Source organism: Streptomyces sp. 2323.1, assembly GCF_900221035.1.
GTDB lineage: Bacteria > Actinomycetota > Actinomycetes > Streptomycetales > Streptomycetaceae > Streptomyces > Streptomyces sioyaensis.
The window spans coordinates 1,887,977-2,118,662 of sequence record NZ_LT907981.1 but is presented as its reverse complement, the minus strand read 5'-3'; the positions used below and the strand labels follow the sequence as shown (position 1 = coordinate 2,118,662).

190 protein-coding genes, 4 pseudogenes and 1 riboswitch (1 of these 195 only partly in view) are annotated in these 230,686 nt (G+C 70.9%); of the genes and pseudogenes, 140 read left to right on the top strand and 54 right to left on the bottom strand.

What is annotated here, in order from left to right:
- Window positions 1–21 precede the first annotated feature (21 nt).
- The 3 genes from CPH93_RS08465 (at window position 22) to CPH93_RS08455 (ending at window position 2,972) form a co-directional block, all read left to right on the top strand.
- On the top strand, window positions 22–564 hold the full coding sequence (locus tag CPH93_RS08465) for a DoxX family protein (protein WP_096215361.1): 543 nt from the start codon (window positions 22–24) through the stop codon (window positions 562–564).
- A 106-nt stretch (window positions 565–670) separates the two neighbouring features.
- Window positions 671–2,185: a tRNA (N6-isopentenyl adenosine(37)-C2)-methylthiotransferase MiaB gene (gene miaB / locus CPH93_RS08460; protein ID WP_093485503.1), complete on the top strand. Its 1,515-nt coding sequence runs from the start codon at window positions 671–673 to the stop codon at window positions 2,183–2,185.
- A gap of 76 nt (window positions 2,186–2,261) precedes the next feature.
- Window positions 2,262–2,972 carry a class III extradiol dioxygenase subunit B-like domain-containing protein gene (locus CPH93_RS08455; protein WP_093649173.1) on the top strand — a complete coding sequence of 237 codons (711 nt, stop codon included), beginning with the start codon at window positions 2,262–2,264 and terminating at the stop codon, window positions 2,970–2,972.
- A gap of 103 nt (window positions 2,973–3,075) precedes the next feature.
- Here CPH93_RS08455 and CPH93_RS08450 read toward each other — a convergent pair whose 3' ends face one another.
- Window positions 3,076–3,489, bottom strand: coding sequence for a hypothetical protein (locus tag CPH93_RS08450; protein WP_143053692.1), 414 nt, complete (start codon window positions 3,487–3,489; stop codon window positions 3,076–3,078).
- A gap of 185 nt (window positions 3,490–3,674) precedes the next feature.
- Between CPH93_RS08450 and miaA the strand changes: the two genes are divergently transcribed.
- From miaA to hflX, 6 genes are all read left to right on the top strand, one after another.
- Window positions 3,675–4,613, top strand: coding sequence for a tRNA (adenosine(37)-N6)-dimethylallyltransferase MiaA (gene miaA, locus CPH93_RS08445; RefSeq protein WP_096212463.1), 939 nt, complete (start codon window positions 3,675–3,677; stop codon window positions 4,611–4,613).
- 108 nt (window positions 4,614–4,721) lie between these two features.
- Complete coding sequence (locus CPH93_RS08440) at window positions 4,722–5,249, top strand: hypothetical protein (protein WP_093485511.1); 528 nt, start codon at window positions 4,722–4,724, stop codon at window positions 5,247–5,249.
- Window positions 5,250–5,571: 322 nt separating this feature from the next.
- Window positions 5,572–6,447: a diaminopimelate epimerase gene (gene dapF / locus CPH93_RS08435; RefSeq protein WP_093649175.1), complete on the top strand. Its 876-nt coding sequence runs from the start codon at window positions 5,572–5,574 to the stop codon at window positions 6,445–6,447.
- A 195-nt stretch (window positions 6,448–6,642) separates the two neighbouring features.
- Window positions 6,643–8,835 carry a RelA/SpoT family protein gene (locus tag CPH93_RS08430; protein ID WP_093649176.1) on the top strand — a complete coding sequence of 731 codons (2,193 nt, stop codon included), beginning with the start codon at window positions 6,643–6,645 and terminating at the stop codon, window positions 8,833–8,835.
- A gap of 145 nt (window positions 8,836–8,980) precedes the next feature.
- Entirely contained in the window at window positions 8,981–10,714 is a 1,734-nt protein-coding gene (locus CPH93_RS08425; RefSeq protein ID WP_096212462.1) for a M1 family metallopeptidase, read from the top strand.
- Window positions 10,715–10,985: 271 nt separating this feature from the next.
- The gene (hflX, locus tag CPH93_RS08420; protein WP_093649177.1) at window positions 10,986–12,473 is read left to right on the top strand and encodes a GTPase HflX; all 1,488 of its coding nucleotides are present in this window, start codon (window positions 10,986–10,988) and stop codon (window positions 12,471–12,473) included.
- A 103-nt stretch (window positions 12,474–12,576) separates the two neighbouring features.
- Here the strand turns inward: hflX and CPH93_RS08415 are convergent, their stop codons facing one another.
- Complete coding sequence (locus CPH93_RS08415) at window positions 12,577–13,767, bottom strand: trypsin-like serine peptidase (RefSeq protein WP_093485519.1); 1,191 nt, start codon at window positions 13,765–13,767, stop codon at window positions 12,577–12,579.
- 283 nt (window positions 13,768–14,050) lie between these two features.
- On the opposite strand from CPH93_RS08415, the gene CPH93_RS08410 reads away from it, so the two are divergent.
- The 5 genes from CPH93_RS08410 to CPH93_RS08390 all read left to right on the top strand — a co-directional run bounded on the left by CPH93_RS08410 (window position 14,051) and on the right by CPH93_RS08390 (window position 22,151).
- A complete protein-coding gene (locus CPH93_RS08410; protein WP_093649178.1) occupies window positions 14,051–15,445 on the top strand; it encodes a diaminobutyrate--2-oxoglutarate transaminase family protein in 1,395 nt (464 codons plus the stop codon).
- Complete coding sequence (locus CPH93_RS08405) at window positions 15,442–17,460, top strand: IucA/IucC family protein (protein ID WP_096212461.1); 2,019 nt, start codon at window positions 15,442–15,444, stop codon at window positions 17,458–17,460. The genes CPH93_RS08410 and CPH93_RS08405 overlap by 4 nt, the downstream gene beginning before the upstream one ends.
- 102 nt (window positions 17,461–17,562) lie before the next feature.
- Entirely contained in the window at window positions 17,563–18,261 is a 699-nt protein-coding gene (locus CPH93_RS08400; RefSeq protein WP_096212460.1) for a GNAT family N-acetyltransferase, read from the top strand.
- Window positions 18,262–18,366: 105 nt separating this feature from the next.
- Window positions 18,367–20,133 carry an IucA/IucC family protein gene (locus CPH93_RS08395; protein ID WP_093649181.1) on the top strand — a complete coding sequence of 589 codons (1,767 nt, stop codon included), beginning with the start codon at window positions 18,367–18,369 and terminating at the stop codon, window positions 20,131–20,133.
- A gap of 41 nt (window positions 20,134–20,174) precedes the next feature.
- Window positions 20,175–22,151 carry an ATP-dependent DNA helicase gene (locus CPH93_RS08390; protein WP_093485529.1) on the top strand — a complete coding sequence of 659 codons (1,977 nt, stop codon included), beginning with the start codon at window positions 20,175–20,177 and terminating at the stop codon, window positions 22,149–22,151.
- Window positions 22,152–22,303: 152 nt separating this feature from the next.
- Here CPH93_RS08390 and lexA read toward each other — a convergent pair whose 3' ends face one another.
- The gene (gene lexA / locus CPH93_RS08385) at window positions 22,304–23,104 is read right to left on the bottom strand and encodes a transcriptional repressor LexA (protein ID WP_093485531.1); all 801 of its coding nucleotides are present in this window, start codon (window positions 23,102–23,104) and stop codon (window positions 22,304–22,306) included.
- Window positions 23,105–23,650: 546 nt separating this feature from the next.
- Between lexA and nrdR the strand changes: the two genes are divergently transcribed.
- Both nrdR and CPH93_RS08375 read left to right on the top strand, forming a co-directional pair.
- Window positions 23,651–24,175, top strand: coding sequence for a transcriptional regulator NrdR (nrdR, locus tag CPH93_RS08380; protein ID WP_006602682.1), 525 nt, complete (start codon window positions 23,651–23,653; stop codon window positions 24,173–24,175).
- A 124-nt stretch (window positions 24,176–24,299) separates the two neighbouring features.
- The gene (locus CPH93_RS08375; RefSeq protein ID WP_096212459.1) at window positions 24,300–27,176 is read left to right on the top strand and encodes a vitamin B12-dependent ribonucleotide reductase; all 2,877 of its coding nucleotides are present in this window, start codon (window positions 24,300–24,302) and stop codon (window positions 27,174–27,176) included.
- Window positions 27,177–27,401: 225 nt separating this feature from the next.
- Here CPH93_RS08375 and CPH93_RS08370 read toward each other — a convergent pair whose 3' ends face one another.
- Window positions 27,402–27,923, bottom strand: a complete 522-nt coding sequence (locus CPH93_RS08370; RefSeq protein WP_096212458.1) for a TerD family protein — start codon at window positions 27,921–27,923, stop codon at window positions 27,402–27,404.
- Window positions 27,924–28,535: 612 nt separating this feature from the next.
- Between CPH93_RS08370 and CPH93_RS08365 the strand changes: the two genes are divergently transcribed.
- Window positions 28,536–29,141, top strand: coding sequence for a YdbC family protein (locus tag CPH93_RS08365; protein ID WP_093485537.1), 606 nt, complete (start codon window positions 28,536–28,538; stop codon window positions 29,139–29,141).
- 12 nt (window positions 29,142–29,153) lie between these two features.
- Here the strand turns inward: CPH93_RS08365 and CPH93_RS08360 are convergent, their stop codons facing one another.
- Window positions 29,154–29,909 (bottom strand): TetR/AcrR family transcriptional regulator, encoded by a 756-nt coding sequence (locus CPH93_RS08360; protein WP_096212457.1) that lies wholly within the window; start codon window positions 29,907–29,909, stop codon window positions 29,154–29,156.
- A gap of 452 nt (window positions 29,910–30,361) precedes the next feature.
- Between CPH93_RS08360 and CPH93_RS08355 the strand changes: the two genes are divergently transcribed.
- The 4 genes from CPH93_RS08355 (at window position 30,362) to CPH93_RS08340 (ending at window position 33,641) form a co-directional block, all read left to right on the top strand.
- Window positions 30,362–31,021, top strand: a complete 660-nt coding sequence (locus tag CPH93_RS08355) for a histidine phosphatase family protein (RefSeq protein WP_006602677.1) — start codon at window positions 30,362–30,364, stop codon at window positions 31,019–31,021.
- Window positions 31,022–31,032: 11 nt separating this feature from the next.
- On the top strand, window positions 31,033–31,941 hold the full coding sequence (locus CPH93_RS08350) for an ADP-ribosylglycohydrolase family protein (RefSeq protein WP_096212456.1): 909 nt from the start codon (window positions 31,033–31,035) through the stop codon (window positions 31,939–31,941).
- Between the two features lie 283 nt (window positions 31,942–32,224).
- Entirely contained in the window at window positions 32,225–32,926 is a 702-nt protein-coding gene (locus tag CPH93_RS08345; protein ID WP_006602675.1) for a ribonuclease HII, read from the top strand.
- 67 nt (window positions 32,927–32,993) lie between these two features.
- Window positions 32,994–33,641, top strand: coding sequence for a hypothetical protein (locus CPH93_RS08340; RefSeq protein ID WP_096212455.1), 648 nt, complete (start codon window positions 32,994–32,996; stop codon window positions 33,639–33,641).
- 180 nt (window positions 33,642–33,821) lie between these two features.
- Here the strand turns inward: CPH93_RS08340 and CPH93_RS08335 are convergent, their stop codons facing one another.
- Together CPH93_RS08335 and CPH93_RS08330 are read right to left on the bottom strand one after the other, a co-directional pair.
- Window positions 33,822–34,532 carry a hypothetical protein gene (locus CPH93_RS08335; protein WP_096212454.1) on the bottom strand — a complete coding sequence of 237 codons (711 nt, stop codon included), beginning with the start codon at window positions 34,530–34,532 and terminating at the stop codon, window positions 33,822–33,824.
- 223 nt (window positions 34,533–34,755) lie between these two features.
- Window positions 34,756–36,921, bottom strand: coding sequence for a RecQ family ATP-dependent DNA helicase (locus CPH93_RS08330; RefSeq protein ID WP_096212453.1), 2,166 nt, complete (start codon window positions 36,919–36,921; stop codon window positions 34,756–34,758).
- A gap of 125 nt (window positions 36,922–37,046) precedes the next feature.
- Between CPH93_RS08330 and CPH93_RS08325 the strand changes: the two genes are divergently transcribed.
- The 6 genes and pseudogenes from CPH93_RS08325 to CPH93_RS08300 all read left to right on the top strand — a co-directional run bounded on the left by CPH93_RS08325 (window position 37,047) and on the right by CPH93_RS08300 (window position 46,381).
- Window positions 37,047–38,636, top strand: coding sequence for a DUF4192 domain-containing protein (locus tag CPH93_RS08325; protein WP_096212452.1), 1,590 nt, complete (start codon window positions 37,047–37,049; stop codon window positions 38,634–38,636).
- Between the two features lie 215 nt (window positions 38,637–38,851).
- Window positions 38,852–40,841: pseudogene (locus tag CPH93_RS08320) on the top strand (glycogen debranching N-terminal domain-containing protein).
- 48 nt (window positions 40,842–40,889) lie between these two features.
- Entirely contained in the window at window positions 40,890–41,654 is a 765-nt protein-coding gene (locus CPH93_RS08315) for an NUDIX hydrolase (protein ID WP_093485553.1), read from the top strand.
- A gap of 821 nt (window positions 41,655–42,475) precedes the next feature.
- Window positions 42,476–43,477: a FadR/GntR family transcriptional regulator gene (locus CPH93_RS08310; RefSeq protein WP_093485555.1), complete on the top strand. Its 1,002-nt coding sequence runs from the start codon at window positions 42,476–42,478 to the stop codon at window positions 43,475–43,477.
- A gap of 404 nt (window positions 43,478–43,881) precedes the next feature.
- Window positions 43,882–45,435, top strand: a complete 1,554-nt coding sequence (locus tag CPH93_RS08305; protein ID WP_269460147.1) for an RNA polymerase sigma factor — start codon at window positions 43,882–43,884, stop codon at window positions 45,433–45,435.
- Between the two features lie 136 nt (window positions 45,436–45,571).
- Complete coding sequence (locus CPH93_RS08300; protein WP_093485557.1) at window positions 45,572–46,381, top strand: serine protease; 810 nt, start codon at window positions 45,572–45,574, stop codon at window positions 46,379–46,381.
- Window positions 46,382–46,504: 123 nt separating this feature from the next.
- Here CPH93_RS08300 and CPH93_RS08295 read toward each other — a convergent pair whose 3' ends face one another.
- Window positions 46,505–46,735 (bottom strand): DUF7455 domain-containing protein, encoded by a 231-nt coding sequence (locus CPH93_RS08295; protein ID WP_003981845.1) that lies wholly within the window; start codon window positions 46,733–46,735, stop codon window positions 46,505–46,507.
- Window positions 46,736–47,178: 443 nt separating this feature from the next.
- Here CPH93_RS08295 and CPH93_RS08290 point away from each other — a divergent pair, with 443 nt between their 5' ends.
- From CPH93_RS08290 to CPH93_RS08265, 6 genes are all read left to right on the top strand, one after another.
- Window positions 47,179–49,299, top strand: coding sequence for a DNA gyrase/topoisomerase IV subunit B (locus CPH93_RS08290; RefSeq protein ID WP_006602663.1), 2,121 nt, complete (start codon window positions 47,179–47,181; stop codon window positions 49,297–49,299).
- Between the two features lie 155 nt (window positions 49,300–49,454).
- Entirely contained in the window at window positions 49,455–49,943 is a 489-nt protein-coding gene (locus CPH93_RS08285; protein ID WP_173909747.1) for a DUF1453 domain-containing protein, read from the top strand.
- A gap of 30 nt (window positions 49,944–49,973) precedes the next feature.
- On the top strand, window positions 49,974–51,140 hold the full coding sequence (locus tag CPH93_RS08280) for a sensor histidine kinase (protein WP_096212449.1): 1,167 nt from the start codon (window positions 49,974–49,976) through the stop codon (window positions 51,138–51,140).
- Window positions 51,137–51,823: a response regulator transcription factor gene (locus tag CPH93_RS08275; RefSeq protein ID WP_093485563.1), complete on the top strand. Its 687-nt coding sequence runs from the start codon at window positions 51,137–51,139 to the stop codon at window positions 51,821–51,823. Before CPH93_RS08280 ends, CPH93_RS08275 begins: the two co-directional genes overlap by 4 nt.
- A gap of 95 nt (window positions 51,824–51,918) precedes the next feature.
- Entirely contained in the window at window positions 51,919–52,440 is a 522-nt protein-coding gene (locus tag CPH93_RS08270) for a DUF485 domain-containing protein (protein ID WP_093649186.1), read from the top strand.
- Window positions 52,437–54,041, top strand: a complete 1,605-nt coding sequence (locus CPH93_RS08265; protein WP_093485568.1) for a solute symporter family protein — start codon at window positions 52,437–52,439, stop codon at window positions 54,039–54,041. The genes CPH93_RS08270 and CPH93_RS08265 overlap by 4 nt, the downstream gene beginning before the upstream one ends.
- 160 nt (window positions 54,042–54,201) lie before the next feature.
- Here CPH93_RS08265 and CPH93_RS08260 read toward each other — a convergent pair whose 3' ends face one another.
- From CPH93_RS08260 to CPH93_RS08245, 4 genes are all read right to left on the bottom strand, one after another.
- Window positions 54,202–54,876, bottom strand: coding sequence for a DUF7342 family protein (locus tag CPH93_RS08260; protein WP_096212448.1), 675 nt, complete (start codon window positions 54,874–54,876; stop codon window positions 54,202–54,204).
- Window positions 54,873–56,528: an ATP-binding protein gene (locus tag CPH93_RS08255; RefSeq protein WP_096215360.1), complete on the bottom strand. Its 1,656-nt coding sequence runs from the start codon at window positions 56,526–56,528 to the stop codon at window positions 54,873–54,875. The genes CPH93_RS08260 and CPH93_RS08255 overlap by 4 nt, the downstream gene beginning before the upstream one ends.
- 835 nt (window positions 56,529–57,363) lie before the next feature.
- Complete coding sequence (locus CPH93_RS08250) at window positions 57,364–58,356, bottom strand: sucrase ferredoxin (protein ID WP_096212447.1); 993 nt, start codon at window positions 58,354–58,356, stop codon at window positions 57,364–57,366.
- Between the two features lie 190 nt (window positions 58,357–58,546).
- Complete coding sequence (locus CPH93_RS08245; RefSeq protein ID WP_096212446.1) at window positions 58,547–59,794, bottom strand: citrate synthase; 1,248 nt, start codon at window positions 59,792–59,794, stop codon at window positions 58,547–58,549.
- Between the two features lie 113 nt (window positions 59,795–59,907).
- Between CPH93_RS08245 and CPH93_RS08240 the strand changes: the two genes are divergently transcribed.
- Both CPH93_RS08240 and CPH93_RS08235 read left to right on the top strand, forming a co-directional pair.
- Window positions 59,908–61,077, top strand: a complete 1,170-nt coding sequence (locus CPH93_RS08240) for a citrate synthase/methylcitrate synthase (RefSeq protein ID WP_096212445.1) — start codon at window positions 59,908–59,910, stop codon at window positions 61,075–61,077.
- Window positions 61,078–61,188: 111 nt separating this feature from the next.
- Window positions 61,189–62,292, top strand: a complete 1,104-nt coding sequence (locus CPH93_RS08235; protein WP_096212444.1) for a CobW family GTP-binding protein — start codon at window positions 61,189–61,191, stop codon at window positions 62,290–62,292.
- 64 nt (window positions 62,293–62,356) lie between these two features.
- Here the strand turns inward: CPH93_RS08235 and CPH93_RS08230 are convergent, their stop codons facing one another.
- Window positions 62,357–64,804 carry a DNA gyrase/topoisomerase IV subunit A gene (locus CPH93_RS08230; protein ID WP_093485582.1) on the bottom strand — a complete coding sequence of 816 codons (2,448 nt, stop codon included), beginning with the start codon at window positions 64,802–64,804 and terminating at the stop codon, window positions 62,357–62,359.
- 287 nt (window positions 64,805–65,091) lie between these two features.
- Between CPH93_RS08230 and CPH93_RS08225 the strand changes: the two genes are divergently transcribed.
- The 4 genes from CPH93_RS08225 (at window position 65,092) to CPH93_RS08210 (ending at window position 69,985) form a co-directional block, all read left to right on the top strand.
- Entirely contained in the window at window positions 65,092–66,432 is a 1,341-nt protein-coding gene (locus CPH93_RS08225; protein WP_096212443.1) for a M16 family metallopeptidase, read from the top strand.
- 38 nt (window positions 66,433–66,470) lie between these two features.
- Complete coding sequence (locus CPH93_RS08220; RefSeq protein WP_096215359.1) at window positions 66,471–67,853, top strand: M16 family metallopeptidase; 1,383 nt, start codon at window positions 66,471–66,473, stop codon at window positions 67,851–67,853.
- A gap of 208 nt (window positions 67,854–68,061) precedes the next feature.
- Window positions 68,062–68,218: riboswitch (cyclic di-AMP (ydaO/yuaA leader) on the top strand.
- A gap of 12 nt (window positions 68,219–68,230) precedes the next feature.
- The gene (locus CPH93_RS08215) at window positions 68,231–69,010 is read left to right on the top strand and encodes a M23 family metallopeptidase (RefSeq protein ID WP_096212442.1); all 780 of its coding nucleotides are present in this window, start codon (window positions 68,231–68,233) and stop codon (window positions 69,008–69,010) included.
- Window positions 69,011–69,295: 285 nt separating this feature from the next.
- On the top strand, window positions 69,296–69,985 hold the full coding sequence (locus CPH93_RS08210; protein WP_173909746.1) for a GntR family transcriptional regulator: 690 nt from the start codon (window positions 69,296–69,298) through the stop codon (window positions 69,983–69,985).
- A gap of 393 nt (window positions 69,986–70,378) precedes the next feature.
- Here the strand turns inward: CPH93_RS08210 and CPH93_RS08205 are convergent, their stop codons facing one another.
- Entirely contained in the window at window positions 70,379–70,660 is a 282-nt protein-coding gene (locus CPH93_RS08205; protein ID WP_006602646.1) for an HPr family phosphocarrier protein, read from the bottom strand.
- 218 nt (window positions 70,661–70,878) lie between these two features.
- On the opposite strand from CPH93_RS08205, the gene CPH93_RS08200 reads away from it, so the two are divergent.
- The 5 genes from CPH93_RS08200 to CPH93_RS08180 all read left to right on the top strand — a co-directional run bounded on the left by CPH93_RS08200 (window position 70,879) and on the right by CPH93_RS08180 (window position 77,097).
- Window positions 70,879–73,920 (top strand): bifunctional acetate--CoA ligase family protein/GNAT family N-acetyltransferase, encoded by a 3,042-nt coding sequence (locus CPH93_RS08200; protein ID WP_096215358.1) that lies wholly within the window; start codon window positions 70,879–70,881, stop codon window positions 73,918–73,920.
- A 38-nt stretch (window positions 73,921–73,958) separates the two neighbouring features.
- Window positions 73,959–74,549 (top strand): DUF5998 family protein, encoded by a 591-nt coding sequence (locus CPH93_RS08195; RefSeq protein WP_006602644.1) that lies wholly within the window; start codon window positions 73,959–73,961, stop codon window positions 74,547–74,549.
- Entirely contained in the window at window positions 74,549–75,739 is a 1,191-nt protein-coding gene (locus CPH93_RS08190; RefSeq protein ID WP_096212440.1) for an alkaline phosphatase family protein, read from the top strand. The genes CPH93_RS08195 and CPH93_RS08190 overlap by 1 nt, the downstream gene beginning before the upstream one ends.
- Window positions 75,740–75,803: 64 nt before the next feature.
- On the top strand, window positions 75,804–76,469 hold the full coding sequence (locus CPH93_RS08185) for a thymidine kinase (RefSeq protein ID WP_096212439.1): 666 nt from the start codon (window positions 75,804–75,806) through the stop codon (window positions 76,467–76,469).
- A gap of 106 nt (window positions 76,470–76,575) precedes the next feature.
- On the top strand, window positions 76,576–77,097 hold the full coding sequence (locus CPH93_RS08180) for a GNAT family N-acetyltransferase (protein WP_096212438.1): 522 nt from the start codon (window positions 76,576–76,578) through the stop codon (window positions 77,095–77,097).
- Window positions 77,098–77,125: 28 nt separating this feature from the next.
- On the opposite strand, the gene CPH93_RS08175 is transcribed toward CPH93_RS08180, so the two are convergent.
- Window positions 77,126–77,902: a VOC family protein gene (locus CPH93_RS08175; protein ID WP_096212437.1), complete on the bottom strand. Its 777-nt coding sequence runs from the start codon at window positions 77,900–77,902 to the stop codon at window positions 77,126–77,128.
- A 248-nt stretch (window positions 77,903–78,150) separates the two neighbouring features.
- Here CPH93_RS08175 and CPH93_RS08170 point away from each other — a divergent pair, with 248 nt between their 5' ends.
- A complete protein-coding gene (locus CPH93_RS08170) occupies window positions 78,151–78,990 on the top strand; it encodes a sulfurtransferase (RefSeq protein WP_096212436.1) in 840 nt (279 codons plus the stop codon).
- A gap of 81 nt (window positions 78,991–79,071) precedes the next feature.
- Here CPH93_RS08170 and sepH read toward each other — a convergent pair whose 3' ends face one another.
- On the bottom strand, window positions 79,072–80,133 hold the full coding sequence (gene sepH / locus CPH93_RS08165; protein WP_096212435.1) for a septation protein SepH: 1,062 nt from the start codon (window positions 80,131–80,133) through the stop codon (window positions 79,072–79,074).
- 497 nt (window positions 80,134–80,630) lie between these two features.
- Between sepH and CPH93_RS08160 the strand changes: the two genes are divergently transcribed.
- Window positions 80,631–81,836 carry a hypothetical protein gene (locus tag CPH93_RS08160; RefSeq protein ID WP_096212434.1) on the top strand — a complete coding sequence of 402 codons (1,206 nt, stop codon included), beginning with the start codon at window positions 80,631–80,633 and terminating at the stop codon, window positions 81,834–81,836.
- Between the two features lie 96 nt (window positions 81,837–81,932).
- Here CPH93_RS08160 and CPH93_RS08155 read toward each other — a convergent pair whose 3' ends face one another.
- The gene (locus tag CPH93_RS08155; protein WP_096212433.1) at window positions 81,933–83,276 is read right to left on the bottom strand and encodes a D-arabinono-1,4-lactone oxidase; all 1,344 of its coding nucleotides are present in this window, start codon (window positions 83,274–83,276) and stop codon (window positions 81,933–81,935) included.
- Between the two features lie 289 nt (window positions 83,277–83,565).
- Window positions 83,566–84,840 (bottom strand): MFS transporter, encoded by a 1,275-nt coding sequence (locus CPH93_RS08150; protein WP_096212432.1) that lies wholly within the window; start codon window positions 84,838–84,840, stop codon window positions 83,566–83,568.
- Between the two features lie 173 nt (window positions 84,841–85,013).
- Here CPH93_RS08150 and CPH93_RS08145 point away from each other — a divergent pair, with 173 nt between their 5' ends.
- Complete coding sequence (locus CPH93_RS08145; protein WP_093485608.1) at window positions 85,014–86,168, top strand: ferrochelatase; 1,155 nt, start codon at window positions 85,014–85,016, stop codon at window positions 86,166–86,168.
- A gap of 45 nt (window positions 86,169–86,213) precedes the next feature.
- Entirely contained in the window at window positions 86,214–87,059 is an 846-nt protein-coding gene (locus CPH93_RS08140; protein ID WP_096212431.1) for an inositol monophosphatase family protein, read from the top strand.
- Window positions 87,060–87,140: 81 nt separating this feature from the next.
- On the opposite strand, the gene CPH93_RS36125 is transcribed toward CPH93_RS08140, so the two are convergent.
- Complete coding sequence (locus tag CPH93_RS36125; protein WP_006602631.1) at window positions 87,141–87,317, bottom strand: hypothetical protein; 177 nt, start codon at window positions 87,315–87,317, stop codon at window positions 87,141–87,143.
- Between the two features lie 330 nt (window positions 87,318–87,647).
- Between CPH93_RS36125 and CPH93_RS08135 the strand changes: the two genes are divergently transcribed.
- The 4 genes from CPH93_RS08135 to CPH93_RS08120 all read left to right on the top strand — a co-directional run bounded on the left by CPH93_RS08135 (window position 87,648) and on the right by CPH93_RS08120 (window position 91,242).
- Window positions 87,648–88,301: a response regulator transcription factor gene (locus CPH93_RS08135; RefSeq protein WP_006602630.1), complete on the top strand. Its 654-nt coding sequence runs from the start codon at window positions 87,648–87,650 to the stop codon at window positions 88,299–88,301.
- Between the two features lie 6 nt (window positions 88,302–88,307).
- Window positions 88,308–89,570, top strand: a complete 1,263-nt coding sequence (locus CPH93_RS08130) for a sensor histidine kinase (RefSeq protein WP_096212430.1) — start codon at window positions 88,308–88,310, stop codon at window positions 89,568–89,570.
- A gap of 527 nt (window positions 89,571–90,097) precedes the next feature.
- Window positions 90,098–90,400 carry a DUF4193 domain-containing protein gene (locus CPH93_RS08125; RefSeq protein ID WP_003982531.1) on the top strand — a complete coding sequence of 101 codons (303 nt, stop codon included), beginning with the start codon at window positions 90,098–90,100 and terminating at the stop codon, window positions 90,398–90,400.
- 14 nt (window positions 90,401–90,414) lie between these two features.
- A complete protein-coding gene (locus CPH93_RS08120; RefSeq protein WP_231977235.1) occupies window positions 90,415–91,242 on the top strand; it encodes a hypothetical protein in 828 nt (275 codons plus the stop codon).
- A gap of 59 nt (window positions 91,243–91,301) precedes the next feature.
- On the opposite strand, the gene CPH93_RS08115 is transcribed toward CPH93_RS08120, so the two are convergent.
- On the bottom strand, window positions 91,302–91,745 hold the full coding sequence (locus CPH93_RS08115; protein WP_096212428.1) for a DUF3093 domain-containing protein: 444 nt from the start codon (window positions 91,743–91,745) through the stop codon (window positions 91,302–91,304).
- Window positions 91,746–91,803: 58 nt separating this feature from the next.
- Between CPH93_RS08115 and CPH93_RS08110 the strand changes: the two genes are divergently transcribed.
- The 8 genes from CPH93_RS08110 to CPH93_RS08075 all read left to right on the top strand — a co-directional run bounded on the left by CPH93_RS08110 (window position 91,804) and on the right by CPH93_RS08075 (window position 99,916).
- Complete coding sequence (locus CPH93_RS08110; RefSeq protein WP_006602626.1) at window positions 91,804–92,397, top strand: PaaI family thioesterase; 594 nt, start codon at window positions 91,804–91,806, stop codon at window positions 92,395–92,397.
- A complete protein-coding gene (gene dut, locus CPH93_RS08105; RefSeq protein ID WP_040898164.1) occupies window positions 92,394–92,915 on the top strand; it encodes a dUTP diphosphatase in 522 nt (173 codons plus the stop codon). Before CPH93_RS08110 ends, dut begins: the two co-directional genes overlap by 4 nt.
- Before the next feature lies 1 nt (window position 92,916).
- Entirely contained in the window at window positions 92,917–93,681 is a 765-nt protein-coding gene (locus CPH93_RS08100) for a DUF3710 domain-containing protein (protein ID WP_093489262.1), read from the top strand.
- A 326-nt stretch (window positions 93,682–94,007) separates the two neighbouring features.
- Window positions 94,008–94,097, top strand: coding sequence for a K(+)-transporting ATPase subunit F (kdpF, locus tag CPH93_RS08095; RefSeq protein ID WP_096212427.1), 90 nt, complete (start codon window positions 94,008–94,010; stop codon window positions 94,095–94,097).
- 31 nt (window positions 94,098–94,128) lie between these two features.
- Window positions 94,129–95,805 carry a potassium-transporting ATPase subunit KdpA gene (gene kdpA / locus CPH93_RS08090; RefSeq protein ID WP_096212426.1) on the top strand — a complete coding sequence of 559 codons (1,677 nt, stop codon included), beginning with the start codon at window positions 94,129–94,131 and terminating at the stop codon, window positions 95,803–95,805.
- Window positions 95,802–97,994: a potassium-transporting ATPase subunit KdpB gene (kdpB, locus tag CPH93_RS08085; RefSeq protein WP_173909745.1), complete on the top strand. Its 2,193-nt coding sequence runs from the start codon at window positions 95,802–95,804 to the stop codon at window positions 97,992–97,994. The genes kdpA and kdpB overlap by 4 nt, the downstream gene beginning before the upstream one ends.
- On the top strand, window positions 97,991–98,671 hold the full coding sequence (gene kdpC, locus CPH93_RS08080) for a potassium-transporting ATPase subunit KdpC (RefSeq protein WP_096212425.1): 681 nt from the start codon (window positions 97,991–97,993) through the stop codon (window positions 98,669–98,671). Before kdpB ends, kdpC begins: the two co-directional genes overlap by 4 nt.
- A gap of 567 nt (window positions 98,672–99,238) precedes the next feature.
- Entirely contained in the window at window positions 99,239–99,916 is a 678-nt protein-coding gene (locus CPH93_RS08075) for an ABC transporter ATP-binding protein (protein WP_443031458.1), read from the top strand.
- Between the two features lie 238 nt (window positions 99,917–100,154).
- Here the strand turns inward: CPH93_RS08075 and CPH93_RS08070 are convergent, their stop codons facing one another.
- The gene (locus CPH93_RS08070; RefSeq protein WP_197708745.1) at window positions 100,155–100,727 is read right to left on the bottom strand and encodes a GNAT family N-acetyltransferase; all 573 of its coding nucleotides are present in this window, start codon (window positions 100,725–100,727) and stop codon (window positions 100,155–100,157) included.
- Between the two features lie 289 nt (window positions 100,728–101,016).
- Here CPH93_RS08070 and CPH93_RS08065 point away from each other — a divergent pair, with 289 nt between their 5' ends.
- The 4 genes from CPH93_RS08065 to CPH93_RS08050 all read left to right on the top strand — a co-directional run bounded on the left by CPH93_RS08065 (window position 101,017) and on the right by CPH93_RS08050 (window position 105,731).
- The gene (locus CPH93_RS08065) at window positions 101,017–103,569 is read left to right on the top strand and encodes a sensor histidine kinase (RefSeq protein WP_096212423.1); all 2,553 of its coding nucleotides are present in this window, start codon (window positions 101,017–101,019) and stop codon (window positions 103,567–103,569) included.
- A 79-nt stretch (window positions 103,570–103,648) separates the two neighbouring features.
- Window positions 103,649–104,332, top strand: a complete 684-nt coding sequence (locus CPH93_RS08060) for a response regulator (RefSeq protein WP_006602617.1) — start codon at window positions 103,649–103,651, stop codon at window positions 104,330–104,332.
- Between the two features lie 109 nt (window positions 104,333–104,441).
- Window positions 104,442–104,840, top strand: a complete 399-nt coding sequence (locus CPH93_RS08055) for an OB-fold nucleic acid binding domain-containing protein (RefSeq protein WP_197708744.1) — start codon at window positions 104,442–104,444, stop codon at window positions 104,838–104,840.
- 3 nt (window positions 104,841–104,843) lie between these two features.
- The gene (locus CPH93_RS08050; RefSeq protein ID WP_231977233.1) at window positions 104,844–105,731 is read left to right on the top strand and encodes a DUF3159 domain-containing protein; all 888 of its coding nucleotides are present in this window, start codon (window positions 104,844–104,846) and stop codon (window positions 105,729–105,731) included.
- 83 nt (window positions 105,732–105,814) lie between these two features.
- Here CPH93_RS08050 and CPH93_RS08045 read toward each other — a convergent pair whose 3' ends face one another.
- Window positions 105,815–106,486: a potassium channel family protein gene (locus CPH93_RS08045; RefSeq protein ID WP_006602614.1), complete on the bottom strand. Its 672-nt coding sequence runs from the start codon at window positions 106,484–106,486 to the stop codon at window positions 105,815–105,817.
- On the bottom strand, window positions 106,483–107,151 hold the full coding sequence (locus CPH93_RS08040; RefSeq protein WP_006602613.1) for a potassium channel family protein: 669 nt from the start codon (window positions 107,149–107,151) through the stop codon (window positions 106,483–106,485). Before CPH93_RS08040 ends, CPH93_RS08045 begins: the two co-directional genes overlap by 4 nt.
- A gap of 329 nt (window positions 107,152–107,480) precedes the next feature.
- Here CPH93_RS08040 and CPH93_RS08035 point away from each other — a divergent pair, with 329 nt between their 5' ends.
- From CPH93_RS08035 to CPH93_RS07995, 8 genes are all read left to right on the top strand, one after another.
- Window positions 107,481–109,448: an NAD-binding protein gene (locus tag CPH93_RS08035; RefSeq protein WP_096215355.1), complete on the top strand. Its 1,968-nt coding sequence runs from the start codon at window positions 107,481–107,483 to the stop codon at window positions 109,446–109,448.
- 355 nt (window positions 109,449–109,803) lie between these two features.
- Entirely contained in the window at window positions 109,804–111,855 is a 2,052-nt protein-coding gene (locus CPH93_RS08030) for an APC family permease (RefSeq protein WP_093485628.1), read from the top strand.
- A gap of 154 nt (window positions 111,856–112,009) precedes the next feature.
- Window positions 112,010–113,338 (top strand): class I SAM-dependent RNA methyltransferase, encoded by a 1,329-nt coding sequence (locus tag CPH93_RS08025; protein ID WP_096212422.1) that lies wholly within the window; start codon window positions 112,010–112,012, stop codon window positions 113,336–113,338.
- 953 nt (window positions 113,339–114,291) lie between these two features.
- Window positions 114,292–114,813, top strand: a complete 522-nt coding sequence (locus tag CPH93_RS08015; RefSeq protein WP_096212421.1) for a hypothetical protein — start codon at window positions 114,292–114,294, stop codon at window positions 114,811–114,813.
- A 146-nt stretch (window positions 114,814–114,959) separates the two neighbouring features.
- A complete protein-coding gene (locus CPH93_RS08010; RefSeq protein ID WP_096212420.1) occupies window positions 114,960–115,463 on the top strand; it encodes a DUF4365 domain-containing protein in 504 nt (167 codons plus the stop codon).
- Window positions 115,460–116,641, top strand: a complete 1,182-nt coding sequence (locus CPH93_RS08005) for a hypothetical protein (RefSeq protein WP_159394983.1) — start codon at window positions 115,460–115,462, stop codon at window positions 116,639–116,641. Before CPH93_RS08010 ends, CPH93_RS08005 begins: the two co-directional genes overlap by 4 nt.
- Before the next feature lie 126 nt (window positions 116,642–116,767).
- Window positions 116,768–120,019: a DISARM system SNF2-like helicase DrmD gene (gene drmD, locus CPH93_RS08000; RefSeq protein ID WP_096212418.1), complete on the top strand. Its 3,252-nt coding sequence runs from the start codon at window positions 116,768–116,770 to the stop codon at window positions 120,017–120,019.
- Window positions 120,016–124,230, top strand: a complete 4,215-nt coding sequence (locus CPH93_RS07995) for an Eco57I restriction-modification methylase domain-containing protein (RefSeq protein ID WP_197708743.1) — start codon at window positions 120,016–120,018, stop codon at window positions 124,228–124,230. Before drmD ends, CPH93_RS07995 begins: the two co-directional genes overlap by 4 nt.
- 21 nt (window positions 124,231–124,251) lie before the next feature.
- Here the strand turns inward: CPH93_RS07995 and CPH93_RS07990 are convergent, their stop codons facing one another.
- Window positions 124,252–124,449, bottom strand: a complete 198-nt coding sequence (locus CPH93_RS07990; protein WP_096212417.1) for a hypothetical protein — start codon at window positions 124,447–124,449, stop codon at window positions 124,252–124,254.
- Window positions 124,450–124,579: 130 nt separating this feature from the next.
- Complete coding sequence (locus tag CPH93_RS07985; RefSeq protein ID WP_096212416.1) at window positions 124,580–124,810, bottom strand: hypothetical protein; 231 nt, start codon at window positions 124,808–124,810, stop codon at window positions 124,580–124,582.
- A gap of 110 nt (window positions 124,811–124,920) precedes the next feature.
- On the opposite strand from CPH93_RS07985, the gene CPH93_RS07980 reads away from it, so the two are divergent.
- From CPH93_RS07980 to CPH93_RS07935, 10 genes and pseudogenes are all read left to right on the top strand, one after another.
- Entirely contained in the window at window positions 124,921–125,838 is a 918-nt protein-coding gene (locus CPH93_RS07980) for a helix-turn-helix domain-containing protein (RefSeq protein WP_107470870.1), read from the top strand.
- Window positions 125,744–125,950, top strand: coding sequence for a DUF397 domain-containing protein (locus CPH93_RS07975; protein ID WP_096212415.1), 207 nt, complete (start codon window positions 125,744–125,746; stop codon window positions 125,948–125,950). Before CPH93_RS07980 ends, CPH93_RS07975 begins: the two co-directional genes overlap by 95 nt.
- Before the next feature lie 320 nt (window positions 125,951–126,270).
- Window positions 126,271–130,131, top strand: a complete 3,861-nt coding sequence (gene drmA, locus CPH93_RS07970; protein ID WP_096212414.1) for a DISARM system helicase DrmA — start codon at window positions 126,271–126,273, stop codon at window positions 130,129–130,131.
- A gap of 2 nt (window positions 130,132–130,133) precedes the next feature.
- A complete protein-coding gene (drmB, locus tag CPH93_RS07965) occupies window positions 130,134–132,047 on the top strand; it encodes a DUF1998 domain-containing protein (RefSeq protein WP_096212413.1) in 1,914 nt (637 codons plus the stop codon).
- A complete protein-coding gene (gene drmC / locus CPH93_RS07960) occupies window positions 132,044–132,805 on the top strand; it encodes a DISARM system phospholipase D-like protein DrmC (protein WP_096212412.1) in 762 nt (253 codons plus the stop codon). Before drmB ends, drmC begins: the two co-directional genes overlap by 4 nt.
- Window positions 132,806–133,402: 597 nt before the next feature.
- A complete protein-coding gene (locus CPH93_RS07955) occupies window positions 133,403–133,990 on the top strand; it encodes a hypothetical protein (RefSeq protein WP_159394982.1) in 588 nt (195 codons plus the stop codon).
- A gap of 202 nt (window positions 133,991–134,192) precedes the next feature.
- Window positions 134,193–134,474, top strand: coding sequence for a hypothetical protein (locus tag CPH93_RS35715; protein ID WP_159394981.1), 282 nt, complete (start codon window positions 134,193–134,195; stop codon window positions 134,472–134,474).
- A gap of 967 nt (window positions 134,475–135,441) precedes the next feature.
- A complete protein-coding gene (locus CPH93_RS07950) occupies window positions 135,442–136,698 on the top strand; it encodes a protein-glutamine gamma-glutamyltransferase (protein ID WP_096212410.1) in 1,257 nt (418 codons plus the stop codon).
- A 290-nt stretch (window positions 136,699–136,988) separates the two neighbouring features.
- Window positions 136,989–137,378 (top strand): annotated as a pseudogene (locus CPH93_RS07940) (transposase); the annotation flags it as partial.
- 134 nt (window positions 137,379–137,512) lie between these two features.
- Window positions 137,513–138,754 carry a PP2C family protein-serine/threonine phosphatase gene (locus CPH93_RS07935; RefSeq protein ID WP_173909744.1) on the top strand — a complete coding sequence of 414 codons (1,242 nt, stop codon included), beginning with the start codon at window positions 137,513–137,515 and terminating at the stop codon, window positions 138,752–138,754.
- 139 nt (window positions 138,755–138,893) lie between these two features.
- Here the strand turns inward: CPH93_RS07935 and CPH93_RS07930 are convergent, their stop codons facing one another.
- Window positions 138,894–139,193 (bottom strand): DUF6506 family protein, encoded by a 300-nt coding sequence (locus CPH93_RS07930; RefSeq protein WP_093485688.1) that lies wholly within the window; start codon window positions 139,191–139,193, stop codon window positions 138,894–138,896.
- A gap of 632 nt (window positions 139,194–139,825) precedes the next feature.
- On the opposite strand from CPH93_RS07930, the gene cseB reads away from it, so the two are divergent.
- The 4 genes from cseB to CPH93_RS07910 all read left to right on the top strand — a co-directional run bounded on the left by cseB (window position 139,826) and on the right by CPH93_RS07910 (window position 145,588).
- Window positions 139,826–140,563 carry a two-component system response regulator CseB gene (gene cseB / locus CPH93_RS07925; protein ID WP_096212408.1) on the top strand — a complete coding sequence of 246 codons (738 nt, stop codon included), beginning with the start codon at window positions 139,826–139,828 and terminating at the stop codon, window positions 140,561–140,563.
- Window positions 140,560–141,861: a sensor histidine kinase gene (locus CPH93_RS07920; RefSeq protein WP_443031457.1), complete on the top strand. Its 1,302-nt coding sequence runs from the start codon at window positions 140,560–140,562 to the stop codon at window positions 141,859–141,861. Before cseB ends, CPH93_RS07920 begins: the two co-directional genes overlap by 4 nt.
- Window positions 141,862–142,177: 316 nt before the next feature.
- Entirely contained in the window at window positions 142,178–142,960 is a 783-nt protein-coding gene (locus tag CPH93_RS07915; protein WP_173909742.1) for an ABC transporter ATP-binding protein, read from the top strand.
- Between the two features lie 69 nt (window positions 142,961–143,029).
- Complete coding sequence (locus tag CPH93_RS07910) at window positions 143,030–145,588, top strand: ABC transporter permease (protein WP_096212407.1); 2,559 nt, start codon at window positions 143,030–143,032, stop codon at window positions 145,586–145,588.
- 151 nt (window positions 145,589–145,739) lie between these two features.
- Here the strand turns inward: CPH93_RS07910 and CPH93_RS07905 are convergent, their stop codons facing one another.
- Together CPH93_RS07905 and CPH93_RS07900 are read right to left on the bottom strand one after the other, a co-directional pair.
- A complete protein-coding gene (locus tag CPH93_RS07905) occupies window positions 145,740–147,464 on the bottom strand; it encodes a styrene monooxygenase/indole monooxygenase family protein (protein ID WP_096212406.1) in 1,725 nt (574 codons plus the stop codon).
- Between the two features lie 81 nt (window positions 147,465–147,545).
- Window positions 147,546–148,766, bottom strand: a complete 1,221-nt coding sequence (locus CPH93_RS07900; RefSeq protein ID WP_096212405.1) for a styrene monooxygenase/indole monooxygenase family protein — start codon at window positions 148,764–148,766, stop codon at window positions 147,546–147,548.
- 525 nt (window positions 148,767–149,291) lie between these two features.
- On the opposite strand from CPH93_RS07900, the gene CPH93_RS07895 reads away from it, so the two are divergent.
- A complete protein-coding gene (locus CPH93_RS07895; protein ID WP_096212404.1) occupies window positions 149,292–150,272 on the top strand; it encodes an AraC family transcriptional regulator in 981 nt (326 codons plus the stop codon).
- A 402-nt stretch (window positions 150,273–150,674) separates the two neighbouring features.
- Here CPH93_RS07895 and CPH93_RS07890 read toward each other — a convergent pair whose 3' ends face one another.
- Complete coding sequence (locus tag CPH93_RS07890; RefSeq protein WP_231977232.1) at window positions 150,675–151,352, bottom strand: TetR/AcrR family transcriptional regulator; 678 nt, start codon at window positions 151,350–151,352, stop codon at window positions 150,675–150,677.
- Between the two features lie 228 nt (window positions 151,353–151,580).
- Here CPH93_RS07890 and CPH93_RS07885 point away from each other — a divergent pair, with 228 nt between their 5' ends.
- The 3 genes from CPH93_RS07885 (at window position 151,581) to CPH93_RS07875 (ending at window position 155,822) form a co-directional block, all read left to right on the top strand.
- Complete coding sequence (locus CPH93_RS07885) at window positions 151,581–153,026, top strand: MFS transporter (protein WP_162501007.1); 1,446 nt, start codon at window positions 151,581–151,583, stop codon at window positions 153,024–153,026.
- A 33-nt stretch (window positions 153,027–153,059) separates the two neighbouring features.
- Entirely contained in the window at window positions 153,060–153,806 is a 747-nt protein-coding gene (locus tag CPH93_RS07880) for a creatininase family protein (RefSeq protein ID WP_096212402.1), read from the top strand.
- A 117-nt stretch (window positions 153,807–153,923) separates the two neighbouring features.
- Window positions 153,924–155,822: a propionyl-CoA synthetase gene (locus CPH93_RS07875; protein WP_096212401.1), complete on the top strand. Its 1,899-nt coding sequence runs from the start codon at window positions 153,924–153,926 to the stop codon at window positions 155,820–155,822.
- A gap of 36 nt (window positions 155,823–155,858) precedes the next feature.
- Here CPH93_RS07875 and CPH93_RS07870 read toward each other — a convergent pair whose 3' ends face one another.
- Both CPH93_RS07870 and CPH93_RS07865 read right to left on the bottom strand, forming a co-directional pair.
- On the bottom strand, window positions 155,859–156,389 hold the full coding sequence (locus tag CPH93_RS07870) for a MarR family winged helix-turn-helix transcriptional regulator (protein WP_096212400.1): 531 nt from the start codon (window positions 156,387–156,389) through the stop codon (window positions 155,859–155,861).
- Between the two features lie 233 nt (window positions 156,390–156,622).
- Window positions 156,623–157,084 (bottom strand): DUF4142 domain-containing protein, encoded by a 462-nt coding sequence (locus CPH93_RS07865; RefSeq protein WP_231977231.1) that lies wholly within the window; start codon window positions 157,082–157,084, stop codon window positions 156,623–156,625.
- 661 nt (window positions 157,085–157,745) lie between these two features.
- Here CPH93_RS07865 and CPH93_RS07860 point away from each other — a divergent pair.
- From CPH93_RS07860 to CPH93_RS35335, 11 genes are all read left to right on the top strand, one after another.
- Window positions 157,746–158,447: a DUF4328 domain-containing protein gene (locus CPH93_RS07860; protein ID WP_231977230.1), complete on the top strand. Its 702-nt coding sequence runs from the start codon at window positions 157,746–157,748 to the stop codon at window positions 158,445–158,447.
- Window positions 158,448–158,796: 349 nt separating this feature from the next.
- The gene (locus CPH93_RS35710; RefSeq protein ID WP_159032259.1) at window positions 158,797–158,964 is read left to right on the top strand and encodes a hypothetical protein; all 168 of its coding nucleotides are present in this window, start codon (window positions 158,797–158,799) and stop codon (window positions 158,962–158,964) included.
- Between the two features lie 199 nt (window positions 158,965–159,163).
- Window positions 159,164–160,747, top strand: coding sequence for a radical SAM/SPASM domain-containing protein (locus CPH93_RS07855; protein WP_096212397.1), 1,584 nt, complete (start codon window positions 159,164–159,166; stop codon window positions 160,745–160,747).
- Between the two features lie 108 nt (window positions 160,748–160,855).
- Window positions 160,856–162,736, top strand: coding sequence for a carbamoyltransferase C-terminal domain-containing protein (locus CPH93_RS07850; protein ID WP_231977229.1), 1,881 nt, complete (start codon window positions 160,856–160,858; stop codon window positions 162,734–162,736).
- 136 nt (window positions 162,737–162,872) lie between these two features.
- Complete coding sequence (locus tag CPH93_RS07845) at window positions 162,873–163,775, top strand: phytanoyl-CoA dioxygenase family protein (protein WP_096212396.1); 903 nt, start codon at window positions 162,873–162,875, stop codon at window positions 163,773–163,775.
- Window positions 163,768–165,105, top strand: coding sequence for an MFS transporter (locus CPH93_RS07840; protein ID WP_093485712.1), 1,338 nt, complete (start codon window positions 163,768–163,770; stop codon window positions 165,103–165,105). Before CPH93_RS07845 ends, CPH93_RS07840 begins: the two co-directional genes overlap by 8 nt.
- 3 nt (window positions 165,106–165,108) lie before the next feature.
- Window positions 165,109–166,044, top strand: coding sequence for an NAD(P)/FAD-dependent oxidoreductase (locus CPH93_RS07835; protein WP_096212395.1), 936 nt, complete (start codon window positions 165,109–165,111; stop codon window positions 166,042–166,044).
- 108 nt (window positions 166,045–166,152) lie between these two features.
- Window positions 166,153–167,070: an SGNH/GDSL hydrolase family protein gene (locus CPH93_RS07830; RefSeq protein WP_231977228.1), complete on the top strand. Its 918-nt coding sequence runs from the start codon at window positions 166,153–166,155 to the stop codon at window positions 167,068–167,070.
- A gap of 11 nt (window positions 167,071–167,081) precedes the next feature.
- On the top strand, window positions 167,082–167,267 hold the full coding sequence (locus tag CPH93_RS07825) for a hypothetical protein (protein WP_093485716.1): 186 nt from the start codon (window positions 167,082–167,084) through the stop codon (window positions 167,265–167,267).
- A 1-nt stretch (window position 167,268) separates the two neighbouring features.
- Complete coding sequence (locus CPH93_RS07820; RefSeq protein ID WP_231977227.1) at window positions 167,269–169,170, top strand: carbamoyltransferase family protein; 1,902 nt, start codon at window positions 167,269–167,271, stop codon at window positions 169,168–169,170.
- The gene (locus tag CPH93_RS35335; protein WP_100315537.1) at window positions 169,148–169,348 is read left to right on the top strand and encodes a hypothetical protein; all 201 of its coding nucleotides are present in this window, start codon (window positions 169,148–169,150) and stop codon (window positions 169,346–169,348) included. Before CPH93_RS07820 ends, CPH93_RS35335 begins: the two co-directional genes overlap by 23 nt.
- 103 nt (window positions 169,349–169,451) lie before the next feature.
- Here the strand turns inward: CPH93_RS35335 and CPH93_RS07815 are convergent, their stop codons facing one another.
- Both CPH93_RS07815 and CPH93_RS07810 read right to left on the bottom strand, forming a co-directional pair.
- Complete coding sequence (locus CPH93_RS07815; protein ID WP_093485718.1) at window positions 169,452–170,078, bottom strand: class I SAM-dependent methyltransferase; 627 nt, start codon at window positions 170,076–170,078, stop codon at window positions 169,452–169,454.
- Window positions 170,079–170,207: 129 nt separating this feature from the next.
- Entirely contained in the window at window positions 170,208–170,651 is a 444-nt protein-coding gene (locus CPH93_RS07810; RefSeq protein WP_096212394.1) for a DUF7674 family protein, read from the bottom strand.
- Between the two features lie 555 nt (window positions 170,652–171,206).
- Here CPH93_RS07810 and CPH93_RS07805 point away from each other — a divergent pair.
- From CPH93_RS07805 to CPH93_RS07735, 15 genes are all read left to right on the top strand, one after another.
- Window positions 171,207–172,460: an MFS transporter gene (locus CPH93_RS07805; RefSeq protein WP_231977226.1), complete on the top strand. Its 1,254-nt coding sequence runs from the start codon at window positions 171,207–171,209 to the stop codon at window positions 172,458–172,460.
- 130 nt (window positions 172,461–172,590) lie between these two features.
- Window positions 172,591–173,799 carry a PP2C family protein-serine/threonine phosphatase gene (locus CPH93_RS07800; RefSeq protein ID WP_096212392.1) on the top strand — a complete coding sequence of 403 codons (1,209 nt, stop codon included), beginning with the start codon at window positions 172,591–172,593 and terminating at the stop codon, window positions 173,797–173,799.
- A gap of 232 nt (window positions 173,800–174,031) precedes the next feature.
- Window positions 174,032–175,015 carry a ribose-phosphate diphosphokinase gene (locus CPH93_RS07795; RefSeq protein ID WP_093485748.1) on the top strand — a complete coding sequence of 328 codons (984 nt, stop codon included), beginning with the start codon at window positions 174,032–174,034 and terminating at the stop codon, window positions 175,013–175,015.
- 178 nt (window positions 175,016–175,193) lie between these two features.
- Window positions 175,194–176,756, top strand: coding sequence for a GMC oxidoreductase (locus tag CPH93_RS07790; protein WP_159394980.1), 1,563 nt, complete (start codon window positions 175,194–175,196; stop codon window positions 176,754–176,756).
- Between the two features lie 7 nt (window positions 176,757–176,763).
- Window positions 176,764–177,243 (top strand): hypothetical protein, encoded by a 480-nt coding sequence (locus CPH93_RS07785; protein ID WP_093485752.1) that lies wholly within the window; start codon window positions 176,764–176,766, stop codon window positions 177,241–177,243.
- Between the two features lie 2 nt (window positions 177,244–177,245).
- On the top strand, window positions 177,246–179,069 hold the full coding sequence (locus CPH93_RS07780) for a GMC family oxidoreductase (protein ID WP_096212390.1): 1,824 nt from the start codon (window positions 177,246–177,248) through the stop codon (window positions 179,067–179,069).
- A gap of 74 nt (window positions 179,070–179,143) precedes the next feature.
- Entirely contained in the window at window positions 179,144–179,947 is an 804-nt protein-coding gene (locus CPH93_RS07775; RefSeq protein WP_093485756.1) for a hypothetical protein, read from the top strand.
- 14 nt (window positions 179,948–179,961) lie between these two features.
- Window positions 179,962–181,296: an NAD(P)-binding protein gene (locus CPH93_RS07770; RefSeq protein ID WP_096212389.1), complete on the top strand. Its 1,335-nt coding sequence runs from the start codon at window positions 179,962–179,964 to the stop codon at window positions 181,294–181,296.
- Complete coding sequence (locus tag CPH93_RS07765) at window positions 181,289–181,744, top strand: nucleotide triphosphate diphosphatase NUDT15 (protein ID WP_159032262.1); 456 nt, start codon at window positions 181,289–181,291, stop codon at window positions 181,742–181,744. The genes CPH93_RS07770 and CPH93_RS07765 overlap by 8 nt, the downstream gene beginning before the upstream one ends.
- A gap of 3 nt (window positions 181,745–181,747) precedes the next feature.
- The gene (locus CPH93_RS07760) at window positions 181,748–182,458 is read left to right on the top strand and encodes an HAD family hydrolase (RefSeq protein WP_096212388.1); all 711 of its coding nucleotides are present in this window, start codon (window positions 181,748–181,750) and stop codon (window positions 182,456–182,458) included.
- On the top strand, window positions 182,455–183,009 hold the full coding sequence (locus tag CPH93_RS07755) for a phosphoribosyltransferase (protein WP_096212387.1): 555 nt from the start codon (window positions 182,455–182,457) through the stop codon (window positions 183,007–183,009). The genes CPH93_RS07760 and CPH93_RS07755 overlap by 4 nt, the downstream gene beginning before the upstream one ends.
- Window positions 183,010–183,053: 44 nt before the next feature.
- Window positions 183,054–183,833 (top strand): SDR family oxidoreductase, encoded by a 780-nt coding sequence (locus tag CPH93_RS07750; protein ID WP_096212386.1) that lies wholly within the window; start codon window positions 183,054–183,056, stop codon window positions 183,831–183,833.
- 162 nt (window positions 183,834–183,995) lie between these two features.
- Window positions 183,996–185,129: an MFS transporter gene (locus CPH93_RS07745; protein ID WP_159394979.1), complete on the top strand. Its 1,134-nt coding sequence runs from the start codon at window positions 183,996–183,998 to the stop codon at window positions 185,127–185,129.
- A gap of 106 nt (window positions 185,130–185,235) precedes the next feature.
- A complete protein-coding gene (locus CPH93_RS07740) occupies window positions 185,236–185,613 on the top strand; it encodes a VOC family protein (RefSeq protein WP_093485771.1) in 378 nt (125 codons plus the stop codon).
- A gap of 351 nt (window positions 185,614–185,964) precedes the next feature.
- On the top strand, window positions 185,965–186,648 hold the full coding sequence (locus CPH93_RS07735) for a LuxR C-terminal-related transcriptional regulator (protein ID WP_159394978.1): 684 nt from the start codon (window positions 185,965–185,967) through the stop codon (window positions 186,646–186,648).
- A 404-nt stretch (window positions 186,649–187,052) separates the two neighbouring features.
- On the opposite strand, the gene CPH93_RS07730 is transcribed toward CPH93_RS07735, so the two are convergent.
- From CPH93_RS07730 to CPH93_RS07720, 3 genes are all read right to left on the bottom strand, one after another.
- The gene (locus tag CPH93_RS07730; protein ID WP_096212383.1) at window positions 187,053–187,565 is read right to left on the bottom strand and encodes a DinB family protein; all 513 of its coding nucleotides are present in this window, start codon (window positions 187,563–187,565) and stop codon (window positions 187,053–187,055) included.
- A gap of 81 nt (window positions 187,566–187,646) precedes the next feature.
- Window positions 187,647–188,180, bottom strand: coding sequence for a hypothetical protein (locus CPH93_RS07725; protein ID WP_096212382.1), 534 nt, complete (start codon window positions 188,178–188,180; stop codon window positions 187,647–187,649).
- A gap of 124 nt (window positions 188,181–188,304) precedes the next feature.
- The gene (locus CPH93_RS07720) at window positions 188,305–189,357 is read right to left on the bottom strand and encodes a hypothetical protein (RefSeq protein ID WP_096212381.1); all 1,053 of its coding nucleotides are present in this window, start codon (window positions 189,355–189,357) and stop codon (window positions 188,305–188,307) included.
- Window positions 189,358–189,903: 546 nt separating this feature from the next.
- Here CPH93_RS07720 and CPH93_RS07715 point away from each other — a divergent pair.
- The 3 genes from CPH93_RS07715 to CPH93_RS07705 are packed head-to-tail and all read left to right on the top strand — an operon-like array spanning window position 189,904 to window position 192,210.
- Window positions 189,904–190,359 carry a MarR family winged helix-turn-helix transcriptional regulator gene (locus tag CPH93_RS07715; protein WP_093485781.1) on the top strand — a complete coding sequence of 152 codons (456 nt, stop codon included), beginning with the start codon at window positions 189,904–189,906 and terminating at the stop codon, window positions 190,357–190,359.
- On the top strand, window positions 190,356–191,387 hold the full coding sequence (locus tag CPH93_RS07710; protein WP_096212380.1) for an ATP-binding cassette domain-containing protein: 1,032 nt from the start codon (window positions 190,356–190,358) through the stop codon (window positions 191,385–191,387). The genes CPH93_RS07715 and CPH93_RS07710 overlap by 4 nt, the downstream gene beginning before the upstream one ends.
- On the top strand, window positions 191,347–192,210 hold the full coding sequence (locus CPH93_RS07705) for an ABC transporter permease (RefSeq protein ID WP_093485785.1): 864 nt from the start codon (window positions 191,347–191,349) through the stop codon (window positions 192,208–192,210). Before CPH93_RS07710 ends, CPH93_RS07705 begins: the two co-directional genes overlap by 41 nt.
- 112 nt (window positions 192,211–192,322) lie before the next feature.
- Here the strand turns inward: CPH93_RS07705 and yczE are convergent, their stop codons facing one another.
- Window positions 192,323–192,919 (bottom strand): membrane protein YczE, encoded by a 597-nt coding sequence (gene yczE, locus CPH93_RS07700; protein ID WP_231977225.1) that lies wholly within the window; start codon window positions 192,917–192,919, stop codon window positions 192,323–192,325.
- Window positions 192,920–193,213: 294 nt separating this feature from the next.
- On the opposite strand from yczE, the gene yczR reads away from it, so the two are divergent.
- Complete coding sequence (gene yczR, locus CPH93_RS07695) at window positions 193,214–194,740, top strand: MocR-like transcription factor YczR (RefSeq protein ID WP_096212379.1); 1,527 nt, start codon at window positions 193,214–193,216, stop codon at window positions 194,738–194,740.
- A 738-nt stretch (window positions 194,741–195,478) separates the two neighbouring features.
- Window positions 195,479–196,516, top strand: a complete 1,038-nt coding sequence (locus tag CPH93_RS07690; RefSeq protein WP_096212378.1) for a methyltransferase — start codon at window positions 195,479–195,481, stop codon at window positions 196,514–196,516.
- Window positions 196,517–196,622: 106 nt separating this feature from the next.
- On the opposite strand, the gene CPH93_RS07685 is transcribed toward CPH93_RS07690, so the two are convergent.
- The 5 genes from CPH93_RS07685 to pabB all read right to left on the bottom strand — a co-directional run bounded on the left by CPH93_RS07685 (window position 196,623) and on the right by pabB (window position 201,862).
- On the bottom strand, window positions 196,623–197,792 hold the full coding sequence (locus CPH93_RS07685; RefSeq protein WP_096212377.1) for a 3-deoxy-7-phosphoheptulonate synthase: 1,170 nt from the start codon (window positions 197,790–197,792) through the stop codon (window positions 196,623–196,625).
- A gap of 296 nt (window positions 197,793–198,088) precedes the next feature.
- On the bottom strand, window positions 198,089–198,517 hold the full coding sequence (locus tag CPH93_RS07680) for a MaoC/PaaZ C-terminal domain-containing protein (RefSeq protein ID WP_096212376.1): 429 nt from the start codon (window positions 198,515–198,517) through the stop codon (window positions 198,089–198,091).
- Entirely contained in the window at window positions 198,514–198,978 is a 465-nt protein-coding gene (locus tag CPH93_RS07675) for an FAS1-like dehydratase domain-containing protein (protein WP_093485795.1), read from the bottom strand. Before CPH93_RS07675 ends, CPH93_RS07680 begins: the two co-directional genes overlap by 4 nt.
- Window positions 198,978–199,757 carry an aminotransferase class IV gene (locus CPH93_RS07670; protein ID WP_096212375.1) on the bottom strand — a complete coding sequence of 260 codons (780 nt, stop codon included), beginning with the start codon at window positions 199,755–199,757 and terminating at the stop codon, window positions 198,978–198,980. Before CPH93_RS07670 ends, CPH93_RS07675 begins: the two co-directional genes overlap by 1 nt.
- On the bottom strand, window positions 199,754–201,862 hold the full coding sequence (gene pabB / locus CPH93_RS07665) for an aminodeoxychorismate synthase component I (protein WP_096212374.1): 2,109 nt from the start codon (window positions 201,860–201,862) through the stop codon (window positions 199,754–199,756). The genes CPH93_RS07670 and pabB overlap by 4 nt, the downstream gene beginning before the upstream one ends.
- Window positions 201,863–202,158: 296 nt before the next feature.
- Between pabB and CPH93_RS07660 the strand changes: the two genes are divergently transcribed.
- The gene (locus CPH93_RS07660) at window positions 202,159–203,577 is read left to right on the top strand and encodes a class I adenylate-forming enzyme family protein (protein ID WP_096212373.1); all 1,419 of its coding nucleotides are present in this window, start codon (window positions 202,159–202,161) and stop codon (window positions 203,575–203,577) included.
- Here the strand turns inward: CPH93_RS07660 and CPH93_RS07655 are convergent.
- Window positions 203,477–204,202, bottom strand: a complete 726-nt coding sequence (locus CPH93_RS07655) for a 4'-phosphopantetheinyl transferase family protein (RefSeq protein ID WP_159394977.1) — start codon at window positions 204,200–204,202, stop codon at window positions 203,477–203,479. The two genes, CPH93_RS07660 and CPH93_RS07655, sit on opposite strands and share 101 nt — an antisense overlap.
- Before the next feature lie 31 nt (window positions 204,203–204,233).
- Here CPH93_RS07655 and CPH93_RS07650 point away from each other — a divergent pair, with 31 nt between their 5' ends.
- Genes CPH93_RS07650 through CPH93_RS07610 form a run of 9 tightly spaced genes read left to right on the top strand, consistent with a single transcriptional unit; the run spans window position 204,234 to window position 210,648 of the window.
- Window positions 204,234–204,506, top strand: a complete 273-nt coding sequence (locus CPH93_RS07650) for an acyl carrier protein (protein ID WP_093485805.1) — start codon at window positions 204,234–204,236, stop codon at window positions 204,504–204,506.
- Window positions 204,503–204,766 carry a hypothetical protein gene (locus CPH93_RS07645; RefSeq protein ID WP_093485807.1) on the top strand — a complete coding sequence of 88 codons (264 nt, stop codon included), beginning with the start codon at window positions 204,503–204,505 and terminating at the stop codon, window positions 204,764–204,766. Before CPH93_RS07650 ends, CPH93_RS07645 begins: the two co-directional genes overlap by 4 nt.
- Window positions 204,741–205,892 carry a beta-ketoacyl-[acyl-carrier-protein] synthase family protein gene (locus CPH93_RS07640; protein WP_096212371.1) on the top strand — a complete coding sequence of 384 codons (1,152 nt, stop codon included), beginning with the start codon at window positions 204,741–204,743 and terminating at the stop codon, window positions 205,890–205,892. Before CPH93_RS07645 ends, CPH93_RS07640 begins: the two co-directional genes overlap by 26 nt.
- The gene (locus CPH93_RS07635) at window positions 205,889–206,434 is read left to right on the top strand and encodes a hypothetical protein (RefSeq protein ID WP_096212370.1); all 546 of its coding nucleotides are present in this window, start codon (window positions 205,889–205,891) and stop codon (window positions 206,432–206,434) included. The genes CPH93_RS07640 and CPH93_RS07635 overlap by 4 nt, the downstream gene beginning before the upstream one ends.
- Window positions 206,431–207,078: a hypothetical protein gene (locus tag CPH93_RS07630; RefSeq protein ID WP_197708742.1), complete on the top strand. Its 648-nt coding sequence runs from the start codon at window positions 206,431–206,433 to the stop codon at window positions 207,076–207,078. The genes CPH93_RS07635 and CPH93_RS07630 overlap by 4 nt, the downstream gene beginning before the upstream one ends.
- Window positions 207,075–208,532, top strand: a complete 1,458-nt coding sequence (locus CPH93_RS07625) for a DHA2 family efflux MFS transporter permease subunit (RefSeq protein ID WP_107470868.1) — start codon at window positions 207,075–207,077, stop codon at window positions 208,530–208,532. Before CPH93_RS07630 ends, CPH93_RS07625 begins: the two co-directional genes overlap by 4 nt.
- Entirely contained in the window at window positions 208,529–209,551 is a 1,023-nt protein-coding gene (locus tag CPH93_RS07620; RefSeq protein WP_096212368.1) for an AurF N-oxygenase family protein, read from the top strand. The genes CPH93_RS07625 and CPH93_RS07620 overlap by 4 nt, the downstream gene beginning before the upstream one ends.
- A gap of 27 nt (window positions 209,552–209,578) precedes the next feature.
- On the top strand, window positions 209,579–210,304 hold the full coding sequence (fabG, locus tag CPH93_RS07615; RefSeq protein WP_096212367.1) for a 3-oxoacyl-ACP reductase FabG: 726 nt from the start codon (window positions 209,579–209,581) through the stop codon (window positions 210,302–210,304).
- 35 nt (window positions 210,305–210,339) lie between these two features.
- Complete coding sequence (locus CPH93_RS07610; protein WP_231977224.1) at window positions 210,340–210,648, top strand: alpha/beta hydrolase fold domain-containing protein; 309 nt, start codon at window positions 210,340–210,342, stop codon at window positions 210,646–210,648.
- A gap of 294 nt (window positions 210,649–210,942) precedes the next feature.
- On the opposite strand, the gene CPH93_RS07605 is transcribed toward CPH93_RS07610, so the two are convergent.
- The 9 genes from CPH93_RS07605 to CPH93_RS07570 all read right to left on the bottom strand — a co-directional run bounded on the left by CPH93_RS07605 (window position 210,943) and on the right by CPH93_RS07570 (window position 219,857).
- A complete protein-coding gene (locus tag CPH93_RS07605; RefSeq protein WP_096212366.1) occupies window positions 210,943–211,536 on the bottom strand; it encodes a LuxR C-terminal-related transcriptional regulator in 594 nt (197 codons plus the stop codon).
- 428 nt (window positions 211,537–211,964) lie between these two features.
- Window positions 211,965–212,225 (bottom strand): hypothetical protein, encoded by a 261-nt coding sequence (locus CPH93_RS07600; RefSeq protein WP_096212365.1) that lies wholly within the window; start codon window positions 212,223–212,225, stop codon window positions 211,965–211,967.
- Between the two features lie 223 nt (window positions 212,226–212,448).
- On the bottom strand, window positions 212,449–214,362 hold the full coding sequence (locus tag CPH93_RS07595) for an ABC transporter ATP-binding protein (RefSeq protein ID WP_096212364.1): 1,914 nt from the start codon (window positions 214,360–214,362) through the stop codon (window positions 212,449–212,451).
- Window positions 214,359–214,793, bottom strand: a complete 435-nt coding sequence (locus CPH93_RS07590) for a lasso peptide biosynthesis B2 protein (protein ID WP_096212363.1) — start codon at window positions 214,791–214,793, stop codon at window positions 214,359–214,361. Before CPH93_RS07590 ends, CPH93_RS07595 begins: the two co-directional genes overlap by 4 nt.
- Window positions 214,790–215,044: a lasso peptide biosynthesis PqqD family chaperone gene (locus CPH93_RS07585; RefSeq protein ID WP_093485825.1), complete on the bottom strand. Its 255-nt coding sequence runs from the start codon at window positions 215,042–215,044 to the stop codon at window positions 214,790–214,792. The genes CPH93_RS07590 and CPH93_RS07585 overlap by 4 nt, the downstream gene beginning before the upstream one ends.
- 38 nt (window positions 215,045–215,082) lie before the next feature.
- Window positions 215,083–216,939, bottom strand: coding sequence for a lasso peptide isopeptide bond-forming cyclase (locus CPH93_RS07580; RefSeq protein WP_096212362.1), 1,857 nt, complete (start codon window positions 216,937–216,939; stop codon window positions 215,083–215,085).
- 27 nt (window positions 216,940–216,966) lie between these two features.
- On the bottom strand, window positions 216,967–217,077 hold the full coding sequence (locus CPH93_RS35330; RefSeq protein ID WP_107470867.1) for a keywimysin-related RiPP: 111 nt from the start codon (window positions 217,075–217,077) through the stop codon (window positions 216,967–216,969).
- 625 nt (window positions 217,078–217,702) lie between these two features.
- Window positions 217,703–218,572, bottom strand: a complete 870-nt coding sequence (locus CPH93_RS07575) for an NUDIX domain-containing protein (RefSeq protein ID WP_231977223.1) — start codon at window positions 218,570–218,572, stop codon at window positions 217,703–217,705.
- A 127-nt stretch (window positions 218,573–218,699) separates the two neighbouring features.
- Window positions 218,700–219,857 (bottom strand): magnesium and cobalt transport protein CorA, encoded by a 1,158-nt coding sequence (locus tag CPH93_RS07570; RefSeq protein WP_096212361.1) that lies wholly within the window; start codon window positions 219,855–219,857, stop codon window positions 218,700–218,702.
- Window positions 219,858–220,077: 220 nt separating this feature from the next.
- Between CPH93_RS07570 and CPH93_RS07565 the strand changes: the two genes are divergently transcribed.
- From CPH93_RS07565 to CPH93_RS07530, 7 genes are all read left to right on the top strand, one after another.
- Window positions 220,078–220,467 (top strand): cell division protein SepF, encoded by a 390-nt coding sequence (locus CPH93_RS07565; RefSeq protein ID WP_093485831.1) that lies wholly within the window; start codon window positions 220,078–220,080, stop codon window positions 220,465–220,467.
- Window positions 220,468–220,522: 55 nt separating this feature from the next.
- Window positions 220,523–222,013, top strand: coding sequence for a biotin transporter BioY (locus CPH93_RS07560; RefSeq protein ID WP_096212360.1), 1,491 nt, complete (start codon window positions 220,523–220,525; stop codon window positions 222,011–222,013).
- The gene (locus tag CPH93_RS07555) at window positions 222,010–222,372 is read left to right on the top strand and encodes a nucleotide pyrophosphohydrolase (RefSeq protein ID WP_006602534.1); all 363 of its coding nucleotides are present in this window, start codon (window positions 222,010–222,012) and stop codon (window positions 222,370–222,372) included. The genes CPH93_RS07560 and CPH93_RS07555 overlap by 4 nt, the downstream gene beginning before the upstream one ends.
- 402 nt (window positions 222,373–222,774) lie before the next feature.
- Entirely contained in the window at window positions 222,775–223,230 is a 456-nt protein-coding gene (locus tag CPH93_RS07550) for a DUF6099 family protein (protein WP_093485835.1), read from the top strand.
- Between the two features lie 509 nt (window positions 223,231–223,739).
- Window positions 223,740–224,975, top strand: coding sequence for an arginine deiminase (locus tag CPH93_RS07540; protein ID WP_093485837.1), 1,236 nt, complete (start codon window positions 223,740–223,742; stop codon window positions 224,973–224,975).
- A 190-nt stretch (window positions 224,976–225,165) separates the two neighbouring features.
- Complete coding sequence (gene argF, locus CPH93_RS07535; RefSeq protein WP_093485839.1) at window positions 225,166–226,170, top strand: ornithine carbamoyltransferase; 1,005 nt, start codon at window positions 225,166–225,168, stop codon at window positions 226,168–226,170.
- Window positions 226,171–226,365: 195 nt separating this feature from the next.
- Window positions 226,366–227,922: an amino acid permease gene (locus CPH93_RS07530; protein WP_093649200.1), complete on the top strand. Its 1,557-nt coding sequence runs from the start codon at window positions 226,366–226,368 to the stop codon at window positions 227,920–227,922.
- Here CPH93_RS07530 and CPH93_RS07525 read toward each other — a convergent pair.
- Together CPH93_RS07525 and CPH93_RS36695 are read right to left on the bottom strand one after the other, a co-directional pair.
- Window positions 227,888–228,004: pseudogene (locus CPH93_RS07525) on the bottom strand (ATP-binding protein); the annotation flags it as partial. The gene CPH93_RS07530 and the pseudogene CPH93_RS07525 sit on opposite strands and share 35 nt — an antisense overlap.
- Window positions 228,005–228,556: 552 nt before the next feature.
- Window positions 228,557–228,808 (bottom strand): annotated as a pseudogene (locus CPH93_RS36695) (ATP-binding protein); the annotation flags it as partial.
- A 300-nt stretch (window positions 228,809–229,108) separates the two neighbouring features.
- Here CPH93_RS36695 and CPH93_RS07520 point away from each other — a divergent pair.
- The gene (locus CPH93_RS07520) at window positions 229,109–229,936 is read left to right on the top strand and encodes an enoyl-CoA hydratase family protein (protein ID WP_006602528.1); all 828 of its coding nucleotides are present in this window, start codon (window positions 229,109–229,111) and stop codon (window positions 229,934–229,936) included.
- 2 nt (window positions 229,937–229,938) lie between these two features.
- Window positions 229,939–230,686: the start of a bifunctional salicylyl-CoA 5-hydroxylase/oxidoreductase gene (locus tag CPH93_RS07515; RefSeq protein WP_096212359.1), read on the top strand. The gene runs 1,574 nt beyond the window's last position; only the first 748 of its 2,322 coding nucleotides appear in the window; the start codon lies at window positions 229,939–229,941; its stop codon lies beyond the right edge, outside the window.

Here is a 230,686-nt window from a genome sequence, read left to right as displayed (position 1 = left end):
GGTGCGGGAAGCGACACCCTCATGAAACCGCTCACCGAGCTGCGGCCGGACATCCGGGCCCGGCCCGACATCCACCGTCCACCTCCGCTCGGCGCCGATCTCGGCCTGCTCGCTCTCCGCCTCACGGTGGGGCTGATCATGGCCGGGCACGGCGCCCAGAAGCTCTTCGGCCTCTTCGGCGGCCAGGGGATCGCCGGCACCGGCAAGGGATTCGCGGCACTCGGCTACCACCCCGGCGACTTCTACGCCGGCCTCGCCGGCGTCTCGGAGTTCGCCGGCGGCCTCGGTCTCGCGGCCGGACTGCTCACGCCCCTGGCGGCCGCCGCACTGATCGGGGTGATGATCAACGCCATGGTCATCGGCGCTCCCCAGGGGCTCTGGGCGATCAGCGGCGGCATCGAGTACCCCGTGACCATCGCCATCGTCGCCCTGACCGTCGCGGCGACCGGACCCGGCCGCTTCGCGCTCGACCGCCCCTTCCGCTGGCGGAACGGCGGGCTGGGCTGCGCGGCCTTCGCCCTGGGGGCGGGCGGCATCGGCGCCGCCATCGTGCTGGCCCTGTGAGGCGCCCACGGCTCCGGCCGGCGGCCACCGCCGGCACGTGCCCCGTGCTCCCCGCCGGGGCCCTCCGGCGTCCGGAGCAATGCCGGGTACCGCCTACCCTTGACGCATGACCAGCAGCGACCGGAGCCAGGCAGTGGGCGTCAACAGAAGCTACGAGATCCGCACCTACGGGTGCCAGATGAACGTCCACGACTCCGAGCGGCTGTCCGGCCTGCTGGAAGAGGCCGGTTACGTGCCCGCCCCCAAGGACGGCGAGGGCGCCGACGTCGTGGTCTTCAACACCTGCGCGGTGCGGGAGAACGCCGACAACCGGCTCTACGGCAACCTCGGTCAGCTCGCCCCGAAGAAGGCCGCGCGGCCCGGTATGCAGATCGCCGTGGGCGGCTGCCTCGCGCAGAAGGACCGGGACACCATCGTCAAGAAGGCCCCCTGGGTCGACGTGGTCTTCGGGACGCACAACATCGGCAAGCTGCCGGTCCTGCTGGAGCGCGCCCGCGTCCAGGAGGAGGCGCAGGTCGAGATCGCCGAGTCGCTGGAGGCGTTCCCCTCGACGCTGCCCACCCGGCGGGAGAGCGCCTACGCCGCCTGGGTCTCCATCTCCGTGGGCTGCAACAACACCTGCACCTTCTGCATCGTGCCCGCGCTGCGCGGCAAGGAGAAGGACCGCCGCCCCGGCGACATCCTTGCCGAGGTCGAGGCGCTGGTCGCCGAGGGCGTCAGCGAGATCACCCTGCTCGGCCAGAACGTCAATGCCTACGGTTCCGACATCGGTGACCGCGAGGCCTTCAGCAAGCTGCTGCGTGCCTGCGGCACGATCGAGGGCCTGGAGCGGGTCCGCTTCACCTCCCCGCACCCCCGCGACTTCACCGACGACGTCATCGCCGCCATGGCCGAGACGCCGAACGTCATGCCGCAGCTCCACATGCCGCTGCAGTCCGGCTCCGACCGCGTCCTGAAGGCGATGCGCCGCTCGTACCGCCAGGAGCGCTTCCTCGGCATCATCGAGAAGGTGCGCGCCGCGATGCCGGACGCCGCGATCTCCACCGACATCATCGTCGGCTTCCCGGGCGAGACCGAGGAGGACTTCGCGCAGACCCTCCACACGGTCCGCGAGTCCCGCTTCGCCCAGGCCTTCACCTTCCAGTACTCCAAGCGCCCCGGCACCCCCGCGGCCGACATGGAGGGCCAGATCCCCAAGGCCGTCGTCCAGGAGCGCTATGAGCGCCTCGTCGCCCTCCAGGAGGAGATCTCCTGGGCGGAGAACAAGAAGCAGGTCGGCCGCACGCTGGAGGTGCTGGTCGCCGAGGGGGAGGGCCGCAAGGACGACGCGACCCACCGGCTGTCCGGCCGGGCCGCCGACAACCGCCTCGTGCACTTCACCCGTCCCCAGGAGCCGGTCCGGCCCGGCGACATGGTGACGGTCGAGGTGACCTACGCCGCCCCGCACCACCTCCTGGCGGAGGGACCGGCCAAGGCGGTGCGCCGTACCCGCGCCGGTGACGCCTGGGAAAAGCGCAATGCTGCCCCGGCGGAGAAGCCCCAGGGCGTGCTGCTGGGCCTGCCCACCATCGGCGCCCCGGCACCGGCCCCGGCGCCCGCGGCCGGCTGCGGCTGCGACTGACCGGCGCACACCGGGGGCGAGCCACGGCGGGAGGGCACCGAAACCGGGTCCGCACCCGGGGCGTTACGCTGCGTGCATGCTCGTAGCCGCCGCCTTCTGCCCCTGTCCGCCGCTGCTCGTCCCGGAGGTGGCCGCCGGCGCCGCTCCCGAGCTGGATGCGCTGCGCGCCGCCTGCGTGGATGCTCTCGGCGTGCTCGCCGCGGCCCGCCCCGACCGGCTGGTGGTCCTCGGCCCCGCCGACGAGGCCGGCCAGGGCCCGCACCCGCAGGGCGCTCTCGGCTCGTTCCGCGGCTTCGGGGTCGACCTCGACGTGCCGCTGGGCGCCGCCGAAACCGTGCCCGGACGCGGCCTCCCGCCCTCGCTCTCGGTCGGCGCCTGGCTGCTGTCCCGTACGGACTGGGACGACGCCCCGGTGGAGGCGCTGGGGGTGGCGCAGCCGCTGCCGCGCGAACGGTGTGCGGCGACGGGCCGGGAGATCGCCGCCGCCGCGCCCCGGGTGGCGCTGCTGGTGATGGGCGACGGCAGCGCCTGCCGGACGGTGAAGGCACCCGGCTACTTCGACGAGCGGGCCGAGCCCTTCGACGCGACGGTGGCGCACGCCCTGGGCGCCGCAGACCTCGCCGCGCTGACCGCCCTCGACGCGGAGCAGGCCACCGGTCTCCAGGCTTCGGGACGGGCCTGCTGGCAGGTCGCGGCGGGCGCGGCCGAGGGCGCGGACCTGCGCGGCCGGCTGCTGCACGAGGAGGCTCCGTATGGCGTGGGCTACTTCGTGGCGACCTGGTCGTAGCGCGGCACCGGGAGGGTACGGCGACGGCCGCGAGGCGATCCGCCGCGCGGCCGTCGTGCCGTGTGCTGCCGGTCCGGCGGACGGGGTCCGCGCGGGCCTTCCGTCAGTGCCGCGCGCTCTCGCCGGACTCGCGGTCCGCCGCGGCCTGTGCCGACTTCTGCCGGGGAATGCCGGCGCTCTCGCCGGCTTTCTCGCCGCGCGGCTCGTCGGCGGCCGCCGGCTCTCCCGCCGGCTCACCGGATGCCTCCGGAGCCGCCACGGCCCCGTCGTCCGCCGTGACCTCGGCCGTGGGCTCGGCGTCGTCGCCGGTCTGCGCGGCGTCCGCGGACTCCGTGGCGTCCTGGGACTCCGAGGCGTCCTGGGCCGTGGTGACCTGGGGCTCCGAGGTCTCCTGAGTGTCCTCGGCGTCCGCCGAAGCGGCCGACTCCGCCGGCTCCTTCACCGCGGCCGGCACGGCCGCAGCGGCACTCTCCTCCGTCAACGCTTCGGACTTACGGCGGCGAAACCGCGAAAACACGCCCATAACTGCTCCTACGCTCTTCATGTGGCGACGTCCCGTGCCGCCCGGGGCGGACCGTTGCGCCGCCCGCGGGCGCCGGTGCTGCACCGGCTCCCGGGACCTCGCAACAGGCAACGAACCCATTGGTTGCCCGTCACGTCGCTCGTTCGAGAGGGGGGCGTGATGTTTGCGAGACTGACGGGGTGAACACCGCCGTTCCCGCTCCGCGGGTCATCGCCGTCGTCGGCCCCACCGCGGCCGGAAAGTCCGATCTGGGCGTCGCGCTCGCCCAACACCTGGGCGGCGAGGTCATCAATGCCGACTCCATGCAACTCTATCGCGGCATGGACATCGGCACCGCCAAGCTCACCTTGGAGGAGCGGCAGGGCGTCCCGCACCGTCTCCTGGACATCTGGGACGTGACCCGCGCCGCCAGCGTCGCCGAGTACCAGCAGCTGGCCCGTGCCGAGATCGACCGGCTGCTCGCCGAGGGCCGCACCCCGGTCCTGGTCGGCGGCTCCGGCCTGTACGTACGCGGCGCCATCGACGCCCTCGACTTCCCCGGCACCGACCCGGAGGTACGCGCCCGCCTGGAGGCCGAACTGGCCGAACACGGCAGCGGCGCCCTGCACGCCCGGCTGGCCGCCGCCGACCCTCAGGCCGCTCAGGCGATCCTGGCCGGCAACGGCCGCCGCATCGTGCGCGCCCTGGAGGTCATCGAGATCACCGGCCGCCCGTTCACCGCCAACCTGCCCGGCCATGAGGCGGTCTACGACACCCTGCAGATCGGCGTGGACGTCGAGCGCCCCGAGCTCGACGAGCGGATCGCGCTGCGGGTCGACCGTATGTGGGAGGCGGGCCTGGTCGACGAGGTGCGCCGGCTGGAGGGCGAGGGGCTGCGCGAGGGCCGTACGGCGTCCCGGGCGCTGGGCTATCAGCAGGTGCTGGCCCAGCTCGCGGGGGAGTGCACCGAGCAGGAGGCGCGCGATGAGACGGTGCGCGCCACCAAACGCTTCGCGCGACGCCAGGACTCGTGGTTCCGCCGGGACCCCCGGGTCCACTGGCTCAGCGGGGCCGCCGACCGCCGGGCGGAACTTCCCGAGCGGGCCCTGGCGTTGCTCGAACGACCGGTCACAGCCTGATCACGTCATGGCATCGGGACGCTCCGGCCGTCATCCGGGCTCTTGAGGGCGTGTCATCATCGACCTTCGATCGAGGCGTGCAGTCTGCAGTGGGGAGGGCGCGTGGCAATGGAGGCCGGCCCTCGCAACAGAGCGCAGCAACCGGACAGCGGTGCGGAGACGGCGCCGCTGACCGATGACGGTCCGGACACCCGTGACGGTCTGTCCGGCGCCGCCGGCGACCCGCTCACCGACCCCGGGACCCTGGACGACCCCGAGGGTTTCGACGCCGGTGCCGAGGGGCCCGGCGAGGGCGGTGAGTCCTTCCGGGAACTGCGCCCGCCGCGCCGGCTGCGGCTGTGGCAGCTGGCGCCGGTCGTCGGCCTCGCCGCTCTCGGCTCGCTGATGTTCGCCTTCCCGCTCGCCTTCGAGTTCGGCGGCGACGGTGGCGCGGTGATCGCGATGCTCGGCCTGCTGCTGTGCTGCTGCGCCGCCGGCTGGGGGATGATGGCCGCCCGCCGCGTCCACTACGCCTGGCCCGGCCTCCCGGTGCCCGGCTCCGGCGGCCGCGCCGGCTGGCGCGTGGTGCTGATCTACGCCCTCGTGGTCGCCGTCCCGGCGGCACTGGCGATCTGGCGCGTGGCGCGGCTGCGGTGAGCTGGTGGTGGGGGCTTTCGCGGGTGGTTGAGCGGGCTGGTGGGTTGCTCGGCTGGTCGTTTCCCTGGCCGGGCGTTTCCTGGCCAGTTGTTTCCCCGGTTGGTTTTTTCCCCGCCGCCCACCCCCCTTCGGGGGGTGGGCGGGTGTAGAGGGCAGGTTCGGCTCAGGGGCGGGCGGGTGCAGCGGGCAGGTTCGGCCCGCACACGTCCCGCCTCCCGCTCGCCACTCCTACGCCCCGCACAGGCCCGCCCCCAGCCAAGCGCGCACCCACCTCGCCCCCCCACAACCCCTGCACCCCCCGCCCTCCCCGTACGATGCCAGGGTGACCAGTACGCAGCGCCTCGCCTTTCTCAAGGGCCACGGCACCGAGAACGACTTCGTGATCGTCCCCGACCCGGACGGTCTTCTCGACCTGTCCGCGGCCGCCGTCGCCAGGATCTGTGACCGGCGGGCGGGCCTCGGTGGCGACGGTGTGCTGCGCGTCGTCCGGTCCGCCGCGCACCCCGAGGCGCGTGACCAGGCCGGCGAGGCCGAGTGGTTCATGGACTACCGCAACGGCGACGGCTCGATCGCCGAGATGTGCGGCAACGGCGTCCGCGTCTTCGCGCGCTATCTGCTGCACGCCGGCCTGGTCGAGGCCGGCGACCTCGCCATCGCCACCCGCGCCGGCATCCGCCGTGTCCACCTCGCCAAGAGCGGCGATGTGACGGTCTCCATGGGCCGCGCCGAGCTCCCCGAGGAGAGCGTCGTCGTCACGCTCGACGGCCGCAGCTGGCCGGCCCGCAACGTGAACATGGGCAACCCGCACGCCGTCGCCTTCGTGGCGGATCTGGCCCACGCCGGCGACCTGCGGGACGTACCGCCGTTCAGCCCAGCGGCGGTTTATCCCGACGGCGTCAACATCGAGTTCGTCGTCGACCGTGGTCCGCACCATGTGGCGATGCGGGTCCACGAGCGCGGCTCGGGGGAGACCCGGTCCTGTGGCACCGGCGCCTGCGCGGTCGCCGTCGCGGCCGCCCGCCGGGACGGGCTGGACCCGGCCGGCACCGGAGTCCCCGTCACCTACACCGTCGATGTGCTCGGCGGCAGCCTGACGATCACCGAGCTGCCCGACGGCACGGTGGAGATGACCGGGCCCGCCGAGATCGTCGCCGAGGGCACCTTCGAGGCCGCCTGGCTGGCCGGCGCGCTCGCCTGACGCACCCCGCAGCGCCCCGGGTTCCGCCCTCCCGCGAGGAGCGGTTCCGGCCATAAGTTTCGCTCGAACGGGTGATCCGTATCACTCTGAGCAAGAGGCGAACAGCGCTGCGTGATGGGCTCGATAGCATCAAGCACCGGCCCGGACGTCGGAACCGACGCATCCCACCGCCGGTCGACGCTGCCGGAGGTGCCCATGAGCGCAGAGGCCACTGACCCTGGTAACCATGGAGCGGCGGCCCGCAAGCGCGGCCGCCGCCGACTGGAACTCCGAGGGCTGCGCCGTATCGGCCGCGCTGCGCTGCTCGGCCCCGCCCCGCGCGACGGCCTCCCGCACGCCCTGAAACACGTCGCCAAGGTGCACCGCCACCACCACCCGGACGCCGATCTGGACACCCTCACCCAGGCCTATCTGCTCGCCGAGTCCTCGCACCGCGGGCAGGTGCGCAAGAGCGGCGAGCCGTACATCACCCACCCGCTCGCGGTGACCCTCATCCTCGCCGAACTGGGCGCGGAGACCACGACCTTGACCGCCTCCCTGCTCCACGACACCGTCGAGGACACGGAAGTGACGCTGGATCAGGTACGTGAACGGTTCGGGGCGGAGGTCTGTTATCTCGTCGACGGCGTCACCAAGCTGGAGAAGGTCGACTACGGCGCCGCCGCCGAGCCGGAGACCTTCCGCAAGATGCTGGTGGCCACGGGCAACGACGTCCGGGTGATGTCCATCAAACTCGCCGACCGGCTGCACAACATGCGCACCCTCGGCGTGATGCGCCCCGAGAAGCAGGCCCGGATCGCCAAGGTGACCCGCGATGTGCTGATCCCCCTCGCCGAACGCCTCGGTGTCCAGGCGCTGAAGGCCGAGCTGGAGGACCTGGTCTTCGCGATCCTGCACCCCGAGGAGTACGCCACCACCCGGGCCCTGGTCGGGGAGTACGCCACGCGGCCCGATCCGCTCGCCGTCCTCGCCGCGCGCATGCGCACGGTCCTGGACGAGGCCGGTATTGACGCCGAAGTCCACGTCCGTCCGCGGCACTTCGTCTCCGTGCACCGCGTACGCCTCGCGCGCCGTGAGCTGACCGGCGCGGACCTGGGGCGACTGCTGGTGCTGGTGGCCGAGGACGCCGACTGCTACGCCGTCCTCGGCGAGCTGCACACCTGCTTCACCCCGGTCGTCTCCGAGTTCAAGGACTTCATCGCGGCCCCCAAGTTCAACCTCTACCAGTCGCTGCACACCGCGGTCACCGGCCCGTCGGGGGAGATCGCCGAGACCTTGATCCGTACGCACCAGATGCACCGGGTCGCCGAGGCCGGGGTGATCGCGCTGGGCAATCCGTACGCCCCCACCGACGGCGCGGACGCCCCCGAGGGCGAGCGGGCCGACCCGACCCGCCCCGGATGGCTCTCCCGGCTGCTGGAATGGCAGCGCACCACCCCCGACCCGGACACCTTCTGGACCTCGCTGCGCGACGATCTCGCCCAGGACCGGGAGATCACGGTCTTCTGCGCCGACGCCCCGTCGGACGGCTCGTCCGGCCCCACGGGCGGCACCATCGGCCTGCCCGCCGGGGCCAGTTGCGTGGATGCCGCATACGAGCGGCACGGCGAGGCGGCCCACTGCTGTATCGGCGCCCGGGTCAACGGCCGGCTCGCCACCCTCTCCACCGTCCTGCACGACGGCGACAGCCTGCAGCTGCTGATGGCCCCGGACTCCGCGGCCGGGCCGCTGCCCGAGTGGCTCGAACATGCCCGCACCCCCGCCGCCCGGCTCGCCATCGCCCGGTGGCTGGCCGGGCGGCAGGAGCCCGGCGTCCGCCCGGCGGGGCCCGGCGAGACGGGCGCCGAGGTGCCGGCCACCGACCGCCGCAGCGCAGGCCAGGTGCGCTCCGGGGCGGACCCGGTGCCCGCCTCGCTGCTCGCGGTGGCGGATCTGCCGGGTGCGACGGTCCGGCTGGCCGGCTGCTGCACCCCCGTGCCGCCGGACACCGTCACCGGATTCGCCGTCCGCGGCGGCACGGTCACCGTGCACCGCGCCCTGTGCCCCGTCGTGGCGCGGATGGCCGCCACCGGCCGGCAGCCGGTCGGCGTGCGCTGGCGCGGCGCCGGCCACGGCGGCCAGGGCTGCCGGGTCACCCTCCTGGCCGAGGCCTTCAGCCGGCCACAGCTCCTCGCCGACCTCACCGAAGCCATCGCCTCCCAGGGCGCCGCCGTGGTGTCGGCCGCCGTCGAACCCCCGCACGAACAGCGGGTCCGCCACACCTACACCCTGCATCTGCCGAACGCCGCCGGACTGCCGTCCCTGATGCGCGCGATGCGCCAAGTGCCGGGCGTCTTCGACGTGTTGCGGGCCGGCCGCGCCCGGCAGGCCGCGGTGCTGGGCCCCTGAACTTCCCCGGGGGGCCGGAAAGGTGACGGGCCGTCGGAAGCGTCTCCGCCTGGCGGCGTAAGACGGGCGCCCGATCCGCCGCCCGTTCGGGTGCCGTTTGCCGCCTCGCCCGCGCCGGAGGGGGCCGCGTTGGTAGCCGTAGTGCATGTCCCTTCCCCTGCGTCGCCCGTCCCGTGACCCCGCTCGCGCCGTCCCCGCCCGCGCTCTGCCCCGTACCCTGCGCGGCCGGCTCCGGTCAGCTGTCCGCCGGGCCGCCGTCCTCGGGCTGGCCGCCGCCTGCCTCGGCCTGACCGCACCACCGGCCTCCGTAGGGGCGCAAGGCCTCGGTGACCGTCTCTTCCCCACCCTCGGCAACACCGGCTACGACGTCACGTCCTACGACGTCTCCCTGGACTACTCCGGCCACAACGACCGGCCGATGAACGTCACCACCGAGATCACCGCCGAGGCCACCACCGAGCTCGACCAGCTCAACCTCGACTTCGCCCGCGGCACCGTACGCTCCGTGACGGTGGGCGGCCTGCCCGCCCGGCACGAGCAGAACGGCGAGGACCTCGTAGTCACCCCGGCCTTCCACGTCTCCCGGGGACAGGAGGTGAAGATCTCCGTCCAGCACACCACCGACCCGCGCGGCACGGCCGACGGCGGCTGGATCCGCACCGCCGACGGGCTGGCGATGGCCAACCAGGCCGACGCCGCGCACCGCGTCTTCCCCTGCAACGACCACCCCTCCGACAAGGCGCTCTTCACCTTCCGCATCACCGCGCCCCAGGCGCTCACCGCCGTCGCCAACGGGCTCCCCCTGGGCACCGCCACCCGCGCGGCCCGCCGCACCTGGACCTACCGCACCGCCCACCCCATGGCGACCGAACTCGCCCAGGTCTCCATCGGGAAGTCCAGCGTGCTGCTGCACCACGGGCCCCACGGCCTGCCGATCCGCGACGTCGTACCGACCGCGGACCGCCCCGCCCTCGCCCGCTGGCTGGGCAGGACCGCGGACCACGTGGCCTGGATGGAGCGCAAGGTCGGCCCCTACCCCTTCGAGGCGTACGGGGTACTGATCGCCAATGCCACCACCGGTTTCGAGCTGGAGACCCAGACCCTCTCGCTCTTCGAGAAGCCCCTGTTCGGCGCGAACCAGCTGCCCGCCTGGTACGTCGAGTCGGTGATGGTGCACGAGCTGGCCCACCAGTGGTTCGGCGACAGCGTCAGCCCGCGCCGCTGGTCCGACGTCTGGCTCAACGAGGCCCACGCCACCTGGTACGAGGCCCTCTATGCCCAGGAGCGGGGCGACAAGCGGGCCTCGCTGGAGACGCGGATGCACCGCGCCTACCAGCAGTCCAACGGCTGGCGCGCCGAGGGCGGGCCGCCCGCCGCGCCCAAGGCCCCCAGCCCGGGACAGAAGATCAGCATCTTCCGCCCGGTCGTCTACGACGGCAGCGCACTGGTCCTGTACGCCCTGCGGCAGAAGATCGGCCCCGCGGCCTTCGAGCGCCTCGAACGCGAGTGGGTGGCCCGGCACCGTGACGGGGTGGCCGACACGGCCGACTTCGTCCAGCTGGCCTCGGAGGTCGCCGGAGCGCCCCTCACCGACTTCTTCCAGGACTGGCTCTACGGCGACCGGACCCCACCGATGCCGGGGCACCCGGACTGGCGCTCCGCGGGCGCGGTGACCACCCCCGTGCCCAAGGGGACCGCCGAAGCACCGGCACCGAAGAGCACCGGCGGGACCGCGGCGTCCAAGAGCACCGGCGGGACCGTCGCGACCAAGGGAGCCGCGGGAACGCCCGTGCCCAAGGCTGCCGCCCAGACTCCTGGGCCGAACGGTGCCGCCGGGACCCCCGCGCCCCAAGGGGCTACTCGGGTCCCTGCGTCCTAGGGGCCTGCCGGGGCCCCTGTGCCCCAGGGGACTGCCCGGGCGCCCGGCCACCGGGGGAGGGCCGGAACCCCGGGGAAACCCGCGTGACGGCCCTTTCCCGTCGTGGGACCATCATGGGGTCGGCTCCAGCCGGACCGGGGAATCTCCGGGACGGCTCGGACGTTGACACCTTCGACGGCCGCGGGTCTCCCGCGACGGTCGGGGCACCACCGACAGTCCCGGTGGGGGCAGCAGGTCCCCGCAAGGGCTCACCGACGACGCAAAGGATCAAATGACCTCCTCTTCTTCCCTTCCGCAGGACCGGCAGCGCCTCTCCGAGAGCCTTCGGGCCCACGCCCTGATGGAAGAGGACGTCGCCTGGAGCCACGAGATCGACGGGGAGCGTGACGGCGAGCAGTACGACCGTTCGGCGCGCGCCGCGCTGCGCCGGGTAGCGGGCCTCTCCACCGAGCTCGAGGACGTCACCGAGGTCGAGTACCGGCAGCTCCGCCTGGAGCGGGTGGTGCTCGTCGGCGTCTGGACCACGGGCACGGTCCAGGAGGCGGAGAACTCGCTCGCCGAGCTCGCCGCCCTGGCCGAGACCGCCGGCGCCCTGGTGCTCGACGGCGTCATCCAGCGCCGCGACAAGCCCGACCCGGCCACCTACATCGGCTCGGGCAAGGCCCTGGAGCTGCGCGACATCGTGCTCGAATCCGGGGCGGACACCGTGGTCTGTGACGGTGAGCTCTCCCCGGGCCAGCTGATCCACCTCGAGGACGTCGTCAAGGTCAAGGTGGTCGACCGGACGGCCCTGATCCTCGACATCTTCGCCCAGCACGCCAAGTCCCGGGAGGGCAAGGCGCAGGTCTCGCTGGCGCAGATGCAGTACATGCTCCCCAGGCTCCGTGGCTGGGGCCAGTCGCTGTCCCGGCAGATGGGCGGCGGTGGCTCCGGTTCGGCCGGCGGCGGTATGGCCACCCGTGGCCCCGGTGAGACCAAGATCGAGACGGACCGTCGGCGGATCCGCGAGAAGATGGCGAAGATGCGCCGGGAGATCGCGGAGATGAAGACCGGCCGGGACATCAAGCGCCAGGAGCGCCGGCGCCACAAGGTCCCCTCGGTCGCCATCGCCGGCTACACCAATGCCGGCAAGTCCTCGCTGCTCAACCGTCTCACCGGCGCCGGTGTCCTGGTGGAGAACGCCCTGTTCGCCACCCTGGACCCGACCGTCCGCCGGGCCGAGACCCCCAGCGGACGGCTCTACACCCTCGCCGACACCGTCGGCTTCGTCCGGCATCTGCCGCACCACCTCGTCGAGGCGTTCCGCTCCACGATGGAGGAGGTCGGCGACTCCGATCTCATCCTGCATGTGGTCGACGGTTCGCATCCGGTGCCCGAGGAGCAGCTGGCCGCCGTACGCGAGGTGATCCGCGAGGTGGGCGCGACGGACGTGCCCGAGATCGTGGTCGTCAACAAGGCCGACGCGGCCGATCCGCTGGTGCTCCAGCGACTGCTGCGCCAGGAGAAGCACGCGCTGGCGGTCTCGGCCCGTACGGGCCAGGGCATGGCGGAGCTGCTGGAACTGCTCGACGAGGAACTCCCCCGGCCGCGGGTCGAGATCGAGGTCCTGGTGCCCTACACCCAGGGCGCCCTGATCTCGCGGGCGCACTCCGAGGGCGAGGTCATCTCCGAGGAGCACACCGCCGACGGCACGGTCCTCAAGGCGCGGGTGCACGAGGAACTGGCCGCCGCGTTCGAGCCGTTCGTCGCGGCGGCGTAACCGCTGCCAGGAACGGAAGAGGCCCGCCCCCGGGAGACCGGGAGCGGGCCTTCGTCCTGTCCGTGGGCGGGAGGGCGCCGCGGACGGCGCCCTCCTCACCGGGCTACTGCTTGGCCGCCCACTTCTGGCTCATCTTGTCGAAGATCGACTTGGCCTCGGGGCCCAGGTGCGGGCCGGCCGACCAGCGGGCCGGACGCGGCCCCATCGACATGTTGGAGACCAGCACCGGCTTGCCGTCGGCGCCCTTGATGAACCAGGGGCCACCGGAGGAACCGCCGGTCATGGTGCAGCCGATCCGGTACATGGTCGGCTTCTTGGCGTCCATCGACAGCCGGGTCGGCTTGTCGGTGCACTGCTGCTGCGCCGCACCGTCGAACGGCGGCTCGGCCGGGTAACCCTGCGCCGTCAGGCTCGGGATCTTGGCCATCGCGGGCGCGTTGAAGTCGACCTGGTAGGCGCCGCCGGCCACCTCTTCCAGCGACTTGCCGCCGGTGTTCTCCTCCGGCTTCACATGCATCAGAGCGAAGTCGTACGGGGCCATCGGCACACCGGGAACGGCGCCGCCGGCCTTGATCCACTCGCTGGACGTCGCCATGTCGTCCGCCCACCACTTGCCCGACGGGACGCGGTCCTCGAAGGGCGTGGTCTTCAACTTGTCGGCGGTGCCGCCGTTCTTGTTGAAGTTCGGCACGAACATCATGTTGCGGTACCAGCCGCCGTTCTTGCCGGCGTGCACACAGTGCGCCGCGGTCCACACCAGGTTGGACTTACCGGGGTGCGCCGGGTCCTTGACGACGGTGGCGGAGCAACGCGAGCCGCCCTCAGGGGTGCTGAACAGCAGCAGGCCCACGCCGGGGGCGGTGGAGGTGTACGGGGTCTTGACGGCCTGGGCCGGGACGGCGGCGGGCTCAGGGTCGGTCTTGCCCTGGTCCTCGGAGATGTCCTCGGGCTTGCTGGGGTCCTGGGGCGGCTTGACCTTGTCGATCTTGTCCTTGTCCCAGAAGTCCTTGATGATCGGGTTGATGAACTCCCCGGCCTCCCGGAGCCACTTGTCCCGGTCCCAGTTCTTCCACTCGCCGTTCTTCCACTTGTCCAGGTTGATGCCGTGTTCCTTGAGCTTGTCCTGGATGTCCTGAGGGATCTTGAAATCACCCCCGCCCGTGGTGTCCTGGGCCGCGGCCTGGCTGGGCTTGGCGTCCGCGTTGTCGCCCTCCGGTCCGCAGCCGGTGGCGGTCAGCGCCATGACGGCGGTGAGGGCGGCGGCGGCCAGGACTGGCCGACGTATGGATCGCATGGGTGAGTTCCCCCTGGTGAATTCGGCCTGAGCCGGTGTGACTTCTGCGGTGCTGCGCCGTTTTGTTCTTTGTCATGAACCCCAAGATCCGGCGCAACACCCCACTATGCCGGTGACGATGGGGACGGCGGAACTCGGGTCCCCGGTTTCACGCCCCTCAAGGATCTTGTCCTCAGCCGTGATCCCGGGTCCCCGCCGTCGTTGGTACGTACGGGGGACGGCCGGGCTGCCCGCAGGGCCCGCGCGGCTTTCAGCCGCTCACCAGCAGGAGGACACAACTGCCGTGGCGTTGACCGAATCCGTGCCGGCGGCCGCGCCGCCGGCCCACCAGGGGATCCTGCGCCGACAGTCCCTGCGTGAGTCCGCTGCCCGTACGTACGCCCGCTCGCTGCCCATCGTTCCGGTACGCGCCCGCGGGCTGACCATCGAGGGCGCCGACGGCAGGCGCTATCTCGACTGTCTCTCCGGCGCCGGCACCCTGGCGCTCGGCCACAACCACCCCGTGGTGCTCGAAGCGATCCGCGCGGTCCTCGACTCCGGGGCGCCCCTGCACATCCTCGACCTGGCCACGCCCGTCAAGGACGCCTTCACCACCGAGCTCTTCGCCACGCTGCCCAGGGAGTTGGCCGAAAAGGGGCGCATCCAGTTCTGCGGCCCGGCCGGCACGGACGCCGTCGAGGCCGCCTTCACCCTCGTCCGCACCGCGACCGGCCGGGAGGGGCTGATGGCCTTCTCCGGCGCGTATCACGGCATGACCGCACAGGCGCTCGCCGCCTCCGGGGGAGCGCAGCACACCAGCGTGGTCCGGCTGCCCTATCCGTACGACTACCGCTGTCCGTTCGGCACCGGCGGTGAGTGGGGCGCCGAACTCGCCGCGCGCTGGACCCAGAGCCTGCTCGACGACCACAAGAGCGGGGTGCCGAGGCCGGCCGGGATGATCCTGGAACCCGTCCAGGGCGAGGGCGGCGTGATCCCCGCGCCGGACAGCTGGCTGCGGCGGATGCGCGAGCTCACCGCCGCCCGGCGGATCCCGCTGATCGTGGACGAGGTGCAGACCGGCGTCGGCCGCACCGGCGCCTTCTGGGCGATCGAACACAGCGGCATCGTGCCCGATGTGCTCGTGCTGTCGAAGGCCATCGGCGGCAGTCTGCCGCTGGCGGTGATCGTCTACCGCGAGGAACTCGACGCCTGGCAGCCCGGCGCCCATGCGGGCACCTTCCGCGGCAACCAGCTCGCCATGGCCGCCGGACGGGCCACGCTCGCCTACGTCCGCGAGAACGGCCTCGACCGGCGTGCCGGGGAGCTCGGCGCCCGGATGCTCGCCCGGCTCACCTCCCTCGCCGGCGCCCACGACTGCATCGGCGACGTCCGCGGCCGCGGACTGATGCTCGGCGTCGAGATCGTCGACCGCGACGCCGATGCCGATGCGCACGGCGCCCGCCCCGCCGACCCGCGGCTCGCCGCAGCCGTCCAGCACGCCTGCCTGGACCGCGGCCTGATCGTCGAACTGGGCGGCCGGCACTCCGCCGTCGTCCGGCTGCTGCCACCCCTGACCATCACCGACGAACAGGCGGACGCGATCCTCGACCGCCTCGCCGACGCCATCACGGCGGCGGTCCGCATCATCCCCGGGCCGACGGGCTCGTCCCCCACGACCATGCGAGGCATCTCCCCATGAACGAACGCCCCGGCCCCGACGGCGGTCAGCCTGCCGAGCGCGTCCCCGCCCACCAGGGCGCCGGCACCATCGAGTCGGTGCCGCGTCAGCAGCGCCGCGCCGCGGACCACGCCTGCCACACCCACGAGGACGCCGGCCGGGCCGCCGCCCCCGGCAGCCCGGGACCGTACGACCGTGCCCGCTGCGGCGAGCACGACCCGCTCGACCACCCGGATCCGGCGGTCGCCGCCGACGCCGCGGGCATCGAGCATCTGCTGCGCTGCTGGCTGCGCGAGAGCGGCACCCACCATCCGGCCGACGGCCGGCTGCGCATCCCGCTGCACGCCGCCGCCGGCGCCCTCCACATCCCCGTGCGCTACTGGTCACCGACCGGCTGGCACCGCCTGGGCGCCCCCACCCTCGAAGGCGCCCCGGCCGGGGCCGCCCCGCTGGACGCCGTCACCCTCGCCGCGCTGCTGCGCCGGGAGGCCGCGCACGGCGACCGCCGGGCCTCCGACGGTGGGGAGCACCGCGTGGCGGACGCCGACGAGCGGCCGGAGCCGGAGGCCGGGCAGCAGCAGGCGCCGGACGGCGACGGCGCCGAACTCATCGGCCGCGTCGCCAACTCCGTCCGCAATGTCGCCACCTTCCTCACCGACCGGCGTGCCCGGCCCGCCGACGACCACGGCGCACTCTTCCTCGAAGCCGAACAGTCCCTCCTCCTCGGCCATCCGCTGCACCCCACGCCCAAGAGCCGCGAGGGGCTCTCCGACGCCGAACTCCGCGCGTATTCGCCCGAAATGCGCGGGGCCTTCCGGCTCCACTGGATGGCCGTGCACCGCTCGGTCCTGGCCGCCGACTCCGCCTGGACCGAACGCGGCAAGCCCGTACCTGCCGAGCGGCTGGTGCTGCGCCTCGCCGGGGACGGTCTGCAACTCCCCGACGAGACCGTGCCGTTGCCGCTGCACCCCTGGCAGGCCAGGGAACTCGCCGACCGCCCCGAGACCGCCGCTCTGCGCGCGGCCGGCCTGCTCCACGACCTCGGCGCCCACGGCGCCCCCTGGCACCCCACCTCCTCCGTCCGCACGGTCTACCGTCCCGACGCGCACGCCATGCTCAAGCTCTCCCTCGGGCTGCGCATCACCAACTCCCGCCGGGAGAACCTCCGCAAGGAACTGGCCCGCGGGGTCGAGGTGCACCGCCTGCTGCGCACCGGCCTCGCCGAGCAGTGGCAGTCCGTGCACCCGGGCTTCGACATCGTCCGCGACCCGGCCTATCTGGCCGTCGACGGCCTTGCCGGCGAACCCGTCCAGGGCCTCGATGTCGTCATCCGCCACAACCCCTTCAGCACCACCGACGACGCCGTCTGCATCGCCGGCCTCACCTCGCCCCGGCCCTGGCCCGGCCACCCAGGGGTGCGTTCCCGGCTCGAGGACCTCGTCACCACGCTCGGCTCCCGCACCGGCCGCAGCCTCGACGCGGTCGCCACCGAGTGGTTCCTGCGCTATCTCGAAGTGGTCGTACGGCCCCTGCTGTGGCTCGACGGCACCGCCGGCATCGTCCTGGAGGCCCACCAGCAGAACACCCTGGTGCTGCTGGACCCCGACGGCTGGCCGGTCGGCGGCCGCTACCGCGACAACCAGGGCTACTACTTCCGCGCCTCCCGCCGCGCCGAGCTGGAACGGCGGCTGCCCGGTATCGGTGCCGCCAGCGACACCTTCGTCTCCGATGACGTCACCGACGAACGGTTCGCCTACTACCTCGGCATCAACAACGTCCTCGGACTCATCGGAGCCTTCGGCGCCCAGCGCCTGGTCCGCGAGGAGATCCTGCTCGCCGCCTTCCGGCGGTTCCTCGCCGATGCCGCCGCGGCCCCCCGCGCCCACCGCTCGCCCCTCCCCGAGCAGCTGCTGGCCGCCCGCACGCTGCGCTGCAAGGCCAACCTGGCGACCCGGCTGCACGGCCTGGACGAACTCGTCGGCCCCGTCGAAACCCAGTCCGTCTACGTCACCCTGCCCAACCCCCTCGCCCCGTAGCCGCCCACCGCACCCCCCGACAGCAGCATCCCGTACCCCGGCGCCGGCGCCCCGCGACCGATCAGGCCACGCGGCACGCGGCCACGAGAGGAGAGCGTCGCCGTGCCACCGACCGATTCCGGCCTCAGCTCCAGCTCCGACGACACCCTCGAACTGCAGCTGCAGCCCGACGTCGGGGCACTGTGCGGGGACGACCACCGGCAGCCGGCGTCCCCGGACGGACCGGCCGCCGGGCCGCTGCTCGACAACCTGGCGGGCTGGGGAGCGGCCGATACCCCCGCCGGCCCGTTCGCGCTCGTGCCCGTCCGGCCGGCCCGCGACCTCGACCGGATCACCGGCTGGATGAACGATCCGGCGGTCGCGGCCTTCTGGGAGCTGGCCGGCCCGCCGGAGACCACCGCCGCCCATCTGCGCAGCCAGCTCGACGGCGACGGCCGCAGCGTGCCCTGCCTGGGGGTGCTGGACGGAGTCCCGATGAGCTACTGGGAGATCTACCGCGCCGACCTCGACCCGCTCGCCCGCCACTACCCGGCCCGGCCTCAGGACACCGGCCTCCATCTGCTCCTCGGCGCCGGGTACCGCGGGCGCGGGCTGGGCGGCACCCTGCTGCGCGCCACCGCCGACCTCGTACTGGACCACCGCCCGCCGTGCACCCGGGTCGTCGCCGAGCCGGATGTGCGCAACACCGCCTCCGTCGCGGCCTTTCTGAGCGCGGGGTTCCGCTATGCCGACGAGCTCGAACTGCCCGTCAAACGCGCGGCGTTGATGGTCCGCGACCGCGCCCACCGCCATCTGCTCTGACACCGGGACCGTCCGTCGACGGTCCCGTTCCGGTTCGCCGTCCATCCCGCTGCCCCGGTTGTCCCCCACACGAGCCGGGGCGGTCCCGCTTCGAGGAGTCCCGCCTTGTCTCCTGAACCCCAGCCTTCGCACCGCGCCTGGCAGCACGCCGCGCGCCGACTGTTCGCCAAGATCCTGGCGGAGTTCGCGTACGAGGAAATCCTCACCCCCGAGCCCGACGGCACCGCCCCCGACGGCGCCGAGAGATACCGTCTGCCGGTCACCGACGACCTGGTCTACCGCTTCCGTGCCCGCCGCGGCGCCTACGGGCACTGGCGCATCGACCCCGCTTCGATCACCCCCGGCACCGACCCCTTCCACTTCCTCACCCACGCCCACGACACCGTCCTGGGCCTGTCCGGCGACACCACCGGCCATCTCATCCGCGAGCTGACCGCCACCCTGACCGCCGACACCCGGCTCGACGCCACCGCCCTCAGCGCCGCCGACCTCGCCGACCTGGACTACGCCGGCCTCGAAGGCCACCAGACCGGCCACCCCTGGCTCGTCGCGAACAAGGGCCGGCTCGGCTTCTCCGCCCAGGACGCGGCGACCTGGGCCCCGGAGGCCCGCACCGCACGGCGTCTGCCCTGGCTCGCCGCGCACCACCGCATCGCGCACTACCGCGGTATTCCCACGCTGGCCACCCCCGACCGTCTCTACGGCGAGGAGCTGGCCCCCGCCACCCGTCATGCCTTCGCCCGCACCATCAGCGACCAGGGCCACGACCCCGCCGACTACCTCTACCTCCCCGTGCACCCCTGGCAGTGGGACGAGACCATCGCCCCGCTCTTCGCGCCGCAGCTCGCCGACGGATCCATCATCGCGCTGCCCACTGACAACGACCTCCGCCTGCCGCAGCAGTCCATCCGCACCTTCCTCAACGTCAGCCGTCCCGAGGCCCGAACGGTCAAGCTTCCGCTGTCGATCCTCAACACCCTGGTGTGGCGCGGCCTGCCCACCGAGCGCACCCTCGCCGCCCCCGCCGTCACCCGCTGGGTCCACGGCCTGCGCGACGCCGACCCCTATCTGCGCGACGAGACCCGGGTGATCCTGCTCGGCGAGACCGCCTCCGTCACCGTCGAGCACCCCCTCTACGACCGGCTGCCCGGCGTCCCGTACCAGTTCAAGGAGCTGCTGGGCTGCATCTGGCGCGAGCCGGTCAGCGGGCGGCTCGACCCCGGCGAACGCGCCCGCACCCTGGCGGCGCTGTTGCAGACCGACCCCGAGGGCCGCGCCCTGACCGCGGAGCTGGTGCGACGCTCGGGACTCGCCCCGCGCGACTGGCTGAGCCGGCTGTTCACCGCCCTGCTGCCGCCCCTGCTGCACTTCCTCTACCAGTACGGCACGGTCTTCTCCCCGCACGGCGAGAACGCCATCGTGGTCTTCGACGCCCACGACGTTCCCACCCGCCTCGCGGTCAAGGACTTCGTCGACGACGTCAACACCAGCTCCTGGCGGCTCCCGGAGCACGACGCCATGCCGGACGACGTCCGGACGGTCCTGCTGACCGAACCGCCCTCCTTCCTCACGCAGTTCATCCACTCCGGCCTGTTCGTCGGCGTCTTCCGCTACCTCGCGCCGATCTGTGCGGACCAACTGGACGTTCCCGAGCCCGAGTTCTGGTCACTCGTCCGGGCGGAGATCCTGCGCCACCACGAGCGCTTCCCCCACCTCAAGGAGCGGCACGACACCTTCGACCTGCTCACCCCGCGGATCGAGCGGCTGTGTCTGAACCGCAACCGTCTGCATGTGGACGGCTACCGCGACCGCCGTGACAGACCGCACGCGGCCGTGCACGGCACCGTCCCCAACCCCCTGCATCTGCCGTGAACGGGGTGGCTGTCAGTGGTCCCGCGTAGGCTTGCCACGCTATGACGAAGCCCTCTCTCCCCGATCTGCTCCACGCCGCCGTCACCGCCGTCGGCGGCACCGAGCGCCCCGGCCAGGTGGCGATGGCCGAGGCCGTCGCCGAGGCCGTGGACGACAATGCCCATCTGCTCGTCCAGGCCGGCACCGGCACCGGAAAGTCCCTCGGCTATCTGGTTCCGGCGCTCGCCCACGGCGAGAGAGTCGTCGTCGCCACGGCCACCCTCGCGCTGCAGCGCCAGCTGGTGGAGCGCGATCTTCCGCGTACCGTCGATGCCCTCCATCCGCTGCTGCGCCGCCGCCCCGAATTCGCCATGCTCAAGGGCCGCTCCAACTACCTGTGTCTGCACCGCCTCCATGAGGGCGCCCCACAGGAAGAGGAGGACGGCCTCTTCGACGTGTTCGAGCAGGCGACGCCGACCAGCAAGCTCGGCAAGGATCTGCTGCGGCTGCGCGACTGGGCGGACGAGACCGAGACCGGCGACCGCGATGCGCTGACCCCCGGGGTCTCCGACCGCGCCTGGGGCCAGGTCTCGGTCTCCTCCCGCGAGTGCCTGGGCGCCTCGAAGTGCGCCTACGGAGCGGAGTGCTTCGCCGAGGCCGCCCGGGAGCGCGCCAAGCTCGCCGACGTGGTCATCACCAACCATGCGCTGCTCGCCATCGACGCGATCGAGGGCGCCCCGGTCCTCCCGTCGCACGAGGTCCTGATCATCGACGAGGCCCATGAGCTGGTCTCCCGGGTCACCGGCGTCGCCACCGGCGAGCTCACCCCCGGCCAGGTCAACCGCGCCGTCCGCCGGGCCGCCAAGCTCGTCAACGAAAAGGCCGCCGACCAGCTCCAGACCGCCGCGGAGTCCTTCGAGCGCCTCATGGAGCTGGCCCTGCCCGGCCGCCTCGAAGAGATCCCCGAGGACCTCGGCTACTGCCTGATGGCGCTACGGGATGCGGCCCGTACGGTCATCTCGGCGCTCGGCTCGACCCGCGACAAGTCGGTCCAGGACGAGGATGCCGTCCGCAAGCAGGCCATCGCCTCGGTGGAGAACGTCCATGCCGTCGCCGAGCGCATCGCGAACGGCTCCGAGTACGACGTCGTCTGGTACGAACGCCATGACCGCTTCGGCGCCTCCCTGAGGGTGGCCCCGCTCTCGGTCTCCGGTCTGCTGCGCGAGAAGCTCTTCGAGGACCGCTCGGTGGTCCTCACCTCCGCCACCCTCAAACTGGGCGGCGACTTCAACGGGGTCGCGGCCTCCCTGGGCCTGGCCCCCGAGGGCACCGCTGGCGAGGACGTCCCGCCCTGGAAGGGGCTCGACGTCGGCTCCCCCTTCGACTACGCGAAGCAGGGCATCCTCTACGTCGCCAAGCACCTGGCCCAGCCGGGCCGTGAGGGCAGCCGCACCGACATGCTCGACGAGCTCGCCGAGCTGATCGAGGCGGCGGGCGGCCGCACCCTCGGCCTGTTCTCGTCGATGCGCGCGGCCCAGGCCGCGGCCGAGGAGCTGCGCGGCCGGCTGGATCTGCCGATCCTCCTCCAGGGTGAGGAGACCCTCGGCGAGCTGATCAAGGCCTTTTCCGCGGATGCCCGTACGTGCCTCTTCGGCACGCTGTCGCTCTGGCAGGGCGTCGATGTACCGGGCGCGAACTGCCAGCTGGTGGTGATGGACCGGGTGCCGTTCCCGCGCCCGGACGATCCGCTGATGAGCGCCCGGCAGAAGGCCGTGGAGGAGGCCGGCGGCAATGGCTTCATGGCGGTCGCTGCGACCCATGCGGCCTTGCTGATGGCCCAGGGCGCCGGCCGTCTGGTCCGCGCCACCGGCGACCGCGGTGTGGTGGCCGTCCTCGACCCCCGGGTGGAGCGGGCCCGCTACGGCTCCTTCCTCCGCAAGTCGATGCCCGACTTCTGGTACACCACCGACCGCAACCAGGTCCGCCGCTCCCTGGCCGCCATCGACGCAGCGGCCAAGGCCTCACAGACTGAGCATTAGGAGGCGCACCATCCGGGGTCTTGCGCCGCAACCCTCAATTGAATAGCCCCCACCGGACCGCAACCCCTCCGCGAAAGCGGCGCCGGCTCAGGCGCACAAACAGAGCCCCGGAACCGGCGCAGTGGTTCCGGGGCTCGGTCGTGAGGGGTGGCTCAGACGCGGCGGAGCACCGCCACCACCTTGCCGAGGATGGTCGCCTCGTCGCCGGGGATCGGCTGGTACGCGGAGTTGTGCGGCAGCAGCCAGACGTGGCCGTCCTCGCGCTTGAAGCGCTTGACGGTGGCTTCGCCCTCCAGCATGGCGGCGACGATGTCGCCGTTCTCGGCGACCGGCTGGCGGCGGACGGTGACCCAGTCGCCGTCACAGATGGCGGCCTCGATCATGGAGTCGCCGACGACCTTCAGCACGAACAGTTCGCCGTCGCCGACGAGCTGACGGGGGAGCGGGAAGACGTCCTCGACCGACTCCTCGGCGAGGATCGGGCCACCGGCGGCGATCCGGCCGACCAGGGGGACATAGGAAGCGGCGGGCTTGCCGGCGGTCTCGGTCGCCGTCGAGCTCGACTGGTCCGAGCCGCGGACCTCGTACGCCCGGGGGCGGTGCGGGTCACGCCGCAGGAAGCCCTTGCGTTCGAGCGCCATGAGCTGATGGGCGACGGACGAGGTGCTGGACAGCCCGACGGCCTGGCCGATCTCGCGCATGGACGGCGGGTAGCCGCGGCGCTGGACCGAATCCCGGATCACCTCGATCACCCGGCGCTGGCGGTCGGTGAGCCCGGAACTGTCGGCCCGGATCCCGGGTGGCCGGCCGGGAAGCGAGCGGGCGGGCTTCTGCTCTTCGGAGTCCAACGTGGCGTCGTCCATCGGTGGCCGCTGTGCCTTGTGCGGATGCTCGAACCGGCCCTGGGAGTGGCTTTGTGCGGTGATGGTCGCGCTGTCTGCGGTGGTGGTCACGTCGGCCCCTCTCGAAATGTTCTCCCTGGTTAGCCAACGGTAGTTGCTTTCGAAAGGTTGCGCCAAACACACGTTCGAGTGAAATATTCGCCGATTGGCTGACCTGGGCAAGGGGCTGGGTGTATGGCCGAGCGGTATTTCGCGCCCTCTTCGCACCTTCCCGCCCGCGACTCGGGCCGACCGGCGTCCCCCTGGAGGGTCGGGACGCGGAGACCGGTGCGGCCGCCGCCATGACCCCGCCGATACTGCCACCCCGGCCCCGCCGCGCTCCTGGCCGGGTCGCTTCCCGTACCCTCGTCTGCGGCCGCCCGGCCCGCCGCCACCGCGACACGCGGTAGGCGCATGTAAGCGGCCCGACACCACATCTAGTGGTTAGATGCCTTCGACTACCTAGAAGTTGTGGTCCCTGGTCTCTCGACCGGGCGGGGATCGCTTATGCTGGGTACTGCTCCGAAGGGCCCGTACGGACCGGCCGGAGGTCTGTTGCCGTGCGCCGGGATCGTTGGCGTACGTACGTCCGTATAACAAGGGTGAGGAGGGTGGAGCGTGCACTGCCCCTTCTGCAGGCACCCGGACAGCAGGGTCGTCGACAGCCGTACCACCGATGACGGGACGGCGATCCGCCGGCGCCGCCAGTGCCCCGACTGCTCCCGCCGTTTCACGACGATCGAGACGGCGTCGCTGATGGTGATCAAGCGGAGTGGGGTCACCGAGCCCTTCAGCCGCGACAAGGTCATCGCGGGAGTGCGCAAGGCGTGCCAGGGGCGCCCGGTCACCGAGGACGCCCTCGCCAAGCTCGGCCAGCGGGTCGAGGAGGCGGTGCGCGCCACCGGCAGCGCCGAGCTGACCACGCATGACGTCGGGCTCGCCATACTGGGCCCGTTGCAGGAACTCGACCTCGTCGCGTACCTGCGCTTCGCGTCCGTTTACCGGGCATTCGATTCACTCGAAGACTTTGAGGCGGCCATCGCCGAGCTGCGTGAGCAGCGCGAGCAGGGGCCGCCCGGGCAGGACCACGGGACCGAGGGCGAAGGCCCGGCCGTTCCCGTGCCCGCCACCGCCGCCGACTGAGCTCGGCGCACATCCAGGACCTGAACCGGGGCGAGAGCAGGGCGTCCCGGTGGCAGAAAGACAAACACCGTGCCACGGAATGAGTGCGCACATATGGGCGTTTGCCCGTATACAGGGAGGCGGAATGACAGAGACGACGAGCGGCCCGGCACGAGGCTCCCGCGCCAAGGGCAGCAAGGCGAGCAAGGGGCTGCGCATCGAGCGCATCCACACCACCCCCGGCGTGCATCCGTACGACGAGGTGGAGTGGGCGTCTCGTGACGTCGTCATGACCAACTGGCGCGACGGCTCGGTCAACTTCGAGCAGCGTGGCGTCGAGTTCCCCGAATTCTGGTCGGTGAACGCGGTCAACATCGTTACGAGCAAGTACTTCCGTGGCGCGGTGGGGTCCCCGACCCGTGAGTCCAGCCTCAAGCAGCTGATCGACCGCGTGGTCAAGACGTACCGCAAGAGCGGCGAGGAGAACGGTTACTTCGCCTCCCCGGCGGACGCCGAGATCTTCGAGCACGAGCTCGCCTACGCCCTGCTCCACCAGGTCTTCAGCTTCAACTCCCCGGTGTGGTTCAACGTCGGCACCCAGCAGCCGCAGCAGGTCAGCGCCTGCTTCATCCTCGCCGTGGACGACTCCATGGAGTCCATCCTCGACTGGTACAAGGAAGAGGGGATGATCTTCAAGGGCGGCTCCGGCGCCGGCCTGAACCTCTCCCGCATCCGCTCCTCCAAGGAGCTGCTCTCCTCCGGTGGCAACGCCTCCGGTCCGGTCTCCTTCATGCGCGGCGCCGACGCGTCCGCCGGAACGATCAAGTCGGGCGGCGCCACCCGCCGTGCGGCCAAGATGGTCGTCCTGGACGTGGACCACCCGGACGTCGAGGCCTTCATCGAGACCAAGGTGAAGGAGGAGGAGAAGATCCGCGCGCTGCGCGACGCGGGCTTCGACATGGACCTGGGCGGCGACGACATCACGTCCGTCCAGTACCAGAACGCCAACAACTCGGTCCGGGTCAACGACGAGTTCATGAAGGCCGTCGAGGCCGGCTCGAAGTTCGGGCTGCGCGGCCGGATGACCGGCGAGGTCATCGAGGAGGTCGACGCCAAGGGTCTCTTCCGCAAGATGGCGGAGGCCGCCTGGGCGTGCGCCGACCCCGGCATCCAGTACGACGACACCATCAACCACTGGCACACCTCGCCGGAGTCGGGCCGCATCACCGCATCCAACCCCTGCAGCGAGTACATGCACCTGGACAACTCCTCGTGCAACCTCGCCTCGCTCAACCTCCTGAAGTTCCTGCGCGACGACGACCTGGGCAACCAGTCCTTCGACGCCGAGCGCTTCGCCAAGGTCGTCGAGCTGGTCATCACCGCGATGGACATCTCCATCTGCTTCGCCGACTTCCCCACCCAGAAGATCGGCGAGACCACCCGCGCCTACCGCCAGCTGGGCATCGGCTACGCCAACCTCGGCGCCCTGCTGATGGCCACCGGCCACGCCTACGACTCCGACGGCGGCCGTGCGCTCGCCGGTGCCATCACCTCCCTGATGACCGGCACCTCCTACAAGCGCTCTGCCGAGCTCGCCGCGGTCGTCGGCCCGTACGACGGCTACGCCCGTAACGCCGACGCCCACAAGCGCGTCATGAAGCAGCACTCCGACGCCAACGGTGTCGCCACGCGCATGGACGACCTGGACACCCCGGTGTGGGCGGCGGCCACCGAGGCCTGGCAGGACGTGCTGCGCCTGGGCGAGAAGAACGGCTTCCGCAACGCGCAGGCCTCCGTGCTGGCCCCGACCGGCACCATCGGCCTGATGATGGACTGCGACACCACGGGCGTCGAGCCGGACCTGGCCCTGGTCAAGTTCAAGAAGCTGGTCGGCGGCGGCTCCATGCAGATCGTGAACAACACGGTCCCCAAGGCGCTCAAGCGGCTCGGCTACCAGCCCGAGCAGGTCGAGGCGATCGTCGCCCACATCGCCGATCACGGCAATGTCATCGACGCCCCCGGCCTCAAGCCGCAGCACTACGAGGTCTTCGACTGCGCCATGGGCGAGCGCTCCATCTCCCCGATGGGCCATGTCCGCATGATGGCCGCGGCCCAGCCGTTCCTCTCCGGCGCGATCTCCAAGACGGTCAACGTCCCCGAGTCGGCCACCGTCGAGGAGATCGAGGACGTCTACTTCCAGGGCTGGCAGCTCGGCCTGAAGGCGCTGGCGATCTACCGCGACAACTGCAAGGTCGGCCAGCCGCTCTCCGCCAAGAAGAAGGAGGCGGAGAAGAAGGCCGAGCCGGTCGCCGAGAAGAAGGTCGTCGAGTACCGCCCGGTGCGCAGGCGCCTCCCCAAGGGCCGTCCCGGCATCACCACCTCCTTCACGGTCGGTGGCGCCGAGGGCTACATGACCGCCAACTCCTACCCGGACGACGGTCTCGGTGAGGTCTTCCTGAAGATGTCCAAGCAGGGCTCGACCCTCGCGGGCATGATGGACGCCTTCTCCATCGCGGTGTCGGTGGGCCTCCAGTACGGCGTGCCGCTGGAGACCTACGTCTCGAAGTTCACCAACATGCGCTTCGAGCCGGCCGGCATGACGGACGACCCGGACGTGCGGATGGCGCAGTCGATCGTCGACTACATCTTCCGCCGCCTGGCGCTGGACTTCCTGCCGTTCGAGACCCGCTCGGCGCTCGGCATCCACTCCGTCGAGGAGCGCCAGCGCCACCTGGAGACCGGTTCGTACGAGCCGTCCGACGACGAGGTCGACGTCGAGGGCCTGGCCCAGTCGGCGCCGCGCCAGATCGAGTCGGCCCAGGAGTCCACTCCGGCCGTGAAGATCGTCGAGGATGCCGCCGCCCCGGCTCCCCAGCAGGCGCACACCAACGCCGAACTCGTCGAGATGCAGCTCGGCATCAACGCCGACGCACCGCTGTGCTTCTCCTGCGGGACGAAGATGCAGCGGGCCGGCAGCTGCTACCTGTGCGAGGGCTGCGGCTCGACCAGCGGCTGCAGCTGAGCAGCAGAGAGGCCGCGCGGGAGGGTTCCTCCCGCGCGGCCCGCGGCCCGGGCTGAGACGGCCCGGGAAGCGTGGAGGGGACCGGCCGGGCGCCGGTCCCCTCCGTCGTGTGTGCCGGACAACGTTCAGGGGGCGTGCCGCACGTCCGGCGACCGGGCCGGCGGAGCGCGGCCGTAGAGGCCGTAAGGCGCCGCCGGTGTGCCGGGGAGCAGCAATGCCGCCCCGTCAGCGCCCCATCAGCGAGACGAACGCATCCGGGTCGGCGTCGAAGCCCCGGAGGCCGGGGCGGAAACGCCATTTGCCCGTCTCGTCCCGGGTGAATTCGGCCACCGTCGCGGCGGTGGCCCCCGCTACCGAGGCGAAGTCGTCCTCCGCCAGATCGGTGTACCCCTCGCGGATCCGTACGGCGGTGTTCGCGACGTCGCCGAAGACCTTGCGGCCCTCGCCCTGCTGGATGGCCACACCCACCAGCACCCGGGCATACGTCTCGGACAGCCGGTCCAGTTCCAGCGTCATGATCTCGTCGGCGCCGAACCCCTGGCCGGTCCTGCTGTCCCGGTTGAGGGTGATGGTCCCGTCGGGCGACCGGCTGTCGAAGGCCACCAGATAGGCCGGGTCGCCGTGCGGCGCGTCGGCCGGGTACGTCGCCGCGACGATGTCGAGGTCGTTGTCCGGTGTTCCGATGGGACTCGGGTCCCACTTGAGTGTGACCTCGACCTTTTCGATCCCCTTGTTGAGCGTGCTCACCGGGCTTCCCCTCCTTCATCCCCCGGGGGCGCGGCCCGACCCACGCGATGATCACGCGGACTACCCCCCGGGACTTCCCGTTGGTGGACCATCGTGCCACGCCCGGTGGCTCGCGGGCGGAAGCAACTTTCCTTGGTGGCAGGCGATATGAAGCCGGTGTGGGTGGCTGGAAAGCGCCCTCAGGGGGCTGGCCTGAATGCGTGGCTCGGGGCAGTGGTCCGCTCGCCCCAGGGGCGGTTGAGATGTCCGTGCGGGACGTCTGGCGCCGTGGCGGGGAAGGGGCAGACGACCTCGGGTTGTGGGGGGTGAGGCCCGCGGGTAAGGAGGAGGAGCCGCATGGTCTGGGGCAGGAGGGGCTGTCGCTCAGTATGGGGCGATCAGCCGGGCGGACACCGGCGGCATTCCGCTGAAGTGGATACGCAGGGTTTCGGCCAGGCGCGGATCGGTGGTGGCCTGCGCGGTACGGGCAGAAACGGTGCCTCGAAGCGGTCGATGTGGCGGAGCGAGGACCGGGCGTGAGCCCCCATCGGCTCGCGTCCGTATGGAAGTTCGGGGTGGTCGGATTGTGACGCGGAGTGATTCCGGTTCGCCCGCGGGCCGTACGATGGCGCGGTGCTTGTCAAGTGGATTCGCCTCACCGTCGTGGACCGTCGAGGGTTCGAGCGGGGGCAGCGGAAATGGGCGGGGCTGCTGGGTGAGCCGGGGTTCCGAGGGCAGGGCGGCGGCTGGAGCCGGGGGCGGCCGGGCGTCGCGCATCTGGTCGCCTTCTGGGAGAGCCGGGCGTTCTACGACTCCTTCATGGCGCGTTCGCACGACCGGCTGGCGGCCGCCCAGGTCGGCACGTACAAGGACGCACAGGTGCGCCTGTTTGAGCACGAGTTCGACGTGAAGGTGGGCTTCCGCCCGTCGTTCGGTGACGTGGACGTGCTGCGGCTGGCGCACTGCCAGGTCTACCAGGACCGGGTGGACCACTTCATGCTGATGCAGGAGAAGGTCTGGAACCCGGCGATGGCGGGTTCGCCGGGGATGCTGCGGGGGATGCTGGGGCGGGCGCCGGGCGAGGAGTTCCTGGTGCTGTCGATGTGGCAGTCGGCCGCCGAGCGGGGGAAGTACCGGCCCGAGCGGGTGGAGCGGCTGGCGCTGCGGGCCCAGATAGCCGCGGACGTCCGGGCCATCGCGGGGGACGTGGTCCAGCTCGAACCGTCATGGACGGTATGAGGGGCGGCGCGTTCAGGAGCCCGTGCCCTGGGTGGAGTCTGCGGCGCTGCCGAGGGTGAACGCCCCGGCGCGGGCAGCGGCCAGCGTGGCCGCCGCGGCCTGGTCGGCTTGCGCGGCCTCGACCGGTTCCCGGGTGATGAACAGGCGGAAGAAGAGCGGCGCGGAGACCGAGCGGACCAGCGCACCGGCATCGATTGCGCCGCTCACGGCTGTGTCGGAGGCGGTGTGTGCACGGGTGTCCGCCGGGGGGCTCGGTACGGCTTGCGGGGGCGCAGGCAATTCCCCGCGCAGGACGGCACGTTCGACGATGGCCTCGCAGCGCGCGAACCGCTCGGTGTAGTAGCCGCGCAGCGCCGCGGCCGCCCGCTCCGACTGGAAACCGGCGGCGATCATCGCGGAGCCCGATGCGGCGACCGCAGGATCGGCGAAGGAAGCGACGACCTCGCGGGCCAGGGCGCGCAGATCGCCCTCCAGGGACCCGGTGTCGGGCGGCGTCCACTCGTCCTCGCCTGCAAGATCCAGAGCGTCCGCCACCAGGCCCTCGATGTCCTTCCAGCGGCGGTAGAGCGTCGTTTTGTGCACGCCGGAGTGCTCGGCGACGTATTCGACGGTCAGGCCGGGATAGCCGTGCTCGGTGAGCCCGGCCAGTACGGCGTCGCGGACGGCCGCGCGGGTGCGGGCAGTGCGGCCGCCGGGGCGCCGGGTGCCGGGGGCCGGTGCGGAGCCGTCGGTCGTGCGCGGGTCGCCGCTCGCTGCGTCCTCAGTCAATTGCAATCCTTGTTGCGTTAGTGGGTGGGCTGTGCCATCCTCATCGTAATGCAACGAGTGTTGCGTTTGAATGGGGGGTCAGGTGCCTGCTCGGATCTCATTGCACGCCATCATCACGTCCTGCGGTGACCGGCTGCTGAATGACGGCGTAGCGCAGTCGATACGCCCCGCCGGACGGTCGGTCCCGGTCGGTCCCTGACCGGCAGGCCTGGCCGGCTCCGCATGCGGCCCGTCCGGTGCCGTGCGTCTCTGCGCGACGGACCTGCTCTGCCGTGGACGGACCGTGCCCCACGGTGCCGGGCGGGAGCGCGGCCGCCCCTCGCCGCAGGGACCTGGGTCAGGCCAGGAACGGACCGCGGTCACACAGCCAGGAAGTGTGCTGTGCGGCACGGTCCGGATCGCGGACCAGGGGGCGTGCGGCATGTGCAGAGCAGGAGTTTTAGGCTGGCGGCATGGCTCGGCCCCGACGCATCGTTCTCATCCGCCATGGAGAGTCGGAGGGGAATGTCGACGACACCGTCTACGAGCGGGAGCCCGATCATGCGCTCTCGCTCACCCCGGCCGGGCTGCGACAGGCGGAGGCGGCCGGCGGCCCGCTGCGCGAGATGTTCGGTGACCAGCGGGTCTCCGCCTATGTCTCGCCCTACCGCCGCACCCACCAGACCTTCCGGGCGCTCGGCCTCGACCCCGGCAGGGTCCGGGTCCGCGAGGAGCCCCGGCTGCGCGAGCAGGACTGGGGCAACTGGCAGGACCGTGACGACGTACGACGGCAGAAGGCCTACCGCGACGCCTACGGTCACTTCTTCTACCGGTTCGCCCAGGGCGAGTCCGGAGCGGACGTGTACGACCGCGTCGGGGCGTTCCTGGAGAGTCTGTGGCGCAGCTTCGAGGCCCCGGACCACCCGCCGAACGTCCTGATCGTCACGCACGGGCTCACCATGCGGCTGTTCTGTATGCGCTGGTTCCACTGGACGGTGGCCGACTTCGAATCGCTGTCCAATCCGGGCAATGCGGAACGGCGCACCCTGCTGCTCGGCGGGAACGGCCGCTACACCCTCGACCGGCCCTTCGAGCGCTGGTGTAAACCGGAGCCTTACGGGGCCACCGGTTAGAGTGCACACCGATGACCCTCGATCACCGTGACGCAGACCGCCGTGCGCGGGCTCTGGCGAGCCTGCGCGGCCTGTCCGTGGGTGACGCCCTCGGATCCCAGTTCTTCGTCCCCGCCCACTACCCCTCCCTCAAGCGCCGCGAGCTGCCACCCGCCCCCTGGCAGTGGACCGACGACACGGAGATGGCCTGCTCCGTCCTGGCCGAGCTCACCACCCATGGGCGGATCGACCAGGACTCCCTCGCCCGCTCCTTCGCCGACCACCACGACTTCGACCGTGGCTACGGTCCGGCCGTCAACCGCATGCTGCGGCTGATCCGCGAGGGCGGCGACTGGCGTGAGCTGGCGTCCGGGCTCTTCAACGGCCAGGGGTCGTGGGGCAACGGAGCCGCCATGCGCATCGCTCCCCTCGGCGCCTGGTACGCCGACGACCCCGAGCAGGCCATCCACCAGGCCGAAATCTCCGCCTACACCACCCACCAGCACCGCGAGGCCGTTGTCGGTGCCATGGCCGTCGCCGCCGCGGCCGCCCTGGTGGCCGACCCGACCCGCGACCTCGGCCCCGAGCAGTTGCTGGACGGCGTACTGGAGCTGATCCCGCGCAGCGCCGTCCAGGCCGGTCTGCGCCGGGCACGCGACATGCTCGACTACGCCGACTCCGGCACCGTCGCCGCCGTGCTGGGATGCGGGCGGCGTACCAGTGCCCACGACACCGTGCCCTTCACCCTCTGGGCCGCCGCCCGGCATCTCGGCAACTATGAGCGGGCATTTTGGGCCACCGCTCATGCGGGCGGCGATGTCGACACCACCTGCGCCATCGTCGGCGGCATCGTCGCCGCCGGTGGCGCGGGCGCCCCGCCCGAGGCATGGCTGGCAGGCACCGAGCCCCTCCCGTCCTGGGCCCCCGTCCACACCGACTGATCACCGCCGCACCGCAGCTCCCCTCGCCCGTCGCGGGCCGGCCGTCCGCGACCCCTTCCGTCCCCCGGTCCCTCCAACGGGCGGTGACGGACGGCGAATTCCTCCCGGGTGGTGGCCTGCGGGGCACGGGAACGCGGCGCGTGGCGCCCGCCGGGCGCGCCGCCGGATACCCGTTGGTAGCGGTACCGGTCCGGCCCCGCTCGACCTGCACGGACATCGTTTTCCGCCAGGTGCGGATCCGGTGCGGACGGCTGGGCCGAATAGGCGTAACCTGGCTGGCGCCATGCCGTACGAGCCCCCCACCCATACCGTCGAGCGATCATTGCGCGCCACGACGGGCGCCAAGATCGTTGTAGGTATCGACGAGGTCGGACGCGGAGCGTGGGCCGGTCCGGTCAGCGTCTGCGCAGCCATCACCGGTCTGCGCCGGCCGCCCGACGGGCTCACCGATTCCAAGCTGCTGACTCCCAAGCGCCGCACCGAACTGTGCGATGTGCTCGGCGAATGGGTCACGTCGTACGCCCTCGGGCACTCCTCGCCGGAGGAGATCGACGAGCTGGGCATGACCGCGGCACTGCGGCTCGCGGCCGTACGCGCCCTGGAGGCGCTGCCGGTCCGGCCGGACGCGGTCATTCTCGACGGCAAGCACGACTACCTGGGCGCGCCATGGCGGGTCCGCACGGTCATCAAGGGTGACCAGTCCTGCATCGCGGTCGCCGCCGCGTCCGTGCTCGCCAAGGTGCGGCGCGACGCGATGATGGCCGAACTGGGTCTGGCCTACGCCGACTTCGACTTCGCGGCCAACGCAGGCTACCCCTCGCCGACCCATCGCATTGCCCTGGAGGAGTACGGTCCCACGCCGCACCACCGAGTGTCGTGGTCCTACATGGACGCCCTACCCCGGTGGCGGCATCTGAAGAAGGTGCGCATCACCCCCGAAGCAGCCGCTCTGGAAGCCGGTGGCCAACTCGGCTTCGATTTCTGAGCGGTAGCGGACATCAATTCGGTACCCGATAGCGTGTTCCGCACTTACGTTTGATAGACATCCCTTTATGCCTCTCTTCCCCGAGGAGCCTCAGATTCACGAGAGTGTCCCGGGTCCCCGCGCAACTCCGGCCGCCGGCCGTACCGCGCCGACCCCTCGTCCCGTTCCTGGCCCCGGTCCCCGCCCCGCGCCTCCGCGTGGCGCTCCGGCGGCCAGCGTCCGTCCGGGCAAGCCCGGACCTGCTGCCCCGCCGCGTGGGCCTGTCGCCGCTCCGCCGGCGCAGCGCACCAGCTCCCCGCAGCCGCCGGCCGGCAAGGCCGGTACCGCGGGAGCGCAGCTCCAGCTGATCCCGGCACCCGCCGCCGGCGCCGTCGACGCTGCCGACGAGGCCGTCGACCTGCTGCTGGACTCCGGGCGTGCGCCGGGCGAAATCCTGGTGCTGACCACCGGCGAAATCCACCCGTGGGCCGCGCATGAGCTCTCCTTCGGCGAGGCCTCGTACTGGGCCCAACACGACGCCACGGACGATGTGTTCTACGCGGACGCGGCCGCCGAGCGCGCCACCGGCCGGCCCGTTGTGGTCGTCGCCGTCAACGGCGGTTCGGACGAGGTCACCGGGAAGGCGCTGCCGGCCGCCATGGCCCGTGCCGGAGTGCTGCTGATCGTCTGCGGCGACCCGCAGCGCATCACGGCTGTCCTCGGCGCCCACGCCTGACCCGGTCGGCTCGCAACGGCCCGTCGGTCCTGGAGGGCCGTCGGGCTCGCTTGCGCGTCCGCGCCCACGGCGTGCGGACGCCGAGCGTGCCGACAGGCGGTACGGCCTCTCCGAGAGGCACGGCCCGCCGTTCGCCGTGTGCGTGAACCCCGGTCGGGGTGCGGCCGGGGTCGGTCCGCCTCAGCGCGCCGCCGTGTGCCGGTGTGCTTCCGGGGCGCCGCCCGCGCGCCGGGGAAGCGGCCGGCTCTGCGGGACGGCGGCCTTCGCGGCGGTGCGCGGTACATCCGGTCGCGCTGCCGTCATACGACGCGGCTCCGAACGTCCCGCCTCCGGGCGGCGTGGTTCGGGGACCGGCAGGTCCGTGGCGGGAGGTCTGGGGCGGCGCCCACCACGGACCTCCCCCAAGACCTGCCAGCGGCCCGGGGTCAGCGTGATGTATGCCCCGCAGCGGAGCCCGTGCAGGGTGCAGGCATCGCGCAGCCCCCACATCCACGCCCCGTCCGTCTCCGTCCAACGGGGCTCGCCCTCACGGCAGTAGAGCAGCACCGCGGTCCGGACCGGCGTACGCAACCGCAGGTCGTGCGGGATGACCCGGCGCAGGTGCGCCAGCAGCGCATTGCGGAACTCCCAGCCGTCGGGCGCGGCCGCGAGCTCGGTGAACGAGGCGCTGGCCGTCACCCGGTCCTGTGCGTCGAGCACCGCGACGATGGCCGTCGACGGCCCCGGACGATGGCGATCGTGCAGATCGGCGACGACCTCACGGGGATTGCGCAGCAACGGGATCCCGGCCGATGCCCATTCGGCGGGCACCAGCATCCGTCCCAGTCGCGCGGCGGAATCGGCGGACACGGGCAAAGACACATGCGGGGGCGGAGCGAAGCCGAAGGTCATGTTCCTCCCTTCGTCTAGGCGTCCACGCGTCGGGCGGTGACCGGGCACGGATGCGCACCACGGCACGGCGCTGCCTGACCATGGACGGCCGGTACGGGGAAGCATTCCAATTCTTGCCGTCGTACACGCATGCGGCAACGAGCAATTCCCGCCGGTGCCCGGAATCGGCCGGAGAGTCACCAATGTGCTTGCCCGTCGCCAAGTCGGCCGTGCCCTACCGCTCCTAGCCCTGTACAGCGAGGACCAGCGGAAACACCCCCTCGGCGCCCGCCCGGCGCAGGAGCCGGGCGGCCACGGCCATTGTCCAGCCGGTGTCGGCGTAGTCGTCCACCAACAGCACAGGGCCACCCGCCGACGCCAGGGCCTGTGCCAGCTCCGGCGGCACGCTCAGCGAACCGTGCAGCGCCCGCAGCCGCTGAGCGCTGTTACTGCGCGGAATCCTGCCCTCGACACCGTCGTCCGCCGAGGCCACCGTGCCCAGGAACGGCATCCGGCCGACCGTGGCGATCCGCTCGGCCAGCGACCGGATCAGCTGCGGGCGGCTGCGAGAGGAGAGCGCGACGACGCCCACCGGGCGGGCCGGGGCCTCGGCCGCGCCCGAGGCCCAACCACCAGGCCCCTTGGCCCAGTCGGCGAGCACCGTGACCACCGCGGCCGACACATCGTCGGGGACCGGCCCGTCCGGCGCCTGCGGTGCGAGCATCGGCCGCAGGCGGTTGCCCCACCCGATGTCGGAGAGCCGGCCCAGGGCCCGCCCGGTCGCGGCCAGCTCGCCCGCCGGGATACGCCCCTTGAGGTCGACGCCGACGGCCGGCAGCCCCGTCGGCCACATCCGCCGCGGCTCCACCTCCACGCCCGGGCGCCCCAGCTCACCGCGCGCCGCGTCCAGCGAAGCAGAGGACACCTCGGTACTGAACCGTGACCCGGCGCAGTTGTCGCAGCGGCCGCAGGCCACCGCCGCCTCGTCGTCCAACTGCCGCCGCAGGAACTCCATCCGGCAGCCCGCCGTGGTCGCGTACTCCCGCATGGCCTGCTGCTCGGTCTCGCGCTGACGCGAGACCCACGCATAGCGCTCGGCGTCGTACGACCATGGCCGGCCGGTGGACGTCCAGCCGCCCTTGACGCGTTGCACGGCGCCGTCCACATCGAGCACCTTGAGCATGATCTCCAGGCGCGAGCGGCGCAGTTCGACCTGCGGCTCCAGAGCGGGCAGCGACACCGGCCGGCCGGCCGCGGCCAAGACGTCCAGGGTCCGCCGCACCTGCTCCTCGGGCGGGAAGGCCAGCGACGCGAAGTACTTCCAGATCGCCTCGTCCTCACGCCCCGGCAACAGCAGCACCTCGGCGTGCTGCACCCCTCGGCCGGCCCGGCCCACCTGCTGGTAGTACGCGATGGGGGACGAGGGAGACCCGAGGTGCACCACGAAGCCCAGATCGGGCTTGTCGAAGCCCATGCCCAGCGCGGAGGTCGCCACCAGCGCCTTGACGCGGTTGGCGAGCAGATCGTCCTCGGCCTGCTGGCGGTCGGCGTTCTCCGTCTTGCCGGTGTACGACGAGACCGTGTGCCCCCGGTGGCGCAGGAAGGCCGTCACCTCCTCGGCGGTGGCGACCGTGAGGGTGTAGATGATTCCCGAGCCCGGCAGCTCGTGCAGATGGTCCGCGAGCCAGGCGAGCCGGTGCGCGGCGTCCGGCAGCGGAAGCACGCCCAGACTCAGACTCTCCCGGTCCAGCGGTCCGCGCAGCACCAGTGCCTCGGTGGAGCCCTCGCCCGTCCCGAGTTGCTCGGCGACATCGGCGGTCACCCGCGCATTGGCCGTGGCGGTGGTGGCGAGCACCGGCACACCGGGCGGGAGATCGGCGAGCATGGTGCGCAGGCGCCGGTAATCCGGCCGGAAATCATGCCCCCAGTCGGAGATGCAGTGCGCCTCGTCGACCACCAGCAGACCGGTCGCCGCCGCGAGCTTGGGCAGTACCTGATCACGAAAATCGGGGTTGTTGAGCCGCTCGGGGCTCACCAGCAGGACATCCACTTCACCCGCCGCCACCTCGGCCTGGACGGTGTCCCACTCCTCGGTGTTGGCGGAGTTGATCGTGCGCGCCCGGATCCCGGCCCGCGCGGCGGCCTCGACCTGATTGCGCATCAGCGCGAGAAGCGGGGAGACGATCACGGTCGGCCCGCTGCCGCGCTCGCGCAGCAGCGCCGTCGCGACGAAATAGACGGCGGACTTGCCCCAGCCCGTCCGCTGCACGACCAGCGCCCGGCGGTGGTCGGCAACCAGCGCCTCGATCGCCCGCCACTGATCCTCGCGCAGCCTGGCCTCGCCGCCGGGATCCCCGACGAGTCGGGTCAGGACGGCATCGGCGGCAGCACGCAGATCATCGTTGCTCATGCCTCCATGCAACCCGATGCCACTGACAATGCGCGAACTCCCGCCCGAGGCTGTGGACAACTTCCTCGCCCGCGAGTTATCCACAGGGGTCGCGGCGCGGCGGCCTGCCGCGGGATCTTCGAGCCATGAATCCGCACAGCGAACCGAGCAAGCGCTCCACTGACAGCAATTCCGCCGCCACGCCCTCCGCCCCGACGCCTTCGACCCCTCCCCGCCCGCCCGAGCCGCCGTCCCCTGCCGACCCGCGCGGCGCATCCGACCCCACTCCACCCGCCCGCTCTGCAGAATCTTCGCGCCCGGCCGACTCCGCGAACACCACCACCCCTTCCACCCCCACCCAGCCCGCCGGCTCCTCCACCGCGCCCGACCCGTCCGGCCCCACGCACTCCTCCGCCCCCTCCGACCAGGTCCCGGCGCCGCCGGCCGAAGCCCAGGTCACCCTCCGCAGCCCGGCCGAACTCGCCGACGCCTTGCCGTATCTCATGGGCTTCTATCCGGACGACAGCGTCGTGCTGATCGCGCTGCACGGCGACCGCGGGCGCTTCGGCGGGCGGGTCAGGCTCGGCATCCCCACCGACACCGCGCAGTGGCCGGATGTCGCCGACCAACTCGCCGAATGTCTGATCTCCGCGGGCCAGGAGCGTGACGCCCGGCCCGAGGCGATCCTCGTCTACCTCTGCCAGGAGCCCGCGGAAGGCGAGAGCGGCAAGGACGTCAAGGACCGGCTCCGGCCGCTCGCCCAACGGCTGCGTACCGCCTGCGGTGCGCTCGACGTACCGGTCCTGGAAGCCCTGTGCCTGTCCAACGGCCGTTTCTGGTCCTATTGCTGCCCCGACTTCCGGTGCTGCCCCGCCGAGGGCACGCCCATGGTCATGCCCGGCACGTCCGTGATGGCCGCGGCCGCCGCATACGCAGGCATGCAGGTGCGCGGCTCGCTCAAGGAGATGGAGGCCAGGCTGACGCCTCGTACCGGCAGGCGGGCTGCGGAGCAGGAGAAGGTGCTGGATGCGGCCGCCGGCGCGCTGGTGCCGCGCATGCTCGAGAAGGACGGCGCGGCGGCCGTCCGGCGGTCCACCCTCGACCTGGCCGGCGCCATGATCCACCGGTTCCGTCAGGACACCCCCTCGGGCAGCAACCGCGCCCGGGACGCCTGCGACGATGCGCTGATCACCGATGCCGAGGCCGCCGATCTCATCCTCGGCCTCCAGGACCGGGTCACCCGCGACCGGGCAGCGGAGTGGATGGACGGCTCAGTCGCCGCGCCGGCCCTCCGGCTCTGGCGCGCCCTCGCCCGCCGCTGCGCCGGTGGCTATGCCGAGCACGCGGTGGCCCCGCTCACCCTCGCCGGCTGGGTCTGCTGGTCCACCGACGACGGACCATCGGCGCGCATCGCCCTCAACTGCGCCCTGTCGCTCGACCCCGACTACACCTTCGCCCAGTTGCTGCACCGCGCCATCAACGAAGGTCTCGATCCGGAGCCGCTGCGCCGCTGCCTGCGCGAGCAGAACCACGCGGTGATGAGCGCCGCCGAGGAGGTGCCCGCGCCCGCCGCCGATTCCCCGTCCACCGCCAAGGAAACGCGACGGCCGACCAGGCGCCCCGGGGCGGCCGTCCGCCCCCGCGGACCTCGCGGCGGCACGGGCCCCGGCACCCGTTCGACGGACGGCCGCGGCAGGCGCCGGGCCGGCCGGGACGGCGACCGGAGCCGGCGGTGAACACGACATGGCAGCGCGGCCGGCGTGACCTGGGCGCCGGCCGGGCCGTTCACCTGAGTGGCGTAGGCCGTACGAAGATCCGACCTCACCAGGGAGCGCAGAGCGTGCCAGGCATCGTCCCCCTCACTCAGCCGGCTCATCGGCCGCCCGGCGAGCACCGCCCGGCACCGCCCCGGTCCCCGCAACCACAACCCGTCCACTCCTCACTCGTCTGTGTGGCCCTCCCGGCCCTCGCGGTGTCCCCGGCGTCGGGGCAGCTGACCGGCCACGACATGGACGGCTTCTATCGCGACGGACGGCGGGTCCTGTCCCGCTGCGAACTCCGGGTCGCGGGCGACGAACCGCTCGTCGTCCAGGGGCTGTTGAAGGGTGCGGACCGGGCCCGGTTCCTCGGGACGATCCGCAGGGCAGGAGAGCGCGGACCGGACCCGGACATCCGCGTGGAGCGGCTGCGCTCCGCCGACGGCACCGAGCGGATCATCTTCCAGAGCAGCTCCGCGCGGCCCGTGCGGCTGCCGGTCGAGATCCGGCTGGGTACGGATCTTGCAGAGCTCGGAGCCATCGCCGTGGGCCTGCCGGGGCCGGAACGGAAAGCCACTGTCCACGGCTCCGGGCTGCGCTGGTCGGGGCCCGGAGTGCATGCGGTGGTGACCGCGTCGCCCGCACCCCAGGACGCGCTCGCCTCGCCGGGCCTGCTGCGCTGGGAACTGGATCTGCCACCCGGCGGCCGCCGCACCATCGAACTGCACACCGCACTGGAACACGACACCGGCGGACCGGCAGGCCACCGGCGCCCCGGCACCGTCCTCATCCCCGGCCCGCGCACCGGACCCGGCGTTCCGCGCACGCGCAGTGCCCGGCCCCCGCGGCCCTGGACCGCGGCCCGGCTCGAATGCGACGACCGCCGGGCCGACGCGCTCATGGCAGCCAGCCTCGACGATCTGCACGGCCTGGTGATGCGTGATCCGGCCGCCGCTGCGGACATCTACGTGGCCGGCGGATTCCCCTGGCGCTGCGGACTTGCCCCGGTCGAGGCGCTGTGGGCCGCGCGGATGCTGCTGCCCTTGGGCACGCGGCTCGCCGCGGGCACGTTGCGGGCGCTCGCCCGTAGCCAACAAGCCGCACCAGGAGCGGATTTCGGTCGAATTCCGGGTCCGCTCCGGGACGCCGGACCGCATGCCCCGCCGAGCTGCACCGGCATCGAGGCAACCCTTCTGTTTCCCACCGTTCTGGCGGAGGCCCGCCGCTGGGGACTACCAGAGCAGGAGACGGAGCTGCTGCTGCCCGTTGCGGAGCGCTGCCTGCGATGGCTGAGGACCGTCACCGACCCACCCGGGAGCAGCCGCGGCGGCTACGTCCCCGACCCCGCACCCGGAGGACCGTACCGATGTGAGACCCAGGCCCATGCCCATCGCGCCGCTCTCCTGGGTGCCGATCTCCTCGAAGCCGCCGGGTCGTCCGACGCGACGGCGTTACGGGACTGGGCCGCTGACCTGCGCACCCGCTTCCGCACGGACTTCTGGTGGGAGGACAGCACCGGCGGCCGCCCCGCCGCCCTGCTTCACGCCGACGGGCGCCCCGTCCCACACCTTGGCTCCACCACCGTCCCTCTCCTCGACACCGGCCTCCTCGGCGGCGGGGCCCTGGCCCCCGGCTTGCTGGACGCCACACAGACCGACCAGCTGGCCAGAGCATGGGAGAGCCCGGCCATGGACTCCGGATGGGGCCTGCGCGGAATGGGAACCAGGGAGAGCGGCTACAACCCGTTCGGCCACCGCAGCGGTGCGGTCCGTGTCCACGACACGGCGATCGCCGCCGCCGGACTGGCCGCCGCCGGCCATGCGGGCAGCCGGCGCCCTGACCAGGGGAATCCTCGATGCGGCGGACAGCTTCGGCTACCGGCTCCCCGAGATGTACGCGGGGGAGCAGCGCGCCGCCGGCGGCGTCCCCGTACCGCACCCGGCCGCCTGCCGCCCCGCTGCCGTGGCGGCGGCCGGTGCGGTGCACATACTGGTCGCCCTCGCCGGCCTGCGCCCCGATGTTCCTGCCGGGACGGTGTCCGTGCGGCCACTCGGCACCGCCCCGCTCGGCGCGATACAGCTGACCGGCCTGAGCGTGGCCGAGCAGCCGTTCGCCGTACGGGTCAGCAGACTCGGCATGGGGATGGTGGAGACCGCGGCGGAGGGTCTGCAACTGGGCTCGTGAGGTGCTGCAAGGCCTGTTTATCGTCAGGCGGACGACTATGATCACGCCATGCCTCCCTACGACCCGTCGGCCTTCCCGCCCTTCGCCGTCACTGTCGACCTGGTCGTGCTCACCGTGCGCCGCCACGCCCTGTGTGCGCTGGCCGTGCGGCGCGGTGAGCCGCCGTTCCAGGGCCGCTGGGCCCTGCCCGGTGGATTCGTCCGGGCCGACGAGGATCTCGAGGACGCGGCCGCGCGGGAGCTCGCCGAGGAGACCGGTCTGCACGCCCAGTCCCCGGCCGGTCCGTCACCCGTGTACGGCGCGCACCTCGAACAGCTCGCCACCTACGGCGACCCCAAGAGGGACCCCCGGATGCGGGTCGTCAGCGTCGCGCATCTGGTGCTCGCCCCCGACCTGCCCGCTCCCAAGGCCGGCGGCGACGCCCACAGCGCGCGCTGGGCGCCGGTGGAGACCCTCCTGGGACAGGACGACACCCTCGCCCGTGAGGGTGAGCTGGCGGCTCCGCTCGCGTTCGACCACGCCCGGATCCTGGCCGACGGCGTGGAGCGCGCCCGCTCGAAGATCGAGTACTCCTCGCTCGCCACGGCCTTCTGCCCGCCGGAGTTCACCGTGGGCGAGCTGCGCCGCGTGTACGAGGCGGTCTGGGGAGTGGCCCTGGACCCCCGTAACTTCCACCGCAAGGTGACCGGCACCCCCGGCTTCCTGGTGCCCACCGGCGGTACGACGACGCGTCAGGGCGGCCGTCCCGCACAGCTGTTCAGAGCCGGCGGGGCGACGCTGCTCAATCCGCCGATGCTTCGCCCCGAGGTCTGAGCGTCGCGGACAGAGCGCGAGACCGAAGGGTCGAAGTTCACCCACGGTGACACGACGAGGCGTCAAGTGTGAGTAATTACGCGAATATAGGACATATCACGGATATCTTGGCCGGGTGAGTCCTTACGTCACCACGCGAGCTCCCGGCCGGCCTCACGCCCCGCAAGGGGTGTCCGGCCCGTCGCCGTCGGACCCGACCGGCGACCCCAGCGGCCCACGCCCGGCCGCCGTCGGCGTCACGGACGTGCGGCTCCGCCTGGCCGGGGTGGTGCCCACCTGACGGCGACCAGCCCGGCCGGCCCCAGTAGTCGGCGCCCCCCGTGTACGGCCGATATCGCGCTCTCCGACCCTGGCCCGACGCCGTCTTCGGTGCCGCCACTCCGCCGCTGGATCATTGAATGTCCTGCCGTCGCGGCAAGTTGAGCGAAGCGGCTGACCGGTCCTGCCGGAGTGAGAAGAGGGGCCGGTGATGTATTCAGTTCCGGCGTAACGGGATTGCCGGAGAATTCCTGTCAATGTGCCTGAGATGGGGTCGCCACCTGCCTCTGGCGGCGCCGTCAAGAGCCCGTTCGGAATTGACCAATGCGCACCGGTTCGTGATGCGGTTCACGAGCCAACCAGCAGGCGAGGCAACGGTGTTGCCACCACCCTTCTGGCCTGTGGTGATGCGCCCTCGGTGCGGTGCGGCTGCTTCTGCTGATCGGGTAAGGCATATGTTTTGGTGCTCTGTTGTTGTGGCCACTGTCCACAACTCGCCGTAGAGAGCGCATTTCTTTCCGATAAAGCGTCAATTCAGGGATGGGGGGCGATCACCCTTTCGTGTGCTTTTCACCAAAGACCTCAAGGGTGTTCAGGGTGTCGCCGACAACAGATGCGTGAGTACCCTTGCGCACACCATGATGACCGCGGCTCGCCCCGGCGACACCGGCCTCGCAGGCCCGGGCGAGCTTGACCGCTACCCCTACGCCAACGCGGGCAACGCCGCGAACGCCGCCAGCGCGGCCGGCCAGGACCGTGCAGAGCGCGTTTCGCAGGTCTGGGACGGTTCCGAGGCAGACATCGGCCGGGTCGGCCGTCGCGCGGCCGGCAGCCGCGGACGTGGCCTGCACGGCCAACTCGTCCAGCAGCTCGGCCAGATGATCGTCTCCGGCGATCTCGGGGCCGACCGCCCGCTCGTCCCCGAGGAGATCGGCCAGCGCTTCGAGGTCTCCCGCACCGTCGTCCGTGAGTCGCTGCGAGTCCTGGAGGCCAAGGGCCTCGTCAGCGCCCGCCCGAACGTCGGCACCCGGGTGCGCCCGGTAAGCGACTGGAACCTCCTCGACCCCGACATCATCGAGTGGCGGGCCTACGGGCCGCAACGCGACGACCAGCGCCGTGAGCTCTGTGAGCTGCGCTGGACGATCGAGCCCCTCGCCGCCCGGCTCGCCGCAGGCCACAGCCGTGAGGACATCCAGCAGCGGCTCGCCGACATGGTCGAGATCATGGGCCACTCCGCGGCCCAGGGCGACACCATGACGTTCTCCCGCGCCGACGCCGAGTTCCACTCGCTGCTGCTGCAGCTCGCCGGCAACCGCATGCTCGAGCACCTCTCGGGCATCGTCTCCGCAGCCCTCCACGTCTCGGGCGGTGTCGCCGGCGGCTGCGAGCGACCGGTCGAGACGTCCGTGGGGCAGCACATGCGGGTCGTCGACGCCATCGGTTCCGGCGACGCCACGGCGGCCGAGTCCGCGATGCGCCAGCTCCTCGCCGCCCATGGTGAGGTCGCCGGCCAGGGCTCCGGGACGCCTGTCGATCACGTCGTCCCCGCGCCCCGCGAGCACTGAAGGCCCGTACCCGACGGCGTACGGACGGTGGGCGCCGCGCGGCTTCCGTGCCCTGCACGCCACTCCGGGCAGGGCACGCCGTACGCGGCGAAGGCGCAGAAGATCGCCGGATCCGGGTCGTCGACCGGATCCGGCGACAGGTCTCGGGAGGGTTGCATGTCATATGACTGGGAATGGGTCGTTATGGGGTGTGACTCGGGCCACGCAGATTGGGCGTAACACTCTTCAGGGAAGCGCGATGACTTAAGAGGTGATAGCCGAGGAGGGAATAAGAGCGGCGTGAATGACGCTGTTCAACTCCCCGGTTGCCCCTGCGCCGTCGGTCCATCCCCACCGGCGGTCGTCGGCTCCGATCCACAGTGGACGGGGTCGGAAGCCGTTTCCATCGTTCCGAGAGGTTGTTCGTGTCGGCCAGCACATCCCGTACGCTCCCGCCGGAGATCGCCGAGTCCGAGTCTGTGATGGCGCTCATCGAGCGGGGAAAGGCAGATGGGCAGATCGCCGGCGATGACGTGCGTCGGGCCTTCGAGGCTGACCAGATTCCGCCAACCCAGTGGAAGAACGTTCTGCGCAGCCTCAACCAAATCCTCGACGAGGAGGGTGTGACGCTGATGGTCAGTGCCGCAGAGGCGCCCAAGCGCACCCGCAAGAGCGTCGCAGCGAAGAGTCCGGCGAAGCGCACCGCCACCAAGACCGTCGCGGCGAAGGCCGCCACGGTCAAGAAGACCACCGCCGCCGCGGCCCCCGCCCCTGTGGCGGACCCGCCGGCCGGTGAGTCCGAGTCCGCGCCCGCGAAGAAGGCAGCGGCGAAGAAGACGGCCGCCAAGAAGACCGTCGCGAAGAAGGCGACGGCGAAGAAGGCCACCGCCAAGAAGACCGCGTCCAAGAAGGACGTCGACGAGCTGCTCGAAGACGAGGTGGCCGAGGAGACCCCGGCGCCCGGTAAGGGCGACGCTCCCGAGGCCGCCGAGGGCGCGGAGAACGCCGGCTTCGTCCTGTCCGACGACGACGAGGACGACGCCCCCGCGCAGCAGGTCGCCGCGGCCGGCGCCACCGCCGACCCGGTCAAGGACTACCTCAAGCAGATCGGTAAGGTCCCGCTCCTCAACGCCGAGCAGGAAGTGGAGCTCGCCAAGCGCATCGAGGCGGGCCTGTTCGCCGAGGACAAGCTGGCGAACGCCGACAAGCTCGCGCCGAAGCTCAAGCGTGAGCTGGAGATCATCGCCGAGGACGGCCGCCGGGCGAAGAACCACCTCCTGGAGGCCAACCTCCGTCTGGTCGTCTCCCTGGCCAAGCGGTACACCGGCCGCGGCATGCTCTTCCTGGACCTGATCCAGGAGGGCAACCTCGGTCTGATCCGTGCGGTCGAGAAGTTCGACTACACCAAGGGCTACAAGTTCTCGACCTACGCGACGTGGTGGATCCGTCAGGCCATCACCCGCGCCATGGCCGACCAGGCCCGTACGATCCGTATCCCCGTCCACATGGTCGAGGTCATCAACAAGCTCGCGCGCGTCCAGCGCCAGATGCTCCAGGACCTGGGCCGCGAGCCCACCCCGGAGGAGCTGGCCAAGGAACTCGACATGACCCCCGAAAAGGTCATCGAGGTCCAGAAGTACGGCCGCGAGCCGATCTCGCTGCACACCCCGCTGGGCGAGGACGGCGACAGCGAATTCGGTGACCTCATCGAGGACTCCGAGGCGGTCGTCCCGGCCGACGCGGTCAGCTTCACGCTTCTGCAGGAGCAGCTGCACTCGGTTCTCGACACCCTCTCCGAGCGCGAGGCCGGCGTCGTCTCCATGCGCTTCGGTCTCACCGACGGTCAGCCCAAGACCCTGGACGAGATCGGCAAGGTCTACGGCGTCACGCGTGAGCGGATCCGCCAGATCGAGTCGAAGACCATGTCGAAGCTGCGTCACCCGTCGCGTTCCCAGGTGCTGCGCGACTACCTCGACTAGTCCCGGCCCGCCCGGACAGCGTCACGAGCCCGGTCTCTCCCCGTTGGGAGGCCGGGCTCACGCACGTCCGGGTGCGCAGGGTGATCGTTGGCGTCACTCTGGGTATGCATGCACTGTCCCGGAGTCAGGAGTCCGTATGCGTCCCACCGCCCGTGCGGCCTTTGCAGCCCTCGCGCTGGTCCTCGCCCTGCCGGCGTCGGCGGCCGCGGACGGGGTGGTGATCGGTGGCAGACCTGCCCCGTTGTCGCACAGCCCCTGGGCGGTGGCAGTGGCCTCTCATGAGCGCTTCGGGGCCCAGCGCTCCGGGCAGTTCTGCGGCGGCGTGCTCGTCGGCCACTCGACGGTGGTGACGGCGGCGCACTGCCTGAGCAGAGAGGTGCTGGGCGTCCCCTGGCGGCAGGTGCGGGACCTGCGGGTCGTCGTCGGACGCGACAACCTCACCGGCGGCGGCGGCCAGGAACTCAAGCCCGCGAAGGTCTGGATCAACCCCGGCTACAACACTTGGACGAACGACGGTGACATGGCCGTCCTCACGCTGGACAAGCCGGTTCCGAACCGGCCCATCCCGATAGCGGGACGGCGCGACAGCGCCTACCGGCCGGGGAACGCGGCCACGGTCTACGGCTGGGGGGACACCACGGGCGGGGGCAGCTATGCGTCACAGCTGCGGGCGGCGCACGTCAATGTGCTGCCCGATGCGGTCTGTGCGCGGGCCTACCCGGGCAATGCCGACGGCAGGTACCGGGCGCAGTCGATGCTGTGCGCAGGGGAGCCGGCCGGCGGCAGGGACGCCTGTCAGGGGGACAGCGGCGGGCCGCTGGTCGTCCGGGGCCGGCTGGTGGGACTGGTGTCATGGGGGACCGGCTGCGGCCGGGCGGGCAGTCCAGGGGTCTATACGCGCGCCTCTGCGCTGCTCCCGGCGGTGTCCGCACACGGGGCCGGTTGAACCGCGCGGGGGGCTCTCAGGCCCGCGTGAGGACGCACGACTGCGGGCGGCCTCCCGGTGGTGCCGGGTGGCCGCCCGCGGTACGGCGCTGTGCCGCTGTTCGCTCGTCGTGGATGCGAAGTGTCAGCGTTCCTCATCGGACGCGGACGCCGGAGAAGCGGTGAGCCGCTCCGTCTCGTCCTGTATTTCCGCGGCGATCTTCTTGAGTTCTGGCTCGAACTTGCGACCGTGATGGGCGCAGAAGAGCAGTTCTCCGCCGGACATCAGGACGACGCGCAGGTATGCCTGGGCGCCGCAGCGGTCGCAGCGGTCAGCGGCCGTCAGCGGGCTCGCGGGTGTCAGAACAGTAGTCACGTCGCCTCTTCTCTAGCTCGACGAGCTGTCGTACCAGGGTCAACATCCAACCAGGCCGAAAACGTTCCCGCTCGTGCCTTTTCCTCGAAAAAATTCTCCGAGGGGGCCGGGTGCTGCCGGGTGGCGGCGAATGAGCCGTATTGCTTGGTGGTCTGATTCACGTTGGTTGTTGGGTCTGTCCTCCCGGCTGGCTTGCCGGTTGTTGATGAGGACGTGCCCGGAGCCTAAATGGTTCATGCCTCGAAGGGAACGTGATGTGCACGTCACTGCGACGTCACCCCAACGAGGGATCGAACACGCGAGCGAAATTCTACTAGCATGAGCATGCTTACGGGTGGCGTCACATCGGCTCTACCAGGCCTCGGTACCCTCTGACCGGCGACACCGCCACAACCGAGTCCGCGGAATGCGGACTGCCAGAAATTCAGCGAGGAGCGAACCGCGTGACCGCCGAGATGTCCGTGCCGTCCACCGCAGTGCTGACCGGGGCAGACCGGGACGGTTCCAACTACACCGCGCGGCATCTGCTCGTCCTCGAGGGGCTCGAAGCCGTCCGCAAGCGCCCCGGCATGTATATCGGCTCGACGGACAGCCGTGGCCTGATGCACTGCCTGTGGGAGATCATCGACAACTCCGTCGATGAAGCGCTGGGCGGCTACTGCGACCACATCGAGGTGATCCTCCACGACGACGGGTCGGTGGAGGTCAGGGACAACGGCCGCGGCATCCCGGTCGACGTCGAGCCGAAGACCGGCCTCAGCGGCGTCGAGGTCGTGATGACCAAGCTGCACGCCGGCGGCAAGTTCGGCGGCGGCTCGTACGCGGCCTCCGGCGGACTGCACGGCGTCGGCGCCTCGGTCGTCAACGCCCTGTCCGCGCGGCTCGACGTCGAGGTGGACCGCAGCAGCAAGACGCACTCGATCAGCTTCCGGCGCGGCGTACCCGGCATCTTCACCGAATCGGGTCCCGACGCCCCCTTCGATCCGGGCAACGGCCTGCTCAAGGGCAAGCGGATCGCCAAGACGAAGACCGGCACCCGGGTGCGCTACTGGGCCGACCGGCAGATCTTCCTCAAGGACGCCAAGCTCTCCCTGGAGACGCTGTACGCCCGCGCGCGGCAGACGGCCTTCCTCGTACCGGGCCTGACCCTCGTCGTACGCGACGAGCGGGGCATCGACGGCGCCGGCAAGACGGAAGAGACCTTCCGCTACGACGGCGGCATCAGCGAATTCTGCGAGTACCTCGCGCAGGACAAGGCCGTGTGCGATGTGCTCCGGCTGTCCGGCCAGGGCACTTTCAAGGAGACCGTCCCGGTCCTCGACGACCGCGGCCACATGACTCCGACCGAGGTCACCCGGGAGCTGGGCGTCGACATCGCGCTGCGCTGGGGCACCGGCTACGACTCGACGGTCAAGTCGTTCGTCAACATCATCGCGACGCCCAAGGGCGGCACCCACGTCTCCGGATTCGAGCGGTCGATCACCAAGACCGTCAACGAGGTGCTGCGATCGAGCAAGCTGCTGCGCGTGGCCGAGGACGACGTCGTCAAGGACGACGCCATGGAGGGCCTCACGGCGGTCGTGACCGTACGACTGGCGGAGCCGCAGTTCGAGGGACAGACCAAGGAGGTGCTCGGCACCTCCGCCGCGTCCCGGATCGTCGCCCAGGTGGTGAGCCGGGAACTCAAGGCGTTCCTGACCTCCACGAAGCGGGATGCCAAGCAGCAGGCGCGCTCCGTCCTGGAGAAGGTCGTCGCCGCGGCCCGTACGCGCATCGCCGCCCGGCAGCACAAGGAGGCCCAGCGGCGGAAGACCGCGCTGGAGTCGTCCTCGCTGCCGGCCAAGCTCGCGGACTGCCGCAGCGACGACGTCGACCGCAGCGAACTCTTCATCGTCGAGGGCGACTCGGCACTGGGCACCGCAAAGCTGGCGCGGAATTCGGAATTCCAGGCGCTGCTGCCGATCCGCGGCAAGATTCTCAATGTCCAGAAGTCATCGGTTTCGGACATGCTGAAGAACGCTGAGTGCGGGGCCATCATCCAGGTCATAGGGGCTGGGTCCGGCCGCACCTTCGACATCGACACCGCCCGCTACGGCAAGGTCATCTTCCTGGCCGACGCGGACGTCGACGGCGCCCACATCCGCTGCCTGCTGCTGACCCTCTTCCAGCGCTACATGCGGCCCATGGTCGAGGAGGGCCGTGTCTTCTCGGCCGTCCCGCCGCTGCACCGCGTCGAACTGATCAACCCCAAAAAGGGCCAGGACAAGTACATCTACACCTATTCGGACAACGAGCTGCGCCAGACCCTGCTCGAACTCCAGCGCACGAAGGTCCGCTACAAGGACAGCATCCAGCGCTACAAGGGCCTGGGTGAGATGGACGCCGACCAGCTCGCCGAGACGACCATGGACCCGCGCCACCGCACCCTGCGCCGCATCAACATCAGCGATCTCGAAGCGGCGGAGAAGGCCTTCGACCTCCTGATGGGCAACGAAGTCGCCCCCCGTAAGGAGTTCATCACCAACTCCGCGTCCACTCTGGACCGTTCGCGCATCGACACCTGAGCCGTCCGCGGCCACCGACGGGCGTTTCTCCACCCCCGGGTGGAGAAACGCCCGTCGCGTTTTCCACCCGGGCCCCACCCTGGCGCCGATCCGCGCGGTGGCGCCGCTCCATAGCGTCGGAGACGTCGAATTCCCGTCCCATGGAGGTCCAGGTCATGAGCGGCACGCTCAACATCGTTGTGATCACCGGCGTCATCGCGCTGGTGTTCATCCGGCAGTTCGCGGCGCAGCGCCTCTCGTCGGAGGGCAAGGCGTGGTGGCTGATGCCGGTCGTCCTGACGGTCATGGCGGTGCGGCAGCCCGGCCTCGTGGACCCGGCACACCACGTCGCATCGGCCGTCTTCCTGGGCCTGGAGATACTGATCGGGCTGGCCTGCGGCGCCGGCTGGGCCTGGACGACCCGCATCTGGACGGACGAGGACGGTGCGGTCTGGGCCAAGGGAAGCTGGGCGGCGGCCGGCGTGTGGCTCTGCGGCATGGCACTGCGGGTCGGTCTCATGGGCATCGCCGCGGCCATGGGCATCCACCAGGGCAGCGCGGCCACGATGCTCTCCGTTGCCGCGATGCTGCTGACCCGGGCCGGCGTCACCACCTGGCGGGCCCAGGCGGTGCAGCGGACGTACCGTGTCCCTGTCGCGGGCTGAGCCCCTGCGCGCGCCGTGGAAGGGACCGTAGTGCCGCCGAACTCCTGGACGAGCTGGCCTTTGCGGGAATCGCTGTCCCGTGAGGGCGTCAGCGGCGCCCGGTTGTGGCTCGGGCGGTCGGTGCGCATTGCGGTGGTGGCGGGGCTGGTGTGGACCACCCTGGTGGGGCCGGCCTTCACCGGATGGCGGCTGGTGGCCTTGTGCACCGGTGTGGCCGTCACGGTGCTGGCCTTCCGTGGTTTCTTCCGGGCGACGCTGGCCCATCACCTGAGGCCGTCCATCGGACTGTTCGCCGTCCTGGTGGCTGCGGCTCTCGGCTTCGCATACGTGGGGGCGCGGACGCCCGCCACCGTCCTGTGGTGCGCCTGCGCCGTCATCGCCATGGAGCGGCTGCCGCTGAGCGTCGCCGTACCGTGCTCCGCCACCGCCCTGAGCGGGTACGCCGCGCTGAACCACGACAACTGGTGGGCGACCGCCGCGACCGCCGTGGGCCTGGGGCTGGCGGGCTGCGTCGTACGGCTGGACGCCGAGGCGCGCGGCAACACCCAGCGGATGCTGGCGCAGGAACGGGCCGCCCGTAAGGCCGAGTCGGAATCGGCGGCGCTCACCGAACGCGGGCGGATCGCGCGCGAGATACACGACGTCCTTGCCCACAGCCTGAGCGCCCAACTGGTGCACCTGGAGGCCGCGCGGCTGCTGATCCAGCGCAGCACCGACCTCGAGGCCGACCGTGCGCAGCTCCTGGAGCGGGTGACGGCGTGCCGGGGAATGGCCCGTGAAGGGCTGGACGGTACCCGTGAGGCGCTTTCCGCGCTGCGTGGGGAGATGATCCCGGTCGAGGACTTCCTGCGCCGCCTGACCGCCACTGAGGGCGCTCGGCTGGATGTGGCGGGTGCGGCCCGCGCCGTGCCGGCCGAGGCGGGCCTCGCTGTCCGCAGGGTCGCCCAGGAGGCGCTCACGAACGTACGCAAGCATGCTCCGGGCGCCCGGGTGAGCGTGCGGCTGGAGTACGCGGCGGACGGCATCGGGCTGGAGGTGCGCGACTCCGGCGGTCGCGGCACGCCCGGCGAGCTCGCGGAGAGCGGCTCCGGGTACGGTCTGCTCGGGATGCGGGAGCGCGCCGAACTCCTCGGCGGAACGCTGGAGTCCGGCCCCGACGAGGAGGGTTTCGTGGTGCGGTTGCGGGTGCCCGCATGACGGCAGGCGCGGTAACGCGGGTCGTGGTCGCCGACGACCAGACGGTGGTGCGCGAAGGGATCGTGATGCTGCTGGGGCTGTTGCCGGGAATCGAGGTCATCGGATCTGCCGCGGACGGCGAGGAAGCGGTCCGCCTCGTCGCCGAACTCGCCCCCGACGTCGTCCTGATGGACCTGCGGATGCCGCGCTGCGACGGCGTCGAGGCCACCCGCCGTATCTGCGCCGGGCACCCCGGTACCCAGGTCGTGGTGCTCACCACCTACGCGGACGACGACTCGCTCTTCCCCGCTCTGCAGGCCGGAGCCCGTGGCTATTTGACCAAGGACGCCGACGGCGACGAGATCGTCCGCGCCATCGACGACGTGATCTCGGGCGAGGCCGGGCTGTCGCCCAGGATTCAGCGCAGGCTGCTGGAGCGCTTCACGGAGCCCGTGCGGACGGCGCCGCAATCCCCCGACGAACCCCCGGACGGACTGACCACCCGTGAGGTGGAGGTGCTGCGGCTGGTCGCCGAAGGCCAGTCCAACCCGGAGATCGCCCGCACCCTGCATGTTTCCACCGCGACCGTGAAGACCCACATCAACAATCTCTTCGCCAAAGCGGGGCTGCGGGACCGGGCGCAGGCCATCCACTACGCGTACCGTCACGGCCTTGCGCAGCCGCCGCAACAGTCCGTCACCTGATGGGGTGAAGGGTTCGCAATGAAGAGTCCAGGATCTTCCTTTCTGTCCACTCTTGGGCCACACGGACAACAAACCCGTGCACCAAGGAGAGTTCGGTGGACAAGCAGGACGGCCGTTCGGCCGGTGAGTCAGGGGCCCTACGGCTCGACGACCCCTGGTACGACGCTCTCACCTCCGGGTGGGGCGAGCTGGGTGACGCGGCAAAACCAACGGGCGAGTGGGATGGCACAGGGAAGCCCGAACCGGTCCCGGTACCCACGCCGGTCCCGGTAGCGGAATCACGATCCGCACCGCACGACGAGATCTATCTGGCGGTGCAACGAAGCACGGCATTCCAGGAGGTGCGTCGTCGCTATCGGCGGTTCGTCCTCCCCGGCACGGCGGTCTTCCTGGTCTGGTACCTCGCCTATGTGGTCGCAGCGACCGCCGCGCCGGGCCTCATGGCCCATCGCGTCGTCGGCGCCCTGAACGTCGCGATGCTCGCCGGACTCGGCCAGTTCGCCACCACGTTCCTGCTCACCTGGGCCTACGCGCGCCATGCCCGGCTGCGCAGGGACCGAGCGGCGCTCGACATCCGCTGGGAAACACAGGAACTCACCGGGGGGAACATCCGTTGACCGGCGACCACCAGACCCTCGCACTGGTCCTGTTCAGTGTGTTCATCGCCGTCACCCTGGCGATCACGACCTGGGTGAGCCGCCGCCGGCACGGCTCCGCCGAGGAGTTCTACGCGGGCGGGAGACTCTTCTCCCCCATGGAGAACGGATTCGCCATCGCGGGTGACTACATGTCCGCCGCGTCTTTCCTCGGTATCTCCGGGCTGATCGCCCTCTTCGGCTACGACGGCCTGCTGTACTCGGTCGGCTTTCTCGTCGCCTGGCTCGTCGTCCTCTTCCTCGTCGCCGAACTGGTCCGCAACTGCGGAAGGTTCACCCTTGCCGATGTCGTCGCCGCCCGGATGCGGGAGCGCCCCGTCCGCATCGCGGCCGGCACGGCCTCCGTCACCGTGTCCGTGCTCTACCTGGTGGCGCAGATGGTCGGCGCCGGCAGTCTGGTCGCCCTGCTCCTGGGCGGGGCGAGCCAGCAGGCCCGTACCTGGATGGTGATCGGGGTCGGCGCCCTGATGGTGGTCTACGTCGCCTTCGGCGGCATGCGGGCCACGACATGGATCCAGATCGTCAAGGCGGTACTCCTCATGGGCGGCGCCATCGCCCTGACTGTCCTGGTACTGATCCGGTTCCACGGCGACATCAACTCCCTGTTGAACACCGCTGCCGAACGCAGCGGCCACGGCCGCGACTTCCTCACTCCCGGTCTCAAATACGGCGGCGGCTGGACCGCGCGGCTCGACTTCATCAGCCTCGGCATCGCTCTGGTTCTGGGGACTGCCGGGCTGCCGCACATCCTCTCCCGCTTCTACACTGTTCCCACGGCGCGCTCTGCCCGTCGCTCCGTCGTCTGGTCCATCGGTCTGATCGGCGGCTTCTACCTGATGACCATCGTGCTCGGCTTCGGTGCCGCAGCAGTGCTGGGCAGCTCCGCCGTCCACGCGTCCAATACGGCCGGCAACACCGCCGTCCCGCTGCTCGCCCTCAACCTGGGAGGCGGCGCCGGTTCGACCGGGGGGACGGTTCTCTTCGCAGTGGTGGCCGCGGTCGCGTTCGCAACCATCCTGGCCGTTGTCGCCGGCATCACGCTCGCCTCGTCGGCCTCGGTCGCACACGACCTGTATGCCTCGCTGCGGCGCGCGCGCGGCACGGTGCAGGACGCCCAGCGTGCCGAGGTGGCCGTGGCGCGTATTGCGGCGGTGGCGGTCGGCGCGGTTGCCATCGGCCTCAGCCTGCTCGCCCAGGACCTGAACGTCGCCTTCCTGGTGGGCCTGGCCTTTGCCGTTGCTGCTTCGGCCAACCTGCCGGTCCTGCTGTACACCCTCTTCTGGCGCCGCTTCACGACCCGGGGGGCGGTCTGGTCCGTGTACGGCGGTCTGATCCCGGCGATCACCCTGGTCGTTCTCTCGCCGGTGGTCTCCGGTGGTCCGGAGTCGATTTTCCCCGGATTGGACTTCGCCGTCTTCCCGCTCGACAACCCCGGTGTCGTATCGATCCCGCTGGGCTTCCTGATGGGCTGGCTGGGAACTCTGCTCTCCCCGGAGGCCGCCGATGAGGCACGGCATGCAGAGACGGAGGTACGGGCGCTCACGGGGGCGGGGGCGGCTTAAGGGCGTATCCGACAAGTCCAGGGGCGGGCAGGCCCTGGACTTGGAGGGCACGGGCAGGACGGGCGGGGTTGCCCACAGCCGTGTGGCGGCTTCTTGGCCCTCGCCCTTCCGCACACCTCGCCTTCCCCTCCTCCGTCGCTCCCAGAGGCGGGTGGCAGGCTTAGACCCACTCGTAGCGGTGCTCGGGGCGGCCGGTCTCGCCGTACTTGAGGGTGAGGCGCACCCGCCCTGCGCGCTCCAAGAGCTTGAGGTAGCGCTGGGCGGTCTGCCGGCTCAGCCCCGCCTGGAGGGCGACGTCCTGTGCGGACAGCGGAGCGTCCGCGGAGCGCAGCACCGAGCGCACGCGGTCGGCGGTGGCGGTGGAGTGCCCCTTCGGCAACTCGGCGGGGCCCGCGTTGGCGGCCCCCAACACGCCGAAGATCCGGTCCACTTCGGACTGCTCGGCCTTTCCGCCGCCCGCAAAGGTGCGGTGCAGTGCCGCGTAGCCCTCCAACTTGGAGCGCAGGCCTGCGAAGGTGAACGGCTTGACCAGGTACTGCAGTGCACCGTGGCGCATGGCAGCCTGCACGGTGGCGATATCGCGCGCCGCCGTCACCATGATCACGTCGGTGAACAGACCGCGGCGTCGCAGCTCGCCGACCAGCTGCAGCCCCGTCTTGTCGGGAAGATAGTGATCCAGAAGGATCAGATCGACGGGGAAACTTTCCAGGGCGGCAAGGGCTTCCGCAGCGGTGTGCGCGAGACAGCTGACCCGGAATCCGTCGGTTTTGGCGACGTACGCCGCATTGATCTTTGCCACGTGCACATCGTCGTCCACGACCAGTACGTCGATCATTGGCCGGCCTCCGTCGCGCCCCCGGGAAGGCGAGTGCCCACGGTGGCTCGCCCGGTGCTGTGGGTTCCAGTGATTGCTTCCCGGGAGGCCGCCTCACGCCCCTCTGGAAGCTCGTCGGACAGCGCGTCGGGGACCGTCACGGTGAAGACCGCACCACCACCGGGGCGCTCGCCGACTTCGGCGCTGCCTCCATATCGCTCGGCGAGACGCCGTACGAGCGCCAGGCCGATGCCGCGCTGCCCATGGGCGGGCGGATCCTTGGTTGTCCAGCCCGCGGTGAAGATCTCGGCGCGACGTGCTTCTGGCACGCCCGGTCCGTTGTCACTGACCCGCACGACGGCGGTCCGGTCAACGGTGCGAACCTCGGCTTCCACGAGTGCGTCGCGTTCACCCGACGTGGCATCCAGGGCGTTGTCGATGAGATTGCCGAGCACGGTGACGAGGCTGTGCGGATCGACCAGTCGGTTGGGCACATGCGTATCGGGGGAAATGCGGAGGGAGGCACCTCGCTCGGTGGCGACGGTGGCCTTGCCCACCAGGAGGGCAGCCAGCAAGGGATCGTGGATGCGCTCGGTGACCTGCTCGGCGGTCGCACGATGTACGCCTACGGCGTGTGTCACAAATTCCACTGCCTCTTCGTGCAGCCCGAGTTCGAGCAGACCGAGGAGGGTGTGCAGCCGGTTGGCGTGCTCGTGGTCCTGGGCACGGAGGGCATCGATGAGTCCGCGGGTGCCGTCCAGTTCGCGGCCGAGCCGTTCCAGCTCGGTGCGGTCGCGCAACGTGATCACGGCACCGCCGTCTTCAGTGGGCATGCGGTTCGCCACCAGAACCCGGTGCCCGCTGACGGCCAGCAGGTCCGCCCCCGACACGCGGCCGGCCAGGACATCGGTTGTACGACCGGGAGGCAGGACCGTGTCCAAGGGGCGGCCGGTGTCCTCGGCGCGTAGCTCGAGGAGTCGCTGTGCCTCGTCGTTCATGAGGCGGATACGGCCGTGTTTGTCGAGCGCGAGGAACCCCTCACGGATGCCGTGCAGCATTGCTTCCCGCTCGGCGAGCAGCGCGGAGATGTCGGAGAACGCCAGGTCGTGGGTGCGGCGCTGGAGACGGCGGGAGACGATATAGGCGGCCAGAGCGCCTACGGCGAGGGCTCCGCCCGCGTAGGCAAGCAGCTGGGGGACGGTGGAGAGCAGCCGTTCCCGCACACTCTCGTACGCGATGCCGACGGAGACGGCTCCGACGATCTTGCCTTGCTCGTCACGGAGCGGGACCTTGCCGCGTGCGGACCGGCCGAGAGTGCCCTCGTCGATCTGCATGACCTCCTGGCCGGAGAGCACGGCGCTCGGGTCTGTCGAGACATGGCGTCCGATCTCGTCTGGATCGGTGTGGGACCAGCGCACACCCCGCTTGTCCATGATCACGACGTACTCGGCCCCGGTGGCGGCACGAATCCGCTCCGCCTCGTTCTGTACGGGGCCGTGGCGCGTGGGATGGGAGGACTCCAGGGCGTCATCGAGGCGTGACTCGGCGGCGGTGGTCTGTGCGATGGCCAGGGCGCGGCGCATTGCTTGATCGTCGAGCTGCGCACTGAGCGGGGCGAGGAACAGGCCGGTGGCCAGTGCAGTGACACCCGCGGCGATGGCCAGCTGAACCATCAGGACCTGGGAGAACACCTTCCGTGGCCAGCCCAGGCGCGGCAGATGCGGCCTGGAAGCGGCCAGTCGGCGGTCGGACGGGGCGGGCCGAATACCAGGCGTGTGCGTGGTGCTGTGGGGCTCGGCAGTGCTGGCGGATGAGACCGTCGCGGTGGCGGGAAGCGGCACGAAACCCGAGGGCTCTGTGGCGCTCGGGCGCGGAACGGACTCTTCCTTTTCGCCCATACGAACGAACAGTAAGCGCGGTCATGGTGGGTTCGGTAATCCCTCACGGGGCGAATTCGGAGGGTGGCCGGGTGGCGACGCATATGTGACTCCGCCCGCTGCGTCCCGATCACGGGCTGCCGCGGATGCGCGTTCTGCTGCTGCACGGGGTTATCCACAGGCCTGTCGCTTGCGGAACGTGCGCATCTAACGTCGAACGGTGAAGCCGACAGGACCTGCGACCGGCGGTCCGACGCCGATCGGGTGCAGGGCGAGGTGCGCGACTGGTGCACGGAAGGGAGCGGTCATGTGGTCGACGGGGGATGACTGCAGGGCCTGGCGTACGTCGTGGAGAGTGGCTGGTGGTGGGCCGCTCGGTCGCCGCCGGGTCGGGGGCCCGCGGCCCCGGCGCAGCTGGTCAGTGCGTTTCGCCTGCAGTGTCACGTGGTCCTGGCGCAGCCGCGTGCAGCCGGAAGGGTCTCGCCCGCCCAGAACATATTCGTCGAGCCGCAGTGGTCATCGGCTTCCAGACGAGCGCAGGACCGGCAGAGATGAGGCCCCGCATGTGCGTCGGGAGAGAGAAGAGGACCGGCCGGGAGGGCCCAGCGGGTGCCCGGGTGAACCCTTGAGGTCAGCTGCTGACAGCCTGCGCCCGCCTCCGCGGCGTAACGTCCGCAGCGGCGACGGAGGCAACGGCCATACGCGCCGGTGGACCGAGCGGCGCACCACAGCTGGCGGGCGCCGCAGCACCATCGGCCCGCTGTTCGACGGTGACCCGCCAGCTGCGACCGTCGGAGTGCGCCACGGTGACAACCCACACAGGGGAGGCTCCCGCGATGGCAGAGCCACCGGGCGTCGGACTGTCGGCCGGTTCGGGCCGCACCGTGTCGGTCCGTACGATGTCGAGTGCGTCCGCCCGGTCCTCCGTGATCAGCTCGCGGACCGCGAGGTCGGCGGCCTGGCCCGGCCGGTCCCAGGCCGAGCGACCACGGCAGTGGTCGATCGTGATCCGTCCATCGCGCGCCGCTTCCACAGCCTCCTTGACCAGAGGGCCCGAGGCGCGTCCGTAGGCGTAGCCGTAGGGGAGGACGACAAGGGTGGGGGAGAAGCGATGCCCCCCGATGTGAGTGACCTCCCAGGCCTCGGTTCCGCCGGCGGCGAGCTCGGCGGCCAGCGGGCGGCCGAGCAGGGCGCAGCAGCGGTCTCGCTTGCCGTTGGTGCACACGAGGACCAGCGGCTCACTGATGTACGGCTCCCAGAGGTTGTGATGCTCACCCGCTCCCAAAGCCGTGAAGTCCAGCCCGAGAGCTGCCCGCGGGTCGGTGACGGTGGTCGTGCGGATCCAGGTGCGTCCGGGGGCGGTGTGCGCGAGGAACATCCGGCGGCGGGACGTGCCGTGGCAGTCGGCATGACGCCCAGGTCGGCGGATCAGGGCGACTCGTACGCCCGTCCCCTCGGTCGCAGCCTCCAGGGCCCGGCCGACGTCAGGATCGAGGTGACTGTTCGTCAGCGCTTGGGCTCCCCAGGGCCCGGTCTGCTCGATGAGCAGCCAGGTCCTGGCGGTGGCCGCGGTCGCGGTGAGAGATTCGGCCGATTCACGGGAAGCGGTGGCACAGGTACTCACATAGGTGAGCCTAACCTCATTCGCCCGGCGTCGGATGTCGGGTGGGGCTCCCGGGAGTGATGGCGAAGGCTGACCGCTGCTTTAGCTGGCAGTCCTAGGGGTGGCTCAACTGCGAGCCGGCCACGGCAGTGCCGGTGGTCTCGCCGGCGGCGTCGTATCGAGGTGTGCCCGAACATCGCGACCGCTTCCCTTATGGCAACGGTTGCGGCGGGCGGGGGCCGTGGTACTGGCCGCTTGGCCGCATGCGGAGGGGGTGTTCGGTGTATTCCTCCAGGGCGTGGGCGATCCAGCCGGCCGTGCGGGCGATGGCGAAGATGGTTTCGCCGGCCTCGGCCGGCATGCCTGCTGAGACGGACAGCACAGCCAGTGCCAGGTCGACGTTGGCGTGCAGTTCCGTGTGCCGGGCCGTGGTGGTGATCACTTCACGGGCGGCCTGCAGGGCGGTGCGGGCATGCGGTACATCTTCCAGGAGCCGGAACAGAGCGCGGGCCCGTGGGTCCTCGCCGGGATAGAGGCGATGGCCGAGCCCTGGCACTCGGCGGCCGGCCCGCAGATGGTCGGCGACGACGGCAGCCGCGCTGCCCCGGTCCAGCACCTCCACCAGCATCCGGTGGGCAAGTCCGCTCGCTGCGCCGTGCAATACGCCGTCCAGCGCTCCGAAACCGGCCGAGACGATCGCGTACGGATGGGCGCGGGCCGAGGCGGCGACCCGGACCGCGAGCGTCGAGGCGGCGAGGTCGTGGTCGATGAGCAGGACCAACGCGGTGTCCAGGACGCGGAGTGCCTCGGCGTCGGCCGGTTCCGAGGTCAGCCGTGACCAGAGGCGTGCGGCAAGGGAATCGGTAGCGGGTGGCTTCCGGGTGTGCGACGGCAGGGCGTCGACCAGGGTGGGGATCAGGCTGCGGGCGATGTCGACGACGGTGTCCTCGGACAGGTCGAAACGCAGTGGGTCGGCAGCCGCCGCGGCGATCACACCGACCCGTAGCCGGTCCATCGGTCCGCTATGTGCCGGAAGCGCCTGTACGGCGCGGTGGGCAGCGGCCAGCCCGTCGCGTGGTGCCGTGAAACGGATGCCGGGGCGCAGTTCGCCGGTCCACAGCCACTCGGCGACTTCCTCGTAGCTGTAGTGGGAGGCGAGTTCCGAAGTGTCAACGCCGCGGAAGTAGCAGTGGTTGCGGTCGATCAGCGTGATGCCGGTGCGGATCGCCAACTCGTCGCCCGCCGCAGAAGGTTCGCGGCGGGCGGTGCGGCGGGCCAGCGCATCGACCTCTTTCGCGTCGAAGGTGCTGCCGCGGCTGCCCGGCTCCCGGCGGCTGGTCAGTTGGCCGCGGCTGACATAGGCGTACACCGTCTCCGGCTTCACCCCGAGCCGCTCTGCTGTCTCCCGGGTGCTCAGCCGCTGTCCGTCCCGGCCCTGCGCCGCTCCCTGATCTGCCATGCGATCACCGTATCCGGGACATCCACATTGATGGAATCAATATTGACAACTATTGAGTCAAGCATAGACAGTCGGATCAATATTTGGGTGAGGAAGAGCTAAGGAGACCAGCCATGCCGATCGCCGAGGTGAACGCACCGCTCGACGCGCCCCGCGGACTTGCGGGCGTCATCGTCACCGAGACCCAACTGGGCGATGTCCGGGGCGCCGAGGGCTTTTACCACTACCGCCAGTACTCCGCCGTCGAGCTGGCCACAGCCCGCAGCTTCGAGGACGTGTGGTACCTGATGTTCCACGGCGAGCTGCCCTCCACGGCGCAGCTGGCCGCCTTCAGGGCCGAGACCGCCGCGCTGCGCGCGCTGCCCGCGGCCCTACGCGACGCGCTGCCCGCCCTCGCCCATGCCGGCGCACTCTCCGGCCCGCTTGCCGGGCTGCGTACCGCGCTGTCGCTGCTCGGCGCGACGGCCGGATTCCGGCCGCTGTACGACATCGACGCCGACCGCCGCCGCATCGATGCTCTTGCCGCATGCGCCGCAGTACCGACGCTGATCACCGCGCTGCACCGGCTCGGTCAGGGCCTGCAGCCGGTTGAGCCGCGGGTGGACCTCGGCCACGCGGCCAACTACCTCTACATGCTCACGGGCGAAGAGCCGGAGCCGGACAGGGTCCGGGCGATCGAGGCGTATCTGATCTCCACCATCGACCACGGCTTCAACGCCTCGACCTTCACCGCACGCGTCATCGCCTCCACCGGCGCCGACCTCGCGGCCTGCCTCGTCGGCGCCGTCGGCGCGCTCTCCGGGCCGCTGCACGGCGGTGCGCCCAGCCGCGCTCTGGACATGCTCGACGCCATCGGTACCCCCGACCGCATCGACTCCTGGATCCGCGACAGCGTCCTGCGCGGCGACCGGATCATGGGGTTCGGCCACTCCGTGTACCGCACGGAAGACCCGCGCTCAAGGATGCTGCGAGGTGTCGCCGAGCAGTTCGGCGGCCCGCTGGTGGAATTCGCCGTCCAGGTGGAGGCGAGGGCCGAAGCGCTGCTGGCCGAGCTCAAGCCCGGCCGTGAGCTGCACACCAACGTGGAGCTGTACGCGGGCGTCGTCATGGAGCTGTGCGGGCTGCCGCGCGAGATGTTCACACCCACCTTCTGCGCAGCCCGCGTGGTCGGCTGGAGCGCCAACATTCTGGAGCAGGCCGAGGACTCGAAGATCATTCGTCCTGCCGCCCGCTACGTGGGCCCGCCCCCGCCGCAGCCGCTGCCCACCGCCGTGCCCCGCTAGCGGGCGGTGCGGTGGCCGAGCCGGGCCCCTGCCGTCGGCGGTCCGTTACGATCGACAGCTCGTCCGCCGCCGGTCCGCGCGGCCCGCCACCCGCACCATGGAGGCGCCCCCTTGGCCACGCAACAGATCCCGGTCGTCGTGCTCGCGGGCTTCCTCGGATCGGGCAAGACCACCCTCCTCAATCACCTGCTCGGCACCGGCGACGGCACCCGAATCGGCGCGATCGTCAATGACTTCGGCAGCATCGAGATCGACGCCATGACCGTCGCCGGACAGGTGGACTCGATGGTCTCGCTCGGCAACGGCTGCCTGTGCTGCGCGGTCGACACCAGCGAACTGGACACCTACCTGGAACGGCTCGCCCGCCCCGCCGCCCGTATCGATGTGATCGTCATCGAGGCCAGCGGACTGGCCGAGCCCCAGGAACTCATCCGGATGATCCTCGCCAGCGACAACGACCGGATCGTCTACGGCGGGCTGATCGAGGTCGTCGACGCGGCCGAATTCGACGACACCAGGGTCCGCCACCCCGAACTGGACCGGCATGTGGGCATCGCCGACATCGTGGTGCTCAACAAGGCCGACCGCATCGGCGACGCGGCACGACAGGAACTCATCGGCACGCTCGCTGACCTCGCGCCCGGCCGGCCCGTGATCTGCACGGCGTACGGCCGGGTCGACCCCGAGCTGTTCTTCGACCGCGGACCGGGGGAGGTCCACGACACGGCCGTACGCCAGCTGTCCTTCGAGGACCTGCTGCGCGAGGCCGCGGCGAACGAGGATGCCGCCGCCCACCACTGCGACGGCCACTGCGATCACCCCGACCACGCCCACCATGAGGGCCACCTCCACGCCGCCTACCAGAGCGTGGAGTTCACCTCCGCCGAGCCGATGCACCCGCGCCGACTCATGGACTTCCTCGACAGCCGCCCGGCCGGTCTCTACCGCATCAAGGGCTTCGTCCATTTCGACGTGCCGGAGAACCGCCAGAAGTTCACCCTGCACGCCGTCGGCGACTTCCTGCGCTTCTACCCCGAGCCGTGGCCGAAGGGCGAGGAGCGGTGCACCCAGCTCGTCATGATCGGCAGCGGCATCGACGCACCGGCCCTGCGCAAGGAGCTGGAGAACTGCCGGGAAAGCACACCTCCGGAGACCGGTGCCCACAGCATGTGGGGTGTGCTGCGGTACGTGGCCGCACGCGAGGAAGACTGGTGACGCCGTCGGGCCGGTCTTCCACCGGCCCGACGGCGTCCACCGCGTCTGTCCTTCCGGCTGCCGCCTACACCGGCCCGGCCAGCGACGCCACCGGCTTCGTCAGCGGCACCCCCGAACCGTCCCGCCGCGGATCCACCTCCGGCAGCTCGACGGGCGAGCCCTTGGCGTCCGCGGCCCGCACCGGAGCCGGCCCCGTCCACGCCAGGGTCAGACAGTCCTCGCCCTTCAGGAACCGCTGACAGCGCACACCGCCGGTCGCGCGTCCCTTGCGCGGATACTGGTCGAACGGGGTGAGCTTGGCCGTCGCCACCGAGTCGTCGAGCGTGCCGTGCGAGCCGGCGACCGTGAACACCATGGCCTCGGAGGCCGGATCGACCGCGGCGAACGAGATCACCTTCGCGCCCTCGCCCAGCTTGATGCCCGTCATACCTCCCGCAGGCCGGCCCTGCGGCCGCACCTGCGCGGCCGGATAGCGCAACAGCTGCGCCTCGTTGGTGATGAAGACCAGGTCCTCCTCACCGGTGCGCAGCTCGGCCGCGCCCACGATGCGGTCGCCGTCCTTGAGGGTGATGACCTCCAACTCCTCCTTGTGGGAGGGGTAATCGGGCACCACCCGCTTGACCACGCCCTGCTCCGTGCCGAGCGCCAGGCCCAGCGAGGACTCGTCCAGCGTGGTCAGACAGATCAGCTGCTCGCCCTCCTCCAGCGTCAGGAACTCCGAGAGCTGGGCACCGCCGGAGAGGCCGGGCGAAGCCGCCGTCTCCGGGAGCTGCGGCAGATCGATCACCGCGATCCGCAGCAGCCGGCCCAGGGACGTCACCGCGCCCACCTCGCCACGGGTCGTCGCCGGCACCGTCGAGACGATCACGTCGTGCTTGACGCGCCGGGCGTCGGCGTCGAACGGCACCTCACCGGTGACCGTCCGGGCCAGCAGGCCCGTCGAGGACAGCAGCACCCGGCACGGGTCGTCGGACACCTCCAACGGCACCGCACCGACCGAGGTGCCCGTCGACTCCAGCAGGACCGTCCGCCGGTCCGTGCCGTACTTCTTCGCCACCGCGGCCAGCTCCCCGGAGACCAGCTTGCGCAGCTCCGCGTCCGAATCCAGGATCCGCGTCAGCTTCTCGATCTCGTCCTGCAGCCGGTCACGCTCCGACTCCAGCTCGATACGGTCGAACTTGGTCAGCCGGCGCAGCGGGGTGTCGAGGATGTACTGCGTCTGGATGTCGCTCAGCGAGAAGCGCTCGATCAGCCGCTCCTTGGCCTGTGCGCTGTTCTCGCTGGAGCGGATGAGGCGGATGACCTCGTCGATGTCCACCAGGGCCGTCAGCAGGCCCTCGACCAGGTGAAGACGGTCACGCCGCTTCGTCCGCCGGAACTCGCTGCGCCGGCGCACCACATTGAAGCGGTGGTCGACATAGACCTCCAGCAGCTCCTTGAGGCCCAGCGTCAGCGGCTGGCCGTCCACCAGCGCGACGTTGTTGATACCGAAGGACTCCTCCATCGGCGTGAGCTTGTAGAGCTGCTCCAGGACGGCCTCGGGGTTGAAGCCGTTCTTGACCTCGATCACCAGCCGCAGGCCGTGCTCGCGGTCGGTGAGGTCCTTGACGTCGGCGATGCCCTGCAGCTTCTTCGAGCCGACCAGGTCCTTGATCTTTGAGATGACCTTCTCGGGGCCGACCGTGAAGGGGAGTTCGGTGACGACCAGCCCCTTGCGGCGGGCGGTGACGGTCTCGACCGTGACCGTCGCGCGGATCTTGAAGGTGCCGCGGCCCTTCTCGTACGCGTCCCGTACGCCGCCGAGCCCCACGATCCGGCCGCCCGTCGGCAGGTCGGGCCCCGGCACGAACCGCATCAGGGTGTCGAGATCGGCGTTCGGATGCTTGATCAGATGGCGGGCCGCGGCGATGACCTCGCCCAGGTTGTGCGGCGGCATGTTCGTCGCCATACCGACGGCGATGCCGGACGTCCCGTTGACGAGGAGGTTCGGATACGCGGCCGGGAGGGCGACCGGCTCCCGCTCCTGGCCGTCGTAGTTCGGTGCGAAGTCGACCGTGTCCTCGTCGATGGACTCCGTCATCAGGGACGTCGCGGACGCCATCCGGCACTCGGTGTACCGCATCGCGGCGGGCGGGTCGTCATTGCCCAGCGAGCCGAAGTTGCCGTGGCCGTCCACCAGCGGCACCCGCATCGAGAACGGCTGCGCCATGCGCACCAGCGCGTCGTAGATGGACGCGTCGCCGTGCGGGTGGAGCTTACCCATCACCTCGCCGACGACCCGGGCGCACTTGACGTAGCCGCGGTCGGGCCGCAGACCCATCTCGTTCATCTGGTACAGGATGCGGCGGTGCACGGGCTTGAGACCGTCGCGGGCGTCCGGCAGGGCGCGCGAGTAGATGACCGAATACGCGTACTCGAGGAAGGAACCCTGCATCTCGTCGACGACGTCGATGTCGAGGATCCTCTCCTCGAAGTCGTCCGGCGGCGGGGTCTTCGTGCTGCGGCGGGCCATCGCGGCTGCGGCTCCTTCTGCTGCGTCTACTGCCGATATCGGAAAGCATCGGTCAACCCGTCGGGTCAACCGGGCGGGGGATCAGCCCGCGCACATCTCTGAGTCTGACGCGGACCATTGTGGACCGCCGCACTGACAACGCCGACCGCGACTCCCCCTTCGGCTCCCCCGGAAGCCGCCCGGGCGCACATACGGGGCCGGTCGCCCGGGAACTTCGCCAGATCCCGACGCGCTTGCATACAGTGACAGAACTTCCTCGCAAGCGGATCGAAGGGACGTACATGCCCATGGGTCACACGGCCACAGAACAAGCCGGCTCCGGCGGCCTGACAGCGACCGAGCACCGGCTGGCCAATGGCCTGCGCGTGGTGCTCTCCGAAGACCACCTGACCCCGGTTGCAGCGGTCTGCCTGTGGTATGACGTCGGCTCCCGCCACGAGGTCAAGGGCCGTACGGGCCTGGCTCACCTCTTCGAGCACCTGATGTTCCAGGGCTCCGCACAGGTGACGGGCAACGGTCACTTCGAGCTGGTGCAGGGCGCCGGCGGTTCGCTCAACGGCACCACGAGCTTCGAGCGCACCAACTACTTCGAGACCATGCCCGCCCATGAGCTGGAGCTCGCGCTCTGGCTGGAGGCGGACCGGATGGGCTCGCTGCTGACCGCGCTCGACGACGAGTCCATGGAGAACCAGCGCGACGTCGTCAAGAACGAACGCCGACAGCGCTACGACAACGTCCCCTACGGCACGGCCTTCGAGAAGCTGACGGCCATGGCGTACCCGGAGGGCCACCCGTACCACCACACGCCCATCGGGTCGATGGCCGACCTCGATGCGGCCTCCCTGGAGGACGCGCGGGCGTTCTTCCGTACGTATTACGCACCCAGCAACGCCGTCCTGTCGGTCGTCGGTGACATCGACCCCGAGCAGACCCTGGCCTGGGTGGAGAAGTACTTCGGCTCGATCCCCTCGCACGACGGCAAGCAGCCGCCGCGCGACGGCACGCTGCCCGACGTCATCGGCGGCCAGCTGCGTGAGGTCGTCGAGGAGGACGTGCCCTCCCGCGCCCTGATGGCGGCCTACCGTCTGCCGCACGACGGCACCCGTGAGGCGGACGCCGCGGACCTCGCGCTGACCGTACTGGGCGGCGGCGAGTCCTCCCGGCTGTACAACCGGCTGGTGCGCCGCGACCGCAGTGCGGTGGCCGCCGGCTTCGGCCTGCTGCGGCTGGCCGGCGCGCCCTCGCTGGGCTGGCTGGACGTGAAGACGTCCGGCGGGGTGGAGGTCCCCGACATCGAGCGCGCGGTCGACGAGGAGCTGGCCCGCTTCGCCGCCGAGGGGCCGACCCCGGAGGAGATGGAGCGCGCACAGGCCCAGCTGGAGCGTGAATGGCTGGACCGGCTCGCCACGGTCAGCGGCCGCGCCGACGAACTGTGCCGCTTCGCCGTCCTGTTCGGCGACCCCCAGCTCGCGCTGAGCGCCGTCCAGCGCGTCCTGGACATCACCCCCGAGGAGGTGCAGGCGGTCGCCAAGGCCCGGCTGCGCCCCGACAACCGCGCGGTACTGGTCTACGAGCCGACCGAGCCGAACGACGCCGCCGACACCGAGGAAGGGCAGGCGGACCAGTGAGCGACGCCACCACCCACGCCGACACCCCTGTGAGCACGATGGACTTCCACCCGCAGCCCCGGGGCGGCGCGCCCAAGCCGTGGGCCTTCCCGGCGCCCGAGCGCAGCCAACTGCCCAACGGCCTCACCCTCCTGACCAGCCACCGCCCCGGTCAGCAGGTCGTCGCCGTCGAGATCAACCTCGTCGCTCCGCTGGACGCCGAGCCCGAGGGCCTGGACGGCGTCGCCACGATCATGGCGCGGGCGCTGTCCGAGGGCACCGACAAGCACGACGCGGAGGAGTTCGCCGCCGAGCTGGAGCGCTGCGGCGCCACCCTGGACGCGCACGCCGACCACCCCGGTGTACGGGTCTCCCTGGAGGTGCCGGCCTCCCGGCTGCACCGCGCGCTCGGCCTGCTCGCCGACGCGCTGCGCGCCCCCGCGTTCCCGGAGAGCGAGGTCGAGCGGCTGGTCCGCAACCGCCTCGACGAGATCCCGCACGAGCTCGCCAACCCGGCCCGGCGCGCCGCGATGGCGCTGTCCAAGGAGCTGTTCCCGGCCACGGCCCGCATGTCGCGCCCGCGCCAGGGCACCGAGGAGACCGTCGCGCGCATCGACGCCGCGGCCGTCCGCGCCTTCTACGACGCCCATGTACGGCCCGCCACGGCCACCGCCGTCATCGTCGGTGACTTCACCGGCGTCGACCTGGGCGCGGCGCTCGCCGACACCCTCGGCGCCTGGAGCGGCTCGACGGCCGAGCCGCTGAAGGCCGCGCCGATCGTCGCCGACGACACCGGGCGCGTGGTGATCGTGGACCGCCCCGGGGCCGTCCAGACGCAGCTGCTCATCGGCCGGATCGGTTCCGACCGGCACGACCGGGTGTGGCCCGCGCAGGTCCTCGGCACGTACTGCCTGGGTGGCACCCTCACCTCCCGTCTGGACCGTGTGCTGCGGGAGGAGAAGGGCTACACCTACGGGGTGCGCGCGTTCGGCCAGGTGCTCCGCTCCACCGCCCCCACGTCCCCCGAGGGGGCCACGGGTGCCGCGCTGCTCGCCATCAGCGGCTCGGTGGACACCGCCTCCACCGTCCCGGCGCTCGAAGACCTGTGGAAGGTGCTGCGCACCCTCGCGGCAGAGGGGCTGACCGACGACGAGCGGGATGTCGCCGTGCAGAACCTCGTCGGGGTCGCGCCGCTGAAGTACGAGACCGCGGCGGCCGTCGCGGGCACGCTGGCCGACCAGGTGGAACAGCACCTCCCGGACGACTTCCAGGCGCAGTTGTACGCCCGCCTCGCGGAGACCGGGACGGTCGAGGCGACCGCGGCGGCGGTCAGCGCCTTCCCCGTGGACCGGCTGGTGACGGTCCTCGTGGGTGATGCGGCGCAGATCGCCGAGCCGGTCAAGGCGCTGGGCATCGGCGAGGTGACGGTCGTCAGCGGCTAGTCCGCGTGACGGAAGGTCATATATCGACAAAGCGGCTCCCGTGGCACTCACTCGCCACGGGAGCCGCTGTATGTCCGTTTTCTTACGGCTGGTTGCGCCGGTTCTTGTGGCATCCCGCACAAAAAACGGCATCTGTTTGCCCAGGGAAAGTGGCCCCGTTTAGCGTCGGTCCGGCTGTTCGTCACAAGTCCGCCACAACAGTGGCACCGGGCAGTCATCGCCGAGTCCCCGTACGGCGCGAGCCAGGGGAGCCGGGGACCCACACGTCCCTTGGGGTGAATCGGACTCCTCTCCCGAGGAGCCCGTAGGAGACCTTCCTGCTCCGAACCCGTCAGCTAACCCGGTAGGCGAGAAGGAGGGAAAGGACAAGCCAGTACATGGCGTTCATCCGTGCCACCGGGAAACACCGCCGCGCCGACCGCCCTGCCCGGACGACCCGCAAGGTCGCCGGCATAGCCACCCTTGCGGCCGGCGGCGTGGTCGCCTCCGTGGCCTCGCCGGCGCTGGCCGCCACCGACGTGGCACCCGCCCACGACACGGGTCTGCAGCAGGCCGTCGTCCTGGGTGACGAGCTTGCCAGCCACGTCGCAGCCCAGGCCGACGCGCAGCGCGCCGCCGCGGAGTCCGCCGCCGCGCAGGCGAAGGCCGAAGCCCTGGCGAAGAAGCAGGCCGATGAGGCCAAGCGCCGCGCCGAGGCCGTCCACAAGGCCAAGGTGCGCGCCGCCCGCGACGCGGAGCGCAAGCGCCTGAACACCTTTGTCGCGCCGGTCGCCGACTCCTACATCTCCACCGGGTACAAGGCGTCCAGCAGTCTGTGGTCCTCGGGCAGCCACACCGGCATCGACTTCCACGCCGCCTCCGGCACCAGCGTCCATGCCGTCGGCTCGGGCACTGTCGTCGAGGCCGGCTGGGGCGGTTCGTACGGCAACAACATCGTGATCAAGATGAACGACGGTACGTACACCCAGTACGGTCACCTGTCGTCGTTCGCCGTCTCGGTCGGCCAGCACGTCACCCCCGGCCAGCAGATCGCCCTCTCCGGTGCCACCGGCAACGTCACCGGCCCGCATCTGCACTTCGAGGCCCGCACCGGTCCCGACTACGGCTCGGACATCGACCCGATCTCCTACCTGCGCGCGCACGGCGTCAACGTCTGACCTCCCGCTCGCCCGCCCCGCCGCCCGGGAGGGTGCCTCGCACCGCACGTCCTCCCGAAGCCCCGGCCCCGCGACCGGGGCTTCGGCGTATGTGGCGCGGCGTTTCGGCGGCGCGGCTGCCGGGCCCGGGGTGCACCGGATACGGGGCCTGCTCGCCCGCGACTTCCGGCCAAAAATATCCATGAATATTCGGTGCCCGTCGGAAAATCCCCTCCGGTCGAATAGAGTCACGGAAAAGCCGCCGACCGGTGGCGTTTCCAGGGGATTACGGCGGAGGCTCGGGAGATGCGAGGCCATATTTCCGCGCATGCGGTGTGCACGGCGATTCGCGACGACATTGTCTCCGGTGCGCTGGCGCCGGGGAGCAGGCTGATCGAGGAGATCCTCGCGGCCCGCTACGGCGTATCCAGAGTGCCGGTCCGTGAGGCGCTGCGGACCCTGCAGTCCGAGGGCTTCGTCACCACCCGCCACCACGCGGGGGCCTGCGTCGCCGAGCCCACCGAACAGGAGGCCGCCGATCTCCTGGACATCCGCGCCCTGTTGGAGCCGCTGGGCGCCGCCCGCGCGGCCGCCCGCCGCAGCCCCGCCCACCTCAAGGTGCTCCGCGGTCTGGTACGCCTCGGCCGCGAGCGGGCCCGTCACGGCAATCCGGCGGACCTGCAGCAACTCGACGACTGGTTCCACGAGACGCTGGCCCAGGCGGTCGGCAGCCCCAGTCTGACGGCCCTGCTGACCCAGCTGCGGCGCAAGATCGAGTGGATGTACACCGTGGAACCGCCGGTCCGGGCCGGCGAGTCGTGGGACGAACACGGTGCCGTGCTGGACGCGGTGGCCCGGGGGGACGCGGAACGGGCCCGTGCCCTGATGGCGGCCCATGTCGAGCGCTCGCTCCCGGTGTACCGGCTGCGGCGGCCGCTCAAGACCGAGGTGAGGGATCCGAAACCGCCCGTCAACACGGTGCGCGTCCGCCCTTAACAACCGTCCCGTATACAAAGAAGTCCCACACGCGAAGAAGTACGGGAAGTGTGGGACGTGTGGAACGGGTTTCGGTGCGGCGAAGTGAGCTCCCTTCTCCGGCGCGTATTCCGCCGGTATTCGGATGCCCATTCTTCGGCGCCGCGGATGGTTAATGGTGCGCGTTTTACGGCACCGGAATGCCATGCTTCATGGTGCGCACCATTTCTCGCCCGTCCCGGATTTCCGGGCGGCCGGGGAATTCCGGTGCACCCGCGCGGTCATGCGCATGCGGCGACCTCGCACACCGTTGCCCCGCCTCGGACTCAGGGCGCAGTGAAACGGCCCCGCCGCGGCAGCCGGTGACCGGTTACCGCGGCGGGGCCGCCGCATACAGCAGAGAGCCCGAGGGGCTCAGACGGTCTCGGGGAGCTCTTCGAGACCCTCGGCGACGAGCTTGGCCAGGCGGTCGAGCGCGGCCTCGGCGCCCTCGGCGTCGGAGGCCAGCACGATCTCCTCGCCGCCCTGGGCGCCCAGGCCCAGGACCGCGAGCATGGAGGCGGCGTTCACGGGGTTGCCATCGGCCTTGGCGATCGTTATCGGGACGCCGGAGGCGGTGGCCGCACGGACGAAGATCGACGCGGGGCGGGCGTGCAGGCCCTCGGTCCAACCGACATTGACGCGGCGCTCTGCCATGGTGTTGCCCTTCAAAGTCGTGACTGTTGTCTAGACCAGTCTCTCACGCTGTCGGACGTGCTCCACCAGACGTTCGTCCTGGCCTTCGCCGCCCCTGGTCCCAAGGGAGGCCGGTCGGCCGGGCCGTGCCGTACGGACTCCACGGCAGCCCCGGCCTGCTCTGCACCCCGAGCGTACGCGCGCCGCCCGTTGTCGGTGCCCGGTCGTACGCTGTCCGCATGCAGAAGTCGCAGGACCACGCGTACCCGGCCCACTGGGAAGCAGACGTGGTGCTGCGTGACGGCGGCACGGCGCGGATCCGCCCCATCACCCCCGACGATGCCGAGCGGCTGGTCTCGTTCTACGAACAGGTCTCGGACGAGTCGAAGTACTACCGCTTCTTCGCGCCCTACCCGCGCCTGTCCGACCGTGACGTGCACCGTTTCACCCACCACGACTACGTCGACCGGGTCGGGCTCGCCGCGACGGTCGGCGGCGAGTTCATCGCCACCGTCCGCTACGACCGGATCAACGACCAGGGGTTGCCCGCGAAGGACCCCGAGGACGACCAGGCGGAGGTCGCCTTCCTCGTCCAGGACGCCCACCAGGGCCGCGGCGTCGCCTCCGCCCTCCTGGAGCACATTGCGGCCGTCGCCCGCGAGCGCGGCATCCGCCGGTTCGCCGCCGAGGTGCTCCCGGCGAACTCCAAGATGATCAAGGTCTTCACGGACGCCGGCTACACCCACAAGCGCACCTTCGAAGACGGCGTGGTCCGGCTGGAGTTCGATCTGGAGCCGACCGAGCAGTCCATGGCCGTGATGCGCGGCCGCGAGCAGCGGGCCGAGGCCCGCTCCGTCCAGCGGCTGCTCACCCCGCGCTCGGTCGCCGTCATCGGTACCGGCCGCGCCCCCGGCGGCGTCGGCCGTACGGCCCTGCGCAGCCTCCTGGACTCCGGCTTCACGGGCCGGGTGCACGCCGTCAACCACGCCTTCCCCGAAGGGATGCAGCGGCTGGACCCCGAAGGGGTGCCGGCGGTCCGCGCGCTGCGGGAGATCTCCGACCCGGTCGATCTCGCCGTCATCGCCGTGCCCGCGGACAGCGTCCCCGACGTCGTCCGCGACTGCGGCGAACACGGCGTCCAGGGCGTGCTGATCCTGTCCTCCGGGTACGCCGAAGCGGGCCCGGACGGCAGGGAGCGGCAGCGCGACCTGCTCCGCCAGGCCCGCTCGTACGGCATGCGGCTCATCGGGCCCAATGCCTTCGGCCTGATCAACACGGCCCCCGGTGTCCGGCTGAACGCCTCCCTCGCACCCCAGATGCCCGGCGCCGGCCACATCGGCCTGTTCACCCAATCCGGTGCCATCGGCATCGCGCTGCTCAGCGGACTGCATGCGCGCGGCCCCGGCGACGGCGGCATCGCCGGTATCTCCGCTTTCGTCTCGGCCGGCAACCGCGCCGACGTCTCCGGGAACGACCTGCTCCAGTACTGGTACGAGGACCCGGACACCGACGTCGTGATCCTCTACCTGGAGTCCATCGGCAACCCCCGCAAGTTCGCCCGGCTCGCCCGCCGCACCGCCGCCGTCAAACCGGTCGTGGTCGCCCGGGGTGCCCGGCACAACGGCACCGCCCCGCCCGGCCACGCCGTACCCACCGTCCGCGTCCCCGACAGCACCGTCGCCGCCCTGATGCGCCAGGCGGGCGTGATCCGCGTCGACACGGTCACCGAGCTGATCGACGCCGGGCTGCTGCTGGCCTCCCAGCCGCTGCCGGCCGGCTCGCGCATCGCCATCCTGGGCAACTCCGAGTCGCTGGCGCTGCTGGCCTACGACGCCTGCCTGACCGAACGGCTGCGCCCGCAGCGGCCGCACGTCCTGACCTCGGCCGCGACGCCCGACGACTTCCGGGCCGCGCTCGCCGAGGCACTGGCCGGCGACGGCTGCGACGCCGTGGTCGTCACGGCCATCCCCTGGGTGGGGGAGGGGGCCGCGGTCTCCCCGGGCGGCGGTGAGGGCGCCGCGCTCGCCGCCGCCCTACGTACCGCCGCCGAGGCCCACCCGGAGAAGCCGGTGACCGTCGTCCACCTGGCGATGAACGAGCTGGCGGAGACGCTCGCGGCACCCGCACCCGCACCCGCACCCGCACCCGCACCCGCACCCGCACCCGCACCCGCCCCGGCGTCCGGGCCCGACGCCGCCGCCGGGGACCGGGCGCCCCGCCCCGAGGACCCGGCCCCGGCACCCGCCCGGCTCCCGGAGTCCGCACCGCCCCCGCGCAGCCCGTCGCACCCCGCACGCCCCCTGAGCCCCCCGGGACCGCCGCCCACCCTCGCCGCCGCGCAGCCGGCCCCAACCCGCGACCCCGGGGCGACCACCCCGCCCCCGCGCCGCACCGCCCCCGTCCGTATCCCCGCCTACCCGGCCGCCGAGCGTGCCGTCCGTGCCCTCGCCGAGGCCGTCCGCTATGCCGCGTGGCGCCGCGAGGCCGCCGACCCGGGCCGGGTGCCCGAGTACGACGACATCCAGGAGGCGGCGGCCGGCGCCGACATCGAGCGCCTCCTGGGCCGGCTCACCCTTGACGTCCCCACCGGCCGCTCGGTCCCCGTGCCGCCCGAGGACGCCGAGGCCCTGCTCGCCCGTTACGGCATCCACACCCGCCCCGTCCTTGCGGCCCCCGACGCGGACACCGCCGTCCGTGCCGCCGCCCGCCTCGGCTATCCCGTGGCCCTCAAGACCACCGCACCCCATCTGCGCCACCGCGCCGACCTCGGCGGCGTACGCCTCGACATCGCCGGCGAGCGGGAACTCCGCCGCACGTATGCCGAATTGACCGATTTCCTCGGCTCGCCGGAAGAGCTGCGTCCGGTCGTCCAGTCGATGGTGCCGCGCGGCGTCGACACCGTCATCCGGGCCGCCATCGACCCGGCCGCCGGCGCCGTCCTCTCCTTCGGGCTGGCCGGTGCGCCCTCCCAGTTGCTCGGCGACATCGCCCACCGCCTCATTCCCGCCACCGACCGCGAGGTCGCCGAACAGATCCGCTCGATCCGTGCCGCCCCGCTGCTGTTCGGCTGGCGCGGCTCCCAGCCGGTGGACACCGCCGCGCTGGCCGAGCTGCTGCTGCGGGTCTCCCGGCTGGTCGACGACCACCCCGAGGTCGTCGCCGTGGACCTCGAACCGGTCGTCGTCGCCGCGCACGGCCTCTCCGTCCTGGGCGCCTCCGTCCGCCTGGCCAGGCCCCCCGCCACCACTGACCTCGGCCCCCGCCGGCTGCCCGTCTACTGAGGCTCTCGCGGCCCGGTACGCCCCGTAAGATGGACCCCATGGCTAAGACCGGTACGACGACCCAGGGACTGCGTGCGGCGATCGAGCGCAGTGGTTATTACCCGACGCTCGTGGCCGAGGCGGTGCAGGCCGCGGTCGGTGGTGAGCCGGTGGTGTCGTACCTCGTCCATCAGGAGACGACCTTCGACGCCAACGAGGTCCGCCGTCATGTCACGGTCCTGGTCCTGACCGGCACCCGCTTCATCGTCAGCCATACCGACGAGCAGGCCGCCGACGCCACCTCCCCGTCGCCGTACGCCACCACCTCCACCGAGTCCGTCAAGCTCGGCCGGATCTCGTCCGTGGTGCTCAGCCGCGTGGTCGCCAACCCCGAGTCGTACACCCCGGGCCAGCTGCCCCGCGAGGTCGTGCTGACCATCGGCTGGGGCGCGGTCGCCCGCCTGGATCTGGAGCCCGCTGCCTGCGGCGACCCCAACTGCGAGGCGGACCACGGCTACACGGGCTCGTCCACCGCCGACGACCTCTCGCTGCGGGTCAGTGAGGCCGGCGACGGACCGGACTCGGTGCGCGAGACGCTCACCTTCGCCCAGGCGCTCTCCGAGGCCACCGCGGCCACCACCACCCGCTGATGACCCACACCGTCCCCGCCTGGCCGGAACCCGAACCGCTCGACCCGCTGGGCGCCCCCGTACCGCAGTACGGCACCGGCTCGCTCGCCGATCTGCTGCCCGGCATCGCCGCGGGCCTGGAGATACCCGGCGTGGCCACGTCGATGGAGCTGGCCCCCGCCGACCGCGCCTGTGTCTTCCTGATCGACGGCCTCGGCTGGGAGCTGCTGCGCAACCACCCGGAAGAGGCGCCGTTCCTGACCTCCCTCCTGGACACGTCGTTCAACGGCAGCGGCCGCCCGCTCACCGCCGGCTTCCCCTCCACCACCGCCACCTCCCTCGCCTCGGTCGGCACCGGCCTGCCGCCGGGCGCCCACGGCCTGCCCGGCTACACCTGCCAGGACCCGGACACCGGCGCCCTGATGAACCAGCTGCGCTGGTATCCGTGGACCGACCCCTATGCCTGGCAGCCGTATCCGACGGTCTTCCAGCGCGCGGACGCCGCCGGCATCCACACCTGCCAGGTCTCCGCACCGAACTTCCAGCACACCCCGCTCACCAAGGTCGCGCTCAGCGGCGGCACCTTCCACGGCCGGCTCTCCGGCGAGGAGCGGATGGACCTCGCGGCCGAGCAGCTGGCCGCCGGTGACCGCTCGCTGGTCTACACGTACTACTCCGAGGTCGACGGCAAGGGGCACCGCTACGGCGTCGACTCCGATGCCTGGCGCGGCCAGGTGATGTACGTCGACCGGCTCGCCCAGCGGCTGGCCGAGCAGCTCCCGCCGCGCAGCGCCCTCTACATCACGGCCGACCACGGCATGATCGACATCCCCTTCGACCCGGAGTCCCGGATCGACTTCGACGAGGACTGGGAACTGCGCGCCGGCGTACGCCTGTTGGGCGGCGAGGGCCGGGCCCGGCATGTGTACGCCCACCCGGGCGCGGCCGCCGATGTGCTCGCCGTATGGCGCGAGGTGGTCGGTGAGCAGATGTGGGTCGCGAGCCGTGACGAGGCCATCGCCGCGGGCTGGTTCGGCCCGTCGGTCGACGACCGGGTGCGCGCCCGGATCGGCGATGTCGTGGCGGCCGCCCACGCCGACATGGTGATCATCGCGACCGAACGGGAGCCCCGTGAATCGGAGATGGTCGGGATGCACGGCTCGATGACCCCGGTGGAGCAGCTGGTGCCCCTCCTGGAAGTCCGTACCTGATCCGCACGGCCCACCGCCCGCACGTCGCCACCCCCTCACGAGCCCGAAAGGCCCGCACCTTCCCATGCCCGAGCTGGTGTTCTTCTCCGGAACCATGGACTGCGGAAAGAGCACCCTCGCTCTGCAGATCGAACACAACCGCTCCTCCCGCGGTCTGCAAGGCATGATCTACAGCCGCAACGACCGGGCCGGCCACGGCAGGCTCTCCTCCCGGCTCGGTCTGGTCACCGAGGCCGTCGAGGCGGCGGACGACATGGACTTCTACGCCCATGTCATCGGCCACCTCTCCTCCGGCGGCCGGGTCGACTACGTCATCGCCGACGAGGCGCAGTTCCTGGCCCCCGAACAGGTCGACCAGCTCGCCCGCGTCGTCGACGACCTGGAACTGGACGTCTTCGCCTTCGGCATCACCACCGACTTCCGCAGCAAGCTCTTCCCCGGCTCCCAGCGCCTGGTCGAACTGGCCGACCGGGTAGAGGTGTTGCAGGTCGAGGCGCTGTGCTGGTGCGGCGCCCGTGCCACGCACAACGCCCGTACCGTCGACGGCCGGATGGTCGTCGAGGGCGCACAGGTCGTCGTCGGCGATGTCGTGGGCGACGTGGACAGCCCCCAGGCCGAGGTCGGTTACGAGGTGCTGTGCCGGCGCCATCACCGTCGCCGCCAGACCTCGGCGACCGCCCGCGCGGCCGCCCTCTCCCCGGACGTACTGCCGGTCGACGGCACGAAGTAGCGGCGGCCGCCGGCGCCGCACCGCCCCACGGATGCCGGGGCGACCGCACCGTGCCCGGTGCCGCGCGGACGGAACCCGCCGGCCCGCCCGGCCCGTCCTCACGGGTATGACGCGCCCTCCGGCCTTACTGCGCCCCGCTGTTCCTGCCGACCTGGACTCGCTCGTGGAACTGCACACCCGGGCCCGCACCGCGTACTACCGGGCGGGCGGGTTGCCCGCGGCGGAGATCGACACCCCCGACGGCCCGGCGCGGCGACGGGAGGGGTGGGCGCGCTCGATCCGGTCGCCCACCAGGACGGTGCGGTGCGCGCTCCGCAACGACACGTTGGTGGGCGTGCTGGCCATGGGCCCGCCGCTCGTCCCCGGGAACGAGCCGGTGACCGTGGGCGAGCTGTACCAGATCCATGTGCTGCCCGGTCAGTGGGGACAGGGCATCGGCGGCCAACTGCACGCGGCCTTCGTACGGTTCCTGCGCGAGGCCGCGCTGCCCACCGGCCGGGTCGAGGCATGGGAGCGCAACCACCGTGCGCAGGCCTTCTACGCGCGGCACGGCTGGCAGCCGGACGGACACCGGCGCCCGGGGCCGGCCGGTGCGTGCTACGTCCGGATGCGCCTGGACACCGCGTGAGCCCCACCGCCCCTGGGACAGCGGGCGTTCATCCCTGCTGGATGATCGTGAAGACGGCACCCTCGCTGTCGGCGACGGCCGCCAGCCGGCCGTGCGCGGAATCCCGGGGGGCGTGCAGCACCTGTCCGCCCAGTTCGGTGACCCGGCGGGCCGCCGCGTCCGTGTGGGGGACGGCGAAGTACGTCATCCAGTGGGAGCCCCGGTCGCGGGGCAGGTCGGCGCCCACGCCGCGCATACCGGCCACCGGCTGCCCCTTGAGCTGCAGCGTCAGGGCGTCGGGACCGGCCGAGGCCACCGGCTCCGCCTCGAAGCCGAAGACGTGCTCGTAGAACGGGCTGACCGAGCCGGTGTCCCGGGTGACCAGCTCGTTCCACACCGGCGTGCCCGGCTCGCCGGTGTGCGCGGTGCCCATCAGCGACTTGCCCTGCCAGACGCCGAAGATCGCGCCCTGCGGATCGGAGCCGATCGCCATCCGCCCCGTGTCGTCGTCCGCGTCCAGCGGCCCGACGCCCACCGTCCCACCGCAGCAACGGATCTGTTCCGCCGTCACATCCGCGTCGTCGCTGGCCAGATAGGTGGTCCAGGAGACCGGGAGGTGGCGGTCGGGCGCCAGCTCACCGACCCCGGCGACTTCCAGGCCGTCGAGGAAGGCCCGGGCGTACGGACCGAAGTGCTGCGGCCCCGGGCGGAACTCCCAGCCGAACAGCGCGCCGTAGAACTCCTGCGTCGCGGACATGCTGTGGGCCAGGAGGCTCACCCAGCAGGGCGCGCCGGACATCCGCCGGGTCGCTGCCTCGGTCGTCATGGTCGCTTTCTCCTCGGAGTGTCGGGGTGCTGACCCTGCGCGGTACGGGCACGGTCCCGAGCAGATGCTCGCACCCGGCGCCCTGGTGTGCGCCCCGGCCGCGCCGTCCACGGCGCGTTCGCGGGGGAGAATGCCCGTTTTGAGGCCCCTGGGTCGTTTCGTGGGCGTGACGGCAGGACGTAACTGCGTCATACGGAGGGTGGTAACCGCCTTCTGAACGTAGCGGTTGCTACGCAAGGATGAGTCCCATGAACGTCATCATCACCGCTACCGAACTCGCGAGCGAGTTGGCGCAGCCCGCCGCTCCGGTGCTCCTGGACGTCCGTTACCAGCTCGGCGGACCGCCCGGCCGCCCCCAGTACGAGGCCGGGCATGTGCCCGGCGCGGTCTATGTCGACCTCGACAGCGAGCTGGCCGCACCCCCCGGCAAGGCCGGCCGCCATCCGCTGCCCGACCTCGAGGTGTTCGCCGGCGCCATGCGCGCCGCGGGGGTCCGCGCGGACCGCCCGGTGGTCGTCTACGACGGCGGTCAGAGCTGGGCGGCCGCCCGCGCCTGGTGGCTGCTGCGCTGGACCGGCCACCCCGACGTGCGTGTCCTGGACGGCGGCCTCGCCGCCTGGCAGGCGTCCGGGGGAGCCCTGAGCGTCGATCAGCCGGCCCCGCCGGCCGGCGACTTCACTCCGCTGCCCGGCGCTCTCCCGGTGCTGACGGCGGACGACGCGGCCGCGCTGGCCCGCCGCGGAGTCCTGCTGGACGCCCGGGCCGCCGAGCGCTACCGCGGCGAGGTCGAGCCCATCGACCCGGTCGCCGGCCACATCCCGGGCGCCGTGTCCGCGCCGACGACCGAGAACGTCGCCGAGGGCAGCACCGTCTTCCGTGCCGCCTCGGATCTGGCCCAGCGGTTCGCCTCGCTGGGCGCCACGGCGGACGCGGAGGTCGGTGTCTACTGCGGCTCCGGCGTCTCCGCCGCCCATGAGGTGCTGGCGCTCGCGGTCGCGGGCGTCCCCGCGGCCCTGTACGTCGGCTCCTGGAGCGAGTGGACGGCCGACCCCTCCCGACCGGTCGCCACCGGCCCGCAGCCCGGCTGAGCCCCCGTCACACGCCCGTCCGCCCGCCCCCTGGAAGCAGGGGACGGGCGGACGGGTTCGCTCCAAGGGGGAACGTGCCGGCTACTCCGGCTTCTTCCGCCGGGTACCGAAGACGATCTCGTCCCAGCTGGGCACCGCGGCGCGGCGGCCGGGCCGGACGCCGTCCGCCTCGGCCTGCCGGTCCGTGGTCCCGGTCAGCCGGTCGCGGTGGCCGGCCACCGCGCGCGGCATCAGCACATCCGCGTACGCGGAACCCGCGCCCGCGCTGGCTGCCGGGGCGGGCGGCTCCTCGACCTCGGCCTCGGACTCCTCGTCGCTCTGCGGCGCCTTCGGGCTCTCCGGGACGACCATGTCGCCGCGGAAGCTCGGCACCGCCTCCAGCAGGCTGGTCAGCGAATCGCGCTCGCGCTCCCGTTCACCGACGGCCTCCTCGGCGTCGCGCGGCTCGCCGTCCTCGTCGCCGGACGGCACCGCACGCTCGGACGACTGCCGGTCCAGGGCGCGGTCCAGCGGCCGGTCGCGCGGCAGCCGCGCGATCCGCGGCACGAACGGGAAGCTCGGCTCGGGCGTGTCGTCGCTCTCGCCGATCAGTGCCCGCGCCTCGTCGTCCACGGCCTGCACGAGCCGCCGCGGCGGGTCGTACGTCCAGCTCGCCGAGTGCGGTTCGGTGGCGACGCGGTAGACCAGCAGCACCTCCCAGGTGCCGTCGTCGCGGCGCCAGGAGTCCCACTGGACGCTCTCCTTGTCGGCGCCGCGCAGCAGCAGCCGCTCCGCGACCGCCTCGCCGAGCTGGGGACCGGTGTTCTCGCCGGGGCGCCGCACCGGCGTCTTACGGGCCCGCTCGGCCATGAAGGCACGCTCGGCGAGCACCGGGCCCTCGAAGCGGCGTACCCGGTCGACGGGGATGCCGGCGAGCTGGGCGACCTCCTCGGCGGAGGCACCGGCTCTTATACGGGCCTGGATGTCCCGCGGACGCAGATGGCTCTCGACCTCGATCTCGATCTGGCCCAGCCGTGCGCGGTCATTGCGGACGGCGGCGCGCAGCCGTTCGTCGATCGGAAGCGTGTACTCGGTGCTGTCCGCAGCTTTGAGCACCAGCCGTGTGCCGTCGTTGGAGACGGCCACGACACGCAGTTCGGGCATGGGGACCTCCCGGGTGGTGCCTGCCGACGTCACGTGCGTCGCTGCTTCCGCTAGTCGAGTGTGGCCTGCCCGGGTGCAGCCTGCCACAACATTGCCGAGTTGCCCGGCGTGTCGAGGCTTGGCCCTGAAACGCCGTTATGACACGGTTACCTGTTCGCAACGCTCAGTGACCGTGCCGTTGGTCCTGTCGCCGTGCACCCGTGCCGGTCGGCGGCGCCCCGGGGCGAGTGCCGCCTTCACAGCCCCTCCCGTGGGTTCCGGGCAGCCGGACGGGAACCGGGGCCAGGGCTCGCCACAGTACTCCATTCGGACCACTGAGGTGGACCGCCGCGCCGCCGAACTTCTGGGCGGGCAACGGAGTTGAGTCGTCTTGTCGATCTCTCTACCAGGCACGTAGGTGGCAAGTTTCACAGATTCCCCAAAATCGGAACTTTTGGGTACGCCGAATGGTCACTTCTCCATGCAAGATGGATCGAAGCGGCTATCAAAGGTTGGAGATGGACGAAGAAACCGAAAACGACACGAAGAAGAAGGGGAAGCGGATAGACCTGAGCGTGGCTCAGGTTGCCGGCAGTGCGGTCGCCGCGGTCGGCGCGGCGTATCTCGCAGGCCAGCTCGGCGTCTACGGATCCTTCATCGGCGCGGGTGTGGTCAGTGTCATGGCCACCACTGGCGGCTCGATATTCCAGCATCTGTTCCGGCGTACCGGGGAACAGATCAAGGAGGCATCGGTCACCACCCGGCCGAAGCCGCGCCGCTCCTCCGCCACCCGCAATCGATCCACCACACCCGACGCGCGGCCCGTCTCCACGATGGTGCTGCCGACCTTCGACCGGCATGGAGCGGAGGACGAGGTCACCTCCGTCGCCGCCAGGATGCCCGGGCGCGACACGGCCCGTACGCAGCTGATCCCGAGGGCCGATCCGTCCGGGCCCCGTGATCCGGCGAGAGCCTCACCCGCTCCGGGTACCGAGGACGCGACGCGGATGTTGCGCCCCGTCGACCGCGAATCGAACCCAGGGGGGCACGTGGGGGACCAGGCCGGTCCGGAGCGGCCGGCCGACCGTACGCAGCTGGTGCCGCGTCTCGACGAGCGGACCGCGATGCTGGGCCAGGCCGCCGGCCGGCCGGCCGGCGCACCGCTCGTGCGGCACCCGGCCGGGCCACCCGAGGCGCTCAGCACCGCGACGTACGGTTCCCGGCTGCGCGGCTGGAAGCGGCCGGCGCTCGGTGCGCTCGCGGTCTTCGTGCTCGCCATGGGCGCGGTCACCGGCACCGAGCTGATCACCGGGCAGACGCCGAACGGCGAGAAGGGCACCTCGCTGGGCAACATCATCCAGACCGGTGGGTCCGGCCGGCACCAGCCCAGCAGCCCGCAGTCGCCCGGATCGGGTGACTCCCCGGACGACGGCAAACAGCACGGCGACGGCCGGCAGCCGTCCCCGGACCCGAGCGCCTCGGACGGCACCGGCGCCGACAAGGGCAAGGACCGCGGCAGCCCGTCGCCGGAGCCCAGCCCGTCCGACAGCGGCAAGACCTCGCCCGACCCGGAGACCCCCTCGTCCCCTGACGGGCCGACGAGCGGTTCCACCGGCGGCGGCGCCACCGGAAAGGGTGACGGCTCGACCGGCGGTGAGAAGCCGGGGAGCACGCAGGGCCAGCAAGGGGCCGACGGGCAGGCTCCTGCGCCCGGCGCCTCCTGAGCCGGAGTGCCCGTTGGGGCGACGGTCCGGTGAGGTGGAACGGACACGGCCGCGGCCCGGTGCCCTGCACAGGCACCGGGCCGCGGCCGTCGTCGGTCAGTCCCCCAGGACCCGCCGCAGATAGGCGTTGGCGAACCGGCGGTCCGGGTCCAGCTGGTCGCGCACCGCGGTGAACTCGCCGAACCGCGGATAGGCGTCGGCAAGGTAGGCGGCGTCGCGGGTGTGCAGCTTGCCCCAGTGCGGACGGCCCTCGTGCGCCGTCATGATCCGCTCGGCGGCCGCGAAGTACGCCTGGTGCGGCGTCCCCCGGTACATGTGCACGGCGATATAGACGGTGTCCCGGCCCGAGGCGGTGGACAGCGGGATGTCGTCGGCCGGCGCGGTGCGCACCTCCACCGGGAAGCTGATCTTGAACTCCGCGCGCTCCACCAGGGCCTTGAGCTCACCGAGCGCCGCGACGGCGGCGGCGCGGGGCAGCGCGTACTCCATCTCCACGAACCGCACCCGCCGCGGGGAAGTGAAGACCCGGTAGGGGATGTCGGTGTACGTACGGGCCGACAGCGCGCGGCTGGAGATCTTGGCGATGCCCGGTACGGCGGCCGGCACCGCCCGCCCCACGGTGCAGGCGAGCTGGAAGACCCCGTTGGACAGCAGCTCGTCCTCGACCCAGCCGCTGACCCTCCCCGGGGGCGCCGCCGGGCCCTGGCTGCGGTTGTTGCGCTTGGTGTTGCAGCTGCCGGTGTGCGGGAACCAGTAGAACTCGAAGTGTTCGTTCTCGGCGACCAGCTCGTCGAACCGGTCCGTCACCTCGTCGTAGGGCATCGGCTCCTCGCGGGCGGTCAGCAGGAACTCCGGCTCCACGGCGAAGGTCAGCTCGCTGATCACGCCCAGTGCGCCCAGGCCCAGCCGCGCCGCGGCGAAGACATCCGCTCGCTCCTCGGCGGAACAGGTCAGGACCGAGCCGTCGGCGGTGACCAGTTCGAGGGCGGTGACCTGGGCGGCGAGCGACGCCGAGGTCCGGCCGGTGCCATGGGTGCCGGTAGCGGTCGCCCCGGAGACGGTCTGCTCCATGATGTCGCCCATGTTGGTCAGCGACAGCCCGTGGACGGCGAGCGTCTCGTTGAGGTGCTTGAGCGGGGTGCCGGCCGCCACGGTCACGGTGCCGGCCGCGCGGTCGATCCTGCGGACCCCGGCCAGCCGCTCGGGGCGGATCAGCAGCCCGTCGGTGGCGGCCGCGGGGGTGAAGGAGTGGCCGGTGCCGGCCGCCTTGACCGTCAGCCCGTCCGCGGCGGCCGCGCGGACCGCGGCGGCCAGCTCCTCGGTGCTCGCCGGGGTCACGCTCCGGGCGGGGCGGGCGGTGACGTTGCCCGCCCAGTTGCGCCACGGTCCGGTTGTCGAGCCGCGCCCTCCCGAGCCGCCGACGGCGTTGCTGACTGCCATGGTGACGTCCCCTCCCGCGTGTCCGGCCCACGTTGGCGTGGGCGCATGATGCCAGTCACCGACGCGATATCCGGGATGAGTGACGTACCTCACATGCTCGGGGACCGGCCGCAACCGCCCGGCTCCCGGACAGGTCGTACCGACGGTAACTCGCAAGCGGGCGGCGCGTGTTCGGTTCGCGGCTCTCCGGACGGGCCCACGGGTCGCCGAAAGCCCCGCTCACTCGCGGGCGGCCGACCGGACCGTGCGGACGCCCGCCAGGTAGCGGACTTCTGCGGATGCCCTCCCGCTAGGCGACGCTCTCCTCGCTGTGCGGCTGCGGGGCCGTGCCGCCGTGGCCGGACGGTGCTCCGGACGCCACCGGGTCCGTCGCCGAAGGGGCGGGCTGCGGGCGGAGCCTGCGGTAGCCCGCGAAGGCCACCAGCGCGCCGAGCACCCCCGCCGCCCCCGGCACCAGATATCCCCGGGCCGCACCGGCGGCATCGACCACCCAGCCGGCCGCCGACGCGCCCAGTGCGACGCCCACCGCCAGGCCGGTGCTGGTCCAGCTCATGCCCTCGGTCAGCTTGGCCCGCGGCACATGCTCCTCGACCAGCGCCATCGTGGTCACCATCGTCGGGGCGATGGACAGCCCCGCGACGAACAGCGCGACGGCCAGCAGCGGCAGCGAGCCCACCAGTTGCAGCGGCACCATGCTCACCGCGATCGCGCAGATCCCCACGACGAAGCGGCGGGACGGGTGCGCCTTCAGATGCAGCAGCCCGAAGACGGCGCCGGCCGCACACGAGCCGAGCGCGTAGACCGCCAGCACCAGACTGGCCGCGGCCTTGTGCCCGACCTCCTCGGCGAAGGCCACCGTCACCACATCGATCGCGCCGAAGATCGCCCCGATCGCCACGAACGTCACCACCAGCACCTGCAGCCCCCGCGAGCGCAGCGCCGACCCCTTGGGGTGCAGCTCATGCGGATGCGGCACCGGCTCGGTCGCACGCTGCGCCGTCAGCCAGAACACGCCGACGGCCAGGAACCCGGCGGCCAGCAGCGGGCCGGCCTCCGGAAACCACGCGGTGGACAGGCCGATGGACAGGATCGGCCCGAAGATGAAGCACGTCTCGTCGACGATCGACTCCCACGCGTAGGCGGTGTGCAGCTCGCGTGGGGAGCCCCGGTAGATCTCCGCCCAGCGGGCCCGGATCATCGAGCCGATGCTGGGTACGCACCCCGCACCCGCCGCGAAGACGAACAGGATCCAGTCCGGCCAGCGCTGCTGCGCGCTCAGCAGCAGCCCGGCGACCGCGGCGATCGACACCAGGGTGGCCGGGCGCAGCACCCGGCTCTGGCCGTGCCGGTCCACCAGCCGGGATATCTGCGGGCCGAGCACCGCGGCGGACAGCGCGAGGGTCGCGGACAGCGCGCCGGCCAGGCCGTAGCGCCCGGTCAACTGGGAGACCATCGTGACGACGCCGATGCTCATCATCGACAGCGGCATCCGGCCCAGCAGTCCGGCGGCGGAGAACGACTTGGTGCCGGGGCGCCCGAAGATGGCGCGGTAGGGACTGGGCAACGGGGCGCTCCGCCGGTCAGGACCGAAGATCGGTAAGGAATGTCTGCAACCGATACAGCTTACGGGCGGCAGGCCGCCGGCCGCCTCCGAGTTTTCGGCCCCACTCCGGGCCTCCCCTCTCCGCGCCGGGACCTGCCCATCGGCCCCGGGGGAAGGGTGGCAGGATCGATGGCATGCCCGAACAGTGCGACCCCCGTCCTTATGACGCCCTGCTGCTGCTGTCCTTCGGTGGCCCCGAAGGGCCCGATGACGTCGTCCCGTTCCTGGAGAACGTCACCCGCGGCCGCGGCATCCCCCGTGAGCGCCTCAAGGAGGTGGGGCAGCACTACTTCCTGTTCGGCGGCGTGAGCCCCATCAACGCCCAGAACCGCGAGCTGCTCGACGCGCTGCGCACGGACTTCGCCGAGAACGGGCTGGACCTGCCCGTCTACTGGGGCAACCGCAACTGGGCGCCCTACCTGACCGACACCCTGCGCACCATGGTCCACGACGGACACCGCCGGATCGCCGTCCTGGCGACCAGCGCCTACGCCTCGTACTCGGGCTGCCGCCAGTACCGCGAGAACCTCGCCGACGCGCTCGCCGCCCTGCAGGCCGAGGGCCTGGAGCTGCCGCAGGTCGACAAGCTGCGGCACTACTTCAACCACCCCGGCTTCCTGCGCCCGATGACCGACGGTGTGCTGGCGTCGCTCGCGGAACTGCCCGAGGAGGTGCGCGACGGCGCCCACCTCGCCTTCACCACCCATTCCATCCCCACCGCCGCCGCCGACACCTCCGGCACGCCCGCCGACCACACCCGCGGGGGCGAGGGCGGCGCCTACGTCGCCCAGCACCTCGACGCGGCGCGGGTGATTGCGGACGCCGTCCGCGCGGAGACCGGCGTGGACCACCCCTGGCGGCTCGTCTACCAGTCCCGGAGCGGCGCCCCGCACATTCCCTGGCTGGAGCCGGACATCTGCGACCACCTGGAAGAGGCGCACGCCGCGGGCGTCCCGGCCGTCGTGATGGCCCCCATCGGGTTCGTCTCGGACCACATGGAGGTCAAGTACGACCTCGACACCGAGGCCACCGCCAAGGCCGCCGAGCTGGGACTGCCGGTCGCCAGGTCGGCCACCGTGGGCGCCGATCCGCGGTTCGCCGCGGCCGTCCGCGACCTCCTCCTGGAGCGCGCGGCCGCAGAACGGGGCGCCGCTCCGGAGCGCTGCGCCCTGGGCGCCTTGGGCGCAGGCCACGACCTGTGCCCGGTCGGCTGCTGTCCGGCGCGCACACCGCGCCCGGCCGCCGCCGGCGCCGACTGGCGGGGCCCGGTCGCCGAGGCCCCCGTGTAAGCCCGTACGCCCGCCCGACCACCGCCCGTGTGAGCAAGGAGCATCGTGCCCGACCCGCTGTACCCCGAGGCCCCGCAGACCGCCGCCACACCGACCGACGCGCTCTACGACGAACTGCTCGAACTGGCCCTGGAGGCCGCCCGCCGCGCGGGGGACCTGCTGCGTGACGGCCGGCCCGCCGACCTCGGGGTCGCCGCCACCAAGTCCAGCCCCATCGACGTCGTCACCGAGATGGATCTCGCCTCCGAGAAGCTGATCACCGGCTTCCTCGGGGAGCACCGCCCCGACGACGGCTTCCTGGGGGAGGAGGGCGCCAGCACCGACGGCACCAGCGGCGTCCGCTGGGTCATCGACCCCATCGACGGCACGGTGAACTATCTCTACGGGCTGCCGTCCTGGTCGGTGTCCATCGCGGCGGAGAAGGACGGCGAGGCGGTGGTCGGGGTCGTCGCCGCACCGATGCGCGGCGAGACCTGCCGGGCGGTCCTGGGCCGTGGTGCGTTCAACAACGGCGAGCGCCTCCACCACCGGCCCACCCCGCCGCTCTCCCAGGCACTGCTCGGCACCGGCTTCGCCTACCTCGCCGAGCGCCGGGCCGCCCAGGCCGAGGTGCTGCGCACGCTGCTGCCGCAGGTCCGGGACATCCGGCGCGGCGGCTCGGCCGCGATCGACCTGTGCGATGTGGCCGGCGGCCGGCTCGATGCCTACTACGAGCGGGGGCTGAACCCCTGGGACCTGGCGGCCGGTGCCCTGATCGCCCGCGAGGCCGGCGCGCTCACCGGCGGCCGCCCCGGCCGCCCGGCCGCCCACGAGCTGACCCTCGCCGCCTCCCCGGCCCTCTTCGCGCAGCTCCAGCCGCTGCTGGAGGAGCTCGGCGCCTGGCACGACTGACCCGGCCCCCGCGCGGGCATGACAGCGCCCCGGCACCATCCCCTGGATGCCGGGGCGCTGTCGTCGTACGCCGGGAAACGGTCAGGCGTTGCTGACCGCGCCGTAGCGCACGCCGTGCTCGGTCGCCAGTCGCTGCAGGTCCTCGAGCTCTGCCTGCTCGACCTCGGCGAGGAAGTCGTCGCCCGCAGCCCGGGCCCGGTCAAGATCGGCTTCGGTGTTCTCTATGCGCTGCAAAATGCCTGCGGTGAACGCGTCCATGTGCGCCCCCTCGTCGTGGGTCGGTGGCACGGGGGTGTGCCGACGGGTGGGTGATCACGGCTGGGTCCCTGCGATGGATCAGTTCGTGGCAAAGGGTGCTTAAAGTTGCCTAATAAACAGGGCGTGATCGCGGGTGTGCAGTCGTCCTCCCCACCCGGTACCTCAGGGAAACCTCAACCCGCCCAGGAATCATGCCCGTCGGGCGTCACGGGCCGCTCTCCACCCCTCCGCACCCCTCTTACCGCCGGTTTATGGCTCTTCGGGGCAGGATGGAAGGGCTTTCAGACAAGTTTTGCCTGCCCGTGAGGGCCCTGAGGAAGGACTAGCGACGTGCGTGTTCTCGTCGTCGAGGACGAGCAGCTGCTCGCCGATGCGGTGGCCACCGGACTACGCCGGGAGGCCATGGCCGTCGACGTGGTCTACGACGGCGCTGCCGCCCTGGAACGGATAGCGGTCAACGACTACGACGTCGTCGTGCTCGACCGTGACCTCCCGGTCGTCCACGGCGACGACGTCTGCCGCAAGATCGTCGAGCTGGGGATGCCCACCCGTGTCCTGATGCTCACCGCCTCCGGCGACGTCAGCGACCGCGTCGAGGGCCTGGAGATCGGCGCGGACGACTACCTCCCCAAGCCGTTCGCCTTCACGGAGCTGACCGCCCGGGTCCGCGCCCTGGGGCGCCGTACGACCGTCGCGCTGCCGCCCGTACTGGAGCGGGCCGGCATCAAGCTCGACCCCAATCGCCGCGAGGTCTTCCGCGACGGCAAGGAGGTCCAGCTCGCACCGAAGGAATTCGCGGTGCTGGAGGTCCTGATGCGCAGCGAGGGCACGGTCGTCTCGGCCGAGCAGCTCCTGGAGAAGGCCTGGGACGAGAACACCGACCCGTTCACCAACGTCGTACGGGTCACGGTCATGACGCTGCGCCGCAAGCTCGGCGAGCCCGCGGTGATCGTCACCGTCCCCGGCTCGGGATACCGGATCTGACCGACGATGCCCTCCCTGCCCTCGTTCTCCAAGGCGGCCGCCCCGCCACCGCCCCTGCCCCCCAAGCCCACCTGGGACCCCCGGCCGGTCAACGTCCGGCCGTTCCCGTGGCTGCGCCCCACGATCCGCATACGCCTGACCCTGCTGTACGGCGGCATGTTCCTGATGGCCGGGATCGTGCTGCTGACGATCATCTACATGCTGGCCGCGGACGCGCTGCACGACGGCAGTGCGCTGCCCCTGAAGATCCTCGGCGGCAAGTTCCAGTCGACCAGCAACCTCTGCGACCTGCCCACCAAGACCTCGGGACCGCTGCTCCAGGAGGCCGTCGAGCAGTGCCTCCAGCAGCAGCGCGCGCTGGCCCTCAACAGCCTCCTCAACCGCTCGCTGCTGGCGCTGCTGGGGCTGACGGTGGTGGCCTTCGCGTTCGGTTACGCGATGGCGGGGCGGGTGCTGGCACCGCTGGGGCGGATCACCCGCACCGCACAGCGGGTGGCGGGCTCGGATCTGCACCGCCGCATCGAGCTGGGCGGGCCCGACGACGAGCTCAAGGAGCTCGCCGACACCTTCGACGAGATGCTGGACCGCCTCGACCGGGCCTTTGAGTCCCAGCGCCGGTTCGTGTCCAACGCCTCGCACGAGTTGCGCACCCCCCTGGCGATCAACCGCACGCTGCTGGAGGTCCAGCTCGCCGACCCGGACGCGTCCCCCGAGCTCGCGCAGCTCGGCAAGACGCTGCTGGCCACCAACGAGCGCAGCGAGCAGCTCGTGGAGGGCCTGCTGCTGCTCGCCCGCAGCGAGAACAAGGTCGTCGACAAGAAGCCGGTCGATCTGTCCGAGGTCGCCTCGCAGGCCGTCGACCAGAGCCGCGAGGAGGCGCACAGCAAGGGCGTGGAGCTGCGCGGGGCCCGCCAGCAGGTCTTCGTACAGGGCAACGGCGTCCTGCTGGAGCGCATCGCGCTCAACCTCGTCCAGAACGCGGTGCGCTACAACGTGCCCGAGGACGGCTGGGTCGAGGTCGCCACCGAGCCCCAGCCGGGCTTCGCGGTGCTGGTGGTCGCCAATACGGGCCCGGTGGTCCCCGCCTACGAGGTGGAGAACCTCTTCGAGCCGTTCCGGCGGCTGCGGACCGAGCGCACCGGCAGCGACAAGGGGGTCGGTCTGGGCCTGTCCATCGTGCGCTCGGTCGTCCGCGCGCACGACGGCACGATCACCGCTTCACCCCGCGAAGGCGGCGGGCTCGTGATGCGCGTCGTCCTGCCGCTCTGATGCAGGCCACAGGGCGGTTGTACGCCTCCTGGAGCCACTGGGCGCCCCGGTGCGCAGTCGTCGGACATCCGTGCGTACGATCGCCCGTCTCGCGGCCGTACACCGCCTCGCCTCCCGGTTTGACGTGGAGGGGGGTCGGCGGGGATCCTTCGCCGAAGTTCGCTTTGCGCGGAATTGAACCGGTCCGCCCACCGGTCTGTGCGTGTGTGATGCCTCACAGACGCGAAATTCCGGCCATCTACGCTCCGTGAGCGAAATGGCCGTCGGAATGCCTGGGACGTCCGGGTTTCCGGGGGGTCGGATCACGGGAAGTACAGGTGGTGGGCTGCGCGAGGTGCGACATTCGGACCGTGTACGGTCCTGATCGCCATCCAAACCGATCACCTCTTCAGGGGTGCGGTTGGGTGTCGATTGAGTAACAGACCTTGATGTGAGGCAAAATCTCCGCCTCAGGTCGGGCACAAGTCCGGCCTCTCACGCGTTACGAGCGCTGAGACACCGCAGACACCCAGAGGGGGAGAGCGAAAATGGCTACGGATTACGACACCCCACGCAAGACCGACGACGACCTCAACGAGGACAGCATTGAAGAGCTGAAGTCGCGGCGGAACGACAAGTCCGCCTCGGCGGTCGACGTCGACGAGTTCGAGCAGGCCGAGGGCCTGGAGCTGCCGGGCGCAGACCTGTCCAACGAAGAGCTGGCCGTGCGCGTGCTGCCCAAGCAGCAGGACGAGTTCACGTGCATGAGCTGCTTCCTGGTCCACCACCGCAGCCAGCTCGCCGCGGAGGACAAGAACGGGCAGCCGATCTGCCGCGACTGCGCGGCCTGAGCCCGGTCTACGCCGTGGCAGGCGTGAACCCGTTCCGTAAGGGCCCCAAGGGCGGACCCGGTCCGGCGGCCGGCGCACGATCACATGAGGAAACCGCGCCCGTGCCCGCCGATCCGACCGCCCTTCCCACGGAACGGACGCCCGATGCACTGCAGGAACGGGGCTGCAGGGCCTCGCTCACGGCCCTGACGGGCCGCGGTGCCGCAGGAGGCGGCGGCAGGCTGCGGGGACTGATCGCCGCGATTGCCGACCGCATCATCGACACGGCCCCGCGGATCCCGGTCCGCGATCTTGCGACGCTGCGCGCCCAGTTCCCCGGACTGACCCCCGAGGACCTGGCCGACAAGCTCGTCGCGGGCGCCTGCGCAGCCACCGCAACGGTCGGAGCGGGCGTCGGCGCGGCAGCGATGCTGCCCGTACCGCCCGCCATGCCGGCCGAGCTGGCCGCCGAGGTCACGGGTGTCGCCTCGGTCGAGATCAAGCTGATCGCCGAGCTGCACGAGGTCTACGGTCTGCGGCCCGCGGGGAATTTCCGGCAGCGTGTGATGGCCTGTCTGACCTCCTGGGCCGAGGAGCGGGGCATCGACCTCGCCAAACCGGCCACGCTGAACATCGCCCTGGGCGGGCAGATGAAGCGGGAACTGCGCCAGCAGATCATGAAGCGCACCCTGCGCAACCTCCCCAACCTCACGCCGTTCATGATCGGCGCCACCGTCGGCGCGTTCATGAACCGCAGGGACACCAGAAGGCTCGCGGAAAAGATCCGTAAGGACCTGCGCGCCCACCAGGTGCCCTGGGACGCCCTTCCCGGCTCCGCGCCGGATGCCCCGGCGAACGGCTGACGAAGCCGCAGGGGCCCCTCATCCCGCCGGGCGGCGCCCGCCAGGCCCGGAACCGCCGGTCAGGCGCGTACGGCCGCCAGCGCCGCCACCAGCCGCTCCGGCTCCCGCGTCGAGAGATAGGCGTACGGCGTCGGGTCCTCAGGGTCGGTGATCTCCACCCGCACCGCGGTGCGGACATAGCTGCGCAGCAGCATGAACGCGCGGGCATCGGCCTTGTGCGTACGCCAGGCCAGCGCCTCGTCCGCGTCCAGCGCCCGCGCCTCACCCAGCGCGGACGCGGGGATCTTCGCCTCACCGGCGATCAGCGCACCGCCCACCACCCGGATCCGCGCCGAGCCGTACGCGCTCACCGCCACCGCGGACAGCGCCGCGCCGCCGATCAGTCCGCCGAGCATCGGGAGCGTCCCCAGGGGGAGCAGCATCAGGGCGCAGGCGACGCCGATCAGCGCGGCGATCACCCACCAGGACCGGGGCGCGGTGAGACGTTCTTCGTACGGCTGCATGGCTCCAGCTTGGCACGGCGGCGCGGGCCCGTGACGTGCGCGGGTAGGGTCTGCACTCGTGAGTGGAACTGACGAACCCAGGGCGCGGCTGACGCCACCGAAGGACGCCGTCGCTCCGGTCCGGCATGCCGAGGCGCCGGCACCCGGAGAACTTCTCGGCACGCACTACGACCGGTGCTTCGGCTGCGGTACGGGACAGTCGCACGGCCTGCACCTGGAGGCGCGGGCCGGCGAGGGTGTGAGCGTACGGGCTGAGTTCACCGTCAAGGAGGCCCACCAGGGTGCGCCCGGTCTGGCGCACGGCGGGGTGCTGGCCACCGCGCTGGACGAGACGCTCGGCTCGCTGAACTGGCTGCTGCGGGTGATCGCGGTGACCGGCCGGCTGGAGACCGACTTCGTCCGGCCGGTGCCGCTGGGCACGGTGCTGCATCTGGACGCGCGGGTCACCGCGGTGGACGGACGGAAGATCTACTCGACCGCCGTGGGACGCATAGACGGCCCGGACGGTCCGGTCGCGGTGCGCGCCGAGGCCGTCTTCATCGAGGTGAAGGTCGACCACTTCATCGACAACGGCCGGGCCGAGGAGATCCAGGCGGCGATGGCCGACCCGGACCAGGCCAAGCGCGCGCGTGCCTTCGAGGTGAACCCGTGAGTGAGGGACGAAAGCCCGTGGAGGTGCTGCTGCGACGGCTGGACCCAGACGTGCCGGTTCCGTCGTACGGGCATCCCGGCGACGCCGGCGCGGATCTGGTGACCACCGAGGCCGCCGAGCTGGCGCCGGGGGAGCGCACCGTGCTGCCCACCGGGGTGTCGATCGCCCTTCCCGACGGGTATGCGGCATTTGTGCATCCGCGGTCCGGGCTCGCGGCCCGGTGCGGACTGGCGCTGGTGAATGCCCCCGGGACGGTGGATGCCGGGTACCGTGGAGAGATCAAGGTGATCGTGGTCAATCTGGACCCGCGCGAGAGCGTGCGGTTCGAACGATTCGACCGGATCGCCCAACTGGTCGTCCAGCAGGTCGAGAAGGTGCGCTTCCACGAGGTGGCGGAACTTCCCGGCTCGGCGCGGGCCGAGGGGGGATTCGGTTCCACCGGCGGTCATGCGGCGGTGGACGGCTCCACGGGCGGGAATGAATACGCATCGGTCGGTGCCGACCGGGAAGGACAGTGACGTGTTCGGACGTCGCAAGAAGAACGAGGCTCCTGAAGAGTCGGTCGAGGACACCACGCTCGACGAGCACACGGTGAGCGACGCCGACGAGGACGAGGCGGCACAGCAGCGGCTCAGTCTTCCGCCCGCGCCGCGCCCCGACGGTCCCTGGGACGCGTCGGAGGTCTCCGAGCCCGGTGAGGGCCGGGTGGACCTCGGCGGGCTGTTCGTGCCCGGTGTCGAGGGCATGGAGCTTCGGGTGGAGGTCGCCGGTGACGCCATCGTCGCCGCGACCGTGGTGCTGCAGGACAGCGCCGTACAGCTGCAGGCCTTCGCCGCCCCCAAGAACGAGGGGATCTGGGGCGAGGTCCGCGAGGAGATCGCCGCCGGCATCACCCAGCAGGGCGGGGTCATCGACGAGGTCGAGGGCCCGCTGGGCTGGGAGCTGCGCGCCCAGGTACCCGTACAGCTGCCGGACGGCACCAACGGTGTGCAGGTCGTGCGCTTCATCGGCGTCGACGGCCCCCGGTGGTTCCTGCGTGGTGTGATCTCCGGCCAGGGCGCGGTGCAGCCGCAGGCCGCGGGCGTGCTGGAGCACATCTTCCGGGACACCGTCATCATCCGCGGTGACGCCCCGATGGCGCCGCGTGACCCGATCGTCCTGAAGCTGCCGGACGACGCCCAGATGGTGCCGGACGGTGTGCAGCAGGAGCCGGCCGAGCAGTCGCGCTTCGGCGGCGGTGTGGAGCGTCTGGAACGCGGACCGGAGATCACCGAGATCCGCTGACACCTCCGGCGGCCGGGCGGCGCGTGGGCGCCCCGGTGACGGCTGGATCGTGACGGTCGTAAGGGCCCGTACTCCCCGGAAGGGAGTGCGGGCCCTCGTCGTTTGTGCAGGTCAGGTCGGCATGCGTATGAATTCCGTCAACGGGGCGCTAATGGCCGTAAGGGAGGCGTCAACAGCGGTCACAGGCGGCGGGAAGGGCGCTTTGCTCTAGGAGTCCTTACCTCCTCATCCCTCTAGGAGCACACGATGGCCGACGTGGCCTTCGTCGCCGTCACCCTCGCGGCCTTCGCGCTGGTGGCTCTCGTCGCCAAGGGGGTGGCGAAGCTGTGACCGTCGAGAACACCGTCGGCCTGATCGTGGCCGTCGCCCTGCTGGGCTACCTGGTCCTCGCCCTCGTCTTCCCGGAGAGGTTCTGAGGTGTCCACTGCTGCTGCCGCGGCGGGCCAGATGAGCCCCGCTCTCGCCGGCGTGCTCCAGCTGACAGCGCTCACCGCGGCGCTGGCCCTGGCGTACCGCCCCCTCGGCGACTACATGGCCACCGTCTATGCCTCGCCCAAGCACCTCCGCATCGAGAAGGTCATCTACCGCTGCATCGGCGCCCATGCGGACGCCGAGATGCGCTGGCCGGCCTACCTGCGCGGGGTCCTGGCCTTCTCCGCGGCGGGCGTGCTCCTCCTCTACCTGCTCCAGCGCGTCCAGGGCGGTCTGCCGCTGTCCCTCGGCTTCGCTTCGATCAGCCCGGACCAGGCGTTCAACACCGCGGCGTCCTTCGTCACGAACACCAACTGGCAGTCCTACAGCGGCGAGCAGGCCATGGGCCACGTCGTGCAGACCGCCGGCCTCGCGGTACAGAACTTCGTGTCCGCCGCCACCGGCATGGCCGTCGCCGTCGCACTGGTCCGCGGGTTCGCCCGGTCCCGCACCGGCGACCTCGGCAACTTCTGGGCCGACCTGGTCCGCGGCACCATACGGGTGCTCGTCCCGATCGCGGTCCTCGGCGCCCTCGTCCTGGTCGCCTGCGGAGCCGTCCAGAACTTCTCCGGCATCCACGAGGTCGGCCAGTTCATGGGCGGCGCCCAGCAGACCAACGGCGGCGCGGTCGCCTCCCAGGAGGTCATCAAGGAACTGGGCACCAACGGGGGCGGCTACTTCAACGCCAACTCCGCCCACCCCTTCGAGAACCCCAGCGCCTTCACCAACCTCTTCGAGATCTTCCTGATCCTCGTCATCCCGTTCGCGCTGACCCGCACCTTCGGCAAGCTCGTCGGGAACGTGAAGCAGGGGTACGCCATCCTGGCCACGATGGGCGTCATCTGGCTCGGCTTCACGGCGCTGATGATGTGGACCGAGTCCGCCCACGGCGGTCCCGCCCTGCAGGCCGCGGGCGCCGCCATGGAAGGCAAGGAGACCCGCTTCGGCGTCGGCGCCTCCTCGATCTTCTCGGTGGCCACCACCCTGACCTCCACCGGCGCGGTGGACGCCTTCCACTCCTCGTTCACCGCCTTCGGCGGCGGCATCCAGCTGCTCGGCATGATGCTGGGCGAACTCGCCCCCGGCGGCGTGGGCTCCGGGCTCTACGGCATGCTCGTGATGGCGATCATCGCGGTGTTCCTCGCCGGCCTCATGGTGGGCCGCACCCCCGAATACCTCGGCAAGAAGATCGGCACCCGCGAGATCAAGCTCGCCGCCTGCTACCTCCTTATCACGCCGACCCTGGTGCTCGGCTTCGCCGCCGCGTCGATGGTGCTGCCCGACGCCCTGGGCTCGATGCTCAACACCAAGGCGCTGGGAGCCGGTTCGCACGGCTTCTCCGAAGTCCTCTACGCCTACACCTCCGGCGCCAACAACAACGGCTCCGCGTTCGCCGGACTGAACGCCAACACCCCCTGGTACAACACCACGATCGGTCTGGCGATGCTGCTCGGCCGCTTCCTGCCGATGGTGTTCGTGCTCGCCCTGGCCGGTTCGCTCGCAGAGCAGCAGCCGGTCCCGCAGACCGCGGGCACCCTGCGTACCGAAAAGCCGCTCTTCGCCGGGCTGCTCGTCGGCACGATCCTGATCATCACCGGTCTGACCTACTTCCCGGCACTGGCCCTCGGGCCGCTGGCGGAGGGGCTGTCATGACCGCCCCCGTGAAACCGGAAGGGCCCGGCTCCATGGCCTCCAGCTCGACAGCTACTCCCACCCGCGCCCCGCACCAGGACGTCCCCAGCGGGCACCAGCCCGGCGACGGCCGTGTGGGCGGCGGTCTCTTCGATCCCAAGCAACTGCTCACGTCACTGCCGGACGCGATACGCAAGCTCGACCCGCGGGTGATGATCAAGTCCCCCGTGATGTTCGTGGTCGAGGTCGGCTCCGTGCTGACCACGATCTTCGCCTGCACCTCCCCGACGGACTGGTTCGGCTGGGCGATCGCCGCCTGGCTGTGGCTGACCGTGCTCTTCGCCAACCTCGCCGAGGCGGTCGCCGAGGGACGCGGCAAGGCGCAGGCCGACACCCTGCGCAAGGCCAAGACCGACACCGTGGCGCGCCGGCTCGACGGCGCGGCGGAGGAGCAGGTCCCCGGTACGGAGCTGCGCATCGGCGACCTGGTGGTCTGTGAGGCCGGCGACATCATCCCCGGTGACGGCGATGTCGTGGACGGCGTGGCCTCCGTCGACGAGTCCGCGATCACCGGTGAATCGGCTCCGGTCATCCGCGAATCCGGCGGCGACCGCTCGGCCGTCACCGGCGGGACGAAGGTGCTCTCCGACCGCATCGTCATCAAGATCACGACGAAGCCCGGTGAGACCTTCATCGACCGGATGATCAACCTCGTCGAGGGCGCCGCACGGCAGAAGACCCCCAACGAGATCGCGCTCAACATCCTGCTCGCGTCGCTCACCATCGTCTTCCTGCTGGCGGTCGTCACGCTCCAGCCGTTCGCGATCTACGCGGGCGCCGAACAGCCCATGATCGTGCTGCTCGCCCTGCTGGTCTGCCTGATCCCGACGACGATCGGCGCACTGCTCTCGGCCATCGGCATCGCCGGTATGGACCGGCTCGTACAGCGCAACGTCCTGGCCATGTCCGGCCGTGCCGTCGAAGCCGCAGGCGATGTATCGACATTGCTGCTCGACAAGACCGGCACCATCACCCTCGGCAACCGTCAGGCCGCCGAGTTCGTACCGGTACACGGCACCGCCGAAGCCGAGATCGCCGACGCGGCCCAGCTGTCGTCACTGGCCGACGAGACCCCCGAGGGCCGCTCCATCGTCGTCCTCGCCAAGGAGAAGTACGGTTTGCGCGAGCTCCCACCCGTCGCCCACCACCACCCTTCAGGGGAAGCGCTTCGCGCCCTCAATCCGGGTGAGTTGACGCACGCCGAGTGGATCCCGTTCACCGCCCAGACCCGGATGTCGGGTGTGGACGTCGACGGGCGCAAGGTCCGCAAGGGCGCGTCCGGTTCGGTCATCGCCTGGGTCCAGGAGCGCGGCGGCGAGGTGGCTCCGGACGCCGACACGCTCAGCAACGCCATCTCGGAGGCCGGCGGCACGCCGCTGCTGGTGGCCGTCGAGGACGACAAGGGCCCCCGCGTCCTGGGAGTCATCCACCTCAAGGACGTCGTCAAGGAGGGCATGCGCGAACGCTTCGTCGAACTACGCAAGATGGGCATCAAGACCGTCATGATCACGGGTGACAACCCGCTGACGGCCAAGGCCATCGCCGACGAGGCGGGCGTGGACGACTTCCTCGCGGAAGCCACCCCCGAGGACAAGATGGCGCTCATCAAGCGTGAGCAGGCCGGCGGCAAGCTGGTCGCGATGACCGGAGACGGCACCAACGACGCCCCGGCCCTCGCCCAGGCGGACGTCGGCGTGGCCATGAACACCGGTACCTCGGCCGCCAAGGAAGCCGGGAACATGGTGGACCTGGACTCCAACCCGACCAAGCTCATCGAGATCGTGGAGATCGGCAAGCAACTGCTGATCACCCGGGGCGCGCTGACGACCTTCTCGATCGCCAACGACGTCGCGAAGTACTTCGCGATCATCCCGGCGATGTTCGCGGTGGCCTACCCGGGCCTGGACACCCTCAACGTCATGCGGCTGTCCAGCCCCAACTCCGCGATCCTCTCGGCGATCATCTTCAATGCGCTGGTCATCGTCGCCCTGGTACCGCTCGCTCTCAAGGGCGTGCAATACCGGCCGGTCAGCGCCGACCGGATGCTCCGGCGCAACCTCGCCGTCTACGGACTCGGCGGCCTGATCGCCCCGTTCATCGGCATCAAGCTCATCGATCTGCTCATCTCCCTCATCCCCGGAATCGGGTGACCGCAGTGAACTACTCCGTACGCAACACCGCCCGCTTGATGGGGGCGGGCCTGCGCGCCCTGCTCGTACTGACCGTGGTCTGCGGGGTCATCTACCCGCTGGTGGTCACCGGCGTGGCACAGGCGGCGTTCCCCGGGAGGGCCAACGGCTCCGAGGTGAGCTCCCACGGCAAGGTCGTCGGCTCGTCGCTGCTCGGCCAGCGCTACGACAAGGGCAAGGACAAGGAAGGCAACCCCGTCCCGGACCTGAAGTTCTTCCAGCCGCGCCCCTCGGCCGGGCTGGGCAGCAACCGGACCAACGGCGTCAACACCCAGTACGACCTCCAGGTCTCCGGAGCATCCAACCTGGGCGCGACCAACACCGACCTCGTCAAAGCGGTGAAGGAACGCAAGCAGTGGGTCTCCGAGACGTACGGGGTGCCTCAGTCGAAGGTCCCGGCGGACGCCGTCACCTCGTCCGGCTCCGGCCTCGACCCCGACATCTCCCCGGCGTACGCCGAGCTGCAGGCCGACCGGGTCGCGAAGGAGAACCGGCTTCCCGCGGACGTGGTGCGTCAGCTGGTCAAGAGCCACATTGACGGGCGTTCGCTCGGGTTCATGGGTGAACCGCGGGTGAATGTACTGGAGTTGAATGTTGCGCTGAGGGATCTGGCGCAGGGGGGTGGGGGCAAGCACTGAATGGGGGCCGCAGTCGCTGAGGCTGTGTAGGGAGGCGTTCCCGGAGAGTGCTTCTCCGGGGGAGCCTTGTTCTTGTGCATGGTCCTTTCTTCTTCGCGTGCCGAACTGTGTGCCGGATCATGGCGGTTGATGCGTCGCCGTGCAGCTTTCGTGGCTGGGCGCTTGATGGCATGCGGTCCTCATGCGGTCCTCCGTTGCCGGCGCGTGATGCACCGGCATGCGTCTCTCGTCGCTTGGTGCGTGATGGCGCGGCTTTCCGGTCCCCTGCTTGCAAGGCGTCGCGCAGCCGGCGTGGCTGTGCGACGGGAGGCCGTTTGTGGCGGATTCCCGAGTCGATCCGGGAGTTATCCACAGGCGTTGCCCGCCGTGCTGCGCCGTACGCATACTGACGAAACCGGCAGGCGACGACGGATCCTTCGACCCGGATCCGGCGCCGCGGGGGCCCGGTGACGGGGGATCCGGGGAGGGACCTGAGAGGTGGGGGAGCGGACCATGAACGGCGGGGGAAACACAACCGGGGCAGGGGAGAGCCGGCGGGCGACAGCCGTCGCGGAGAGCGCGCGGGCGATGGTCGTCGTCGAGGATCTGCACCGCAGTTACGGGAGCGACGCGGGTGCCGTACACGCCCTGCGCGGGGTGTCCTGCTGTGTACCGCGTGGCGAACTGGTGGCCCTGCGCGGCCGTTCCGGATCAGGCAAGACGACACTCCTCAACCTCATCGGAGGCCTGGACACCCCGGACTCCGGGCGGATCGTCGTCGACGGCACGCCGCTCGACGGCCTCGGTGAGAGCGGCCTGCTGGAGATGCGCCGCGACCGTATCGGCTTCGTCTTCCAGTCCTTCGGACTGATACCGATCCTGAGCGCCGCAGAGAACGTCGGGGTGCCGCTGCGGTTGCGCAAGGTGGCACCAGGTGAGCGGGAGGAGCGCGTCGCTCTTCTGCTGTCCCTGGTGGGCCTGGCGGGCCATGCCGCGCAGCGTCCCGGTGAGCTCTCCGGCGGCCAGCAACAGCGCGTGGCGATAGCCCGCGCGCTCGCCAACCGTCCCGCGCTGCTCATCGCCGACGAGCCCACGGGCCAACTGGACGCCGAGACCGGCATGGAGGTGATGGAGCTGCTGCGCGCCGTGGTCCGCAGCGAGGGTGTCACGGCGCTGGTCGCCACCCACGACCCCAATCTCCTCGGCCTCGCCGACCGCGTCCTGCAACTGAGCGACGGACTGATCACGGAGGAAGGGGAGAGGTAGGGGGACCGGGACCGGGAGGGGGTGGAGGAGGGGTGGGGCGGGGGAGGGGGAGGGGGAGGGGAGGCCCCCCTTGCCGAGAGCGGCAGGACGGCGCCCCTCACGACGCGGCCCCCACACCGCCGGCGGAGCGGGCCCGCACTGTGGGCCCCGCGGACGGACCGGATGCCGTGCGAGCAGCCTCGCCCCCCCACCCGGCGGCGGCCGCATCAGCCCCGCCCCGTGCCCCCTGCGGCGCGCCCTACCAGACGTCGCCGTCGCGCCAGTCGCAGGTGAGGTCGGTGTCGAGGTCGAGCGTGGCGGCCGCGGTCGGGAGGACGTAGATACAGCCGTCCTCGTCGGCGGTGCGCCGGATGCCGTACGGAGTCAGCGCCCAGGAGTGGCCGCGCCACAGCTGCCAGCCGCGCGCCGCATAGAAGGACGCGGCCTCGTCGGAGGCGCCGAGCGCACCGAGGTCGTAGCCGCTGCGCACCACCCGCTCCAGGGCGTCCATCATGGCCGCGCCATGACCGCGGCCGCGCCGGTCCGCACGCACGCCGACGCCCTCCACGTATCCGCAGCGCAGCGCCCGGCCGCCGTGCAGCAGTCGTCGCTGGACGACGGAGGCGTGCCCGATCACTTCGCCGCCCTCGTGGACCAGGGCGTGCAGACCGCCGAGAGCGTGCTCCCAGTCCTCCGCGGTCATGTCGTCGAAGACGTCGTAGAGGAGGGCGCGGACCGCCTTGAGGGTGGCGGCGTCCAGCTCGGCGGTGTGGGCGATCCGTACGTCGGGCATGCGGGGCGTCGTCAGATATGCCTCGGTCATGCCGGTCATCGTCGCAGTCGTCCGGTTGCCGGGCGATGGCTTTTCCGGGCGGTGGTTCGTCCTCCGCGTCGCCGGTCCGCCCCTCTCCGCCCGTCCAGTCCGCCCGCCCCTGCCCTTCCTGCGGCTTCCCTCCGCCCTGCCCGCCAACAGAGCCACCCGCCCCCACCCGCCCCGTATCAGAGTCGCGTCAAGACCGGCTGCGAAGTCGCCCGATGCCCCTTTTGCCCCCTTGTCAGGTAGGTAGGGTCGCAGCAGGCTCAGCCCGGTGGGGGCGGCCTTCACGTAAGACAATGGGGCCATGGCACGCGGCAAGCTACGGATATATCTCGGCGCGGCACCGGGCGTCGGCAAGACGTACGCGATGCTGTCCGAGGCGCACCGGCGCGTGGAGCGGGGCACGGACCTCGTCGTGGCGTTCGTCGAGCCCCACGGCAGGCCCCGCACGGAGGTCATGCTCCACGGGCTGGAGCAGATCCCGCGCCGGGAGCTGGCCTACCGCGGCGCGGTTTTCACCGAAATGGACGTGGACGCGGTGCGGGAGCGCCGGCCGGCCGTGGCGCTGGTCGACGAGCTGGCGCACACCAACGTCCCCGGGTCGCGCAACGGCAAGCGGTGGCAGGACATCGAGGAACTGCTGGAAGCCGGGATCGATGTGATCTCGACGGTGAACATCCAGCATCTGGAGTCGCTCGGGGACGTCGTCGAGTCGATAACGGGTGTGCGGCAGCGCGAGACCGTACCGGACGAGATCGTCCGCCGGGCCGACCAGATCGAACTGGTCGACATGTCGCCGCAGGCGATCCGTCGGCGGATGGCGCACGGCAACATCTACCAGTCCGACAAGGTGGACGCCGCCCTGTCCAACTACTTCCGGCCGGGCAACCTCACGGCGCTGCGCGAGCTGGCGCTGCTGTGGGTCGCCGACCGGGTGGACGAGTATCTGCAGGAGTACCGCGCGGAGCATTCGATCCGTTCCACTTGGCAGGCGCGGGAGCGCATCGTCGTCGGACTCACCGGCGGGCCGGAGGGGCGGACGCTGATCCGCCGCGCGGCCCGGATGGCGGCCAAGGGGTCGGGCAGCGAGGTGCTCGCCGTCTACATCGCCCGCAGCGACGGGCTGACCTCCGCCTCACCCAAGGAACTCGCCGTCCAGCGCACGCTGGTGGAGGACCTGGGAGGAACGTTCCACCATGTCATCGGTGAGGACATCCCCAGTGCCCTGCTGGAGTTCGCGCGAGGGGTCAACGCCACGCAGATCGTGCTGGGCTCCAGTCGCCGCAAGGCCTGGCAGTACATCTTCGGGCCCGGTGTGGGCGCGACCGTCGCCCGGGAATCCGGTCCCGATCTCGATGTGCACATCGTCACCCACGAGGAGGTCGCCAGGGGCCGTGGGCTCCCGGTGCCGCGCGGGGCGCGGCTGGGGCGGGCCCGGATCATCGCCGGCTGGGTCGTCGGTGTCGTCGGCCCCGCTCTGCTCTCGCTGCTGCTGACCGGCCTCGCGAACGGTCCCGGCCTGGCCAACGACGTGCTGCTGTTCCTCTTCCTGACCGTCGTCGCCGCGCTGCTCGGCGGGCAGCTGCCGGCGCTGGCGTCGGCCGCGGTCGGTTCACTGCTGCTGAACTTCTACTTCACGCCGCCGACCCACACCCTCACGGTCAGCGACCCGGAGAACATCGTCGCGATCGTGATCTTCTTCGCCGTCGCGGTGTCGGTCGCCTCCGTGGTGGATCTCGCCGCCCGGCGCACCCACCAGGCCGCCAGGCTGCGCGCCGAGTCGGAGATCCTGTCCTTCCTGGCGGGCAGCGTGCTGCGCGGGGAGACGACGCTGGACGCGCTGCTGGAGCGGGTGCGGGAGACCTTCGGCATGGAGACGGTGGCACTGCTGGAGCGGGCCGGCGACGTCGAGCCGTGGACCTGCGCGGGCCGGGCCGGCGCCGACCACGGCAAGCCGCTGCTGCGCCCCGAGGATGCCGATGTCGACATGCCGGTGGGGGACCACATGGCGCTGGCGCTCACCGGCCGGGTGCTGCCCGCGGAGGACCGCCGGGTGCTGGCCGCGTTCGCCGCCCAGGCCGCCGTCGTACTCGACCGGCAGCGGCTGGTGGGCGAGGCGGAGCGGGCCCGGGAGCTGGCCGAGGGCAACCGCATCAGGACGGCGCTGCTGGCCGCGGTCAGCCACGACCTGCGCACCCCTCTGGCGAGCATCAAGGCCTCCGTCACCTCCCTGCGCTCCGATGACGTCGCCTGGTCCCAGGAGGACGAGGCGGAGCTGCTGGCCGGCATCGAGGCGGGCGCGGACCGGCTGGACCATCTCGTCGGCAATCTCCTGGACATGTCGCGGCTGCAGACCGGCACCGTCACCCCGCTGATCCGCGAGCTCGACCTCGACGAGGTGGTGCCGATGGCGCTGGGCGGGGTGCCGGAGGGCAGTGTCACCCTCGACATCCCCGAGGAGCTGCCGATCGTCGCCGTCGACCCGGGGCTGCTGGAGCGTTCGGTTGCCAACCTCGTCGAGAACGCCGTGAAATACAGCCCGGACGGGGCGGCGGTGCTGGTGTCGGCCAGCGCGCTCGGCGACCGGGTGGAGCTGCGGATCGCCGACCGCGGTCCGGGGGTGCCGGACGGCGCCAAGGAACGGATCTTCGAGCCGTTCCAGCGCTATGGCGACGCGCCGCGCGGCGCCGGGGTGGGCCTGGGGCTGGCCGTGGCGCGCGGCTTCGCGGAGGCGATGGGCGGCACGCTCGCCGCCGAGGACACCCCCGGTGGCGGGATGACCATGGTGCTCACCCTCCGGGCCGCCCCCGGCGGGCCGCCCGCCCGCCCCGACCTCCCGGCCCGGGCCACGACATGAGCCGGGCCGTACGGACCACCCCCACCACTCGCCCCGCGGGTCCGGCCCGCGGGGCGACGACACCGCGAGGAGAACGCCAGTGAACCGGGTGCTTGTGGTCGATGACGAGCCGCAGATCGTCCGCGCCCTCGTGATCAACCTGAAGGCGCGCAAGTACGAGGTCGACGCCGCCCCCGACGGGGCCACCGCGCTCAAACTCGCGGCCGCCCGCCACCCCGATGTCATCGTCCTCGACCTCGGCCTGCCCGATATGGACGGCGTCGAGGTGATCAAGGGGCTCCGGGGCTGGACGCGGGTGCCGATCCTGGTGCTCTCCGCGCGGCAGACCTCCGACGAGAAGGTGGAGGCGCTGGACGCCGGCGCGGACGACTACGTCACCAAGCCGTTCGGCATGGACGAGCTGCTGGCCCGGCTGCGGGCGGCGGTGCGCCGGGCCGAGCCGACCGGGCCGGCCGACGACGAGGTGATCGTCGAGACCGAGGGGTTCACCGTCGACCTCGCCGCGAAGAAGGTCAACCGCGGCGGCCGGGACATCCGGCTGACCCCCACCGAGTGGCATCTGCTGGAGGTCCTGGTCCGCAACGCGGGCCGGCTGGTCAGCCAGAAGCAGCTGCTCCAGGAGGTCTGGGGCCCCTCGTACGGCACCGAGACCAACTATCTGCGGGTGTACATGGCCCAGCTCCGCCGCAAGCTGGAGAGCGACCCCTCGCACCCTAAGCACTTCATCACCGAGCCGGGCATGGGGTACCGCTTCGAGCAGTAGTGCCCCGCGGTGCCCTGCCCGCGGCGGTAGGGCGCGGGTTTGTGAGCCGGGTACGAAGCTTGTGCACAGGCTGTGATCCTGTGCCCCGGCCACCGGTACGCTGGGATTCATGAGTGCTGGGACCCGATCCGAGAAGCCGGCCGGTCGTTGGCGCCGGATGCTCGACCGGCTGTCCTCCTCCGAGGAGGAGCTGCAGTCCGCCGAGCTGCAACAGGATGCGCAGAACGCGGGGTGCACCCGTATCTGCGACTGCGACGACCGCCAGATAGTGAAGGTCACCGGCACCCTGCGGCATGTCACGCTGCGGCCGCGCGCCGGAGTGCCCGCGCTCGAGGCGGAGCTGTTCGACGGCTCCGCGGCGCTCGACGTGGTGTGGCTGGGACGCCGCTCCATCGTCGGGATCGAGCCGGGCCGGAAGCTCATCGCCTCGGGCCGGGTCTCGCTGAGCCACGGACGCCGGGTGCTCTTCAATCCGAAGTACGAACTCCGACCGCTCGGACAGGAGTAGCCGGTGACGTCTTACGACCGACCGACCACTGACGCGCATGCCCACCCCGATTCCTCCGCCGGCCCCTCGTCCGCCCCGCCCGGCCAGGGCGCCGAGGATGCCCCCGACGGCAGGCAGGTGACCGAGGCCGCGCTGTTCGAGGCGTTCGGCGGCGTGCGCGGCATGGTGGAGACCGTGGTCCCCGGCCTGCTGTTCGTCACGATCTTCACGATCAACAAGGACCTGCACGTCTCGGCGATCGCCGCGCTGGCCGTCTCGCTGGTGCTGGCGGCGGTGCGCCTGGTCCGCAAGGACACCGTCAAGCACGCGTTCAGCGGCGTCTTCGGGGTCGCCTTCGGCGTGGTCTTCGCGATGATGACCGGCAACGCCAAGGACTTCTACCTGCCGGGCATGCTCTACACCCTCGGGCTGGCCGTCGCCTACATCGTCACCACGCTCGCGGGCGTGCCGCTGATCGGGCTGATGCTGGGCCCGGTGTTCAAGGAGAACCTCTCCTGGCGCACCCGCAACCCCGGCCGCAAGACGGCGTACGCCAAGGCCAGCTGGGCCTGGGGGCTGATCCTGCTCGCCAAGTGCGCGATCCTCTTCCCGCTGTACTGGTGGGCCGACGCCACCCAGCTCGGCTGGATACTGATCGCGCTGAAGATCCCGCCGTTCCTGCTCGCGGTCTACCTCACCTGGATCTTCCTGGCGAAGGCGCCGCCGCCGATCGACGTCTTCGCCGAGATGGAGGCGAAGGAGAAGGCCGAGGAGGAGGCCGAGGAGCGGCGCCGCACCGAGCGCGAGTCGCTGGACGGGGTCGCCGACGGCCTCGGCAGGAACCTCGTGCAGGAGATCACGGCCGAGCCGCCGGCCGACCGCCCGCCGGGCGGGGGCCGCCACCGCCGCTGACGCATCCGCGCACACCAACGCCGGGGCCCGAGGAACCGTACGGTTCCCCGGGCCCCGGCGGCTTACAGCCTCAGCGGCCGGTGCTATGCCTCCTCGTGCCGCACCGACAGCAGGTCCTCCAGCTGCTCCTCACGCGACTGCGCCGCGACGAACAGCAGCTCGTCACCGGCTTCCAGCGCGTCCTCCTTGTTGGGCGTGAGCACCCGCGTGCCGCGGATGATCGTGACCAGGGAGGTGTCCTCGGGCCACTCCACATCGCCGACCCGGGTGCCGGCCAGTGCGGCCTCCGGCGGCAGCGTCAGCTCGACGAGGTTGGCGTCGCCGTGGCTGAAGCGCAGCAGCCGCACCAGGTCGCCGACGCTGACGGCCTCCTCGACCAGGGCCGACATCAGACGCGGCGTGGAGACCGCGACATCGACGCCCCAGGACTCGTTGAACAGCCACTCGTTCTTGGGGTTGTTGACCCGTGCGACCACCCGCGGCACGCCGTACTCCGTCTTGGCGAGCAGCGAGACGACGAGGTTGACCTTGTCGTCGCCGGTCGCCGCAATGACGACATTGCAGCGCTGCAGCGCCGCCTCGTCGAGCGAGGTGATCTCGCAGGCGTCGGCCAGCAGCCACTCCGCCAGCGGCACCCGCTCGACCGAGATGGCGGTCGGCGCCTTGTCGATGAGCAGGATCTCGTGACCGTTTTCGAGAAGTTCGCCGGCGATGGAACGGCCCACCGCGCCCGCGCCCGCAATCGCGACCCTCATGACTGCGCCCCCTCAGGACCCGTGGCGAATGCCGCTTCGACCTTCTCGACCTCGTCGGTGCGCATCATCACGTGCACCAGGTCGCCTTCCTGCAGCACCGTCTGCGAGGTCGGCAGCATCGCCTCGCCCAGCCGGGTGAGGAAGGCGACGCGGACGCCGGTCTCCTCCTGCAGCGTGCTGATCTTGTGCCCGACCCAGGAGGGATCGGTGTGCACCTCGGCGAGCTGGACGCCGCCGCTCGGGTCGCGCCACAGCGGCTCGGCCCCCGACGGCAGCAGCCGGCGCAGCATCTGGTCGGCCGTCCAGCGGACGGTGGCGACGGTGGGGATGCCCAGGCGCTGGTAGACCTCGGCGCGGCGCGGGTCGTAGATACGGGCCGCGACGTTCTCGACGCCGAACATCTCGCGGGCCACCCGGGCGGCGATGATGTTGGAGTTGTCACCGCTGGAGACGGCCGCGAAGGCGCCCGCCTCCTCGATACCGGCCTCGCGCAGGGTGTCCTGGTCGAAGCCGACGCCGGTCACCCGGCGGCCGCCGAAGGACGAGCCCAGGCGACGGAACGCGGTCGGGTCCTGGTCGACCACCGCGATGGTGTGCCCCTGGCTCTCCAGGGTCTGTGCCAGCGCGGAGCCCACGCGCCCGCACCCCATGATGACGATGTGCATGCTGATTACCCCGTGCCCTGTACTAGCGCGATGACCTGCACAAACACCCTGCTCACTACTTTCTTCTCCCAGTACCGGCGACACGAGGCCACGGCTCGCGACACGGACCCGGGCGGGCAACGGGAGCGCCACCCACGCCGTGGTCCGGTACAACCGTATCCGCAATGCCGCCCCTGGTAGGGGGCGCGGTGGGCGGCATTCGGATGTGGACCTTCCCGGCGGCGCGACCGTCTCCCGCGCCGGGCTGCGCCGTGCCGGGTCCGTAAGGCACGCTGAACCGTGTGCCCAACCTGCCTCTCCAGCCCCAACAGGGCTCATACACCTCGCACATGGTGGTCTGCGGCGACGATGCGCTGGCGCACCGGCTCGCCGCCGAGCTCCGGGACGTCTACGGCGAACGGGTGACGCTGGTCGTCCCCTCCGCCCGGGAGCCGCACCGGCCCCGCATCCCGCCGCCGGCCCGCGCGCTCGACCGGGCGACCGCGCTCCTGGGCCGGGTGTCGGCGGCGGTCGCCCGTACCTCGCCGTTGCCGTCCGAGGCGCCCGGGGACGGTGCGGAGCCGCCGGAGGAGACCGTACGGATCCTGGAGGCGGCGCAGCCGGACGACCTGGCGCTGACCGAGGCGGGCGTCGCCGAGGCGGGCGCGCTGGCGCTGGTCTACGACGACGATGAGCTCAACATCCACGCCGCGCTGCGCGCCCGCCGGCTCAACCCCCGCCTGCGACTGGTCATCCGGCTCTACAACCGCAAACTCGGCCAGCATCTGGAGGAGTTGCTCGACCAGGCCGCGGCGGTCGCCGGCCTGGACGCCGACGGCGGCGGGGACGCGGTGGACGCCGACGCCTCCACGACGGTGCTGTCCGACGCCGACACCGTGGCCCCCGCGCTGGTGGCCACCGCGGTCGCCGGGACCAGCAAGGTCATCGAGGCGGACGGGCTGCTGCTGCGGGCGGCGGAGCGGCCGCCGGTGCCGCCCGGCCGGCCCGGTGACCCCGGCGTGTGCACCCTGGCGCTGCTGCCCGCCTCGGCCAACGACCCCGACCAGGAGCCGAGTTCGGCCGGCGGCGAGGAGGGGCTGATGCTGCTGCCGGACGAGGCAGCGGTCGCGGACGCCGCCGGCTGCGGCACCGTCGTCCTGGAGACCGTCTCCTATACGGGGCGGCCGGTGCGCCCCGCCCGGCTGCGCGGCCGGGGCGCGCCCCTCGCCTCGCTCTTCTCCCGGCGGCTGCGCTGGTCCCTGGCCGGCGTCGTCGGCGCGGTGCTGGCGCTGGCCGTCGCGTCCTGGTTCACCACCGGTCTGGACCCGGTGCACGGCGCGTATCTCACGCTGCTGGACCTCTTCGCGATCAACGACCCGGCACTCGGCCAGCCGCTGCCCCGCAAGATCCTGCAGCTGCTGTCCGGGCTGACCGGCCTGTTGCTGCTGCCGGTGCTGGTTGCGGCGGCGTTCGAGGGGCTGGGCACCTTTCGCAGCGCCTCGGCGCTGCGCCGCCCGCCGCGCGGTCTGTCGGGGCATGTGGTGCTGCTCGGCCTCGGCAAGGTCGGCACCCGCGTCCTGGCGCGCCTGCACGAGATGGGCATCCCCGTGGTGTGCATCGAGGCGGACCCGGAGGCGCGGGGCATCGCACTGGCCCGCCGGCTGCGGGTGCCCACCGTCCTGGGGGACGTCACCCAGGAAGGAGTCCTGGAGGCCGCGCTGATCGAGCGGGCGGCCTCGCTGCTCGCCCTCAGCAGCGCGGACACCACGAATCTGGAGGCCGCCCTCTACGCCCGCAGCGTCACCCCGCGGCTGCGGGTCACCCTGCGCCTGTTCGACGACCGGTTCGCCACCGCCGTCTACCGCACCCTGCGCGCCGCGCATCCCGGGGCGCTCACCCGCAGCCGCAGCACCTCCTTCCTGGCCGCGCCCGCTTTCGGCGGCGCGATGATGGGGCGGCAGATCCTGGGGGCCATCCCCGTCGAGCGCCGGGTGCTGCTGGTCGCCCGGGTCGAGGTGCGCGGCAACGCCGCGCTGGAGGGCCGTACGGTCGCCGAGGTGCTGCGGCCGGGGCGGCTGCGGGTGCTGGCGGTGGACACCTCCGCCCCCGACGACCCGGAGGCGCAGGCCGCGGCCGCCGCGGCACCTCCGGACCCCGCCGAGCGCGAACCGGCCCGCCTGGTGCACGAGCTCGGCGACGGCTACGTACTGCGGCCGCAGGACCGTGTGCTGCTGGTCGCCACCCGGCAGGGGCTGGGGGATCTGCATGCGCGGCAGCCGCGGGCCGCTGGAGCTGGAGCCGGGGCCCGGCAGGGCTGAGCCGGGGCGGGGACCGGGCGGGTCCGCTCCCGCCCGGTCACCTTCGGCCCGCCGTCCGCCGTCCGCCGTCCGCCCGCCGTCGGATCTCACCGTGACCCCCGCATCGCGCCCCGTCACCGCCACGATCACTCCGTAACGACCCCCGCCATTCCTGTAACGGGCACCGACGGTGCGTGACGAACGACACAGCCCGCCCCGCCGCCTTGGTACCGCGCCCGCGACGTGCGGATCCTGTGCAGGCACCGGCCTGCGAGGCCCCGCTCAGCAGGCCGGATGCGCCTCGCCCGCCCCGCCGCGTTCTTCGGCGCGGGGAGTGGGTGGGCGTGGACCTTGACGAAGGCTTAGCATCCTCTGCGTGTCCAAACTGACCGACGTGCCCAAGCGGATCTTGATCGGGCGCGCACTGCGCAGCGACAGGCTCGGGGAGACCCTCCTTCCCAAGCGCATCGCACTCCCCGTCTTCGCCTCCGACCCGCTCTCCTCGGTGGCCTATGCGCCCGGCGAGGTGCTGCTGGTCCTGTCCGTCGCGGGTGTCTCTGCGTACAGCTTCAGCCCCTGGATCGCGGTCGCGGTCGTGGTGCTGATGTTCACGGTCGTGGCGTCGTACCGGCAGAACGTGCACGCCTACCCGAGCGGCGGCGGCGACTACGAGGTCGCCACCACCAACCTCGGCCCCAAGGCGGGGCTCACGGTCGCCAGCGCACTGCTCGTCGACTATGTGCTGACCGTCGCGGTCTCCATCGCCTCCGGTATCGAGAACCTGGGTTCCGCGATCCCGTTCGTCGTCGAGCACAAGACGCTCTGCGCGATCGCCGTCATCGTGCTGCTGACGCTGATGAACCTGCGGGGCGTCAAGGAGTCGGGCAAGCTCTTCGCGATCCCGACGTATGTCTTCGTGGCCGGCGTCTTCATCATGATCGCCTGGGGCGTCATCCGCGCCGTGGTCATGGGCGACACGATGAAGGCCCCCACCGCCGACTACGCCATCCACGCCGAACAGGGCGGCCTGGCCGGCTTCGCGCTCATCTTCCTTCTCCTGCGCGCCTTCTCCTCCGGCTGTGCGGCGCTCACCGGCGTCGAGGCGATCTCCAACGGCGTCCCCGCCTTCCGCAAGCCGAAGTCCAAGAACGCCGCGACCACCCTGGCTCTCATGGGCGGCCTGGCCGTCACCATGTTCTGCGGCATCATCGGCCTGGCCATGGCCACCCACGTCAGGATGGCCGAGAACCCGGCCACCGACCTGCTCCTGAACGGCAAGCCGCTCGGCTCCGGCTACACCCAGAACCCGGTCATCTCGCAGGTGGCCGAGGCGGTCTTCGGCAAGGGCAGCTTCCTCTTCGTCATCCTGGCCGCCGCCACCGCACTGGTGCTGTTCCTCGCCGCCAATACGGCCTACAACGGCTTCCCGCTGCTCGGCTCGATCCTCGCCCAGGACCGCTATCTGCCGCGCCAGCTGCACACCCGTGGCGACCGCCTGGCGTTCTCCAACGGCATCGTCCTGCTGGCCGGCGCCGCCGCGATCCTCGTCTACCTCTACGGCGCGGACTCCACCCGGCTCATCCAGCTCTACATCGTCGGCGTCTTCGTCTCCTTCACGCTCAGCCAGACCGGCATGGTCCGTCACTGGAACCGCCATCTGCTGACCGAGACCGACCCGGCCAAGCGCCGCCGGATGCACCGCTCGCGCGCCATCAACGCCTTCGGCGCCTTCTTCACCGGCCTGGTGCTCGTCGTCGTCCTCCTGACGAAGTTCACCCACGGCGCCTGGGTCGCGCTGCTCGGCATGGTCATCTTCTTCGTGACGATGTCCGCGATCCGCCGCCACTACGACCGGGTCGCCGACGAGATCGCCGCCGAGGAGACCCCCGACGACGACGTGGTCCGCCCCTCCCGGGTGCACTCCCTCGTCCTGGTCTCCAAGGTGCACAAGCCCACCCTGCGCGCCCTGAACTACGCCAAGCTGATGCGCTCCGACAGCCTCGAAGCGGTCAGCGTGGACGTGGACCAGGCCGACACCAAGGCCCTGCGGGAGGAGTGGGAGCGCCGCGGCATCGAGGTGCCGCTGAAGGTCCTGGCCTCCCCGTACCGCGAGATCACCCGGCCGATCATCGACTACGTCAAGTCGCTGCGCCGGGAGAGCCCGCGCGACGCCGTCTCCGTCTACATCCCCGAGTACGTCGTCGGCCACTGGTACGAGCACCTGCTGCACAACCAGTCCGCACTGCGCCTCAAGGGCCGCCTGCTGTTCACCCCCGGCGTCATGGTCACCTCCGTGCCCTGGCAGCTGGACTCCTCCGAGGCCGCCAAGCTGCGTGCCCGCAAGCGCGCGGAGTGGAACGCGCCGGGTGCCGTCCGCCGCGGACCGGTCGCCCAGCCGAAGAAGGACAAGGCGGCCACCAAGAAGTAGCCGCCGCCCGGACCGGCGTCACGGCGCCGGTCCGGCCGGCAGGGCGGCCCCGACTGGGCGCGGGGCCGGGGCACAGCACGCCGGGCCGTAGACTTGACGGTCGGCGTCCCGCCGTACCGCCCCCGCAGCACCCCACCTCAGGAGCCCTCCCGCCATGCAGGCAGAACCGAAGAAGTCGCTGGTCGGCGAGGAGTACGAGGTCGAGGTCGGCCCGGTCGCACACGGCGGCCACTGCATCGCCCGCACCGACGAGGGCCAGGTCCTCTTCGTACGCCACGCCCTCCCCGGCGAACGCGTCGTCGTCCGCGTCACCGACGGCGAAGAGGGCGCCCGCTTCCTGCGCGCCGACGCCGTACGGATCCTGGAGCCTTCTAAGGACCGGGTCGAGGCGCCCTGCCCGTTCTCCGGCCCGGGCCGCTGCGGCGGCTGCGACTGGCAGCATGCCAAGCCCGGCGCCCAGCGCCGCCTCAAGGGCGAGGTGGTGGCCGAGCAGCTGATGCGACTGGCCGGACTGACCCCCGAGGCGGCCGGCTGGGACGGCACGGTCGAGCCCGCCCCCGGCGACAAGGTCGCCCCGGGCGAGGTCCCGGCCTGGCGTACCCGCGTCCAGTACGCCGTCGACGCCGAGGGCCGCGCGGGCCTGCGCAAGCACCGCTCGCACGACATCGAGCCGATCGACCACTGCATGATCGCCGCCCCCGGCGTCTCGGAACTCGGCATCGAGCACCGCAACTGGCCCCAGATCGCCACCGTCGAGGCGATCGCCGCCACCGGCTCCCACGACCGCCAGGTCATCCTGACGCCCAAGCCCGGCGGCCGCCTCCCGATCGTCGAACTCGACAAGCCCGTCTCCGTCCTGCGCATCGGCGAAAAGGACGAACAGGTCCACCGCGTCCACGGCCGCCCCTTCGTCCGCGAACGCGCCGCCGGCCGCACCTGGCGGGTCGGCAACGGAGGCTTCTGGCAGGTCCACCCGAAGGCCGCCGACCTCCTCGTCGAGGCCGTCATGCAGGGTCTGATGCCCAAGAAGGGCGACATGGCCCTCGACCTGTACTGCGGTGTCGGCCTCTTCGCCGGCGCCCTCGCCGAACGCGTCGGCGACAAGGGCGCGGTCCTCGGCATCGAATCCGGCAAGCGCGCCGCCGAGGACGCCCGCCACAACCTCGCCGACCTCGACCGCGTACGCATCGAACACGGCAAGGTCGACGCGATCCTGCCCCGCACCGGCATCACCGACGTCGACCTCGTCGTCCTCGACCCACCCCGCGCCGGCGCCGGCAAACAAACCGTCACCCACCTCGCCTCCCTCACCCCCCGCCGCATCGCCTACGTCGCCTGCGACCCGGCCGCCCTCGCCCGCGACCTCAAGTACTTCGCTGATGCGGGGTATGCGCCGCGGCGGATGCGGGCGTTTGATTTGTTTCCGATGACGCATCATGTGGAGTGCGTTGTGGTGCTGGAGAAGGCAGGAAAGGGCTCCTGACCTGCCGTTTTGTAGGCCGGGTGGTTTCTTCGACATGTTTGCCTACCTGCACCGGGTCGAGTGGACGGTTCCTCCGTGGTGGACACCTTGACCTGCGGTTTTGGGACACTACGCGGTCCTGACGGCATGAGTGTCGTGGTGGCGCCGAGAACTCTTGACGCTCGAATGACGCCCGCTCGGGTATGCTGCCGCATCGTCCACGCGTAGTGGCCGAGGAGCACCGGAGGAGGCACGACCTCCCGGTAGCCGCGCGGTTACCGGGTCCGGCCGCCGAAGTGCCTGCGGGCCGTGAGTCCGGACGCGGGGAGCTTGCAATCACCGGTTGAGGGGACGATGGCAATGGGCCGGACGTCGGGGATGGCGGCCAACCACGAGAGGTCGCCGGTGTTGCGGAGCGGCGGACCCGCCATCGTGTTCCCAGTACGGAGTGGGCGGTCAGAGCCGCCTGTTCGTCGAAGCCCGCGCGAGACGAACAGGCCGTATCCCGGTTGTCCCAGCAGTGACGGAACCACGCGAGCGCCTCAGCGAGCAGTTCGCGGTTGCCGTCATCCTTCAGCAGGGAGAGACGGAAGTTGGGACGCAGCTCCAGCATTCCCGCGGGATGGTGATGCCCTTCAGCTCGTTGAGGCGCCGCAGGAGTTCGGTGCGGCGCGCGGTCGGTGAAGGGCTCGCGGGCGGCGAGGTGCCGGAACACCACCTCCGCCGTACCACCACGCCCGTCTCCCGGGTAAGGCATCAGCGGCCAGATGCCGCGGCCCGGTGCTCCGACTTTTCCGAGCATGAGGAACGCGCTGGTGGTGACCTGCCCGGCGCCGTGGCCGACCCATCCGCCGGCCTCCTCCCAGCGACGGAGGGGGCCGGAAGGGGTTCCCTTCGACGAGAACGGCCGGGTCGCAAGTCCCACCGGCTGACCGTCTCAGACCTCGCGGTGCTGGTGGGCAAGGAGGCTCCCGATGAGAGCTTGCCCGGGGCGACGGCCCCGGGAGGTCGCGACGAGTGCGACCACGCGTTTCGAGGCCCTGCTCCGGGACAATCAGACACCGGAGGTCGTCGAGGGTGTTCTGGCCGTGCTGCGTGTCTGGGAAGGGCAGGACGGACACCACGTCTACGGCAAGGGGAACGAGACAAGCTGCTTCCCGACCATGGACGTCGGGGGCCCGAGCGAGTCGCGCGCCGTGTGGCCGATCGCCATCTATCCCGTGTCCGGAACGGTCGAGGTGGTCTTCCAGCACCTCAAGCGACGGCCGCCCTTCGACGACGAGCCGTTGCGCCGCGCGCTGATGGAACGGTTCAACACCGTGGACGGCGTCGACCTGGCCGAGGCCAAGCTGGACCTGCGCCCCTCCTTCCCGCTGGAGGCCTTCGCCGGACATGGTGAGGACATCCGGGCCGTGTTGGAGTGGTTCGTCCATGAGGTGGCGCTGGCAGAGGCCCGCCGTCCGTTCGATGAGGACAGTGTCCAGGCAGCCTTCTGATACGGACCGGCCGGTCGCCGCCGATCGATGGCCGGATCAGGCCCTTTCGTGAAGATCATTGCCCGGGTAGCCTGCCCGGGCAGTGATCGGTGTCACTCCAGGCGTGGGCGCGTGGCGAGTGGCCTGCGACCGGAGCGCGGGGGCGCATGGAGCTCAACAACCACCAGGGCTGGTACGGAGAGACCTTCGTGGCCGCGATCGCCGCGGCGGCCGGATTTCAGGTGGCTGTGCCCTATCCGGACATCGGCAAGGACCTGATCCTCGGCCGGGACCACGAGGACCCGGACTTGGACGTCCAGATCGCACTCCAGGTGAAGACCCGCCGTGTGGGCCAGTTCGAGCCCACCGAGGGTGGATTCAAGATCTCCTTGACGATCGAACAGCTCAAGCGGCTCCGCGGCCGTCGGCAGGTGCCCTGTTTCCTCGTCCTGGTGGTGGTGCCGCCAGAGCCGGCCAATTACATCCACGTGCAGGAGCGGGCGTTGACCCTGCACCACTCCGCCTATTGGGTGTCCCTGGAGCACCAACCTCTGCCGCACCAGCAGGGGCGGAAGAGCGTGACTGTCACTGTGCCGCGCGAGAATCTGCTGACAGTCGATGCTTTGCGTGAATTCTTCGACCGGGCGTGTGAGGAGGTGCCCGCATCATGAGCGCAGCAGGCGTGCCGGAGTACGAGCTGGAGCGGCTACGGCCAGGTGATGTGGCGCACTACCTGCGCGGTCGCGGCTGGCAGGAGGGCGGTCGTGTCCGGTACAGCCGCCGGTGGGAGTTGGAGCAGGGGGGCCGGCGCCGTCGTGTGCTGATGCCGATGGACACCGGGCTCGCCGACTACACCGACCGGATGGCCGACCTGATCGAGGGCCTCTCCGCAGTTGAAGGAAGGCCGCCCGCAGCGATCCACCAGGACTTGACCCTGACGGGCCTCGACGTCCAGTACGTCAGGATGCTGCCCGCCACGCCCTCGGGAACCATCCCGGTACCCGCGGGCGTACTCGCAGTGACCGGCGCACGCGACCTGCTCATGGCAGCCGCCTGTGATGCTTTGTCCGAGGAACCGAGACTCGTGCAGCCGCGCCGAAAGCCGGACCGGGCCAAGGCGCTCGTGGACAGCGCGCGGTTCGGACCGAGCATCCCGGGAAGCTACATCCTCACCCTCCAGGTGCCGCTGCCTGAGGTTGTGGCCCCACAGGGGTTGCTCTTCGAGGAGGACCCCGCCTGGCAGTTGGCTCCCGAGCCGTTCGCCCGCAAGGTGTCGCGGCGCATGTGCGAGGCCGTGTCGGCCGCCCGTACGGCTGCGCTGCGAGCTGCGGCGGTCGACGACTCCGCTCCCTTCGTCGAAGGTGCCCGGCAGGGAATCTCCGCCGACCTGTGCGAAGCACTCGCCGGGATCGGAGGCCACGACGGGCGCAGCGCCGCCTCGGCCCACGCCTTCTCGCTCGGCTTCGCCTGGTCTCCGCGGTGGCCGGTGGCCGAGGCAACGCCGGCCGCAGAGTTCACCCCGGCTCTGGTCGGCGTGCTGCGCGAGGCAGCGCAGGACCTGCGGCGCCAGGAGCCCGAGTTGGGGGTCACCGTGGTGGGCCGCACGACGAAACTCAAGCGGGCCGCTGACTTCGGGCCGGGCGAGGTGACCGTCGAGGCCCGCCTGCTCAAGGAGAACGGAGACCTCGGTGGCCAGCAGCGACAGATCCACCTCCACCTTCGCGAGGAGGACTACGACCGGGCGACCGACGCCCACCGGGAACGCCGGGACCTGAAGATCCAGGGCGACCTCGTGCGCCGGGGTACCTACCACGAGCTCACCGGAGTCACGGGATTCGACGTGCTGTGACCGCTCCGGTGCGCCTGGTGAGAAGCAAGCGTCCCAAGTAGCTGCGGTGGGCCCCATGGCTCGTGTTTGAATTGCTGTGTTTGACGTGAATCGCCCGGGGCGGGCATGCAGAGGGGCGGAAAGCCGATGACGACGCCGACCACCGACCTGGCGGGTGTGGCGCAGAGGTCGGTCCGCCGACGTGCCGACGAACTGGACAGCACGGCCGTCCCGGAGAACAGCGACCTGGTCGAGGTGCGGGGGACGCGCTGGGTCGTGGCGGACGTCGACCACGGCACGACGGAAGCGGACACGGACGCGCCGGCCAGGGCCGCGGGCACCCTCGTTACGCTCAACAGCGTCGAGGACGGCCGCTACCACGACACGCTCTCCGTCATCTGGGAGGTCGAGCCCGGCCGCCGCAGGCTCCCCGCCGGCTCGCTCCCCGACGTCACGGCCCAGGGATTCGACCCTCCGGAGCGCCTCTCCGCCTTCCTCGACGCCGTCCGTTGGTCGGCCGTGACCTCCGCGGACGTCCGCACTCTCCAGGCGCCCTTCCGCTCCGGCGTCGCCATCGAGCCCTACCAGCTCGAACCCGTCTCCCGCGCCGTGGCCGCACCCCGCGTGAACCTGCTCCTCGCGGACGACGTCGGCCTCGGAAAAACCATCGAGGCCGGTCTCGTCGCCCTGGAGCTGATCCTCCGCCAACGCGCCCACAAGATCATGATCGTCTGCCCGGCCGGCCTCACCGTGAAGTGGCGCGACGAGATGGCCGAGAAGTTCGGCCTCGACTTCACCGTCATCGACTCGGACCGCTGCGCGGAGGTCCGCCGGACCCACGGCAGCGCGGCCAACCCCTTCAACATCTACCCGCAGTGCATCGTCAGCCTGCCCTGGCTGCGCGGCCCCAAGGCCCAGCGCCTGCTCGCCGAGGTGCTGCCCGTCCAGCAGGCCGACGCGGTGATCCCCGCCAAGCGCGCCTTCGACCTGCTCATCCTCGACGAGGCGCACCACGTCGCCCCCTCGGCGCCCAAGCAGCTGTACCCGGTCGACTCCCAGCAGACCAAGCTGATCCGTCGCCTCGCCCCGCACTTCGAGCACCGACTCTTCCTGTCCGCCACCCCGCACAACGGCTACCAGGAGTCGTATACCGCCCTCCTGGAGCTCATCGACGGCCAGCGCTTCGCCCGCGGCGTGGAACCCGACCCGGAAGCGGTCAAGGACACCGTCGTCCGGCGCCTGAAGTCCGACATCCGCGACCCCGACGGGAAGCGGCGCTTCCTGGAGCGCGAGACCGTCGCCCTGCCCGTCGAGTACACCGAGGGCGAGCGCCGCATCCACGGCCTCCTCAAGGAGCACGCCCAGCTGCGCCGCGCCAAGCTGGGCAGCCGCTTCAAGGGCGGCCGCAAGGCCGCCGACCTGGTCACCCTGCTGCTGAAAAAGCGCCTGTTCTCCTCACCCGACGCCTTCGCCCGCACCATCGCCGTCTACCTGGAGACCCTCCGCACCAAGAAGCAGCAGGCCGCCGAGGAGGTCGAGGACTGGCAGGAGACCTTCTTCGAGGACTACGCCGACTACGACGACGAGCCCCTCGCGGACGCCGAGGACGACGCGATCGCACGCGCCACCACCCTCCAGCCCGGCACCGACGGCGACGAAGGCGCCCTGCTGGAGCAGATGCAGGAATGGGCGAAGCGCCACCAGGCCCAGGCCGACTCCAAGGCCCGCGAGCTGATCACGTACCTCAAGGCCCAGTGCATGACCTCCGACGGCAAGCACTGGCTCAACGAGCGCGTCGTCGTCTTCACCGAGTACCGCGACACCCAGATCTGGCTCCAGAACCTGCTGCGCGATCACGGCCTCGGCGGCGACCGCGTCGCCCTGCTGCACGGCGGGATGAACGCCGAGGAACGCGAGCGGCTGCGCCTTGCCTTCCAGGCCGAACCCGCCGAGAACGACGTACGCATCCTGCTGGCCACGGACGCGGCCAGCGAGGGCATCGACCTTCAGCGGCACTGCCACCGTCTGGTCAACTACGACATCCCCTTCAACCCCAACAAGCTGGAACAGCGCATCGGCCGTGTCGACCGCTACGGCCAGCTCACCGCTCCGGAGATCGTCCACTTCATCGGCAGCGGCTACGAGAAGGCCACCGACACCTACGAGGCCGACCTCGAATTCCTCTCCCGCGTCGCCGTCAAGGTCGCCCGCATGCAGGAGGACCTCGGCAAGGTCAACGCGGTCCTCGCCGACGCGGTCCAGCGCCGGATGACCGGCGACCTCGGCACCGACTTCGACGTCGAACACGCGGAGGCGTACGCCAACCGCAAGGCCAGGCGGGGCGGCAACGTGGCCGCCGAGCGCGACGCGCAGGCCCAGGCGCTGCGTCTCAAGGAACAGGTCGACGCCGCGAAGACCACGCTCGGCATCACTCCGGAGCGGATCGCCCGGGTCGTCTCCACCGCGCTGCCGCTCGCCCGCCAGCAGGTCATCCGTCCTGCCCTGGACGACCGCGAGGCGGCCGAGGGCCTCTACGAGGTCCCCACCCTCACCGAGTCCTGGGAGCGGGCCACCCACGGCCTCGCGGACAAGCTCCGCCCCGAGATCAGGCGGCCCGTGACCTTCGACCCTGCCGTGGTGAAGGACAGGGACGACGTCGTCCTCGCGCATCTGGGCCACCCGCTCGTGGCCATGTCCACCAGGCTGCTGCGCGCGGCCGTCTGGAACAAGCACCGCACGGGCCTCGCCCGGGTCGCCGCAGTCGTCAGCGATCACCCGGAACTGGAGACCACCTTCGTCGGTGCCTTCGCCCGGTTCGTCCTGGTCGGCGCGGACGGCGTGCGCCTGCACGAGGAGATCCTCCAGGCCGGCGGCTGGCTCCGGGACCCCGAAGCGGGCCGGACAGCCCGCTTCAGCCGCCTGGAGAAGCTCACCACGGTCGGCGAGATCCTCGACGATGCCTTCACCCGCGCCACCCCGGCCTCGCCGCTGCTCCAGACCCGGCTCAGCGAGTCCTGGCCGCACGTCGGCGAGGGCCTGGTGTCCGCGCTGGAGTGGCGGGCCCGCAACCGTCAGACCGCACTGGAAGGCCGGATGGAGACCCGACGCCGCGACGAGTCCGAGCGGATCTCCGCCAACATCGACCGGTTCCGGGACTCCCTGCGCGCCGCCCTCGGAGCGGTCCCCGGCGAGGACCCGGAAGGCCAGCTGGAGCTGGACTTCGACGAGGTCGAGCAGAAGCAGTGGGACCGCGACAACTGGGACCGCAGGCTGAAGGCGCTGGAGAGCGAGAAGGAACGCGAACTCGCCCTCATCGCCGCCCGCTACGCCAAGCCCAAGGCACTGCTCTTCCCCGTCGCCGTCGTCTTTGTCGTTCCCCGCCGGGAGGCAGTGAAGTGAGCACGACCAGTACGCGCAGGCCCAGAGCCGGCCGCGGACGGACCCGCAGCGGCGCCCCGCTGCCCCCCGACGGCAAGCAGCAGCACCTGGACTGGCTCAGCCTGGTCGACGTGTCGGGCCCCTTCCTCACCCTGCCCGTCCTCCTGAAAACCTGGGCACAGCTCGACTCGCTGGACAAGCCGCTGCGCGACCGCCTCCGCTACGAGCACGGGGTCTGGCAGTCCGACCCGGCGGCCGGACAGGACGACTGGACCGCTTTTGTCCTCGGCGAACTACTGGGCTGGGGCGACGCCTTGCATGAGGGCGCCGATCTCGCGGACGCGCTGGCGGTGGACGTGCCGGAGCACGACGGCGAGCGGATCACCCCGTCGTTCGCGCTCCTCGAACCGGGCAGCGAGGCCGCCGACGCGGCGGCGCTGGTCGCCGATTGCGCGATCCTGGGAATGACCGTGCCGGCCGGGCAGCACCCGGCGAAGCGCGTCGCGGGCTCGGCCTGGTCGGCCACCCCGATCGACCGGATGGCGCACCTGTGCCGGCACCACGGCGCCGAGCTGGGCCTCGTCACGGACGGCCGCTGGTGGGCCCTGGTCTGGGCACCGCGTGGCGGGGTGACGACGTCCGCCGTCTTCGACTCCGTGGACTGGCCCTCGCCCGCGGAACGGGTCGTCGTCCGCGCCTTCCTGTCCCTGCTGAACCGGCGCCGCTTCTTCGCCGTCCCGGACGACGAGATGCTGCTGCCGCTGCTCCGGGAGTCTTTGGACAACCAGGAGGACGTGACGGACGCCCTCGGCGTCCAGGTCCGTCAGGCCGTCGAACTGCTGGTGGAGGCCATCGGCCGAGCCGACATCGGCGAGCGTGCGGAGGGACGTCGCGGACTCGCCGACGTACCGGCACAGGACGTCTACCGGGGCGCCGTCGCGATCATGATGCGGGTGGTGTTCCTGCTCTTCGCGGAGGAGCGGGGGCTGCTGCCGAGCGACAACGACCTTTACATGCGGGCCTATTCGGCGGGTCGCCTGTGCAAGGAACTGGAGGGCCTGGCCAAGGCGACCACCGAGGAGGACCTGGAAGAGACCACGGCCGGCTGGCACCGGCTGATCGCCCTCTTCAACGCCGTGTACGGGGGAGTGAACCACCCGTCGCTGACGATGCACGCGTACGACGGCTCGATCTTCGACCCGAACGCCTTCCCGTGGCTCGAGGGCCGCGGGACGGGCGAGGAGGACCCGACGGAGCCGCTGCCGATCGACGACCGGACCGTGCTCCACATGCTCCAGTCCGTCCAGCACGTCTGGATCGGGGCGGGTAAGAAGAAGGAACGACGGCGGCTGACCTTCCGCACGTTGGACGTCGAGCAGATCGGCTACGTGTACGAGGGCCTGCTCTCGTACCAGGGCCGCCGGGCCGAGGACACGATCGTCGGGCTGATCGGAAAGCCTGGGATGGAGGCCGAAGTCCTCCTGACACGGCTGGAGTCGCTGGCCCGGACGAAGGGCGAGGGGCTGGGCGCGGCCCTGTCCGAGGAGTACAACAAGGCGACGGGCCTCGGCGTCGCCGCGAAGGTGACGAAGCTGCTGGCGCCGCTAAGTGAGGCGGAGCGCGGCGAGGCCCGCGCGAAGCTGCTGGCGGCGACGGACAACGACGTCCTGCTGGCGGACCGCCTGCTTCCCTTCTTCGGCATCATCCGCAGGGACCTGCGCGACCTGCCGGTGGTGATCCGGCCGGGCGCCCTATACGTGACGGAGTCCTCGCTCCGCAAGAACACCGGCACGCACTACACCCCGAAGTCCCTGGCCCAGCAGGTCGCGGACGGGGCGCTGGAGCCGCTGGTCTACGAGTACGGCCCGCTCCAGACGGCGGACCGGTCGCAGTGGAAGCCGAAGAAGGCCGAGGAGATCCTCAAGCTCAAGGTCGCGGACATCGCGATGGGTTCGGCGGCGTTCCTGGTAGCCGCCTGCCGATACCTGGCGGGCGCGCTGGTGGAGGCGTGGTCCCGGGAGGGCGACGAGCGGGCGAAGGCGTACCTGGCGGCGGCCGAGTCGCTGTCGGCGTCGGCTGTGGACGCCGAGGCGGACCCGGTGATGGTGGAGGCCCGGCGCCAGGTCATCGAACACTGCCTGTACGGCGTCGACATCAACCCGATGGCCGTGGAGATGGCGAAGCTGTCGCTGTGGCTGGTCTCGATGGACCGCGAGCGGCCGTTCACGTTCCTGGACGACCGCTTGGTGGCGGGCGACTCGCTGCTCGGCATCACGAGTGTGGAGCAGCTTGAGGCGATGCACCTGGACCCGGTCCGGGGGCGCGAGTTGAGCAAGGACACGCTCGACTTCACGGGTGGGGTTCGGCGGGTGGTGGCTGAGGTTGCTGAAGAACGCCGCAAGCTGGCGGACATTGAGGGTACGGACCTGGAGGCGCTGGACCGGAAGCGAGCGATGCTTGCGGCGTCACGGGATGAGGCCCGTCAGGTCTCCGTGTTCGCGGACCTGGTGGTCGGCGCGGCCCTGGCGGGTGCGGGGCGAAGCCAAGCGGAACAGGATCAGCTGTCGTTCGAGTCGGTGTCGGCTGCGCAGGCGGTGACCGATGCGGGCGACGACGCAGTGGCTGCGGAGCTGGACCTGCGGCGGGCGGAGGTGCTGGCGCGGAAGTGGCTGGCTACGGGGCAGCCGGAGGAGGCGTTCGACCGGGAGCCAGTCCATTTGCCGCTGGTTTTCCCGGAGGTATGGGAGGAGCGTGGCGGATTCGATGCAATAGTAGGGAACCCGCCATTCCTGGGTGGTCAGAAGCTCACCGGCGCGATGGGGGAGGCGTACCGAGAGTATTTGCTGCAAGAGTGTGGTCGCGGGGCGCGCGGAAGCGCCGATCTAGTGGCTTATTTCCTGCTACGGGCGCATCAGTTGTTGAATGAGCGAGGGCAAGCCGGCCTAATTGCGACGAACACTTTGGCGCAAGCAAATACCCGAGAAGTCGGGCTGGATCAGCTTGTAGCAGACGGGGTCGAAGTGCGCCAGTCGGTGAAGAGTGCGCCATGGCCGTCGCGGAGTGCCGTGCTGGAATATTGTGCCGTATGGACTAGTAGAGCAGTCGTCGAAAAGGATGGCCGTCGGCTAGCGGACGGGGTGCCAGTCAGGGGTATCACGTCGTCGCTCGATGTGGCATCGAGGGTATCTGGGCCTGCCTACTCGCTCGTGCAGAACCGGGGTACCGCCTTTATTGGTTCCTATGTTCTGGGGATGGGATTCCACTTGGCGTCTGATGATGCCGAGGCATTGATCATGCATGATGAGCGGTATCGCGAGGTGCTTTTCCCGTACCTAAATGGCCAGGACTTGAATACCCGGCCGGACGGTTCAGCTAGCCGCTGGGTGATCAACTTTCACGACTGGAGTGAGGAGCGGGCTAAACAGTACCCTGAGGCATACGAGCAGATTCGGCGGCTGGTTAAGCCGGAGCGCGACACGAATCCCCGACCTGCCCGCCGCGAGCGCTGGTGGCAATACGCCGAAAGCTCCAAGGGGTTGTATGAGGCCATCGCGGGGATGGATCGGGTCCTGGCGATTACCCTGAGCAGCTCCACTCAGATGCCGGTATTTGTGCCTACAGGGCAAGTGTTGTCTCAACTGCTGGTCGTCTTTGCGACCGACGACGCTGCTGATCTTGCGGTGCATTCGAGCTCAATGCAATATGCATGGACGGTGCAGTGGTGTGCCTCGCTGAAGGGTGATGTTCGGTTTACGCCCTCGGATGCTTTCGCGCCTTTTCCTCGGCCTGAGCGAACCGATACAATCCGCGCTTTGGGTGAACGCCTCGATGTCAATCGCCGGGGCGTCATGCTGACCCGAGGCGGCCTTACGGCGACGTACAACCTTGTCCACGATGAGACTTGTCTGGATGCCGACATCGCCGATCTCCGTGAAGTCCATCGCACCATCGACGAAGAGGTTTCCCGGGCTTATGGCTGGGACGACCTGCTAAGTCAGCCTGGTGGGCTCGATCACGGATTCCATGACACTCGACAAGGTCGCCGTTACACGGTCGGCCCCATCGTCCGCCAGGAGATCCTCGACCGGCTTCTCGAAGAGAACCAGAGGCGCTACGCCGCCGAAGTAGCCGCCGGCCTGCATGACAAGAAGGGTGCCAAGAAGAAGGCGACGGCGGCACCTGCCAGCCGGAGGCCGAAGCCTCCGGCTGAGGAGCCGCCGAGTCTGTTCTGAGGCGGGGGCAGGCGGAGTCGTTCAGCGCCGATCGCGCACGGCCACGCTGCCTCCCTCCCGGACCACGGTGATCGACACCCACGGCTGGAGGACGTACACGTTGCCGTTCTCGAACTCCAGCCGCTTCCGGCTTCCTTGTAACTCCCGCACGTTCACCACCCGGTGTGGGATCCCGCCAACGGCGAGTACGTCGCCGCACTGGACGCCGTCGGCCGTCACTTCCAGGCTCTGAGCGACTCGCCTGGTCGCGGCCGCCCTGGCCAGGCTCCACTTGTTGTGCTCGCGGAGCCTGGCCAGTAGTTCCTCGCGCCGTGCGGCGGCTCGCTGCTCCGGGTCCGGGAACGGCCGGTCACGGAGCGGAGTTCCTCAGCGCCGCCGCCGCCAGCTTGCACGCTACGTCCGCGCGACAGCACCCCAACTCCACCAGCGGCGCCAGGTACTCGCTCGTCAGCGACACAGGATCGACCCCGAGCGATGGCAGCACGACATCCACCGCCGCCAGCGCCTCGCGCAACTCATCTCGCGCCGCCTCCGCCGCCCTGGTCTTCTCAACCGCGCTCCCGTGCCTGTCCGTTCCCATGCCCGCGCTCCTCCTCGTAGATCTCTGTTCACCCACGAGCATGGATGCGTAGCACTACCCTCACTAGAGGTAACGGTTTTCGGAGTGCCGGAACGAAAACGGAGTCGCCAGTGCCCGCACCGAAGGAACTTGACGCGTCGGCCTCGCTGCCTGCTCTGTACGGCGTGAAACTGCGCAAGCTCCGGTTACGGGCCGGGCTCGCCCAGCGCCAGCTGGGCGACAAGATTCCCATTGCGCACAGTCGCATCGCCCAGTTCGAGCTGGGCAAGGAGGTCCCGCCCGAGGACGTCAACGCCGAGTTGGATGTGCTACTGGACGCGGATGGTGACCTGGTCGACTTGTGGGGCCACATCAAGCGGACCCCTCATCCCGACTGGGCGCGCACGTACATGGCACTGGAGCAGCAGGCGCGCAAGGTGGAGAAGTACATGGCGCACACGGTGCCCGGGTTGCTCCAGACAGAGGACTACGCGCGAGCGCTGCTGAACGTGGCCAGGCCCAGTGTGGGGTTGCAGCTGGGTCGCATGCTCGAAGCACGGATGAGGCGCCAGGATGTGCTTACCAGGGCAGACCCTCCAGTGTTCTGGGCCATCCTTGACGAAGCGGTGTTGCGTAGGCCTGTTGGGGGCACCGCGACGTTCCGTGAACAACTCGCGCGCATCCTGTGCGTCATGGACGAGCAGGGCCACGTGACAGTGCAGGTGTTGCCCTTCGCACAGGGGGAGCACCCGCTGTTGGGCGGTTCCCTTACGGTGCTGTCGATGCAGAATCGACCTGGTGTGGCATACATGGAGAGCTCTCACTCCGGCGAACTTGTGGAGTCGCATGAGGCGGTCGCAGAGTACGCACTAGCACTTGATCACTTGCGGGCCCAGGCGCTCCCACCCAGCCAGTCCGCCGACCTGATCCAAGCAGTGATGGAGGACCTCCCCTGTGATAGCCGACTTCCGACCCGTTCTCAGCGCAGCAAGTTGGCGCAAGTCCAGTTACAGCAACACGCAGGGTGGCGACTGCGTCGAGGTCGCTGACGGCATCCCCGGCGTCGTCCCCGTCCGGGACAGCACGCGCCCCGCCGGCCCCGTCGTCCTCGTCGGCGCGCCCGCCTGGACCGCGTTCATCGGACACCTGCGTCAGTCGTAGCCACCGGGGTGCGCATCGCCGCGCCCTGGTGCCGCGCGGCGCCCTTCAGAGGAACGGGTGCGAATGGCCCCCGTGCCGGAGTTGACGGCCCTCTCGGAACGGCTGGGTCTGCACGGGACCGGGGACATCACCGAATTCCTGGAGCAGGCCCTGGCCGGAGCGATCCCGACGCCGAGTCCTGTCCTCTTGTCAGAGGCGGCCGTTAGCATCGAGCTGCATGATGACGCACCGTCATGATCCTTGCCAGGACTGCCGCTTCGTGAGAAGGGCCTCCTGAGGAGGTCGAGGAGTCCGCCGGGGGCGGGAGAGGGGAGAAGCGGATGCCGCCGAGCCAGTCCACGGGAGGCACCACCGGATCGCTGGAGGAGGATCTCCTCCAGCGCGTCCGCGAGGTCGAGCAGACCCTCGTGCCGGCCACGTCGTACGAAGTCCGGGACGACCTGGGTGAGCTGATCAGCCGGGACCTCCTCGGACCGTGGGGCGGCTCCGACGAGGAGTTCGACCACCGTGCGGCCGGGCCGCGCGACCGCTACCTGGTCGGGATGATGGGTCCGAAGCGGGCGTTGACCACCACCCTCGCGTCTGCGAGCGAGCAGCTTCTGGACGACTCCGACGGTGAGGGCGACGGCAGCGACCAGGGCCTTCCCGAGCGCCTCACCGCCCAGAATGCGGGCCGGATGTGGGCCTCCTCGATGGGCCTGATGTTCGCCGTGGCCGCAGACGACATCGGGGCCGAGGTCTCCGTGCGGGTCCGCTGGGGGCGGTACCACCGTTCGCAGGTGCTGGGCGAGGACGGTGTTGCCCGTTCGACTTGGACGCGGGAACAGGTCGAGCAGACGCACCCACTGCGGCTCGACGGGCCCGCCCATCAGGTACTGCCCCTCACGTCGAACGACGCGGAAGCACCCGGGGTGCGCCTGGTCGCCGAAGTGCGCGACCGGCAGGGGGCGGCAGGGCCCACCCGGGTGGTCGAGCTCGCCCTCGTCAATGCGCAGGACGAACCCCAGCAGGCCAGGGACACGGCCTGGCTATTCCAGACGGAGCTGCACGTCACCGCGGCGGACGGGTCAGCCGCGGTGTTCCTCCCCATCTCCGACCCGCTCGACGAGGTGGAGGAGAACCACGGGCCGCTCGGCGGTGCCGATCCTGAGGAGGACCACCTCACGCTCCTCTACCGCAACCATCTCAAGCACGCCGCCGGGCGGAACGTGGCGGTCGACGTCACCGTTGGCGAAGGGGAGCGCCAGGCCCGGGCCCTCACCACGACCTGGCTGCCTGTGCACGAAGTACCGGCGACCATCGCCCCCTCGGGGAAGCAGACGCGCAACCTGGAAGGCCTCGAGCTCTCCATGGACGAGCTCGCCGTGCTGCCGCCCGCAGCCCTCACGGAGGCCCTCGCCCCGCTCGCCGACGGCTACAGCGCCTGGCTGGACGAACGCGAGGCCGAGGCCGGGCAGTTGTCCGGCACCCTGCGGGACAGCGCGCTCGACGCCGTACGTCGGGCACGCGACGTGGCCGTCCGGATCACCCTCGGCGTGGACCTGCTCTCCCACACGGACCGCCCCGAAGTACTGGAAGCCTTCCGCTTCGCCAACCGGGCGATGGCGCTCCAGCGCCGTCACACGGCCATCGCCGCCCTGCGCGAGCGCGAGGGCATCGGCTTCGACGAGGCCCGCAAACGCATCGCCGCGCAGGGGGCGGCCGGCGCCTCGTGGCGCCCGTTCCAGCTGGCGTTCGTCCTGCTGAACCTGCGCGCGCTGGCCGACCCTGCCCTGCAGGAGCGCGGGGCCGGGCCCGAGGCCGTGGTCGACCTGCTGTTCTTCCCCACCGGTGGTGGCAAGACCGAGGCGTACCTGGGCCTGGCCGCCTTCACGTTCGCCATCCGCCGGCTCCAGGGGAGCATCGGCAGCGGCGAGGACGCCCGCAGCGGTGAGGCCGGCGTCGCCGTGCTGATGCGGTACACACTGCGGCTGCTGACCGCGCAGCAGTTCCAGCGGGCCGCCGCCCTCGTGTGCGCGGCGGAGGTGCTGCGCCGCGAGGCGTACGACGGGGGCGACTACCGCTGGGGGGAGACGCCGTTCCGGATCGGTCTGTGGGTGGGTGGCGCCGTATCGCCGAACCGGTATGAGGAAGCCGAGCAGCAGGTCGCCGAGGCGAAGGACGCGGGTGACGGCCGTGCCGCCAAGGTGCTCCAGACGCTCGCCTGCCCCTGGTGCGGCACGGCCCTGAGCGCCCAGCGGGACCTGCATCCGGACCCCGACCTGCGCCGCGTACTGCTCTACTGCGCCAACGGCGAGGGGAAGAACGCCTGCCCGTTCTCCGAGCGGCGCTCGCGCCACGAAGGCCTGCCCATCCTCACCGTCGACGAGGAGATCTACCGGCTGGCCCCCAGCCTCCTCATCGCCACCGTGGACAAGCTGGCCCAGCTGCCCTGGCGCGGTCAGGCCGGAATGCTCTTCGGCCGGGTCTCCGAACTCTGCCCGCGGCACGGCTACCGGCACCCCGATCTCGACGCCCGCACCAAGTGCACTGAGAAGCACCAGGCCAAGCCGGGGCACGAGGCGGTCAAGAGCCGGGTGGTGACCCGGCTGCGACCGCCGGACCTGATCATCCAGGACGAACTGCATCTGATCTCGGGTGCGCTGGGCACCACCGTCGGCCTCTTCGAGGCGGCCGTGGACGAGCTGTGCGGCTGGCAGGTGCCCGGCCGCGACGGATCACCGCAGCGCGTCGGCCCCAAGATCGTGGCCTCCACCGCCACGACGAAACGGGCCGCCGAGCAGATCCAGGGTGTGTTCGCACGGAAGGCAGCGATCTTCCCGCCCCAGGTCATCGACGTCGGCGACACCTTCTTCTCGCAGCAGGTGCCCCTGTCCCCGAAGGCACCCGGCCGCCGCTACCTCGGCATCTGCGCCCACGGCGTCCGGATGAAGCAGGCCGAGATCCGTGTCGCCGAGATCCTCCTGCTGGCCGGCCAGACCCTGTTCGACCGGCACGGCAAGCCCGCCGACCCGTACATGACGCTGGTCGGCTACTTCAACGCCACCCGCGAACTCGCCGGCATGCGGCGCTTTTTGGACGACGACATCGCGACCCGGGTGCGCATCCACGGCGCCCGCAAGGGGATGTCGAATCGGCTGCTGCGCCCGACCGAGATGCTGTCCGTCCAGGAGCTGACCTCGCGCATCTCCTCCGGGGACATCACCGAGGTGCTGGCCCGCATGGACGTCGGTTTCAACGAGGAGACGGACACGACCGTCCGCAGGCAGGCTGTAGTCGCGGAGTTGCGGGCGGCGGCACAGCACAAGCAGCGCCTGGACCCGGCGAAGCTCGGGCTGCGGAACGAGGGCAACGGCGCCGTCGACGCGGTGATTGCGACCTCCATGCTCCAGGTCGGGGTCGACGTGCCCCGCTTCGGCCTGATGATGGTCGTGGGTCAGCCGAAGAACACCGCCGAGTACATCCAGGCGTCCTCCCGCGTCGGCCGCGAGGCCGAACGCCCCGGCCTGGTCGTCACGTTGTACAACTGGACCAGGCCGCGCGATCTGGCCCACTTCGAGAACTTCGGCCACTACCACGCCACCTTCTACCGGCAGGTCGAGGCGCTGTCCGTGACCCCGTTCGCCCGCCGCTCCCTGGACCGCACGACGGCCGGGGCATGGATCGGGGCCGTCCGCAACGCGACGCTCCCGCACTCCCGAAACGGCGACGCCTACGACATCGACCTCGACGGGTCGGTCGCCCGGCAGGTCACGGAGCGCTTCCTGGCGCGGGCCGAGACCGTGAGCGGGCCGCGTGCGCGCGGCTACCTCGCGGAGCGTATCGAGGTCCTCAAGGACGCCTGGGCGCAGAAGAAGCAGGGCAGCGCACGCCTGGGCTACGAGGAGGCCTGCTGGCAGGGTCAGCAGCTCACCGGGCTGCTGAACCGGGCCACGGGAGCCGTCTGGGACGAGCTGACGGTCGCGCAGTCGATGCGCGAGACGGAGAACGAGATCAACCTGCTGGTGCCGGGCAGCGGCCTGTATGACATTGCGGGCGGCGCACCGGACTGGACGTACGACGGCGGCTCGGGAGCGGGCGGCACGGAGGACGGGGATTCACCGGACGGCGACGAGACCGGCGCGGTACTGGACACCAAGGCTGCTGCCGCGGCAGCGTCCGAGCACGGGAAGAAGGCGTAGTCATGACGGACAAGGCCCAGCACCGCCGCCGTGTCGGTTCGGTGCGCCCCAGCCACCTCATGTTCACCGGCGGAGTCGGCGCCCTCGTCGACCTGCCCAACTTCGCCGTACTCGTGCGGGGCATCGACGACTGGCACTACGACTCCTTCGAGTGGGCCGACCTGAAGGAGCCACGCCTGCTGCGCGCCGTCAACGGACTGATCGCGGATCCGTACGGGCCGCAGGTGACCCAGCTGAGGCCGGCGCCGTGGATGGACGGCACCGACTCGGATCCCGGTGGCCCGGCGGCCAAGGTCGGCGTACCCGTCCTGCCGTTCCCGCAGTGGCTGCGCTGCACCGCGTGCAACGACCTCGGCGCCCTTGACTCGAAGATCTTCAAGTTCGAGAACACCAAGCCGCGCCGCCCCGACCAGGCACGCTTCTTCCACGAGAGCTGCACGGCCAAGCGCAAGGGCAAGCGCCCGCTCGCCGTGGCCGCGCGCTTCGTGCTGGTGTGCCCCGCCGGTCACCTCGACGACTTCCCGTACGCCTCCTTCGTGCACCGCGGCGGGCCATGCACGGAGGTCAGCCACCCCAGGCTCCAGATGCTGGACCACGGCGGCAATCAGGCGGCCAACGTGAAGGTCAAGTGCGTCAACTGCGGGAAAGACCGCAACATCCGTGACGCGATGGGCCAGCGCGGCGAGATGACGCTGCCGCGCTGCCGCGGCCGCCACCCCCACCTGTCGACCTTCGACCCGGCCGGCTGCAAGCTCAGGCCCAAGCCCCTGGTCATCGGCGCCTCGAACCAGTGGTTCGCGCAGACTCTGAGCGTGCTGGCCGTTCCCCCGACCGGTGGAAGCGCACTGCAGGGCAAGGTCGAGCAGCTGTGGGAGCACCTCAGGAAGGCGGTCCTGCCGGAGATCCTCGACGCCCTGTGGGACCTGCCGCAGTTCAAGCCGTTGCACCAGTGGACCCAGGCCGAGGTCTTCGAGGCCATTTCGGCGCACCGGGCGTCGGTCGACGATGCGGCGGCCCCGAAGGAGGCAGCCGCATACCCTGATCTCCACTCCCCTGAGTGGGAGATCTTCACCAGCCCCCAGCTCCCCGAGCCCAGCGAGGACTTCGCCCTCAACAGCGTCGCCGTACCGCCCGCGCTGAGCGGCGCGTTCTCGCACATCGTCCAGGCGGACCGGCTGCGCGAGGTCCGCGCGCTCATAGGGTTCACCCGGCTCGACGCCCCCGACCCCGAGGACCCCACGCTCGTCGCCCGGGCGCCGCTGTCGCGCAGCCGCACACCGGCCTGGGTGCCGGCCACCGAGGTACGCGGCGAAGGGATCTTCTTGCGCGTGTCCGAGGAATTGGTTGCGGACTGGGAACGGCGCGTGGCCGGCTCCGCGGCCCTGGCCGCGCACCGGGACGCGTACGTGGAGTTCCGGCGCAACCGTTACTCCGGCCGCGTGCAGGACACCGATGACCCGCTGCGCGGCTGGCCCGGCGCCCGCTACATCGCCCTGCACACCCTCTCGCACCTCCTCATCCGGGCGATCTCCCTGGAGTGCGGCTACTCCTCGGCGAGCCTTTCGGAACGGATCTACGCGGGCCGGGACGGCGACCGGCGCACTGGCATCCTGATCTACACGGCCGTACCCGATGCCGAAGGAACCCTGGGCGGGCTCGTCGCGCTTGCCGAACCGGAACGGTTCACGCGGATCGTGCGGCGGGCGCTGCGCGATGCCGAGCGCTGCTCTTCCGACCCCCTGTGCGCGGACCGCCTGCCGCGGCCCCCGCACGAGGACTTCCTGCACGGTGCCGCTTGCCACGTGTGCCTCTTCGTGTCGGAGACAACCTGCGAGCGGGGCAACCGCTTCCTGGATCGCAGGTTCATCGTGCCAGTCTGTGACCCGGACCTTGTCCTGTTGCCGGACCTCAAATGAAGTGGGCGCGCCTGCTGAAGGCCGCCGCGGACGTGGAAGCCGTTTCGGGAGTCCGCGCTCTGACCGCTCTGGCCGACGGCATCGGCGAGGGCCTGCCCCGTACCTCACTGCTCGCACTGCGCTCCGATCTAGGCTTCAACGAAGCCGCGGCGGCAGTGCTGGAAGCCATCGCTGTCGACGGGCTGCCCGCTGAGACGGCGGCCGCCTCGTTGCACGGAATGGTGGCAGGCTGTGCGCAGCGGGACCAGGAGCAGCAGGTCTCGCTAGTCTGGAGCGGCCCCTCCTCCCACCGGGTACCGGTTCGGTCCACCCGCCGGGCCCTGCTGGGGCTCATCACGGAGGCACGGCAGGAACTGACGCTGATGACGTACTCGGCTCGCCGCTACGAGCCGCTAGTGACGGCGCTACAAGAAGCCGTCGCCAGAGGCGTGCGCGTGGACGTCGTCGTCGAGACCCTCCAGGGCGCCGGTAGCGCCCTGTCGGAAATCGAGCCGGCATCCGCCTTCACGGATGTCATCGGGGCGCGGATCTGGCACTGGCCGTCGGGCAACAGGAAGGAGCCCGGAGCCAAGACCCACGCGAAACTGGCACTGGCTGATCAACGCACCTTGCTGACGACCAGTGCCAACTTCACCCAGGCGGGGGTGGATCGGAACATCGAGGCGGGAATACTGATCAAAGGCGGCCCTGCTCCGATCCGCGCCGCGGAGCACGTGCGGGAGCTCCAGCGCACAGGAGTCCTCGAACGTCTCTGGTGAGCCTTGGCTGCCCCCGTGACCGGTGCACGAGGGGGCCGTCGTGACCCGCTTACCGGGGGGGCAAGGCTCGGTCGAGTGCCGGCTGTCGGACTTGACGCTCATTTGACGCTCCGGCCAGTCAAAACTGCGTACGCTGGGCCGAAAACCCTGTCTGACCTGCTGCTTCTCCCGATGTCAGCCCGGCCCACGCGCTTTCGATGACGCACCATGTGAAGTGCGTTGTGGTGCTGGAGAAGGCGGCCAAGGGAGCCTGACCTGCGGTTTTGTGCGTGCGCATGATGTGCGGTGTGGGCGTTACGGGCGATGTCTTGACGCTGAAATGACGCTCGTGACGCTCATTTGACGCTCGTTCTGATGGGGCGTCAGTTACCTCGCGGGCTGGTCAGCATGCCTGACGGTGTAGCCGATGGAGCATGATCGGTCGGAAATTTTCCGCTACCAAGCGGTCATGCTCACCGCCGGAGCGTCGTGCCGAGTGGGCTCTCGTCTGCTTGCGGGCCAGCGGCAAGGCGTCACTGGCCTGGGCAACCAGCGTCTACGGACGCTCGTAAGAATCGGTGCCCCGGGCCAACCTGCTCCCCGGGTAGCTTCGTACACGTGACCACATCGTCTGTCATGTTCGTCAACGAAGGCGTCTTCGGCGTCTCGGGCGACGCCCAAGTGCCCATGGAAACAGTGCGATGGTCGAACGGCCTCGCCGCTCCGATGGACCACGGAGCGTGGATCCTCACCGGCATCAACACCGGCCATGTGCGCGTAACGGCCCAGTGCCTCGATGTCGCGCCGCCCGTTGAGGTGACCGACTGGGAAGAGATCGTAGAGGTCAGCGTGCGGTCGATCGAAGGCGATCTGCGCATCAACTCCGGTTACGACATCACGCCCGATGACCTTCCCGCGCTCAACCCTCAAGGACCGGGCTGGTACCGCATGCGCGTTCACGCATCCGGGCGTTCAGCCGATCCGGACGGGGTCAGCGACGAGCCGGTCGAGGACTACCTCATTGTCGTCTGGCCGCAGGAGCCGGCGGAGTCCGTCGTCATCTGCTCCAGCAAGATGATCGACAAGGCACTGCTGGCCAACGCCGACGCAACACCCGAAGAGAATTCACACGCGACCCCGGCGTCCGAAAGCGACCGACGGTCCGACGTACGCGCACGACTTGTGCGGTCACTGCAGGACGACTGAACCACGTGCGGTGCGACAGCGGTTGCGAGCCCTCCAAGGCTGATGACGACGGTGACAGCCGCCCCGCTGCACCACCGCGTCACGCTGTTGCGAGCCCTCCAGGGCTGATGACGGCTCCATCCCCGAAGTCTGACGACTCCGTAGGCCGTCCGCAGGGTGCTTGTAGAGGCGCGCTCCTTTCGGCGGTGCAGCGGGTCGAGTTGTGACGCATACGCTGCGGCGCACTCCAGCCAGTTCGCCTCCTCGGCCGCAACCGTGTGCCGTCGGTTCGGGCGCGAGCGGCCTGGCCGAAGGCGCGGATTTCAGCTGCATGTTGCCGGGCCCCGACCTGCTCGATGTGGATCTTCGCGCGGTGCTGCTCGATCTGTTGCTCGTGAGCCGTAGCGATGACCGCGTATCACCGGCGGCGCCGCTCGGCTTCGAGAAGTTTCTGTTTCCGGTCCCGGTGTTCGCCTTCCGCGGCGAGGCGTTCGAGTTCCTGTAGTAGGAGTCCCAGGCGTGACTCCAGCGTCCATCGCGCCGTCGCTGTAGGAGTAGGAGAGCTGGTACCAGCTCTTGGTGGGGGCGCCGAGGGCGGGGCGTCCGTTGAAATCCTCGTCGTACTCGGGCAGCCGCGTCGAGGGGTTTGCTTCTGTTGGTGGAGCTCCTGCGGTGCCGGCTTGTGCGGGACTCTGGTCGTCCGTTCCGTGAGGGCGAGGGGAAAGGTACGGCGCCGGATGACGATCGCCAGTGTATGCACGGCTTCACCGCGTCGGAGGTCCAGGAGCAGGGGAAACGCTGCCGCATCGCATCCCCACGGGCCGGCTCGGATGTATGGCCAGATACGGCCTACGTGACAGATTGGCCGATTTTAAGACCGCGACGTTGCCGGGGAGTTGGCGCGGAGACATGATCACTCCTCGTATCAACCTGATCACTCATCCGGGAGCCGATACGTGATACGCCCAACCGCTTTCCGTGCTCTTCCTACCGCCGCCGTGACCGCGGCCCCCACCCTGCCCCTCGCCCAGGGAGCCCAGGCCGCCGCCCCGACCCCGTCGCCCCGGCGACCGCCGCTGTCGGCCATCCCGGCCAGGTCCACCTGGTCGACACCGACTTCATGCGCTCCCACCTGCGCGTCGAGGTTCGCTACGGCGACCCCGGCCCCCCGGACCGGGCCCGCGTCGTCGCCTCGGCGGCACAGCTGATGTAGCGAGGCACCGGTGCCGCCCGACCCGGGCGGCCCGCCGGCCACGAGGCCATGACCGGCGACGACCGCACCGCCACCGCCGTCCCCCGCCTTTGCCGCATCTCCTTCCGTCTCATGGCGGCGTCTTTCCTGTCGCCGGCGCAGCGACTCAGGACAGCGCGGCTGAGGTCCGGAGCGGCTGCTCACCGCAAACCCCTCATTGCGTCGTTCGCTCGCATGCCCTGTTTCACGAGATTCCACAACAAGGGAGTTACTGATTTCCATGTACAAACGTCGGAGTTTACTCGCCTTCGCCACTGTGAGTGCGGTGATATGCACCGTCGGAGTCATGCCGTCGGTCAGCCATGCCGCCAGCGACGGCGACGGGGAATGGGAGGGGTCCTACGCCGAAACGCACGGCCTGACGGCGGAGGACGTCAAGAACATCAACGCACTGAACAAAAGAGCTCTGACTGCGGGTCAACCTGGCAACTCTCCGGCGGAATTGCCGCCGAGCGTCAGTGGGCTCTTCCGGGCCCCCGACGCTGCCGACGACAGGGTGACCCCTCCCGCGGAGCCGCTCAACCGGATGCCTGACGCGTACCGGGCCTACGGAGGCAGGGCCTCTACGGTCGTCAACAACTACATACGCAAGTGGCAGCAGGTCTACAGTCACCGCGGCGGCAACCAACAGCAAATGACCGAAGAGCAGCGAGAAGAGCTGTCCTACGGCTGCGTCGGCGTCACCTGGGTCAATACGGGCCCCTACCCGACGAACAAACTGGCGTTCGCGAACTTCGACGAGAACAAGTACAAGAACGAGCTGGAAAACAGCAGACCACGACCCAACGAGACACAGGCGGAGTTTGAGGGGCGCATCGCCAAGGACAGTTTCGACGAGGGGAAGGGTTTCCAGCGGGCGCGTGAGGTGGCGTCCGTCATGAACAAGGCCCTGGATAACGCGCACGACGAGGGGGCTTACATCGCCAACCTCAAGACGGAACTCGCGAACAAAAACGACGCTCTGCTCTACGAGGACAGCCGCTCGAACTTCTACTCGGCGCTGAGGAATACACCGTCCTTCAAGGAAAAGGACGGAGGCAACTACGACCCGTCCAAGATGAAGGCGGTGGTCTACTCGAAGCATTTCTGGAGCGGGCAGGACCAGCGCGGCTCCTCTGACAAGAGGAAGTACGGCGACCCGGATGCCTTCCGCCCCAACCAGGGCACAGGCCTGGTAGACATGTCGCGGGACAGGAATATTCCGCGCAGTCCCGCCAAGCCTGGCGAAAGTTGGGTCAATTTCGACTACGGCTGGTTCGGGGCGCAGACGGAAGCGGATGCCGACAAAACCATATGGACCCACGCCAACCACTATCACGCGCCCAACGGCGGCATGGGTCCCATGAACGTATATGAGAGCAAGTTCCGGAACTGGTCTGCCGGGTACGCGGACTTCGATCGTGGAACCTACGTCATCACGTTCATACCCAAGAGCTGGAACACCGCCCCCGCCGAGGTGAAGCAGGGCTGGCCGTAACAGAGCCGGGTAGGGGGGCCGGGTCACCCGGCCCTCCTACTTCAGCCCGCCACACACCGGCGGTCGTCCCGAAGTGGCCAGCGGGCGTGGGGTTGTTGGGGTAACAGACGTAGAACAGCTCGGCCCGCCGCGCGGTGCCGGCCGGGATGGCGCCCAGGTCCGGCAGGAATCCGTTGCTCTCCCGCAGTGGCGTAGGCGTCGGCCTTCGACATCTCACGTAACACCGGGGCCAATCAGCGCCCGGCCGTCGTGGGTGAGGCGGTGGGCGAGTTAGGTGTCGCAGTCGGCCTCGAAGAAGTCCTCGATGGACGAAGGCAAGGGTCCAGTCCAGGCTCATCGCCTGGTCCTCGACGAGGTTGGCTCCCGTGGTGAGCTGGACTGGTCCCGCTGTGCGATCGACCCGGTGAACATGCGGGCCCTGAAAAAGGGGGGCCTGGCAGGTCCGAATCCTGTGGACCAGGGCAAGTACGGCTCGAAGACCCACTTGATCACTGAGCGCACCGGTCTGCCGCTGTCCGTCGGAACTCAGGGGCAAACTTGCATGACAGCCAGGCTCTGATCCCCTGGTGAAAGGCATACCGCCGATCCGCTCTCGCCGAGGACCCCGGCGAGGCACGCCAGAAAAGCTCCACGGCGACAAGGGATACGGCTACGACTACCTGCGACGATGGTTAGCGGCATCACACACCGCCATCGCCTCTCACCGAACTCAGCCCCCCGGTCGTCGACGCGGTCGTGGGCCGGCTCGACGGGCGCTGTTGACGTGAGAGGCGCCGGGATCGCTGCGAGACTGGGTGCGGAAGGGGTGATTCCCGTGCCAGACCCATCGCAGGCGCCCGCCGATCCCGGCGCCGCCGTCGACGAGAGTCAGCTGGAAGAGCTGATCACCGAGGCGCAGATCGTCCTTCCGGTAGAATTGTCCGCATTGGCGAACCGGTGTGCCCAGGCCCTCGGCCTGAATGCGGCACTGATCTACCTCGTCGACCTGCAGCAACGGCTGCTCGTCCCGCTCGACGAGGCCCTGGAAGCGCTGTCGGTGGACACCTCGCAGGCCGGCTCGGCGTACCGCACGGTCTCCCCGCGGGTGACGGACGACGGCGACGACGTGGTCATCTGGCTGCCGCTGGTCGACGGTGCGGAGCGGCTGGGGGTGCTGGGGGTGCGGACCGCCCCACTGGACGGGCCACGGATGCGCCGCTCTCGGATTCTGGCCGATCTGCTCGCGATGGTCGTCACCTCCAAGCGCTCCTACAGCGACTGGATCGCCGCTCGCACCCGCACCGCGACCATGCAGCTGCCGGCCGAATTGGTGCGGGCATTCCTGCCGCCCCGCACCATCGGCAGCAAGCAGTGCGTCTCGACCGCGGTGCTGGAGCCGGCGTACGACCTCGGCGGAGACGCCTTCGACCACGCGGTGGTCAAGCAGGTGCTGCACACCATGATCCTCGACGGTATGGGCCACGATCTGGCCTCCGGTCTGGCCACCTCGGTGGCCATGGCCGGCGCGCGGAACGCCCGCCGCAGCGGCGCCGATCTGCCCGACCTCGTCGGCTCCGTCGACCGTGCGCTCACACAGTGGCTGCCCGACCACTTCTGCACCGGTGTGGTGTGCCGGCTCGACGCCGACGCCGGGGAGTTGCGCTGGATCAACTGCGGGCACCCGCCACCGCTGCTCATCCGTGCCAAGCGGGTACTCGAAGGGGCGCTGGACAGCCCCCCGCAGCCACCGATCGGCCTGTACGTCGAAGCCGCCCCGCCCGCCCGGCAGGTCCACGAGACCACACTCGAACCGGGCGACCGTGTCTTGCTCTACACCGACGGTGTGGTCGACGCACGCGACGCGAACGGCGTTGAGTTCGGCCTCGAGCGGTTCACGGACTTCATCATCCGCGCCTCCGCCGCGGGCGAGCGGCCCGCCGAGGTGCTGCGGCTGCTCATCCACGCCATCCTCGACTACCAGCACGACAACCTGCCGGACGATGCCACCATCCTGCTCTTCGAATGGCATCCGCAGCACGTTGTGGACCGACGCCTTGCGACCTGGCCGGATGCATGACGCGACCGTCGCTCGCAACGGCCCGGCCGTACCAGGCCAGGGCGGGTACTGTCACGCAGGCAGTCGACTCGGTCGTAACCCTCTCCCGGCTGCCCGTTGCCGAGGTCATGGATGATGTTCTGACCGCCTGCACCAGTGGTCAGGAGAAGATTGCATGCACCTGGTCGACTGCTTCAGGCCCATAGCCAACCGTGCCCACGGGGACTGCACCATCGATCGCGTCGATGATGCGCCCGGCCCAAACGGGACCGAATCCTCCGCACAGCTCGATCAGTTGCACGCCCTCGCTCACCAGGCGACGCGCGACCTCAAGGCCCTGGTCGGGCTTCTCCACCCCCACGAGGACAGTGCGGCACTTGCCGGTGTCCACGACGTTGACATCGCCGCCTGCGACGCTGCCGGCCGCCGTGTAGATGAATCCCCAGTGTGTGAGCGCCATGCGTGTGGACCCCCTATGACCGTCGAAGCCACCAGCGAAACAGAACCAGGGTGAGAACGCCACGGATCGGGGGTAACCCACGTGTGATCCGCACCTCCCCCGATTCAGCACCGGCTGAGGGGGGGGGTAGCCGACCTGGCGGCATGCGGCTCGGAGAATATCCACACACGCGATGCGCCGTGCCTGACAGCGGCCAGCTCGAACTCCATCAGCCGGTAGGGCACGCGCTGGCCAGCATTCCGGCTGACGGAGCCGACGCCCGCAGCCGAGCGGTTCAGTGCCTGTTCGCCATGAGATACAGAGCCGGGCGGGATCAGGGTGTGCCCAGCAGGGCATGTCCGTCCAGGTGCCCTGGTGACGCACCGGGGCCCCCGACCCCGCGGTCGGGGGCACCGGCATACGTCGGGAGCTTCCCCGCGGTGTCGCTGTACAGCTCCTCTGACCTGGGTGTGCGCGGGCGAAGGATGCGGTAAGGGTGCGATGCGTGTCCGTGGTGCGACGCGGTTGCCGCGTCCGGTGTCTGCCTTACCCTTTCTTTCAGGTCGTCGGCTGCGCGTGCGTACATCGGCTGCGGGTGCGTACATACGGGACTGATGCCTCACCTCAATCGTCCGAACAGGAGTGAGCCGCTCATGTCCTCGTCCGCCCCGGCCGTGGCCTCCTCGCGACCTGTCCGCGTGCTGCTGGTGGAGGACGACGAGCTGATGCGACGGTCCTTCACCGTCGCCTTGGAGCGTTACGGCTACGAGATGAAGGCCGCGGCCGACGGTCTTACGGGCCTTGAGCTCTTCCGCGACGAAAGCTTCGACCTGCTGATCCTGGACGTGATGCTGCCCGGTCTGGACGGGATCGGCCTGTGCCGCAGGGTCCGGGAGACCAGCTTGGTGCCCGTTTTGATGATGTCCGCGCGCGGCGACGGGCTCGATGTCGTCGCCGGTCTGGAGGCCGGGGCGGACGACTACGTGGTCAAGCCCGTGGACACGTACGTGCTGGTGGCGCGCATCCGCTCGCTGCTGCGGCGGGCGACCTACGCGCCCGCCCCGGGACCCGGGCGGGCCGCGGACGAGGGGCCGCCGTCCGAGGGGGAGGTGCTGGAGTTCGGGGACCTGCGTATCGACACCGCCGGCATGGAGGTGTGCGTCTCCGGGAGCCCGGTGGCGCTGACCCCGACCGAGCTGAAGCTGCTGCTGGAGTTCGCCGCCCACCCGGGCGTCGTGCGGGAGCGGCACACCCTGCTGCGCAATGTCTGGGAGTACGGCTGGGACGGCGACAGCCGGGTCGTGGACCTGTGCGTGCAGCGGCTGCGCCGGAAACTGGGGCGGGAGCGGATCGAGACGGTCCGCGGCTTCGGCTACAAGCTCAGGCGCTGAGGGCGGTGCGGGAGTTCCGACGGCTGCGGCCGGACCTGTCGTCCCTGCGCTGGAAGATCGCCGCGCTGGCCGCGGTCACCGCCTGCCTGGTCGTGGCGGCGGTGGGTGTGCTGGTGCACATGTGGACCGCGCGCGACATCCGCTCCCGGGCCGAAGCCCAGGCGTTCAACAGGCTGTACTCGGCCATGGACACCTACCGGCGCACCAAAACCCTCGCGGACGGAGCCGAGCTGGATCCGGCCGAGCTGCCCCTCGCGCTGCGGCACCCCGCCGACGGCGAGCGGCATACGGCCTACGACGGGCGCGTCGAGGGGAATATGGGCCCCAGCGCCTGGGCCGCCCAGCGCGTCGACGGCCCGGGCAGCCGGGTGCTGGCGATGCAGGTCAACATGAGCCCGGAGCTGCAAACGCTGCGCCAACTCGACGTGACCATGGCGGTGGCCTCGCTGGTCGCGCTCGCAGCGGCCGTGCCGCTGGCGGTCTACGGGGCCGGGTTGCTCGCCCGCAGGCTGCGGCGGGTCTCCGAGACCGCAGGCCGGATCTCCGCCGGGGATCTGGACGCCCGCACCGCGCCCACCAAGGGCCGCGACGAGGTGGCCGAGATCGCCGTCACCGTCGATCGTATGGCCGACAGTCTCGGCCAACTGCTCCGCACCGAGCGGCAGTTCACCGCGGACGTGGCCCATGAGCTGCGCACCCCCGTCGGCGGGCTGCTGGCCGCCGCCGACCTGCTGCCGGCCGGTGAGACCGAGGATCTGCTGCGGGCCCGGGTGCGGGATCTGCGCGGCCTGGTGGAGGACCTGCTGGAGATCTCCCGACTGGACGCCGGGGCCGAGCAGCCGGTCCCTGCCCGGGTGCCGCTCGGCGCCGTCGTCTCCGAGGCCGTGGCACGCACCGGTCTCCGCATCGAGGTCACCGTCGCCGGGACGCAAGCCGCTCCGACCGTGGAGACCGACCCGCGCCGTCTGGAGCGGATCGTCAGCAACCTCGTCGTCAACGCCCACCGGCACGGCGGGCCCCCGGTGGAGGTCACCGTCGAGGGCCGTACGGTCGTCGTGCGCGACCACGGCCCCGGCTTCCCGGCAGACCTGCTGCTCCACGGCCCCCGCCGGTTCCAGACGGGGGCGACGGAGCGCGGCACGGGCCACGGCCTGGGCCTGACCATCGCCCTGGGCCAGGCCCGGCTCCTCGGCGCCGAGCTGCAGCTGGAAAACGCCCCGGACGGCGGCGCCGTCGCCACCCTGCGCCTGCCGTTCCGACCCGCCGGCTCCTGCGGAACCGCGGTCAGGGCCTGTTAGTAGCACCTGTGCTGTCCATGCACAGGTGCGCCGAGAGGTCCTGTCATCTCGTGTACGCCTCCGCCCCGCCGCTGTTCCGGGCCGGGGCCCCTGTGTGGGGCCGGCCCGCTTCGGGCACGCTCGCCCGGCACGGATGCGGCCGCCCCCTCCACCTCGGACACCACGGACGCGCCTGCCCGCCCGGCCACCGGGCTCCCCGCGCCCTACAGAACTGCTACAAAGCGGCGCGGTCGCCGATACACAGTGGCTCAGGCCCCGATACGTTCCCCGGACACCCTTCGCAGTGCACCCTTCCGCACCCGAAGAGGAGTCCCCCGTGTCCGCCACCCCCTTCGCCCCGCGCGCGCAGCACGCGGCACCCGGGATCGCAGCCGCCACCTTCGGCCTGTCGAAGGTCTACGGCAGCGGCGACACCCGTGTCGTAGCCCTGGACCATGTCAGCATCGACTTCCGGGAGGGCGAGTTCACCGCGATCATGGGTCCTTCCGGCTGCGGCAAGTCCACGCTGATGCACTGTGCCGCCGGGCTCGACTCGCCCAGCTCCGGCTCCGTGCGCGTCGGCACCACCGAACTGAGCACGCTGGGCGACCGGCAGCTCACCGCGCTGCGCCGCGACCGGATCGGCTTCATCTTCCAGGCGTTCAACCTGCTGCCGACGCTGACCGCGCTGGAGAACATCACGCTGCCGCTGACCATCGCCGGACGCCGCCCCGACCAGCAGTGGCTGGACCGCGTGGTTGCCATGGTCGGACTCTCCCAGCGCCTCGGTCACCGGCCCGCGCAGCTGTCCGGCGGGCAGCAGCAGCGCGTCGCGGTCGCCCGTGCCCTGGCCTCCCGCCCCGCGATCATCTTCGGCGACGAGCCCACCGGAAACCTCGACTCCCGCGCCGGGGCCGAAGTGCTCGGCTTCCTGCGCGACTCGGTGCGCGAGCTGGGCCGGACCGTGGTCATGGTCACCCACGACCCGGTCGCCGCCGGCTACGCCGACCGCGTGGTCTTCCTCTCCGACGGCCACCTGGTCGACGAGATGACACACCCCACCCCGGACCGGGTCCTGGACCTGATGAAGAGCCTGGGCGGCCTCTCACACACCAGCTGAACCCGCCTCGCCCAGGACCGAACCCGCTGCCCGCTCGCATCCACCGAGCCCACGTCTCAGGAAGCCCCCATGCTGAAAACAGCCCTGCGCAACCTCCTGGCGCACAAGGCCCGTCAGATCATGACTCTCCTTGCCGTCTGCCTGGGTGTCGCGTTCGTCAGCGGCACCCTCGTCTTCGCAGACTCCACCGCCGAGGCCCACCGCGCCGCCGCGTCGAAGAGCTTCGCCGACATCGCGGTCAGCGTGACCGCGAAGGAACCCCCACCGGGGGCCGCCGCACACCAGCAGACCAGCGCGCTGGACGACGCGCTCGCACGGAAACTGGCCGCCGTACCCGGTGTCGCCGCGGTGCGCCCGTCGGTCGACGGCACGGCCGCCCTGAACGCGGCGGACGGCACCCCGCTGCGGGTCGATCCAGGGGCGAATCCGGCCGCCGGCTACGTACCGGGCAAGGACGGCAAGGACAGCCGCTACCCGCTGGCCGAGGGCCGCGCCCCGAAGAACAGCGGCGAACTCGCCGTGGACCGCGGCACCGCCGCCGCCGGCCACTTCCGCCTCGGCGACACGATCACGCTGGCCACCGACGGCCCCGTCATGACCAAGCGGCTCGTCGGCATCGTCACCACCGAGGACACCCGGGTGACCGCCGGCGGCACCCTCGCCCTGTTCGACAAGGCGACCGCCCAGAAGCTGTTCGCGTCCCCGGGCCACTACACCGGGATCGATCTGTCCGCCGCCCCCGGGACCGACCAGTTCGCGCTCTCGCGCCGGGTCACCGGCATGCTCCCGGCCGACCGGGCCGCGGCCACCACCGGCGCTGCCCAGGCCGCCCAGCAGGCCATCCTCGTCGACACCCTGACCCGGGGCTACGAGAAGCTGCCGCTCGTCTTCGCCGGGGTCTCGCTGTTCATCGGCTCCTTCCTCATCATCAATACCTTCACCATGCTCGTGTCGCGGCGCACCCGTGAGATCGCGCTGCTGCGGGCCATCGGCGCCACGCGCCGCCAGGTGTCCCGCTCCGTGCTCCTGGAGGCCCTCCTGGTCGGTCTCGTCGCATCGGCGGCCGGCTTCCTGCTCGGCCTCGGCATCGCCTCGGTGCTGCCCGACATCCTGAGCACCGACGGGAACACGCTGCCCCAAGGCCCGCTGGTGATCGGCCCGCGCTCGGTCGTGGCGGCGCTCGGCGTGGGCGTGGGCGTCACCGTGCTCGCCGCGTGGCTGCCGTCCCGCAGGGCGGCGAAGGTCGCGCCCATCGAGGCGATGCGCACGACGGACCAACCGCCCTCCGCCAAACGGTCCCGGATCCGCGGCCTGGCGGGCCTTGCCCTCCTCGTCCTCGGCGCCGGTGTGCTGGTGTCGCTCTCGGGGGCGAAGGACGCCTCGGAGAAGAACCTGCAGAACGCGATGGCCGGCTGCGCCCTCCTCGTCGCCGCCCTGATCGTCCTCGCGCCGGTCCTCGCCTCCCCGATCATCCGGCTGACCGGACGGCTGACCGGCCGCTTCGGGATCACCGGCCATCTCGCACAGCAGAACGCGCTCCGCGACCCGAGGCGCACCGCCGCCACCGCCGCCACCCTGCTGATCAGCACCGCACTGGTCGCCGGCCTCGCCGTCATCGGCAACTCCACCGGGCAGGCCCTCGACCGCCAGGCCGCGGCCGGCCTCGGCGCCGACTACGTGATCAGCTCCCCGCCCATGACCGGCGTCGACCCGGCCGCCGTACGGCGGGTGGCCGACACCTCCGGGGTGCGGACCGCGAGCGCCGTCACGGACTCCGCCCTGTTCACCGGCGGCGGTGTCCGGGAGATCTCCGGTGTCGACCCCCGCACCGTGCACGACGTCATGAAGCTCGACTTCGTCAGCGGCTCCGCCAAGGATCTCGGGCCGGGCCGGATCGCCGTCTCCAGCACCCTCGCCCGGGCAAACGGCGTGACCACGGGCGGCCACCTCAACGCCGCCCTCGGCCGGAACCAGGAGTTCAGGAAGTACACCGTCGTGGGTGTCTACAAGGACAACCCCGTCGCCCACGACGCGCTCGGCGCCCGTACCGAGGTGGCGCACGACAGCTACCTGCCCGGCTCCGTCCAGCGCATCCTCGTCCGCACCGACGGCGGCGCGGTCTCGAAGACCACCGAGGACCGGCTGCGCACCGCCGTGGGCAACAGCCCGCTGCTGAAGGTGCAGGACCGGGAGCAGTTCGTCCACGAGGCCGCCGGCACCATGGGCGACCTGCTGACCCTGATGTACGGGATGCTCGCCATCGGCATCGTCATCGCCGCGCTCGGCATCATGAACACCCTGGCCATGTCGGTCGCCGAGCGCACCCGAGAGATCGGCGCCCTGCGGGCCATCGGCATGGACCGCTCCGGCATCCGGCGGATGATCCGTCTGGAGGCGGTGACCGTCGCCGCGTTCGGCACGCTCCTCGGCCTGGCGGGCGGCCTGTTCGGTGCCTGGGCGGTCGGCTCGCTGGCCAACGGCGCGCTGCCGCAGTACTCCCTGGCGCTGCCCTGGGGGACGCTGCTCCTCGTGTGCCTGCTCTCCCTCGCGATCGGCGCGCTGGCCGCCGCCGTCCCGGCCCGCCGGGCCGCCGCCCTGAGCCCGCTGGAGGCCGTCGCGGAGGCGTAACGCACGGCCTTGGACGGTGTCCTGTGTGGTGAGCCGGTCGAGTCGCTGGTAGCAGCAGAGGGAGGCGGCGAGGCAGGGAAAGGCGGTGTGCGGCTCGGCCCCGGCGTCCCTGTGAGAGCCGGATGGTGCCAGGCCAAGAGGCAACTCGCGTTCACAGATCTGGATGCTTCGTCGCCACCTGGTAGTACCCCGAGTGGAACACCAGAGGGGTACCGCCGTCGCTCTCGTACTGTTCGACCTCGCCGAGGAAGATGATGTGGTCGCCGGCGTCGAGGCGTTGGACTGTGCGGCATTGGAAGCGGGCGACCGCGCCGTCCAGGAGGGGGGTGCCGGCGATGCCGGGGGTCGTGGGGGTACCGCGGAATTTGTCGTCGGCCGGCGTGGCGAACTGGCGGGAGAGGTGGTGCTGGTCGGCGGCCAGTATGTGGACGGCGAAGTGCGAGGCGTCGGTGAAGTCCGGGAGGCTCGGGCTGTTTTTGCCGGGGCACCACAGGACGAGGGGAGGGTTCAACGAGACGGAGGTGAAGGAGTTCGCGGTCATGCCGACGTTGCGGCCGTCGGGGGCCCGGGCCGTCACCACGGTCACGCCGGTGGCGTACTGGCCCAGCGCGCGGCGAAGTTCGCGGCCGTCGAAGCGGGCGGCGTGCTGGGCGCGCTTCTCGGCGAGAAAGCGGTGTGCCTCGGCCTCCTCGAACCACCAGCGGTAGAGGGTCCGCGGGTCGTCGAAGCCGGCGGCGAGGGCGCCGGCGACGGAGGGGATGTCGGCCGCCGCGGCCAGAAGGTCACGATGGTGGGAACTCAGGTCTGCCAGAAGCGAGTTGGTCCAGCCGACGGCCCATTGCGCCCAGCCGCGCCAGAAGTTGTCGAAGGTGCGCTGCATCCACTGCGGGGTGAATTCGGCGGTGCCGTGGCGGAGGATGCTGTCGAGGTAGTGGGTCGCGGCCTGGGCCGCGTTGTTCGCACCCTGGCCGGTGATCGGATCGTTGAGGACGACGGCGTCGGCCATCCCGAGGACGTGCCGGCCGGAGGCCAGGCGGGCGACGGGGTGCCGGACGGTCGGAGTGAGCCTGCCGCGCAACACGCCGCCGCTGTCGGTGAGCCGGGCGGGCCGGCAGCGCTCGTATTCGTCGGGGAAGAACCGGCGGAGGATTTCCAGTGAGCGGGTGAGGTGGCCTTCAGGCGTGCGGATGTCGTCCCAGCAGTCCATCGGGCCGCCGGGGACGCCTTCGAAGACCATGATGTCGCAGGGTCCGGTGGTGGTGAGGGCCGGGAAGGAGAAGTATTCGCCGACGCCGGGGACCAAGCGGTAGTGGATGGCGTCCTCTCCCTCCCGCGGTGCCGTTCCCGTGACGTACGTCAGCGCCAGCGCACGGCGCGGCCGGTCGTACGGGGAGAGTTCGGAGTTGCGCGGGAAGAGCTGGCTCAGCTCGCCCTTGCCCGTGGAGACCACGACGAGATCGTGCGCACGGGCGTACCATTCGAGGTCGCTGACGCCCGCCTCGTGCAGCACGATCTCGCCGCGGCCGCCGTCCGCGAACTGCTCGATCCAGGCGGCACACTTGACCCGCTGGTCGACGGAGTGGGCAGGGCCCTCCAGCGGCGCGCGCCAGGAGACGTCCGGAGTACCGTGCGGACCGATGAGAGAGAACGAGATGCCGGAGATGTCCGGGGCCCGGCCCTCCCAGTGGTGCAGGCCGAGTTCGCGCTCGCTCTGGAGCGCGGTGTCGAACATGCACTGGCTGGACATGACCGGGCCGCGACGAATCTCGTCGGGGTCACGGTCGGTGACCAAGGTGACGTCATAGCCGTGCGCCTGGAGTCCCAGGGCGAGCTGGGCACCCGCCTGCCCGGCTCCGACCACCGCGATCCTTCTCATGTCCCGCTGTCCTGCTCTCGTGACGTATCTGTCTGTCACTGACGTGTCGTCAGTTCGCTGTGTCCCGCTCTTGACGGCCGTTCAGGCGCCGACCTCGGTCAGATAGTTCTTCGCGGCGACCGGGTCCATGAACCAGCGGAACAAGTCGCGCGGGTCGTCGAAGCCGTTGACGAAGCGGGCGGCGATACGGGAGTTGGCGCTCGCCGCGCCGAAGATCTCCAGGACGTGCTGTGGCGGGGCGCCGAGCATCGCGTTGGTCCAGGCCGTGGCGGACTGCGCGTTGTCCCAGAAGCGGCCGAAGGCCAGCTCCATGAACGCGGCGTCGTACGGGCGCTCGCCGTGGTCCAGGATGGCGGCGAGGTAGGAGGCCGCGCACTTCGAGGCGTTGTTGGACCCCTGGCCGGTGATCGGGTCGTTGAGGACGACGACGTCGGCGAAGCCGAGCACCTGCGCGCCGGAGGGCAGCGTGGCGACGGGCTTGCGGACGGTCGGCGCGAAGCGGCCCGCGAGGGTGCCGTTCCCGTCGGTGAGCGCAACATCGGTGCAGCGCTCGGCCTCCCACGGAACGTACGTCCGCAGCAGCTCCTGGAACTTCGCCAGCTGCTGCTGGGGGGTGAGCCCGTCGAAGCAGTCGAGCGGGCCGCCCGGGATGCCCTCGAAGAACATGATGTCGCAGGGGCCGCTGGTGGTGAGGCTGGGCATGGTGAAGTACTCACCCACACCGGGGATGACGTTGAAGCTGACGCCGGGGCGGTCGGGCAGGGCTGCCATGCCGGTGACGTACGCCAGGGCCAGCGCGCGCTGTGGAGCGTCGTACGGGGAACGCATGGCGTCCCGCTCGAACAGCCCCGCGATCTCGCCCTTGCCGGCCGCGACGATCACCAGGTCGGACTCGGCGGCATAGCGCTCCAGGTCCTCGATGCCGGCCTCGCAGAGCTCCAGACGGCCGCCGCGGCGTGCGAACTCGCCCATCCAGAGTGGCATTTTGACGCGCTGGTCGATGGAGCGGGCGGTGGCTTCGAGGCGGGCGCCGAAGGAGAGCGCCCGGCCGCCCTGGCCGTCGGCGATGCTCACGCCGAGACCGGCGATCGCCGGGCAGGCGTCGCCCCAGAAGTCGAGGCCGAGGTTGCGCTCGTGGGCCAGCGCGGTGCCGAACATGGCCTGGCTGGACATGACCCGGCCCTCGCGGATCTGGTCTCCGGTGCGGTTGGACACGATGGTGACGTCAAAACCGTGGTCGATCAGGCCGATGCCGAGCTGGAGACCGGCCTGGCCGGCCCCGACGATGGTGATCTTGCGCATGCGGGGGTTCTCCGGGGGTTCGGGGTGTGCGGTTTTTGAGCGGTGTCGTGCGGTGCCGTGCGCCGTGCAGCGTTTCGGCACGTGGCGGCGTCAACAGGTGGGCGGTGGTGGTGTGGAATGCGGCTGCCCGCCGGGGGGACTGGCGGGCAGCCGCGGGAGGCCGGGTCACCCGTAGGACCGGGGGAGGGGCCCCGGGTAAACCGGCCGGCTAGAGGGGCCCGGCCATATCGGCGAGCCGGGGCAGCAGCGGCAAGGGTCCTGCGACGCGCGGGGGTACGGCCTGGGCGGCCTTCGCCGCGTCGGTCGCGCGTAATACGCGCAGCGCGCATGCGACGGGCTGTCCGCTGGGCGTGACTCCGCCTCTGACGAGCGCAGTCCGGCCCGGCACTCCCTGCATTGTTGGTTCCCAGGATTCTCTCGGGTCCGCGGCGGTCAGGGGTCAATCCTGGTATGGCAAGATCACCTTCGCTATCCGGATCACGCGGGTTGCTGTCCCGATTGCGCGTCTCGGCGGTGGAGGTTTACATGCCCGCTGAAAAGTCCCCCCTCGCAAATCACCAGCGGTTTCATACAGCGGACATTTGGGAGGCGCGGGCCGAGGTCGGCCGCGCCTTTTGCCCGCATGAGCTGCGCATCACGCGGCGCTCGGCGACGCTCGACGCCCGGCTGCACGGTGCACCCTTCGATCGGACAGGTCTCTATTACCTCGATTACGGAACGGAAGTCCGGATCACACCGGGCGATCTGGAGAGCTTTTTCCTCGTCCAGATCCCGCTCGCCGGTTACGCCGAAATCACCTGCGGCCGCGAGGAGATCATTTCCTCCCCAGAACTCGCTTCTGTTCCCTCTCCGACCGGAAAGTTGGACATGCGCTGGGGTGACGGCAATCCGCAGTTGATCGTGTGGTTCGACCGATCGTCGCTGGAATCGCACCTGGGCAGTTTGCTCGGCCGCGCCGTGCGCCGCCCGATCTTCTTCTCGCTCGGCATGAACCTCACCACGCCGGGCTCCCGATCCTGGCTCAACATCGTCGACCTCATGCGCCGGGAGGCGGAGGGGCCGGGTGGGATGACAAGCAAGCCCATCGTGACGAAGCAGCTTGAATCACTCCTCATGACCCAGCTGTTGATGGCCCAGCCCCACAACTACACGTCGGCGCTGCTGGGCGAGCAGCCGCGCGTCGCACCGCCCGCGGTCCGTCGCGCCATGGAGGTCATCGAGGGCCACGCCGCCGAGCCGCTCACGGTCGCGGAGATCGCGGAATGCGTCGGCGTCGGCGTACGGGCCCTTCAGGAAGGCTTCCGCCGGCACCTCGACACGACACCGCTCGCCTACCTGCGCGAGGTCCGCCTGGACCGTGTACGCAAGGAACTCCTGGCCTCCGACCCGGGTTCCGCGACCGTGACCGCCGTCGCCTCCCGCTGGGGCTTCCTGCACCCGGGCCGTTTCTCACTCGCGTATCGCCAACAGTTCGGGGAGTCGCCTTCGGAGACGTTGCGGTCATAGGAGCAATTCGGTCTTTCGACCGCCCTGACGATCAGCGGGCGGCGGGCAGGACGACGCAGACCGTGGTGTCTGTCCTCGGTCCTGCCGTTGCGCTCGGCCTCGACCAGGGCAGGGCCGCCATAGGGAGGGCTGCCCGCGGCCCGACGACGACGGCCGGCTCGCACCACCAGGCGCGATGCACCCCGACACGGACGCGGGGTCTCCACCGCGGGGTGGCCGGGGCCCGGCTGCTACGTGCGGTACGGCATCGTGAGCGTCTGCTGTCCCTTCTGGGCTGTGCGCCACCCCGAACACCTCACAGGCGCTGCCAGGTGGTGTCATCAGTTCCCGGGCGAGGCTCTCCGGCTGCCTGGTCCGCCTGGCCGAGCGGCGGATCACGTCAGGCGATACGCGCCGGCCTCATCAGACGGGCCGGGCCGCCCGCGCCTCGTCGCTGACGCCGTAGCGACTGAGGAACATGGCTATTCCCTCTTCGACGACGACGTCGAGCGGCGGGATGCTCATGACGTCCGGTCCGATCGCCATGACCTTCGGCCAGATGATGAATTCCTGTACGAGTCCCAGGAATTGATGCGCCGCCAGCTCGGGGGACGGGCAATCGATCCCCCCTGTCTCGTGCAGCCGCTGCAGGCAGCCGGCGAGCGTCTTGGTCAACGGCTCCTTGCCGACCCGGTAGAACTCCTCGGCGACCCAGGGGCTCCGGCGGGACTCGGCGATCACGAGCCGGGTGAAGGCGACCTGGTCCGCGTCTTCGATGAAGGTCAGAAGGATCTCGGAAAACTGGCGCAGGAATCCGGCCGGGTCGGCGTCGGTCCCCAGGCTCTGTTCGAGGCGCGTCAGCAGGTCTCCGAGCGGCAGGCTGGACCAGTGGTGCTCCATCACGGCACGGAAGACCGCTTCCTTGCTCCCGAACTGGTTGTAGACCGTCTGCCGGGCGACCTCGGCTTGGGTGGCGATCCGATCGAGGTTCACACCGTCGTAGCCGTCCTGCAGGAAGAGCGCCTTCGCCGCCGCGAGGATCTTCAGTCTGCTGCGGGAGCGACCCTTGCCTTGCCGGGCGGGCTGGGAGGGCGCGGGCACCACCGTCAAGCACCTCTTTCTGTACTGGACGCGCCAGTCTAGTCCAGCAATGCGTTGATCTTGCGAGGGTCTCGGGTGCGCCAGGCCGGCCCGAGTGGACCGCACCCGCAAGGAATCCCTCCCTGCAGATCAGAGGTCTGCCGGACTCTTGCCATGGGTCAAACTGGACTGTACTGTCCAGTCTACTTCGCGGGGGCTGAATGTGCCATTCAACCTGAGAGGAGAAGTATGCGATCTTCCTTGGGGTCGACCGGCCCCTCCGTCGCGGCACGGCTCGACCGGCTGCCGGTCACCAGGCTCCACAAGCGCTTCACCGGCGTCATGGCGCTGGGGAACTTTTTCGAGATCTACGAGCTGTTCCTGGCCGGGGTCCTCGCGACCACGCTGAAGAAGACCTTCGCCCTGGGCGGCTTCGAGCTGTCGCTTGTTCTGGCGTCGGCGTTCGTCGGAGCCTTCGTCGGAGCCGTGGTCATCGGGCGGCTCGCGGACCGTGTCGGACGGCGGACCGCCTACATGGTCACGCTGACCCTGTACTCCGGGGCCACGCTCGCCTGCGCGCTGGCCCCGAACCTGTGGACGCTCGTGGCCTTCCGCTTCGTGGCCGGCATCGGCCTGGGCGGCGAACTGCCGGTGACGGACTCGTTCCTGGGCGACATCCTTCCGCCGGCCCGGCGCGGCTACTGCGCGGCATGGGCCTTCACGGGCGCCTATCTCGCCGTACCCGTCGTCGGCTTCCTGGGCCTGGTGCTGGTGGACGGCGCTCCGCTCGGCGTAGCGGGATGGCGTTGGATGTTCGCCATCGGGTCCCTCGGAGCCCTGCTGACCTTCCTGGTGCGCAGAGCTCTGCCCGAATCACCTCGCTGGCTGGAGTCGGTCGGACGCACGGCGGAGGCCGACGCCGTCATCAGCCGCTTCGAGAAGGCCGCCGCGGCAGAAGGCTGGACACCCCCCGCGGTCTTCGGCGAGTCCGAGGAGCCGGACATCGCGGTGGAGCCGGTGCCCGTCCGCGCCATCTTCCGTCGGCCCCTGGCCCGGCGCACGGTGATCATGGCGATCGTGTGGATCCTCGCGCCCATCGGCTACTACGGCTTCGGCAGCCTCGCCACGCTCGTCCTCGCCGCCAAGGGACTCGACCTCAGCACCTCGCTGACCTATCTGACCTTCTCCTTCATCGGCTATCCGCTCGGCTCCGGTCTTTCCGTGCTCATCATGGAGAAGGCGGAACGGAAGTGGATCCTGGCCGCGTCGCTGGTGGGCATGGCGGTGTGCGGAATCGTGTACGGAAGCGCCCACTCGGCAGCCGTGATCATCGCCTCGGGTTTCTGTTTCACCGCGGTGGCCAACGTCATGTCCAACTCCGGCCACATCTACCAACTGGAACAGTTCCCCACGAGTGTGCGCACCACCGCCACCGGCTGGCTGTACTCACTGAGCCGGCTCTCGACAGCGGCAGCGCCCTTCTATCTGCTCCCCCTTCTGGGCGCCCATGGAGCAGCAGTCGCCTTCACCGTTGTCGCCGCGGCGATGCTGCTGGCCGCACTCTCGCTCGTCTTCGGCGTGCGGACCACGGGATTGCGGCTGGAAACCATCTCAGGTCCGGCCCCGGCCACCCTCGCCCGGCCGGCCGCCCCGGGCGGGCCCACGTCCCCCGTCATTCCGGAAAAGACGCACTGACCTCCGCCGGCTCGCCAGGAAAGGACACCCCCAATGCCAGAGGTCTTCTGGAACCGCATGACAGCTCCTGCGCTCCGGGAGCTGGCGGCCCAGGGCGCACCGGTACTGCTTCCGGTGGGCTCCACGGAGCAGCACGGCCCGCATCTGCCCACCGGTGTCGACGATTTCCTCAGCACCGAGGCCTGCCGGCGGGCAGCCGCGATCATGGTCGCGCAGGGCAGGCCCGTGGTCGTCGCGCCGTCCCTGTGGTGCGGGCTGGCGGACCATCATGTCGAGTTCGGCGGCACCTTCACCCTCACGCTCGCGACGTACCACGCGCTGTTGCGCGATGTGTGCCGCTCCGTCCTCACGGCCGGCTTCCGCAAGATCCTCATCGTCAACGGCCACGGCGGCAATGTCACGGCCTTGCACGCGATCAGCAGTGAAATCTCCCGGGAACTGTCCGCGCCCATCGCCGTCACCAGCTACTTCGTGGCCGGGCAGGCGCGGATCGCGGAGATCCTGGAGGACCAGGACACTCTGATGCACGCCTGCGAAGGCGAGACGTCCATGACCATGGCGATCGCGCCGGACCTCGTCGACGGCGTACGGCTCGCCGAGGCGGTCGGCCCGGAGATCGCGCTGCAGTCGGCTCCGAGCGAAGCGATCCACGTACCACGGTCGTTCCACGAGGTCACGTCGTCGGGCGTAGCGGGTGACGCGCGTTCGGCGACCGCGGAGAAGGGCGAAGCCATTTTGGACGCCTGCGCCGAAGCCATCGCCGAATGGCTGATGAAATAAGCCTCGGCCCGGCGGAGGAATCCGCCGGGCCGACCGTGCTGCCGCCCGCACGTGACGGGCATGTGCGCAAGGCACCTTCCGGTGCGGCGCAGACGGAACGAGGAAAGGGACATCGACATGACGCGGACGCCGAAGCAGGGCAGCTATGCGGCGGGGTACCGGCGCAGTCTGGAGGATCCGGAAGGCTTCTGGCTGGACGCTGCCCGTGCCATCGACTGGACCGTCGCGCCGTCCCGCGCCCTCGACGAGTCGGCGGCTCCGCTGTACCGGTGGTTCCCGGACGGGCAGTTGAACACCTGCCACAACGCTCTGGACCGCCACGTCGACGCCGGGCGCGGCGAGCAACTCGCGCTGGTGTACGACAGTCCGGTCACCGGCTGCAAAGCGTCGTTCACCTATCGGGAGTTGCGTGAAGAGGTCGCGCTGTTCGCCGGAGTGCTGGCCGGGCTCGGGGTGGCCAAGGGCGACCGCGTTGCGCTCTATATGCCGATGATTCCCGAGGCGGTCGTCGCCATGCTGGCCTGCGCCCGTATCGGCGCCGTCCACTCGGTCGTCTTCGGGGGATTCGCCGCGCATGAGCTCGCCGTGCGCATCGACGACGCCCGCCCCAAGGTCGTCGTCGCCGCCTCGTGCGGCATCGAACCGACCCGCGTCGTGCCGTACAAGCCGCTTCTGGACGATGCCCTCGCCCTGGCCGAACACCAGCCGGAGCACTGTGTCATCCGCCAGCGACCGCAGTGCACAGCGGATATGACCGGCCGTGACCTCGACTGGGACCAGGCCCTGGCGACCGCCGAGCCGGTCGACTGCGTCCCTGTGGCCGCCACCGATCCGCTGTACATCCTCTACACCTCCGGCACGACCGGCCGGCCCAAGGGCGTGGTGCGCGACAACGGCGGCCACGCGGTCGCGCTGCGCTGGTCCCTTGAGAACGTGTACGACACCCACCCCGGTGACGTCTTCTGGGCGGCCTCGGACGTCGGTTGGGTCGTCGGCCACTCCTACATCGTCTACGCACCGCTGCTCACCGGCTGCACCACCGTGCTCTACGAAGGAAAGCCCGTCGGTACTCCGGACGCCGGTGCGCTGTGGCGGGTGATCGCCGAACACCGTGTGACGGCACTGTTCACCGCACCGACGGCGATCCGCGCGGTGAAGAAGGAGGACCCGCACGGAGCGCTTCTCCAGGCCCACGACACGGGATCGCTGCGCCACCTGTTCCTGGCCGGCGAGCGCCTGGACCCGGAGACCTACCGCTGGGCCACTGACCTGCTCGGCGTTCCGGTGGTCGACAACTGGTGGCAGACCGAGACCGGCTGGCCGATCGTCGCCAACCCCATGGGCCTGGAGCCGCACCCGCTCAAGGGCGGTTCACCCACCGTGCCCATGCCCGGCTACGACGTGCGCATCCTCGACGCGAGCGGCCGCGATGTGCCGCCGGGCGCCGACGGCGCGGTGGCGATCCGGCTGCCGCTGCCACCCGGAACGCTGCTCACGCTGTGGCAGGACGACGCACGGTATGTGCGCTCGTACTTGTCCACCTACAGCGGCTACTACCTCACCGGCGACGGCGGTCACAAGGACGAGGACGGGTACCTCTTCGTCATGGGCCGCATCGACGACGTGATCAACGTAGCCGGGCACCGGCTGTCCACCGGCGCGATGGAGGAGGTGCTCGCCGCTCACCCGGATGTCGCCGAGTGCGCTGTCGTCGGCGTCACCGACCCGCTCAAGGGACAGGTGCCGCGCGGTCTCGTCGTGCTCAAGGCCGGCCTCGACCGCGATCCGCACGACATCGCCGCGGAACTCGTCACCGCCGTACGGGAGACGATCGGCCCCGTGGCGGCGCTGCGCCGGGTCGACGTGGTACCGGCGCTGCCCAAGACGCGTTCGGGAAAGATCCTGCGTCGCACCATGCGCGACATCGCCGACGGCCGGGACACCGAACTGCCCTCCACCATCGACGATCCCGCGGTGATCGAGGTGCTGCGACCGGTACTCCGCGATGACGTCTAGGTCTCGGCGAGGCGGGCCTTCGGGTGGATTTGAGAATCAGGAGGGGGTGGGGCCGGCCGGGTCCGGCCACCCCAGTGGGTACAGGTCCCGGCCTGTCCCGGGTGCGGGCGGTTCCCCGCCGGCTTCGGCGAACGCGGTCAGGGCGTCGACCAGTGAGGCGCGCTGTGCGGGGGGCATGTGCTCGACGACGCCGGCGATCTCCCTGCGGCGGCGCGCGGTGACCTCCCCGACGATGCGGCGGCCCTGCTCCGTGAGCCCCAGCCGGGTCTCGCGCCGGTTGTCGGGGTTGATCTGACGGTCCGCGAACCCCGCGGCGATGAGGCGGTCCACCATGCGCATCGCCGTGGACGGATTGACGCCCAGCCACTCGGCGACCTCGACGAGCTTGGCCGTCCCATGTGTGGACAGCGCCACCAGCAGCCGGAACTGCGGCAGTGTCACCTTGTCCTCGACGGCGGCGAGCGAGCGGGCGGAGACGGCGACCAGAACCCGGGAGGCGGTCAGCACCGCGCGGGTCACGGCGTCGACGTCGTCTGCGGCCCCGGGCGGGTTCGTACCTTCGGCCATGCCCCTTTTCTATCCCGGGATGTTCCTCTCCTGCTCGATCATCACCCACAGCTCCACGGACGTACCGATCGCCCGCGCCTTCGACGTCGACGACCTGGCCGGCGCCTCGGCCGAGCACCGTAGGGCGTACTCCGGGGCTTTGTCCGGTGCCGGCCAGGGCTTTGAGCAGGCCGGGCCCGGCCTGGAAGGACGAGCGGGCGGCGGCGAGCAGCAGCAGCGAACTGCACGGGGGCTCACTTGGGGACGGTGGAGGCGACGTCGTCGAGGGTGGAGTCCTTGACGAGACCGGTGTCCTCCAGGACATCCATGTGGTCCTGGACGGTGTTGTTGGTCTGCGTTGCCAGTCGCCGCAGCAAGGTGTTCTTGGTGGTCGCGCGCACTTCGCCGATGGTGATGAAAATCTTGCCGTGGGACGCCCGGAGGAGGTCGACGAAGAGCTGGTCGAAGGCGTGGCCACGGGCCTTCTTCAACTGGTCGACCCAGCCTTGTTGTTCGGGGGTGGCCTGGTCGGGAATGGGCACGTTCAACGCCTCGGAGTCCTCGCGGGCCAGCTCATCGAGCTTGCTGTGCCCTTCGAGCAGATGCATACCCGCGCGTTTGATGGCTTCGCTCGACGCATGCGTCTGGGCGAGCCGGCCCGCCGGCATCTCCCAGAGGCCGGCTTGTCGGACCTTGGTGAGGAACGTCTTGTCCAACGCGGTGACGGCGCCCGTGTTTCCCGCCCGAGGGACGGCTTGGCCGGCCCCCGACGCCGGCAGGTTCGCAGCGGCCGATTCGTCAGCGGAGCTGTTTCGCTGCGAGAGCCATACGGAGACCGTGGCGATGACTGCCACGAGAGCGACGGCAACGGCTGTCAGGCGGCCGCGACGGGATGAGGGCCTCGGATTTCGCGCATGAGATTTCATCATGCCTCCTGAAGGGCGCGACGGTTCGTGGGGGGACGCTGTTGCCCCTGGCAGTGCCGGGGCGTGAGCCACGCTAACCATTGCATTGGGCAAGCGAATCGATTGAGCGAAGGTGCGCAAACGCGCGCAGCGCGCAGCTGCCGTCGCCTAGGATCTCCGCTTCCTCATGCCGTCCCGGCCGACCACCGCGGTCCGGCCGCCTGTCGGTGCGGTACGGGAGTGGGCCGGCTGTAGGTCGTGGTGCAGGAGCACCGGCCGGACGTCGGTGCGGTGTCCCGGCCTGTTCCCCTCCCCGGCGAGCCACGCGGCCAGAAATCCCCCTTTTTCGGTGGACAAGAGAGATGCGGGGAACATATGTTCCGCTAGCGCTTGGGTCGCTTTGGGGAGAAACGGCCCGCTACCTGCGCCAACACCGTCATTCAGAACCCGTGGGGGGATTCGTATGTCCAACATGCCCATTGCACCGCCACCGCCACCGCCGCCGTCGGGCTGGCCGGCTCCGTCCGGCTCGCGCGCGGTTCTCCGCTCGCCGGTCGGGCTCTCGAAGGTCGTGACCGGGCTGCTCGGTCTCGGCGTCGTGGTGGATCTGTTCGCCGTGTGGCAGGGGAACCAGTCCTACGAGCTCGTCGGCAGGCTCGTCCGCAACGTCGGCTCCGTGAGCTCCCAGGAGATCGACCAGGCGGACTCCTTGTACCAGGTGTGCGGAATCCTGCAGGTGGCGGCCACCCTCGCGACCGCCGTGGTCTTCATCGTCTGGTTCCACCGAGCCCGCGTCAACGCCGAGGTCTTTGCCCCCGAGTACCACGAGAAGGCCCGCGGCTGGGCGATTTGGGGCTGGTTCGTGCCGGTGGCGAACCTGTGGTTCCCTCGCCGCGTGGCCATCGACATCTGGAACGCCAGCGCCGACGAGAACACCAAGTCCAGGGCGGTGCTCAACTGGTGGTGGGCCCTGTGGGTCGCGAACCTGGTCTTCGGCCGCCTCGCCAGCCGGCGGTACGCGAACTCCGGTACACCGGAGGAGATCAAGGGGGCGATCGCCGGGCTCATGGCGAGCGACGTCCTCAGCGTCCTGGCCGCCGTCCTCGCCCTTCTCTTCGTGCGTCGCCTCACCCGCATGCAGCACGAGAAGGCGTTGCGGGGGCCGGCCTTCTGACGGCGGCGCGGCCTACGGGTTCTCACGGGTTGCACCGCCGTGCGCGGTGCAACCCGTGAGTCATGCACGCCGGGAGGTCGTCTCCTTCGGTCTCCGCTTCTGGCCGGAATTCATCCCGGGCGAGGAGAGGTGAAGGGCCTCCAGCGGCGCGTCGGCCGCGACGGATCATGCGGGGTGTGCGGGCGAATCGGCAGACAGCGTGGCACGTGCCGCATGGTGAAGGATCAATTCCCTTTGGTATGCCCCGGAGTGACGCCCTTTTCCAACCATGTCCGGTTGAAGACTTATTGAGTGGTGTTTTCTTCTGCTTGAGTGGACCGCGTTGTGTCGCACCTACTGAGGAGGCCATATGGCCGAAGTCAAGAAGGTCGCCCGCCCCGCGGTCACCGCGTCGTCCCGTCCGTGTGCGTTCGTCTCGCCGGACAAGGGCAACGCCCCGACCATCACGCCCGCCCACAAGCAGGCGGAGGTCGTCTCGGCCCCCGCTGAGCAGCGGAAAGAGAGTGCGTCGGCCTAAGGGCTGAGTTCCCCGGGGCCCCGCCCGCCGGCCGGGCCCCGGTCTGTCGCGCGGGCCGGGCCGAGGGCCGGGACCGGTCCGCGTCCCACGGCTCCGCGCCCGGGGCCCTTTTCGCCGACGCAGTAGCCGTATGCCGCGCGCCCAGGGCCGCGCCGTACGGTGCGTCGGAAGTCGTGAGACGCAGGGAGAAGTCTTCGCCATGCAGAATTCGATGTACCAGTCCTCGCGCTACGTCCGCACCCTGCGCGCCGCGGGCAACCGGGATTTCACCTCGTTCGGAGGCCGGCTCGATTCCTATGAGGGCGACGAGCGGACCATGGCTTTTCATTCGCTCTTCGGAAATGCGCGGCTGATCGACCGGGACATCGTCGAACTCCTCAAAGAGGCATCCCAGGGCCTCAGTTGGGACCGGCTGCGGGAGCGGGTCGACGGCGACGCGCTGCGCGACCTCGTCGAGGCCCGGTTCCTCGTCGAGGCGGGGCACGACGAGGCCAAGGAGATCGACGGCCTGCTGGAGAGCCGCCAGAGCGCCCTCGGCAGCGGCGTGTTCCACTCCTCCATCCAGCTCGTGCTCACCAACGCCTGCAACTTCTCCTGTCAGGGCTGTTTCGCGTACAACTTCGACGGCGGCGTCGAGGAGCGCAACACCTCCGGCGAGTCGGTGAAACCCGGCCCGGTCCTGGTCGAACTGCGCCGCTCCCGCGAGGTGGCCGGCCCCACCCGCCAGGACTCGGGCCCCACGTTCGCCAAGGGCGACTGGAACCACGGCGCGGACGAGGTCCGCAACCCCTCGATGCACATGTCGCGCGAGGTGGCCGAGAAGACCGTCAAGGAGGCCATCGAGCTGCGCAAGGCCAACGGAGGCGGCCATCTGACGGTGTCGTTCTTCGGCGGCGAGCCCACCCTGGCGCGGGGCACCATCCTGCACGTGCTGCGCACCTTCGGCGACCGCTACGACGGGGTCACCCTCTCCTACGACCTGACCAGCAACGGCTCCCGCATCGACGACGAGCTGCTGGCGGCGCTCGCCGAGCATCGCGTCGACACCACCGTCTCCATCGACTACCTGGTCCCGGAGACCGGCGAGTTCCGCGGCGGGCAGCAGCAGCGCACCGCGTGGGCCGTGGTCCGCAAGGCGATCCTCGACATGAAGGCCGCGGGCGTCCCGGTCAGCATCACCTCGGTGCTCTCCCAGTACACCTGGGACAAGTGGGGCACCCCGCTCATCGACTTCGTCGCCGAGGCCGGTCTGGAATCCCTGGACGTCATCGTGTCCTTCCAGGCCAAGGAGTTCTTCCAGAAGCACAGCCCGCACGACGTGGCGCAGCGGCTGCTGGTCGCCGTCGACTACGGGCGGGAGCGCGGCGTGCAGCTCAGCGGCTACTGGTACCAGACCTTCCAGATGATCATCGACGAGGCCAAGTGGGCCGAGCAGGCCGACTACAAGACCTGCCCGGCGGTCGGGCGTCAGCTCTCCATCGAGCCCAACGGCAGCGTCTTCGCCTGCAAGGCCACCGCCCGCAAGCTGGGCACCATCGACGACTGGCGCGGCATCTTCGCCTCTCCCGCCTACCAGGACTACGGCATGCGGGCCTACACCAACGGCCCCGGCTGCCAGGGCTGCGAGCTCCAGGGCACCTGCTCGGGCGGCTCCGCCGGCGCGCTGGAGGAGGAGAACGGCTCGATCCAGGTGATGTCGCCCGGCTACTGCGCCTACATGCGCGAGGTGGTCCAGGGCCTCCTGGAGCGCCATCACACCCAGAGCCTCGCCACGCTGTCCTGAGCCAGACCCCGACGATCTCCGCAACGGCCCGCCCCGCGCGAGGCGGGCCGCCGATCCACGACCCGGCCCCACGACTCCGGTCCGGGCAGAGGAAGGGTGACTGGTTCCATGGCAACGATGGGGATGCACTTCGGCCACGACGCGGGTGCCGCGCTCACGGAGGCGGGCGGCTACCGCGTCATCGAGGCCGAGCGCCGCCTGGGGCTGCGCCATGTGTGCGGCGGCAACGGCGACTTCCCGCAGGCCGCCGCCGAATGGCTGGCGGAGCTGCGGGAGGGGGCGGCGAGCCCGGTGACCGGGATCGCGGTGGCCGACTGGTACACGCCGGTGTGCCAGGTGCTGCCCCCGGCGCTGGTGGAGCTCGTCAACGAGGACGCCCGCTGGACGGCCACCGGCGGCACGGGCCTGGCCGACGCGGTGACCCGGGTGATCAAACCCCTGGACTGGCCGCTGGCCAAGGGGTTCGGCGACATCACCCTGACCGCGGTACGCCACCACTACGCGCACGCCGCCCTCGCGTACTACACCTCCGGAGCCCGCAAGGCCCTGGTGCTGGCCCTGGACGGGACGGGCAACTACGCCGAGTGCGGCATGGTCTGCCTCGGCGACGGCGACCAGCTCACCCCGGTGATGTCCTTCACCAACCGCACCGGCCCGCGCTTCGGCCTGGTCTACGAGGCGCTCGCCCGGCGCGTCCACGGCAGCCAGTTCGACACCGGCAAGCTGCTCGGGCTGACGGCCACGGGGGAGACCGACGCCCTCCTGCTGCCGGTGCTGCGCGCCATGCTCGTCCCGCAGTCCACCCGGCGCGCCTCGCCGGACCTGTACGAGCAGCTCGACGAGGACCGGCTGACCGGCACCGCGCTGCGCTACGCCGACACCTGGTGGGAGTACGACCCGCACAGCGGCGGGTATCTGGACGCGGGCCTGGCCGACTCCTCGGACGACGACGTCGTGCACTCCTTCGGCTCGGTCTTCCCCGACGAGATCCGTACCGCGGACGGGCGGAGCACCCCGGTCGGGACCTCCCCGGACGCGCGCACCTGCCGGGACCTGGCGGCCACCTTGCAGACCGCCGTGGAGCGCGACCTGACCTCGCTGGTCACCGGCATCAGCCGGCGCTTCCCCAGCTACACGACGCTCTGCTACGCGGGCGGCTGCGCACTCAACATCACCGCCAACAGCCGCCTCGCCGAATGCGCCCAGTTCACCCGGGTGTCCATCCCTACCTGCTGCGACGATTCGGGGATCGCGCTGGGCGCGGCGCTGGCCGTCGCCGACCCGGCCGACCGCCCGGCCCTGCTGGGCCGCTCGGGATGGGCGCTGGCCTACGCCGGGCCGCCGCTGGACGGCCTGGAGGCGGTGGACGGCGATGACGCAGCCGCGGCCGACGGCCTGAGTCGTCGGCTGGCCGGCCTCGGGCTGTCCCTGCGCCGCCCGGCCGACGACGAGGAGTTCGTCCGGGCCGTCGCCGACCTGCTGGCCGACCGGCGGTGCGTGGCCTGGCTGGAGGGCGGCCTGGAGACCGGGCCGCGGGCGCTGGGCCACCGCTCGCTGCTGGTCTCGGCCCACTGGAGCGGCGCCCGCCGGTACGTCTCCCAGACGATCAAGAACCGGGAGTGGTTCCGGCCGGTCGCGCCGATCTGCCCGGAGGAGGTGGCCGACCAGTACTTCACCGGGCCCCTGGACCACACCGAGACCATGCTGTTCGCGGTGCGGGTGCGGCCCGACCGGGCCCGGCAGCTCGCCGAGGCCCGGCACATCGACGGTACGGCCCGCCTGCAGACCGTACGGCCCGACGCGCAGCCCCTGCTGCACCGGCTGTGCCACGCGGTCGCCGCCCGCACGGAGTTGCCCGTGCTCATCAACACCAGCGCCAACGGGGGCGGCCGCCCGCTCCTCAACCACCTCGACGACGCACTGGAGTTGCTCACCGGGACCGAGCTGGACGCCGTGGTGCTGCCCGAACGCCGCCTGATCGTCGAGTGATCCCCGCCCCCGCCCAGCGCCCCGTACCCGTTTCCCCCGATATCTCCGGCCGGGCGAAAAATGGCCGGAATGACGATGTCGAGGCCGGCCCGTCCCACCCGATCATGTGCAGGCGTCGTGTCCCTGGAGAGTGCCCGTGGCCGCCATTCCACTGCGAGACATCCACAAGACGGAACCGCTGCGCGTCCTGTCCCCCGCGGACTGGCAACAGTGGATCATCCAAGGCTATGTGATCGTCCGTCAGGCGGTGGCGCCGGAGACGGTCACCGCCCTCACCGAGGGTCTGTACTCCTTCCTCGACATGCGTCCCGGGGACCCCTCGACCTGGGCCTCGCCGCACACCGGCAACGACCGGCTGCCGGGCCACAGCGGGCTGGTCGAGATGTACAACCACCAGGCCCAATGGGATATCCGGCAGACCCCGCGGGTCCACGGGGCCTTCGCCGACATCTGGGACCGCCCCGATCTGTGGGTCACCATCGACTTCGCCAACGTCAACCCGCCCAACCGGGGACCGCGCGCCTTCGACGGATTCATCCACTGGGACGTGGACACCTCCACCGAACCGCTGCAGGTGAGCTGCCAGGCGGTGCTCTCGCTGACCCACGGCGACGAGGAGATCGGCGGCTTCCAGTGCGTGCCGGAGATCTTCACCGAGTGGGAGAAGTGGGTGAGCGGCCAGCCGGCCGACCGCGACCCGTTCACTCCGGACATCACCGGCTACCCGATCACCACGCCCCAGGTCGCGCCCGGCGACCTGATCATCTTCAACAGTCTGCTGCCGCACGGGGTGCACCCCAACGTCTCCGAGGCCCGGGTGCGCATGGCCCAGTACCTGACCATGGCGCCCGCCTGGGAGGAGAACGCCGAACTCCGGGAGGCCCGGGTGCGGTTCTGGCGGGACCGGATCCCGCCGCATCCGCCGCAGGGCGGGGTGCGCAAGGACGAGGCCGAGCTGTACGGGCCGGCGACGCTGACCGAACTGGGCGAGCGGTTGCTGGGCCTGCGTGCGTGGTCCGAGGGGAGCATTGTTGGCTAGCACCGCCCCGTCCGGGACCGGCCCGGCCCTCCGGGTGGACCTGGGCCGCCCGTTCCGCTGGCTGTGGGCCTCGACGGCCGCCTCCAACGCGGGCGACGGCATCACACGTACGCTGCTGCCGCTGCTGGTGGTCGCGCACCACCCCGACCCGGCGGCGGTCGCCGGGCTGACCACCGTCAACATGCTGCCCTGGCTGCTGTTCGCGCTCCCCGCGGGCGTCCTCGTGGACCGGGTGGACCGGCGCCGGATCGTGCTGGGCAGCAACCTGGTCCGCGCGGCGGCGCTGCTCGGCGCGGCCCTGGCCCTCGCCGGCAACCGCCCGCTGGCCCTGCTGTACGCGCTGGCGTTCCTGCTGGGCATCGCCGAGACCCTCGCCGACACCGCGGCGCCCGCGATGCTGCCGCGCCTGGTCGACGAGCGGCACCTGGAGCGCGCCAACGGGCGGCTGATGGCAGCGCAGATCGTGCTCAACGAAACGGCCGGACCGCCCGTGGCGGGTCTGCTGGTGGGCCTGACCGCCGCCGCGGCGCTGGCCACCGGCGGAGTGCTGTACGCGCTGGCCGCGCTGCTGCTGTTCGGCCTCGCCCCGCTCGCCCGCACCAGCCGCGAGGCGGCACCGGGCGGGGCGCGCAGCGGCGTGCTGCGCGACATCCGCGAGGGGCTCGGCTTCGTCCTCGGCCATCGCACCCTGCGGCGCACGCTGGCTGCGAGCGCCCTGTACGGCCTGGTGTTCTCGGCGACCTTCTCGATGCTGGTGCTGCTGAGCGAGCGCACTCTGGGGCTGAGCGAGGCCGGGTACGGACTGCTGCTCGCCGTCGGGTCGCTGGGCGCCGTCGCCGGCAGCTGGCTGGCGCCCCGGGCCGCCGACCGGCTGCCCACCGTACGGCTGGCCCGCTGGTCCCTGGTGGCGTCCGGGGCCGCGTACGCCGCGCTGGGCCTGGGCCGCCATCCGGTCCTGGCCGCGCTGGCGCTCGCCGCCAACGGCGTCTTCATGATGGGCTGGAACATCCCGGTGATGTCGCTGCGCCAGCGGCTCACGCCGGAGGATCTCCAGGGCCGGGTGATGAGCGTGTCCCGGCTGTGTGCGTGGGGCACCATGCCGGTCGGCGCGACACTCGGCGGACTGCTCGCCGAAGCCCTGTCCGTGCCCGCGGTGTTCGTGGTGTGCGGGACCGTCCTGGCCGTGGGCGCGCTGGTGCTGCTCGCGCCCCTGCGCGAGGACCACTCCGCGCCCGGCGACGCACCCCCGGCACCCTCCGCACCACCACTGTCCTCCGGTGCGCCGCCCGCCGATCCGCCTCCGCACAGTGACCTTCTCGACAAGGGGTGACCATTGGACACGCAGCTCTACGACACGGTGATCGTCGGAGGCGGCCCGGCCGGCCTCAACGGAGCGCTCTACCTGGGCCGTTCACGTCGCCGCGTGCTGCTGATCGACTCGGGCGACGCCCGCAACATGGCAGCGGGCGTCATGCACAACGTCCTCACCAACGACGGGGCGACGATCGCGGACTTCCGGTCCCGCTCCCGCGCCCAACTCGCCGCCTACGACGTGACGTTCCGCGACGACGAGGTGGTGTCGGCCGAGCACGACGGCGACCAGGTGGTGGTCACCACCAAGGAGTCCGGCACCTTCCGCGCCCGCACCCTGCTGTACGCGGCCGGTGTGCGCTCGGTGCTGCCACCGGTCCCGGGCCTGGCGGACCTGTGGGGCACGACCGTCCTGGAGTGTCCGTACTGCCACGCCTGGGAGGTGCGCGAACGCAGCTTCGCCGTGTACGGAGGGAGCGTGCCCAGCGAGTGCCTGGCCGCGACCCTGACGGTGTGGTCCGACACCATCACCTACCTCACCGACCGGCGCGAACTGCCCCAGGACGAGCGGGACCGGCTCACCGCGGCCGGCGTGCCCGTCGTCTCCGACGGGGTCAGCGAGGTGAAGCCGCATCCCGAGGGCATCGAGGTCCTCTTCGAGGACGGCCGGTCCGCGAGCTACGGGGCGCTCTTCCTCCACCTGGACATCGAGCCCCGGGTGGCCCCGCTGCGCCCCTGGCTGCAGGCCCCGGACCTGGAGTCCGTACAGACCGACGAGCGCGGCCGCACCAGCCTGCCCCGGCTGTACGTGGCCGGCGACCTCGGCCGGAACATGCAGCAGGCCGCGATGGCCGCTGCCAGCGGCGGGCTGGCGGGCATGGCCATCAACGCCGACCTGATCCGCGAGGACCGCCCCGGCTCCCTGCCCGAGCCGCCGCCACCGACCCCGGCCCCCTGAGCGCAGGCCGCCACCCGCACCCGCCCTGCCCCACGGCGGCAGGGCGGCGGGTCTCACCACGGAAGGCACGACAGCCACGCACCGCGCACCGACGGGAGCCCCTTCGCGATGACGTCACCCCGCGCCGAATTCACTCCGCACATGGAGCACTACACCTTCGTCCTGGAGGACCAGCCCTATCTGGGGTACTTCCAGTACGGCAATGAGAAGACCCCCGTCTACACCACCGACCGGCACGGCTTCCGGGTCACCCCGGGCCCCGGCGGCCTCCGGGCGACGGTCGGCGACGACCGCCCCGACGGCCCGGTGCGGGTGCTCGCCGGCAGTTCCGCGGTCTTCGGCGTGGGCGCCACCGGTGACGCGGCCACGATCACCGCGCGCCTGTGGAACGCACACGCGCCCCGGCTGCCCTGGCTGAACATCGCCGGCCAGAGCCACAACTCGGCCCAGGAACTACTGCTGTTCACCCTGTTCCAGCACGAACTCCCGCCGGTCGAGGACATCGTGCTGCTCTCCGGTGTCAACAACCTGGTGCTCAGCCGGCTGCCCGAGGAGAAGCAGGGCCGGCACGGCGCCTTCTTCGACTGCGGGCCCGCCCCCGACGTCGTACCGCCGCCGGACCAGCGGGTCGCGCACGCCACCGAGTTGACGATCCGCCACCTGGGCGGATGGAAGCGGCTCGCGAACGCCCTGGGCGCCCGCCTCACCTTCGCGCTCCAGCCGCTCGCCCCCTGGGGGCGCGAGGAACCGCTGCCCCGCGAGCAGCTGCTCTTCGAGGAGCTGGACGAGGTGTCCAACTTCCGCCGGTTCCACAACGACATCTCGACCATGGCGGTGGGCCGCACCTACGCGGACCGGCTGGCCGCCGGATGCGCCCGGCTCGACGTGCCGTTCCTGGACCTGAACGTGGCGCTGGCCGAGGCCGCCGGGCCCAAGGACTGGCTGTTCATCGACCGGGTGCACTGCACCGATCTGGGCTACGACCTGGTGGCCCGGCAGCTGGCGGACCGCCTGGACCTGGCGTGAGGAGCCCCTCCGTGCCCGACGACAGCAGCGCGGCGCCCGCGTCGGCACTCCGCCGCCTCGCCTCCTGGCTGCGGCACCGGGGCCGCCCGGGACCTGTCCCCGACACCCCGCCGGACCGGCCCGCCGACCGGCCCGCGCCGCCGTCCCGGCTGCGGCCGCAGCCCGAGGACGACGCCTCCGTCTACCCCCTGTTCTGAGATGGCGACCGGCAGGGGCGGTGCACGCGCCGGCCGCTCGGGCCCCGGCGGCCCGGACGGCCCGGACGGCCCGGTCCTGGGCATCTCCGCCTACTACCACGACAGCGCGGCAGCCGTCGTGGCCGGCGGCACCCCGCTCGCGGCGGCGCAGGAGGAGCGGTTCACCCGGCGCCGCCACGACCCCGGCTTCCCCGCGCATGCCGTCGCCTGCTGCCTGCGCGAGGCCGGGCTGCGCCTCGACGAGCTGGCGGCCGTGGCGTTCTACGAGGACCCGGCACTGAAGTTCCGCCGGGTGCTGGCGACCTGGCTGGCCACCGCCCCGCACGGTCTTCCCGTGTTCCGCCGGGCGTTCCCGCAGTGGGCCGGCTGGAAGCGGCGGGCGCTGGACGACGTACGGGCTCAGCTGCGCGCCCTGGCCCCCGGACAGCAGCTGCCGCCGGTGGTGGCACACCGGCACCACGCCTCGCACGCCGCGTCGGCGTTCTTCCCGAGCCCGTACCCGTCGGCCGCGGTGCTGTGCGTCGACGGCGTGGGGGAGTGGGCCACGACGACGCTGTGGCACGGCCGCGGCACCGAGCTGGTCCCCCTCGCCGAACTGCGTTTTCCGCACTCCCTGGGCATGCTGTACTCGGCATTCACGTACTTCTGCGGCTTCAAGGTCGACTCGGGCGAGTACAAGCTGATGGGCCTGGCGCCCTACGGGACACCGCGCTACGCGCCGCTCATCCGGGAGCGGCTGATCGACGTCAAGCCGGACGGCTCGTTCCGTCTGGACCTGCGTCACTTCACCTTCCAGTACGGGCAGACCATGGTCGGCCGGTCCTTCGAGGAGCTGTTCGACGGGCCGCGCCGGACACCGGAAGGCCCGCTCACCGAGCGGGAGTTCGACCTGGCGGCCTCCGTCCAGCAGGTGACCGAGGAGGTGATGCTGCGGCTGGCCCGGACGGCGCTGGAACGCACCGGGGAGCGACGGCTGTGCCTGGCCGGCGGTGTGGCGCTCAACTGCGTGGCCAACGGCCGGCTCCTGGCCGACGGGGTCTGCGACGAGCTGTGGGTCCAGCCGGCGGCCGGGGACGCGGGCGGCGCGCTCGGCGCGGCGCTGGCCGAGTCGCACCGCCGGGGAGCACCCCGCCCCCATGTGGGGCGCGGCACGGATGCCATGGCGGGCGCGCTGCTCGGCCCTGGCTGCTCCGACCGGGAGACCGAGGAGTTCCTGACCCGGGCCGGATATCCCGCCGCGCGACTGCCGGAGCGGGAGTTGGTGGACCGTGTCTCCGCGGAGCTCGCGGACGGAAAGGTGGTGGGCTGGTTCCAGGGACGCATGGAGTTCGGACCACGGGCGCTGGGCAATCGCTCCATCCTCGCCGATCCGCGCGATCCCGCCATGCAGTCCACCCTCAACCTCAAGACCAAGTTCCGGGAATCCTTCCGCCCGTTCGCGCCCGCGGTGCTCGCCGAGGACGCCAAGGACTGGTTCTACCTGCCGCAGGAGAGCCCGTACATGCTGCTGACCGCGCAGGTCGCCGCGGCACAGCGGCGGGAGTGCGGGGCCGCGGCGGACGGGGCGACGGGCCTGGACCTGCTGCGGGTACCGCGCTCGACGATCCCGGCGGTCACCCATGTCGACGGCTCGGCCCGGGTGCAGACCGTGTCGGCCGAGCGCCACCCGCGCTTCCACGCGCTGCTCACCGCTTTCCGGGACCGCACGGGCTGCCCCGTATTGGTGAACACCTCGTTCAACGTGCGCGGGGAGCCGATCGTGCACGACGCCGAGGAGGCGTACGCCTGCTTCATGCGCACCCGGATCGATCTACTGGTCCTCGGCGACTTCCTGCTGGACAAGCGGGACCAGCCCGAGTGGCGGGAGGAGGGCGACTGGCGTGCCGCCATCCCGATGGACTGAACGGCTGCGACACCTGGCCCTGGCCGCGCTGTACTTCGCGCTGGTCACCCCCGCTGGGCTGTGCGCACGGGCGGTACGGGACCCTCTGCGGCGTTCCTGGGACCGCTCCCGGACGAGCTACCTGGCCCGCCCGGACCGCCCCCGCCACCCCTTCGCGACCTCCCGCCGGGCTCCCTGAGCGGGCGTCGGCGGCACGCCCAGGACTCCGCCGGCGAAAGACAGGAGGGACCTTCGTGCATGGGGCGCACCTCGTGGCGCGCTGCGCGCGTGAGCTCGCTCGCCTACCGGCCGTCCGGGCTCGTCGCCGACGTCACCACCACGCGGCGCGTACCGAGGACATGCACGCGCGACTCCGCCTCGGTGAATCCGCATGCCGTCACCCAGCGGCTCGCCTCCTGCGCGGTGTGGGGCAGCGGCACATCACGGGCGAGGAGACCCGAGAAGCGTTCCGACGGCCGGAAGTGCGTGGCCAGCGGCAACGTGAAACCCACCCGGCCACCCGGACGCAGGGCACGCCGCCAGTCGGCCAGCGCCCGGCCCCCCAGGAAGTGCAGCGAGGACGCGCAGAGCACGACGTCGAGGGAGTGATCGGCCACCGGCAGCGGCACGGCATCGGCAACCCGCCAGTCGATCGCCGCCGCACGTTCCAGACCCGCGGCGCGGGCCCTGCCCACCGCGACCATCCCGGGAGACAGATCGACGGCCAGGACAGGCCGTGCGGTATCGGGCCGACGCTGCGCGAGTTGCCGCGCGACGGCCCCCGCTCCACACGCCACGTCGGCAACCGCGTCGCCCACACCAGGCGCCACCCACGCGATCAGGATCCGCGCGATCTCCTCGTGGTGCGGGTGGTCGTAGCTGTCGGCCAGTTCATCGAAGGCGCCGGCGAGAGTTGCGCTTTGCGTCACTGGTCGATCTTAGACGGCGCGGCCCGGTGACGGTCCGCGGACATGGCGCCCAACGGTGCCGCGTGTCTGCATCGTCGGGGGCATTACCGCTGCTCCGTCGATGATGGTCAGTCCACTGCGCGCGGGCTGTCACACCGCGCACATCCAGTCGGGCGACTCAATACCCCAGAACTCGTTGAGCGACCGGCAGAAGGACTGGGATTCCGGGCCGAGTTCGTCCCAGACCGCGTGCAGGTCGAAACCGCGGTCCCAAGCCGCCAGCATCCCTTCGAGGAACCCGGTGCCCACAGCGGTGCTGTCCTCGTGGCTCCCGGCGGCCATGACGTGCTCCAGAACCCCGAGGATTCTCCGGCGTTCCTCCGAAGACATCATGGGCGCGTTGTCGGTGAACGCATGGGAGAGCATCCCCAGACGTACCGTCAGTGGAGGGACGTCGTCCTCGTCCGGCTCCGTGGGCACCCCCGGGTCGTCGGTCTCCGGTTCGTCCCGCCAGTCGTCGACTTCGGCGCGGTCCCTGTCGGCGAGCACCTGGCTCGCGCCGAGCAGTTCGCCCCACCAGGGAGGTGTTGGCATCAGGGCTTACCTTCCAGTGAGTTATCAAGATCGCGCATCACGTTGCCCGTCACAAGGCGGTCCGATGCCGCCGCCTCAGGATTCCGAGTGAGTCATTTGTTCAGGTAGACAATGGCACTCCTCGCGGCGTTGCCCCTATGGCTTTCTGCCCTTCGGCACGACGGCGACAGCCCATCAATCGGTGGCGAGCCGGCCGCTTGCGGATCAACTGATGCATGCCGGAGGGAAGCCGCCGACCGGTTCGAAGGACTTGCCCGCACTGTCGACCCTGCCGCCCCCGGTCGCTGCTGCTCAAAAATCCAGCGCGGCGTCCGGCGCCCGCCGGTTACCCTCGCGCCACGACAGACTCGACATGCAGAAGGGGACCCGTTGCACTCGGCGTTTCGTGCTGTGGGTGGGGAGAGGGCGAGTCGTAGGCCCCTCAACGCCTGTGGTGCCTGGTGGCCTCTGGTGCGAAGACAGGTCGCGCCTCAGTACTGAGCCCTGCCGGTTTCGGCACGGCTCCGGTCAACGTGTCCGTATTTCCTTCCCATTGGGTTCGTCCCTCATGAGGCCATGACCACACACAGATTTTTGCCTGCCCTGCTGGTGCTGACGCTCCTCGGCACCTTGATGGAACTCGATATGTCCGTGCCAAGTTTCCCGGACATCGCACACGACCTTGCGGCGGCCGATTCCTCGGTGCAGCTGACGATCACGTTCAACTTCTTCGGCTACTGCCTGGGCGCTCTGGCCTACGGCCCGTTGTCGGACCGGTACGGCCGGCGCACGGTCATGCTGGCCGGCAACTCGGTCATGCTGGCCGGTGCGCTGGGCTGCGCCGTGGCGCCCGGCATCGGCTTCCTGCTCGCCTCCCGGCTCGTCCAGGGGGTCGGGGCGAGTACGTCCGTGGTCCTGGTCTTCGTCATCCTCGGTGACGTCTACCAGGGCGCCCGGCTGATGAAGTGGTACGGGGTCACCAACGCCGCGATGTCGGTGTTCATGACGGCGGCGCCGGCGCTCGGTGGCCTCGTCAACCGCACGCTCGGCTGGCGCGGAAACTATGCGACGGTCGTCGGCATCACCCTGGTCTCGCTGCTGCTGATGGCGCTCTTCCTGCCGGAGACCCGGGGCGAGTCGAGCGGGATCGGCGTGCGGCAGGTCGCCGCCGGCTACCGCAAGCTGCTGTCCAGCAAGGGGTTCCTGGCGGCCTCGCTCGTACCCAGTCTGCTGTTCGCGGCCTACATGGTGTTCATCGCGTCCAGCGCGTTCCTCTACACCGGCACCTTCGGGCTGTCCACGGTCCACTTCGCCGGGCATCTCCTGATCATCGTGGCCTCGTTCGCCGTGACCAGCTTGGCTGCCTCCCGGCTCGTCGAGGCGCTGGGCGGTCCGGAGCGCACGGTGGTGTGCAGCGTCGCCGCCACGGTCCTCGGTGTCGTGCTGTTCTTGATGTTCGGTCAGGGGGCGTGGTCGACCACCGGGGCGGTGGCCGTCTTCTGTGTGGGCTTCGCCGCGGTCTATCCGGTCATCTTCGGGCGCTCCATGGGCGTCTACCCGGAACTCCAGGGCGCCGCGTCCTCGCTGAACATGAGCGGGCGGGCGCTGCTGGTGACGCTGTTCACCGGCGTCGCGGGCAGCCTGTTCCATGGTGATTCCCGGGTGACCGCAGGGGTGATGGCCACCGCCGTCGGCCTCGCCGCCGTCTTGGCCTTCGTCAAGCCCGAGCCGGATCGTACGGATCAGGTGGACGGGGCGGATCAGGCGGATCCGGTGGACCGGGCGGGCCCGGCCGGGATGCAGGCCGGGCCAGGGGCCGGAGACGGCTGAGCCCCGGCTCTCCCATTGCTCGCCGCCGCCTGACGGTATGTGACATGCCGTCAGGCGGCGTAATGGGCGGGTGGGGCCGTCCGGGCGCGACAGGCTGTGATTCTTCATCACGGTCGTGTCGGGAGCCCGTGTGGACAGGTCGGGTCAGTGGATCTTCGAGCGGATCGGTCGTGATCGCCGGCCGGACCGGGGCCGTACGGGCGGACAGCTCACGGCGATCGTCGACCACAGCGGCTTCGAGGTGCCGCGTCCGCCCGCGTGGATGCGCTGGCTGCCGCTGGCCTATGTCGTGTGGGTGCTGCTGCTGGAAACCGTGACCCCCACGCCATGGGCGGTGAGCTTCCTGCTCATCGCGCTGCCGGTGACCGCCGCGTACACCCTCGGTCCGGTGGCGGTCGCGGCGATCACGGTCTTCGCGATGGTGCTGGAGGGCGTGCTGGCCGGCACCCCGTGCTGCACGGGCCACAACGTCCATCAGTTGTGGGAGAACCACCATGTCGCCGCCTATATCGCCACCGGCCTGGTCGGCATCCTCGGGGTGGCGCTCGCTGCCCACGGCCGGCGACAGGAGCAACAGCTGGTCCGCGCCCATTCGGTGGCCGAGGCCCTGATGCGTACCCTGCTGCGGCCGGTGCCGCACCGGGTCGGGCAGGTGCTCGCGGCCGGTCTCTACCGGCCCGGGGAGGTCGGCACGATGGTCGGCGGCGACCTCTTCGACATCCGTGCCACCCCGGCCGGGGAGCGCGCCCTCATCGGCGATGTCCGCGGCAAGGGTCTCCAGGCCGTCCGTACGGTCGCCGACCTCCTCGGCAGCTTCCGCGAGGCCGCCTACGACCAGCTGGACCTGCCGGCGGTCGCCGCCCGGATGGAGCGGTGCCTGGCCCGTGAGGCCGAAGAGCGCCCCGACGACGAACTGTTCGTCACCGCCGCCCTGGTCGAGTACGACGCCGTCGCCCAGCGGGTGACCATCGTCAACCACGGGCACATCGAGCCGGTGCTGATCTCTCGCGGCGAGGTGACGGCCCTCTCCGGACCGCCCGCCCTCCCGCTCGGCCTGGGCAGCCTCAACGACGAGGACCCCGTCTCCTACAGCCACCCCTTCACCCTCGGCGACGTCCTGCTCCTGTGCACCGACGGCCTGATCGAGGCCCGCGACCAGTCCGGGGCCTTCTACCCGCTCCTCGACCGCCTGCGCCACCGCTTCGCCGGCCGGCCCGCACCCGGCCCCGTCGACGTCATCGACTTCCTCAATACCGACCTGCCACGCCACACCCGGGTCTTCCACGACGATGTCGCCCTCCTCGCCCTGGGGCCGCATGACGCCGATGAGTCCGGATGACGTTGGTGAGTCGTAGCCGGGGAGGCGGAGGGGGCGGCTTCGAGAGCCCGGACCGGCCGGGCGCGAGAGGCCCGAACCGGCCCGGGCGCAGGTCCCCGCGCCCGCCCGGGCGGCCTAGGCGGCGGGGCGGCGATTCGGGACAACTGACCATGGTGCCCAGGGCATATGGGCATGTGAGGCTCTGGCTCACGGCGTGCCGGCAGGCGTGCCGCGGGACAGAGAGGTGACGGGGATGACGGGCGCGGTGCCGGGGGCGGCTGCGAAGAGGCTGGTTCTGCTGAGCGGACGAGCGCATCCGCGACTGGCGGACGATGTGGCGAAGCATCTGGATGTTGCCGTGGCGCCGCAGTCGTCGTACGACTTCGCCAGCGGGGAGATTTATGTACGTGTCGATGAGTCGGTGCGCGGCTGCGATGCGTTCGTGCTGCAGAGCCACTGCGGAGCGGTCAACGACTGGCTGATGGAACAGCTGATCACGGTCGATGCGCTGAAGCGGGCCAGTGCCCGGCGCATCACCGTGGTCGCGCCCTGCTATCCGTACGCCCGGCAGGACAAGAAGCACCGCGGGCGCGAACCCGTCTCCGCCCGGCTGGTCGCCGATCTGTTCAAGACCGCCGGCGCCGACCGCATCATGACCGTCGATCTCCACGCGGCACAGATCCAGGGCTTCTTCGACGGACCGGTCGACCACCTGTGGGCGTTGCCGCTGCTGGCCGGGCATGTGCGGCAGAAGTACGGCGCCGAGCGGCTCACCGTGGTCTCCCCGGACTCCGGGCGCACCAAGCTGGCGGAGAAATGGGCGCAGGCCCTGGGCGGCACCCCGCTGGCCTTCGTCCACAAGACCAGGGACCCGCTCCGGCCCAACGAGGTGGTCGCCAACCGGGTCGTCGGTGACGTGCGCGGGCAGCTGTGCGTGGTGATCGACGACATGATCGACACCGGCGGCACCATCGCCGAGGCGGTGCGCCGGCTCCTCGACGCGGGTGCGCGGGACGTGGTGGTCGCCGCGACGCACGGGGTGCTGTCGGGCCCGGCCGCGGAACGCCTGGCCGGCTGCGGTGCACGCGAAGTGGTGCTCACCGACACGATGCCCATCCCGGACGGGAAGTACTTCGACGCCCTCACGGTGCTCTCCATCGCGCCCCTGCTGGCGCAGGCCATCCAGGCGGTGGCCGACGACACGTCCGTGACCGGCCTCTTCGACGACGGCAGCTGAGCCGGAGCCGCAGCCGGATCCGGTGTCTTCGTAACCCGGGCCACCGGGCCCCTCGCGTGTCCGCGGCGCCACCGCGCACTGCCCACGACACCCCAGGACTTCTCCTCTCCGGTCGCCGGCCGGAAATCCCGTCATGCCCGCACGGGAACTCCTTCTCACTTTCATGGAGCACCTCTTGATGTCAGCACGGCCCGATTCACCGGGCTCTCCACGGCTGGAGAGCTACTGCTTCTCGACGCTTGCGGATGTCGTCCACGGCTCCTTCGACCACCTCGTCGTCGGCGGCGGTCTGGTGGGCACGGTCATGGCGTCCGAACTGCTCGCCCGCAACCCCGAGGCGCGGGTTCTCGTGCTGGAGCAGGGGCCCTTCCTGCTGCCCGACCATGTGCAGAATCTGCCGTCCACCTACCACTCCCTCATCAACCGTGCGCAGGCATCGCCGTGGCGGGTGGACGGCGATCTGTCGCTGGCCCCGCAGGTCCCCTACGTCGGGGGCCGGGCGCTGTTCTGGAGCACCTGGACGCCGCAGCCGCGCCCGGAGCACCTGCGGGACTGGCCGGACGAGGTCGTCGCCGGTCTGGAGGAGGAGTGGGAGGCGGCCCGCGAGCTGCTCGGTGTGCGCTCCGGGGCGTTCTGCGGGAGCGAAGCCACCTGCTTGTACCGGCAGGCCGGCGAGCGGCTCTTCCAGGGCATCGGCACCATTGCGGACCTGAGCGTCCCGGACGCCCCGCAGGGCCTGGACGCGTCGCTGGCCGCCGGCCCGGGCGCCTCCTCGGCCGGTTATCGGCGGTTCAGCCCGGTGCCGATGCTGCTCGATCTGCTGCGGCGGTATCCCGAGCGGCTCACGGTGGTGACCGAGTGCGAGGTGCTGCGGCTGTACGAGGAGAACGGGCGGGCCACGGCGGCCGAGACCACCCAGGGCACCCTGCACGGCCTCGAAGACGCCGCGGTGGTGCTGGCCCACGGCACCGTCGAGACGACCAAGGTGGTCCTCTCGTCGTTCCCCGGCTCCCGCATCCCGCTGGCCGGACGCAACCTCAACGGACATGTGGGGACGTGGTTCACCTGCCGGGTGCCGCGGGCGGCATTCCCCGCGCTGCCGAGCAGCTACCAGGCCGCGGCCTTCTACCTCGACGGTGGCACCAAGACGCGGCAGTTCCACGTCGACATCAACGCCAGCGCCACGTCCGACAGCGCGCGGGACGTCGAGGACATCTACCGGCTGGTGCCGGACATCTTCCGTGCCGACGCGCTGCAGCAGCTCTGTGACGACGAGCATGTGGTGCTGTTCATGCACGGCATCGGTGAGGTCGCCGGCGAGCGCGGTCCGCAGGCGCCGGGCCGGGTCCGGCTCGACGACGCCGGCGAGACCGTGGTCACCACCCATCTGGATGCCGAGGACGTCCGGATGTGGGACGCCATGGACGACGCCATGACGGAACTGGTCGGCACGCTCGCGCAGGGCGCCCCGGTGGAGTTCTGGTCGCCGAGCGAACGGCGCTGGACCCCGAAGGGGCCGGTCCAGCACCGCCAGACGTTCCTGATGCATGAGTGCGGAACGCTGTGGATGGGCCACGACCCCGCGGAGTCGGTCACCGACCTCACCGGCCGTCTGCACGCAGTGGACAACGTCTACCTCTCCACCGCCGCCGTGTTCCCCACCGGCGGCTCCTGGAACCCGACCCTGACCATGGTGGCGATGGCACGCAGGCTGGCCCGTCACCTCAGCCGGAGGGCGTGATCAGCCGATGCACACGATGGACCCCACCTTTCTGCGCCTGTCCTCCGCGCTCACGGGATTCACCGAAAGCGACCTGACCGGCACCGGCCTCGCCGAGGCCTACCACTGGGTCATGGTGGACCGGGCCGGCGGCGAAGCCGTCGGCCGGCTGCTCGGCCGGTTCGGCACCGCGGAACAGACCGCCGAGGCGGACCCCGAGCTGCTCCATGCAGAGCTCGACCGCCAGGTGATGGGCGATCCCGAGCACGGGCCGCTGGCCCGCAATCTCGTCCGGCTCTGGTACGTCGGCATCTGGCAGGCGCTGCCGGACGCCTGGCACGAGCAGTACGGCAGCGATCGGCGCAGCGCCGACGCGACCTTCGTCCCGGCCCCGGACTCCTACGCCCGCAGCCTCATCTGGCGTACGGCGGGAGCGCCGCCCAGAGGCGCCCAGGCACCGGGTTTCGGCAGCTGGGCCCGAGCTCCGCAGCACGAGTGGAGCGCATGAGCATGGAGGACACTGTGAGCAGCCGCGGAGTTGCCGGAAACGAGCGGGCGGACCACCACGACGTGGTCATCGTCGGGAGCGGCATCAACGGCGCGATCCTGGCCAAGGCGCTGGGCGCGCACCGCAAACGCGTGCTGGTGCTGGAGGCCGGCACGAACGAAGCGAGCACGACGGACGGCTACCGGGACGCGGTACGCGCCTTCCACAGCGCGCCCGTGAAGACCCTCAACTCGGCCTATCGCCGTAATCCGAACGCGCCCTACCCCGATGTCGGCGACCTCGCCGCCGGCCCCAACGGCGCTCCCGGGTATTTCGTCCAGCGCGGGCCGCGGCCGTACGCCAGTGACTATGCGCGGGTCCAAGGCGGTGCCTCGATGTACTGGCTCGGCACCTGTCTGCGGATGCCCCCTGAGGACTTCCGGACCAGAACGCTGTTCGGCCAGGGCCTGGACTGGCCCCTGGGCTATGACGAGCTGGTGCCGTACTACGCCCGTGCCGAGCGGGAAATGGGCGTGTCGGCCAACGCCGGTGAGCAGGCGTACGGCGGTATGTGGTTCCCCGAGGACTACGCCTATCCGATGTACCGCATCCCGCCCAGCCACCTCGACCGGGTCATGGCGCAGCAGCTGAACGGCAAGGCGCTCAGCCTTGGCGGGCAGGAGTACACGCTCCATGTGCGCTCCATGCCGCAGGCGCGCAACAGCGTGCCCAACCCCGCATACGACGGCGGGCGCGGCTATCGGCCGGTGGGCGCGGCGGGCGATCCGGAGCAGGGGCTGCGATGTGTGGGCAGCGCCAGCTGTATGCCGATCTGCCCGAGCCAGGCGAAGTACACGGCCCTGAAGACGCTGGACACGGCGGACCTGTCCCACACCACCGTGCTGACCCGAGCAGTCGTGAGCGAGCTGCTGGTCGACCCCGCCTCGGGCCGGATCACCGGGGTGAAGTACCAGCGCTATCAGGACTCCGGCTCGCCGGAGCACACCACCCACCTGGTCACCGCGGACATCGTAGTGCTGGCCGCGCACGCCATCGAGAACGCCAAGCTGCTGCTGGCCTCGGGCATCGAGAGCTCCAGCGGCCTGGTCGGCAAGAACCTCATGGACCACCCCACCCTGATCACCAGGGCGCTCGCCGCCGATCCGGTCGGGGCCTTCCGCGGGCCGGGCGTCACCTCCGGCATCGAGGTGTTCCGCACCGGGCCGGCCCGCGCGCGGCGCGCCGGCTACCGGGTGGAGATCGGCAACTGGGGGTGGGCCTGGTCCTCCGGCGCACCCGCCGGTCATCTGGCGCCGCTGATGGACGAACTCGGGCTGTTCGGCCGCGATCTGCGCGCCCGGCTGGCCCGCGAGCTGCCGCGACAGTTCCAGCTCCAGTTCATGCTCGATCAGATGCCGAGCGAGTCCAACCGCGTCACCATCGATCCGGCCCACCGGGATCAAATGGGCAACTTCCGCCCGGTCATTCACTACGACGTGGATGACTATGTCCGTGCCGGAATGTCGGAGGCCCGTGAGCTTTCCCGGTGGATTTTCGACGCCGTCGGTGCGGAGGACCACTCCGAGGTGAACTCCGCACTTCCAACGCATGTGCGCCACGGTGCCGAGGAGTTCACGTACTTCGGTGCCGGGCATGGCGCGGGAACGCACATCATGGGCACCAGCAAGCACAATTCCGTGGTGGACGACCGGCAGCGTTCCTGGGACCACCCCAATCTCTTCATCGTCGGCTGCGGCTCGATGCCCACCATGGGCGCGGCCAATCCGACGCTGACCATGGCTGCCATGGCGTATCGCACCGCCGATGAAATCATCCGGTCGCTGTGATCTGAATCGTCACACCCCCGCGGCCGTTCCCCGGGTCTTTTGCGACCCTCCCCGAGCGAAGGAGCAGCATCGTCATGACCACGCCGTTCCCGGAGATACCGGAAGGTCTCTCCCTGCCCTTTTATTACAGTGCCCTGCTGAACTGCGGGGTGAACTACCTGGTGGACTACGACCGTTGTGCGAAGCGACTGGAAGGCACCGGCTTCACGCCGGCCGCATTCGACGGCGCCGCCTGCGTCTCCTTCAACTACCAGCTCTACGTGGGGCAGTTCCGGCAAGGCGCCTCGATCACGCAGGAGGTGGAGTACAACGTCATCTGCCACCCCGATTCCCGCCGCGGCCAGGTGCCCGACGTCACCTTCGAGCAGTATGCGCTGGGTGACGAGCAGAGCCGGCACCTGGGGAACTTCCGGCTGCACGTACCGTGCGACAACGAACTCGCCATCGCCGCCGGGGAAACCCTCTTCGGCGAGCCGAAATTCCGCACCACCTTCACCACGGAACTTCCCACGCCGAACGCCCCGGGTCCGGAGACCTGGATGTTCCGGTGCCACGACCCCGAGGCCGCCGAAGCGGCCATTTTCACCTGCGTCGTCGACCTGAGCGGCCTCACCCCGATTCCGGCCAGCTTTTCCCCGGTCACGGAGTACGGAGTGGTCGACGGGGTGCCGATCGGCGCCCGCTGGAACATCCTCTCCCCGCTGAATGTCCATCTTCTCGGCCTCGGCCGGGCCGACCGGGTCCGGCTCACCTTCGGTGAGAGCAGCCATCCGATGGGCACGGACATGCAGGAAATGCTGGAGGATGCCGAACCGGCATCCGTCTTCACCTTCCGGTCGGCCCCGGCAGCGGTACAGAGCCGCGCTTACTACGTCTGAAAGAGGAAATCGGAATGCCCGCACACAGCACTTCAGGTACGCCCCTCCCGGGGGACGGTCAGGGGAATGACGGGATCGCTGTCGACATACTCGTCGTCGGCGCCGGTCCGGCGGGGCTGGCAGCCGCGAACCGCCTCAGCGCAGAACGCTATTCGACCCTCCTGGTGGACGCCGGAAAGCCGGTGACCGACCGCGACCGGGACGCCCCCGAGGAAATGAGCCAGGGGTACGGCGGCGCCGGCCTGTTCTCCGACGGAAAGTTCTCCTTCTTCCCCTCCGCCAGCGAGTTATGGTCCTTACGCCGCTACCCGGATCTGCGGGCCGGTTTCGACTGGACGTGTGAGGTCCTGGGCGCGGCCGGCCTCGACACCCCACCGTTCCCGGACGACCCGAGTGCCTACTCCATCGGCTCGGGGGAGTGGGTGCTCAAGGAATATCCGAGCGACTACCTCTCCTTGCCGGCACGGCTGGAGCTGACACAGGGGCTCGTGGACAAACTGGAGGTCGACGTCCTGCCCCGCACCCGGGTCGCCGGCCTCGAATACCACCACCGCGAGGGAACCTTCCTGGTGGACCTGGCCGGCCCCGACGGGGACCAGCGCATCCGTGCGCGGCGGGTGCTCGTCGCCACCGGGCGGTTCGGCCCGCTGGGACTCGTCGACCGGGTGCAGGAGCGTTCCTGGCGCCGGCTGGAGGTCGGCTTCCGCATCGAGCAGCCCGCCGAGGAGTCGTTCTTCGCCGGGATGAAGCAGCTCGATCCCAAGCTGCGGCTGCGTCGCGAGGACGGTGCCGTCGAGTGGCGCACCTTCTGCGCCTGCCGGCAGGGCGAGGCCGTCCTGACCGAGACCTCGGGCATGTGGACGGTGTCCGGGCGGGCGGACTGCCCGCCGAGCGGCCGGTCCAACATAGGTTTCAACACCCGGGTCCTGGATGAGGACATCGCCCGGCGCGCCATGCCGCACATCGAGGCGGCCCTGTCGGACTCCGCCTCGTGGTTCCGGGTGCCGCTGAAGGAATTCCTCGGCGGCCGCCCCGAGGCGTCCGAGGCGCTGCACCGGGCCTACGGCGTGGAAGTGAGCGCCCTGATGCGGGAAGGCCTCGAGCGGCTCGCGGAGAAGTTCCCCGGCGTCGCGGGCGAGCGGACCGAGCTGATCGGCCCGACCCTGGAGGGCGTCGGCTGGTATCCGAAGGTCAACGGCGATCTGCGGATGGCCGAGTGGCCGATGTACGTGGCCGGTGACGCCTGCGGGCTGTTCCGCGGCATCGTCGCCGCGATGATCAGCGGCTGGTACGCGGCGAGCGCGCTGGTGCACGAACTCGATGTCAGCAAGGAGACGGTCGGTGCCTAGCGACGTGGGGCCGAAGCTCGGAGTCGGGGTGGTGGTGTGCAACACCGCCGGGGAGATCCTGCTGGGCAGACGGATCAAGGCCGGAGAGCCGGAGTCGTGGTGCCTGCCCGGCGGCCGGGTGGAGCTTGGGGAGTCGTTCGACCGGGCGGCCCGCCGGGAGCTCCACGAGGAGACCGGGATCGACCTCGCCCCGCAGCAGTTCGCCCCGTTCGCCCTGCTGCTGGGGGACGTGCACGGCACGGCCTGGCTGACCGCGGGAGTCCAGGCGGCTGCCGGCGACCGGCGCGCGGTCGTCACCGAGCCGCACAACTTCAGCCGGTGGGAATGGTTCGCCGCGGACGCCATGCCCGCAGAGCTGTTCCCCGCCAGCCGTCAACTGCTCGCGGTACGCGCCGGTGCACAGCCTTCGGACTGCCACGCGTACCGCCTGGGCCGGGTCGGGGAATGACGGATGTCCGTACTCCACGTCTTCGACATGGACGGCACCTTGCTCCCCGGTACCACGGCCTCCCTGGAGCTCGCCCGGCACTTCGGCTGTGAGCGCCGGCTGCACGACCTGGAGGCGTCCTTCGCGGCCGGCGGCAGCACCCTGGACTTCGCCCGTGCCCTGCTGGCGCTCATGCCGGAGCTGACCGCCGAGGTGGTGGCCGAGGTCTTCGACGCGGCTCCCAAACTCACGGGCATCCGCGAGGTGCTGTCCGACATCGCGGAACGCGGTGAGCACGCCGTGCTGATCACCATGTCGCCGGACTTCTTCGCGCAGCACTTCGCGCGGTGGGGCATGGAGGTCTTCGCCTCCGCCTTCCCGCCACCGCCGTTTCGCCGGCCCCTGGCGGAGGACGGCATCCTGACCCCGGCGGACAAGCCGCGGCTGTGCGCGGCACTGCAACAGCGCCTCGGGGTGGGGGAGGAGGTCGTCGCCTACGGCGATTCCCACTCCGACCTGCCGCTGTTCCAGGTCGCCCGGCACACCGTCGCCGTCAACGCGACCGCGCCCCTGCGGGCACACGCCACCGTCGACTACGTCGGACGTGATCTGCGGGTCCCCTATGCCGAGGTGCGTCGGACCCTGGGCCGGCTTCCGTCGGTCCCCGTGCCGGCCGACCGACGGGAACAGCGGCCCCACGCCGCCGTGCCCGACCGACTTGGAGACCCCACATGAAGACCGACGGCAAGCTCGGTGACGTCCTGTTCACCTCGGCCCAGATCCGCTCCCGTGTGCAGGAGCTGGGCGCGCACATCACCAGTGACTACGCCGACAAGGAGCTGACGCTCATCGGGGTGCTCAAAGGCGGCGCGATGTTCGCGGCGGACCTCGCGCGGGCCGTCCGGCTCCCCGTATCGCTGGAGTGGATCCGACTGTCCACGTACGCGGACGGTGCGGTCGCCGGGGAGGTCCGGCGCAAGGGCGTCGATCTGGACGCCGATCTGCGCGGCCGGCATGTGCTCCTCGTCGAGGATCTGATCGACTCCGGAGTGACGCTGGCCTGGCTGCGCGACCACCTCGCGGCCTTCGGCCCGGCGTCCGTCGAGAGCTGTGTGCTCATGCGGATGCACAAGGAAGACCAGATCGAGAACCGGCCGGTACCCCGCTATGTCGGATTCGAGGTGCCGTCCGCCACCTGGGTCGCCGGCTACGGCATCGACTACGCCGACCGGCACCGCAATCTCCCCGACATTTATGAGTACCAACTACCGGCCATCGCCGCGTAGTTGCTCACGTCCTCACCCGGCGCCCGACCCTCAGGAGGATCACTGTGGCGCAGCCCAAGACCGACAACACTCTCCCCTTACAGGGACGTACCGCCGTCGTCACCGGCGCCTCCTCGGGAATCGGCGCGGCCACCGCCCGCCTGCTGGCCGTGCGGGGAGCGCGCGTGGCGCTCCTCGCACGGCGGGAGGAGCAACTGGCCGCCCTGGCCGGGCAGATCGCCGCGGACGGGGGCCGGGCCGTCGTGGCCGTGGCCGACCTGACCGATCCGGACTCGGTGGCCGGGGCCGCCGAACGGATCGCGGCCGACCTGGGGCAGGTGGACCTCGTGGTGAACAACGCCGGCGTCATGCTGCCCTCGCCGGTCACCGAGGGGCACCAGGACGAGTGGTCCCGGATGATCGACCTCAACCTCGCCGGCGCGCTCCGGGTCATCCGGGCCTTCGTGCCGGATCTGATTGCCGCAGCTGAGCGTGGTGACCAGGCTGATTTGGTCAATATCTCGTCCGATGCCGCGCACCGGGGTTTCCCGAATTTCGCCGTTTACTGCGCGACCAAAGCAGCCGTCACTCACCTCTCGCACACACTGCGCACCGAGCTCGGACTTCGGCAGGTACGCGTCACAAATATCGAACCCGGCCTGGTCAAAACTGAGTTGACAGAGCACATCACGCATCCGGAGTCGTACGAACTCCTGACGGGCCTCACCCGCAGCATGCCCGTACTCGCTCCGGCGGACATCGCGGAGGCCGTCGCCTTCACGACGTGCCAACCAAGCCATGTGAACTATTCGCAGATCGTGGTCGGCCCGACGACCCAGGTATAACCGACCCGTCCTGATCCCCACTCAGGAGAACACACTCCCCAAGACCCCACTCATGGAGAGAGAGGCATCCCTTTGTCATCCGAAAGTCGACTCCGTGATCGAAGTGACACGGCGGTCGCGGAGCAGTCGGGGCGCCTCGGCGGCGCGCCGTTACTACTCGCCGTGGGCACGTTCGCCATCGGGACGGATGCGTTCGTCATCGCCGGGCTGCTGCCGTCGATTGCACGTGATCTGCATACCTCGGTCCCGTCGGCCGGGCTGCTGGTGACGGTGTTCGCGGTCAGCTACGCGATCGCGGCCCCCCTGCTGACGGCACTGACCGCGGGCTGGGGCCAGCGGCGCATCCTGGTGCTGTCCCAGCTGGTGTTCACCGTCGGCATGGTGCTGCAGGCGGTGGGCCCCGCCTTGGCGGTCGTGGCGGCGGGCCGCGTCATCGCGGCGGCCGGCGCGGCGACCTACATCGCCACCGCGGGTGCGGCGGCGAGCGGCATGGTGAGCCCCGAGCGGCGGGGGCGCGCCCTGGCGATGGTCACCGGCGGCCTGACCGTGTCCACCGTGCTCGGCGCGCCGCTCGGCGCGCTCGTCGGTGACTGGCTCGGGTGGCGGGCCACCCTCTGGCTGGTCGCCGCGTTCGGGCTGGTGGCCTGCGCGGGCGCGGCCCGGGTGCCGGCCCAGCCCCTGGGCGGCGCCAAGGCCAAGGCACGGTTCGCGGTGCTGGCCCGTCCCGGGATGCTGCCGGTGCTCGGCGTCACGGTCGGCCAACTGGCGGCGATCTTCACGATCTACACCTACTTGCCGGCCGCGTCCTCGCCGGGCGTCACCGAGGCCCAGTTCCCCCTGCTGCTTCTGCTCTACGGCGTCGCGGGGGTGGCCGGCAACGCGCTGGCCGGCCGGCTCACGGACCGGTTCCGGCCGCTGGCGGTGCTGCGGGTCGGGCTGCTGATCAACGGCCTGATCGCGGCGCTGATGCTGGTCGGCCGGCACAGTCTGCTCGCCATGGTGGTGCTGGTCCCGGTCTGGTCCGCCTCGGGGTGGCTGGTCACGGTCCCCCAGCAGCACCGGCTCATGTCGCTGGTGCCGGACGCCCCCGCGGTGGCGCTGGGCTGGGTGGAGGCGGCGATCTACGCCGGGACCGCCGTCGGTTCCGTGGTCGGCGCGCGACTGCTGGACCTCGAACTGCCGGCCTGGCTGGGTCCGGCCGGAGCGGCGTTCGCCGCCGTCGCGCTGCTGCTCAGCCTGTTGAAGGTCCGCGCGCCGGCCGCCGCGGACGGGCCCACCGACCCGGCGCCCGCCTAGGCCCGGCCCACCGGCCTGGCCCTGCCTAGGCCCGGCCCGGCCACCGGAAACCACCACCCGCACCAACAATCCGCACCTGCCCCTTCGCACTGTTTGGAGCACGACGATGGCACTGGAACGCACGCAGTCGGTGAAGGTCTACGTCACCGATGTCGAGTCGGCGATCAGCTTCTACACCGAGTCCCTCGGGATGGAAAAGCGCGCCGACCACCCCTTCGGGGAAAAGGACCGCTGGGTGACCGTCGCCCCTCCCGGCGACAGCCTGTCCTTAAGCCTGCGGCCCGCCGATGACGAGCATCGCGCGGGCGTGGACACCGGCATCCAGTTCGGCAGCACCGACGTGCGCGCCACCGCCGAGGAACTGATCGCGCGGGGTGTGCGCTTCACCGAATTTCCGGCCGAACAGTCCTGGGGCTCGTGGATGGGGGAGTTCGCCGACCAGGACGGCAACACCTATGTGCTGTACGACAGGCTGACGGACTGACCCACAGCGTGTGCGCGGGGGCGGAATCGATGGACCCGCCCCCGCGCCTTCCGCATGCCTGAATGGTAAACAAAGAAACTTCCCAGCGGGGTGCTTCGACGGCATCACCCCGCCCCCATCCGACGGTTCTTCTTTGCCTTCCCCGCATTCTGGAGCACGGCGTCCTTGGCGCGTTCTGATCCATTACCTCGGGTGCCTCTTGCGCGCTGCGGATAAACTGTCCTCTCCACCGCGTGACCTGGCCATCCTTGTCAAGGCCACACGCTCTGGCATGAATGCGTCGTGAATGCGTCGTGAATGGGGGAATGCATGTTGTCCGTAGTAAAGCGAGCATCTGGTGAGTTATGTCCCGTGCGTGTGCTGGTGATAGACAGTCACCCTTTCTTCCGTATCGGGCTTCGTACCTCGATTCTGAACAGTGCGGACATCGAACTCGTCGGTGAGGCCGACTCCTTCGACGAAGGCTGGGCCTCGGTCGACGGAAGCGCCGTACCGGATGTGGTCATCGTCGACGGCGATCTGCCCGAGATGACGGAAAGTGAACTCATCAGGAGCGCCTACGGCGAAGAAAGCTGTGCCCGAGTGCTCTTGGTGGGGGCACATGCGGACGGCGACCGCCTCCTCTCGGCGCTCGCCGCCGGAGCCCGCGGCTATGTCCTGAAGACCGCGGCCGTGGACGAGATCCTGCACGCGATCCATATCGTGGCAGCGGGCGGGGTCGTGGTCAGCAAGCCGCTCGTGGACCAGGTCGTTGCCGACTACGAGCGGCGGCCGTCGGCCGGGGACTGCCACGTGGCGGCCGACCGCACCGTGGGGCATCTGACCCCGCGGGAGCTGGATGTCGTCGAATTGATTGCGGCCGGCGCCAGCAACCGGCAAATCGCGGACCGCCTCTTCCTGAGCGATAAGACGGTGCGCAACTACGTCGCCAATGTCATGGGGAAGTTGGGCGTCTCCCACCGCTCCGAAGCCATTGTCGCGGCTCTCAAGGCCGGTTTCGGTGGGACGGAGGGTGCGCAGCCCCGCTCAGCGTGACGCCATCGGAGCCTGGCGTTTTCTTGTTGAACTTCTTTCCGTACCGCCCTTGTTGAAGTTCTCGACGGAGCGTGAATTCCGTGCTGACGTGTGAGGGAATGCGGAGCGGTTGATGGTGTGTGCGTGACGCTGCCCCGGACGGCGAGGGCCTTTACCGTTCGGGGGCGTCGGCTTTGCGGTGCGCGTGGCGCTGCACTTACCGCGCACGCCCAGGCCGGTGGAGTCGTCATCGCTGCTCCCGGACGGGTACGCCAGCTACTCGGTTCCGCGCGGAGCGCTCCCCGCACTGCCTGCACTGGTTCTGACCGCGCGCTCGCCGACGCTGCACACGTCTCGTTGGTCGGGCTACCAGGGGGCTTCGTGGTGCTTGCTTGCTGCGTGGTTGGTGCTAGGTGGTCACAGCACTAGACGCCCGTCAGGCCGTCGAGGCGCTCGCGGAGGAAGTCGGCGTGGCCGCAGTGGCGGGCGTATTCGGCGATCATGTGGGTGTAGATCCAGCGCAGGGTGACCTGGCCGCCCATGAAGGGGCTGGTGTCGTCGAGGGAGTGGGCGGCACAGTGCGCCCGGGCGCGAGCGATCTCGGCCTGCCAGACAGCCAGCGCCATTTCGTACGTGGCTCCCTCGGCGAGGTCGAAACCGCCGTCGTGGGTCCCGGGCCCGGCACCGTTCTCGAATATCGGTGGGGCGTCCTCCTGCGCCAGGATCCGGCGGAACCAGTTCCGTTCGACCTCGGCCATGTGTTGTACGAGGCCGAGCAGGGTGATGGGTGAGGGCGCCACCGACACCTCGCGGAGCTGGTGCTCCTCCAGGCCGGCGCATTTCTGGGCGAGGGTGCTGCGGTAGAAGTCCAGCCAACTCTCCAAGGACGTCCGTTCATCGGCGTCCAGAGGCGGCATGACGCGTTCGGGAGTGCTCATGTTCGTCATCGTGGCACGGGGGTCTGACAATGCCCTGGGGGCGCGGGCAGGGGAGCGGGGGTTCCCGGACGGGCTTCGTGCTCACTCCTGCTGATGGGCCGCGCGCGCCGCCTCCACGAAGTCCTCCAGTGCTGCCCAGAACGGGCGGAAGGCGGCATCGAAGTCATGGCGGCCGTCGGCCTCGTCGGACAGGTCTGCCGTCATGGCCGCATAGAAGGGGCGGGTTGCCCGTTGGAGGGCGAGCGCCGCGGCGGCCGCCGCGGGCGGGCCCTCCAGGTCGACGACGCGCGCGCAGCGCCGGATCTTGGCGTACTCGGCGACCTCCCGCTCCCGCAGCTCGCCGAGGGCGGCGCTACGGTCCGGGGAACCGGGCAGCCGCAGCGCGGCGGAGATCTCCCAGAACAACTCGCCGATGTGGTGGGTCTGTTCGATGAGATCCAGGTAGGCCGTGCGCCGGCTCTCCCGCAGCCGCTCGGCCCGTTGGGAACGGGCGGCGGTCTCGGCCTGGATCCTGGCGGCCTGGGTGCTGCCGCGGCCGGTCACCCAGCTGGCGAGCACCGCCGTACCGCCGGTCACCGCCGCGATCGCCAGAGTCCACACCGTGCTGTCGCCCACGTGGAGTCACGATACCGAGCCGTGGCGGAACCCCGGTCGCCGGCCCGCGGCTGTCCGCGGGCCGGCGACGGTGAACCGACGGCCTCCGGTTCCGCCCCTACGACGGGCACGCCACTACGGGCCGCTACGACGGGAATTCGGCCGCCGGCACCGTGCTCGTGCGCGCATTGCCGCCGAAGACCTTGTTCAGGGTGAAGGTCAGCACCGTGTACTGCGTCCCGCCGGTCACCCGCACCGTCTTGAAGTTCGCGTGGTCGTCGAACTTCTCGAAGCTGCACTCACGGGTGAAGGAGCTCTTCGGGCCGTTCCAGTCCTCGCCGGTGGTGAAGTACACCGTGTACGAGCCGCTGTTGACGCTCCGTACGGTCGCGTTCGACCCGTGGCGCACATACAGCGAGAACGCGGTGCGCTTCCCGCGGGTCAAGGTCACCACCGCATCGCGGGCCGTGCCGTTCTTGACGGTCAGCCGACCCAGACCGCCCCGGCTGCCGTCGCGGACGAGGGTGCCGTTGGTGAGCCGCCGGTGCTGGGCCGGTTCCGTACGCGGCAGGTGCAGGGTCGTGTCGTAGCCGAGGGCGGTGAGCGCACGCCCGGCGGCCTGGACGCTCTGCGGGCTCTGCGCGCTGCCGAGGGCGACGCGGGGGGAGGTGGCGCAGCGGCCGCCGCCGGCGCTGCCGGCGCTCTTGAGGTCCTGCCCCAACGCCCGTAAGGCGGAGACGAGTTGGCTGTTTCCGGGCGAGGCGTCGTCCGGTGTCGCGGTCATCTGGAGGGTGTCCGCGGCCGCATCGGCGCGGGACGACGCCGTGTTCAGTGCGGTGTTCAGCGCGCTGCCCTCGTGGGCGCTGTCCACGGTGCGCAGTGCGTTGTTGAGCGGTCCGAGGGCGCCGGTCAGCGTGTGGCGGTAGGCGGCGCGGTCGACGGTCGGTGTCTGGCTGGGGGACGGAGCCGAGCTGTCGGCCGCCGAGGCCCCGCCCGCGCCGTCCGAGGAACAGGCCGACAGCGGCAGCGAGAGGGCGAGGGCCGCCGCGGCGAAGCTCGCCGCCCGGTGTGTCGTGCGCAGCCGGCGACCCTGCCGCGGCAGCGGTGCGGGTGCGCTGCGGTCCTGGTCGTGCGCCGGTCTCCCGTGCCTGTCCGACGGTGCCCCGCCCGTCGCGCGCGCAGACGTGTACGTTCTCATGAGTCCCCCGATTCCCCCGGTATCCCCCGACTTCCGGCAACCGCCGGAAGAACCAGGCTTCTCCGCCCAGAAGGGGCTGTCAAGGCCGTTTGCGTGGGCGGTAGTTGAGCGCTGATTCTGCGGATTTCGGGCTTCCGCAGCCGTGCGCCGGTCACCTGGGGGTCTGCCGAGTCCCCGGCCCCGCAGGGTGAGTGATCTTCTTCCGTGGGTGGCCGTACGGCGCGACGTCCCAGTGGCGGGTGCGGTGCGGCCGTCGGCGGATGCCGGAGCGGCGGGAACACCGGCTCCGCCGCCTCCATGGCCGACCGACGGCGGCTGCGCCGGGGGACGGGGCGGCGTCGTCCCGCCAGGACCGTCAGCCGGGGCGGCGTCGCGCCCCCAGGGCACCCCGTCCAAAGACGCCCGCCGGGTGGCGCACCGTCCATCCGGGCAGGTCACCGGGGCCCCGGTGGCAGCCGGAACCCCCGCTGGGCCGTTCGGGCCGTCCAAGGCCCAGTCCCGCGTGCGCCCCGGCCACTACCTCTCACTCAGAGCTAAAATTGGGGCATGGCTGCAGGGGAGTTCCCCGACTCGCTCGCCGAGGTGCTGGCCGGTGTCCAGCGGCTGATCCGGCGCCGGCTGCGGGCCGGGCTGACCGTCCCACCGCTGCGCGGCGCCGAGGTGGAGCTGCTGCGGCTGGTCGCGGAGCGGCCCGGGATACGGGTGTCGGCCGCGGCCAGGGAGCTCTGTCTCGCCGGGAATTCGGTCTCCACCCTGGTCAATCAGCTCAGCCGGGCCGGGTTTCTGCGCCGGGAGACCGCACCCGAGGACCGCCGCTCGGCCCTGCTCTACCCCACCCCCGAGGCCCGGTCGCGGCTGCGTGACTGGGAGACCCGCCGCAGCGCTCTGGTGAGCGAGCAGCTCGCGCGCCTGCCGGAAGCCGACCGGGCGGCGCTGGCCGCGGCCCTCCCGGCGCTGCGCCTCCTCGCCCACAACCTGCACGAGGAGGCGGAGGGCACATGACCACCGACGACGACGGACGGCCGGGGCGGCTGACGGGTTCGGGGCCGGAGCGCGCGCCCTTCGCGCACCGCGCCCCGGCCCCGGACGCCCCCGGCCGGTCCACGTCCCCTCCCGACGCGGTGACCTGCCGCGGTCTGCGCTATGCCTTCGGTGAGACCAGAGCCGTGGACGGCGTCGACCTGTCCGTCCGCCCCGGCGAGGTCTTCGGGCTGCTCGGACCGAACGGCGCGGGAAAGACCACCGCGATCCGCTGCATCACCACCCTGCTGCCCGTCCCGGCCGGCATGGTGCGGGTCTTCGGGCACGACGCGGCCAAGGAGCGGATGGCGGTGCGCCGGCTGCTGGGGTACGTACCGCAGCAGCTGTCCGCGGACGCCGGGCTGACCGGCCGCGAGAACGTCGCGCTCTTCGCCCGGGTCTTCGACGTCCCGCGCCGAGAGCGGGCGGCACGCGTCACCCAGGCGCTGGCGGCGGTCGGCCTCACCGATGCGGCGGGCCGGCTCGCCAACACGTACTCCGGCGGGATGGTCCGCCGCCTCGAACTCGCCCAGGCGCTGGTCAGCGCGCCCCGTCTGCTGATGCTCGACGAGCCGACGATCGGCCTCGACCCGATCGCCCGCACCAGCGTCTGGGAACACATCAACGCGGTACGGGCCGCCACCGGCATGACCGTCCTGGTGACCACGCACTACATGGACGAGGCCGACCAGTACTGCGACCGCGTCGCGCTGATGCACCACGGCCGGCTCCGCGCCCTCGGCACACCGGACGAGCTCCGGGCGGCCCTGAGCGCCCGCCGCCGCGCGGCCCGGACAGCGGCCCCGCCGGCCTCGCCCTCCCCGGGCACTCCCACCCCCGCACCGGCCGCTTCCCCTGCTTCTCCCTCAGCGGCCCCATCGCGCTCGTCCGAGGCCGCACCGACGCTGGAGGACGTCTTCCGGGACGTCGCCGGCAGCGGCCTCGACGAGCAGTCTGGAGACTTCCGCGATGTCCGAAGCACCCGCCGCACCGCCCACCGCGTCGGCTGAGCCGGCCACCGGCGCCGGCCGGCTGGATCTGCTGCTGGTCCCGCCGCGCGCCCGCGCCGGCTGGCAGGTAATGCCCGCCAGGGTCGTCGCGATGTGCGTGGTCGAGCTGCAAAAGCTGCGCCACGACCGGACCGAGCTGTACACCCGCGCGGTCCAGCCCGCCCTGTGGCTCCTGATCTTCGGTGAGACCTTCACCCACATCAAGGCCATCCCGACCGGTGGCACCCCGTACATCGACTTCCTGGCGCCCGGCATCATCGCCCAGTCGGCCATGTTCGTCGCGATCTTCTACGGCATCATGATCATCTGGGAGCGGGACGCCGGCATCCTCACCAAGCTGCTGGTCACCCCGACCCCGCGGGCCGCCCTGATCGCCGGCAAGTCCTTCGCCGCCGGGGTCAAGGCGCTGATCCAGGCCGTCGTGGTGATCGTGATCGCCGCGCTGCTCGGTGTGGCCATGACCTGGAATCCGCTGCGGCTGCTCGCCGTCGCCGTCGCCGTGGTCCTCGGCTCGGCCTTCTTCTCCTGCCTGTCCATGTCGATCGCCGGGATCGTGCTCACCCGCGACCGGCTGATGGGCGTCGGCCAGGCCATCACCATGCCGCTGTTCTTCGCCTCCAACGCCCTCTACCCGCTGTCGGTCATGCCCGGCTGGCTCCAGGCGGTCAGCAAGATCAACCCGCTGAGCTACCAGGTCGATGCCCTCCGCGGCCTTCTCCTGGGCACCCACGCCCATCTGGCCCTGGACTTCACCGTCCTGACGGTCGCCGCCGCCCTGGGCATCGCTGCCGCCGCGTCACTCCTGGGCCGCCTGGCGCGCTGAGCGCCGTACCGTCCGGTTCGCCGGGCGTCCCGCCGCCCTGGGGAGTCCCCTGCCTCGACCGCGCTTCTTGAGCCAGGTCAACAGCGTCACAGCATCCCATCAGGCCTCGACTTCAGAGCGTGCCCTGGGGCTGCGGACGATGCGGAGGCCCCGCCTCCGCATCCGCCCCCTCGGACGCCCTGACCCCCGACCCCGTCCCGCTCCGGTACACGAACCAGGGCAGAAAGAACTGCGTGAGCGGACCGACCGCGAGGGCGTACAACACGGTGCCGACACCCACGGTCCCACCCAGGAGCCAGCCCACGGCGAGCACGGTGAGCTCGACAAGCGTGCGGACGAGCCGGAGGGAGCGGCCGGTTGCGGTGGACGCGCCGGTCATCAGCCCGTCCCGGGGGCCGGGGCCGAAGCGTGCGCCGACGTAGACGGCGACGGAGAGACCGTTGAGGAGGACACCCCCGACGAGCAGACCGGCCCGGGCCGGGAGGCCGAGGTGCTGGGGGAGGAGGGCGAGGCCGAGGTCGGAGGAGTAGGCCAGGACGACGATGTTGGCGACGGTGCCGAACGTCGGTCGCTGCTTGAGGGGGATCCACAACAGGAGCACGAGGACACCGAGGACGGCGCTGATGGTGCCGAAGCTCAGGGCGGTGCGGTGCTCCAGGCCCTCGTAGAGGACGCTCCAGGGGTTGACGCCCAGCGAGGCCCGGACCATGAGCGAGAGGCTGAATCCGTACAGCGTGAGACCGAGGAACAGCTGGGGGAGGCGTCTTTGCGGCTGCTCGCCGAGGGGGAGGCAGGTGAGGGGCGGTGGTGAGGGGCGCGGTACGGATGCCGGGGGTGCAGTGGTGTGTTGCCCGCTGCGGCGCCCGGTGGGGCGCGGTGGGCGGTCCGTGGTTTCCGGCTCCAAGGCGGTGGCCTCCGATGTGCTCGATGTGTCTGACAGCTACCGGCGGCGAGTCTGTACAGTGATCGGCCCAGAGAGCAGGGCCAATTCCGGGGGAGTGGTATGGCCGACTCGCAGCCGTTCCGGCCCGCGGGCCGGGCGGACCGCGCCGGGCGCACGCTGGGGAGCCGGCAGCTCGCCGCCCTGCTGCCCGACCCGGCGGGCATGCGGCCCGCTTACCGTCATCTGGCCCAGGCGATCAGCGCGTTGATCCTGGACGGGCGGATCGCGTTGCACGTCAGACTGCCCGCCGAGCGGGAGCTGGCCACCGCCCTGCACACCAGCAGGACCACCGTCACCGCCGTGTACGACCTGCTGCGCGAGAGCGGCTACGCGCACAGTCGGCAGGGCTCCGGCACCTGGACGGCCCTCCCCGAAGGCCGTACCCCGCACGGCATCAGCCGGCTCCTCGGCCCCCAGGACACCGCGATCGACCTGGCCAGGGCCGCCCCCGGGCTGCCGGAACAGGCGCTCACCGAGGCGCTCTCCGAGGTCGCCCCGCAGCTGGGCGCGCACGCGCACACCCCCGGCTACCACCCCTACGGCCTTCCGGACCTGCGCGCCGCCATCGCCGAGCGCTTCACCCGGCGGGGCCTGGCCACCGTGCCGGAGCAGATCCTGGTGACCTCCGGCGCTCAGCACGCACTCACGCTGGTCCTGGGGCTGCTGTGCCGCCCCGGCGACCGGATCATGGTCGAGAATCCCACCTATCCGAACGCGCTGGACGCCATGCGCCGTGCCCGGCTCCGCACGGTGTCGGTTCCGGTGACCGATACCGGCTGGGACATCGAGATCATCGAATCGACCCTCCGTCAGGTCGTGCCTCAACTGGCCTATATGATACCGGACTTCCACAATCCGACGGGTTGTCTCATGCCCGAGGAGGAGCGAGTGCGCACCCTGCGTGCCGCGCAGCGCTCCGGCACCTGGCTGGTCATCGACGAGACGCTGGCCGACCTCGCCCTGGACGTTCCCGCCCCGCCGCCGTTCGCCTCCCATGCCGCGCCCCTGGGGCGTCCGCTGCCCGAGCGCGGTCGAGAGCTCGTCGAGGGGACCGGCCAGCTCATCACCCTCGGCTCGATGAGCAAAACGCATTGGGGCGGGCTGCGCATCGGCTGGCTGCGCGCCCCCTCGCGGCTGGTGACCGAACTCGCCGGGCAGCGGGTCGCCACCGATATGGGCGGCTCGGTCCTGGACCAGCTCCTGGCCCTGGCGCTGCTGTCCCGGGCCGGGGAGCTGCTGCCTCCCCGCCTGGTGCAGCTACGCGAGCAGCGCGCCGCCCTGGCCGCGGCACTGGCCGCGCACGCCCCGTCATGGACCTGGCAACTGCCCCCCGGCGGCCTGTCGTTGTGGGTCGACCTGGGTGCGCCCCTCGCCTCGGCGCTCGCCGGGCGGGTCCTGGACTACGGGGCGCGGATCGAGGGCGGCGCCTACTTCGCCACCGACCCCGGCCTCTTCGAACAGCGCCTGCGCATCCCGTACACCACGACGCCCGACACCCTGCGCGAAGCGGTGCACCGCATGGCCGTCGCGGTCGCCGACGGCCTGCCGGACTCGTCCGCCACCCGGCGACCGCACTGGGTCGCCTGACGCGTGCCGTGGCCCATGGCTCGCGGGCCCGTGGCCCGTGGGCGGCTTCCGCGACCGCACGGGGCGGCTTGCCCCGACGGTCTCCCGGCTCCAGAACAATCCGGTCACCCGGTATTCCGCTGCCGTCCGTCCGCAGGAAAGACTCTTCACACGAGCAGCATTCCGCCCGGGTAAATAGCGAATAAGAGTAACGTGCGTTTCTTGAAGTGCCATCTGACGCCTGGCATATGGGGAATCACCTAGCCGGCTCTCTGGCAGGGTGAAGGGAGCGGCGTCGGCGGAGAAGTGAGCCGGCGTCACGCCACGGGCTTTCGCGGGCTTCCCGGAAAATACGGGGCAGCCGTCGTTCGTCCGTTCTTGCCTTTGGGTATGGGCCGTCGGTCAGTCGGTGTCCGGAATTTCCGGAGGCGGGAAGAATTCGCGTTATCCGCGCTCTGCCACCGGAGGGATAAGTGAGGGCGACCGAGCCGCAGTACGCGGTTCAGCGCGGCCGTCACGGCACCGGTATACGGGCCTGCGGCGCCGCCCTCCGGTCTCCCCTTCCCCGGCTTTTGGTGCCGCCACGGAGCGCGGGGCCACATGCGGTGGCAGGCGATGCCGGACGCCCGTCCCGTGCCTGCTCACGGGCTCCTCCGGGCCCGCCGCCGCCCGGAGATATGCCACTCCGCCCGGCGTCACCCCCCTGCCCGTGTCGTGTGACCGAGGCACGACTTCCGCTGGTGTCCCAGGAGTTTGACAATGCAACGAGCCGACGCATCCGCCTCGACGGCACTTCGGCCCTATATCAAGGCCCACTACCACTTCCAGTTCTTGAGCGCCGCCTTTCGCTTCGGCCTTTTTTCGATTCTCGAAAAGGATCCGGGGATGACGGTCAAGGACATCGCGGTGCGGCTGGGACTGAACGAGCAGCCCACCCGTATCCTGCTGCTCGGGTGCACCGCCACCGGACTTCTGCACAAGGACGGTGACGGCTACCACAACACCGAGCTCACCCGCCCCCTCGCGGAAAACCTCGACCAGGTGCCGGCGGCATATATTCCATGGGAGAGCAAGGGCATTTACCGGGCCATCGGCTGGTTCGCCGAAGCGCTCGACCAGGACTCGAACGTCGGCCTGCAACGGGAAATTCCGGGAACGGCACCGACGCTCTACGGGCGGCTCGCCGAGAACCCGGAGCTGGAATCGGCCTTCCACACCATGATGGGCGCGGTGAGCCAGCTGGTCGCCGAGGAGATCGTGGAGCGGATCGATCTGTCGGGCCATCGGCATCTGCTCGACGTGGGCGGCGGCACCGCCATCAACGCGGCGAATCTGGCGAGGAAGTGGCCCCACCTCCGGATCACGATCGGCGATCTGCCCTCGATCGCGGCGCTCGCCGAGGAGAAGATCGCGGACATGGGGCTGGCCGACCGGGTGGACGCGGTCAGCCTCGATGCCTTCCACGACGAGTTCCCGTCCGGACCCGACGCGGTGCTCTTCGCCCACTTCCTCGAAATCTGGTCGGCCGACCGCGTCCGGGACCTGCTGGCCCGGGCCTCTCGTCAACTCCCGCAGGGCGGCGGGCTGTTCGTGGTCACCCCCTACCAGAACGACGAGGAGACCGGCCCGGAGCGCTCCGCGTATCTCTCGGCGTACTTCCACACCATCGCTTCCGGGGAGGGCATGGTGTACACGCCCAAGGAGTACGAACAGTGGTTCACCGAGGCGGGTTTCGAGCCCACCCAGCGGGTGCTGCTCGGACCGGACGCCGTGGCGATCTGCGGCCGTAAGGTCTGACTCCGCCCGCCTGCCGGGACGGCACCGACCGACCGGATTCCCTCGCGCGGAACCCGTCATCACGTCGGCGCCGGCCCGACGGCCGGCGCCGGAACACGCCGCCGGCTCAGCTCTGCCAGGCCGCGACGACCGAGACGGCCTGCGAGGGGTTCAGCCGCGGATCGCACAGGCTCGTGTACGCCTCGCCGACCCGGTCCACCCCTGCCGGGTCCGCCACGCACTCCGTGACCTCGTCGGGGGTGGCTTCGAGGTGGAGTCCGCCCGCGACACCGCCCACGGACTCCACCGCGCGCTGAAAGGCCCGCACCTCCTGGACGACGGTCCGGACATGGCGCGTCTTACGGCCGCAGGGCGCGGAAACGGTGTTGCCGTGCATCGGGTCGCTGACCCAGATGACGGGGTGGCCCGCGTGCAGGACGGCCTTCACCAGCTGCGGCAGCCGGTCCGCGACGTTCTCGGCGCCCATCCGGGCGATCAGGGTCAGCCGGCCCGGCTCCCGGTCCGGGTCGAGGACCTCGCACAGCGCGAGCAGTTCCTCCGCCGCCATCGCGGGCCCCACCTTGCAGGCGACGGGGTTGACGACCTCGGACAGCAGGGCGACATGGGCGCCGTCCACCTGGCGGGTGCGCTCGCCGATCCAGGGGAAGTGGGTGGAGGCCAGCAGCAGGCCGCCGTCGTCGCACGGGCGGAGCTGTGGAAGCTCGTAGTCCAGGAGCAGCGCCTCGTGGCTGGTCCATACGGGAGCCTCCGGGACCGCCCCCGCGGGGCGCTGCCACCCCAGATGCCCCATGATCTCGTTGGCGGCCATATAGCCGGTCAGCATCCGCAGCGGATCGGGCCGGCGGGCGGCCGGGTCGGCCTCCGGGCCGTTGACCATATGGCCGCGGTAGACGGGCAGTTCCGCGCCGCCCACGGTCTCCGTGGCCCGTGACCGCGGCTTGGCGAACTGTCCGGCGAGCCGGCCGACCCGGACGACGGGCCGGTGTGCGGCCATCTTCATCGTGCCGGCGAGCAGATCCAGCAGGGCGGCCTTGCGGTGCACGTCCCGCGCGGTGCTCTCCTCCGGGTCCTCGGCGCAGTCGCCGGCCTGGACGAGCTGTGCCCGGCCGAGGGCCACCTCGGCCAGCGCGGCACGCAGCGCGCGGACCTCCGCGGCGCCCACCAGCGGAGGCCGGGTGGCGAGCTCCCGCCGTACCTGTGCAAGCTGTTCCTGGCGGTCCCAATGCGGCTGTTGCAGGGCAGGTTTCTGCCGGATGCCGAGCAGGGTGTCTTCCATCGTTTCTCCCGTGCGTGGTGGATGAGGGCGAGGCGGCGCCGGACGGGGCAGGCGGCGTCCGGCGCCGCCTCGGGGAGGGCCGCGCCGGCGGGTGTCGGTGGTGCCGCCGGGGCCGGAACCTTCGCGCTGCTCCGGGGGCCGGCGGGCATGGTGTGGTGTCCCGGCGCGCGGGTGCGGGGCGGGTGGCGCGGTGACGGGCAGGGGCTCCGGTTGCGTGCAGCGTCGCGCGCGAGGTGCCGGAGCCCCGTCGGTAGGGGAACGAGATGTCCGCCGCTTGAACGGCGAGTGGTGGCAGGTCAGTTGAGCTGGACGACGGCCTGTGCCGAACCCAGCACCTTCACGTCGTCGCAGCGGACGTCGAGGGCGACCCGCACCCGGCGCCCGTCGAGCTTCGCCGTCACCGTGCCCCGGATGTCCAGGCGGGCCCCGACGCCGTCGTCGGGGACCGGTACCGGCCGGGTGAAGCGCACGGCGACGTCGCACACCGCGGCCGGGTCCCCGCTCCAGCCGGTGACCAGCCGGGTGGCGAGCGCCATGGTCAGCATGCCGTGCGCGAGGGCCGAGGGAAATCCGGCCTGCTGGGCCGAACGGTCACTGAAATGCAGCGGGTTGAAGTCCCCGGCGGCGCCCGCGTACCGGACCAGGTCGGTCCGGGTGACGGGGACGGTCAGGGGCCCGAGCACGGTGCCCACCGCCACGGAGTCGTAGTCGCGGCGCGCGGTCATCGGCCGGTCTCCTTCTCGCCCGGGCCGCCGGCCGTGAACGTCATGAAGGTGTCCACCACGTGCTCCCCGCCCTCCGTCCGCACCTCACCCCGCATCTGCACCACGTCCCGCCCCGCCAGGCGCCGGACGGATTCCACATGCAGGGTCACCGCGAGCCGGTCACCTGCGCGCACCGGCCGGCTCGGCACGATCCGCTGGGCGGTGTGCACCAACTGGGCGTCCGCCAGCCCCCATTCGGGGCCGCTCAGCACCCGGCTGCTCGCGCGGTGCACCACCAGGAAGGGAAAAGTGGCGGGCGCGATCACGTCGGCATGGCCCAGTTCCCGCGCGGCGGCCGGGTCGATGTGCGCGGGGCTGTCCGCGCCCACGGCTTCGGCGAACTCGCGGATCTTGGCGCGGCTGACCTCGTAGATCTCGGTGGGCGGGTGGACATGCCCCGCCGCGGGACGGTCCGCTGCCATCAGTGGCCCCGATCGAGGGTGTGGGGGAGGGGCTGTGCGGCGGCGGCCCAGGCGGCCCGCCACGGGCCGGACCGGGGTGCCGGCCCGGGGGCGGGCAGCCCGCCGGCGCCCACCCAGGCGGTCACCGGCCGGATGCCGTGCAGCGCGTTGACGCACCACACCTCGCGGCCGGCCAGGCCCGGCAGCCGGCAACGCCGCCGCCGGACCGGGACGTCCAGGGCCGCGGCCCGGTCCAGCACCCAGTCCCGGGTCACCCCCGGGAGGGTGGGCAGGGCCGGATCTACCGTGCACAGGGTCTCGTCCTCCCACCACAGCAGGCTGGTGGTCGCCCCTTCGAGCAGCAGCCCGTCCCGGGTGGTCAGCAGGGCCTCGGTCGCGCCCGCTTCGACGGCCTCGGCACGCAGCGCCCCCAGAACGGTCAGGTCGGGGCCCTTGTGGCGGGGTACGCGGCGGGGGTCCGGGCGACCGGACACCCAGAGGCGCACCTCGTCGGTCCGCTGCGGCGCGGGGCGCACCCGGAGCTCCAGACGGGGGGCGAGGGAGCCCTCCTGGGTGAACTCCGCCCGGGGGAACCAGTCGCCCGACGTGGGCACCCGCCGCAGCTCCCGCTCCCAGAAGGCGTCCACGACATCTGCGGCCGGGCCCCCGGCCGCGGTCACGGCCGCGGTGAAACGGTCCCGGTGCCGGTGCAGTTCGCGGGCGCGGCCGTCCTCCACCAGCCATGAGTCGGCGGCCAGCAGCGTGGGCGCCGGGTGCGGCGCCTCGGTGGCGGTGTTCACTGGGCGGCCCGGTCCTCGGTCAGCCGGCCCGGGAACGTCGTACCGAGCAGCCCGAGCAGCGGAGTCGCCTTCACCGCGGTCTCCTCGAACTCCTCGGCCGGATCGGACAGCGCGGTGATCGCGCCGCCGACGCCGTACCGTACCCGGTCGGCGGTGACCACGGCGGTACGGATGGCGATGCTCAGATCCGCGGCCCCGGAGAGCGAGAAGTAGCCGATGGCGCCGGAGTAGACGCCGCGCGGCCCCTCTTCGAGCTGATCGATGATCTGCATGGTGCGGACCTTGGGGGCACCGGTCATCGAGCCGCCGGGGAAGGCGGCACGGACGCAGTCGACGGCCGTCCGGTCCGGACGCAGGCGGGCGCGGACGGTGCTCACGAGCTGGTGGACGGAGGCGTAGCTCTCCACGTCGAAGATCTTGGGTACTTCGACCGAGCCGGCCTCCGCGCAGCGCGCCAGGTCGTTGCGGACCAGGTCGACGATCATCAGGTTCTCCGCGCGGTCCTTCTCGCTCGCGCGCAGGTCCTCGATGAGGATCCGGTCCTCGTCCGGGGTGGCGCCGCGCGGCCGGGTGCCCTTGATCGGCTTGGACTCGGCCTGCCCGTCCCGGCCCACCCGCAGGAACCGCTCCGGCGAGGTGCTCAGGACCGAGAGCCGGTCGAAGCGCAGCAGTGCGGAGAACGGCGTCGGACTCGTACGCCGCAGGTAGCGGTAGCCGGCCCAGGGGTCCACCGCCCCCTTGGCCTCGATCATGTTGGTGAGGCACACCTCGTACGACTCGCCCACGTGGATGGCCTGATGGCAGGCGCCGATCAGCGCGCGGTAGTGGTCGGCGGAGTGCCGCAGTTCGACGGGGATGCTGACCCCGACGGGCAGGTGCTCCCGCTCCGCCTCCTGGCCGGCCAGGGACGCCAGCCGCCCGGCGGTCGCGGCCAGCCAGTCCCGGGCCGCGGCCGGCTCGTCCGCCGGCGCCAGGGCCAGCAGATGGGTCGTGCCGGTGGCGTGGTCGAAGACCACCGCGCGGTCGGCGAAGATCAGCGCCGCGTCGGGGTCGGGGGAGAGGTGTGCGGGGTCCGCGCCGCACTCCGCCTTGAGCTCGTAGCCGAGGTAGCCGACCCAGCCGAGGGCGAAGTCGAAGGGGAGCTCCGGCAGATCGGTCTCGATACCGCGCAGGTCCTGGTCGAGCCAGTCCAGGAACGGGGAGTGGTGCACGGCCTCGGTCCCGTCGGACCCGCGGACGGTGACGGTGCACTGCTCGACGTCGGCCAGTGCGACCCGGGCGAGCGGGCCGCGCGCGTCGCCGAGGACGGAGAAGCGGCCGAGCTCCCCGTCGGGCCGGCTGCTGTCCAGCCAGAAGGCGTGCTCGGTGCCGCGGAACAGCGCGTCGAACACGATCTCCGGGTCCCAGTGGGTGGGCAGTTCCTCGGCGTGCACCCGCAGCTGCCGGGGCGGCTGCGCCGGCTGCCCGCCGCCGGTCGCGGGGCGCTTGTCGGCCACCACAGGCAGGGCGGCGCGGCCCGGCCCGCCGGTGTGCCGCTCCGCCAGCCGGAAGAAGTTCGCGAGCAGCTCGTGCCCGTGCTCGGTGCAGATCGACTCCGGGTGGAACTGCACGCCCCACTGCGGCCGGTGCCGGTGGCGCAGCCCCATCAGGACGCCGTCGGACGCCCAGGCGGTGGCCTCCAGCTCGTCACTCAGCGCCGATACGGCCAGCGAGTGGTAGCGCACCACCTCGAACGGCGAGGGCAGGCCGGCGAACAGGCCCTGGCCCATGTGGTGGACGCCGGAGAGCCGGCCGTGCCGCTCCTCGGGGGCGAGACCGACGCGGCCGCCGTGGAGGTGCGCCAGGGCCTCGTGGCCGAGGCAGACACCGAGCAGCGGGACCGCGCCGTGCCGGATGATGTCCGCGCAGATCCCCAGGTCGGTCTCGACCTCGGGCGTTCCGGGACCCGGCGAGATGATGACGTTGTCGAACTCCGCCACATGCTTCAGCCGCCAGGCGGGGTCGTCGTTCTGCACGACGGTCGGCTCATCGCCCGTCACCTCGGCGACATAGTGCGCCAAGTTGTAGGTGAACGAGTCGTAGTTGTCCACGATCAGCGTGCGCATGCGGTGTTTCCCCCAGGCCATCGGATCCGCGCCGAATTGCGTAACAGGCGTCAAGGTGCAGGAAATCAAGAAAGAAAAACGAGGGAGCACCGGCCCTTTGACGTCCGGGCCCTGCGGCGCTGGCAACCTCCAGTCCAGGTCACGATATCCCGGCGCACCTCGTTGTCGGCATACCTCTTTGGTGACATCCGGTCGCCATTGAATGTCCCTGCCCCGAAGGCTAGTTTGAGGCGGTACCGAGGACGATCCGGGGGGACCGGCGTTCATTCTCAGCTCTTCAGAATTCTGGAGCATCGATGATCACTGGGCAGGCGGCCGGACGCTCCGGTGCGACCGCGGGCTCCCGGACGCCGCACACCGACTGGGTCGACGACGTGCTGTTGCACGGGCCCGCGCACGACATCTGCCTCGTGCTCGACGCCGAGACCGACCGGCAGACACTCCGCGCGGCGGTGAGGGACCGTCAGAAATCCCTGGAGCGCGAGGGGTTACGTCCAGGCGGCACGCTCGCGCTGCAGCTCCCGCCCTCGCTGGAGTACGTGGCGCTGCTGCTCGCCGGATGGCGGCTCGGCGCCCAGGTGATCCTCCTGGACCACCGGCTGACCGAGGCGGAGACGGAGCGGGCTGTCACCCACACCGATCCGCAGCTGCTCGTCTCGACCCGGGAAGCCGCCAGCGCGATGCGCGGTTTCCACCGGGTGACGCCGGAATTCACCCGGCGTCCCGAGGGCGGGCCGGCCCGTTCGGATCACGCGCTGGTCCAGCTGAGTTCCGGCTCGACCGGCCCGTCAAAGATGATCGGCAGGACGGCCGACGATCTCGTCACGGAATTGCAGAGGTATTCCCGGCTCGACGGAATGCCGCAATCCGGTGAGCAATTGATGGTCCTGGGTTCGCTCTCGCACACCTGGGGCCTGGTCGGCGGTCTGCTGCACGGCCTGCACGCCGGGGCGCGGATCGTCCTGCCGGCGCGGACCTCGGTGCGCGGCATCCTCGCCACCGTCGCCGACGCCCCGGTGCCCACCACGCTGCTCGGTGTGCCCGCCCAGGTGGCCCTGCTCGCCTCGGTCGAACGGCCGCCCCAACTGCCGCGTCTGGTACGGATGATGACAGCGGGCGGCCGCACCCCGGCGAAGGTCGCGCGGGCCTTCACCGAGCGCTACGCGGTGCCGCTCAGCCAGTGCTACGGCATGACCGAGACCGGCATGATCACCATGGACCTCTCCGGGAAGCACCACCCGTCGGTCGGCACCGCCGTCCCCGGCGTCCGGGTCCGGGCCGAGAACGGCGAACTGCTCGTCGCGCTGCCCCGGTCCCCCTACGTCGGCGACACCTCGCCGGACCGCTGGTCGGACGGCTGGCTGCACACCCTCGACGCCGGAGAGATCGACCCCGGAACGGGGCTGGTGACGGTCCTGGGGCGGCTCGACTCCCAGGTGTCGATCCGCGGCCTGAAGGTGGACCTGACCGAGGTCGAGGAGACCCTGGCCGGGCTCGACGGCGTGACGGAGGCCGTCGTGCTCCACCAGGACGCGATCGACGCCTATGTGACCCTGGCCCCCGAGGTCCCGCTGCCCCGGGTACAGCAGGAACTGGCCGACCGGCTCGCCTCCTTCAAGCTTCCGAGCCGCTGGTACGTGCTGCCCAGCTTTCCGCGGACCGCGACGGGCAAGCCGCGCCGTGATCCGGCCGTGCTGCGGGCGGCGGCAGCGTGAGCACCTCCAGCCGGGACCCGGCGGCCTGTGGCCCGCCCGCGACGGCCAGCACGAATCCTTCCGGAGCGGGGGGCAGCGCGATGTAGAACCGTGGGGAGCCGGGCACCGGCCCGAGGACGGTCCCGGCCGGAGCGCCGAGCCGTACCGGCCGGAGCAGACCGCCGTCGGCGAGCCCGGTGCCCAGCACCTTGCCGATGGCCTCCTTCTGCGTCCACATCCGCAGGAACTGGAGAGGCTGTTCCGCCTCGGGACGGCCGGCCAGCCAGCCGGCCTCCCGCGCGCCGAACCAGCGCCGCGCCAGGGCAGCGGCCGGGACGGCACGGAGGCGTTCCACATCCACCCCCACCGGACCCCGCGAGCCGATCGCCACGGCGGACAGGCCCGGGACATGACTGACACTCGCGTGCAGCCCGCGGGCGGCACCGCCGAGCACCGGACGGCCCGAGGGCTCCCGGTCCACCAGGACCTCTTGCGCGGGCACCCCGAGGACCGTGCCGGCCGCGGCGCGCAGCAGCGCAGCGCCGGCCGGGTGCCGTTCGGCGGTCCGGGCCAGCAGGACCAGGACGCGGCCCTCGCGGGCCGGCAGCGGGGCGTGCGCACAGACATCTGACACAGCAGAAGACATCCGAATCATCCTGCGGACATGGGAGGCGTCAATGAGCGACACCATAAGCGAGTTCGTCCTGAGCACACTGGGCGAACTCAACTACGACACGAGCGGCGTCACGGACAGCACGCCCCTCGGTGACGGCGGTCTGGAGCTGGAGTCGCTCTCGCTCGCCGAGATCGCGATGCATGTCGAGCAGCAGTACGGGGTCCAGTTCGACGACGAGGAACTGGAGAGCATCGGCAAGCTCACCTTCGGCGAGTTCAGCACGCTGATCGGCGAGCGCGCCCAGGGCCCGGCCGTGACGGGACCGGCCGCGTGACCGCTCAGGCCCCGCCGACCAGGGACGAGCTGGTCGAGCTGCTCGCCTCGTACGGCGACCGGCCGCCCGGCGAGGTCCCCGACCGCGTCGATTCGCTGGAACTGGCCTGGATCATCCACTCGATGGAGGAGCGCTACGACGTGGAGCTCGACCTCGACGACGCCGAGCTCGCGCGCATGGTGACGCTCGACAGCGTGCTCGACGTCCTCGCGACAGCCCTGGGGGGTGAACCGCATGACCGCCCCGCGGCCCACCGCTGAGCGCGCGGCCGTCGTCGTCACCGGCATGTCGGTGACCACCGCCTTCGGCCGTGGAACGGACCGGCTGCGCGCGGCGCTCGCGGCCGGGCAGCCGGCCTTCACCGACGTGACCCGCTTCGATGTCGGCCGCCGGCGCGCCAAGCGGGCCGCCCACCTTCCGGGCGCCCCGGTGCTCCTGGACGAGCTGGGCGATCTCCTCACGCAGGCGATCGGCCAGGCGGGCCTGGACGCGGCCGCGGTCGCGGACACACCGCTGCTGTGCGCCCGGCACAGCGATCCGTCCTGGCCGCGCCGGCCGCAGGAGAGCCAGACGGACGGCCACGCCGCCGCCACCGGCAGCGCGCTCGCGGCGCGCGCGGGGCTGCGCGACGCCCGCCGCACCTACACCAATGCCTGTGTGGCGGCGAGCACGGCGCTGGCCGACGCGGCCGCGCTGATCGCCTCGGGCCGCGAGGAGCGGGTGGCGGTGGCCGCCGGCTACCTCGTCGACGAGGACGTCTTCGCCCTGTTCGACGCCGGGCGGGCGCTCGCCGACGACGGCGCCCTGCGCTCCTTCAGCGCCGGCCGCCGGGGGCTGCTGCTCGGTGACGGGATGGCGGCCGTGATCCTGGAGTCGGCCACCGCGGCCGAACGCCGCGGTGCCGAGCCGCTGGCGCGGCTGCTGGGCTGGGGCCGCGCCGGCGACGCCCATCACGTGTGCCAGCCGCACCCCGAGGGGCTCGGCATGGCCCGGGCCCTCACCGCCGCGCTGGCCCGGGCCGACCGCGCCCCCGAGCAGGTCGACTACCTCAACGCGCACGGCACCGGCACCTCGTACAACGACTCCGCGGAGGCCGCGGCCGTCCACCTCGCCTTCGGGGCCCATGCGCCCAAGCTGCCGGTGAGTTCCACCAAGTCGCTGACCGGACACACGCTGGAGGCCTCCGGGCTGGTGGAGTTCGCGATCTCGGTGCTCGTCCTCCAGGAGGGACTGCTTCCCGTGAACGCCGGCTACACCGGCCAGGATCCGGCCTGCCGCCTGGACCTCGTGACGGACGCCCCGCGCAGGCTGCAGCCCGCGACCGTGGTCTCCCTCAACGCCGCCTTCGGCGGTGCCAACACGGCTCTGGTCCTGGGGGCGGCATGAACGAGCGACCGCAAGTATGGGAGCGGGCCTCGTGGCCCGGGCCGGACGGCGATGCGGCCGCGGGCCCGCGCAAGCTTCCCGGGTTCGTGGTGTCGTCGTTCAGCCCGCTCGTCGCCGAGGTCGCCGACCGCTGTCTGCGCGGCCATTACGGCGACCCGTCCGCGGCCGCCGGCGAGGGCGCCCGCACGGCCGTCGTGCTCGTCAGCCGGCTCGGCGACGTCGTCACCGACCGCGCGGTGGCCGCGGCGGTGGACGCCGGACGCCCGGTGCAGCCCCTGCTGTTCTTCCAGTCCGTGCCCAACTCGGTGCTCGGCCATGTGGCCACCCAGTGGCAGCTGCACGGACCGGTGGTCTGTTTCAGCCCGGAGGGCGATCCCGAGGAGGCCGCGCTGGAGTACGCCGACCTGCTCTTCGCGGACGACGAGGCGGACCGGGCGCTGCTTGTGCTGGTGGAACTCGCGACCGATCAGGGCGCGCACGGTACGGCGACCGCACTGCTGGTCGGCCCCGGGAACCGCGTGGCGGAAGGGGCACATCCGTGACGGCGCAGGAAACCGGGAAGCCGGCCACGACACCCGTCGGCGAGCTGGAGAACGAACTCACCGTGGCCCTGCGGCAGTTCTGGTGGCTGCACGATGCCCGCTGGTACCAGGGCGTCAAGAAGCGCTTCGGCCAGGAGGTCGCCAACGAGATCAACGCGGAGGCCCTCCGGTTCGTCGGCCGGCGCGTCGGCTCGTGGTACGCGAACCGGGAGGGCACACCCGACGCGTGCTCCCCGGCCGCGTTGCAGGACGTGATCGAGACGATCACCCGGATCATGACCAACGAGGGGATGATGCGCTCCCACACGGAGCCCGACCCCGACGGAGGCCCGGGCGTCCAGACCGTCATCACCGAGCACTTCGCCCTGCGGATGCTGCGCGCCGCGCGCTCCCTGGAGGGGTACGACTGCCCCTGCCTCGACATGCGCGGCGGCTGGTTCGAGGGGCTCGGAGTCGACGTCCGCGACGAAAACCGGGAATGCATGCGGACCGGTGGGGCCGTCTGCCGCTTCCACACCGAATCCGTGCAGACCGAATCCGTGGGGACCGAATCCGTGGAGACCCCATCCGCGGAGACCGAATCCGTGCAGACCGAATCCACGAAGACCGCATCCGTGGAGCGCAAGGAGTTGTACCGCTCATGACCGCCAGCCCCGCTCCGGCAGATCCGCCCGACCGTACGCCGTATGCCCGTCCGGGGCTGACCCTGCTCGTGGCGTGCGGCGCCGCCTTCATCGCCTTCCTCGGCGTCTCGGTGGTCTACATCGCCTTCCCCGAACTGCCGAAGAGCTTCCCCGGCTCCTCGCTGTCCTCCCTGTCCTGGGTCGTCAGCGGGTACACGGTCGTCTTCGCCGCCGCGCTGGCGCCGGTCGGAAAGATGGCCGACGTCATCGGTCTGCGCACCCTGTTCCTGCTCTCGGTGACCGGCTTCACCGCGGCCTCGCTGCTGTGCGCGCTCGCGCCGACGGCGGAGCTGCTGATCGCCTGCTGCGCGCTGCAGGGGCTGTTCGCGGCCGGCATGATCCCGTCGTCGCTCGGGCTGCTGCTGGCCTCCCGGCCGCCGCAGCAGCGGCCGAAGGCCATCGGCCTGTGGGGCGCCAGCTCCTCGGCTGCCGCCGCGGTGGGGCCCCCGCTGGGCGGCTTCCTGGTGCACAGCTTCGACTGGACCGGCGTGTTCCTGGTCAACGTCCCGCTCGGCGCGGCCCTGCTGCTCACGGCATGGCGGGTGCTGCCCAAGCTGCGCACCGAGCGCGGCGGCCTCCCCGACCTGATCGGCATGCTGGCCCTGATGCTCGGCGTCGGCAGCCTGGTCGCCGGACTGACCAAGGGCAGCACCTGGGGCTGGGGCAGCGCCGCGTTCGTGGGGACCACCCTGGGCGGTGCCCTGCTGCTCGCGGTGGCGGTCCTGCGCTCGCGCCGGCACCGCGTCCCGGCGCTGGAACTCACGCTGCTGCACACCCGCAAGTTCGCGGTGGCCAATGCGACCTTTGTGCTCTTCGGCGCGGCGATGTACTGCTGGCTGATCGCGGCGCCGTTGTTCACCACCGAGATCTGGCACTACTCGCCGCTGGCGGCCGGACTCGCCCTGACACCGGGCGCGGTGCTGTCCGTGGCCGCCTCGGTGCTGGCCGGGCGGATGCCCCGCAAGCACCAGCGGACGGTGGTGGTGGCCGGCGCGCTCATGGTCGCCGTGCAGTGCGGCATCTGGGCGGTGGCCCTCAGGACCCAGCCGGACTACCTCCTGGTGTGGCTGCCGGCCAACCTGATCGGCGGGGTGGGGATCGGTGCCGTGATGACCACGCTGTCCTCGGCGGCGGCCGGGGCGCTGCCCCCGCAGCGGTTCGCGGCCGGCGCGGGCCTGGCCATGACCTCCCGGCAGGTCGGCGCGGCCCTGGGCACCGGCGCCTTCGCGGCACTGACGGCGGCGCTGGGCGGCCCCCAACTCGGCTCGTTCAGGCAGGTGTTCCTGGTCTGCACGGTGCTCTCGGCGCTGGCCGGAGTCGTCGCCCTGTGGCTGACCGACCCGGCGGCGCAGCCCGCGGCGGAGCCGTCCGCACCCGCGCGGCCCTTGTCCGAGGTACGAGGAGAATCACGATGAGCAGTCGGGCGCCCGAAGAACTCACCGGAATCCAGCCCCCGGAGATCCCCGCGCACGACCCGGACGACCCGGTGGAGAACGCCGTCATCGCCCGGCTCGCCGGGAACTGGCACCGCAGGGCCGCCGTGAAGCGCGAAGAGCCCCACCTCGCCGACCTGTTCGAGCTGTCGCGCGACGACTACCCGGAGAAGATCCTTCCGTTCCGGGACCACCCCACGTTCCGGGCCCTGTCGCCCGAGGACCGCGCCCGCCTGCTGAGCTGGGCGTGGATCTCGTACAACCGCACCACGGTGCTGCTGGAAGGGCAGATCGTCAATCCCGCGTTCCAGCTCGGGCTCGACGGGAAGTTCCCCCAGCCCGTAGGCGAGTTGATGCAGCGCAGCCTGGCGCAGGCCATGGTCGACGAGCAGTACCACACCCTGATGCACCTCAACGCCAGCGCGGTGACCCGACGGATGCGCAAGGAGGTGTTCGCCGACACCGCGCTGCCCAAGCCGCTCGTCGTACGGGAGCACGAGGCCCGCCTCGCCTCCTGCGCGGACGAGCGGGAACGCCGGCTGACCACCCTCGCCTTCGCCACCGTGGCCGAGATATCCATCAACGCCTATCTGAACCTGATAGCCGAGGACACCGAGATCCAGCCGGTCAACAGCGCCACGGTCCGCATCCACAACCGGGACGAGTACTGCCACGCCTCGATCTGCGCGGTGCTGGCCGAGCAGGTCCACCACGCACTGGGCGACGCCGAACGGCGGTTCTTCCTCAACTCCCTCGTCGCCGGTCTCGAAGCGTTCGTCGGCAACGACTTCCGGGCCTGGCACCGGATCATGGCCGAGACCGGCATCCGCGGCGGCCACGAGATGCTCGACGACATCCAGCAGGCCGGCGGACGCAAGCGGCTGGTGCAGGACTTCTCCGGGCTGCGGAAGCTGGTCGAGAGCCTGGACGCCGTCGACGACGTCGACTTCGACTGGTCCCGGAGCGTCACCGGCTCCGATGCGCTCTCCCCCACCCGCTGACCCCCAGACCTCCGGGAAACGGACACCATGACTGACTCGACCGGACAGCCGGCCCGTACCGTGCTCGTCACCGGCGGCAACCGCGGCATCGGCGCGGCGATCGCGGAAGCCTTCGTCGCCCAGGGCGACCGCGTCGCCGTCACCCACCGCGGTTCCGGCGTCCCCGAGGGGGCCCTCGGCGTGACGTGCGACGTCACCGACACCGCCTCCGTGGATGCCGCCTTCACCGAAGTGGAGGCGGAGTTGGGGCCAGTGGGCGTACTGGTGGCCAACGCGGGGATCACCGCCGACGGCCTGCTGATGCGCATGAAGGAGGAACAGTTCCTCCGGGTGCTGGACACCAACCTCGCCGGGGCCTGGCGCTGCGCCCAGCGCGCCGTCGCCCCGATGCTCCGCGCCCGAGGGGGCCGGATCATCCTGCTCTCCTCCGTGGCCGGTCTCCACGGCAGCGCCGGCCAGACCAACTACGCCGCGAGCAAGGCGGGGTTGGTGGGCCTGGCCCGCTCCCTGACCCGCGAATACGGTGCGCGCAACGTCGTCGCCAATGTGGTGGCCCCGGGCCTGATCGACACGGACATGACGGCGGCGCTGTCGGAGGAGTCCCGCCAGGAGAAGGTCCGCGGGATCCCCATGGGCCGCAGCGCCACCGCCGAGGAGGTGGCCGGCGCCGTGACCTGGCTGGCCGGACCGCAGGCGTCCTACGTGGCCGGTGCCGTGATCCCCGTCGACGGAGGCCTCGGAATGGGACACTGACCCGCCACTCCACAGACCGGAAAAGGGGCACCTTTTTGTACGTTCATCCGGACCTTGAGCCGGTGCTCCACCCCGCCACGGCCCCGCCGTACGCAGTCCCCGCGCGGGCGACGGACCTCTCGGGACTGCCGCCCACCTACCTCCAGGTGGCGGGCGTCGACCCGCTACGCGACGAGGGACTCGCCGACGCCCGGAAACTGATCGACCACCAGGTCGCAGTGGAACTCCACTTCGTCCCGGGCGCGTTCCAGCTCTTCGAGGACTGGGCCCCGACCACGGACCTGGCCCGCGCCACCGTGGCCCACCGGACGCGCGCACTCCGTGACGCACTGGCCGAGAAGTGAATGGCCGGCGCGCGGGAAGGGAAGGTATCGGGAACAGTAAATTCCGTATGCCCCGGCCGGATCGTACGACGGCCGGGGCACGGGCTCTCCCGGCGGAAAACATGCCGGCACCCCTACCGGATTCCACGGGGGTGACCCGCGGTACGCCGGCGGAGTAAGTATTGCGGCGGAGAATTCCTCTCCCGCCGAACGATGAGAACGACCCGTCGTTCGTTCTCCTGGAGTTGACCGATCGGCCCGGTAGTGAGGCCCCGTTGCCCCACCCGCTCCGATTCCGGTGAGCCGTTCCAGTGCTCAGCTGGCCCGGGGCCTCGACTGCGGCAGTGCCTTGTTCACCGCGTCCATACGTGAACGGGCGTCGAGCTTGGTGAAGATATTCCGCAGATGACGCTTGACCGTGCCCTCGGAGATGGAGAGCTGAGTGGCGATCTGACGATTGCTCAACGCCCGTGCGACATGCTCCAGGATCTCCGTCTCCCGGCTCGTCAACGCCTCCCGCCCACTCGCCTGCGTCTGTGCCCCCGCCCCCGTCTCCTGCTGCGCACAGGGCACGACGGCCTCGGCAGGCCTGGCCCCGTCCGCCGTGGAACCGATCACCCCCGCTGTGGCCTCCTGCCCGCTCCCCCCTGCCTGTTCGCCGTCGACGATGGGGTGTCCTGGCGGTTTCTGCGGAACTCCGATCCGGAAGTGGAGCCGGTCATTCGAGTTTCCGCGAACGAAGTACCGGTGAATCATTCCCGACGGAAGTGTCACGCTCAGGTGCGCGCCGGCCTCCCAGTCGAAGGATTCCTTTCCCGCGGGATCGACAAGAACGAGCCCACGTACCCCCTCGCCCAGCCGCTCGGCTGGTTGCGCCAATAGTTCCCGATACTCCTTGTTCTGTCTCATATGAGCCTTCCCCCGCAAGTAGTCCGGCGTGTGCCGCCAGATGGTTTCACGGCCATAATGCCTCTTCTGTCGTAACCATGGCCTGAATTACCGCCGGTACTCGCGAAGAATGGCCGACTGCTGCCCTTGGGTGGCTCAACGCGTCCGGGCACGTCATGGACGCCGCGGGCCAGGGAGGAGCCCTATTCCAGCCAGACTTCGGGGTACCCAGGAAGGCAGCTGGCAGGACGGATGCGTGTTCCCCTCCCGCAGAACCTGGCCGGATCCTCGCCACGGTTCCGGGAATAGGCCGGAGGCGCCCCGGCGCCGGGACCGCCCTCGGTGCGGTCGCCCAGCGCAGACCCCGCCTACTGCCTCCCGCCTCCTGAACACGAACCGCAGTCCGTTACGGACAGTCGCTACGAGACTGACCCCGGGACGCACCCCACCTACGCCAACGCCCCCCCGACCTGGAGGTGTACGCCGTCGTTCCCTGATCCGCCGGTGAAGTTCGGCTTCACCTGGAACGTGATCGAGGAGAATCGCCCTGGGAGACGAATGCTGCCGCTGGAATCAGTGGGTTCGGCCCCAGGGGGCTGGGGCTGGAACGGCCTGCCGATCACTTTGTTGTCCTCGACCGTGAATTTCCGCTGGTCTTCCGTATCGTCGCCGTTGAGCCGGTTGACCGTCGTGCCGGGCGGAAATGTCACGGTGGATCCGAGTGACCCCAGGTGGAATACGGGTTCCTGCACGATGGTGCCAAGGAAGTCGAGGGTGAACTGATTGTTGGCGGGGGTGCTGATGATTTCTATCCGGTCGGAGTTGGGCAGTGGTGGTGTGAAGAGCGGTGAGCTGAAGTCGGGGGCTGAGCCGTCGAGAATGACTTCGCTGAGGAGCCCGGAAAGCGTCAGTGCGGCCCCGAGAGGTCGTCGACTACGGCGTTCGGGGCCGTCCGTGCGCGGCCGTCGCCGCAGCCGCCCCGGGCGTGCCGTCGGCCGGCCGCAGCATTTGGCCGGCGGCCAGCGCGCGGTAGGAGGGACTGGTGGTCAGCAGTTCCTCGTGGGAGCCGGAGGCGACGGTGCGGCCACCTTCCAGCACGATGATGCGGTCGGCGTGCCGGACGGTGGAGAGACGGTGCGCGATCACCAGGAGGGCGCATTCCTGGGCGGCTTCCTTCATCAGCGTGGTGAGTGCGGTCTCGTTTATGGCGTCGAGGTGAGAGGTCGGTTCGTCGAGGAGGAGAAGTGCGGGCCGGGCGAGGAGGGCGCGGGCGAGGGCGACCCGTTGCCTTTCGCCGGCCGACAGGGTGTTGCCGCGTTCGCCGAGTACGCCGGACAGGCCACCGGGCAGTCGTCGGACCACCCCGTCGAGCTGGGCGAGTTCGACGACCCGACGGACCTCGGCATCACTCGCGCCGGGGTCCGCGTAGGTGATGTTGTCCCGGAGCGAGCCGTGGACGACATGGGTGTTCTGGTCGACGACGGCGATGCGTGCCCGGCATGCTCCGCGGCTCAGCTCGGCTGCGGGGCGACCGTCGAACCGCAGCGTTCCGGAGTCCGGTTCGTAGAACCTCGCCACCAGCGCGAAGATCGTGCTCTTGCCCGCACCCGACCGTCCGACGAGGGCGACCTGGCCGTGGTGGGGGACGGTGAACGAGACACCGTCGAGCACCGGCCGGTCCGGAACGTACCCGAAACGGACGTCATGCAGGGCCAGAGCCGGTGTCTCGCCTCTCCCCGTCCGCTCAACCCGCTTGGGCACGGCAGCACGGGGGGCGACACAGACGTCCGGCGCGGCCCGCTCCACAGCCTCAACGGGCTCAACGGACTCCGCAGACTGCACGAGTTCCATGTGCTCGACGGGCTCCGCGGCCAGCCCCAACGCCTGCCCGATCCGCTGATACGCCCCCATGCCCCGCTGCATCAGCCCGACCGCCCGGAAGACCGACGACAACGGCAGCACCAGGTAGGAGGCGTACAGCAGAAAGGCGACCAGGTCGCCGAGGGAGTTGGCGTGGCCGTTGACCCGCAGCCCGCCGATGACCAGCACGAGCAGGAAGGAGCCCTGGACGGCGAGTTCGACGGCGGGGCTCATCACCGAGGCGAGTTTCGCGGTCCGCACGCCGGCGTCGTACGCCGCGTCGACCCGCTTGCCGATGCGCGTCGCCTCGCGGTCCTCGGCACGGTGCACCCGGACCATCGGCAAGGCGCCGAGCGCGCGCTCCAGTTCGGCGGCGACGGCGCCGACCGAGCCTTGCATGTGTGCGGAGGCCGCCCGGATGCCTTTCAGCAGCGAGGCCACGACCACGGCGGCGGTGGCCACGGTCACCGCGACGAGAAGCAGCAGCAGCGGGTCGATCCACGCCATCAGGACGACCGCCCCGGCGGCGGCGAGCGCGCCGGTCACCAGGTCGACCAGCGCCTGCGACACGACGTCCCTGAGCAGGGTGGTGTCGGTGGTCACGCGGGAGATCAGGTCGCCGGTACGGTGCCGCTGGTACTGGCTCATTTCCAGCCGCAGCAGGCGCGCGATGAGGCTGTGGCGCAGTCCCCGTACGACGCCTTCACCCATGCGTTCCAGGACGAAGCGCCCCACCGCGCCGGTCGCCGCCTCGGTGACGAACAGCGTGGCCAGCAGCGCCAATAGTGGCCAGAAGGTCCGTCCATGTCCGCTGGCGTCGACGATGTTCCTGGCAACGAGCGGCTGGGCCAGTCCGAGGGCGGAGCCGGCCAGAGTGAGCACGGTGGCGACGACGACGGAGGCCCGGTGCCCGGAGGTGAGCCGGTACATGGTGGCGACCGCACCCCATGTCGAACGGTCCGGCGTCGTCGTGGTGGCCGCGGTCATCGGGTGGGCCGGCCGACCGGTGCCACGGCGATGAGCCGGGTGAAGTAGTCGTCCGGCACCCCTTCGTCCACCGGGCGGGCATCGACCTCGATCCAGGCGTGCGCCGTGAAGGGAGGCACGACCCGCACCCCGGTGCACCAGGTCGGCCAGCTGCCGCTCAGCCGGCACAGCAGCGCGGCCCCCAGGGAGCGGGGCAGGCAGCCGCGCGGCCCGGCGCAGCGCAGGCTGACCGCGCACATCGCGTCCCGGGCGTCCTTGGCCTGGCCGACGGAGGCCGGTACGGCTCCTCGGCGTACGAGGCCTAGTACGGCGCGGACGCGGTGCGGGGGCAGGAAGGACAGCGCGACGGCGGGGAGGAGGACGAGTCGGGCGGCCAGGCGCCGGGTGAAGGGGACTCCGGTGGGCCGTTCCAGTGCGCTCGGTGTCGTCATGCGGCCAGCCCCGACGCGCGCAGCTCCGCGACCAGGGTCGCGACGTCCTGCTCGGCGCGCGTGCGGTCGATGCCGAAGTCGGCGATGAGCGCGTCGGCCGCCGCTGTTTCGTCGCCGCCCGCCAGCAGGGTGGTGACGATCAGGCCGGCGGTGGGGTTCAGCTCCCAGTACTGTCCGTTGCGTTCGTCCAGCAGGACCGTGCCGTAGTCGGTCGCCGCAGTGGAGACCTTGTCACCGAACCGCAATGCCATGATGCGTACCTTTCGTGTCGGGGCGTGCAGCGAAGTGCCTAGCGGGCGGTGCGGGCCCTCTCCGGCGTGGCGCGGGCGAGGCTGCGCAGCCACACTTCGCCGGCGATGGTCGAGTAGAGGATCGCGTCGCGCAGCCCGGGGGTGGCGGGCCGCTGGGCCAGCCGGCGCAGGGCCTCGCCGTCCACCAGGCCGAGCCGTTCCAGCCGTGCGTCGTCCCAGAGCGCCAGCAGGTCCCCGCGGTGCTCGCGCAGCCCGTTGGACGCGTCCATGGACGCCGCGGCCTTGTTGGTGCGCCCCAGACAGGACTCCGGCACGATGCCGCGCATGGCCGTGGTGAGAAGAGGCTTGTACCGCCAGGGCGTCACGCGTTCGCTCGGGCGGACCGCCAGGCATGCCTCGATCACCCGGTCGTCGAAGAACGGCGACGCCATCGGCACCCCGGCCCTGGCGGCCATCCGATCCCACTGCCGGATGATGCGTGTACAGGAGCGGATCTGTTCCAGGTCGGTGTGCAGGCCCCGGTCCGGATGCAGCGGTACGGCGGTCGCGGCCGCCGCACGAAGCGCCCGCCCGGCCAGCCGTTCGGCCTCGGGGGTGACCCAGTCGAACAGCCGCGGTGCCATGCCCCAGCCCAGACCGCTGCTGACGGACGCGGGCAGCGGACCGCGCAGGCCGCGGCCGGCGTCCGCCAGCCATGTCCCGTACGGCCGGGAGTCGGCCAGCGCCCGGGCCATACCGCCGAGCGGCCACTGCCACAGCGCCCGGAACCCACGCAGCTGGCGCACGGCGAACAACGGGCGCCTGCGCAGCAGGCGGTGGTAATACGCCTCGGAGCACCACGCCACGTGGTCACCGCCGATACCGGTCAGATGCAGCCTGCTGCCTCGCCCGGCCAGGCCCGGCAGGTGGTGCAGGACCCGTGAGCGGTCCATGACGCCGATGGTCGGCTCGTCCAGCAGGTCGTCGATGCCGAGGAGGTCGTTGTAGACCAGTGGTGAATCGTCGGCGTTCCACACCACATGCTCGACCTCCGGCAGCGACCGGGCGGCCTGCGAGGCCCAGTACAGGTCGGTGTCCGCGGGATCGCGCCCCGGCCAGGTACTGGCCATCACCTTGGCGGGCGAGCGCGCGGCCAGAAAAGTGATGGAGGTGGAGTCCAGCCCGCCGGACAGATCGCAACTGACCACGCCGCCCTGCCGCGTACGGGCCTCGACGGCTTCGGTGAGTGCGGCCCGGACGAGGGGGGCTCCGTCGGCGAGCGACCGGGTCGGCTCCGGCGGCGTCCACCAGCGCGAGTGCCGTACGGTCCGCCCGTCCGCCGAGACGAGCAGCGCGTCCTGTGGGGACACGGAGTCGACCTCCCGCCACAGCGGCGCTTCGAGCAACGGGTGCGGAACCGGCCACAGCAGCCTGACCGCGACCTGTTCCTCGTCCGGTTCGGCGCCGAGCGCGTCGGCGAGCACATCGGCGCTGGTGGCCGCCACCCGCACACCGCCGACGAGCGCGTGGAACACCAACCGCAGTCCGGACGCGGTGCCCTGCACCCGGAGCCGCCCGTCGAGTGCGGCCACCAGATGGAAGCTGCCGGGCAGGGTGCGTGCCATGGCGTCGAGTTCCGAGAGATCCCTCAGCCGGCCGAGCCGGCGCTCCAGTTCGGCCGGGTCGACCGGACAGCAGCCGACGAGGGCGAGGGCGCCCGAGGCGGCACGAACGGTCACGATGTCCTCGTCGTGCCAGTGGCCCACCAGCCAGGGACGGCCGGAGGCATACGTCAGGGTGCGGGTATGTGGGCGGGCGAAGCAGCGGGCCACGGCGGCCGCGTCCGCACGGTCGGGAAAGACCGCGAAGTGCGCGTCGCCGGGGCCCGTGCCCGCACCTGGGTGCGTTTCAGTCATGGCTTCGATTCAGCGAGCCGTCGACCGTCAGTTCTTGCTCAGGACCAGTCGGTCGTTCCCGGAACTGCTCAGGAGCCCGGTCTTCTTCCGGAACGAACCCAGTCGGACGAGCGTCGGCGCTTCGTAAGCCTTCTTCATTGCCGTCTCCTTCGATGCGGATTCCGCCACCCTCCCCAGCCCGGCCACGAGCCGGCCGTCCGGCTCATGAACAGCTGCGCCCGGATTCATCGGAACCCGGATCAGGAACTGCGGCGCGCCACCGAAGCTAGTTGCAGCCCATCAGCCCCTCGCAACCGAAGAATCACAAATAGGGTTGTATGAATTGGCGTGCGATTCGTGCTCGAAATGGATCGATAGATGCGCACCACTGGATCGTCAACCGCAGGGCCTGCGTTCGGGCCCCGATCAGAAAAAACCTTTGGGCCTGTGCAGACTTGGCGGTCGTCTCACCCGGCGCGCGGGGGCGCAGGAACGTGGAGTGGTCGCCACCGGGCAGCGCCCGACCGCGCTCCCTGCACTACCAGTCTGCGGCCTTTCGCGCCGGGCGACGACGGATCGGCTTCCTCGGTGAGACGGGAGGCGATGGCGGGGCCCCAGCTCCCCCAGGGACGTACGGCTTCTACGTCGGCGTGCCCCTCGCCCGCGCCTGTATCCGTCATGACCAGCCCCTCTCGGTGTAGAGACGGCCCGCCTGAATTCCCTCGATCGCGACGCGGGTATAGGGCACGATCGGCTCCGGAAGCGCCTCCGGTCGCCACCAGCTCTAGCTGACGCACTTGTCGGGCTCAAGAATCTCCGGCATCCCCGTCCAGCGCCGGGCACGGAAGACCATCTGCATACGCGGCTGCATGCCGGGCGTATCGACGAGATGGACGGCGTGCACGAACTCCACGTCCTTGGCGTCGATCACCAGCCCGGCTTCCTCCCGGGCTTCGCGGACCAGGCAGGCGACGGCGGACTCCCGCTCGCAGTGGCCGGCCAGGAAATGCCACGTCGATCCTGCGTAGGCGGAGTCGGGGTGGCGCAGACCGAGCAGGACCTCGCCGTTGGCGTTCTCCAGGTAGAGATGGACGCCGATGACGTTGGGCACGGCATTCCCGCCCGGGGCCGGTGCCGAGGGCCCGCGCGGGTGCGGTGGTCGGCGGGCGCCCAGCGCCGGAGCGGCTCCGCACTGGCCGGCGGAGAGCATCTCCGCATGGCGGTGGATCAGTTCGAGGGTCGCAGGGGCCATCCGCAGGCGCGGCATGACCTCTGGCCGGAACCAGTGCAGCATGACGCCCTCGGTCAGGTCCAAGGTGGCCGGGTCACCGGCCCAGTGGCCGGCGAAGACCTGAATCGGAAGGGACGTGCCGTCGCTGCCCAGGGCCTCCTCCACCGCAAAGGGGGCGAGGTCAGGGATGTCGAGGCCGGCCTCTTCCCGCAGTTCCCGCCGGACCGTCTCCTCCAAAGAGCGGTCGCCTGGTTCCCGTCCGCCACCGAGCAGGGACCACGATCCCGGCTCCCAGATACCAGGAATCTGGTCCCGCAGGTGCAGCAGGTACTCGCCGGCCCCGTTGTAGATCAGCGCCGAAGCGTTCGCCGGCCGGTGCTCTCGCGGCACGGCAGAGTCGAGCTGTGGGGTCTCCTCGTTCACTGGTACACCGTCCCGGGTTCGGAGTCGGATGCCGCGGACGCGGCCTGTTCCGTGCGCACAGCCGTCGGCGCTACGCGCTCCTGCCGGAGCGCCTCAGACCGCGAGAGAGCCGCCTCCCGGCCGTCGCTCAGAGCCAGCCCCGCCGTTTGAAGACGACATACAGGCCGGTGCAGACAATGGCCATGAGGACCACCGCGAACGGGTACCCGAATGCCCAGTGCAGTTCCGGCATGCTCCGGAAGTTCATGCCGTAGATCGTGCCGACGAGTGTCGGTGCGAAGAGGATGGCGGCCCAGGCCGAGATCTTTTTGATTTCCTCGTTCTGCTCGAAGCCGGCCTCGGCCAGCGCCCGCATTTCCGCGTTCTGCTGCTGGTTCACCAGGGTCGCGTTGACGGTGAGAATGTCCTGCAGGGCCTGCCGGAAGCCGTCCACGCGCTCGGTGGCGTGCAGGGCATGGTCGGCTACGTCGCGCAGATAGCGGCGCAGTTCCTCGTCGATGGCGTACTTCTCGAAGCCCGCGGTCAGGTTCTCCAGCATGCCGTTCAGCGGGCGGGTGGCGCGCTGGAACTCCACGACCTCGCGGGAGAGTTCATAGATCCGGCGGGAGACCCGGGGGTCGCCGCCGAAGACCTCGGTCTCGATCTCGTCGATGTCGTTCTGGACACCGGCGACGACCGGCGCATAGCCGTCGACGACGGCATCGAGGATGGCGTAGAGGACGGCTTCGGGGCCGCGCTTGAGGAGTTCGGGAGTGTCCTCCATGCGGTGGCGTACGGCCGAGAGGTCGGGGGCGCCGCCGTGCCGCACGGTGATCACGAAGTCGCGGCCGACGAAGACATGCAGCTCACCGAAGTCGACCTCCTCGCGATCGTCGAGATACCGCGCGGCGCGCAGGACGACGAAGAGGGTGCCGCCGTAGCGTTCCAGCTTGGGCCGCTGATGGGCCTCCAGGGCGTCCTCGAGGGCGAGCGGATGAAGGTCGAACTCCGAGGCCAGAGTGGTGAGTTCGGCGGGGGTGGGGCGGTGCAGGCCGATCCAGGCGAGGGTGCCGGCGGTGGCGCGCTGCTGCCGGAAGGTGTCGGCGAGCGTGTCATGGGTGCTGACGCGGTGTCCGTCGCGGTAGAGGGCGGCGTTGATGACGCGGCCGCCGGTTTCGGCCGACGGTTCCGGGGCCTCGGAGTCGTCCGGGGCGGTGGCGGGCGGGGGACCGGCGGGCCGCTTCTTCGCGGGTTTGCGCAGGCCGCGCAGGCCGCGCAGTCGACGGCCGGGAGGCTCAGAGCTCACGACAGAACCGACCTCCGTCACAATGGGGATGAACAGCCACACAGAATCTCGACGCAGGATAACTGTCGCGGATGTCAGCACAGGTCAGGGGCCATGGTGCAGGATGGAACGGGACGTGACGAGGTGTGTGTCGCGTCCGCCGAGCTTTGTATGTTTATCTCTAGAATTGTGCGATGCAGATACCGCAGACAGCCAGCGCTCCCCCGGGTGAGGTGATTCGGTGAACGGCCCCGATGCCACCGACGAGCAGTGGGAAGGGCTCGCCGAGGTCGTCCCGCTCCGCAGCAGCAGTGAATGGCCTTCCTGGCCCGACCACCGGGCCCTCCCGGAGGACGAACCGGCGGAGCAACTGCGGCGCTTCATCGTCATCCGCGTCCAGACCTTCGCCGACGCCCGCGAGGTCGCGGAGTATTTGATGGCGCAGATCCCCGTCCTGCTGGACCTCAGTAGTGCCGATGCCGATGTCGCCAAGCGCATCCTGGACTTCTCCAGCGGAGTCGTCTTCGGGCTGGGCAGCGGGATGCACCGCGTCGACACCAATGTCTTCCTGCTGGCACCCGTCGGCACCGAGGTCGAGGAAGAGGCGGCGGGCGCCATCCCCCGTTCGTAGGAAGAGCTGTTGGGCGTAACGGTTCTCCGCTCGGGGCACTGCGTAACGTCCGCATATGAATTCCGACAGTGTGCGGCCGGCGGTCACCGAGTTACGGCTGTCCGCGTTCAAGACCCATCGCGGCGTCACCCTGCCGCTCGGCCCGCTGACGCTGCTGAGCGGCAGGAGCGGCAGCGGCAAGTCCAGTGCGCTGCAGGCGTACGCGATTCTCGCCCGGCTCGGCAGCGGGGAGTCGCTCGCGCGGGCCCTGGAGGAGGTGGCCGGCGGCCCGTCGGCATGTGTGCCGGCGGGGGCGCGCCCCGACGGGCAGGGGCGGCGCGGCTTCCGCATCGGATGTACGGTCGACGGCCCGGCCGGCCCCATCAGCCTCGATCTCGCGGTCCAGGCCGAGCCCGAACTGCGCATCGTCGGCGAGCGGTTGACCGGCTGCGGCGAGACCTTGCTGACCACCGCGCTCACCGACCCCACCCGCCCCGCGGTCCAGGCGGCCTGGCACACCGCTGGGGCGACCCCGGTGACCCGTGCCCCGCTTCCCGACGACCGGCTCGGCACCTCCTTGCTGCCGCTGCGCGTCGCGGGCAAGACAGCGGGGCAGCGGCTGGTCCTGGCTGCCGCGGAACAGGTGGTGGTCGCGCTGCGGTCGGCGTTCGTGTGCGACCCGCGGCCGGAGGTCATGCGGGCAGTGGGGGCGGGCGGTGCGGAAGGCGGATGCGGTGGGGACGGTGGGGGTGCTGCGGGACGCGGGGCCGGGGCCGGCGTACGGCGGAGTGGGCGTGGCGGGGCCGCGGGGGGCGCCGCAGGCAAGGCACCTGGGAAGCCGGGAGGGTCCGGCGGGGTGGGAACCGCAGGATCCTGGGGGACCCGGGGGCGCCGGGGGAGTGCAGGAAGTGGGGAGGCGGGCGGCTGGGGCCACGGCGCGCAAGAACAGCGCGACGAGGGGCGGCTGCGGTCCGCCTGCGACAACCTGCCCATGGTCCTGGCGCGTACCAGCAGGGAGTGTGCGCGGCGACATGCCGTGCTGGTGGCGGCGGTACGGGAGGCCTGCGTCGGACCCGTGGAGGGGCTGCATACGGTGCCGCTCCGGCCGGGCGGAGCGGGGGTGGCCGACGCGGCTGCGGCCGTCGCCGGTGCGGTGGTGGGACGCGGTGACGGCCCGGGCGGCGGCTCGTCGGGTGCGCAGGCCGGGCCGGGTGCTGCGGACGCGGAGGGCGTGCGGGCCGTCCTCGACAGGGGGGAGCTGGGGGAACTGCCCGTCGAGCAGCTCGGCGACGGTGAGCTGCGGTTTCTCGCGCTGGCGCTGGTGCTGCTCACCGGGCCGGACGTGCTGGCCATGGACCCGGTCGGGGAGGTCCCGTCGGCCCATCAGCAGATGACGGTGCTGGCGGACGGGATGGACCGCTGCATGGATCTCAGGCAGGCCCGTGAGCTGGTGTCGTTGGCCGTGCGGATGACCGAGCGCGGGCATGTGCGGCTGCTGGGGACTGTGCGGGACCCGTCGGTCGCCGACGGACTGCCCGGCGTGCAGGTGCTACACCTGGGGGTATGAGTGAAGATCTTCATGCGCTGCAGCGGCGGCTCGCCGAGTTCGCGGCCGCGCGGGACTGGCAGCAGTACCACACCCCCAAGAACCTGGCCGCGGCGCTGAGTGTCGAGGCCGCGGAACTCGTCGAGATCTTCCAGTGGTTGACGCCGGAGGAGTCGGCGACGGTGATGTCGGATCCGCGGAAGGCCGGCCGGGTCGAGGACGAGGTCGCGGACGTGCTGGCTTATCTGCTGCAGTTCTGTGAGGCGTTGGGGATCGACGCCCTGACGGCGCTCGCGGCGAAGATCGACCGTAATGAGACGCGCTTCCCGGCGGTCCGTTCGGCACGCCCGGACCGGCCGCGGGAGGGCGGGGAAGAGTAGGGGCCGGGCCAGGCCGGGGCGGTAGCGGGGCGGGGGTCGGCGGGGTGGGGGCGTCGGCCCCCGCCCCGCCGTGTGTGGAGGCCTGCTCGCGCGCTCGCACCGCACCCTTCGGTGTCCGCTCCGGGGTCTTCTGCGCCGGCCCCAAGTGTTCACTTGGGGGCTCACTCCGGGTGTCTTGTGTGACGTGTGCCGGTGGTGTGAGGGGCGAGGAGGCTGTGGCGTGTGGGGAAGACGCGCGTACGAGCCGCCCGTTCATCACTCTATGGAGTCATGGATCTTTCCACATCGCCTTGGTTGTCCACAGATTTGCGAATTCCCCTGGCTTTTTTGGGTGTTCACCCTCACTCTGGGTAGTGAGAAGAGTGCAGGGTGCATGCGATTGATGAGGAGAGGAGGGAGCGGATGGACGCAGTGCGGATCATCGCGGCGAGTCGGCGCGGTGTGGCGGAGGCGAACACGATCCAGGGAGTGATCGTCGAGGCATGGCAGGCGCAAGCCCTGGCAGAGGCGATAGGCAGCCATCTCGCGATATTCGGTCCGTACGAAGTGCGGTCCAGGGCCCGGGGATTAGGCGATGCGGGCGGGCGGTTCAGCGGGGGACTGCTGTGCCCGGCATCGGTCACCGGTGGGCTGCGGGCGGGTCAGCTGTCCGAAGTGCGCGACGTCAAGGAGGCGTTAACCGGCCTGTGCCGATTGTTGCGGGAGGTGTGTGAAGCGCTGGTGGCCGTGGTGCTGCTGGCGGACGAGGACGGAATGTACTGGACGTGTGTCGAGGCGATGGACACCGTCGACGAATCAAGAGACCGCGTCGCCGGAATACTGGAGAAGCTGGAGGTACGCGACCGCAACCCTGCCTGAGGTGGGACGGCCCACCGCGACCGCGTCCACGCGGAAGGAACACCCCGAGCGGTACGCCACCGCCCCCGGGGCCGGGAGCGCTCACGCCCGATACGCCACGGCCCGCCCGCCGTCGTCACTGCTTCCCCGCCGGCCCCACACCGTCGCGAGCAAGGCAAGCGCCTTCCTCACCCGGGACGGCATCGTCCTCTACGACAACCCCGCCGCGTTCCAGATCTACGCCTTCAAGCACGACAACGCCCTATGTGAACCAGAGCCCGGTGCGACTGCCCCTGAGGCAGTACGAATGCCGATCCGGCTGCGGCAACACGGTCCGCACATGAACAAGCATCATCAGGACGAGCGCGCCGCTGGGCCACGCCCGGCCCACGCATGCCCCGCCCCTGGCCCGCCCCTGGCCCACGCATGCCCCGCCCCTGGCCCCCGCCTGGCCCCGCCCCGACCGACCCAACCAACTCGACATCCCCCGACTCCCTCCGCAAAACCGTCGGAGCGGCCAAGATGGGTGGATGGGATTCCAAGTCGACTCCGAGGCCGGGCGGCTGCGCCGGGTCATCCTGCATCGCCCCGATCTGGAGCTGAAGCGGCTCACGCCCTCGAACAAGGACGCCTTGCTCTTCGACGACGTGCTGTGGGTGCGCCGGGCGCGGGCCGAGCACGATGGGTTCGCCGATGTGCTCCGGGACCGTGGGGTGGAGGTCCACCTCTTCGGGGATCTGCTGGCCGAGAGCATGCAGATTCCCGAGGCGAGGCAGCTGGTCCTCGACCGGGTCTTCGACGAGAAGGAATACGGGCCGCTGGCCACCGACCATCTGCGGGCGGCCTTCGACGAGCTTCCGGTGCCGGAGCTGGTCGAGGCGCTGGTCGGCGGCATGACCAAGCGCGAGTTCCTGGAACGCCACCCCGAGCCCATCTCGGTGCGCTTCCATGTGATGGATCTGGACGACTTCCTGCTGGGACCGCTGCCCAACCACCTCTTCACCCGCGACACCTCCGCCTGGATCTACGACGGGGTGTCGATCAACTCCATGCGCTGGCCGGCCAGGCAGCGCGAGACCATGCATTACGAGGCGATCTACCGGCACCACCCGCTCTTCCGCGGCGAGGACTTCCATGTCTGGTCGGAGGGCCAGGCGGATTTCCCCTCGACGATCGAGGGCGGGGACGTCCTGGTGCTGGGCAGTGGTGCCGTCCTCATCGGGATGAGCGAACGCACCACGCCGCAGGCCGTGGAGCTGCTTGCGCGGGGGCTGTTCGCAGCGGGTTCCGCCCGCACGATCGTGGCGCTGGACATGCCCAAGCGCCGGGCGTTCATGCATCTGGACACCGTCATGACCATGATCGACGGGGATACCTTCACCCAGTACGAGGGCCTGGGCATGCTCCGCTCGTACACCATCGAGCCGGGGTCGGGCGATCAGGACCTCAAGGTCACCGACCATCCGCCGGAGCACATGCACCGGGCCATAGCGGCCTCGCTGGGCCTGTCCGACATCCGGGTGCTGACCGCGACCCAGGACGTGCACTCGGCCGAGCGGGAGCAGTGGGACGACGGCTGCAATGTGCTGGCGGTGGAGCCGGGTGTGGTGGTGGCGTACGAGCGGAACGTCACCACCAACACCTTCCTCCGCAAGCGCGGTATCGAGGTGATCACGATCCCGGGGAGCGAGCTGGGACGCGGGCGCGGCGGGCCGCGCTGTATGAGTTGTCCGGTGGCGAGGGATGCGGTGTCGGGGGCAGCCTGAGGATGCCCCGCACCCTTCGGGGCGGGGCCGGATCCCTCATCGGCCAGGGGCTCCGTACTCCAGCCAGGGGCTCCGTGCTCCGGTGCCGCACCCCGCGGCCGCGCCGGGGGCTCCGTATAGAGATACGTGCGTTCGTATACACTTCCACTATTCGAGTCCGTCCCGACCGTCGCGAATCAGGAGCCCACCCATGGCGATAGACCTCAGGGGCCGCCATTTCCTCAAGGAGCTGGACTTCAGCGCCGAGGAATTCCGCCGACTGACCGAGCTGGCGGCCGAGCTGAAAGCGGCCAAGCGCGCCGGCACCGAGGTCCCCCGCCTCCGGGGCAGGAACATCGCCCTGATCTTCGAGAAGACCTCGACCCGGACCCGCTGCTCCTTCGAGGTCGCGGCGGCGGATCAGGGCGCCTCGACCACCTACCTCGACCCGTCCGGCTCGCAGATCGGGCACAAGGAGTCGGTGAAGGACACCGCCCGGGTCCTCGGCCGGATGTTTGACGGCATCGAGTTCCGCGGCAGCCGGCAGTCCGACGTCGAGGAGCTGGCGGCCCACGCCGGGGTGCCCGTCTTCAACGGGCTGACCGACGAATGGCACCCCACGCAGATGCTCGCCGACGTGCTGACCATGGTCGAGCACGGTCAGGGCCGCCCCCTGGAGGAGACCGCCTTCGCCTACCTCGGCGACGCCCGGAACAACATGGGCAACTCCTACCTCGTCACCGGCGCCCTGCTCGGCATGGACGTCCGGATCGTGGCGCCGAAGCAGCTGTGGCCCGACGAGTCGGTCGTCGCGCAGGCGCGCGCGCTCGCCGGGAGCAGCGGCGCCCGCCTCACGCTCACCGACGACGTCGCCGAGGGCGTGCGCGGTGCGGACTTCGTGACGACCGATGTCTGGGTCTCCATGGGCGAGCCCAAGGAGGTGTGGGACGAGCGGATCGCGCAGCTCGCCCCGTACGCGGTCACGATGGACGTGCTGCGCGCCACCGGCAAGCCGGACGTGAAGTTCCTGCACTGTCTGCCCGCGTACCACGACCTGGGCACGGCGCTCGGCCGGGAGATCCACGCCCGGCACGGACTGTCGTCGCTGGAGGTCACCGACGAGGTCTTCGAGTCCGCGCACTCCGTCGTCTTCGACGAGGCGGAGAACCGGATGCACACGATCAAGGCGGTGCTGGTCGCGACGCTCGCCGGCTAGCGCGGCGGGGTGCCCGCACGGCACCTCATGTGCTGCACAGCCATCGGCACAGCGATCCGCCGCAACGGGCGATCATGCAGGTCAAGCGGTTACCATCGAGCCGCTCGCGGGGTTCGGACCCACCGGTCCGGACCCCGCTTCGTGTGTGGCCCACCCGCGCCGCGCGCACCGCACCACCAGAGAGAGAACCACCCCATGCGCCCGCCCGTCTCCCGCCGCCGCCCCTCGGAGGCGCTGCGCGCCGCACCTCCCGCGGCCTTGTCCGGACCGCGGATCAAGTCCCCCGACCTGCTCATCGCCGAATCGGGTGCGGACCTCGAAGGCCACGGCCTGCGCCGCAGCATGGGGCTCTTCCAGCTCATCTGCTTCGGCATCGGCGCGATCGTCGGCACCGGCATCTTCGTCGGCCTGTCCGACACCGTCGCAAAGGCCGGTCCGGCCGTCCTCGTCTCCTTCGTGCTGGCGGCCGTCACCTGCGTCTTCACCGCCTTCTCCTTCGCCGAGCTGGGCGGCGCGATACCGGTGTCCGGCAGCTCGTACTCCTACGCCTACGCCACCCTCGGCGAGCGCACCGCCTTCCTCGTCGGCTGGTGTCTGCTGCTCGAATACGGCATCTCGGTCTCGGCGGTCGCCGTCGGCTGGGGCCAGTACCTCAACGAGCTGCTCGGCAGCCTGACCGGCTGGCAGCTGCCCGCCGCGCTGTCCAACCCGCCCGGTGACGGCGGGATCGTCAACCTGCCGGCCGTCGTCGTGATGCTGCTCGCCGCCCTGCTGCTGGTCCGCGGCATCCGGGAGAGCGCCCGGGCGACCGCCGCGATGGCCGTCCTGAAGCTCGCGATCCTGGTGCTGTTCTGCGCGGTCGGGCTGAGCGCCTTCCGGGCCGGCAACCTTTCGCCGTTCGCTCCGGAGGGCATCGCCGGCATCACCTCCGGCGCCTCGGTCGCCTTCTTCTCCTACATCGGCTTCGACGCGATCACCACGGCCGGTGAGGAGGTCAGGAACCCGCGGCGCAACATCCCCGTCGCGATCATGGTCTGCATCGGTGTGGTCACCGTCCTGTACTGCCTGGTCGCGGCTGCCGCCATCGGTGCGCTCTCCGCCGACGACGTCGCCGGCCGGCCCGCCGCGCTGTCGCTGATCGTCAACCGCGTCACCCACTCGACCCTCGGTGGCGGGGTGATCGCCTTCGGCGCCGTCGTCGCCATCGCCTCGGTCGTCCTCGCGGTCATGTACGGCCAGACCCGCATCCTGATGTCGATGTCGCGGGACGGACTGGTCCCGCGGATCTTCGAGCGGGTCTCTCCCCGGACGTCCACCCCCGTCGCCAACACCTGGATCGTCGCAGCGGTCTTCGCCGTGCCGGCCGCGGTGGTGCCGCTGGACGCGGTGATGAATCTGTCGACCATCGGGACGCTGGCGGTCATGGTGGCGGTCAACCTCAGCGTGATGGTGCTGCGCCGCACCCGCCCCGATCTGCCGCGCCGCTTCCGCGTGCCGCTCTTCCCGGTCAGCCCGCTCCTGGGCATCGCCTTCTGTCTGTATCTGAGCTACGGCACCGGTCCGGCGACCTGGTTCCAGTTCGCCGGTTTCCTGGTGGCCGGGGCGCTGGTCTACGCGATCTACGGGCGGCGCCGTTCGCGGCTCGGGCAGGCAGAGGAGGAACAGGCGGCTCAGGAACCGACGGTTCAGGAACCGGCGGACGGGGCCGGCACCGGCCTCACCGGCGCCGCCACGGCACCTCGGGAAGGGTGAACCAGACGGCCTTGCCGTGCGGCGTCCGGCGGCAGCCCGCGTCGGAGCTCAGCGAACGGAGCAGCAGCAGGCCACGGCGGTGGTGGTCGTGGCCGTGCGGGCCCAGGCCGGTGGCTTCGGCGGCATAAGCGGCATCGACGGCGTCGGCGGCCTGGATGATCGGCGTGCCGCGGGCGGCCCGGGTGGCCGTGGTCCGGGTGCCCGTGCCCGCCTCGGTGCCGCCCGCCTCCGCGCTCTCCCGGGCGTCGCCGCCCTCGTCCCCGCCGCTGCGCCCGGCGTCATCCGCCGGCGCGACGCCCCCCGTACGCTGCGCCGGAAGCCGGTCGTCGGCCGCCTGATGATCGTCCGCCCGGTGACCATCGGCCGTACGCGCCCCGCCCGCCGCAGGGGCCCCGTCCACCGCATCCACCACAGGGACCCTGTCTGCCGCATCCGCCGCAGGAACCCCGTCCACAGCAGGGACCCTGCCCCCCGCATCCACCGCAGGCACCTCGTCCCCCGAAGGGGCCCCCTCCGCCGTGGCGCTCCCCGCCGCCGCCCGCCCCGGCCCGGAAGCATCGGGCGCCGCCACCAACACCGCATCGTCCGGCCCTGACAGCGGGAACGGTTCGTCGAGCAGCACGTCGATGCCCAGCGGATCGTCGTCGTGCACCTCGATCAGGCAGCCCGTCGGCTGCACCTCCACCACCAGCTCGATGGGCTCCGTACCGCAGGTGTGCTGGAGGGCGTTGCTGACCAGCTCGGAGGTCAGCAGCTGCGCGGTGGGACAGTCGGCCGCCACCGGCAGGTCCTGGAGCGCGGCCCGGATCATCGCGCGGGCGATGGGGACGGCCGTCGTGCTACGCGGCAGCGCGATGTGCCAGGTCGGGGTCGCGGGTTCCAGCATGTGCCGTCGATCCGTTCGCAGGAGCCAGCCCGGCCGTCCGAGGCCGGTTCGGTCGGATCCAGCGTAGGAAGCGCGCGGCGCCGGGATCAGGGGCGTGTGGCCGGGGTGCACAAGACCTACGTCATGCGGGAGCCGGGACCTTCGGCACCCTCGCCCGCGCGGTCCCGAGGGCGGCGCACCGCCGCCGGCGACGCGCGGCATATCGCGTTCTCGTGACGGTAGTCATGAAGGGGTGATAACTTCGAGGGGCATCCGGAACAGCATCCACCGGCCGACCGGCCAAAGGGGGCAGGCAGCCCGATGAGCCCGTTCGCAGGATCCGCCCGCAGCACAGAGCCCTGGCAGCACATCCGCGTGACCAGGAAGGACGGCATCGCCACCGTCACCCTCGCGCGCCCGGACAAGCTCAATGCCCTCACCTTCGAGGCCTACGCCGACCTCCGCGATCTGCTCGCGGAACTCTCCCGGGAGCGCTCGGTGCGCGCCCTCGTGCTCGCGGGGGAGGGGCGCGGTTTCTGCTCCGGCGGCGATGTCGAGGAGATCATCGGCGCCACCCTGGGCATGGACACCGCGCAGCTGCTGGACTTCAACCGGATGACCGGGCAGGTCGTCAGGGCGCTGCGGGAGTGTCCGTTCCCGGTGATCGCGGCCGTGCACGGGGTCGCGGCCGGGGCCGGTGCGGTGCTGGCGCTGGCCGCGGACTTCCGCGTCGCCGACCCTTCCGCCCGCTTCGCCTTCCTCTTCACCCGGGTCGGGCTGTCCGGGGGCGACATGGGCGCGGCCTATCTCCTGCCGCGCGTCATCGGCCTCGGCCATGCCACCCGGCTGCTGATGCTCGGCGACCCCGTCCGTGCCCCGGAGGCCGAACGCCTCGGGCTGATCAGTGAGCTGGCCGAGGAGGGGCGGGCCGACGAGGCCGCCGCGGCGCTCGCCAAACGGCTCGCCGAGGGGCCCGCGCTGGCCCACGCCCAGACCAAGGCGCTGCTGACCGCGGAGCTCGACATGCCGCTGGCCGCCGCCGTCGAGATGGACGCCGCCACCCAGGCGCTGCTGATGAACAGCGACGACTACGCGGAATTCCACGCCGCCTTCACGGAGAAGCGGACGCCCAAGTGGCAGGGGAAGTAGCCATGCGGGTCGCCGTCATCGGCGGGGGGCCGGGCGGGCTCTATGCCGCGGCCCTGCTCAAGCGCCTCGACCCCACCCGCGAGATCACCGTATGGGAGCGCAACGCACCCGAGGACACCTTCGGATTCGGTGTGGTGCTCTCCGACGAGACCCTCGGCGGCATCGAGCACGCCGACCCGGAGGTCTACCGCGCCCTCCAGGCGGAGTTCGTCCGCTGGGACGACATCGACATCGTGCACCGGGGCCGCACCCTGACCTCCGGCGGGCACGGCTTCGCGGCCCTCGGCCGGCGCCGGCTGCTGGCCGTACTCCACCAGCGCTGCCGTGACCTCGGCATCGAGCTGCGCTTCCGTACCGAGGCCCCGCCCGCTGCCGAACTGGCGCGCACCTACGACCTGGTGATCGCCGCCGACGGGGTGCACAGCGCGACCCGCACCGCGCACGCCGACATCTTCGGCCCGCAGCTGACCACCCACCGCTGCCGCTACATCTGGCTCGCCGCCGACTTCGCCCTCGACGCCTTCCGCTTCGAGATCGCGCAGACCGAACACGGCGTCGCACAGCTCCACGCCTATCCCTACGCCCGCCCCTCGTCCGACCACCTCGCAACGAGCCCCTCCGGGGAGCACCCCGACGGCGCCAGCACCGTCATCGTCGAGATGCGCGAGGAGGTCTGGCGGGCGGCCGGACTCGACCGCTGCGACGAGCGCGAATCGGCGCAGTGGTGCGCCAAGGTCTTCGCGGACGCGC

What these genes read in the sequence shown, in the direction of transcription:
- CPH93_RS08465 (WP_096215361.1), top strand. Translation starts at nt 22, where the DNA reads ATGAAACCGCTCACCGAGCTGCGGCCGGACATCCGGGCCCGGCCCGAC.
- miaB (WP_093485503.1), top strand. Translation starts at nt 671, where the DNA reads ATGACCAGCAGCGACCGGAGCCAGGCAGTGGGCGTCAACAGAAGCTAC.
- CPH93_RS08455 (WP_093649173.1), top strand. Translation starts at nt 2,262, where the DNA reads ATGCTCGTAGCCGCCGCCTTCTGCCCCTGTCCGCCGCTGCTCGTCCCG.
- CPH93_RS08440 (WP_093485511.1), top strand. Translation starts at nt 4,722, where the DNA reads ATGGAGGCCGGCCCTCGCAACAGAGCGCAGCAACCGGACAGCGGTGCG.
- CPH93_RS08430 (WP_093649176.1), top strand. Translation starts at nt 6,643, where the DNA reads ATGAGCGCAGAGGCCACTGACCCTGGTAACCATGGAGCGGCGGCCCGC.
- CPH93_RS08425 (WP_096212462.1), top strand. Translation starts at nt 8,981, where the DNA reads ATGTCCCTTCCCCTGCGTCGCCCGTCCCGTGACCCCGCTCGCGCCGTC.
- hflX (WP_093649177.1), top strand. Translation starts at nt 10,986, where the DNA reads ATGACCTCCTCTTCTTCCCTTCCGCAGGACCGGCAGCGCCTCTCCGAG.
- CPH93_RS08415 (WP_093485519.1), bottom strand. Translation starts at nt 13,767, where the DNA reads ATGCGATCCATACGTCGGCCAGTCCTGGCCGCCGCCGCCCTCACCGCC.
- CPH93_RS08405 (WP_096212461.1), top strand. Translation starts at nt 15,442, where the DNA reads ATGAACGAACGCCCCGGCCCCGACGGCGGTCAGCCTGCCGAGCGCGTC.
- CPH93_RS08390 (WP_093485529.1), top strand. Translation starts at nt 20,175, where the DNA reads ATGACGAAGCCCTCTCTCCCCGATCTGCTCCACGCCGCCGTCACCGCC.
- CPH93_RS08375 (WP_096212459.1), top strand. Translation starts at nt 24,300, where the DNA reads ATGACAGAGACGACGAGCGGCCCGGCACGAGGCTCCCGCGCCAAGGGC.
- CPH93_RS08355 (WP_006602677.1), top strand. Translation starts at nt 30,362, where the DNA reads ATGGCTCGGCCCCGACGCATCGTTCTCATCCGCCATGGAGAGTCGGAG.
- CPH93_RS08350 (WP_096212456.1), top strand. Translation starts at nt 31,033, where the DNA reads ATGACCCTCGATCACCGTGACGCAGACCGCCGTGCGCGGGCTCTGGCG.
- CPH93_RS08345 (WP_006602675.1), top strand. Translation starts at nt 32,225, where the DNA reads ATGCCGTACGAGCCCCCCACCCATACCGTCGAGCGATCATTGCGCGCC.
- CPH93_RS08340 (WP_096212455.1), top strand. Translation starts at nt 32,994, where the DNA reads ATGCCTCTCTTCCCCGAGGAGCCTCAGATTCACGAGAGTGTCCCGGGT.
- CPH93_RS08335 (WP_096212454.1), bottom strand. Translation starts at nt 34,532, where the DNA reads ATGACCTTCGGCTTCGCTCCGCCCCCGCATGTGTCTTTGCCCGTGTCC.
- CPH93_RS08330 (WP_096212453.1), bottom strand. Translation starts at nt 36,921, where the DNA reads ATGAGCAACGATGATCTGCGTGCTGCCGCCGATGCCGTCCTGACCCGA.
- CPH93_RS08325 (WP_096212452.1), top strand. Translation starts at nt 37,047, where the DNA reads ATGAATCCGCACAGCGAACCGAGCAAGCGCTCCACTGACAGCAATTCC.
- CPH93_RS08315 (WP_093485553.1), top strand. Translation starts at nt 40,890, where the DNA reads ATGCCTCCCTACGACCCGTCGGCCTTCCCGCCCTTCGCCGTCACTGTC.
- CPH93_RS08300 (WP_093485557.1), top strand. Translation starts at nt 45,572, where the DNA reads ATGCGTCCCACCGCCCGTGCGGCCTTTGCAGCCCTCGCGCTGGTCCTC.
- CPH93_RS08285 (WP_173909747.1), top strand. Translation starts at nt 49,455, where the DNA reads ATGAGCGGCACGCTCAACATCGTTGTGATCACCGGCGTCATCGCGCTG.
- CPH93_RS08275 (WP_093485563.1), top strand. Translation starts at nt 51,137, where the DNA reads ATGACGGCAGGCGCGGTAACGCGGGTCGTGGTCGCCGACGACCAGACG.
- CPH93_RS08260 (WP_096212448.1), bottom strand. Translation starts at nt 54,876, where the DNA reads ATGATCGACGTACTGGTCGTGGACGACGATGTGCACGTGGCAAAGATC.
- CPH93_RS08255 (WP_096215360.1), bottom strand. Translation starts at nt 56,528, where the DNA reads ATGGTTCAGCTGGCCATCGCCGCGGGTGTCACTGCACTGGCCACCGGC.
- CPH93_RS08245 (WP_096212446.1), bottom strand. Translation starts at nt 59,794, where the DNA reads ATGGCAGATCAGGGAGCGGCGCAGGGCCGGGACGGACAGCGGCTGAGC.
- CPH93_RS08240 (WP_096212445.1), top strand. Translation starts at nt 59,908, where the DNA reads ATGCCGATCGCCGAGGTGAACGCACCGCTCGACGCGCCCCGCGGACTT.
- CPH93_RS08230 (WP_093485582.1), bottom strand. Translation starts at nt 64,804, where the DNA reads ATGGCCCGCCGCAGCACGAAGACCCCGCCGCCGGACGACTTCGAGGAG.
- CPH93_RS08225 (WP_096212443.1), top strand. Translation starts at nt 65,092, where the DNA reads ATGGGTCACACGGCCACAGAACAAGCCGGCTCCGGCGGCCTGACAGCG.
- CPH93_RS08220 (WP_096215359.1), top strand. Translation starts at nt 66,471, where the DNA reads ATGGACTTCCACCCGCAGCCCCGGGGCGGCGCGCCCAAGCCGTGGGCC.
- CPH93_RS08215 (WP_096212442.1), top strand. Translation starts at nt 68,231, where the DNA reads ATGGCGTTCATCCGTGCCACCGGGAAACACCGCCGCGCCGACCGCCCT.
- CPH93_RS08210 (WP_173909746.1), top strand. Translation starts at nt 69,296, where the DNA reads ATGCGAGGCCATATTTCCGCGCATGCGGTGTGCACGGCGATTCGCGAC.
- CPH93_RS08205 (WP_006602646.1), bottom strand. Translation starts at nt 70,660, where the DNA reads ATGGCAGAGCGCCGCGTCAATGTCGGTTGGACCGAGGGCCTGCACGCC.
- CPH93_RS08200 (WP_096215358.1), top strand. Translation starts at nt 70,879, where the DNA reads ATGCAGAAGTCGCAGGACCACGCGTACCCGGCCCACTGGGAAGCAGAC.
- CPH93_RS08195 (WP_006602644.1), top strand. Translation starts at nt 73,959, where the DNA reads ATGGCTAAGACCGGTACGACGACCCAGGGACTGCGTGCGGCGATCGAG.
- CPH93_RS08190 (WP_096212440.1), top strand. Translation starts at nt 74,549, where the DNA reads ATGACCCACACCGTCCCCGCCTGGCCGGAACCCGAACCGCTCGACCCG.
- CPH93_RS08185 (WP_096212439.1), top strand. Translation starts at nt 75,804, where the DNA reads ATGCCCGAGCTGGTGTTCTTCTCCGGAACCATGGACTGCGGAAAGAGC.
- CPH93_RS08180 (WP_096212438.1), top strand. Translation starts at nt 76,576, where the DNA reads ATGACGCGCCCTCCGGCCTTACTGCGCCCCGCTGTTCCTGCCGACCTG.
- CPH93_RS08175 (WP_096212437.1), bottom strand. Translation starts at nt 77,902, where the DNA reads ATGACGACCGAGGCAGCGACCCGGCGGATGTCCGGCGCGCCCTGCTGG.
- CPH93_RS08170 (WP_096212436.1), top strand. Translation starts at nt 78,151, where the DNA reads ATGAACGTCATCATCACCGCTACCGAACTCGCGAGCGAGTTGGCGCAG.
- sepH (WP_096212435.1), bottom strand. Translation starts at nt 80,133, where the DNA reads ATGCCCGAACTGCGTGTCGTGGCCGTCTCCAACGACGGCACACGGCTG.
- CPH93_RS08160 (WP_096212434.1), top strand. Translation starts at nt 80,631, where the DNA reads ATGGACGAAGAAACCGAAAACGACACGAAGAAGAAGGGGAAGCGGATA.
- CPH93_RS08155 (WP_096212433.1), bottom strand. Translation starts at nt 83,276, where the DNA reads ATGGCAGTCAGCAACGCCGTCGGCGGCTCGGGAGGGCGCGGCTCGACA.
- CPH93_RS08145 (WP_093485608.1), top strand. Translation starts at nt 85,014, where the DNA reads ATGCCCGAACAGTGCGACCCCCGTCCTTATGACGCCCTGCTGCTGCTG.
- CPH93_RS36125 (WP_006602631.1), bottom strand. Translation starts at nt 87,317, where the DNA reads ATGGACGCGTTCACCGCAGGCATTTTGCAGCGCATAGAGAACACCGAA.
- CPH93_RS08130 (WP_096212430.1), top strand. Translation starts at nt 88,308, where the DNA reads ATGCCCTCCCTGCCCTCGTTCTCCAAGGCGGCCGCCCCGCCACCGCCC.
- CPH93_RS08125 (WP_003982531.1), top strand. Translation starts at nt 90,098, where the DNA reads ATGGCTACGGATTACGACACCCCACGCAAGACCGACGACGACCTCAAC.
- CPH93_RS08115 (WP_096212428.1), bottom strand. Translation starts at nt 91,745, where the DNA reads ATGCAGCCGTACGAAGAACGTCTCACCGCGCCCCGGTCCTGGTGGGTG.
- kdpA (WP_096212426.1), top strand. Translation starts at nt 94,129, where the DNA reads ATGAGCCCCGCTCTCGCCGGCGTGCTCCAGCTGACAGCGCTCACCGCG.
- kdpB (WP_173909745.1), top strand. Translation starts at nt 95,802, where the DNA reads ATGACCGCCCCCGTGAAACCGGAAGGGCCCGGCTCCATGGCCTCCAGC.
- CPH93_RS08075 (WP_443031458.1), top strand. Translation starts at nt 99,239, where the DNA reads ATGGTCGTCGTCGAGGATCTGCACCGCAGTTACGGGAGCGACGCGGGT.
- CPH93_RS08070 (WP_197708745.1), bottom strand. Translation starts at nt 100,727, where the DNA reads ATGACCGGCATGACCGAGGCATATCTGACGACGCCCCGCATGCCCGAC.
- CPH93_RS08065 (WP_096212423.1), top strand. Translation starts at nt 101,017, where the DNA reads ATGGCACGCGGCAAGCTACGGATATATCTCGGCGCGGCACCGGGCGTC.
- CPH93_RS08055 (WP_197708744.1), top strand. Translation starts at nt 104,442, where the DNA reads ATGAGTGCTGGGACCCGATCCGAGAAGCCGGCCGGTCGTTGGCGCCGG.
- CPH93_RS08045 (WP_006602614.1), bottom strand. Translation starts at nt 106,486, where the DNA reads ATGAGGGTCGCGATTGCGGGCGCGGGCGCGGTGGGCCGTTCCATCGCC.
- CPH93_RS08040 (WP_006602613.1), bottom strand. Translation starts at nt 107,151, where the DNA reads ATGCACATCGTCATCATGGGGTGCGGGCGCGTGGGCTCCGCGCTGGCA.
- CPH93_RS08035 (WP_096215355.1), top strand. Translation starts at nt 107,481, where the DNA reads ATGGTGGTCTGCGGCGACGATGCGCTGGCGCACCGGCTCGCCGCCGAG.
- CPH93_RS08025 (WP_096212422.1), top strand. Translation starts at nt 112,010, where the DNA reads ATGCAGGCAGAACCGAAGAAGTCGCTGGTCGGCGAGGAGTACGAGGTC.
- CPH93_RS08015 (WP_096212421.1), top strand. Translation starts at nt 114,292, where the DNA reads ATGAGAGCTTGCCCGGGGCGACGGCCCCGGGAGGTCGCGACGAGTGCG.
- CPH93_RS08010 (WP_096212420.1), top strand. Translation starts at nt 114,960, where the DNA reads ATGGAGCTCAACAACCACCAGGGCTGGTACGGAGAGACCTTCGTGGCC.
- CPH93_RS08005 (WP_159394983.1), top strand. Translation starts at nt 115,460, where the DNA reads ATGAGCGCAGCAGGCGTGCCGGAGTACGAGCTGGAGCGGCTACGGCCA.
- drmD (WP_096212418.1), top strand. Translation starts at nt 116,768, where the DNA reads ATGACGACGCCGACCACCGACCTGGCGGGTGTGGCGCAGAGGTCGGTC.
- CPH93_RS07985 (WP_096212416.1), bottom strand. Translation starts at nt 124,810, where the DNA reads ATGGGAACGGACAGGCACGGGAGCGCGGTTGAGAAGACCAGGGCGGCG.
- drmA (WP_096212414.1), top strand. Translation starts at nt 126,271, where the DNA reads ATGCCGCCGAGCCAGTCCACGGGAGGCACCACCGGATCGCTGGAGGAG.
- drmB (WP_096212413.1), top strand. Translation starts at nt 130,134, where the DNA reads ATGACGGACAAGGCCCAGCACCGCCGCCGTGTCGGTTCGGTGCGCCCC.
- drmC (WP_096212412.1), top strand. Translation starts at nt 132,044, where the DNA reads ATGAAGTGGGCGCGCCTGCTGAAGGCCGCCGCGGACGTGGAAGCCGTT.
- CPH93_RS07950 (WP_096212410.1), top strand. Translation starts at nt 135,442, where the DNA reads ATGTACAAACGTCGGAGTTTACTCGCCTTCGCCACTGTGAGTGCGGTG.
- CPH93_RS07930 (WP_093485688.1), bottom strand. Translation starts at nt 139,193, where the DNA reads ATGGCGCTCACACACTGGGGATTCATCTACACGGCGGCCGGCAGCGTC.
- cseB (WP_096212408.1), top strand. Translation starts at nt 139,826, where the DNA reads ATGTCCTCGTCCGCCCCGGCCGTGGCCTCCTCGCGACCTGTCCGCGTG.
- CPH93_RS07910 (WP_096212407.1), top strand. Translation starts at nt 143,030, where the DNA reads ATGCTGAAAACAGCCCTGCGCAACCTCCTGGCGCACAAGGCCCGTCAG.
- CPH93_RS07905 (WP_096212406.1), bottom strand. Translation starts at nt 147,464, where the DNA reads ATGAGAAGGATCGCGGTGGTCGGAGCCGGGCAGGCGGGTGCCCAGCTC.
- CPH93_RS07900 (WP_096212405.1), bottom strand. Translation starts at nt 148,766, where the DNA reads ATGCGCAAGATCACCATCGTCGGGGCCGGCCAGGCCGGTCTCCAGCTC.
- CPH93_RS07895 (WP_096212404.1), top strand. Translation starts at nt 149,292, where the DNA reads ATGCCCGCTGAAAAGTCCCCCCTCGCAAATCACCAGCGGTTTCATACA.
- CPH93_RS07885 (WP_162501007.1), top strand. Translation starts at nt 151,581, where the DNA reads ATGCGATCTTCCTTGGGGTCGACCGGCCCCTCCGTCGCGGCACGGCTC.
- CPH93_RS07880 (WP_096212402.1), top strand. Translation starts at nt 153,060, where the DNA reads ATGCCAGAGGTCTTCTGGAACCGCATGACAGCTCCTGCGCTCCGGGAG.
- CPH93_RS07875 (WP_096212401.1), top strand. Translation starts at nt 153,924, where the DNA reads ATGACGCGGACGCCGAAGCAGGGCAGCTATGCGGCGGGGTACCGGCGC.
- CPH93_RS07870 (WP_096212400.1), bottom strand. Translation starts at nt 156,389, where the DNA reads ATGGCCGAAGGTACGAACCCGCCCGGGGCCGCAGACGACGTCGACGCC.
- CPH93_RS07860 (WP_231977230.1), top strand. Translation starts at nt 157,746, where the DNA reads ATGCCCATTGCACCGCCACCGCCACCGCCGCCGTCGGGCTGGCCGGCT.
- CPH93_RS35710 (WP_159032259.1), top strand. Translation starts at nt 158,797, where the DNA reads ATGGCCGAAGTCAAGAAGGTCGCCCGCCCCGCGGTCACCGCGTCGTCC.
- CPH93_RS07855 (WP_096212397.1), top strand. Translation starts at nt 159,164, where the DNA reads ATGCAGAATTCGATGTACCAGTCCTCGCGCTACGTCCGCACCCTGCGC.
- CPH93_RS07850 (WP_231977229.1), top strand. Translation starts at nt 160,856, where the DNA reads ATGGCAACGATGGGGATGCACTTCGGCCACGACGCGGGTGCCGCGCTC.
- CPH93_RS07830 (WP_231977228.1), top strand. Translation starts at nt 166,153, where the DNA reads ATGACGTCACCCCGCGCCGAATTCACTCCGCACATGGAGCACTACACC.
- CPH93_RS07820 (WP_231977227.1), top strand. Translation starts at nt 167,269, where the DNA reads ATGGCGACCGGCAGGGGCGGTGCACGCGCCGGCCGCTCGGGCCCCGGC.
- CPH93_RS07810 (WP_096212394.1), bottom strand. Translation starts at nt 170,651, where the DNA reads ATGCCAACACCTCCCTGGTGGGGCGAACTGCTCGGCGCGAGCCAGGTG.
- CPH93_RS07805 (WP_231977226.1), top strand. Translation starts at nt 171,207, where the DNA reads ATGACCACACACAGATTTTTGCCTGCCCTGCTGGTGCTGACGCTCCTC.
- CPH93_RS07795 (WP_093485748.1), top strand. Translation starts at nt 174,032, where the DNA reads ATGACGGGCGCGGTGCCGGGGGCGGCTGCGAAGAGGCTGGTTCTGCTG.
- CPH93_RS07790 (WP_159394980.1), top strand. Translation starts at nt 175,194, where the DNA reads ATGTCAGCACGGCCCGATTCACCGGGCTCTCCACGGCTGGAGAGCTAC.
- CPH93_RS07785 (WP_093485752.1), top strand. Translation starts at nt 176,764, where the DNA reads ATGCACACGATGGACCCCACCTTTCTGCGCCTGTCCTCCGCGCTCACG.
- CPH93_RS07780 (WP_096212390.1), top strand. Translation starts at nt 177,246, where the DNA reads ATGGAGGACACTGTGAGCAGCCGCGGAGTTGCCGGAAACGAGCGGGCG.
- CPH93_RS07775 (WP_093485756.1), top strand. Translation starts at nt 179,144, where the DNA reads ATGACCACGCCGTTCCCGGAGATACCGGAAGGTCTCTCCCTGCCCTTT.
- CPH93_RS07770 (WP_096212389.1), top strand. Translation starts at nt 179,962, where the DNA reads ATGCCCGCACACAGCACTTCAGGTACGCCCCTCCCGGGGGACGGTCAG.
- CPH93_RS07760 (WP_096212388.1), top strand. Translation starts at nt 181,748, where the DNA reads ATGTCCGTACTCCACGTCTTCGACATGGACGGCACCTTGCTCCCCGGT.
- CPH93_RS07755 (WP_096212387.1), top strand. Translation starts at nt 182,455, where the DNA reads ATGAAGACCGACGGCAAGCTCGGTGACGTCCTGTTCACCTCGGCCCAG.
- CPH93_RS07740 (WP_093485771.1), top strand. Translation starts at nt 185,236, where the DNA reads ATGGCACTGGAACGCACGCAGTCGGTGAAGGTCTACGTCACCGATGTC.
- CPH93_RS07730 (WP_096212383.1), bottom strand. Translation starts at nt 187,565, where the DNA reads ATGAGCACTCCCGAACGCGTCATGCCGCCTCTGGACGCCGATGAACGG.
- CPH93_RS07720 (WP_096212381.1), bottom strand. Translation starts at nt 189,357, where the DNA reads ATGAGAACGTACACGTCTGCGCGCGCGACGGGCGGGGCACCGTCGGAC.
- CPH93_RS07715 (WP_093485781.1), top strand. Translation starts at nt 189,904, where the DNA reads ATGGCTGCAGGGGAGTTCCCCGACTCGCTCGCCGAGGTGCTGGCCGGT.
- CPH93_RS07710 (WP_096212380.1), top strand. Translation starts at nt 190,356, where the DNA reads ATGACCACCGACGACGACGGACGGCCGGGGCGGCTGACGGGTTCGGGG.
- CPH93_RS07705 (WP_093485785.1), top strand. Translation starts at nt 191,347, where the DNA reads ATGTCCGAAGCACCCGCCGCACCGCCCACCGCGTCGGCTGAGCCGGCC.
- yczE (WP_231977225.1), bottom strand. Translation starts at nt 192,919, where the DNA reads ATGGTCCGGGCCTCGCTGGGCGTCAACCCCTGGAGCGTCCTCTACGAG.
- yczR (WP_096212379.1), top strand. Translation starts at nt 193,214, where the DNA reads ATGGCCGACTCGCAGCCGTTCCGGCCCGCGGGCCGGGCGGACCGCGCC.
- CPH93_RS07690 (WP_096212378.1), top strand. Translation starts at nt 195,479, where the DNA reads ATGCAACGAGCCGACGCATCCGCCTCGACGGCACTTCGGCCCTATATC.
- CPH93_RS07685 (WP_096212377.1), bottom strand. Translation starts at nt 197,792, where the DNA reads ATGGAAGACACCCTGCTCGGCATCCGGCAGAAACCTGCCCTGCAACAG.
- CPH93_RS07680 (WP_096212376.1), bottom strand. Translation starts at nt 198,517, where the DNA reads ATGACCGCGCGCCGCGACTACGACTCCGTGGCGGTGGGCACCGTGCTC.
- CPH93_RS07675 (WP_093485795.1), bottom strand. Translation starts at nt 198,978, where the DNA reads ATGGCAGCGGACCGTCCCGCGGCGGGGCATGTCCACCCGCCCACCGAG.
- pabB (WP_096212374.1), bottom strand. Translation starts at nt 201,862, where the DNA reads ATGCGCACGCTGATCGTGGACAACTACGACTCGTTCACCTACAACTTG.
- CPH93_RS07660 (WP_096212373.1), top strand. Translation starts at nt 202,159, where the DNA reads ATGATCACTGGGCAGGCGGCCGGACGCTCCGGTGCGACCGCGGGCTCC.
- CPH93_RS07655 (WP_159394977.1), bottom strand. Translation starts at nt 204,202, where the DNA reads ATGTCTTCTGCTGTGTCAGATGTCTGTGCGCACGCCCCGCTGCCGGCC.
- CPH93_RS07650 (WP_093485805.1), top strand. Translation starts at nt 204,234, where the DNA reads ATGAGCGACACCATAAGCGAGTTCGTCCTGAGCACACTGGGCGAACTC.
- CPH93_RS07640 (WP_096212371.1), top strand. Translation starts at nt 204,741, where the DNA reads ATGACCGCCCCGCGGCCCACCGCTGAGCGCGCGGCCGTCGTCGTCACC.
- CPH93_RS07635 (WP_096212370.1), top strand. Translation starts at nt 205,889, where the DNA reads ATGAACGAGCGACCGCAAGTATGGGAGCGGGCCTCGTGGCCCGGGCCG.
- CPH93_RS07625 (WP_107470868.1), top strand. Translation starts at nt 207,075, where the DNA reads ATGACCGCCAGCCCCGCTCCGGCAGATCCGCCCGACCGTACGCCGTAT.
- CPH93_RS07620 (WP_096212368.1), top strand. Translation starts at nt 208,529, where the DNA reads ATGAGCAGTCGGGCGCCCGAAGAACTCACCGGAATCCAGCCCCCGGAG.
- fabG (WP_096212367.1), top strand. Translation starts at nt 209,579, where the DNA reads ATGACTGACTCGACCGGACAGCCGGCCCGTACCGTGCTCGTCACCGGC.
- CPH93_RS07605 (WP_096212366.1), bottom strand. Translation starts at nt 211,536, where the DNA reads ATGAGACAGAACAAGGAGTATCGGGAACTATTGGCGCAACCAGCCGAG.
- CPH93_RS07595 (WP_096212364.1), bottom strand. Translation starts at nt 214,362, where the DNA reads ATGACCGCGGCCACCACGACGACGCCGGACCGTTCGACATGGGGTGCG.
- CPH93_RS07590 (WP_096212363.1), bottom strand. Translation starts at nt 214,793, where the DNA reads ATGACGACACCGAGCGCACTGGAACGGCCCACCGGAGTCCCCTTCACC.
- CPH93_RS07585 (WP_093485825.1), bottom strand. Translation starts at nt 215,044, where the DNA reads ATGGCATTGCGGTTCGGTGACAAGGTCTCCACTGCGGCGACCGACTAC.
- CPH93_RS07580 (WP_096212362.1), bottom strand. Translation starts at nt 216,939, where the DNA reads ATGACTGAAACGCACCCAGGTGCGGGCACGGGCCCCGGCGACGCGCAC.
- CPH93_RS35330 (WP_107470867.1), bottom strand. Translation starts at nt 217,077, where the DNA reads ATGAAGAAGGCTTACGAAGCGCCGACGCTCGTCCGACTGGGTTCGTTC.
- CPH93_RS07560 (WP_096212360.1), top strand. Translation starts at nt 220,523, where the DNA reads ATGAATTCCGACAGTGTGCGGCCGGCGGTCACCGAGTTACGGCTGTCC.
- CPH93_RS07555 (WP_006602534.1), top strand. Translation starts at nt 222,010, where the DNA reads ATGAGTGAAGATCTTCATGCGCTGCAGCGGCGGCTCGCCGAGTTCGCG.
- CPH93_RS07550 (WP_093485835.1), top strand. Translation starts at nt 222,775, where the DNA reads ATGGACGCAGTGCGGATCATCGCGGCGAGTCGGCGCGGTGTGGCGGAG.
- CPH93_RS07540 (WP_093485837.1), top strand. Translation starts at nt 223,740, where the DNA reads ATGGGATTCCAAGTCGACTCCGAGGCCGGGCGGCTGCGCCGGGTCATC.
- argF (WP_093485839.1), top strand. Translation starts at nt 225,166, where the DNA reads ATGGCGATAGACCTCAGGGGCCGCCATTTCCTCAAGGAGCTGGACTTC.
- CPH93_RS07530 (WP_093649200.1), top strand. Translation starts at nt 226,366, where the DNA reads ATGCGCCCGCCCGTCTCCCGCCGCCGCCCCTCGGAGGCGCTGCGCGCC.
- CPH93_RS07520 (WP_006602528.1), top strand. Translation starts at nt 229,109, where the DNA reads ATGAGCCCGTTCGCAGGATCCGCCCGCAGCACAGAGCCCTGGCAGCAC.